Origin of the sequence: Aliiglaciecola sp. LCG003 (genome assembly GCF_030316135.1) — a bacterium.
Taxonomy (GTDB): Bacteria; Pseudomonadota; Gammaproteobacteria; order Enterobacterales; family Alteromonadaceae; genus Aliiglaciecola.
Genome location: NZ_CP128185.1, coordinates 2,133,844 through 2,364,529, shown reverse-complemented (window position 1 = coordinate 2,364,529; position 230,686 = coordinate 2,133,844). Strand labels below are relative to the sequence as shown.

Genomic DNA, 230,686 nt, shown 5'->3' with positions numbered 1-230,686 from the left:
CGATGCAAAAAACTTAGCAATTAAAAATCACCCTGAATTTAGAGAAGGGACGACATTTTATGATGCTAGAGATTGGTGGCCCACTATGTTCATGATTCGTACATTCAAAGAAAAACTGCTGACTGAAGAAACCAATGTCTTGTATTTAGCGGTTGCTGAAGTTGTTATGCAACAAATGGGACACGAGGACATTGCCACTACTTATAAACATTATATTGATATGGCTAAATTAATCGTTATTGCCCACAAAGGACAAGTCAATGAACTTGTTAAAGAATCATTTGATGCAGTATCTTGTGTTGAAAAATATGATTCTGTGTTACATGAAGTTTTTTAATAAACTGTGAGGGGGAAAGTTTGGCTGACGCTCAAGTAAATATTAGTAAGTTCAATGATTGGCATAAAGATTTAGATCTGAATGAGTTGTTGTCTTTTATTAACCTCAATACTTACAAGTTAAATAAACAGCTTGTTGCAGAATCTGCTGGATTTGGTTATGGGGCGTTGAAACCCAAGAACGGAAACCCTCAGTTGATAAAAGCATTTGAAAAATTTGAAGAAAAAATAGTTAAAGACCTAATAGCTAGCAATCTCCTAGTAGATAAAGAAACTCCAGTGAGCAGTGTTAAAGGGGGTGTTAATAAAAATTGTAGTGATCCTGTTTTAGTTGATGACATGAATAAAACCAATAAGGCACTGCTTAAGAGAAATGCACAATTAGAAAATGAGGTGTTTTCACTTAACAAAAAAATTGCTGCTCTGGAGTTTCAATTGAAGACAGCTAGTGAAGAAGTTGGACGGCATAGGGAGACTATTCAAGTCATAAATGAAGTGAATGGTGTACTTTGATTAATAAAACAAGCCTTTTAATTCGCGTAACTCAAATTTATCAGTGCGATGAAAAGCTGCTTTCATTTAGCGGTGTGCCAATTGAAAAAGGTAATTATAATGGAGACCGCAAGCGAATTGTTTTTATTAATGTAAAAAATAGTCTAGTTCCTCTTGAGCCACTGATTGGGCAACACTGGAACGTAGAAGGGTATTCAGAGGACAAGGTTGGTAATTATAATAAACTTCATCGCTATTATGAAAACCCAGAAAGTTTGTGTTTTGTCATGCCTGATGATGAAGAAGGTTTTGTTTGGTTACTTGATCGTGAACCCAGCTTTAAAGGGATATCCGCAGACACGGCAAGGAGTATATGGGGGGATTTTGGTAACAATATCTATAAACATGTTTATGACAAGAATGAAGAGCTTCTTAGTAAGAAATTAAGCAATACCAAAGTAAAAAAGCTAATTGATGGCTTTAAAAAGTACTCTAATCTTAAATATGCACAATGGCTTGTAGAAATTGGAATACCAATTCCAATCCAACAACGTCTGCTAAAATATCATGGCAAGGAAACGTTTGAGCAAATAAATAATAATCCTTATGTACTGTCAATATTCGATTTGGACTTTTCAACCGTTGATCACATTGCGAAAGAAAAATTTGATATCGCTAACGATGATGATAGAAGGTTAACAGCTGCTTTTCATCACGCTATTCAACAGCATGAAAAATCGGGGCACACGGTAGCAAGTAAGAGTAATTTAACAAGAAGGTTAGAAGTACTACTAAAGAGTAGCGCTCTCGTCTCTAAAGCATTTGAATGTGTTCAGAAACAATCTTATAAAAAGGTAGTTATATTCAACAGAGAGCAAGAAACTTACCAAGCATCAGCATCATATGTTAAAGAAAAATCAATAGCTCTAAGAGTTAAATACTTAACTGAATGGAAACCTAGTGAATTAGAAAACGCTAAATTTAAACTTGCGTTTAGGTGCGCATTAAAGACATTACCTTTCAAGTTATCGCTAGGTCAGGTTAGGGCAATATATAAAGCATTAAAATCTAAAATATGTATTGTTTCTGGAGGGGCTGGAACAGGAAAAACTTCAGTACTTAAGGCAATTCTTGCAGGATATAAAGTATTAAATATCTTACCTCACTGTGCTGCATTATCAGGTCGTGCAGCAAAAAGGATGTTTGAATCTACTGGCTATAAAAGTACCACGATTGCAAGGCTATTACATGACAAACCCATTGAACCCAATTTATTGAGTCATGAGAAAGAGAATGTTTTGATAATTGATGAAGCGTCTATGTTAGACGTTTCGACAATGTTTAAGCTGATAAATCATATAAACCCTGACACCCGCATATTACTCGTTGGAGATCCAAATCAATTACCACCTATAGACCTCGGTTTAATATTAAACGATCTAATCTACAGTAGAAGGGTGACAAACTGTAAGCTTGACGCAGTTAAGAGGCAAGAAAAAAGCAGCGGAATACCTGAGTATAGTAATTTAATTGCGAAAGGAATAATACCAAGCAAATTGAGCTATGGTAATGTACATTTTCATTGTGTGGAAATAGAGCAGATAAATAAATTATGTGTTGAATTATATGAACTGCAACCAAAGGGGAGTCAAATAGTTTCTCCAGCATATACCCCAGAGATAGCGGGAATAAACATTCTAAATGAACTTTGCCAGAAAGCTACAAATTTGGATAGTGATAATTTGAGATATCCGTTCCTCGATCAGTATGTTAATTCACCATTGAAAATTAATGACCCAGTTATTTTTACAAAAAACAATTTTGAGTTAGATGTACAAAATGGAACTGTTGGTAAATTAATTACTCAAGCTGATGGTAGACATCTAGGAGAGGTTCTATTGGCTGACAGCAACCAAAAAATCAAATTGTATCACGATATAATTAAGACAGTAGAACTTGCGTATTGCATGAGTTTGCATAAAGCTCAAGGCAGTCAATTCAAGCGAATAATTGTCCCAATCATTGACTCTGTAGGTGTAGATAGAAACTGGATATATACGGCAATAACAAGGGCAGAAAAAGAAGTGCATCTTGTGGGACCTAAATCTTTTTTTGAAAAAGCGATGCGAAAGAAAGGGGCAACAGAAAAGCGTAAAACGGGCTTAAGGTATATTTTAAACTCACTTTTTTAGCTGCTCTAACTTATTCACTTGAACCACCCCAAACTTGCTAAATAAAAATGCTTTTTATTACCCGGTAATATGTTTTTTAAAGTTACTTGGTAACAATAAATAATCGACTATAATGTTGTATTATTTTTTAAAAGGAATCTACATGAGTAGTAAACGTGGTCGCCCGGCTCGCCAGATGAGTGAAGATAAAATCATTCAAATTGTTATGGATTTTTATCACAATCCACAGTATTTCAAGCAGTTATTTGGTTCATTAGATACGTATGATGAGGAAAAATACTTCACTGACTATTTAAACAACCTTCATGATAGACTTTCAAAAACAACTGGTAATAAAGATAGATTGCTAGAAAGCTTTGGAAATGTTAATAAAAAAATAGAATCTGTTAATAGTTCCTCAAAAAGTAAGTCAGAAATTCAAGCGGTAATTGACGAACTTAAGGGACGAATTCCTGTCGTTAAGGCTGAAGATATAGAAGAGTTTCAATCTGTCATTAGTAAGCTGCCAGATCGACTTTGGAAGCGATATAACAGCCGCTTAAGACAGCAAGAGTATAAAAAAGCTAATAGTGATTCCAGACAAATTGAATTCAGTTATGATGCCTATATGAAGTTATTGCATCTTAAAAATTTATTAAATGCTAAGAGCTGGAATGAGTTAGCAAATAAGGTATTCGAACTTAGGAAACACAATGACAGAAATTAAAGATGAAGAATGCTCTGCATGTCACAAGAAACATATTAATATCAAAACAGAAATTATTACCCCGTCATTGGATAAACAGGGCGGAATTAGAAAAATGATAATGATGAGATGTGAAGAGCATCTTGATTGCGATACGGATACAATGGAGTATTTAAGCTTATTGAAATCAATGAATGTTAAGCAGGAAGACCTACAGTTTGATACTTGTGCTTCACCTCATGACACTATTGGTAGTGCTGTGAAAGGTGTATCTGTTACCCACAAGCCAACTGGTACTACTGCTAGCTACAACAATGAGAAGTATCAGTCGTTTAACAAGATTAGAGCTATTCAAAAACTTAAATCTGAACTGAATAGTTTTAATAAAGATTAACGTTACCATGTAACATAAATAATTGAGTAGTTATGAAAACTGCAAAAGCAGGTGATAATAGCAAAGCAATATGTCATAAATGCGAATCTGTTGTTGATACAACATTTATGAAACGTGACGTAGCACTAAGTGATAATTCAGCTATGGTTGAGAATGTACTGGTCGCAGTTTGCAATAGCTGTGATTCTGTTGTCGCATTACCTCAGCAGTCTTCTAAGCATGTGAATAAAACTATTAAAGCGAGTGAAATTGTGGCTAGAAAAGATAGAGCAAATAGGAAGTTTAAAGGCGTAACATTAGCTCACGAAAATATCAGTAGACTACCTTTTGAACTAGAAGAACTTAAAGTTGGTGAAGTGGCATTTGTAGATGATAAAGCATTTATGCGTATTGACGTTGAGATTGATAAAAATGATAAAGAATCAAATTAAATGTTACCTACTAACAAAAATTAAATGGGGGAATAATGAAAACTTTAGATGTTCGAGATGTTGAAAATACTTTTGATGAGATGCTATCTAAAATACACAATGAGCATGTTCAAATTATGGAAGATGGTAAACGTGTTGCTGTTATGATTTCTGCTGAAGAGTATAAAGAAACTATAAAGTTTCTGAGTAGTCATAGCATTAGCACAAGCTTACATAACAATTAGCGTTAAATGGTAACATTAAATGTTATTATCATTCCTCGCTTGGCCCTTGGAGCCAAGCTTCAATTTTACTATAGGTTTATACAGCCCTAGTCATTAATTGAATTTATTCATACTTATAAAAGTTTCTGAATTAAAATTACTGTTACCACGTAACATTTAATTCAGAGATAGTTTTACTCTTTATCGGCACTCGACTTTAAATTTGGAAAGTCTTGCTTAACCTTTTCTTCAAACCACTCTTTTAAAGTCTTGCCTTGCATCTTTATTGCTTTATGCAATTGCTCTTTTAGTTCAGGGTCAATTTCGACAACTACACGACCTGATTTACCAACAGCCATAATAAGATTTCCAATATTATTAATTTTATTAAATACATTTGTTATGTTACATAACATTACTTGACATAACAAGCTTAATTTTGTAATGTAATTGGCAGTAAAAAAGAATTTAAGTTACTGTGACTTAATAAGATTAAATCGGATTTAATGTCATAGCACAAACAAAAGGTAAAGTTTCTTATGGTAAAAAATATAGGCGGTAAAGATTTCTTCGAAATGCTTTGGCAATCAGCCGTTAAATTGCGCGGTGCATTAGAACCGGGCGAATACAAGCACCCCGTTTTAGGTCTTCTCTTTTTAAAATATGTTTCTGACTCATTCGTTGAAATGCAGAAAAATTTAGAAGAATGGACAGCAGATCCAAATAATGAAGATTATTACGAGGAAGATGAAGAAGACCGTCTAGCTATCATTAATGATCGTGATGAATACAACGCTGAAAACGTATTCTGGGTTCCTGAAAATGCTCGTTGGGAACATGTCGCCAAGCAAGCTAAAGATACCAATATTGCTAAGATCCTTGATGAAGCAATGGGTGAAATCGAAAAAGCTAACCCTAAAGTTAAAGGCTTGCTATACAGAGGCTTCAGTCTATTAAAGCTTCCACCTGCCAAATTCGGTGAGTTAATCGAATTATTCTCAAAAATTGGCTTCAATAGCAAAGATCACAAAGCGGCTGACGTACTAGGTCAAGCTTACGAATACTTCTTAGGTAAGTTTGCATTAGCAGAAGGTAAAGGCGCTGGTGCGTTCTATACTGTTGATTCAATTGTGAAGGTACTCGTTGAGATCGTAGCTCCACACAAAGGCCAGCTATATGAGCCAGCTATCGGTTCGGCTGGTATGGTTGTATGGTCTGAAAAGTTCATGGAATCTCATGGTGGTCAACGTGGTGACATTTCAGTATACGGTCAGGAGTATACTCATACCACTTGGAAGCTGGCTGCGATGAACTTGATCATCCGTGGCATCGACTTCGACTTAGGCGAATCAAACGGTGATACCCTTTTAAACGACTTACACAAAGATTTAAGAGCCGATTATTGTTTAGCTAATCCACCGTTCAATCAGGAAGATTGGGGAGCAAGCAAGGTTCGAGGTGATGTTCGTTGGAAGTATGGTGAGCCTTCAAATAGCAACGCTAACTATGCGTGGATTCAACATATGATTCATCATTTGAATGAAAATGGGCGTGCTGGTATTGTAATGGCTAATGGAGTGTTAACTTCGACATCAAATAATGAAAATGTTATTCGAAAAGGCATCATTGAAGACGACATTGTAGAGTGTATTGTTAGTTTGCCCGGTAAATTATTTATCAATACTCAAATACCAGCATGTTTAATATTTATTAACAAAAACAAATCTAGAAAAAATGAAACACTATTCATAGATGTTAGACATACTGGGCAATTAATTGAAGGCTCTAGATCTCAATGGCATTTTAATGAAAAAGATATAGAAAAAATAGCAAGTACCTACCATAATTGGGCAAATTCTAATCTATCAAATGGAGCATACGAGAACATTGAAGGCTTTTGTAAGTCAGCTACGACTGAAGATATTAGAAATGCTGACTATGTCCTTTCATGTGGAAGATATGTTGATTCTGAAGGCTTAATGGAAGAAGAGGAAGCATTTGAAGATGAGATGATGATGCTAACAAACTTGTTATCTACTCAGATGGACAAAGGTTCAAAATTAGAAGAAAAAATCAAATCATCTTTGCGTGAGGTAGGTTATGGGCTATGAAATAACTAACCTCGGTGAATATATTAATGTTCAAGGTGGCTATGCCTTTAAAAGTAAGGACTTCTCTAAAGATGGAAATCCAGTCTTAAAGATAAAAAATGTTAGATTTGGGCATATAGACTTCACTGATTGCGGATTTGTTTCAGATTCAGTTATCAATGGACTTGAAAGATTTAAAACGAATGCTGGTGACATATTAATCTCTATGACAGGTTCTGGACCTAATGCGCCTCAATCTTTGGTAGGAAGAGTAGCCAAGATTTATCAAGATGATAAAGCCGCATACATCAATCAGCGTGTTGGACGCATACAGATAAAGGATGACAAAGTAGATCCTGACTTTATATTTTATCTATTGCAGCAAAAGTCGAGCATCGATTATTTAGTTGCGAATTCTACAGGAAGTGCGAATCAAGCGAATATAAATGCAGTTACTATTTGCTCAGTACCTTGCCCTAAGGTTACCTTTAAAGAAAGTGTGGCTATTGCAGATATTTTACGAAATATTGATTTGGGCATTCGTAACAATAGTCAAATGAACGCAACATTGGAAAAGATCGCCCAACGCATTTTTAAATCATGGTTTGTTGATTTCGATCCTGTTAAAGCTAACGCAGAAGGCGTACCTTTTGATGGGCTTTCACCTGAAATTCAAGCTCTGTTCCCAAATGAGTTTGATGAGTCGGAATTGGGGATGATTCCGAAGGAGTGGGAGGTTAAGAAATTGGAGCAAATTGGTGACATAATTACAGGTAAAACCCCAAGTACTAAAAATGAAGAATATTATGGCAATGAAATTCCTTTCATAACAATACCTGATATGCATGGTAAATCTTTAGTAACGAAGTCTTCAAAATACCTATCCAAAAAGGGAGAGCTATCACAACCTAAAAAAACACTCCCTAAAGGCTCAATACTGGTTAGTTGTATAGCAACCCCCGGATTGGTAATTTTGGCACACGAAAATTGCCAAACTAATCAGCAAATCAATAGTTTGCTGCCATATGATAAATTTTCTAATTTTTATTTTTTATCATTAAAGTCCATGTCTGGACGAAGCGCTTTTAGTCACGATGGGACTGTTTTTGACAATATGAATAAAACAAGTTTTTCCAATTTAAAGATGGTTATACCTTCATTCGATTTGCTTAAGAATTTTAATGATTTAATAGAGCCAATCTTTGAAAAAGTTTTGATTAACCAAAAACAGGTCAATACACTAGCTAAAATCCGAGATAAACTACTACCCCGTTTAATCTCAGGCAAGATTGCAATCCAAAAAGCAGAGGAACTACTCGAAGAAGCGAGTTAATGCACAGGGAAATAAAAAGAATAATAAGGTGTAAAAATGGTAAACGAAGATCAATTAGAAACAGAATGTATGGAGTGGTTTGACAGCATCGGCTATCAGACTCTTCATGGTTCTAAAATAGACCCAACGAGTGCATCACCAGAGCGAGATTCACTTAGTGAAGTCATGCTATTAGGCAGACTAAGAAAAGCAATAGAAGACATTAACTCAGGGATACCTGAGTCGGCTCGTGAGGATGCCATAACGAAGTTAAGGCAGTATCACGCCAATACTGCTGTTGCTAACAAAACATTTCATCGTCAATTAATCGAAGGTATTCAGGTTGAATATCATAATGACAAAGGAGAACTTGTTGGTGATCGCGTTTATTTAATTGACTTCAAAAGCAAACACAACAACGACTGGTTAGCTGTTCAGCAGTATTCTGTTGATGGTGTAACCCACGGTGAAAAAGATAATCGCAGACCAGATATTGTTGTTTTTATTAACGGTTTACCGATATCAGTAATCGAGCTTAAGAATCCAAAAGACGAAGATGCTGATGTTTGGGCAGCGTATAACCAGCTTCAAACGTACAAGAACACGATTAAAGACCTCTTTGTATGTAACGAGGCGATGATCATCTCTGATGGCACAGTGGCTCGTATAGGCTCTTTAACGGCAGATCGTGAACGATTCATGCACTGGCGTACTATTGATGGCTCAAAAGACGATACAGAAACTATGCTAGAGCTTGAAGTAATGATCCGTGGTTTCTTTGATAAAGATTTACTGCTTGATTACCTTCAATTCTTCGTTACCTATGAAGCAAGCAAAGACTCATTCATTAAAAAACAAGCTGGCTATCACCAGTTCCACGGTGTTAGAGATGCAGTAGTAAATACGGTCAAGGCAACAAGGCCAGATGGCGATCAACGCTGTGGTGTTTTCTGGCATACACAAGGCTCAGGTAAGTCACTATCAATGGTTTATTACAGTGCGAAGCTAATGGCTACGCCTGAACTAGAAAATCCGACCATTGTTATCGTTACTGATAGAAACGACCTTGATGATCAGCTTTTTGAGACTTTTTTAGCAAGTGAAGATTTGTTAAGGCAAAAGCCTATTCAGTGCAACAATAGAACCGATATTGAGTTACATTTACAAAATAAGCCAGCAGGCGGTATTTTCTTCGCTACGATGCAGAAATTCCAGCCAGAAAAAGGTGAAACTGAATTTAAGCCTTTATCCAATCGTCATAATATTATTGTCGGTGCTGATGAAGCGCATCGCTCTCAATATGGTATGAAAGCAAGAGTTGACCAGAAAACAGGTCAAATGAAATACGGCTATGCCCATCATCTTCGTACTGCATTGCCAAACGCAGGTTTCATAGGTTTCACTGGTACGCCAATAGAAACTGAAGATAAAGATACTCAGCATGTATTTGGCTCTTACGTATCTATTTACGACATTGAACAAGCACAAAAAGATGAAGCAACCAAGCCGTTATATTACGAAAGTCGCTTAATTAAGATAGATCTTAGTTCACTAGTGAATGAAGAAGATATCGAAGATGAAGTTTATGATGCAACAGATGGATATGATGAATTTGATCAAAGTCGATTGAAGTCAAAAAATGCCGCGCTCGAAGCCCTAGTTACTGAAGATAAACGAATTGAGACATTAGCCGCAGACTTTATCCAGCATTTTGAAAAGCGTGAGCAAGTTATGCTCAGTAAAGGAATGATGGTCTGCATCAGTCGTGAAGCTTGTGTGAAAGTTTATGATGCCATAAGAAAACTTCGTCCAGATTGGCATGATGACGATCCACTTAAAGGTTCAATGAAAGTGATTATGACGGGAAGCTCGTCTGATAAAGAGTCCTTCCAAAAGCATATTCATAAAAAGCCTATTCAGCGCAAAATTGCAGAGCGAGTACGTGATCCTGATAATGATCTGAAGCTAATCATTGTTTGTGACATGTGGCTAACTGGGTTTGATGCACCTTGTCTTAACACTATGTATATCGACAAGCCACTTAAAGGCCACAACCTCATGCAATCTATTGCTCGTGTTAATCGAGTATTTAGGGATAAAGAAGGCGGTCTAATTGTTGATTATCTTGGTATTGCAGAAGACCTTAAAAATGCATTAGCAAATTATACGGCTAATGATGGTAAAGGCAGACCAACAGTAGATATTGACGAAGCTATGTCAGTATTTAAAACGAAACTAGACGTATGCCGTAGCATTATGCATGGTTTTGACTATTCCGATTTCGAGAAAAGTACGCTCAAGTTATTAGCTGGAGCCATGAACCATGTCCTCAAGGGGAATGATGGTAAAAAGCGTTTTGACCGCGCTGCCTTGGCTTTAAGCAAGGCTTTTAGCTTGTGCAGTACACATGATGAAGCGAATGATTACAAAGAAGAAGTCGCTTTTTTTGAAACGGTTAGAGCAGCAATAAAAAAATCAACGATGGCTAAGAAAAAGCTTGATGCAGATACCGTCCAACACGCCTTGAGACAGGTTGTGTCTAAAGCTATTGTGACGGGGGAAGTTGTTGATGTATTTAAATCTGCTGGGCTTAACAAGCCTGAAATAAGCATTTTAGACGATCAATTCTTAGATGACGTTAAGAAGATGGAGCATAAGAATTTAGCCGTTGAAATGCTGCAAAAGCTTATTGAAGACGAGATAAGAGTCAGAACTGCTAAGAATGCAGCTAGTCAAAGATCGTTTATGGATATGTTGTCAGCTTCTGTTGCTAAATATAAAAATAAGGCAGTGCATACAAGCCAAGTAATTGAAGAACTGATTAGGTTGGCTAAAGAGCTTAGGGAATCAGCAGATCGTGGTGAAGAAATTGGGCTAACGAAAGAAGAATTAGCTTTCTATGACGCACTTCTTGAGAATGAAACGGCTAAGGAAGCAATGAAAGACGAGGATATCGTTTTAATTGCTAAAGCACTTGTTCAAGAAATTAGAAGTAGTTCGCAACCAGACTGGGAAAAGCGTCCTAACCTTCGCTCAAAAATGCGTAGAAATATTAAAAAAATTCTTAAGCGCACAGGATATCCGCCTGATCAACAAGCCGAAGCTGTTGAGGCGATATTAAGACAGGCAGAGGTGATGGCTTAGGCTCGTATTGAAAGGATGCAAAAACGATGACAATAAAAATTAGAGAGCTTAAACAGGCAGCCAAGCGGTCAGGTAGTGTTGCTATTGCAAAATCGTTTAACGAAGCTTCAGACAAGAAGTTAAAAACTGCGTTTTTATGTCATAGTCATCTTGATCAAGAATTAGCAAAAGGACTTCAAATTTTTCTTAAGGAACAGGGCTTAGATCTGTATATAGACTGGGAAGATTCAACTATGCCCAGCGAACCGAATAATGCTACGGCAGATCAAATAAAAAATAAAATTAACGAAAGTGATTTATTTTTATTTTTAGCAACTAACAACTCAACGCGTTCTCGTTGGTGTCCGTGGGAGATTGGAGTTGCTGATCAGTTAAAGGGTTATGAAAACATAATAATTGTTCCAACAATGGAAGATAACGGCACTTGGTATGGTAATGAGTACCTTCAGTTATATAAACGCTTAGATGAAGGTAAACATAATCTTACAGGCAAAGACATTATTGGAGTCTTTGAAGCAGGTACTGCCTCAGGGAAATGGATAAAATATATTTAAAGGGCAATTAATATGGCGAAAATACCAGTATTCTACAGTTTTCACTTTAATAATGACGTAATGCGCGTTCAACAAGTTAGGAATATAGGTTCCATTGAAGGGAACTCGCCAACCACTCCTAATGAATGGGAGCGATTAAAAAGAGCGGGTGACAGTGCAGTCAAAACTTGGATTGACAATAACATGAAATACAAACGCTGTGTCATTGTTCTGATAGGTTCCGATACATCTACACGCCCTTGGGTTGAGTATGAAATCAAAAAAGCTTGGGCGGACGGCAAAGCATTACTAGGTATTTATATTCACAATCTCAGATGTCCAAGAACTGGTACATCGAGGAAGGGGGCTAATCCTTTTGACAATTTTACTTTCAACGATGGAAGTCGATTATCTTCTGTAATTCCTTGTTATGATCCAAGTCCTATCACTGCATACGCTGATATTGCAGCCAATATTAGTGGATGGATAAATTCAGCTATTGCGAATAAAAGGAATTAATACATGCCTGATGAATATATCAACATAGAACCAGAATCAGTATCAATTCAGGCTCATCTAAATATTATACAAAATGTGATTCAAAGAATGTCTGCCAATAGTGGCAGTTGTAAGGCTTGGTGCGTTACTCTAGTGTCAGCAGTGTTAGTAATTGTAGCTGATAAAGGAAAGCCAGAATATGCATGGATAGCATTACTCCCTACCTTTGTATTTGGTGCATTGGATGCTTACTACTTAGCTTTAGAAAAAGCGTTTAGAAATTCGTACAACGAATTTATTTCAAAAGTGCATAAAAAAAAGCTTAAAGAGGCTGACCTATTTTCAGTAAATCCTTCTGGCGATATTAATAAGTTGCAAATAGAGGCATGTAAATCTTTTTCAGTATGGGGGTTCTACTTGTCATTGATTGCTCTAATAGCGATAACTAAGATGGTAGCGCTGGGATAAATATATGCAACTTGCATGGAATAAATAGGTATAGGGAAGTTATGAAATTCATCGAAAGAATTAAGCTGTTTAACTTTAAAAAATTTTTAAATTTTGAAGTTCAATTTACTGAAGAAGTAAATTTATTGATTGGTGACAATGAGGCAGGGAAAAGTAGCATACTCTCCGCTATTGAGCTTGTACTAAGTGGCAGTAAATCTAAAATAGAAACAATTGGCATTGATAACTTATTTAATAAAAAAGTTATCAATGACTTTTTAGTTTCAGATAAAAGCATTGAAAATCTTCCCGCTCTGCGTATTGAGCTGTATTTGAATGATCAAGATAATCCTCATTTAAATGGAAAGGTTAATTCTGAAGGTGTTGCTTGTGATGGGCTGGTTTTAACATGTGAGCCAAATGAAGAGTTAACTCACGAAATATCAGAGGTTTTAGCACAAGCAGAAAGCAACTTTCCTTTCGAATATTACGTTGTTAATTTTGCAACTTTTTCAGGCCAAGCATATTCGGGTTATAGAAAATTCTTAAAGCATCTAGCCTTAGATAGCTCTCAAATAAATAATGATTATGCAACCAAGGAATATATTAAGTCGGTATATGACAACTTTGTTGAGCAAACAGAGAGAATAAAGCTAAAAAATGAATATAGACAACAAAAAGTAGCTTTCACAGAAACCAACCTTAAAACCATAAATGACAAACTTGATGAATATCAGTTTTCGCTTAGAACTGGCTCTAAATCAAATTTGGAAACTGATCTGAATATTGTTGAAGATGATGTCCCTATCGAAAACAAAGGCAAAGGTAGGCAATGTTTTATTAAAACAGAGTTTGCATTAAGAGAGCATGATGCAGATAAGCCAATAGACGTATTATTGTTAGAAGAGCCTGAAAACCACCTAAGTCATACAAATATGAAAAAGCTGGTTCACAGGATATCAGAGTCACATGCTAGACAAATCTTTATTGCTACTCACAATAGCCTAATAAGCACTAGATTAAATTTACGCAACGCAATACTATTAAATAGTTCTTCTGCCGAACCTCTTACCATGAAAGGTTTACCAGAAGACACTGCTAAATTCTTCATGAAAGCGCCCGACAATAATGTTTTAGAATTTATACTGTCGGCAAAGGTCATATTAGTCGAAGGCGATGCCGAATATATCCTGTTGGACTCACTTTATTCATCGGTATCTGGCTCTACATTAGAAGCAGATGATATTCATGTTATTTCCGTTGGTGGTACAAGTTTTAAAAGATATCTAGACATAGCAAAAACCTTAGGTATACGAACTGCTGTTATACGTGACAATGATGGAGACTACCAAACAAACTGTGTTGACGGTTATGTTAACTACAGGGCTGATAATATTGGTATTTTTTACGATGATGATAATGCCAATAATACGTTTGAAGTTTGCCTATATACCTTAAATCAAGAGATTTGTGATGAGCTTTGGCAGGCGGGCCGGAGAGCTTTGTCTGTGCAAGAATTTATGCTGAAAAACAAGGCAGACTGTGCATTTGAGTTATTAGATAAGAAAGCTGATCATATTGAAACACCTGACTATATCAAGAGAGCTTTCCAATGGATAAACGAGTAGTTTTTGCTGTAGCAGGCTCAGGTAAAACAAGTCACATAATAAATGGGTTAACTATTGAGTCTAAAACTTTAATATTAACTTATACGGATAATAACTTATCGAACCTAAAGCATAGGATAATGCAAAAGTTTGGTAAAATTCCATCGGGAATTAAAGTGTACTCATACTTTCAATTCTTGTACTCATTTTGTTTTAGACCTCTATATGGTCACAAACTTAAGACTAAAGGCATTAATTGGCATGTCCCTCCATTTAATACCTTAAAAATGAAACGAAATGATAGTAGGTTTTATATCGATAGCCATAATAGGTTGTACTCCAATCGAATAGCAAAATTAATTGAACAAGTGGGCATTATTGATGAAGTCGTTCAGCGTATAGAAAAGTATTTTAACTGCATTTGTATTGATGAGGTTCAAGATTTTGCAGGACACGATTTCAACTTTTTATTACGCATTTTTCCAGCAAATATCGACCAGTTATTTGTGGGAGACTTTTATCAGCATACATTTGATACGTCTAGAGATGGAAATGTAAATAAGTCACTTCATGATTGCTACGACAAATACAAAGATAAATTTACAAAAGTTGGTTATGTAGTCGATGAAGAATTACTCTCTAGGAGTCACCGTTGTAGTCCAATAGTGTGTGATTTTGTAAGTGAAAATTTATCTATACAAATTGACTCTCATCGAAGTGACCAGACCAATATTGAGTTTATAGAATGTAAGAATCAAGCTACGGAAATGATGAATTGCCCAGATACAGCCAAACTTTTTTACCAAGACAGTAGAAAGTACAAAGGGTATACAGAAAACTGGGGAGCTACTAAAGGGCTAGATTGTTTCGAAAATATTTGCATTATTTTGAATCCAAATACATTAAAGCACTTTCAGAATGGCAATCTTAGAGAGCTTAAACCTCAGACTAAAAATAAACTGTATGTTGCATTTACAAGAGCTAAGCAGAATATCTACCTCATTCCTGAAAAATTAATTAAACATATGAAAAGTTAGCTTTCGATTCATATTCTTAATGGACGTAATTCCTACTAATTTATTTGTAAGTACATTTTTATTATCTTGCTTGCACCAAATGGCATATTTCTGAACCTAATTTGGATTAAGCCTTTGCCTTGTATTACTAAGGTAAAGTACTAACCGATCTCAAGTAGCTTAAAAATTTTGTCTTCAGAGACGGACAAAGTTTTTATAGCAAGATAAGCTTATTAAAACTTTAATTGTAAGGAAATTTAGCATGTCTCTCCCTAAAGACAACCCTGTGAATTTTTGTAAAGCATTTATTAAAAGAGAGCTTGACGATCACAAAGAAAAACAAATATGGATGTCATATTGGCCTGTAATGGAAAGAATGATTGAACGAGCCGATGAGCTGCGGCTTCCATTTCGAGAACTAGTAGAAGCTTTTGGCTACTCGGACATGTATGAAGGTTGCCCTCCCGATAATGCATATATATGGCTAACATTGGAGCATATTTGGGGTAGCTTTGACTTCCGAAAAGAAGATGTGATTAAAGCCAGAGAGGAATTCAAAGAACTTAAAGCATTGAAAGATGAAATTGTTGAATTAGCATTAAAGCTTGCTGAAAAGCTACAACGGCAATCAGAGCAGTATGAAACATCAGGTTTTTCAAAGCCTGAGTATCAATTTATAGACGACTTGATTGAACAGGCTAGCGAAGGTAACTATCTGTATAAGACACACGTTTCAGAAAAGTTGAAATCGTTAACATATCAATATGACCTTAAATATTGGCCTAGTAGGTCAGAGTTAATATCTGCTGTTGCAAACTTTGAAGAAACACAGCCTAGTCCAAGACATTGCCAGTTTCCTGATCATGTTATCAATGGGCGACAGTCTGACTTTAAAGATTTTGTAATTGCTTTTGATGATAAGTTTGACGAATTGAATGGTTTGCCAACAAACTTTCGTTTTAGCAATAACGCTATTGCCGATATTATTAATGTTGTGCTTGACTTACCCAGCGATAAACTTGCGTCAGGTGATGCGGTTAGAAATGTACGCAGTAAGCATGGGAATTTGAAAGGTTAATATCTACTCATCACAGGGATGTTTAGCACAATAGCATTTAAAGGAGTTAATATGAGCGTGAAAAACTTAAATGAACAAAAACTTAAGCGTAGGCTGTTGTCATTAATGTCGGAATTTAATGCACTGTACCAGCAGAAACAGCCTTCCCACCACTTTAAGAGTATCTGTGTATTCGATAACTATCAGCTTTATGTTTCAGAGTTCCTTATAAAAAAAATAGATCAGCAAGTCACACGTAATAATGACTTTATGATTATTCACGACATAAAGTATAAGCGTGATGAACTATCAATTAGCTATACATCCCAACATGATTATGATGAGTTGATTGAAACGCTCGACTGCAAAGGCTAAATGCTAATTGAGCAACTCCTAAGTAATTTTTCTAGCAACAACAATACTAATTCTCGTTGAAAATACTGATATTTGTCTTCAATATCCAAATTAGAAATTTTATGAAGATGTATTTTGCCAGTGTAATGAATAATTCTTTCTAAATGAAAATCTTCGAAGATATATATCTTGTCAGCCCAGCCTAGCAACTCTTCAGTGCAAAGCGTTGTACCAGCTTTTTCAACATATTTTTTGCTTAAACCTGCCGATTGGTATTTACTTGCTTTATCAATTGCGCTGAAAAGCTCTTGAGCAGTGCGACTTCGATTAACGTTAGAGGTGCATAGAAATAATATGTTCATTTACGTTACCTACTAACAAAATATATCAAATTATAATTGCACAGATTAGGCAACATTCAATTGCTTCATTTGGTCAGATGACAGTACAGATAAATTGTATTGATAGCCTTCTTCTGTATTTACTATCTCCCAACAGGCGAAATTTGCTCGTTCCATACTTGGATCATGAGAGAGAAACCAACCTGCACGAAGTGAATTTGGCTTTTGCTTGTTCAATGAAATGACTATTTTATCGCAAAGGTGATCTACTAAAAGTACTCGTTCTTTTACTTGTTCTGCATGACTCCCCGTAGCGAAAAAAAGAACGCACTCATCAGACATAGCATTGATAAGCATCAAAAGTATTTTGAGGCGAGAAGGCATAGTCCAATTCAAGTTAATAATACCGCCTTTTACATGATCGAGTTCGTCCAGCGTAATGATTCTTTCAATTGGCCTACTGAAATTTTCCGCGACAAACTCTGGAGTAGCTTGCAAAGGCTGCTCATAAATAATGAATACTTTCTTTAAAGGAGGGAGTTTATTTATTATTTCACTTATTAAAAGCTGTTCTTTTGACCCAAGGCAGTTGCCAATCACGACATAGCCCTTCGCATTTGAGGGCATTTGTAGTGAGTAGTCCGGCTTTGGAAAAGATGGTAATTCCCTATTTAGATCTTCAAAGGATTCTACCGGCAATTGGTCTTCTTTCATGTTTATATCTTATTATTTCTTAAACTATAAACTGATGTTAACTTATTGATTTGTATAAAGTAAATAATACACAATGAGTACTGTTGAATGCATCTAATAAGGCAATGAAACTACACAAGTATGATTTTATTAAGGAAAATTTGTTAAATTCAAAAAATAAGCGTATAAAATTTTTATCAAAAAAGAGTTAATTTTTTAGGGTAGAGTAAAACAAATCATAGAATTTCTATTCTGGTTTGTCTGTTTGAATGATAGAATTAAATGCTCTAATGATTTGAGGTTTACACTGAAGGTCGAAATAGCCTTTTGTTAACCACAATAAAAGGATGAATTTAGTTTACACTTTATGGTTTTAAGGGGATTTTTATCTTAGTTTACACTTTTTTGATGAAATTATCGGTTTTTAAACTTCTAAGAGGTGTGTCAACTCTATATAATTCATTGTATTCGCCGTTATTTTTCCTTAAACCATTACTCACCCACCCACCCATGATGTTGTTTACATATGAAAAAAAAAGGATATTTGGGGCTGGTAAAAGTAGTGCGATTGATACGGTTAAAAGAGTATTAGAGCATTACGGCAAAACCGTGGTGTGTACCAGAGAGCCAGGTGGTACACCCATGGCAGAGTCGATTCGTGAGTGTGTAAAACACGATTGGCAAGAAGAAGTGACCATAGAAGCTGAACTATTATTAATGTACGCGGCACGGTCGCAATTGCTGGCAAATGTGATAAAACCAAATTTAGCGAAAGGCAATTGGGTTATTGGAGATCGCCATGATCTTTCATCTCAGGCTTATCAAGGGGGAGGTCGAGGGGTTTCGCAACAAAAAATGACCATTTTAAGAGATTTGGCTTTGAACGGTTTTAGCCCGGACTTCACGCTTTATTTGGATGTTGAGCCGCAAGAAGGTTTAAAGCGTGCAAAAGGCAGGGGAGAGCTAGATCGTATTGAATTAGCGGGGATCGATTTTTTTGAACGCACCCGAGATCGCTATTTACAACTTGCCGCCAATAACCAGAGTATAGTAACCATCAATACCATGCAGCATATTGATAAAGTTCATGACGATATACGCCAATCATTAGCTACGTTTATGGGCGCCTGATCATGTATCCTTGGTTAAGCCAGCGGCTCACTCAACTAATTGACAGATTAACCAATAATTCTTTGCATCATGCATTGTTGGTGCAAGGGTTAGTTGGCATTGGTAAAAAAGCTTTTGGTGAACAACTGAGTCAGTTTATATTGTGTAAAAAAGGCGGTGAACAGGCCTGCGGTCAATGCCAATCTTGTATGCTTTATGCCGCTCAATCCCATCCAGATATGCATAGAATTGTGTCAGAAAAACAAATTGGCGTTGATTTGATTCGGGATGCAATTAAAAAGCTAACGGGCACCGCGCAGTTGTCAGGCAATAAAGTGTTGCTGATTGAAAAAGCAGACACTATGACAGAGTCTGCGGCAAATGCATTGCTTAAAACACTTGAAGAACCAACCAATAATACTTTTATATTATTACTTACAGCTAAACCTGATCGTTTGCTGGCGACCATAAAAAGTCGCTGTGAAAAAGTCACTTTAGTGGGTCCAGACACACAAGCTTGTATCGATTGGCTTGCCGAACAAGGTCATGCAGGGGTAGATGAGCAATTTGTTCGTTTGTATAGCAATGCGCCGCTGCGTGTTTTGGATGAGTTAGAAAAAGATAGTGGCGTCACTTACGAGGATTTCATTCAAGGGCTTAATGCGCTTCAGGCAGGCGCTGCCAGTGCAATAGAATTGTCAGAAAAGTGGCAATCAGACTCAGAGCAAATAGTGGTATGGTTACAACATCAAATTAGAACGCTACAACTGCGTAATGTCACCGATAGTGTCGGTTTCGAAATGGAAGAAAGGGCTATACATGCCAGCCAAGCGTTAATTAACCCAGGGGTAAATCGGATTTTAATATTAGCCGGGCTACTTACCCGATTTTCACTATTGAACAGTAAATATTCATCATAGATAGGCTTAAAATATAATATGTTTGTGGATTCTCATTGTCACCTTGACCGTTTAGGCAAAAGCCCTGAAGAATTGAAAGAAGTAATTGCCTTTGCTCAACTGCGCGGCGTAGAGCATTTTCTGTGTGTTGCAGTATCGGTCAAAGACTTTCCCTCAATGATGGAACAAGTGCAAGCATTACCATCAGTATCCATGTCCTGTGGTGTCCATCCACTGCATCAGGAAGACGCTTGTAGTTTTGAAGAATTACTTAATATGGCTTCTGATAAAAGCGTTGTCGCGATTGGGGAAACTGGCTTAGATTATTTCTACAGCGCTGAAACCAAAGAAGTTCAACTGACCTCTTTTGTCGACCATATTAAAGTTGCTAATCAACTGAAAAAGCCGTTGATCATCCATACTCGTGACGCCAGAGAAGACACCATTAATCTTCTAAAAGAGCATAAAGGTCCTGACATTAAAGGGGTGTTACATTGCTTTACCGAAACATTGGAAATGGCCGAATCGGCGATGGAAATGGGTTTCTATATCTCCATTTCAGGGATCGTAACCTTTAAGTCAGCTACAGAGTTACAACAAGTAGTAAAAGCAGTACCGCTGGACAGATTGCTAATTGAAACCGATTCACCTTGGTTGGCCCCAGTGCCATACCGTGGAAAGCAAAATCAACCTGGATACGTGGTTGAAGTTGCTGAATTTATCGCCGAACTAAAAGGTATTAGCGTGGAACAATTAGCCCGACAAACCACGAAGAATTTCTATACCTTGTTTGAGCACATAGGCGCAACCCCATTACAAGCCAAGTAGAGGCACAAAGTATCACCCTTTGTTTAAACTAACCGTTAGCTAATGGTAACTGTCAAAATGTCATTTGAGCAGTTTTTGTATCACTTACGAATTCGGTTCACTGGGTAAGTTTTTACTAGGAGGAGGGTTGACTAAATTCCTATTAGCTAATAAACATGAAGGATTGCAAAATGGTTGATGATACAAAGGTTGAAGTTAGCTTTAGGTTCTTGAATTTAGATAAATTTCAAGCCTTAACGCTAAGCAGAGAAGTAAACGACGCTACATATGAAACACACGCCCAGAAGGATTGTTTCATCGGGCGCATCTTGCTCAAAGAACAAAATTTAGATGATATAAACCATTTCTTTATCAGGCAAAAAGTAGATATTCAAGATTGTGATATTTTTATCTGTGCCCAGTCACAAAGTCACAGTAATACGTTCAATGCCCCACGAATAGTAAATCAGATTCTAAAAGACATTGATTGCAAGCTAACCTTCTCGGTTACCTCAGCTGAAGATCGGAAACTATAACAAAGTAAAGTTATAGATAGCATTCGATAACCGAATCATTCTTAACAAGACACCCATAATCATTCTTAACAAGACACCCATCATTAACATAAACACATCCATCGTATTTCTCATAGCATTGTGGTGGGTGTCTCTATAAGTTGCATTGTGGTGGGTGTTTCTATAAGTTCCTGGTATGCTGAGCAATATTTTGCCACTTTCATTGTTATTAACAAAGTGATGCAATTGCTGCTCAATGGCCTTGATGCGAGTGCGTGTGTCTTCATATTCTGCCTTTAACTCGCGCATCATGGTTTTCAACTGGTTACTGCGTTGTTCGCTATCAATTACTTGGGCTAATCCTGCACACAAGGCCACGTGGCCACAAGGAAATATTACCCCAAATTCACTTAACAACCCGCGTATCTGGTTACTCAGGGCCGTTTTGTTTCTAATTAAGCGCTCTCGAATTCGATGCAAGCAATTAATTTCTTGCTGTTGCTCAGATTTAACGGGGACAAAGCGGATATGTGAGCGCTGGCTTCTGCTATGGCAAAAGCGTCGTTATGGTCATTCTTGTTGCCTCGCACAAAAGGCGTGACATGTTGAGCAGGTATAAGCTTGGTATCATGACCTAATTTAGCAATTTCACGCCCCAGTAAAGCGATGAATAACAGGCTTCCATCACCACCAACGTAGGTGGTTGTTGGCGCATAAAATCAAGTAACTCAGTCCGTTTTAATTTCTTATTAAATTGCGGTTTAATATGTTCATTTACTCCGCACACTTGAAATACAGTCTTTGCCAAACCGATGGTAATTGTTTTAAGCTTCATATTGGACGTTCCCTATGTAAATAGTCTTGTTTAAGAACTACTATTTTGGCGCATTGACGCCGTATTGGGGAGCGTCCATCTCATCACCCATGAGAAAGACGGAGTGGTGCCTGTCCATGTAAGAAATTGATTGTTTTTATGATGGGTGTCCACGTAATTCTTTTTATGATGGGTGTCTTGTTAATATTCATTTATGATGGGTGTCTTGTTAATAATGCTTTAATTATGTCAGCGGTACTGCCTCGTTGCTAATGGGGATTTCCGACGGCCAGGAATTTGCTGATGGAGACTTTTTTATTAACGGTGTCAATATGGGATTGGTATTTAACGGTACCACAGTACCAGTAACACCAGGCAGCACTGTTACTAACGGTGGGTTATGGGACTTGCTGGAAGTTGATATTACGTCGTTTTTATCAGTGGGTATGAACTCCTTGAATATTACCCACACTGGATTGGGTGATGCACTAAGTGCAATTCACTATCAGGTAATCTTGCCAGCAGGAAGTGCACCTGAACAACCTGATCCGAATGATATCCCAGAGCTGCATATTCCGGTCCATCGGGATCACCTTTTCTGGCTATTCGGGATCACTGATTCTGATTTCATCGGGATCATCTATTCCGGTTTCATCGGGATCACTTTTGGGATGTCACCAGAATGATGACTTCTACCTAATAGAATCTTAATTGACGCGTTGATATTCAACATATTTGCTAGCCTAGTTCCTTTTTGTCTGGAGCAGTCATGGCTACAAAGAGGTTTACAATGCGTAATATCAGAGAAATCCTACGACTTCATTTTGAAGCCCAGCTCAGTCTACGAAAAATCAGTATCTGCACGAAAGCCAGTATTGGTGGTGTGCAAAAGTTGCTTGCTAAAGTTAAGCACTGCGAACTTACTTGGCCGTTACCCGATGATATGGATGACGTTGCGCTGGCAAGATTGTTGTATCCACAATCAGACCCTAGGCCGTCCCGCCACTATCAGTTGCCTGCTTGGACTGAAGTGCATCAAGAACTCAAGGGCAAAGGCGTGACCAAGCACCTGCTGTGGGAGGAATATACCCAGCAGTATCCTAATCGCAGCTATAGCTACTCGCAATATTGCCATCATTATGAGGTATGGCGTGCTAAACAGCGCCGTTCCATGCGCCAAATCCATAAAGCGGGCGAAACTCTGTTTGTCGATTATGCTGGGCAGACGGTGCCAATTGTCAGCGGTAGCTCTGGTGAAGTACGCACCGCACAGATATTCGTTGCGGTGATGGGCGCAACCAACTATACCTTCGCTGAAGCGACCTATAGTCAGAGTTTGCCCGACTGGCTGAATAGTCATGCCAGAGCCTTTAACTTCTTAGGCGGTGTGCCACAAATGGTGGTGCCAGATAACTTAAAAAGCGGAGTAACTAAAGCCTGTCGTTACGACCCTGATGTGAATCCGGCGTATCAACAACTGGCCGCTCACTATGGGGTGGCTATTGTGCCTGCCAGGCCGTATAAACCTAAAGATAAAGCCAAGGCTGAAGTGGGTGTGCAAATCATTGAGCGCTGGATATTGGCACGCTTACGTCATCACACCTTCTTCTCATTGGCCGAGCTAAACACCTGCATCAAAGCCTTACTGGTTGAGGTGAACAACAAGCCCTTTAAACAGTTCAAGGGCAGTCGCCGAACTTGGTTCGAGTCCATTGATAAACCGGTGCTCTTGCCGCTGCCTAAACACACCTACCAGTACACCGATATCAAGCAGGTCAAAGTCAATATTGATTACCACGTCCAGTATGATGAGCACTTGTACTCGGTGCCCCATCATCTGGTCGGCGAGCGCATTGAGCTATATGCCAAGGCCAATGTGATTGAATTACTGTTCCACAACAACCTCGTTGCTAGTCACGCTAGACAGTATCGCGCAGGCATGAGTACCACACCCAGTCACATGCCGACCCAACATGAAAAACATCATCAATGGTCCAAAGGCAGACTCATGAATTGGGCCAAAGATATCGGTGGCGAGGTGCTTGCTTGGGTCAAAACTCAGCTCAACAGCAAACAGCATGAGCAACAGGCTTATCGTGTGTGTTTAGGTCTACTGAGCCTGTCTCGCCAATATCCACCACAGCGCATCGACAAGGCCTGCGCCATTGCCAACCAACACAGTCTTTATCGACTCAAGCACATCAAAGATATCCTTAGTAGCAACCAAGACAAACTGCATCCTGATACACCGGAACAGCCCTCACTGCTACCCCAATCCCACGAGAATATCCGTGGCCCACAAAGCTTCCACTAATCAAGGAGACATCATGATAAATAATACTCTCACCCAACTACGCCAGCTCAAACTCACCGGCATGGCAAAAGCTCTGACGATGCAAACTGAACAACCTGGCAACTACGATGCTTTAAGCTTCGATGAGCGACTCCAACTGATGACCGACTGCGAACAACATGAGCGGGAGCAGCGTAAACAACAGCGATTGCTCAAAGCCGCCAAATTGAAAATCAACGCCACTGCACGGGATATAGATTACAGCCAGCCAAGGGGACTAAAGCAAGCTATGATGGCCTCTCTGTTGCAATGTGACTGGGTAAACAAGCACCAGAACCTGCTACTCACCGGTCCTTGCGGCAGCGGTAAGACTTATCTGGCCTGTGCTTTAGCGCACACCGCTTGCACCAAAGGTTACAGCGCGAAATACTACCGACTCTCTCGATTAATGCTAGAACTGACCCAAGCAAAAGCTGATGGCACCTACAGCAAGGCGCTACAGCATCTGGCCCGCATGAACATGCTCATTCTGGATGACTGGGGGCTGGAACCACTTAAAGCCGCACACCGGAACGATCTGATGGAAATCATGGATGATAGAAACGGCAGCTCATCGACTGTGATCATCAGTCAGTTACCGACCGATCAGTGGTATCAGTCTATTGGCGATAATACGTTGGCAGACGCGATTCTAGACAGGCTCATGCACAACGCTCACCGGATCAATTTAAAAGGGGAGTCGATGAGAAAAATACAATCTGAGTTGACCCATCGGGATCACTTAGGGTAAAACACAGACTCGTCCAATGCGTCAAAGATTAGTGATCCCGATGAAACCGGAATGACTGATCCTTATCACCAGAATATGCAAGAGCCAACTACATTAGCGATTTTTGCTCTAGGATTGATAGGATTAGCATCACGTCGTAAATTTTCCTAATCAGATAATCATTCTGATTTATCGGTAAAAGCACCACTATTAAGTTGGTGCTTTTTTATTTCCAGCAAACATTTCTCATAGCTTTACTATTAGTCTGATGATTCTGTGTTGTTGGCTAACACATTCTGCTGATATTGCTTTGAACACTCCAACTGCAATTACCTAATTAGTATGACAATGCCACTATAAACAACATTTTTTATATTTTTTGCCACTGTTACATAGGCAAGGGTCATTTCGCTTTAGCTGTATTTCTGCTGAATCTGCATACAGCACTCCACTGTCATAACGCCATCGCTGGTCTTCGATTATAAAGTCAGATTTTTCATGTAAAACAAAAAATTGTTGTTGAATTTTATAATAGGCTTTGAATTCAACTTGGTTGTCAGACGGTCGAGCTATGATTGATAAGGACAGCCATTGGCAGTCCCCATCACTATTTTCTAACTCAGCAACTGTCAGTGCATTACGTTTGGCGGCACTGTAAGTGGCTAATACGTAATCATATCGTTTTAGAAAATAAGCGCTGAAACGAGATCGCATTAACTGCTCAGGGGTGTCAGGGCATTCATTTGAATCGATGAATCGGCCGCAACATTTGGCTAGATCAATTTGGGAGCCGCAAGGGCAGAGTGTTTTCATCTGAGTCACAGGTTGAATAATATTACGGATCAATTCTATCGCTTTGTTGATTACTACACGCTATTATTTTACTTTATTTTTTGAAAAAATTGGTGTGTTGAATATGGTTGGTGAGGTTAATTTAGCGCGGCTGTTGGCGGATATGTCGCCTAGTTTGTCAGAAGCTGAATTCGTATTTTATTCTAGTGATGAACTTGATTGGAACACCATCGCACAATTGGACCCAAAATCTGTATTCATCGAAGAAGAAGGAATATCGCTTATTTTAGCGGTGGACAATGCACGCCATCTATCACTTGATGATGATACTACTTACAAATGCATTACATTGAATGTCCATTCTAGTTTAGAGGCAGTGGGGCTTACGGCAGCAGTGTCACACGCACTTACCCAAGCTAACATCAGTGCTAATGTTGTGGCAGCCTATTACCATGATCACATTTTTGTGAATGCCTCTGACGCCAACCGAGCACTTGAGGTGTTAAACCAATTATCTGATGCTCAATAGCTAGTTCAATACCAAGGACAACTTACACACTTCAGGACTGTAATAATTAGTCAGTTGAATAAACGCTCGTTAGTTCCAGGGTCCTACGACAAGATTTTTTGGCGTAGCGCTATCAAGGGTAAGATTAACCAAAGTGACATAATGCAGCTCACATAAATATTTCAGGCGTTGAATTCTTAAGTCATCTAAATGCAATTCTTCAACAAACAAGATAGAACATTGACCACCCTCAACAATTTTTTCTAACCAAACAAATAAAATTTCATCATTAGGTTTCTTCAGCCGGATAGCTCCGTCTACATCCGAATTAAAGGCTATATTGTTTGACAGTAAATACATCCATTTCGATTCTGGTAAATGAGAGAGACCATTTAGGGCCTTAAAGTTTTGAAAATGCAGCTTGTTGTATGCTGGGTTTAATTCAGTGATATCGGTTGAATGTAATAACGCCATGGTCAATCTCGCTCGTGTATGTTTATACAGTGTTTGATATACATTAGTACTGTATAAACATACATGCAAGTTATTTTTACTTAAATACTTAAATACTTAAATACTTAAATAATTGCTTGGTATTTAATCGAAGAGTCACTTTTATTTGAATCAAAGATACAAAGAAGCGTTATTGCAACTGACTGGATAAATCGAACATCAAGTCGGAACAATATTTACATTTGGTTGCGATGCTAGAGACGAAGTGTGTGTGGTGTATAGGGTTCGTCAAGTTTGACGATGGCCGGGTGAAGCTCATGTGGCTATTTTTAATCCCCGTGATAATGTACTTTATCCTATAAATGAAAAACGTCCAGGGAGTATTGAAAAGTGTGATGGATGGCAGCGTCTAGCATTTTTTATCGGAGTAGAAGCTGTTTAAGTCACGCTGGGGCGTAAGAGCGGTAGCATAATTTTTATTGCTGCTACCGTTTCCATGCTCTTAGTAGTTTATCTTTTCTAAACCATAATAGAATTAGCACCATCAGCCAATAGGCACTGGGCTGAATAATGTCAGATTTAACTGACCAAATATAATGTAAAGCGATCAACACTGCGGCCACATATACAAAATTATGTAGAGATTGCCATTTCCTGCCCATCTTTCGTTGCGCCCAAGTTGTTGAGGAGGCCGTTAACGAAAGTAGTATGCACAGGGCCACAAAGCCAACCGTTATATAGGGGCGTTTAATAATCTCAGAAAGCAGTAATTGCCATTCAAATTGGAGTTCAAACACAATATAACTGCCGAAGTGTGCCAGTGCATAAGTGAATGAATATAAGCCAAGCAAGCGACGTACGCGGATCAACGCAGCTAACCGAAAGCGCTTTGCTAATGGACTGACGCACAACGAAATTAACAATATATTGAATGCACCAATACCGGTGAAATATAAAATAGCTTCTACCGGATCGCCGCCAAGTTGGTCCGTCAAACCCAGCTGATACACCCATATAATTGGTGCTAAACAACTGATATGGATAACGACTTTTAGCCAAAAGATACGTTTTGCAGAGAGTTTCAGCATCAGTTAAAAGTATCGCCTTAAATCCATGTCTTTATACAACGCTGCCACTTCATCATAGCCATTAAACATTTGTGTTGGGATACGATTGCGGCTAAGTAATCCGCCGCTTGTTAGGCGCCGTTCCCGGTCTTGGCTCCAGCGTGGATGGGCCACATTAGGGTTTACGTTGGCGTAAAAGCCATATTCGTTGGGGGCCAAAATATTCCAAGTTACCGGTGGTTTTTTATCGGTAAGGGTAATTTTCACAATGGATTTAATACTTTTAAAGCCATATTTCCAAGGCACAACTAAGCGGATCGGCGCGCCATTTTGAGCGGGTAGGGTTTTGCCATACAAGCCAACAGACATCAAGGTGAGGGGGTGCAAGGCTTCATCCAAACGTAAACCTTCTACATAGGGATAATCCACACCTCCGCCAACAAATCGGCTTTTCTGACCGGGCATCTGTTTGGGATCATATAAGGTTTCAAAGGCCACATATTTAGCGCTGCTCAAGGGCTTGGCTTTGTTGATCAAACTGGCTAATGAAAAGCCAATCCAAGGGATCACCATCGACCATGCTTCAACACAGCGCAGGCGATATATGCGTTCCTCCAAAGGAAAGGCAGTGGTTAGATCCTCATAACCAAGGGTTACGGGTTTTTCAACCAATCCATCCACTTTCAATGTCCAGGGATCGACTTTGAACTGCTGGGCATTTTCGACCGGATCAGACTTGCCGGTACCGAATTCGTAGAAGTTATTATGAGAGATTATCTTCTGCTCAGGCGTTAACGTCTCATCTGTCCTAAATTGAGGTGTTTTCGAAAACTCTAATTTGTGGGTTTGAAAACGTGCTTTGTCATCATCAGAAAACCATCCTATTGCGTTAGCAGAAGGTGACGATATTAGTGAGCTGGCGCCAACAAAACCTAATGTTTTAAGGATCTTCCTGCGATCATTATAGATCTTTTCATCTGTCACTTGATGTTCGGCAATGTCACTTTTTCGACTGCTTTTAATTAGCATTTTCTGATTTCCTTTACTCACTTATCATATCTATACGAACAGATAGACTTTTTAGAGTAAAAATTACATCACAATTCTATCACGACAGCTTGGATTAGAATTTTGGGGCTTGTATGTCAAAACTAAACCGTGAAATTGTCGCTGCTGCCGCCCGAGGTTGGTAAAAATAAAGTATTGTAGAGTTTTGCTGAAAACCCGTCTGTCATGCCCGAAATGTAATCAGAAATTACCCGATATCCGTTACCATCAGATTCCGCTTCAAGCCATCTCGCTTTAGTATTATCAGGCAATAATCTTTCTGGATCTGAAGCGAAAGCTTCGAATAACTCCATCACTATCTGTTGTCCTTTGTATTCAAGCAGTTGAATTTCAGGTTTGCGGATCACTCGCTGAAACACAAAAGATTTGAACAGTGTCAAGGCATCAGCTGATTGTTCCGGAAAGGCAGCATGATAGCGCAAAATAGGTTGGTCAAAATCGGCTGGATTTTGTTTGATTTCTATCGAAGTGATGAAGGCGTTTACCAATGCACCTATGGCATCCTTGCGTTGAAAATGTAGCGGGCTAAATAACTGCTCCGTTAAGCTATCGATGGATGTTGATAAACTAAACGCTTCCAAAGGTTTAATGTGTTGGGCAACTTCCTGTTGGAATTGGTCTCGATTGACAATTCCCATCACTATGGCATCTTCCAGATCGTGAATGCCGTAGGCAATATCATCGGCTAATTCCATAATTGAGCAATCAAAGGATTTGAATTTAGTCTTACTATGCTTATCGTCGTACTGGCTGAACGACATAAACAAGTTTTGATCGTTGACGCTAAGTGGCGCTAACATCCATTCGAAGACGCTCTCATCACAGCGGTATAATCCTTTGGGCGGGTGCCAAGATTCTGCTTTTACCTGTCGATGGGGAATGGGTTGTTTTTGTGCTGCTCGATGATTTAAGCTGTCGAGAAAGTTAGGATATTTAACCAATCCCAGCACGGTGCGGCGGCTTAAATTCATACCGTGCTCAAGGGTATAAGGTTCTAATTTACTGACAATTCTGAAGGTTTGGCCATTTCCTTCGAATCCACCATGTTGATGCATCTTATAATGCAAAGCGATCTCACCACCATGCCCGTAGGGCGGATGACCAATATCATGGGCTAAGCACAGGGCCTCAATCAAGTGATCGTTAAGTTGCAAGGTTTCCGTCAATTCAGGATATTTTGAGCGTAACTGGGCGGCTATACCTTGACCGATTTGAGATGCCTCTAATGAGTGGGTAAGACGGGTACGATAAAAATCGCTCATCCCCACACCTAAAACCTGAGTTTTGGCCTGTAGACGACGAAACGCAGCTGAGTGCAATATTCGAGCTTTATCTCGTTGAAATGGATTACGATGATCTCCCTGGCGAATCGATTGGCCTGATCCCCTGCGTTCACTCCACATGCTTTAACTCCAATTTTGATGTTCTGGGTGATATGTTCAACTTGCGACCTATTATCGACTAATTTTTGAGGCTCAGCGGTGTAGCTAAGAATCACTAGGCTGCGATATCGAACCTACCACCTTTTACTCCTTATGCCAATGTGGTCGTTGTAAAACACGAGTTATCAGTAACATAGCGAATTACTAACTAAGTAGACTTAATATATTAGCGCGTAGACATGAAAATTTATCGCTAAGATTGGCCGCTAAATAGGGGATATGGTCCGGGGGGTAAAAAGCAATAATGGGTCTCTAAATTAATTATCTTTTGGGCTGCTGGGTTAAGGCTTCATTGCCCAAGATCAAATCAAATAGTTCTTGATCGATATTTTGCTGACGAATTTGCTGATATTGCAAGGTTAAATCATGCAATTGATTTTCAATGTTTTTTTCGGCTCGTAACATACCGGACAAACGACTGGCATTTTCACTGGCTAAGGATTCAGCACAGGCTCTATATATAGCAACGTAAAGATATTCTTTTATGAGTGCCAAAAATGTTTTTTCGCGATCGTTTAGTAGTTCAGGTAACGAACCTTTTGGCCAGTTGGCTTGCTCCACCTGTTTGCGCCATTTCTTGTCCAAAGGCAGTAAGCGAAGGGACTTGGGTGCATAGCTAGATTTGCTGATAGGACTATTGTAAATGAGCATTACCTGACTAACAGTGTGACTATTCAATAATTTTTCTAATTCTACTAGTAATTCACCGACTAGTTCGGCAATACCGTCAATGCTGCTTGGTAATTGATGTGGATTTTCCAGCTGTATGTTATCAGTGCTAAGGTGCTGCAACACTCTTTCACCGACACACCAAATGTGTTTCTTAGTTTGGTAGGTTGACAGGGTGTGATTAGAAAACTCTGCTAAATTCTCATTGAAGCGACCGACTAAACCTTGATCTGAACCAAATACAATTACAGCCAAAGAATCATCCTGGTGGCGGATATTAAAAGGATATTGGGGGATGCTTCGCAAAGGCTGATTAAAGCAAGCGTTTAGACCAAGTTGTACACAATAGTAATATTCAATCAGGGAATTAACCGCATCTTCAAATTGCACAATATTAGCTGCAGCCAAGGCTTTCATCGTGCGCACAACGGACTGAAGTTCGTGAGTATAACCTATTTTTCGCTGTAAGCCAGATAACGCTTGGGTCATAAATCCGGCTCGATAAGGGTTGATTCTTTAGTGGTTTTATTGGCCACCAACGGCAAAGATTGATTGTCATCTAAATCACTCTGTTGAGAAGATGAGATGGTAAAAGGCGCTAATAAAGACAAGATATTATCCATCACGATTTTTTTGTCTGGTGAGTTGATTGCGTTAGCATGAATGAGCTGATCGACAATATTGCTAGGCAATAAGGCGGGTAAGGTTTCTAGTTGAGCTAAAGCAGCATCCAGTGAAGTGTTGACCACAGTATCAATAATCCCTTCGCTCAACGCTAACAGCAGGACCAGTTGTTGAGGGACTGACAGCGGATTGAATTCAGTTTGTTTAAAGCAGGCTCTGATATATCGGCCATGCTCCAATACTTTGCGAGTACTTTCATCTAGCCTAGCTCCGAAACGAGCGAAGCTTTCCAGCTCTTCAAATTGCGCATAGCTGAGCTTCAGATCACTGGAGAGCTTGCGGAACATCTTGCGTTGGGCTTTGCCGCCTACACGAGATACGGACTTACCCACATCTACTGCGGGTAGAATACCCAGATCGAACAAGCTAGGTGATAGATAAATTTGCCCGTCGGTAATTGAGATGAGGTTGGTAGGAATGTAAGCTGATATATTCTGCTCTTCAGTTTCAATAATCGGAAGGGCGGTGAGTGAGCCTCCACCAAATTCTGCTTTTAAGCGAGTGGATCGTTCTAACAAGCGTGAATGGATGTAAAAAATATCACCCGGAAATGCTTCACGTCCAGGCGTGCGGCGCAATAACAGTGAAAGTTCACGATAGGCTCTGGCGTGCTGGGTTAAATCATCATAAACAATTAATACGTCTTGACCGGATTGCATAAAATACTCTGCAATACTGGTGGCACCATAAGGTGCGATGTATTTAATACCGGCAGGACTGCTGCCTTCGGCAACTACCATCACGGTGTAAGCTAATGCGTTATGCTGTTCAAGTTGTGCGAGTATTTTGGCTACGGATGAGGCTTTTTGCCCAATTGCCACATATATACAAATCACGTCGTTGTTCTTTTGATTCAAAATGGCATCAATAGCGATCGCGGTTTTACCCGTTTGACGATCGCCAAGAATTAACTCACGCTGGCCTCTACCAATAGGCAGTAAAGCGTCAATAACTTTTATACCTGTTTGCAACGGCACCTCAACGGGTAATCTGGCGGTAATAGCTGGGGCGGGACGTTCTATTGGCAAGCGATGCTCAACGTTCAATGGTCGTCCTCCGTCAATGGCTATACCCAGAGGGTCGACAACACGGCCGAGTAAACTGTTACCAACCCCAATGTCCATTACCCGTTCTGTTCGCAATACTTCATCACCGACGCTGATATGCTCTGAATGGCCTAGCAGCACCACGCCTATTTCGTCCTCGTCGAGATTGAATGCTATACCCATTATTCCGTTGGGAAATTGCAATAATTCGTCCAGACCAGCATTGCCCAGCCCTGCCACAATAGCAATGCCTGAAGACACGCTAATAACCGTACCTATTTCTTGGCAGGAAACCGCTAAAGGAGGCTGTTGATTGACTTGCCGACAAGCGTCAAACATAGCTCCAAGCGCCGAGCTCATTTTGTTTTGCTGATTTACTGAAGCAGACATAGCTAAGTTGTACTCTTTGGCTTGTCTGATTCAGCTGCAAGGCTGAATTTACTGGCACTGAACTTAGTGGCTAACTCAGCCTGTTGCTGTTGGACTATTGAGGTCACTTTGTGTTGTAGCAAGTTGAGATAGTCTGTGGTGCTCCAAGTGGTTTTCCAATCATCCGTTTTCAACTCCACTCCACTGATGAGAGCTGCATCAACCTGATAGACAAAGGACACATTATCACCTTGAACAATAGTACCAAGATGATTGATAGTGTGTTCAATCTTATCTTTTTGTGCTGCGCTTAAACTGATTGCACTAATAACTCTTAATTTGATGGTATGACCGGACTGATCCTCAATGAGACGGGTAAGCTGAAGGGGAGGTTGCTGGGCTAAACGCCCACAGAAAGTATCAATTATTTTATCATGGAGATCTAGGTCTGCCAGATCTTCGAGAACCTTACTTGCAGTTTGATAAACCGCGAGCATATTTTGCTTAATTACATCGCTCTGATATTGTTGCAGTTGGTGTTTGTACTCAGTAATCAACTGCTTATTCATACTCGCCAATTGTTGCTCAGAATGGGCTCGCATTGTATCAGCATGTTGTCTTGCCTCGGCCATCGCCTGCTCTAAAATATCTTGTTTCTGTTGTTCTAACTGGGCACTTTTTTGCTGATATAAATCAAGTTGCTGTTCGGCATTTTGGCGGGTGTGTAGTGCACTCTCCAGTTCACTTTCGATATGCTGACTTCGCCCATCAATAGCCCCAATGATCGGATTATATAAAAACCGTTTAAGTAACCACATCAAAATTAGAAAATTGATTATTTGCGCAACCACGGTAAACCAGTCAACCGTCATAATTTAGTTTCCACTTTGCTCAATGACGTAATTCCAGAATGGATTGGTGAATAACAACATCATGGTCACCACAAAGCAGTATATAGCGGTTGACTCGATCATGGCTAAACCAACGAATAAAGTACGGGTAATGGTTGAAGCTGCATCGGGCTGTTGGGCGAGTGATGCCAATGCCGTGGCGACTGCTTTACCCTCAGCGATTGCAGGTCCAATAGAGCCAATCCCTATGGTGGCTCCAGCAGTTATAATTGATGTCATTGCGATGGCTGTAATACCGTCCATATTATTTACCTTTCAAGAGTGTTTGACTGATTAACGTCGGGTGAAGCTAGATTCGATTCTGTCGAAGCTGTGGCAGCAGCGATATAAACCGTGGCTAAAATAAAAAAGATATAGGCTTGCACTAGCCCTGTTAGTAGCCCCAGAGCGGTCATGAAAACCGGAAAAATAAACGGCGAGATAACCAATAGCAGTGCCAAGATCATGCTGCCACTCATAATATTGCCGAATAACCTAACCGCTAAGGCTAAGGTTCTGGATAGCTCGCCAATGATGTTAAATGGCAGCATTAATAAGGTCGGCTTGGTGTAGGAAGACAAGTAATTCTTTAAGCCTAATTTCCTGATCCCAAAAAATGGCACCGCAAAAAATACTGACAAGGCTAAAGCGAATGTGGTTGAAAAGGATCCTGTGGGAGGAGCATATCCTGGGAAAATGGTGAAAAGATTAGCCACGGCAACAAACAAAAACAGACTCCCTAAAAAGCCAATATAATCCCGGGGCACCTTAACTCCAACCTGGGCGATTTGCTTTTCGATTTCACTTACAATGATTTCCAATGCATATTGCCAGCGTGTCGGTTCGAAGTCTTTCTTATAAGTACGCGTAATCAACTTCGCACTTATCACCAAAGCCCCCATGATCACCCAAGTAAATACGATGGTGGCATTCAGTTTCAGCCAGCCAAATTGCCAGTACAGTGCGCTATCTGGGCTAACGTCCATTGTCGACCTCTTTACTGCTGAGAATGTCCTGGTGATGTAAGCCAATTTTTCGATTAAGTAGCATTCTAGCGATGGTAAAGCCCACTACAGCCACTAAAAGCCGTTTCCAATTGCCTTGCGAGACCCAATATAGCGCACACAGTGCAAAGGCTAGTCGCAGTACTAAGCTTACAGAAAACCACACAAAGGGATGACGGGCATTGACCCCTTTATTGAGTACCCACCAGAGGCTGCCAAAAAACACAACGCCGATGCCAAAACCAAGGATCAGGGCGCTGATCACGTCGAAGGTTGAAATTGAGAAATGTAATGCTAGATTATTCATCATGTTTATCATCTTGGTTAAAATTATCTTCGTCACGCATGGCTTTGTCCTCTTTGCTGATCCAGTTCCAAGCATTGAAGCAGCCCAGAATGAGACCTAAAGCCAAAAGCGCTAATGTCCAGGAGTGGGCAATTTGGTAATGCTTATCTAGCCAAATTCCCAATGCCGCGCCCAACAACGTGGGCAAGGCGATGGACCACCCCACCAGTCCCATCATGCCTAAGCCAAACCAGACATTTGAGTCTGCATGTCGCTTGGCTTTGAGTTTCAAACTGGCTTTACGTGACACTTTCGCGATCAATTTTTTTTCATCTGTATGCTCTTTTCCCTTTACCTGCTGTTGATTAGAATTCTGCATTTTACTGCGCCGAAATTTCGGTTAAACGCTGCACAAAGCGACTTTCCAGTTTTTCCAAAGCAAATCTGATTTCGCGATCTTTAGCGCTTAGACTGAGAAATTCTGCCTTAAGGGTGCTTTGTAGGACACGCAAGTCATCACCCTTTACTGCCCGTCGAACAGAAATTGAAATACTATTGCCGGTTTTCACCACCACCCCTTGATCAATGGCGATATAGCTTTCGGTTTTACCTGCTACCTGATAGGTGAGGATCCCTGGCTCTAAAGCTGCCGCGCAATCTCGACGATGGGGCAAGATCCCAAAGGAGCCTTGAATTGTTTCGACCACCGCACGAGTCACATTGTGTTGTTGACAAAAGACCTTGCCGGGCAATAACACTTTAAGCTCCAAGGGAGGGCTCCAATGGTTTAGTTTTAAGCGCTTGATCTTTGTGGATGGCTTCATCTACTTTGCCGATCATATATAAAGCACTTTCAGGCACTTGGTTAAACTCTCCGTTCAAAATTCGCTCGCAACCGTCCAAGGCGTCTTCCAGACTCACCAGCCTTCCGGTTTTACTGGTGAACTGTTCAGTGGTAAAAAATGGCTGGGTGAAAAACCGTTCTAGCCGTCGTGCTCGCATAACAACGGATTGGTCTTGGCTTGAAAGCTGTTCTAAGCCAAGCATTGAAATAATATCTTTAAGTTCCTCATATTCTGCCAGTACCCGTTTCACGTCTTTGGCAATATGAAAGTGTCGTTCACCGACTATCCCTGTAGTCGTCATTTTCGAAGAAGACTGCAGGGGATCTATGGCTGGATATAGCCCTTCACTGGCGCGCTTGCGAGATAACACCAAAGACGCGGATAAATGAGAAAATGTGTGAACTGCGGCAGGGTCGGTAAAATCATCAGCCGGAACATAAACTGCTTGAATTGAGGTGATTGCGCCTGTCTTGGTATTGGCAATTCGCTCTTCTATGCTGGCTAACTCGGTACTTAAAGTAGGTTGGTATCCCATTCGTGATGGCATTTGGCCTAATAGCCCTGATACCTCAGCACCGGCCTGGATAAACCTAAATATATTATCGATCAATAGCAATACATCGCGGTGCTCATCGTCTCGGAAATATTCGGCCATGGTTAACGCACAATTGGCAATTCTAAATCGGTTGCCAGGAGGCTCATTCATCTGACCAAATAGCATTACCATGTTATCCAACACCTTGGCTTGTTGCATTTCCCGATATAACTCTTCCCCTTCTCTGCATCGCTCACCAATACCGCAGAATATACTGACCCCTTGATGGTGGCCCAGCATGTTATGGATCATTTCGGTTAGCAATACCGTTTTACCGACCCCAGCGCCGCCCAGCAAACCTGCTTTGCCCCCTCGTTCTAATGGACAAAGTACATCCACGATTTTGATCCCCGTGACAAAAATTTCTGAACTGGTCGCCTGGGAGATAAGTGAAGGAGGAGCGCTATAGACTGACCGCCATTGAATATCCGTTGGCGCAGGTTTGCCATCTATAGGGTTACCAAATACATCAAACATGCGCGATAAAATACTCGGCCCCACCGGCGCACGCAGGCTAGTATCCGCATTATCTATGGCCTGACCACGGGCTAGGCCTTGTGTTGGTGTCAAAGCAATGGTTCTGACTTTTTCAGCACTTAATTGCGACTGTACTTCTAACACTATGGCTTTGTCGCTGGTGTACAGCAGTGTTCCTATTTTAGGTAGGGCCGAAGTGAACTTTACATCAACCACACTACCACGCACGGTAAGTACTTGGCCGGTTGATAATCCACTACTGTCATATTGCATATTCAGCCCTTGAAATCAATGTTAGTGAGGTGGACCACTTCAAATTGGTGTGACACGGAAATCTCCCGTTCCCCGGCCTGCACTCAACACTGTGGTGGCGGTAAAAAATCAACCTGATTATTTTTTACCCCTATGGTTTTAGTTACTTTAAACATCATTCCAGCGAAAACGGTGATTTGAATCCGGCGGGTTTGATGACCAGCAAATCACACTCAACTAAATTTAATAACTCATCGGCTGTGCTACCCAATAATCCGGTACGATATGCAGTGCCTATGACGAGCATAGCGGCATTCTTGTCAGCCAATAGCTTAGGTAAAGATTCGGTGATTGAGCCATCCAACATATGCTGATTGTCAAAATGAGGAACCCATTTTTCACATTCGGCATGAAATTGCTGGTGGTGTCGATCCCGCAGTTCGTCCAGCACCTTACTGTTTTCGGTGTTCGCCGCGGCAGGGAAAACATCTGTCCAAATTTGCGCCTCATCAATAGCTGAAAATAGGATTTCCCAGTAATCTGGATCAAAACAATGATAGGCGTGTAAAGGCAATGTGAGCTGCTTTGCAATACCGTAAGCAGAGGATAATATTCGTTCGTCAAGTTCGCCTTCCTTGTTAAGACGATGACTTGGATCAATCGCAGCGACTACAGTGGCATTTTCCGGAAGGTCGCTGTGTTTGACGAATAATAACGGTACAGGGGTGGCTCTAAGCAGTTGTCGGTCAATGGAGTTGAAAAGCCACTGGGTCAATTGAGACTGCTTGTGACTGCCTTTGATGACCAGATCAGGTTGGTGCTTCTCAACCATTTGCAAAATGCCGATGTGCACTGAGTCTTTCCAAGTAACTTCAATTTCGATATGGATATTGTGATGCTGATGTTTATGTACCAAGGTTAATAATTTATTGCGATGAAAATTGATCATTGAATCTCTGACCTGATCCATATTTTGCGGATCCAAAATATAAGTTGATTCAATAGATGGATAGTACAAACAAGCGACCAATACTATGCTCAGAGGCTGGCCGTTGCCAAATTGTAAGGCTCTGGAAAGAGCGGGTTGGTCCTTCTTGTCAGGGTCGATGACAACTAAAATTTTGTCTACCTCATTCACAACATACTCTCCAATCATAGCTTTGTGGGGTTAATCTTTATCATCCATAACTTTATTCACCATGCTGCCGAACGCTGCATGACAGTAGGTAACATGCTTGGCTGCGAAGCCGCCTTTGTAGCTGGATTGATTTTCATGTTAACCAGCATATCTGGCTAATAAACTTCTATTTTGATTCAGATCAAAAAAGTGTTCACAACCAAGGGTATGCTGAAAATAATTAGTGCTTGTTAACAAAACTAGAATCTAAATAAGTTGCCGCAGAAAGTAATTTTAACTTCTCTAAATAAGGTGCGTTTTATGAGTGATATGTACGGTTTTGACGCCTTTTCAGCAACTCAAATTGTGGTCAAAGTGGATCAGATTGGCGTGAAAAAAGCCAAAATGAAAATACTCCCGCTAATTATGCTAGGTATCTTAGCTGGGGTATTTATTGGCCTTGGCGCTATGCTTTTTGTACTGGTTAAATCGGACCCTACGCTGCACTACGCGGTTTCACAATTACTCGGGGGCTTAGTCTTTTGTCTAGGATTAGTATTGGTCATCATTGCGGGAGCGGAACTGTTTACCGGCAATAATTTGATAGTGATGGCCTGGGCTGACTCAAAGATAACGCTCTATGACTTATTACGAAATTGGAGTCTGGTATGTGTTGCTAATTTAATTGGCGCTGTAGGCTTGGCAGTTTTAGTGTTTCTTTCTGGTCATACTGAGATGAATGGCGGTCGCATTGGTTTAGAGTACGTGCAGATAGCTGAGTATAAAACTAGCCTCACACCCGTGGCCGCTATTTGTAGAGGTATTCTTTGTAATATTTTGGTCTGTATGGCGGTTTGGATGGCACTTGCTGGTCGAACAGTGGTGGACAAGGTCATGGCCATTTTGTTTCCAATTACTGGCTTTGTAGCAGCAGGTTTTGAACACAGTATTGCCAACATGTATTTTTATCCAATGGCCATGTTGGTAGAACAATTCTCGCTCATTGAACAATCCACAAGTGTGATTACCTTAACGGACTTTTTGACAAACCTGTTGTTTGTTATCAGCGGAAACTTAGTCGGTGGTGCTGTTTTCGTTGGCCTCGTTTACCATGTTATTTACGCCGACAATAAGCCCTAAATATTAATCTAGTTTGATACATATCAATTAAATATTGAGGAATTCCCGTTTAATAAAGAGATGACAAGCAACCCATAGGTTCGATATGAGACAAACCCAGGTGAATAGTATATGTCCTTTTTGTGGAGTAGGCTGCGGTATTGGACTGGTCAAACAAGACAACAGTATTATTACTGTACAACCGCTAAGGCATCACCCGGTCAGCCAAGGAAAATTGTGTGCGAAAGGCTGGAATACGGCCTTTGGTATCAGTCGTTACAATAGACTGACACAACCACTAATGAAAGTAGACGGCGAGTTTGTATCTGTATCCTGGCAAACCGCGCTGACAAAAATTGCTACGCAAATGCGCGGCTTTATAACCGATTACGGACCACAAAGCGTGGGTGTGATCAGCAGTGCTAGAGCCACTAATGAAGATAACTATGCCGCGCAAAAATTTGCACGCGCAGTGCTCAAAACCAATAACATCGATCATTGTGCAAGAATTTGTCACAGTCCCTCTGTTGCCGGTTTGAAAAAAACGTTGGGTTCTGGCGCTATGACTAACAGTGTAGATGACGTCGCCAAGGCTGATGTTATTTTGGTGATAGGTGCTGATCCTACCGAAAATCACGCCATTATCGGCGGTCAAATTATTCAGGCTAAACTGGCAGGAGCCAAGTTAATTGTTATCGATCCGCGCCGAACTCGATTGTCATTGCTAGCGGATCTGCACCTACAACTCAATATTGGCAGCAATATCGCCTTGCTCAATGGATTGCTCAATATTATCTTTGAACACAATTGGCAAAATGACGATTTTTTAACTCGCCGTTGTGAAGATTATACCGAGCTCAAAGCCCATGTAGCCGAATATACACTAGACAAAGTCACTAAATTAACTGGGGTTAGCGGAGAAAAATTAATCCAAGCGGCGAAACTTTATAGTCAGGCAAATGCGGCATTTCTAGCCTATGGTATGGGGATCACGCAATTTGTAAGTGGTACCAATAATGTTATCGCCGTATCAAACTTGGTGTTGAGTTGTGGGCAAATTGGTCGTGAAGGTACTGGCATCAATCCACTTCGTGGCCAGAACAATGTGCAAGGTGCCTGTGATATGGGCTGCCTACCCAACGTCTATCCAGATTACCAAAGTAGCACTGACCCTAAGGTGATTGACAAGTTTTCACATGCCTGGGGTACGCCAGTAGCGAATCAAGCTGGTTTGACATCTTTAGGGATGAGTCGGCAAGCTCGACAAGGTAAATTCAAAGGCTTATTTATTTTTGGTGAAGATCCCGTTGTTACCGATCCCGATAGAAATAATGTTGCGCAAGGTATAAGGGACATGGAGTTGGTAGTGGTGATTGAGCTCACCATGACAGAAACTGCGAAAATGGCCGACATTGTGTTACCCGCAGCGAGTTTCGCGGAAAAGCAGGGGACTTTCACTAATTGCGAACGTAGGGTGCAACTTATTAATCAAGCGATAGATCCTCCTGGCGATGCTAAGGCGGATTGGCAGATTTTATCTTTGTTGGCTACTGAAATGGGGCAGTCAAACACAATGAACTGGCAAGATAGTCAACAAATATTCGATGAAATGGCCCAGTTAACAGATTCATTTTCCGGCATGAGCTACCCCTTACTTCGACAACACAATGGTTTGCAGTGGCCATGTAATATTCAGTCTCCTTTAGGGACTCGTTGTTTACATGCTGATACTTTCCCCATTGGAAAGGGGAAGTTAATCCCCGTTGATCATGTAGCAACCAATGAAACTCCTGATACCGACTACCCATTTTGGTTTACAACCATGCGTTTACATTATCATTATGGTTGCGGATCAATGACACGAAAATCGCCGTTGCTTGAGCGCGAAACGCCAGATGGATTATTGTATATGCACCCACAAGATGCCCAAGACATGGGGCTCACCAATCACCAAGCCGTTGCAGTAGAATCGCGACGAGGATATTTAGAAACTCGTTTGGTGATAAGTGAGCAAGTAGTGCCAGGATTGCTCAGTATGCCTTACCATTTTAAGGAAGCGCCTTCTAACTTATTGACCAATGATGCCATGGATGAGGTGACTGAGATGCCTGAGTTGAAAGCCTGCGCGGTACGAGTAACAGCCTTGCCCATTGGGGATATCCCTAAGGCCTATACCCTTGATGATGTAGTCGTGGGAGCCGTCCAATGATAAGTCAGTTAAATACAACAAAACCTATGTTTTATCTCAATTCGATTGAGCAATTAGTTTCACACCTTGCCAATGACCATACTGTTTTTCAGATTCAGCAAGACGCTGATGGTGAAAGTATATGGAGTTGTCGTGATAACCACTCTGGCCATCCTTTATATGGCCCTCACAATCTGCCTCAAGGGTCTCCAAAGGGAATGTTGTTTGCGGAAAAAGAGCCCTTGTATAAATTTGATGGAGAAACCTTCCAAAGCATCATCCCCAAAGTAGAACCCCAAGTGTTATTTGGTGTGCAGGCCTGCGATCTGACTGCGATCGCTTATCAAGATAAGTTTTTTCAGAATGATCCTCATTACCAAACTAGAAGGGAGCAGACCTTGTTAGTGGGCATTGATTGCGACGGACCTTGTGAAAATGGGTTTTGTACCGTGGTAAATGCAGGGCCACATGTAAACCCAGGTCAGGCTGATATTATTCTCAGCCAACTTGAAGTCGATCTTGTTACCAATCAACCAATTTGGTTGCTAGTCGCAGAGAGCCAGAAGGGATTGAAGAGTATTGCCGCAATGCAACTTCCCTCCGCTGGGCAGAGCAAAATCCATGATAGGAGTGAGCTGCTTGAAAAGGTTAGATTGAAATTTGATAACTTCAGTTATATTAGAAATAGTATTGAATATATCAACGATAAAACCATTCCGATTGCTTTGTGGGAACAGATGAGTGTGCAATGTTTAGGTTGCTCAGGCTGCAGCAATCTTTGTCCTACTTGCTCATGCTATAGCACTTATGAAATTAATTCGACCAATCCGTCGACCTTGCAAAATGAGTTTACAACTTATCGAAATTGGGATTCCTGCTTGTATGAAGGCTTCCAAAAAGAGGCCAGTGGCCATAATCCCAGCCATGCAGCAGCGAAACGTGTTGAACGCTTCTGGTTTCATAAATTTTCCGATGAGTATTTGCCGGAATTTGGACGCTACGGTTGTGTCGGCTGTGGACGCTGTGAGTCAACCTGTCCCGGTGTCATCGGCGTCCACTCTGTAATGAAAAGGATAGATCAAGCATGTTGCAATTAACCCCTCAAGCCATTCAAGTAGTGGATATTTATGAAGATGGCACTGATGCTCGCCACTTCACCTTTGAGCCGATTAATTTTAAACATAAAAATCTGGTACAAATCGGTCAATTTTTTATGCTTTCGGTACCGGGGTATGGTTTGGCACCCTTCACCTATACCTCTTTACCCGATGAGTCTGGTCGTTTTTGTGCATTGGTTAGAAAAGTCGGTAAATTAACCGCTGCATTATTTAGTATCAAGCAAGGTGATACCTTGGGTTATACCGGCCCCTGCGGGACCGGTTGGCCGGTTGAAAAACTGGCGCAAGGGGACGTTCTAATCGTTGCTGGTGGATGTGGTCTAGCCCCTCTTGCTTCAACCATTGATTATCTAATTAAACAAGGAAGAGGGGCTCAGGTTACTTTGATCTATGGCTCTCACGATCTTTCCTCTCAAGTACTCAGTAGGGAGCGGGCAGTATGGAATAAAAACATAATCTTGTTTGAGACATTAAGTATTGAAGGCGACAAAGACCATACCGGCAGAACTACTCAGCATATCAAGCACGTTCTTCGCGAGAATCAGCGACACCCAAGCACAGTGTTAACTTGTGGTCCCGAGGCGATGATGAAGTCTACTGCTAAAATTTGTATGGATATTGGTATTCCCAGTGAAAACATATGGCTCTCCATTGAGCGTCGAATGCGCTGTGGAGTAGGCTTATGTGGACATTGCTATTTAGCTGATAGTTATGCCTGTAAACAAGGCCCAACTTATCGTTTTGATACACTCTTAACCCTTGAAAATAAGAGCATCAAAACTGAACCACACTCCGGTGGATTTCAATTTTGCTAGGGGTAGTATTGTTTACCAATCAATAGCTTGATAATAAGAATTTAGCCATATGGGTGGGTCAAGCTGCTATTGAGTATTTGCTAAATTTTATTGAGCAGCTTGACCGTTACAGCACACCAGCGCTTGTTAGGGCACCTGATATTGTCCATAGGGTGTATAGTAGTTGGGTTTTACTTTGTAATGCGGCTGTAAAAAAGCAACCAGGTCAATGAGTTCGGAAACGGTCAGGGCATCATTGATATTTGTCATTTTCGATTTTCCATTTTCATCGACGCTACCAAATGGGTGTCTTCGACTAATTTTGTGGGATGGATTAATGATACTGGTGACCAATTGCGCGTAGGTAGTAACCTTCGGAGAACTTCCACCAAGTTTAATGGTTGGCTCCATATCTAAGGCAATATTTTCATCTTTTATTCCCTCTATATTGTGACAGGCCAAGCATTGGTATTGCATAAATACTGCTTGTCCTTTGGTTTCGTCACCTTCGGGTAGACTAAAACCTGTGGGCGATGACACACCTGAATCGCAACTCCACATCAGGGTTGAGAGCATTAGTAACATTATTATCTTATACAAATTCATCGGAGTCTCCTGTTAGCATTACTTAGAGCTTGTGCCAAATATCTAACCGCAATCGGGCTTAATTTAGAAAGGTTTCAGCACAAATTTTACCTGCAAAAAAGTATTGCAAGTTTGAAAGGGTTGTATCCGTTACCTGGATCATTGACTCTCGGGTAAAAAATCCTTGATGACCGGTGATCAATACATTGGGAAAGGTTGCTAGCCTTTGATATATATCATCATCAACTTTTTCACAAAGGAGATCATGATTGAGTAGTTCAGATTCCATTTCATACATGTCTATTCCCAAATAGCCTATTTTGTTGCTCTTCAAGCCTGCCAGAAGGGCTTTTGTATTGACTAAGCCTCCTCTTGAGGTATTGATAAGCATCACACCATCTTTCATATTTTGCACGGCTTCATGATCAATCAAATGTTGAGATTCTGCCGTCAATGGGCAATGAAGGGTTATAACGTCGGCATTTTTTATTAAGTCTTGCAAAGATACATAGTCGCAGCCCAAAGACTTTATCTGGTCGGAAGGATTAATGTCGTTGCATAAAACACGACAACCAAAGCCTAACAAAATTTTAATCAGGGCTTGTCCTATCGCACCTGTCCCGATCACGCCGATTTTTTTATTGGCCAGATTAAAACCCAGTAAACCTTCTAGTTCAAAATTATTATCCACTACGCGGGAATACGCTTTGAAGAGTCTTCGGTCTAACGCCAAGATAAGCGCAATAGTATGTTCTGCTACTGACTCAGGTGAGTATCTGGGAACTCTCGATACGCCAATGCCGATTTCCTTGGCATATTCTAGGTCGATGTTATTAAAACCGGAACAGCGCAAGGCTATATGATGAATGCCAGACTCTTTTAAGGTATCAAGCACTTCACGGTTGACGATATCATCGACAAACACAGATATCGCATCAAAGGGTTTAGTCAGTAAAGCTGTTTCTGGGGTGAGTGCGCAATCCAAAAATTCCAATTCATAGCCATAATTGTGGTTGCGATTGTTAAAAAACTCTCGATCATAAGATTTACAGCTAAAGACACCGACTTTCATAGGGTTATCCTCTATCGTTGAGAAGTTGATGTTGCAAATTGTGCAAAAATCAAATTCACCGCTTGATTAACTTTAAACTCTAAATTTTGATAGGATTTGTGTGTGACTTTACCTACGGCTATCCCTTCCCATAATAGTTTATTGGTCTGTCTATCAATGATGTCAATATTCAGTGTCCCTTCAGTATATTGGCTAATGCGTTCATCAATTAGCGGGTAATCTAACCAGACCCCATACCCACTTCGATACATATAATAACGAGATACGGTGGCGGGATAGGTGACATCAATTTTATCTTCGACATGTACCTTAAAATTAACCCAAACGTCAGGCATATCTGATTCAACAAAGCCTTTGTTGGTCATTTCAGTGATTATTGCGGCTTTAATATAACGAGTCGCGATGGTTTCATATTCATCCTCTTTAAGGGCAAGTGAAGGATGAAAAGCAAAGGATTGATAATCGCTAATTTGTGCCGACTGATCCGCTAAAATATAAATACGTGGTACTGATTGGCAAGCAGATAGGAGTAGCACTGCGAATATGAAGATTGTTAATATTTGACATTGAATCGAATTTTTTCTCACCTAATAACCCTCCACACTAGATGGCACTATCATCTACCTAGTTTGAAAGGGCTTTTTGATTTAGGTCAATAATATGAATGTTAGGTAAAAATTTAACCAAGGGTTAAATTTGAGTAGATTTTTTAGCGTCAAGTACCATTTTGATTAAATGGGCGAGGGAGCTTGCTGCCATTTTGTCCATCACCCTGGCACGATGTATTTCCACCGTCCTTTGGCTTAAATGGATTTCGTTCGCAATCACTTTGTTTACCTTACCGTCAACTATTGCGGCTAACACTTGCTTTTCTCTGGTTGTTAGCATGGCTAATCTTTGCTGGGTAAGCTCAATATTAATCATTTTATGGTGGTTAAGTTTGCTAGTGGTCAGAGCTTGTTGAACAGCCTCGATGAGAACTTGTTCTCGGAAGGGTTTCTGGATAAATTCTAACGCACCATTTTTCATTGCCTGAACAGCTAAGGGAATATCGCCGTGTCCGGTTACAAATATAAGAGGCAATAAACATTTGCGCTCTTTGAGCTTATGCTGACATTCTATGCCACTCATTATAGGCATTCTAATATCCAAAACGATACAGCCTAGATTGTGATTGAAATCTGCATTATCAAAAGCACTCAAAAACTCGATGGCGTTTGGATACACGCAATTATCAATTCCGACGCTGTCGAGTAATAACGCCATTGAATCTAATACGGCTTCATCATCATCGACTAAATGTACTATCGGTCGAGGGCTAGCATCTGAGGATGCGGAATCTTTCATAAAGGGATCACTCCAGGGTATGTTGTAAGCTCGCTTGAGTGGAGTCATAGACCGGTAAACTAAATCCAAAGATACTGCCGTTGGGGTGATTATGCTTGTGGTATATGTTGCCTCCGTGGGCATGGACAATTGTTTGACTGATAGAAAGCCCCATCCCCATACCGTGCTCTTTGGTGGAGAAGAAAGGATTGAATAATTGGTGTTTCATCTCCTCATCTATACCTTGGCCGGTGTCGATGACTTTAATCTCAACAGTTTCAGGCTTCAATAAATTGATTTTAATTATTAAGGGGTGACCTGGCATGGCGTCCATCGCCTCAATACCATTGCGAATTAAGTTCAGCAGTACTTGTTGAATCTGAATAGGATCGGCCAATACAAAAAAGGCTAAGTTGTTTTCATTTTCGACCTTAACCTGATGCTCAAGTATCCTTGCGTCGATGTTAGCTAGTTCTATAGTCTCTTTGATCAGACCAATCAAATTGACTCTTTCCACCTTAGCCACACGAGTTTTAACAAACTGCCTTAAGCGGCTTATTACGTTGTTTGCCCGAATAGTTTGTTGATTGATTTTTTCTTGAACGGTTATGATTTTTTGATGATTGTCTGTTGATGCGCCTTGTAACAAATTCTTTGAAGCTTGGGCGTAACTAGCGATCGCGGATAGGGGCTGGTTCATCTCATGTGCAATGCCTGCTGTGAGCTCCCCCATAACACTTAATCGAGATGCGCGGCTTAATTTCTCGCGATTGTCTTCGGCTTCTTTGCGATGTTTTTCTTGCTCTGATATATCTCGAATAATACCGACAAATTGGCGATGACTAGAGTTTAGAACCTCACCAATACTGAGAAATATTGGAAAGGTTTCAAGATTACTTCGCTGTGCCAAGGTTTTGCGGCCTTTACCGATTATTTGTGCATGCCCAGTGGTTAAATAAGACGCCAAATAACCATCGTGTTCTTGTTTAAAGGGACTAGGCATTAACATCTTTATATTTTGGCCTAATACTTTATCACTTGAGTATAGGAACATCTTTTCAGCTGCTGTATTGAAAAGTTCGATAATGCCATGTTGATTAATAATGATTAGCGCATCCACCGCTGCGTTGAGAATAGCGTTTAACCTTTGTTCAGCATCAATATCCAGGTAGGTATGGGGAGATTTGGGCGCAGCAGTTTGTTCAGATGATGGTTTGTTTGGTTCAGACATGCTCAATTCCATAGTGATGCTAGCGTATAGGTATATACCGCAATTATTTACGCACAACAGCGAATATATACTCACCCTGTAAACGTTATAGTATGGATATATCAAACAAAAGCAAATTTTAGACAATTAAGCATTATGTCTGTGCTAAACCATAGGATATTGGGAAAACACAACAATGAATACTGCAGTCTCAACCGCTTTAGAACATCAGCCGAATATTCGTTTATTAGATGTATGCACCGGAAATAACTTGCCAACTGGTAATGACCGTCCTCGTACTGCCCATCGTATTTTCCATCGAAGAGATATACTTACCTATACCGGAGAAACATTTAAAGGGGTTTATATATTGCGTTCAGGCTCTGCAAAATCTTTTGTTACTGCCGATAATGGTGATGAACAAATTAATTGTTTCTATTACCCTGGCGATCTAATCGGATTAGATGGTTTTGATAATCGTTGCCATATGCAAAATGTGCAATTTCTCGAAACCAGCAGTGTGTGCTTTGTCAAAGAAAGTGAAATCAATGTACTACTCCAAACATCAGATGATTTTCGTCGCTGTTTTTTGCAAACCATGAGTCACGCGCTGGTATGTGAAAGCGCTATGATTATGAGTCTAAGTACCTGTAGCAGTGAGCAACGAGTTGTACAATTTATCCTTGATTTATCTAAGCGATTTGCAACACAAGGTTTGTCTGGGAAGGAATATCACCTGAGTATGACACGAACAGATATCGCAAATTATCTCGGCATGGCCATAGAGACAGTGAGCCGGATCTTTACCAATCTACAAGTAAAAAATATTATATTGGTTAAAAATCGTCAATTAAATATCTTGAATTACCAGGGCTTAAAGGCATTGTTACAGGCTGAGCCTTGTTCATCTTAGTAATCACGTCCTATTAAAACTGAGATAACCCAGTTTATGTATACTTACTGATCAATCAAATGATTGCTCATTGTCAAATTTACGCCAGCTTGATTGGGTTTTAATTGCTTTTAACTGCAAAATTTAAAACACACGGGAGTGGATGATGACAAATTATCAACAAATTTTAGTGGCGCTTGATATTTATTCAGAATATGACCCTATCCTCAGTCGAGCGTTAATGCTGGCTGAACAACCGAGTAATATCCATTTAGTCTTTGTCATTTTACCTTCCTCTTATTTCCAACCCTACATTAGTGGGGTGGGTAGTCAATTTGTGATTGATATTGAAACCCAAGCAAAAGAAAGACTGGCTGAAATCGGCAGAAAATTTAACATTCCCAAAAGTCATATACATGTGCTTGTTGGTGATGTATCTGATGAAATCAGATCGCTGGCCAGTAAAGTTGAAGCTGATTTAATCGTTATAGGTACACATGGACGGCAGGGGTTGAAGTTGTTGCTGGGCTCAACAGCCAATGCTGTTTTACATGGTGTTCATCGAGATGTACTAGCTGTCAGGGTAAAAGAAGAATAGCAAATCACTTGCACAGATGAAGTGATAAGATTAGCATTCGAAGCCTCTCACCGATAAAAATTAAGGCCATTGTGTGGACGAACCAGTGCACGTGGCTTATCGGTTTATTTTGATCTACAAGGAACACCACTATGCTCAAACCGATTGCCTTATTGCTGCAAGAAGCCACCCAAAATGCTCAGCTGGTCACAGCTCGACAAGCGAGTGTAGAATTAAAAAGCAATCACGGACTCCTGATAGATGTACGAGAGCCTGAAGAGCATAAAGCCGATCCTGCGGCCGGCGCAATTAATATACCTCGTGGAATATTGGAACCCAAAATATTGCAACTGGAGACCGATCCCGAGCGCCCCATCTATCTTCATTGCGCGTCATCTTTGCGGGCAGCTTTAGCTGCTGAGCAATTAACCCGTATAGGCTACAAAAATGTCAAAGTCATCACTTGTAAGATGGAAGAAATACGCAGCGCTTGTTTGTCATAGATAGCTGGACCCTAGCTCTAAAAAAAACATCGATAAGGTTCAACTACTTATCGATGTGTTCGCCTTTTTGAGCATACCACTGGTTAAGGCTGTACCAAATGTCTTCCGCGGTTTCAGCGAACCAGAATAACTCTTTGTCTTCCATATCGATCATGCCTTCTGCGGCGAGAAAATCAATATCGACTACCTGACGCCAAAACTCTTCGCCAACGAATACAACTGGAATGGGGGCAATTTTACGGGTTTGAATCAGGGTTAAGGTTTCAAAGACCTCATCTAAGGTGCCGTAGCCACCGGGGAAAGCAACTAACGCTTTAGCTCTTAATACGAAATGTAATTTTCGAATTGCGAAATAGTGGAACTGAAAACACATTTCTGGGCTAATGTAAGGGTTGGGAAACTGTTCATTTGGCAGGGTGATATTCAAGCCAATGGTTTTAGCACCAGATTCTGATGCGCCCCGGTTGGCCGCTTCCATTATGCCAGGACCACCACCGGTTACTATGACCAGATTGTGATCCTCAGGTCCTGCACCTGAGCGGCTTACCAGGGCGGCAAATTCTCTTGCCACTTGATAGTATTTACTCTTAAATAGTATTCGCTTGGCGACTTCAATTTGGCGTTTTAGCCGTGAGCTTTTAGGATGTTCAGCCAGTTCTTGTTCTAACCTGTCTAATTTGCGCTGGGCTGAATCGGGTTCAACGATGCGGGTACTTCCAAACACCACTATTGCGCGCTCTATACCATAGTGTTTGAGTATTTCCTGGGGCTTCAAGTAATCAAGTTGTAGTCGGATGCCACGCGCATTTTGACTGTTTAGAAAATCTATATCTTGAATCGCAGGAATATGACAGGAATTAGTTAAGATAGCGTTTAATTTATCAGTACTTTGTGGGTCTTCGCTAGCTGGTTTTGGTGTTTCCCAAGGCAGTGGAGACTTCCTTTTAAGCGGGGCGGCCGGTCGCGGGATTTGTGCTTTACTGGACTTGTCATCCATAGTTAACTACCTGTTACTGTCTATAATCGTTCTAAATTAGTCTTTTGTAGGCTTAGCTTCAAGTGTCACTAAGTTAAGTCTGTAGGATTATCACTGATAATTGAACAATTTTACGATCTGGATCAAAATCATGTCATCTGTTCAACGTAGATTAGGCTTTGGCAAGTAATATAAGTGGAAAATATGTCTGTCATTCAAAAAATAGTATTGGATATTCTAAAACCCCATCAACCCAATGCCGCAGATTTTGCCTTAGCGATTGTCGAGGCAGGCATTGATTACAAAGTTTACTTATCCGTTATTGAAGTAGATGAAAGCACTGAATCTCTTAGAGTAGAGATCCAAGCCGATGATATTAACTTTGAACAAGTGCAAACAATAATCAAGGGGCTAGGTGCAAGCATACATAGTGTCGATGAAGTGCATGCCTGCAACCTGAAGGTCAACTCGGCCCTTGGCAACTAGTTTTGAGTAATCCTATCAATGAGCTGGTGGCATTAAGCCAGTCTCAGGGCATCATTAGACGGTATTTCGTGGTCAATGGGTTTGATGGCGCGTTGACCATGCTCGGCTTAATTAGCGGATTCTTGTTTAGCCACAGCATCGATATTAGTAGCGTGATGAACGTTTGTTTAGGTGCAGCTATCGCCCTAAGTGTGAGTGGTTTTAGCAGTGCCTATGTGAGTGAAAGTGCTGAGCGAAAATACGTATTGAATAAACTGGAAGAGTCAATGTTGACGGACCTGAGTCAAACATCCCACGCTGAGGCTGCGCGTTGGGTGCCAATTTTTGTCGCACTGGTAAATGGCCTAGCGCCATTAGTGATTTCGCTGTTAATTTTGCTCCCCCTTTGGCTAGCTCATATAGGTATTGCGCTTCCCATTTCGCCACTATGGCTATGTGTCTGCATTGCAATGCTTTTAATTTTCACTTTGGGGATTTTTCTTAGCCAGGTGTCAGGTCATTCTTGGTTCATTAGTGGAATGAAAACGCTACTGGTGGGATTGGTCACGATTTTACTAATATATCTGATTGTCGAGGGCTAAGCCGATGGAACAGGCACAATGGCACAAACTCAGTGCCGAAGAAGTATTTGAGAGCTTATCATCTAGTCAGGCTGGCCTGACCACTGAAGAGGCAAGTAGCCGAATTGCGCAGTTCGGGAAAAATGCCTTACCTGATAGCCAACAAAAATCTATCTGGTTGTTATTCTTTCAGCAATTTACTGATTTGATGATAGTGATCTTATTATGCGCTGCGATTATCTCGGGCGTTATTGGAGAGCTAATTGACTCCATTGTCATCATGATCATTCTTGCTCTTAATGCGATGATGGGCACGTTTCAAGAGTATCGCGCCCAACAAGCTTTAAGCGCACTTAAACACTTAGCCGCCCCCAATGCCAATATCTGGCGAGATGGCAAGCTGTGCAGCGTATCGAGTGAATTATTGGTTCCCGGTGATGTGGTTCACTTAGAGCAAGGAAATATTGTACCAGCAGACTTACGAGTGGTTTCGGTAGAAGGGTTAAAGGTCGATGAGTCGTCGCTCACCGGAGAGTCCATTCCTGTAGATAAGCAGATTGATGCACTGACGGCTGCAACGGTTTCCCTTGGCGATAAGTCTAATTTGGTATTTAAAAATACCAATGTGGTGAAAGGAAAATGTCTCGCCGTGGTGGTGGAAACCGGCATAAACACCGAGGTAGGGAAAATAGCTAACTTGCTTCAAAATAAGCAAGAGACCAAAACCCCACTGCAGATAAGATTGATGCGCTTTAGTCGTTACTTAGCTGCAGCGGTCTTGATTATATGCCTTATAGTATTAGTGGCAGGTGTACTGCAAGGTCAGCCCTTGCTGTTGATGTTTCTGACTGCGGTGAGCCTGGCCGTGGCAGCTATTCCAGAAGCATTACCAGCAGTAATAACCATATCCTTAGCTTTGGGTGCCCGTAATCTTTTTAAGCAACATGCTTTAGTGCGTAATTTGCCTGCTGTTGAAACCCTAGGCTCGGTAACCTACATATGTACCGACAAAACGGGAACCCTGACACAAAATAAAATGTCAGTTTCTACGCTCTACACCGAAAATACTTTTTTCGAACAGTTACCCCAGACCAGTGTAGAGTTAGGTCAAGCGCTGGCATTGTGTAACAATGTAATTTATCAGCAGCAGAAAGGATTCGGCGAGGCGACTGAATTGGCGCTGTTTGAACTGGCACTCAAAAGTGGCTTTGATAAAAAGCTACTCGAAGAAACCATGCCACGCACGGCCGCTATCGAATTTGATAGTAAACGCAAATTAATGACTACCTTACATCCATCAAGCAGTGGTTATGTAGCTTACGTAAAAGGGGCACCTGAGCGTGTTATTGAACGCTGCGTCGATGCTCATACTAATGAGCTACCCAGCCCGTTCTGTGTTCAAAGTTTACTGGAGCAAGTGGATAATCTCTCAGCCCAAGGTTTGAGAGTGTTGGCCATTGCAAAGCGAGATTTTAGCCAACTACCTGATTCTATAACTACTGAATCAGTAGAGACTGATTTACAATTTTTAGGCTTAGTGGGTCTCATTGATCCTCTTCGTCCTGAGGTTCCCCAAGCCGTCAAAGATTGTGTATCCGCAGGCATTATTCCGGTGATGATTACTGGGGATCATCAGGGCACGGCTTTGGCTATCGCTCGACAGTTAAACATCGCTCAACAACAGAGTGAAATATTAAGCGGCGAGCAATTAGCCCAATTATCACAACAGCAATTGATCGACAAAGTCACCGAGATCCGTTTGTATTCTAGGGTGTCACCGGAGCAAAAACTTAATATAGTCGCGGCCTTACAACAAAACCACCAATTTGTTGCTATGACCGGAGACGGGGTGAATGATGCACCTGCATTGCAACGAGCGGACATTGGCATCGCAATGGGGAAAAAAGGTACTGATGTAGCAAGAGGCGCATCTGACATGGTGTTATTAGACGACGACTTTTCCACTATAGTTCGTTCAGTGCAAGCGGGTCGCAGAATATTTGACAACATCAGAAAATTTATCAAATACACTATGAGTTCTAATTCTGGCGAGATTTGGACATTGTTTCTTGCGCCCCTGTTAGGCTTGCCGATTCCACTCTTGCCGATTCACATTTTGTGGATTAATTTAGTCACAGATGGCTTGCCGGGGCTTGCTTTTAGTGCTGAAAAAGCAGAGAGAAATATAATGCAGCGCCCCCCTAGACCGGTACAAGAAAATATCTTTGCCCATGGTATGTGGCAGCATATACTCTGGGTTGGCTTGCTAGTCGGCGGGTTATGCATAACCGTTTTGGCGTGGGATATATCGGCTGGCAACAGCTATTGGCAAACGTCGGTATTTACCGTACTAGTTTTTGCCCAATTATTTCATTCTATCGGCGTTCGCAGTGAAATAGATTCAATTTTCAGTATTGGATTAATGAGTAATAAACCTATGGTTTATGCCGTTTCAATTACGGTGCTATTGCAGCTTGCTGTTATATACATTCCTAGTTTAAATGACATCTTTCATACCCAGCCCTTGCCAATAGAAACGCTATTAATCTGTGTGTTGGTGTCTTCAGTTGTACTTTGGGCAGTAGAAATTGAGAAGTACCTTATTCGCAAGTTTGATATTTATAACAACAGCTAAGCAGTTTAGTATTCCAAAACCGCTAACGCTCAATGATTTGACCTATATCAATATCCTTGTGGCGACAGATATTATAGTTAGATAAATATCATTTCACATTTGAGACACTGCAAATGAATGTCGGTGAAATATGCACTAAAGGAGTACCTTCTGTCACGGCCCTCACTTCAGTCTTTGATGTTGCGCGTATTATGCGCCAACAACAAGTAAGCAGAGTGATAGTGATGGATTTTCGGAATAAAGATCTAGTACCTGAAGGGGTTCTCACCGAACGGGATTTGGTCCTTGAGGTATTGGCTTGCAAAATCAGTCCTCAAACTGTCACCGCCGGCGACATTTTAACCTCTGAATTAGTTTGTGTTAGCGAAAACTTGAGTGTTATTCAGGCCTTGAAGAAAATGCGCTATTTCGCCGTTAGTCATGCGGTGGTGGTTGATATACATGGTCGCCTAGTTGGCTTGCTTAACCGGGAAAATATACTGCCGTTTCTAACTTATACAATCAATCAAGCGGTTAACTTAAAAAGCACTGATAACCTGGATGAAACATTGGATTTCTTCGCTAACAAATAACCTCATTGTCACAGCTGAAAGGGGTTTAGAATTATGCTTGGATTTTTATCTAAAAAATAAACAAAGTTTGATAGAGATCAATTGCAAACGCGCAGTTTGTTTTAAGCTAAGCCTCAGTTAATCGCAAACAAAGTGAGTAAAGCATATGGAAAATTATAGCGCGGATAAAGCCAAAGAAGAGTTAAATAGACTGGTGGAAGAAGTTAAGCAAGAACGTGATGAAATGATCGTCAAAGCACATTTGCTAAAAGCCGATGCAAAAGATGAGCTGGCTAAAGTGGACAAGCAGTGGGAACACTTTAAAGCGAAGAGCGCTCAAGTAGGTAGGGAAGCAAAAGATGCCTCTGGAGATGTTACTGCGGCTGTAAAACTATTGGGCGAAGAGATAATTAATAGTATAAAACGTATTCGCCGAAGCCTTTAAAATCTTGCAGGCTTATTTACGATAGGGCCTAAGATTTGTGACTTAGAGCCCTAAATTTTTAAGTATAAAATCTATATATCTTGTTTTGAAAGCTGGTCAACATTGACAAAACAGTTCTCAAAAAATACGTCCAATAAGTATTCCACTTCTTTCAGTTCGGTTTTGAACACATCAAGCATACTTTCGAGTCTAATTTTGACATGGTCAAATTCGCGGTTACCAAATTTCACTTCATCACAGGCTTTTAGATACGCCGAAATTAAGTCAGCAGCTTTTACGATAGTTTTATAGGCTGGGTCTACCTTAGATTGCACAATCAGTCCCTCGAATGCTGACTGCAATTCAATTGGCAGGGTTTTCAAACATTCGATCTCGGCAATTTCTTCTAGTTTCTTAAATTCTTTGGTTAACTCAGGGTTATGGTATTTAGTAACGTGATTGATGTCTTGTAGCTTGGTCTCAGAAACTTCATGGTATAACGCGATAGTTGCTGCTTTCTCAGGATTTAAATTCCCACCAAAATACTGGTTTCTGATGAGTACCAACAAATGCGCGATAACCGCTACTTGATGGGAATGCTCAGCGATATTTTCTTTCTTGACCGAATGCATCAACGCCCATCTCTTGATCAATGGCATTCTGATTATCCAGGCTAAAAAGGTACTTTTTTTCATTGTATTCCTGTTGTTTTCAATATTGGGAAGGACATTTAGGGTTTACTTTTACGCAGTCTATTTTATCAGAAAATCACCACGGGTTGGTGTTTGATGAAGGATATCCTAAGTATTTACCCCACACCGCAGATAAACCGTATGTGCGGTGTGAAGTGTTCAAGATATTCAGTTGACTTGTTTATAGTTTGCAAAGAAATTCGCGATACGCTCAATGGCGGGGATCAAGATGTCTTTGTGAGGCAAAAATACTAACCTAAAGTAACAGCCGTCTTTAAGGTTAAAAGCTTTACCATGCACCAATAAGATTTTTTCATTGCATAGCAAATCCAATATCATCTGCTCATCACTGGTTATATTAAACTTCTGAGCGTCTACTTTTGCGAAACAATACATTGCGCCTTTAGGTGCAACACAAGTAATCCCATCGATATTATTGAGCATAGAAACGGCAATATCCCGTTGTACTTTTAAGCGTCCACCGTCAACTACCAGATCGTTAATACTTTGATAACCCCCTAGCGCAGTCTGGATCGCATGCTGGCAGGGGACATTGGCGCACATTCGCATTGACGAAAGAATGTTCAGTCCTTCAATATAGTTCTTTGCGATCATTTTGTTACCACTGACTACTAGCCATCCAGCTCTAAAGCCAGCTATTCGATAGTTCTTAGACAGGCCGCTTAACGTGATAAAAAATATGTCATCAGCCATAGACGCAATACAATGATGCTCGGCAGAATCGTATAAAATCTTGTCATATATTTCGTCGCTAAAAATAACCAGGCCAAACTCTCTGGCCAGTTCGATGACCTGCTGCATAAGATCCTTAGTGTATACCGCACCCGTTGGGTTATTGGGATTGATCAGCACTATGGCTTTGCTGTTTGGGGTTATTTTGGCACGAATATCATCTATATCAGGAAACCAGTTGGCTTGTTCATCACAGCGGTAATGCACAGGGGTGCCAGACGACAAGCTAACCGCTGCCGTCCAAAGAGGATAATCTGGACTGGGAATTAACACTTCATCTCCGGCATTAAGTAAAGCCTGCATTGCCATAACAATCAGTTCACTCACCCCATTACCAATGAATACGTCATCTACGGAAACATGTTTAATATTTTTTTGCTGGTAGTACTGCATTACCGCTACACGGGCTGCATAGATCCCCGTTGCGTCGGAATAACCTTGCGCGGTGGGTAGGTTGTGGATCACGTCTTTGAGAATATCTTCAGGTGCATCAAAACCAAACGGGGCAGGGTTTCCAATATTCAGCTTTAAGATCCGGTGCCCTTCATCTTCCATCTTTTTAGCCACGGTTAATATTGGTCCACGAATGTCGTAACAGACATCCTCTAATTTATTGGATTTTTTGATTATTTTCATTTACTTGAATGCCCTCCGACTGAAGTCACAGAGTAATACAGGCGACGGTGCCTGTTAAGAAGAATTTTGCTGAAATCCTGAATGTTGAATATAAGTCAAACATACATCTGTTTACAATTTGAACGTTGAATATAGTTAAGTTGCAGCTCACAATCTAGTAGTTAAATACCAAAGGAGTCTATATGCCATTACCTTTGATTTTGCTTGGGGCAGGCCTAGCTGCGCTTTACGCAAGAGACAAATATACCGATTCAGCAATACGAAACTCTGTCGAAGTATCCAGCTATCCTGGAGAGGATGACCTATCTGTGCTCCCCCAAGATGGCGCGATTGTCAGTTGTGGAATATTTGGCATGTTTGATCACACTGGGATTTGGTTGGACGGCAACATTATTGAACTGCGCGGAAATGGCTTGATCCGCGCTATTTCAGCGCAACGCTTTTTAGCTAATCGAAGTGGTAAGAAAATCTATATTTTATGTGATGAGTTCGCTCAGCCTCTTATTGCTGAGTCGGCATTAGACAATGCCACAGCCCAGCTTTATCAATATAGTAAATACCATGTTATCCGCAATAATTGTCATCGTTTTGTATGGCGCTGCGTGAGCGGTCAACCTACTGCAATTACTAGTTTTTACGACCTTAACCAAGCTCTCTATGGATATTTTTCTACCTCATTAAAATGGTTACTATGCCAAATAAATTAACGCCCTAGCGTGCAAACTTAAAATGCTTGCATATACTGAAATATGTGTACGATGCTAATAAGCATTGTGATTAGGTTTTATTGCTTAATTTTATTGAGGATCCTATATGTCACATCATTTTAAGGAAGAGCCACATAATGCCATTACGGATAGTGGTATTGCTAGGGTCATTCCCTGCAAAGAGTTAGAAATGGGCGACCCGTTAAAGTGGCTAGCACTTGGCCTAAAAGACCTGTTAAAAGCCCCCTTGTTAGCGGTTTTCTATGGTGTGTTTTTTGCCGCAATCCCCTGGCTGATCACCTATCTAGTGCGACTAACCGGTTGGCATTTGGTTATTTTACCCGCGATGGTATGTTTTATGTTGATTGGGCCATTTTTAGCTGCTGGTTTATACGATGTAAGTTGGGAGTTAGAAAAAGGCCACAAGCCCAGTTTATGGCATTCTATTAAAGCGGTAAAACGCAATGCGGTGAACGAATGGGGCTTCGGCATATTACTGATGGTCTTGATGATATTTTGGTTGCGGGTTGCCTCAATGATCCATGCGTTATATCCACCATATCTTGGCGATAGCTTAGAAGAGCTAATCCCTTTTCTGGCTTTAGGATCAATTGTCGGGGCTGTGTTTACCGGTATTGTATTTTTACTCAGCGCCTTTACCCAACCCATTTTGATGGAGCGCAAGGTAGACCTTGCAACTGCGGTATTGAGCAGTGTAAATGCGGTATGGCTTAACAAAGGTCCAATGTTTATATGGGCTATGATCATCTTCACTACAGTAGTGATTGGTTTTCTTACTGGTTTCATCGGTTTTATATTTCTGATGCCACTGATTGCCTTTGCCACCTGGCATGGCTATATCGATACTATTGAAACTAAGCGGGAACGTAAATACGTTTAAGGGAGAGTCAAATCAAGCTCTAATGAATGTGGCCGGATAAACTCCACCGGCCCATAGTTTCAATCATTAGATTTAAGCTTACGATTATGGATAGCAGTTACAGTGTTAACAAAATATATCAAACTGCCATTAGGATGGGTATTTCACTGGTCCAGTACATTTATGCTAATTGACTTAAAAATATTAGGATAAATATCCTAATAACTGGTATTTAAAGCCTTAATGTCACCTATCTAAATCATTTCCTTTCGCTAATTTAGCAACAACTCTGCAGCCGCACTAGACTACTATTAACATCTTAATAACACAGTCAATAGCATTTACAGGATCATTGATGAAAGACAGAAATCATCTTTCCGATATCGGTTTGACCCACAATGTTGAAATCATTGAAAACGGTCTAATTGATATACCTATGTTGCAAATTTTGCAACCAGATGGCACCGCTCATGAGGCCTCTGAGCTGCCCGATATTGATCAGCAAACATGCGATCGGATCCTTAAAACCATGCACTACATTCGGGTTTTAGATGAACGCATGATTGCCGCCCAACGTCAGGGACGAATTAGTTTCTATTTAGCCTGTTCTGGCGAAGAAGCATCTACAGTTGGCAGCGCGGCTGCGTTGCAACCTCAAGACATGATTATGTCTCAGTATCGTGAGCAGGGTGCCTTGGCCTATCGAGGTTACACTACAGAGCAATTTATGGATCAGATGTTTAGTAATCAAAATGATCCAAATAAAGGTCGCCAGATGCCCATACATTATGGCGACAAAACCCTTAATTTCATGACCATATCATCTCCCCTAGGCACGCAAATCCCACAAGCCTCAGGCTATGCCTATGGGCAAAAAATGGCTGGACTTGACGCTGTAACTATTTGTTACTTCGGTGAAGGTGCGGCATCAGAAGGGGATTTTCATGCGGGACTTAATCTGGCCGCAGTATTGAATTGTCCAGCTATATTCTTCTGTCGAAATAATGGCTATGCCATCTCTACTCCTTCAGAGGAACAATTTGCCGGTGATGGTATTGCCTCAAGAGGAATTGGTTATGGGGTGAAAACCATACGGGTTGATGGAAATGACGTTTTGGCTGTGTATGCCGCCACTAAAAAAGCTCGTGAGATGGCCATTGCCCATCAGTGTCCCGTGTTGATCGAAGCCATGACTTATCGCTTAGCTGCCCATTCCACCTCGGATGATCCTACTGGTTATCGTTCTAAAGAGGAAGAAGCCAAGTGGAGAATAAAGGATCCCGTTTTACGTTTCGAAAAATGGTTAGCTGGTAAAGGCTGGTTCGATAGCGAAGTGATAACTCAATTTGTTGAGCAATCTAGACAAGACGTATTGAAAGCCCTGAAGGTGTCTGAAAAAGTGCCTATTTGTCATATCGATCAAATCATTGAAGATGTTTACGACACGCCCCCTTGGCATTTAAAAGAGCAATTAGATTCTCTTAAACTACATATGGCAAAGTATCCCGATGCCTATCCAAAAACGTCAGGGAGATTGTCCAATGATTAAGATGAATATGTTACAGGCGGTCAACAGCGCCTTAATTACCGTGATGGAAGCAGACCAAACAGCCATGGTATTTGGTGAAGATGTAGGACATTTCGGTGGCGTTTTTCGTGCGACCAGTAATCTTCAAGAAAAATTTGGCAAAGGGCGTTGTTTCAATACGCCGTTAACGGAACAAGGTATTATTGGTTTCGCTAATGGCCTAGCATCACAAGGCTCAACGGCAATCGCAGAGATCCAGTTCGCCGATTATATATTTCCTGCCTTTGATCAAATTGTAAATGAGACGGCAAAATTCCGTTATCGCTCAGGTGGCCAATTTACCTGTGGCTCTTTAACCATTCGTACGCCTTATGGCGGTGGTATTGCCGGTGGTCATTATCACTCTCAATCTCCAGAAGCTTATTTTGCTCATACCCCGGGTATGAAAATAGTGGTACCTCGCAACCCTTATCAGGCTAAAGGCCTGTTATTGGCATCTATTCGTGACGATAATCCAGTGTTGTTTATGGAGCCAAAAAGATTGTATAGGGCGTCCGTAGGAGAGGTGCCCGAGGAAGATTATGAACTTCCACTGGGGAAAGCTGAAGTGACTAAGCAAGGCAGTGATATCACTTTATTAGCTTGGGGCGCTCAGATGGAAATTCTGGAACAAGCCGCCGCTATGGCTGAAAAAGATGGTATCTCTTGTGAAATTATTGATTTGCGCAGTATTTTGCCGTGGGATGCAGAGACTATATGTGAATCTGTGATGAAAACCGGACGTCTATTAATTAACCATGAAGCACCGTTGACTGGCGGCTTTGCCAGTGAAATCGCCGCTACAGTACAAGAAAAATGCTTCTTGTATTTAGAGTCACCGATTTCCCGTGTATGTGGCTTAGATACACCATATCCACTGGCCCATGAAAAAGAATACATGCCGGATCACCTTAAAACCTATGAAGCGATAAAACGCTCAGTTAACTTTTGATCAGGAGAAGAAAATGAAAGATTTTATTTTACCTGACATAGGTGAAGGTATCGTCGAGTGTGAATTACTCGAGTGGTTAGTTAAAGAAGGTGATGTGATCGAAGAAGATCAGCCCATTGCAGAAGTCATGACCGATAAAGCCACAGTGCAAATACCGGCAATGTATGCTGGTAAAGTGGCAAAGTTGTATTACAAAACCGGTGATATTGCCAAAGTTCATGCACCGCTGTTCGCTATGCATGAAGACAGCGATGACAGCCCGTCGCAGGCAGTAAGAGTTGAACAATCCGCAGTGGTGAGTGAAGCGGCCGAAGTCTGTAAACCTGTCTTGGCGACTAGCAACACTGAAGATTTCATTTTACCTGATATCGGTGAAGGGATAGTGGAATGTGAAGTGGTCAAATGGTTAATTAGTGAAGGGGATATGATCGAAGAAGATCAGCCCGTGGTAGAGGTGATGACCGATAAAGCCCTGGTTGAGATCCCAGCTAAATACTCAGGCCAGGTTACTCAATTATATTATGCCCAAGGCGATATTGCCAAAGTCCACTCGCCATTATATGCACTAGTTGTCGAGGGAGAAGCCGCAGCAATGCAGAGCCCATCTACTGCTGCAAATAGCACGCACAAAGACACTTCGACACCGCTAATTGCGCAAAATAAAGCGCAAAAGACGCAAGGTAATATTGTTGCTGGCAATGGCAAAGCTCTAGCAAGCCCCGCGGTTCGACGCTTAGCTCGAGAAAACAACCTACAGCTAGGGCAAGTGTCTGGCTCAGGTAAAAAAGGACGGGTATTAAAACAAGATATACAACAGCACTTAAGCGAGCTGCCATCATCAAATGATGCACCTAGGGAGTCTAGGGAAACTAACGCTCATCAAGTGGAAAAAAGTGGAACTCGTGTAGTTCCGATTAAAGGCATTAAAGCTGCAATGGCAAGGCAAATGTCTAACTCCGCGTTCACCATTCCTCATTTTAGTGTCAGTGAGGAAGTCAATATGGATGAATTGATTAAAGTTCGCACCCAGTTGAAAGCAGAATTTGCTGCTAAAGACGTGAAATTGAGTTTTATGCCATTCTTCATTAAAGCTATGTCTATGGCATTAAAGGCCTTCCCAGTAATCAATAGTCAGGTGAATGAAGATTGTACTGAGTTGACCTATTTCGATGATCACAATATTGGCCTAGCGGTAGATTCGAAAATTGGTTTGTTAGTGCCGAACATCAAGCAAGTGCAAACTTTATCCTTGTTTGAAGTGGCGCAAGAAGTCAATCGACTGATCGATTTGGCCCGTGAAGGAAAGCTGGGTAACAGTGATTTGAAGGGTGGTACAATCAGTATCTCAAATATCGGGGTGTTAGGCGGAACCACGGCTACGCCTGTAATTAATAAACCAGAAGCTGCGATAGTTGCATTAGGGAAAATGCAGCGTTTACCGCGATTTGATGCCGACGACAATGTAGTGGCAGTAAATATTATGCATGTTAGTTGGTCAGGTGATCACCGGATTATTGATGGAGCAACTATGGTAAAGTTCAACAATCTTTGGAAGTCCTATTTGGAAAACCCGCTAAGTATGTTGACTGATCTACGCTAGTCAGGATATTTTTAGCATATTGAATCTTACCTAACAGCCCTTTATGTTTGATAAAGGGCTGTTTTTATGAAGGCTGCCTTTATTCTATGTTTAGCTATCGTCATAGCTTTCACGCTGGAAATCACGCTGATGTGTTAAAACACCTAACTCAAATGCTGATCATCGAAAAATTACTGCAAAAAAATAAACCCGCCATATATTTTGACACCCACAGCGGTGGTGGTCTCTACGATTTGAGCGGCGAAGAAGCTCTTAAAACCGAAGAATTTAGAGATGGTATCGGTAAATTATCCGCTTCTGTTGATGGGAGCCATCCGGCTATATCGCGTTATTTAGATCTAGTGGAACGCTTTGCCAGACATCAGCAATATCCAGGGTCACCGATGATTGCCAGCGAAATGTTGCGAGAACAAGACCGTATGGTTTTAATGGAGTATCACAACACTGAGATCGATAATTTACGTCATCATTTAACCAAAGGCGATGTCCAATGCGATCTTGGCATTCATCACAGAGATGGCTTTGAAGGGTTGCTCGCTATGCTGCCGCCAACACCTGCTCGAGGCTTGGTATTGATTGACCCGCCTTATGAGGTGTTGGATGAATATCAGCAGGTGACGTCTGCTATGCAAGCCGCATTCAAAAAGTGGCCGATTGGCACCTACGCCTTATGGTATCCGTTATTGTCGAGCCGTGCAGGGGCCAAGTCTGGCCAAAGTGAGAGAATGCTCGGCACCCTCAGTCAATTAGATGCGAAGAACATCCTTAGTGTGACCTTACAAGTTAAAGACAATCAAGAAGACAGTGGCATGTATGGTTCTGGCTTATTGATCGTAAATGCTCCTTGGCAATTAGATGAAACCTTACAACAGGTGCTGCCTGAGCTACATGACGCGTTAGTGGATGACCCCGCCACCGGAACATACTCGGTCGCATGGTTAAAACAACCGGATTGAGTCGCGTAAATGCCTGTCGCTGATCTTAAGCACTTTTATATACCTGACGAGCAATCAATATATTTGCTGTCCCATAAAGATGCGCAAAAACTAAAAGATTGGTTCGCCCTATGTAAAGAGCAACTTGAGCTTTTAGGCTATTTTGACATTGAATTGATTGGCAAAGGAGCCTTTGGCTTTGCCTTTGCGGGAAAAGATCCACAGTTAAATGAACTTGTCTTTAAATTTTCACGGATCAATTTACCCCAACATGTACAAGACCGCTTAGAAGAAGAAGCCTACATGTTGAGTCAGGTTGACCACGTAAATGTACCTGCTCTTATTGAATTCCAAAGAATTAAAAAACAAGCCATCTTGGTGATGGAGCGAGCTAAAGGCGTCGACTTGGATGTCTACTCTTTGCGTCATGGCCCCTTGTCACCAAGGCTAATCGTCAGCATCGCCTATCAGCTTTGTGAAATATTAATCTTCTTACGTCAACATCAGCAAAATGGTATTGCAAAACCGATAGTTCATGGTGACATTAAACCATCCAATTTGGTTTTTGACGAGCTTACCGAAACCGTCGCATTAATCGATTGGGGCTCTTGCGTCTATGCGCAAATTGACGAGCATGGACAATATATTGCTAATAATGTAATGGACTTGATGTCAGCGGATATGCAGCAAACCAATGCACGTTTAGGTGATGTATATTTTATTGGTGAGGAGCAACTGAATGGGGAGTTATCCAGTCCTCGTTTTGACGAGCAAGGTTTAGCAAGTACCTTGTATGCTTTAGCATCTGGGCAATCCTGTCGGTTTGGTTGCCAGGTTATTACTCCTAATGGATTGGGGTTACCTCAGGCTCTGGCTGAAACCCTCACCGCGATGTTGAGTGACGAGCCAAATTTGCGCCGCAAAGGTGGGGATTATTTTATACAGAATATGCGCCATATGCGTAATATTGTTTTTGCTGAACAAGATGAGCTTAGCTACCAAGCGCTGATCCCCACTTGGACGTTCCCGAAAGTAAAAGATATAGATACGGTGGTGTATAGCTCACGTAAATCTTTTTTACGGGTGGAAAATGAAGAAATCGATCTCGACTTAAATTATCTAAATGATGCACAATTCGAGCGGTACTATAAAAATTACATGCAAGGCATGGGGGAAACTGAAAAAGCCTTTATCTCTGCGGTAAGCCGCTTAGGTAAATATCCTGTGGTAGGTGGCTTGGTGGTTAGGTGGCAGCCAGAGGGTGTCTATATTGATTCTAGTCTTAATCTATTCGATCCCAGCCTTAAGCAGTCCTTTGAAGTATCAGTCAATAATATGGTCACTCTGGCCAGAGCCATCCACCGTGTAGGTGTGTTCAAAAGTTGTATGTTTAACGCGCGGGATACTCTGCATCTGGAGCGTGACAGCGAGGAGCAGCCTTTTATCCCTGGTGTAGAGATGCAAATTCCTTACGAGGTGAGCAAGGTCTCGATTACGGAAGACCAGAGCCGCAACCACTCATATTTTGAAGATGGTGAAGACCCGGATGAGCTACTCGCATTACCCTCGGGCTTAATGTCAATCATTCGCCAACTCAATAGTATTCACCATACCGGTTGTATGATTTTCGAGGCACTACCTACCCATCTGAAAATCCATAGTTATTATACTTTGCTTGATCACAGTATGGAGCTTGAGTTTAAAAGTCTGCTGAAAGAAGTCATCGAATTATTGCCGCAAATTAATGGGCTGGGCATTTCTGGCTTTATGAAATTGCCATACAAAGATACCCGCTATTTTGAACATGCCCCAGGCTTGCCCGAAAAATATTATCCAAAAAAGCCGAAATAAGCGCCGTTTCGAGCAACTCATTATTTTCTTTGTTTGTCTTCAACTGCTATCAGGTTATCAAGCGTGTTAATCTAGCAATAATAGAATAAATATTTTAAAACATTGGTGTAATATAACCGGCGTTAAATTTTATATACAGGAAACTAGATGACAGACGTGAAATTGCAGACCTTGTTGGAATTGGAAAAAATTGAAAATTCCCTCTACCGTGGTCAAAGTTGGGACTTAGGTTTCAGAGCATTGTTTGGTGGTCAAGTTATGGGCCAAGCGTTAGCTGCCGCGCAAAGAACTTTGCCAGATGGGCGGTTAACACATTCATTTCACTCCTATTTTCTATTACCTGGAGATGCGAATTATCCTGTTTTATATGATGTAGAAAATGTCCGCGACGGCAGAAGCTTTTCTACTCGCAGAGTTAAAGCGATTCAAAATGGCAAAAATATTTTTTATTTAACAGCCTCATTCCAGCAGCCCGAACCAGGCTTAGAGCATCAATTTGCCGAAATGCCTAATGTTCCGCCACCAGAAGAAGTTGAATCAGATTTATCTTTTTTTGAAAAAACCATTGATCAAATATCTGAGCGCATGCGTGAAGCTATTAGCTATCACAAGCCTCTCGATATTCGTACTGTTCAAACCATAGATCCGATGAAGCCTGTCAAAACCGAACCTAGACGCTACATCTGGATGAGAGCGCAGGAAGTTATTACCGGTGGTATCAATATGAATCAAGCCATGCTTGCATATGCCTCTGATTATCATTTCTTAGCAACCTCGCTGCAGCCCCATGGCATTTCGGTACGCAATAAGCAGTTACGCATGGCGACCATTGACCATGCTATGTGGTTTCATCACCCCTTTAGCTTTGATGAATGGTTACTCTATGCCGCCGAGAGTCCCTTCAGCGGAGGAGCGAGAGGCTTGGTTCGTGGTCAATTTTTCAATCAGCAAGGTGTGCTAGTAGCATCTACCATGCAAGAAGGCTTAATGCGAAAGGTGGAGGTTTAATATGTTGTATTCATTAGCAGAACGTAAGGTAAATAAAGACCCTAGCGTTTTTATAGCACCTGGGTGTCATATTATTGGTTCCGTAAATCTGCACAAAGACAGTAGTTTGTGGTTCAACGTAGTCGTGCGAGGAGATTGTGATGAAATTACAGTTGGAGAGCAAAGTAATATCCAGGATGGCTCGGTACTGCATACCGATGAAAACGTACCGCTACTGATCGGCAAAGGGGTCACTGTTGGACATAAAGTAATGTTACACGGTTGTGAGATAGGCGATTATAGCTTGGTTGGGATCAATGCAGTGGTTCTGAACGGCGCTAAAATTGGTCGCTATTGCATTATTGGTGCTAACAGCCTAGTGACTGAGAATATGCAGATCCCTGACGGTTCATTAGTCATGGGAAGTCCAGCAAAAGTGGTGAAGACTATTCCGCAGGAAAAACACAAGTTGCTCGAGGCATCTGCCAGTCACTATGTTGAAAACGCCAAGCGGTACATGGAGTCACTAGTCACTCAAGCTGAATGAGAACAAAAAAAGGCCCGAAAATATTACTAAATTCGGGCTTAGGGGATTGGCTCGTTTACTGAGCCTTGCGCTAACTCTAACTTCTGCAGGGAGAAGTTATCCAACTACATTATGGATAGTAAAAGTGTAGTCAAGACTGAGAGATTTGATCAAGTATCTAGCCATCTTTTTTATTTTATATATAAATTAGTTAGTTACTGTAAATGCAGGAGGCTTTTTTGACGTTTAGAAGGATTTCGATCTCAAGTTACCCACATGTTGATAACACTATATGCACAGGGTTATGCACATCTGGCCAGCTAAATTCAAATATTGTCAGACATCTTTTAGAAGCATTATTAAATCTATATCTGCATAAAACCTTAATCATCGTACCTTACACTAAGGAGCACATACCTCGCAGCATAGACTGGAAGGCAAGATGAAATAACATTATTTTATATTTCTATGGGTATTCTCTTACCTATTCTTTTAGTGAATGTTGATTATTATAGGCTTGTAGCTTTTTAACTAAGCTGCAAAACTTGTTAACAGAATTTATTTGAAGAGATGTATACCTGATGAGTGAGCAATTTCAATCTTTTATTCCCCAGAGCAGAACATTAATGGGGCCAGGTCCTTCTGATGTAAACCCTCGCATCTTAGCGGCCTTATCTCGTCCTACTATTGGTCATCTTGACCCGCAATTCATCGACCTTATGGATGAGGTAAAACACCTCCTCCAATATGCATTTAAAACCCAAAATAGTCTAACAATGCCAATTTCAGCACCTGGCTCAGCAGGAATGGAAGCTTGTTTTGCTAATTTGGTTGAACCAGGCGACAAGGTATTAGTCTGCCAAAACGGGGTGTTTGGTGGGCGCATGAAAGAAAATGTGCAGCGCTGCGGTGGCATAGCCTTGATGGTGGAAGATGAGTGGGGTAAACCCACTGATATCCAAAAAGTTGAATCTATGTTGGCTAAGCATACTGATATTAAAATTGTCGCTTTTGTCCACGCAGAGACATCTACAGGAGTCAGAAATGATGCCCAAGCATTGTGTAAACTTGCTAAACAAAATGGCTGTTTGACCTTAGTCGACGCAGTAACCTCCTTAGGGGGTAGTGAGCTTTTAGTCGATGAATGGCAAATTGATGCGATATATTCAGGAACGCAAAAGTGTCTTTCATGTGTACCGGGCCTTTCTCCAGTTTCTTTTAGTGAGGATGCAATTAAAGCAATAAAATCTCGCAAAACACCGGTGCAAAGCTGGTTTTTGGATATGGATCTGGTGATGGGATATTGGGGCAAAGGCAACAAACGTGCTTATCATCATACCGCTCCGGTCAACAGTATTTACGCACTCCACGAGTCTTTGATAATTCTCCGCCAAGAAGGATTAGAAAACGCTTGGCAACGACATTTTCAAAATCATTTATTATTGAAACAGGGGTTGGAAAAATTAGGCCTTGAATTTGTGGTTGAAGAACCGTTTCGATTACCACAATTGAATATGGTCCGCATTTCAGAGGGAGTCGATGATAATTTGGTGCGTAGCCGTTTGCTAAACGAATTCAATTTGGAAATAGGGGCTGGTTTGGGCATTCTGGCTGGCAAAGTGTGGCGTATAGGCTTGATGGGATATGGTAGCAATAGTAAAAATGTTAATTATTGCGTAGACAGTTTGGCCAAAGTCTTAGGCTAGAGGTCAAGGTTTGAGTGCAATTTAACAACTTTCTTTCGATTGGATCAGGTTTATCTGTATGATAAGCAGATAAACTGAACAGGCTTTTACCTATGCTGCAACGAATTTGGCTGATATTCATTCTTTCGGCCTTTCTAGCCACTCTTTGGCAAGTTTTCTTCAATCACCATTTAGGCAGTTTTGCAGAAGTTATGCAGGCTATCTATGCAATGTCTAAACTCAGTGTGGAAATCGCCATAGGATTAATCGGCCTGCTGGCGTTTTGGATGGGGATTTTTCAAGTTGCAGAACGTTCCGGTCTAATTGGTAAATTGTCGTTAGTTCTGGAACCCTTGTTATGTAGGCTTATGCCGGAAATTCCCCGCGGGCATCCTGCAATTGGCAGCATCACCATGAATATGTCTGCCAATGTATTAGGCTTAGATAACGCGGCGACACCTTTCGGCATTAAAGCGATGCAAGACATGCAGAGTCTTTCAGCAGATAAAGGCCGTTTATCTGATGCTCAAATATTATTTTTAGTACTCAATACCTCATCGGTCACCTTATTTCCTATAGCCGTGTTTTTATATCGAGCAGAGCAGGGCGCAGTGACACCCACCGACGTATTTATTCCAATTTTACTCGCCACTAGCGCTTCAACCATGGTGGGTTTAGTCGTCACCTGTTGGGTTCAGAAGGTAAATTTATTTAATCGCATTACATTTATCTATTTAGCCGCAATTATCAGCTTACTCGCTGCAGTGCTCCTGTATTTTTCCCACTTAACAGCACAGCAGATGTCGCTACAATCATCTCTAATTGCCAATAGCCTACTGCTGAGTTTTATCGCTTTGGTGCTAGCTTTAGGAGCATATAAGAAACTTAATTGTTACGAATTATTTGTTGAAGGAGCCAAAAAAGGCTTCGATCTAGCCATTTCATTAATTCCCTATCTGATTGCCATGTTATTTGCCATTGGCATGTTAAGGGCCAGTGGATTGATGGATATCATCATGACAGCGATTGCTTCAAGTGTTAATTATTTGGGCTTTGATAGCCGTTTCGTCGATGGCATCCCGAATGCCTTGATGAAACCTTTGAGTGGTTCTGGTGCCAGAGCGCTAATGATTGAGACCATGCAGCATCACGGCGCGGATTCATTTGCCGGTCGATTAGCCTCAGTGCTACAGGGCTCTACCGAAACGACTTTTTACATTCTGGCAGTATATTTGGGCGCAGTTGGCATTAAATATAGCCGTTATGCGGTAGCATGCTGCTTAGCTGCTGATTTTGCAGGCATAACTTGCGCGATTGCTGTTACATATTGGTTTTTTGGTTAGATTGTTGCTCTCTGTGAGTATATTATTAGCCTTGGATACAGATAGAAGGAAAAAATAATGTTGAAAATCACGTTGAAATGCATTGCAATTGTGGGCTTACTCATGACAGTGCAAGCGTGTTCAAAGTTAACCAAATCAAATTACGACAAAATTGAAATGGGAATGATTCGGTCTGACGTTGAAATGGTATTAGGCAAGCCCGAACAGTGCGAACAAGTTGTGGGTACTTTTAGTTGTGTCTGGGGTGATCAAGACGGTACCTATATTAAAATTAATTTTATTGCTGACCGAGCTGCGGTGTTTAAACATAAAGGATTAAAATGATGCTGTTTCGCTTATTAGGGCTGTTACTCATACTAGGTAACTGCAATTCATTTGCCCATGAATCACGCAGTGATATTATTACCGTAAATGGTCAAGGAAGTGTATTTCAAGCTCCCGATACCTTGAAATTTACAATAGCAGTAGAAGAAAAAGGTGTAGATAGTGCAGGTTTAAGTGATCTGGTAAATGCGAAAACCAAGCAGATTCTAAAGATTCTGGCCGACAATAAAGTGCCGAATAAAGATATCCAGGCGATGTCTGTAAGTTTGCACCCTTGGTTTGAGCGTGAGCGCCAATCAAATATCCAAAAAGGCTTTGTTTATAGTCGAAATATCAATGTTACGTTACGTGATTTTTCTCGCTACCCAAATATCTTAGATAAGTTGTTTAAATTAGATGTCACGGGTATTGATAGTTTTCGTTATGAAGTTGATGATCAGCAGAGCGCCTATCTATTGGCCTTAGAACAAGCATTAGTAGACGCCAAGCGGCGTGCAAGTAAAATTGCTGGGATCAGCGACTTGTCCTTAGCAGGAATCGTCAATGTAGAAGAGTTATCTAATTACCGACCTTCACCGCAGCCTTCAGCGCGTTCTATGGCAATGTTTTCAGATGCGGCTCAATATTTACCCGGTTTGAATGAAATTAGTGCAAGTGTCGCTGTATCATTCAATATTCAGCACTAGTGGAATGGTGAGTTATGCACTCAATTGAGGTAAAATAACGTTAAGCCTTTCCAACACGGGCGAATATCGGTATCTTTCGACCTTAATACTAATGAAAACATTTTATATAGATTATACAAATTGATATGACAATTGAATCAAGCAAGACAGAGTTTTACCAAAGTTTGGCCAAACAAACTGAGGCCTTGATAGGGACTGAAAAAAATCTTATCGCTAACTTGGCTAATGTAAGTGCATTGATTTACATGAGTTTAGAAGACATTAATTGGGCCGGGTTCTATCTGTTAGAAAACGACGAATTAGTGTTGGGTCCATTTCAAGGTAAACCAGCCTGTATCCGTATTCCAATGGGTAAAGGGGTGTGCGGTACTGCAGCACTCAATCGCACCACGCAAATTATTGCCGATGTGCACCAATTTGATGGTCATATTGCTTGCGATGCAGCATCCAACTCAGAAATTGTGATCCCTATTTTATCAGGTCGCAGGTTAGTGGGCGTATTGGACGTCGATAGCCCATCTGTGGGTCGGTTTGATTCAGTTGATGGTTTGGGCCTACAAGCCCTGGTTGACTTGCTACAGAAGACACTAAATTGAAACATTTAATCGATGTACATGTAGTCTTGGCGACGTCACAGGACATGGAATATTGGGAAGACCACGCAGAAGAAGCAGCGGATAGATTAAATACCATATTACATTTGGTATATGATTTGGCTGATGAAGAAATTAATACACAAAGACTGGAAAATATTTTTCAGCATGTCTGGGAGAATTGGTGCGAAGATGCCTATCTGCTGGAAATAGACGATGCGGATTTACACGACTGGGTTGCTCACTTGTTAGTATCTTGGGAAGATGAAATTGCGCACGATGATCATGAACAACATAATGAATTAGTAGATTAATGGATAACCAACAAAAATTGTCAAACAGTAAAGAAGTCATTGCTTTCTTGGTAGAAACATTTCCAAAATGTTTCTCTCTTGAAGGAGACGCTAAGCCCCTAAAAATTGGTATTTTTCAAGAATTATCAGAACGGCTCAAGGATGATGAACGGGTCAGTAAAACGCTTTTACGTTCCTCATTACGCCACTATACCAATAGCTGGCGTTACCTTCATGGTGTGAAGGAAGGCGCGTTCCGGATTGATTTAGATGGTAATCAAGATGCTGCAATTGAAAAAGAGCATGCTGATCATGCTCAGCAACAATTAGCAGAAAGCAAAGCAAAGGTTGCTGAAAAACGCAAAGAGCAGCAAGCTAAGCACGTTGCAACTAAGAAAAACGTCAAAGATACCGGCGAAAATGCAAATAAAGTAAAAGTTAAGGGAACTAAAGTTGTTAAGCCTAAGCCCAACAAACAAGCCCCGCCTGAAAAATTAACCGATTCTAATCTGGTTGAGGGTACTGAAGTCACGGTGAAGATAGGTAAAACCCTTATGCCAGCGACAATCACCGATGTTTCTAAAGACGGCGTTCACGTTCAATTGCAAACAGGTATGGTTGTCAAAGTGCAAACCGACAATTTACGTTTGGCTCGTCCAAAGAGGTAGATAAATGAATAAATTTGTTCGCGTATCAGTATACAGCGCATTATTTTGTTTGAGTGCAGGTTCGATTGCTGTCAATTCAAACAAAGTTGCTGAAGATTGGACTAAATTAGAGCAAGAATCTCAACATTCCGCTTCGGCTAAACGGATAAGTTCGCATTTCTTACGTGGACATTATAAGCCTGTTGAATTGAATGATGAGTTATCGGCGAAGATGTTTGACCGTTATATTCGTTCATTAGACTATAACCGAAATGTTTTATTAAAATCAGATATTGATGCACTCGAAAAGTATCGGTTAAATTTTGATGAAGCCATAGGTCGAGGCAATTTAACCGATGCGTACACAATTTATGAATTAAGTTTGCACAAGCGAGTGGATAGATACAATTATGCTATTTCTTTATTAGACCAACCTTTCGATTTTGAAAAGAAAGGCGACTCACTTGAATTTGACCGTGAGGATGCTCCTTGGGCAACCACAGAAGCTGAACTTGATGAATTATGGCGTCAACGTGTCAAGTATGACGCGCTCGGTTTAAAGCTTGCAGGAAAAGAAGCGGATAAAATTAAGGAATTGCTTACTAAGCGTTATGAGCGAGCCATTAAACGGCTGACACAAACTAAGAGTGAAGACGTATTTCAAACCGTAATGAACTCCTTTGCCCGTAGCGTAGAAGCCCACACAAGTTATCTTTCGCCGCGAAATGCAGAACGATTCCAAATGGAAATGAACTTGTCCTTTGAAGGGATAGGAGCGGTATTGCAAAGTGAAGATGACTTTACTGTTATTCGCAGTGTAGTGCCTGGTGGTCCAGCAGAATTATCAAAGAAAATTAAACCTGAAGATAAAATTATTGGTGTTGCCCAAGACGATGAAGAATTCGTAGATATAGTCGGATGGCGCTTGGATGAAGTGGTCGAGTTGATAAAGGGACCTAAAGGCAGCATTGTAAAATTACAAGTTGTTAAAGGGTCCTCTGAGTCTGCTGTTCCAGTTGTGGTAAGCCTAACACGTGAAAAAATCAAGTTGGAAGATAGGGCTGCCAAATCGGAAGTTTATACACCTAAAACTGGACCCCATGCCGGCGAAAAACTTGGGGTGATTACCATTCCTTCGTTTTATAATAATCTGCACAGCGATGTTAAGAATGAAATCACTAAACTTAAAAAAGATGAGGTTACGGGGTTAATCGTCGATTTGAGAGGCAATGGTGGTGGTTCGTTGACTGAAGCTACGTTATTGTCAGGGCTCTTTTTTGACAGTGGTCCAGTGGTTCAAATACGAGATCAAGCTGGTCGTACACGTATAGAAGAAGACACCGATGGCGTCACCTTCTATGAGGGGCCGATGACAGTATTGGTCGATCGGTACAGTGCGTCGGCATCGGAAATATTTGCTGCTGCTATGCAGGATTATGGTCGAGCTGTGGTGATCGGTGAGCAAACTTTTGGTAAAGGTACTGTGCAGCAACATCGTCCATTAGGGCGGATTTATGACTTGTACAGCAATCCACTTGGTAGCGTCCAATACACTATTGCTAAATTTTACCGCATCAATGGTGGAAGCACTCAGCATATGGGGGTTGTACCAGACATCAAGTTCCCATCGGCAGTCAATCCAGAAGATTGGGGGGAAAGTCAGGAAGAAAATGCCTTGCCATGGGATAGTATTCCTAGAGTTAAGTATTCGACGGTAGGCGATACTTCGGTGGCATTAGATGGAATGAAGCAGAAATATCAGCGTCGTATCCAGCAAAATCCAGAATTTGCTTATATCTTTGAAGACATCAAGAGATATCAAACTGAGAAGGATAAGAAAACTATTTCTTTGGTTGAATCTGTGCGAATCAAAGAAAATGCCGAGCAAGATAGTAAGAGACTGCTGCGTGCTAATCAGCGTCTTGAAAGAGCTGGGATGGCCAAAGTTGAGAAACTGGACGATTTACCCGAAGACTTCGAAGCGGTAGATCCTTTCTTAGACGAAGCTGCAAATATTACTTATGATCTTGTATCAAGCGGTATGTACGCATCGACTAACGCTAATAAATAACAAAATATTTACATTTTAAAAAGGGCTATTTGGTAATAGCCCTTTTTTACATCTCCTCAAATAGGATAAGATGCAGTACCGATCAATGACAGATTGATCATACCAATAAAATAATAAAAAAAGGGTAGTTCATGAATTCACGCGGAGAGTTCTCTTCACGAATAGGCTTTATCCTAGCGGCTGCTGGTTCTGCAGTCGGATTAGGCAATATATGGGGTTTTCCAACTCAGGTCGCCAGTAACGGGGGGGCAGCGTTTGTGTTGGTATACATCATCCTCGCTTTCGTACTTGCTTACCCTGTATTAATGGCCGAGCTCATTATTGGCCGTGCGACTCGTTCCAACATGGTAGATGCTTTAGGTCAAATCTCTGGAAGTAAAGTCGGTCGAGCAACAGGTATCTGGGGCTTTATCACTGTTTCGCTCATTCTAGCTTTTTATTCATTGGTTGCAGGATGGATGCTTGCATACTTTCTACAAACCTTGTCATCGATGGCTGGTTTGACGGTTGTATCTGATTGGTTAACGGCGCCATCGCAAACACGGGATATTATTTTCTGTGGGGTATTTTTATCCCTTACCGCTGGAATCGTTACTGGCGGCGTCAGCAAAGGCATAGAACGTTGGTCGGTTCGATTAATGCCAACCTTAGTGATCATTGTCTTGTTACTAATTGGCTATGTCTCCATGCAAGATGGTGCCGTCGAGGGATGGAAGGCCTATTTAGTCCCTGATTTTTCCCGCATCATGGAGCCGTCTTTACTAATAAGTGCCATGGGTCAGGCATTTTTCTCTATGTCATTGGGGGTAGGTACCATGTTGGTATACGGATCCTACGTGAGCAAGAAAGAAAACTTACCCGCGCTGGGTGCATATGTAGCTTTAGTTGACATTGGTGTCGCTATACTGGCTGGGATGTTAATAATTCCGGCAATGTACGTCGCACTGCATAACGGAGTGCAAATTTTTTCTGAATCCGGTGCATTGATCGAAGGCGATAGCTTAATCTTTACCGTATTACCCGCCTTGTTCGATTCAATGGGCGTGATTGGTGTCTTCGTAGCTTGTGCTTTTTTTGCGTTAATGGTCATAGCCGCGCTCACATCTTCTATCTCAATGCTCGAAGTGCCTGTCGCCTATGTGGTAGAAAGTAAAGGTGTTGGACGCAAAAGAGCCGTGTGGTTATTAACCCTGTCTGTTTTCATCATTAGCAGTGTAATTGCAATTAATATGGCTGAATTATTCGGTTTAGTGATCATGCTAACTACCAAATACAGCCAACCTCTACTTGGTTTAGTATTATGTATATTCGTTGGTTGGGTGTGGCGCAGAGATGCAATTTTGGCTGAGCTCAAACATGGAAATGAAGGCGCGGAACATGGCTTATTTTGGAAAATATGGCCTTGGTACGTAAAGTTTGTATGCCCGGTGATCATCATCATCATGTTTTACCGTTCTGTCGCCCTATAAAAAGAGTAATTAATGGACACGAATAATTCGAAGCCAACTACCAAAGACGCATCTATTTGGGATGCGCTCATACCAATTATCATTCTAATAGGGCTATTAAGCTCATCGGTCGCACTTTACGGGGAAGACTCCTCTTACGGGCCAAATCAAATAGCCCTTTTGTTGGCTATGTTTATTGCTGCTGGAGTAGGGATAAAGAATGGATATACCTGGAAGGAAATAGAGCAAGGTATTGTTAAAGGTATTTCACTGTCGTTAGGTGCACTGCTGATCCTTCTGGCTGTAGGTGCCTTGATTGGGGCGTGGATGCTTTCAGGTACAGTGCCTACCCTGATTTTTTACGGTCTTGAGCTGTTAAATCCATCGTTATTTTATGCCGCTACCTGTTTGATATGCGCCATTATTGCAATGAGTATTGGTAGTTCTTGGACCACCGCAGCCACCGTAGGGGTAGCCTTGATGGGGGTGGCTAATGGCATGGGCATGTCTGAGGCCATAACAGCAGGTGCGGTAGTGTCTGGGGCTTACTTTGGCGATAAAATATCGCCTTTGTCTGAAACCACTAACCTAGCTCCCGCAGTGGCCGGAACCGACTTATTTGAGCATATTCAATATATGTTATGGACGACTATTCCAAGTATATTATTGAGTCTAATCATATTTACCTTCTTGGGCTTCAATTCAGCACAGCAAGCGTCTTCTAACCGTATAGTTGAAATGCAAACTATGTTGGGTGAAGAATTTAACCTCGGCTGGCATATGTTGATCCCTTTGGCGATTTTACTGGTGTTGGCGGTCAAAAAAGTACCGGCTTTCCCTGCCGTTTCAATCGGTGCTTTGTCAGGCGGGATCTGGGCAGCCATTTTTCAACCTGAGGTCGTCGCATCTTTAGCAACACATGGCCGAGAAGGGGTGTTAGCCAGTATCACAGTAGTCTGGACCGCTTTATATGATGGTGTGGCTTTTAATACGCCAAGTGAAGAGTTAAACAAGTTACTCAGTCGCGGCGGTATGTCCAGCATGCTAAATACCATTTGGTTAATTATGTGCGCCATGACCTTTGGAGCAGTGTTAGAGCGTGTCGGCTTATTGAAACGTATTGTGAGCGCTATCTTATATGGCGTAAGCTCTGCAGGGGACATGATTACCCGTACTATTTTAACCTGTTTTGCGACCAATATTATTACAGCGGATCAATATATGTCGATTGTCATGCCAGGACGCATGTACAAAGAAGAGTTCGAGAAACGGGGCTTACACCAACTTAATTTATCACGAAGTTTAGAAGATGGGGGCACGTTAACCTCTCCGTTAATTCCGTGGAACACATGTGGTGCCTATATGGGCGGAGTACTGGGTGTCAGTGCACTAGATTATGCTGTTTATGCATTGTTTAACTTGATAAATCCGGTCTTGGCCATCATATATGCCTTTCTTGGAATTAAAATTTTACGTATTACTCCGCCAGCCTACGCGACGGAACAAGCCGTCAAATCTTAATTGTTTAATACGGCACATCCATGTTGATGTGCCTTTTTCGTCATAATTCTTCATCAGCCAATCTTTAGAGGCCTCATATGACCACTTCAAATTCTATGCAAGTTAAGCGTCGCCTAGATTATCGCGTACCAGATTTTCTTATTCCGACAGTGGATCTGTCTTTCAATATCGAATCAGATGTCACTCGAGTAAAAAGTAAACTGCGAATTAAACGCAATGGTCAGCACTCTCAACCTTTGATACTTGATGGTGAGTCGTTACAGTTGATTGAAGTTAAATTGAATGGAAAATCCATTGATGGATACCAGCAAACGGATACCCAACTGACAATTGAATCGGTTCCTGATGAGTTTATACTCGAAATCTTCACTGAGATAGACCCCGCGGCTAATAGCAGTTTAGAGGGCTTATATAAAGCCTCAGGGGCTTATTGTAGTCAATGTGAAGCCGAAGGCTTTCGGAAAATCACCTACTTCTTAGATAGGCCTGATGTACTGTCTGAATACACTGTGGTGATTTTTGCGAATAAAACACTTTACCCCTACTTGTTGTCCAACGGTAATCAGGTAGATAGCGGTGATTTGGATGAAGCTACTCACTGGGTGAAGTGGCACGACCCGTTCAAAAAACCTTGTTACTTGTTTGCACTGGTTGCGGGTAAATTTGATTTGCTTGAAGATCAATTTGAAACGCTAAGTGGTCGAACCGTCGCATTACAGTTGTATGTTGATGAAGGCAAGAAAGAGCGGGGGCATCACGCACTAGAATCTCTTAAACGAGCAATGCGTTGGGACGAAAAAGTCTTCGGTCTGGAATACGATTTGGATATTTACATGATAGTGGCGGTGGATTTTTTCAATATGGGCGCGATGGAAAATAAGGGCCTAAATGTTTTTAACAGTAAGTATGTATTAGCCAATAGCGATACCGCCACTGATGAAGATTACTTCAATATTGAGTCTGTAATTGCCCATGAATATTTCCATAACTGGACGGGCAATCGCGTAACCTGTCGCGATTGGTTTCAATTAAGCTTAAAAGAGGGCTTAACCGTTTTTCGCGATCAACAATTCAGTGGCGACATGAGTTCTCCTGTGGTTAATCGCATTAAGAATGTCAAAGTGATCAAAGAACATCAGTTTGCCGAAGATGCCAGTGCAATGTCTCATCCAATTCGTCCGGATGAAGTCATTGAAATGAATAATTTCTATACAGTTACCGTTTATGATAAGGGCTCAGAAGTCATTCGTATGCTGCATACCTTACTGGGTCAGGAGGGGTTCAGGCGTGGTATGGATATGTATTTCAAACGTCATGATGGTCAAGCCGTAACCTGCGATGATTTTGTCAATGCGATGCAAGACGCTAATAGCGTTGATTTATCCCAATTTAAACTATGGTACTCTCAATCGGGTACACCTGTGGTAACTGTCGAGGAACATTTTGACGAGTTGCAACAAACCTTAACCTTAATCTTTGAACAGCGCACACTCCCTACGGCTGATCAGGCCGAAAAATCCGATTTACAAATTCCGATAAAATTAGAATTCATCAGTGGCCAAGACTCAACTGAATCTGCTATTGAATTGTTTAATCTTAAGTCGGCCAAACAAACGTTAGTTAAGAACAATGTGACCAGTAAACCAGCGGTTTCCCTACTGGCTGGATTCTCTGCTCCGGTTAAATTAAATTTTCCACATACAGCAACCAGTCTATTTGATATCGCACTTCATAGCCAAGATGGATATTCACGATGGGATGCCGCCACACAACTTTACAGTCACTATATACACTCTTTAACCCCGATAGGCTCTATTACTCCTTTGATCGATGTGCAACGTGAAGACATCGCAAAGCTAGTCGAGCACTTGCTCACAAACGAGCAGGACGATCTCGCTTTGCTAGCTGAGATGCTAACCCTGCCTAGCGTAGAAACTTTAGTCCAGCAAGTGCCAAAATATTTTGTCGATGAATTGTGTCAGGCTAGGCAGACTTTAGAGCTAGAGTTAGCCGTTAGCTTTGAGCCTTTGTGGCTCGCTATGTATCAACAACAAGATCAGCAAAGCTATATTTATTCTGCTGAACAAGTAAACAGCCGCAAAATTAAAAATCTGTCTTTGCATTATTTAGCTAAAACCTCAAAAGGGGAAGACTGGGTCAAAAATCAGTTTGTGGATGCCGATAATATGACAGATACTTTGGGAGCATTAAAAGCAGCTCAGCAAGCCTGCTTAACGAACTTTGAAAGCTTGTCTGCAGAATTTGAGCAGAAATGGTCGCAAGACCCTCTAGTATTAGATAAGTGGTTTGCACTGCATGCAGGGGCACAGAACAAAGATATTTTAGCCCGGCTAGACTTACTTACCAGTCACCAAAATTATACGATAAATAATCCAAATCGAGTTCGTTCTGTTGTGGGTACTTTTGCTTTTTATAATCCCCAAGGCTTCCATAGGCTTGACGGTAGTGGTTATAAATATGTGACAGATTATTTGTTAAAGTTAGACAGTATTAACCCGCAAGTTGCGGCCAGAATTGTTACGCCTCTTACCCAATGGCATAAATTGGATGAGACGAGAGCCGAATTGATGAAACTACAATTATTGCGTTTACTGGATACTCAATCCCTAAGCAAGGATGTGTACGAAAAAGTCAGTAAAAGCTTAAGTTATCATTAAACCACGGTGATGTTTATTTGCTCCCTTTGCGGTATTAAAATGATCTATATAACTCATGGGGTTATATGAATTATCAGTTAACCCCTGTTCAGGTTAAATTCATCAATGAAAACCTATTATTTCAACCTAAGTGCTTCTTACGATAAGTGTGAGAAGCTTTATTTGGCAGGTTCAAATGCAGTTGTCCTCGTCGCTGAGAATGGTGAGCGAGTCCAGTTGCCAACGGTAAATCTACGTCCATTTGTTACTCGACTCGGGTTAATTGGTCGCTTTAGGCTTATAATTACAGCTGAAAACAAAGTCCATTCATTTGAAAAAATCAGTTAAATACATGCCAGTGAACCTTGTTTAAAATTTAAACTGTTGAAAAATAAAAAGGTTTAGATGCACGCAACTGGTACGATTTCTTCTTGCTATCGTATCAAAATGATGTAATGATTTTGTGAATAATTTGCTATTTATTAACGGTCGTCAGGCGTGATGCCAAACTGACGTGGGAGAATTTAAGTATGAAGTGTGGACCTTTGACGTTTAAAAAGTCACCGCTTGCTCTGAGTATTGCTGCTATAGCGTCTTTAGCTGCTAGCTCATCATTTGCGGCTTCCTGGGAAAAAGGAGACTTGTCTGTCAATTTTGATTCAAGTTTTTCATTGGGAACCAGTATTCGAGTTGAGGAAAGAGATTTCTCACTAATCGGCAACAGTAACCACCCAAATTTTGATTGGACTGGTTACAACGCTGCAACTAATCCGATTTATACATCTCGTGATGTTTGGGATAATGCCAATGGTGCCTATTCGACCAACGGTGACTTAGGTGACCTTAATTTCGATAAAGGTAAAGCATTTTCTACCGTATTCAAAGGTACTCATGAGTTAGATATTAAGTATAAAAACATGGGCTTCTTCGCACGTGGTTTGTATTTCTATGATTTTGAATTAAAAGACGGTGAGCGTGATTGGACTAACCCCATTACCGGCAAGACTCAGGATCCCTGTGATAGTGATACTGCCTCTGAAGAGTTGTGTTCTGATATCCGTTTGTTAGATGCATTTTTCTACGCAGATTTTGATCTTGGTAATGTACCAGTCACACTCAGAATCGGTGACCAGGTTGTTAGTTGGGGAGAAAGTACCTTTATCCAACATGGTATCAATACGACTAACCCAGTGGATGTAACCCGTTCTCAAGCCCCAGGTGCGGAATTAAAAGAAGTCTTTATTCCTGTGGGAATGGTCTTTGCGTCATTCGGATTGACGGATAATTTAAGTCTATCCATGTACTACCAATATGAGTGGGAACGCAGTCGTTTACCTCAAGCGGGAAGTTATTTCGCAACAAATGATTTCGCAGGAGAGGGTGGTCAAGCCCAAAACGTACAGCTAGGCTTTACTGGAAACCCAGATATTGACCTTGATTTCTTGTTAACAAGCTTAAATGGTTTAGGTGACGCTTTACGAGCAGGTGCAGACGCAACTCAAATTAGTGCAGCTTACCTTGCTTATCCTACTAAGGTTGCCATTCGTGGATATAGCGATGCCGCTCATGTTGATGCAGATGATCAGGGACAATACGGTATCAAAATGTCGTACTATTCATCTGAATTGAATGACACTGAATTTAGTTTGTATCACATTAATTATCACAGCCAGCGTCCGTTGATTTCAGGTATGACTTCTGACTTTACTACTGCAGGTATTCAGCGTGACTTAGCCTATTTGGCAAGCAACACCATTGATCGCGACAACGTAACTGATTTACAAGCCTTTACAGAATCACAATTTTATTACCCAGAAGACTTGAAATTGTATGGCTTCAGTTTCAACACAAACATTGGCGAAACCGCTTTTGCGGGTGAAATTGCTTATCGTGTAGATGAACCTTTGCAAATCGATGATGTTGAATTGCTGTACACCGCAATGCCTGAACAGTTAGCAAATGCAGGCATTCGCCCTGATTTTGCTGGCATTTCGCAAATGGGCAATATTGGTCGTTCTGTAGGTCCGGGTGAAACGGCTCAGGGTTATTTGTTATCAGATACCGTACAGGCTCAATTTACTGCAACTCATGTTTTTGGACCTGCATTTGGTACCGATAACTTTATCTTATTAGGTGAAGTGGGCTTTATCAATATCGCTGATTTCCCTGACCCTAGTGTTATTCGTTTAAATGGACCGGGCACATCTAGAACCCCATCATTAGAACCGTTGCGTGATGCAGATGGTACTATTATCTCAACTAGAGAGGGATTGCATATAGGTTTGTCTGATGGACCGGAAACAAACCCATTCCCAACTGAAAATGCATGGGGATACAGATTATTAGCCGTTGCAGATTTTAACAACGTATTCTCAGGTGTTAATTTACGTACCCGTGCAACTTTTGCACACGACGTAAACGGCACTACACCAGACCCATTGTTTCTATTTTTGGAAGATCGAAAGTCGGCAAATATTTCTTTTGAATTCGATTACCTGAGCAAAATGTCAGCTTCTGTTGCTTATAGCAGTTTCTGGGGTGGTGCAGGCAATTCAAATGCCCTTTCAGATCGTGACTTTGTGTCATTCAATTTAAAATATTCGATTTAAGAGAGCAGCAATTATGATGAAGAAATTAGTGATTACATCCTCAGCAATTGCATTGGCATTAAGTGTGTCATTTGCACAAGCTAAGGTTTCTGAAGATGAAGCGGCTAAGTTGGGTGATTCATTGACCCCACTTGGCGCTGAAAAAGCAGGTAATGCTGATGGCAGTATCCCGGCTTGGACAGGTGGTATTACTACACTGCCAGCAGGCTATAAGCCAGGAGATTTCCACCCAAATCCATATCCAGATGATAAAGTGTTATTTACTATCACGGCGCAAAATTACAAAGAATATGCGCAATTCCTAAGTGCTGGGCAAACCAAAATGTTTGAGACTTACCCTGATACTTATAAAATGCCTATATATCAGTCTCGTCGAAGTGCATCGAATCCTGGTTTCGTTTATGACGCGACTGTGGCTAACGCTACAAGAGCGGAATTGATTCAAGGTGGAAACGGAATTAAAAATGCTGCGATAGGTGTTCCTTTCCCAATTCCACAAAATGGTGTGGAGGCGATTTGGAACCATATACTGCGTTATCGCGGAGAAGCGATTCAACGTAACGGCGGCCAAGCAGCTCCTACTGCATCAGGTGATTACAATGTAATCGATTTTGATGAAGTATTAATGGTGAAATATTCAAATAGAGATGCTACTCCAGAAGCGCTATTGGAAGAAAATATTTTGATGAAATTTAAGCAATCTATTACTTCTCCAGCGCGCTTAGCAGGTACAGCTTTGTTGGTACATGAAACCATGGATCAAGTTCGTGAGCCACGTCAAGCTTGGACTTATAATACCGGTCAACGTCGGGTAAGACGCGCACCGAACATTGCTTATGATGCACCAGGAACTGCGTCTGATGGCCTTCGTACAACAGATGACTTCGATATGTTTAACGGAGCACCAGACCGCTATAATTGGACTCTAAAAGGTAAGCAAGAGCTGTACATCGCGTATAACAACTACGCATTGCATAGTGATAATGTAAAGTATGCAGATATCTTGCAACCGGGTCACATCAATCCAGATCTGACTCGTTTCGAGAAACACCGTGTTTGGGTAGTAGAGGCGAATCTTAAAGAAGGCCTACGCCATGTTTATCAAAAACGTGTATTTTTCATTGACGAAGATAGCTGGCAAATTCAAGTAGCCGATATGTATGATAATCGTGGTGATTTATACAAAGTTGCTCTAGCATACGGAATAAATTACTACGAGGTTCCTACACAATGGTCTACGCTTGACGTATACCATGATTTAAATTCTCGTCGTTACCTAGCCTTAGGGTTAGATAATGAAGATAAAGTTTATGATTTTTCAATTAAACCAACTGATAAAGAATTTACTGCTCAAGCGCTGCGACGAGAAGGCATCCGCTAACACCCGAAACGGTTGGCAATGCCAGCCGTTTTTGTTTAATGCCCAAAAGAAGAATATGAAACGAATAAATTTTATTACTTTAATGACCCTAGTCAGCCTGACTTCAATGTCAGGTTTTCCTGAAGAATCTTACTTAGCCCCTCTGGCTAAAGAATCACTGTTACTCGACATCACTCGCAATGATACTCACTATATAGTGGTGGGTGAAAGAGGCCATGTCTTGGATTCAGTCGATGGATTAAGCTGGACTCAGAAAACAGTTCCTACTTTATCTACCTTGACAGCTGTTGCCTCTTACGGACAACAATCTTGGGCTGTAGGTCATGATGCCATTATTCTTCATCAAGCTGCCAATGACCAAAATTGGCAAGTGCAAATGTTTTCCCCTGAATCTGAAAAACCATTGTTAGATGTATTGTTCTTTGACAATCAAGAAGGAATCGCAGTGGGGGCATATGGCACTTTTTTCCGCACAAAGGACAGTGGTGAAAGTTGGAATAAAGAAGTTCATAGTGAATTGCTTGACCCTGAGGATGTGCTTTATCTAGATGAAATTCGTTTAGAAGACGAAGCTTTCTATCAGGCTGAATTGGGTTCGATTATGCCCCATTTGAATAAAGTTACCCAAGTGGATGACATGCTTTATCTAGCAGGTGAATCTGGTTTATTGGCCAGTAGCGCCGACCGGGGGGTGAGTTGGCAGAGAATGGATGTAGATTATTACGGTTCATTTTTTGATGTTGCTGGTTTATCCAATGGTGATGTCGTAGCGGTTGGGTTGCGCGGCCATATTTTTATATTGGAAAAAGATTCTCAGGAATGGCAAATAATTAATTCCGGTATCACTTCTTCGCTAAATACCATCATTGCCTTGCAAGATGGGAGTTTTGTTACCCTAGGAAATGCAGGTTACATGGTATGTGTGATGAATGGTGACGTCACCAAATCACATATCGATGATGGTAAAGCCATAAATGCTGCATTAAAAATGGACAACCAATTAATGTTAGCCTCCGCTGTGGGTATCAAACATCTAGCGCTAGACAAGCAACAATCAGTATGTGAAAGGACAAGCGTCAATCTATGAATAAGTTTATCGATTTGTGTGTAAATGCCATTTTTCGAAATCGAATTGTGGTGGTTTTGCTTTTTGTCCTTACGACCATTTTCCTTGGTTACCAATCTTCGCTGCTCAAGCTCGATGCGGGTTTCACCAAAAACATTCCGCTGAACCATGAATACATGGTGAATTACATGAAGCACGCCAAAGATTTTGGCGGTGCAAATAGTATTTTGGTTTCAGTGTGCGATAAAGACAGTGACATATTCAATACTGAATTTTTTGATACCTTGAAAAATGTCCATGACCAATTGTTTTTTATCAATGGGGTAGAACGTTCGCTGGTTAAATCTCTTTATTCTTCTTCTACCCGTTTTACCGAAATCGTTGAAGGGGGCTTTTCAGGTGGTCCGGTTATTCCTGCTGATTTCAATTCAGCCGACCCAGACGATCTAGCATTAGTTTCTCAAAATATTGATAAAGCCGGCATTGTTGGCCGTTTGGTTTCAGACGATTTCAAGTGCGCCATGGTCTCTGCACAATTGTTAAATATTGATCCGGCCACGGGAGAGAAATTAGACACCCTAGTGCTTGCGGATAATTTAGAGACGCAACTGCGTGGCAAGTTCGAAAATGACAATACCAGTATTCATATTATTGGTTTTGCAAAAATGATTGGTGATGTCGCCAATGGCGCGAAAGATGTCGTCTTGTTTTTTGCCGTTGCGCTGGCTATTACTGCAATCATGGTGTACTTCTTCTCTAAGTCCATCATGCTCACTGTGCTGCCGCTATTGTGTTCAGTGGTAGCGGTTGTTTGGCAACTAGGTTTGTTAACTATTTTAGGCTTTGGGTTAGATCCAATGTCAATTTTAGTGCCATTTCTGGTGTTTGCCATAGGTGTCAGCCATGGGGTACAGATGATAAACGCCGTTGGCAAACGGGTAGTTGAGGGTGCATCTTCACAATTGGCGGCAGAATCGGCTTTCCGTACTTTGTTAATTCCAGGCGGTATTGCGTTATTGTCGGATACGGTAGGTTTCATGACCTTGTTGGTCATTGATATCGGTATTATCCGTGAGCTCGCTATTACCGCGAGTTTAGGTGTGGCAGTTATCATTTTGACAAACTTGATTTTACTACCTGTATTGATGTCATTTGTAAATTTCAGTGACAAATATAAGAACAAGTTTAAAGGTAAAGAAGCTCGCTCAGATGGTTTCTGGAACACTATTGCGCATTGTTCAACCCCTAAAGTTGCCTATATTATTTTAGCGATTACTGCGGTGTTGTTTGTGTTTGGTTGGATGCAGTCAAAACAAATGAAAATTGGCGATTTACATGCCGGGGCGCCTGCGCTGCATGAGACTAGCCGATACAATCAAGACACTTTCTTGATTACCGATAAGTATGCTATCAGTGTGGATTATTTATCCATCTTAGTGGAAACCACTCCTGAATCTTGTACTTCCTATGAGGTTATGACTGCCATTGATGAGCTTCAGTGGAAGATGAGTAATGTGCAAGGTGTGCAGTCAGCGGTTAGTTTGGCCTCAGTGGCTAAGCTAGTTAATGCAGGTTATAACGAAGGTAATCCTAAGTGGCGTGTTCTGCCTCGTAATCAGCAAACTATGGTCCAAGCTATTGCCCAAGTCCCGACCTCTTCTGGTTTGTTAAATGGGAATTGTTCGGTAATGCCGATCATCTTGTTTATGGAAGATCACAAAGCTGAAACCATTAATCGTGTCGTAGATGCAGTGAAAATGTTCCGTCAACAATACCAGACGGATGATCTGCATTTTAAGCTAGCCTCTGGTCCTGTAGGCGTAATGGCGGCTAAAAATGAGGCGGTTGAAGCGGCTCAAGATCCGATGATGTTATATGTATTCGGTGCGGTGATTATTTTATGTTTAATTAGTTTCCGTTCATTACGGGCTACCTTAGCCGTTGTCATACCTCTTTATGTGGTTTCGGTCTTGGCTCAAGCATTAATGACTTACTTGCAAATCGGGCTTACGGTTTCGACCTTGCCGGTAATTGCATTAGGTGTGGGTATTGGGGTTGATTATGGTATTTACATTCTATCCACTATGAATATTAAACTTAAATCCGGTATGGCTGTGCGTCAGGCGTATTTTGAAGCCCTTAAAGAGCGTGGTAGTGCGGTACTCTTTACTGGTGTGACTTTAGCGGTTGGTGTCAGTACTTGGGTGTTCTCGTCCCTTAAGTTTCAAATGGACATGGGCATACTGCTGACCTTTATGTTTGTGGTCAATATGCTCGGCGCTATAGTAGTTTTACCTGCTTTAGCCGCCGTTTTTTGGCGCAAGCAAAAATAATTACTGCATAAGTATTTAAATTTAAATGTAAAAAAGGGCCTTTTGGCCCTTTTTTAATACTATTTGTTGCATATTTATAGTACTTGTAAATTGTTAGTTAAATTATTCCTTTCAAAGCTCTCAATTATTAGCGAAAATAACCTTACATATACACTAAAACTGTATATATCTCAGTCTTTTGACTAGTCTATACATAGTCTGGTTAAGTGTGAGGCCATTACCTCATGCCATTTTCATTACAAGGTAAACAAATGACGGTTGCCAATAGTCAACATTCGGTTCTGCTAGAAAACGTTTATAAGTTAATTAAAAAGAAAGTCGATAAACAGCAAGCAGATTTAGTAGAGCAGTTTTCTCGACTCCTATTTAAAAATATTTCAATTGATGATTTAGAAAATCGTAACGACAGTGATCTGTACGGTGCGACCTTGAGTCTTTGGAATGAGTTTGTGAAATATGATGCAAGCCAACCGAAGATCCGAGTATTCAATCCAGAGATATCTAGGCATGGGTGGCAATCATCCCACACCATAGTTGAAATTATAGTAAGTGATATGCCATTTTTGGTAGATTCTGTTCGAATGACCTTAAACCGTTTGAACATCACTGCGCATTTGTTACTTCACAGTCCGATTAAACTAAAACGTGATGAGAAAGGCGAGTTACTGCAATTCTTAGATAAAAATAGCCGTGCTAAACAGCAAACCAAAGAAACGGTATTTTTAATCGAAGTGGACCGTCAAACCAACAAGAAAGCATTAAACCAGTTAGCTAGCGAATTGCTTTCTGTGGTGGGTGAAGTATCACTTGCCGTTTCAGATTGGCAACCCATGCGAGATAGACTAACAAGTTTGATTGAAGACTTTGATTCCGCTCATTACCCAGGCAATAAAGTCAAAATCGAGCAAGCCAAACAGTTTTTAGTTTGGCTCAATGATCATAACTTCACGTTAATGGGTTACCGCTACTACGACGTCAAGGCCATAGAAGGTCATCATCGTTGGTCTCCTCGCAATGAAACCAGCCTTGGTTTGATGAAAAACTCGATTAGTGATCGTGAGCGGTTGTTGTCAAATATGCCCCTTTCAGCGCAAAAAGAGGCGTTGAGTAAAAATCCATTAATGTTAACCAAAACCAATTCGCGGGCCCGGGTTCATCGTCCTGCTTATATGGATTATATTGGCGTGAAACGGTTTGATGAAACGGGAAATGTGATCGGTGAAGACCGTTTTCTAGGTCTCTATTCCGCATCATTTTATAACAGCAGTGCAACCCAGCTTCCGGTATTACGCGGCAAGATAGAACGGATTTGTGAGCAATCAGGATTCGATAAAGGCTCTCATGCTTATAAAGCATTTTTAAATATTATTGAGACTTATCCTCGCGATGAGTTGCTTCAAGCCAGTGAAGAAGAGTTGGGTCAAATCGTACTAGGCATTTTTCAAATGCAAGAACGTGGCATATCTCGACTGTTCGTTCGTAAAGATGCCTTTGGCCGTTTCGTATCTTGTATGGTGTATGTGCCTCGCGAGCGTTATAACACCCAGTTACGTAAAGAAACCCAAGAGCTATTACAAAAATCCTTAGATAGCCAAGAACAGGTTGAATTCACAACCTATTTCTCCGAGTCGGTATATGCACGTACTCATTATATCGCGAGAGTCAAAGACAACAATGCGGATTTGAATGTGAAGGATATTGAGAAGAACATCATCGAGTTAACTAAAAGTTGGAATGACCGTCTGGCTGCTTCAATCCGCGCGACTTATGGCGAAGCGGCAGGTAAAGCGTTAGAACAAAAATATGACAACGGATTCTCACGCAGTTATTCCGAGCAAAATCTGCCAAGTGCAGCTTTAGTAGATATTGAAAAGCTTGAACAGCTTAACGAAGAGCATACCTTAGATATGCTGTTTTATCGTCCCCAAGAAGAGGGGCCCGATTCTAAGGCGGTTAAACTCAAATTGTTCCATCGCGATGAACCGATACATTTGTCCGCAGTTTTACCCATGTTGGAACATTTTGGTTTGCGTGTTATTGATGAGAGTCCATACAAAATTACCTGTAGTGAAGGCGAAAAAAATTGGATCATGGACTTCTCGATGTTGCACAGCAACAGTCAGAACCTGAATATGGAAACTGCGCAAGCGCTTTTCCAAGATGCATTCGCAAAAGTATGGCATAACCTGTTAGAAGATGACCCCTTCAATCGCTTAGTGTTAGGGGCTGGCTTAACCGGTAGAAATGTTACCATATTGCGTGCTTACGCAAAGTATATGCGCCAGACAGGCAGTTCATTTAGTTTGACATATATGGCCAACACTTTGGCCAACTACCCGCAAATAGCCAAACAGCTTATTGAACTATTTGCCAATAAGTTCGACCCTAAGAAAAAACGCAGTGAAAAGAAAGTTGAAGACTTGCTTGCGGATGTAAAAAAACGTTTAGATCAAGTATCTAACCTTGACGACGATAGAATTATTCGTCGTTACTTAGACATGATTTTAGCAACGTTACGAACTAATTTTTATCAGCCTGACGAGAATGGCAACGAAAAGCCGTATATGTCCTTTAAGTTGCTACCCGAACTTATTCCGGATATGCCACTACCTATGCCAAAATTTGAAATATTTGTTTATTCACCCCGGATCGAAGGTGTGCATTTACGCGGTGGTAAGGTGGCACGTGGTGGGTTACGTTGGTCTGACCGTCGTGAAGATTTCCGTACCGAAGTACTTGGCTTGGTCAAAGCTCAGCAAGTGAAAAATACGGTGATCGTGCCTGTGGGCGCAAAAGGTGGTTTTGTTTGTAAAAACCTGCCTACAGACCAAGGTCGCGATGCGATCCAAAAGGAAGGACAGGCCTGCTATCGGATCTTTATCCGCAGTTTGTTGGATATCACAGATAATATTGTCGATGGCCAGATTGTGCCGCCAAAAGATGTAGTAAGATTAGACGAAGATGATCCCTATTTGGTGGTTGCTGCCGATAAAGGTACTGCTACTTTTTCTGATATTGCGAATGGTATCTCAGAGGAATTTAATTTCTGGCTGGGCGATGCATTCGCATCTGGTGGCAGCATTGGTTATGACCACAAGAAAATGGGCATTACTGCCCGTGGTGCTTGGGAGTCCGTTAAACGTCATTTCCGTGAAATTGATATAGATTGTCAAACCACTGACTTTACCTGTGTTGCCATTGGTGACATGGCGGGCGATGTATTTGGCAACGGCATGTTATTGTCGCAGCGAACACGCTTGATTTGTGCTTTCAACCATTTACATATCTTCTTCGACCCAGACCCTGATACTGAAGCATCGTATGCTGAACGTCAGCGCTTGTTCGAAAACCCATCACTATCTTGGGATGATTACGACAAGAAGCTTATCTCTAAAGGCGGCGGCGTGTTTAACCGGTCAGCCAAATCTATCAAATTGACCAGTGAAATGAAAAAATGGTTGGGCACGACCCAAGCCAGTATGCCACCAAATGAGCTAATTCATAATGTTTTGAAAATGCCTGTTGATTTGATTTGGAATGGGGGCATTGGGACTTATGTCAAAGGTAGTAAAGAAACTCATTCTGATGTAGGTGATCGTGCTAACGATGATTTACGGGTTAATGGTAAAGACGTTCGCGCTAAAATAGTCGGTGAGGGCGGTAATCTTGGCTTAACTCAACTAGGTCGAATTGAATATGCAGCTAATGGTGGTCGTGTTAATACTGACTTCATTGATAACGTAGGCGGTGTAGATTGTTCAGACAATGAAGTTAACATTAAAATCCTATTGAACGCGTTGGTAAATGCCGGTGACTTAACCAGTAAACAACGCAATGAGTTACTTTACTCCATGACCGATGATGTTGCTGAGCTGGTCATTCAAGATTGTTACCGTCAGACCCAGTCTATCTCGATTACGGAATTAGGTGGTCCGGCGTTATTGAAAGAACAACTTCGCTTTATTCACGGACTTGAAAGAGAAGGGGCGTTAAATCGCGAACTTGAATTTATTCCATCAGATGACGAATTATCTGATCGCTTAGCATCGGGTAAAGGCCTGACAAGACCGGAACTTTCAGTACTGATCGCCTATGGCAAAATGGTGCTTAAACAGCGTTTGAATATAGAGCAGATTACTAGTAATCCCTATCATGAGAAACTGTTGGTGAGTGCATTTCCTAAAGTATTGCAGCAACGTTTTGTGCCACAAATGGAATACCACCCACTGCGAGGTGAAATCATAGCCACTAAGTTAACCAATAATATGGTTAATGATATGGGGCTAAACTTCGTATTCCGTATGCAAGAGGAAACCGGCGCTTCAGTAGACGAAGTCGCCACAGCCTATTCAGTGGTTAAAGCTGTTTTTGGTCTGGATAGTTTGTGGAATGAAATTGAAGATTTAGATAATAAAGTGTCTGCCAAGACTCAACTGGATATGCTGGACCGTATGCGTCGAACTATGCGCAGGGCATCTCGTTGGTTCTTGCGCCATGGTGAGAAAAACTTACCTATCGCAGATGCTGTAGAGTTGTATTTACCAACCTTTGATGATTTAGATAAAAATCTAGAGAAGTATTTAGTTGATTCTGAATACCAACAATTAGAGCAAAGCACATCTAATTTTGTTAAAAAAGGCGTACCTCAAAATATTGCTTATCGTGTTGCGAGTTTGAGTAATATGTTCTGCTGTTTAGATTTGGCACAAATTGCCATGACTGAAAAGCGTAAAATTGCGGTTACGGCTAGTTTGTATTTTAAACTGGGCTCAAAACTAGAATTGCATTGGTTCTTAGATCAAATCAACAACCAAACTGTCAGCAATCATTGGCAGGCATTGGCACGTGCTTCTTATCGCGAAGAGTTGGATTGGCAACAGCGTTCTTTGGCTACGGTTTTGTTGGTTGGTGCACCAGAGTGTGAAGATGCAGAAGAAATTCTAACTAATTGGATGGAGAACAATACCATATTGCTAGATCGCTGGTATCATATGATGTCCGAGTTTAGAACGAGCAGTACACACGAATTTGCGAAATTTTCTGTGGCGCTTAGAGAACTGATGTTGCTGAGTATTAACGCCAGTATTTAGCCATCAATTAACTGTTTTAAAGCCCTGGATTCCAGGGCTTTTTTGTTTGAGGTAAAGCATGTATTCAGTCGCACAAAAAGCACTTTTCCATTGTGATCCAGAATGGAGCCATGATTTCACGCTAAACTGGTTGAAAAAAACTCAGCACAATATGCTGAATTTAACCTACAAACAAGATGTACCGGACCACCCAACACAGTGCTTGGGTATTCAGTTTCGCAATCCAGTAGGTCTGGCCGCTGGTTTGGACAAAAATGGCGAATGTATTGATGCTTTTGCCGCTATGGGATTTGGCTTTATTGAAATCGGCACTGTAACGCCGCTAGCTCAAGCAGGAAATGATAAACCCAGGATGTTCCGCCTTCCACAAGCTCAGGCAATCATTAATCGTATGGGCTTCAACAACAAAGGCGTGGATTATTTGGTAGAACAGGTCAAACAGTCGGAATACTCTGGAGTGTTGGGCATCAATATAGGTAAAAATAAGCAAACTGAAGAAGCCAATGCGTTGGACGACTACTTAATTTGCTTACGAAAAGTCTATCAACATGCTAGTTATATTACGGTTAATATTTCGTCTCCTAATACTCCAGGCTTACGTGCCTTACAATATGGCGAGGCTTTGGAAAACTTGCTGCATGGATTAAAAGCAGAACAACAGATTTTAGTCGATAAATACGGTAAATATGTGCCTATCGTTGTTAAGATCGCCCCTGATCTAACGGACCAAGAAGTGATTGGGATTGCGCATTCCTTATGTAAAGCTGAAATGGATGGTGTGATTGCCACCAATACAACCTTGGATAGAAGCCAGGTTGTGGGTTTACCTCATGCTGAGGAGGCCGGTGGGTTAAGCGGGGCAGTGTTAACGGATAAAAGTTTGCACGTCACTCAAGTGTTAGCCAAAGCGTTAGACAAAGCAATGCCAATCATTGGCGTGGGCGGTATTGATTCCAGCCATACTGCTAACGCTCGATTACAGGCCGGCGCCAGTTTGGTGCAAATATACTCTAGTTTGATTTATAAAGGGCCAAGGTTAATTAAGCAAATTGTCGATGGACTCAATTAAAAATGCTATTACCAAGTGGAAAGTGGAAATGGTTTATTGATCAAGCATCAAGTAGTTTGTTGGTTGAATTAGATGCAGGTTTAACCTTCCAAACGGCCTATCAAGTATCCCAGCTCAAGGTATCTCCTGACGGTTTGTTTTTTGATATTGAACATTCAGATTATTTTATCCAGTGTATCGATGCACTAGATGAAAGTGGCGTGCCATTTGATGATTCAATCAAGATGCAAATTGCCATAAATGCATCCGCAGCCCGCTGTTTTCATAAGCCTGTGCTGAATAAGAGTTGGCTTTATACTAAACAGAATCTTTGTTTAATAGACGACCAACAGCAGCTAGCTTGGATAAGTCATAATCAAGAAACATATTTGGTTATGACCTTGGAACGTAAAGGAGATACTGTATTGTGTATGAATCTTTCTGAACAGTTTGTGACATCTGATCATAAAATACACCCACAGTTTTCTTTGCTTAGCGTATTATCCGATCGATTACTAGCCTTTGATCAACTTGGCGAAAATGAAGAGGAAGGTCAGTACGAAGACGCGCTAAATAGTCAGACTTCAGTTACCAAGGTAAATAGCATGTATTAGTTGGTTATATTAGACCACTATATTTACCTTTTTAAGCTAACTAAACCTTAAACCTCAGCATGCTTCATCGCCAATTTTACTGGCAAGCATTCAAGCTGGAGGGTTTAAAACAATGTTTTTCTGCGTTCCCCTTATGCACAGCAGGTTAATCCCGTATAATCCTCTGCGTTTTCATTACACGGGTTGTTTATGTTAGATATCACAGTTACCACTTCCAAAGGTCTGGATGATTTGCTTTTAGAAGAAGTGTCGCAGTTATGTGACCAAAGGCAAATTAGTCAGCGGCCAGGCCAAGTTTATTTTAGCGGAGAGCTGTCCGATGTTTATCAGATATGTCTATGGTCCAGATTAGCCAATCGAGTGCTGATTAAGGTCGCGCAAGGCAAAATAGATAATGCCGAAGATTTGTATCAGATAGTCACCGAGGTTGAGTGGGCCCATCACTTTGCCCTGAATAATACCTTTGCCGTTGACTTTATCGGAACTAACCGCACCATCAATAATACTCAGTTTGGTGCGCTAAAAGTCAAAGATGCTATTGTAGATCAGTTCACTCAGCGATTTGGTGAGCGTCCAAATGTAGATAAAACCCGACCAGATATTCGTATTCAAGCCCGTGCCCGTCGAGAGAATATCGAAATTTATATCGATATTTCTGGCAAAAGTTTACATCAGCGTCATTACCGTCAACAAACCGGTAAAGCGCCGCTAAAAGAACATATTGCCTGCGCAATGTTAATCCGCAGCGGGTGGACCAAAAATCACCAGTTGCCCCTTTTCGACCCTATGTGCGGTTCCGGGACCATAGCGATTGAAGCGGCTTTAATGGCTGGCAATATTGCCCCGGGTGTAAATCGAGCTGCATGGGGATTTGATAACTGGTTAAAGCATGACGAAAGCTTATGGCTAGAGGCGGTAGAGAAGGCTAAATCGGAAGCAGTTACGCCTAAAGTATCCATTTTTGCCAACGATATGGATAAACGGGTGCTCAATCATGCCAAGCAAAATGCCGATGCGGCAGGGGTATATCAATGGATCACCTTCTTTAATTCTGATGCCACCAAATTACAACTCGACAGCGCCCCTGGGGTGATAGTGTCGAATCCTCCCTATGGCGAACGGTTAAGTGAGCTGACTGAATTGTTGCCTGTATTCCAAGCGTGGGGCGAGCATTTGAAAATGCATTTCCAAGGCTGGCATATGAGTCTACTAACGGCTAATCGCGACCTGTTAAAGCAATTAAAATTTGTCGCTAAGAAAGACTACGGGATCATGAATGGGCCAATCGAATGTGTGTTGGTCAATTATCTGTTAGATGAAAAGAATTGCCAGATCAGAGAACAGCAAAGTATTAACTCTGACTTTGCGAATCGTCTTAGTAAAAATTTAAAATCTTTGAGTCGTTGGTTAAAACAACAAGACACTGATTGTTATAGAATTTACGACGCTGATTTACCAGAATACAATGCCGCAATCGACCGCTACGCAGATTGGTTGGTGGTACAAGAATATGCACCACCCAAGGATGTACCAGAGCAAAAAGCTAGAAAAAGATTACATGAAATCTTAATCGCTTTGCCCAGCGCAACTGGCGTTCCAGCGAATAATATTGTGGTGAAAACACGCCAACAACAAAAAGGCAGTAATCAGTACAACAAGGTATCAGAGCGCAATGTGGGCTTAAAAGTACATGAAAATGGCGCACAATTTATAGTCAATTTGAGTGATTATTTGGATACAGGTTTATTTTTAGACCATAGGATCACTCGCCAATTGATCCAGCAGCGTAGCAAAAATAAAGATGTGCTGAATTTGTTTGCTTACACTGGTAGCGTGTCCGTGCATGCAGGCCTAGGTGGTGCGCGCTCAGTCACTACTGTCGACATGTCAAAAACCTACATACAATGGGCACGAGAAAATGTGCAGCTAAATAAACTCCAAGGTGCCTTCGAATTCGTTCAAGCAGATTGTTTAACTTGGTTAGAGCGTCACGATCAGCAATATGATCTACTGTTTATCGACCCACCGTCTTTTTCCAATTCTAAACGTATGGAAAATACCTGGGATGTGCAACGGGATTACTTAGGCCTGTTGGCCAATGCGAAAAAGTGCCTGCGTCCCGGTGGCGAGATAGTTTTTTCAAATAATTTACGTAGCTTTAAGTTAGACCAACAGGCGGTTGGGGATTTAGGTTTTAAGATTGAGGATTGGACTCAGAAAACTCTGCCAGAAGATTTTAAACGTAACCCCAAAATACATCATTGTTGGTTGTTAACGGATAGCGGATCATAGTTATGCAGTTACAATTTTTTAGCGGTCAACAATGTCATTTATGTGATTTAGCACAGCAGTTGCTAGATCAACACCCTCGCAATCAATCGATTGAAATTATCAAGCTTGATGTGAAGTCAGATCCTGCACTTTATCACCTTTATGGTGCCAGGATCCCAGTCTTAAAACGTCAGGATAATCAACAAGAATTAGCTTGGCCGTTTGACGCTGACCTACTAAGTGAGTTTTTAAATTGAGTTTAATACAACTTAAAAATGCCTGTTTGGCATATGGACATTCTGCTCTATTAGACCATGTTGAATTAGTCGTTCACCCAGGAGAACGAGTATGTTTGGTTGGCCGTAATGGCTGCGGAAAATCGACATTACTGAAAGTGTTAGGTGAAGAACAAACCCTAGATGATGGTCAAAGGATTGTATCCTCTGATGTGCGAATTGCGCGCTTGGCTCAAGACCCACCTGAGAGCGTAGAATCAAGCCTTTTTGATTACGTCGCAGAAGGGATGGCCGAAAAAGGACAGTTACTAAAAGATTATTTCCACCTCACCACTATTATTGGTGAAGACCCCAGTGAGAAAAATCTCAATAAATTAGAATATTTGCAGCAACAACTTGACCATCATGATGGTTGGAAGTTCGAGCAACAAATTAGTCAAGTTTTAACCTTACTCGGCTTAGAAGCAAACCAACAATTATCATCCTTGTCCGGTGGCTGGCGAAGAAAAGCGGCATTGGCTAGAGCGCTAGTGGGTGATCCCGATGTTCTGTTACTTGATGAGCCTACCAACCACTTAGATATCAGTATGATAAAGTGGTTAGAAGAAATTGTTAAAGATTATAAAGGCGCTATCGTCTTTGTCAGCCATGACCGGGCATTTATCCGTTCTGTAGCAACTCGCATCTTAGATCTTGATAGGGGAAAACTAACCAGTTACCCCGGCAATTACCAAACTTATCTTGATCAAAAAGAGCAGGATTTACAAATTGAGGCTAATGCCAATGCCGAATTTGACAAAAAATTGTCGCAAGAAGAAACCTGGATCCGTCAGGGCATAAAGGCCAGACGTACGCGCAATGAGGGCCGTGTCAGAGCATTAAAAGCATTACGTAATGAGCATGCCCAGAGACGCAATGTACAAGGTCGCGCCAAGGTTACCGTCAGCACCGGAGGCAACTCGGGCAAGATGGTATTCGAAGCCACAGATTTGCATTATACCATTGAAGATAAATTGATTATTGAAAACCTCGAAGTCAGTATATTTCGGGGTGACAAATTGGCCCTTATCGGTCCCAATGGTTGTGGTAAAAGTACACTGATCAAATTATTGATGGGGCAACTTGAACCAACTTCCGGCCATGTTCGTCAAGGGGCCAATATTCAGGCCGCTTATTTCGATCAACACCGAAATGCTCTTGACCTAGACAAAACGGTTATTGATGCAGTTGCTGATGGTAAACGTGACGTGATGGTAAATGGTCATAGCAAGCACGTGATCAGTTACTTGCAAGATTATTTATTTACCCCAGAGCGGGTGAATTCACCGGTCAGATCCTTGTCTGGTGGAGAAAAGAATCGTCTTTTACTCGCGAAACTTCTACTCAAACCAAATAACCTATTAATTCTCGATGAGCCTACCAATGATTTGGATGTTGAAACATTAGAATTATTAGAGGAGATTTTATCGAGTTACAAAGGGACATTAATTTTGGTTAGCCACGACAGGGAGTTTGTCGATAATGTCGCTACCAGCAGTCTATTCTTTGAAGGGCAGGGCAAACTAAAAGAGTTCGTCGGAGGCTATACCGATGTTGAATCTTGGTATGAATCAGAAAAAAAACTGACACCTCAGGAAACTTCTGTAAAATCAGCGAGTCATAAAGCTCAGCCAGAAAAGCGTAAAGTTAAAAAGTTAGCTTATAAATATCAAGTGGAATTGGAAAAATTACCGCTAGAAATCGAAAAACTAGAAGTTAAGGTTAGTCAATTGCAGGTAAAGATAAGTGATCCTGAACTGTTTAAACGCTCCGCGGATGATTTTAATCAAGCAGTTGCAGAGTTATCAGCACAAGAATCAAAGCTTGCTACTGCCTTTGCTAGGTGGGACGAGTTGGAAGGCATGCAAGCTGAATAAGCGAGTAGATATTAGAATCACCCTAATTGCCGATATTAAGTAATCAAGTAATAGTTTACAGGATAAGAAATGAGAATAAGTAGGCTGGCCTATGGGCTAACTCTTTCGATATTAACCGTTGCCACCGCGCAAGCGGCTAAATATAGAGTCGTAGAATTACCCTTAAGAGATCAGGGAGTGTATAGCTTTGCATCTGCAATAAATGATAAGGGAGAAGTAGCCGCCACCATTAGAACCCCTTTTAACCCGCCAATTGATGTGGATTTGCTTAATTTTGAAAGCGAAGTCCTCATAAACACTCTGACGGATTTAGGCGCTGCTGCCGTGGGTAATATTAATCGTGAAGATTTAGTTATTCTGTACAGTTTTATTACTAACTCAAGCAATTCGGCAAACCCTTTTTTCCAACAATTAGCCAGTGTGCAAAGCTTTATCAGCAATAATGCAGAGGCCGAGTTATTAAAAGCCTTTGATGTTATTGAACCTGATTTGGAGGGCTTGACCAAAAGTGCAGACACTACTGTACATGGTATTAATAATTTTTCTGCTACAGTAGGTACTGCTGAGTATCCGTTTAGAAAAGTTGAGTATCGTAACGAAAACGGCAATAATCTGGTTTACCATTACCAAGAGTTTCTGCCCCATGGCTTTCTCGATATCAATGGTCAGACTTTTAGTGTGCCCCCCACTGAAGATTTTATGGGCGGGGTGAGTGAAGCCTTTGATATAAACGATAGTTTTGAAGTAGCAGGCGCAGGTTCAATCGAAGTTGTTGATAGCTTCGAAGAACTAACAGATCAGTGTGAAGACCCAGATTTACGTGGTGATGTACCCTATGAAGCCTGTATACGTAGTATTTTCGATTCCTATTTGAATACGATTGCAAGTAACAGTCAAAGTAATGTTAGACCCGTTGATAAAGTCTTTCGACGCCGGGGAATGATTTGGCGTTTCGACTCTTCAGGTCAATTATTGAGTAGCCGAGAATTAGGCATATTGATTAATCCTCAGCCGGGGAATGAAAAGTTTTATGCCAGTACTGCCAAAGCGATTAACAATAATGGCATTGCAGCCGGTGTGTCTGATACTTATTACCAGGATTCAGAGAACATAGTGGTTCAGCAGGCAGCCGTTTTTGATGGTGAAGAAGCCTTTGGATTTATAGATGACCAAATCTATATTCAAAGTCAAGCGAGCGATATAAATGACAACGATCTAGTAGTAGGTCAAGCGCAAATCATCATCAATGGTGCAGTTAGAACAAAATTTTTCGTGCATGATTATCAAGGAGAATTTACCAATTTCCCTGATGATTTTTTCAATACCTCATCTAGTGTCGCTCGAGCGATCAACAACAATAATTTAGTAGTAGGGGAAGGGGAAGTTGATACTAGCCTAACCGGGGTAAGACGTCGTGAAGCTTTTCTTTATAGCGTAGATGAAGATACTTTTACCAATATAAATACCTTATTAAGTTGTGACACTCCGTACACTATAGTGCAAGCCAATGATATCAATGATAACGATGAGATCTCGGCAACAGCTGTTATCTATCGTGAAGTAAATGATGTAACCGGTCAATTGGCTCTTGATGAACGAGGTAACACTATTTTTGAAAACGTCACAGTAGCGGTTAAGTTGGTTCCAATTCCAAGTGGTACAATCGACGATTGTCGACTGATAACAGAGCCCGTTAAGCGTAAAGGCGGAAGTAATGGCCTGTTTATATTCGGGTTACTGCTAGTTGGCCTACATCGAGTGTTTAAGCGTTAAGTAAAGCCTTTAAGCAATTTAAAAACCTCGTCCTCGGACGAGGTTTTTTTTAACCCAAATAAAACTTTTGTTCGTAACTTACGGAAATTAAAGGTGTAATAAATCTGCAATATTAAATGGTAATTAAAATTATAACCTTTAGTTGAATTTGTTGTAAAAGAAAAATTCCTTATGAATCATAGGAATACACCAAACTGATGGATAATTGTACTTAATGACATTGAACCATTTTCATCTTCATATACTCTCAATTATGTGGTCGCAATAACCACAATCGCAAATTTTTCTAAAAGAGGTTACTCAATGAAAAGACAAAAAAGAGATAAACTTTCCCGTGCTCATTCAAAAGGCTATCAAGCAGGTATATCAGGTCGTTCTAAAGAAAATTGCCCATTCCAAACAATCGAATCCCGTTCTCAGTGGTTAGGCGGATGGCGAGAAGCCATAGAAGATAGGAATCTAGGATTAAGTAACCGCTGATACAAAAAAGCCCCTTTAAAGGGGCTTTTAATTATTTGGCTAAAAGGCCAGCTTAGAAATTACTAGTATCCTGAAACAATCCTACTTTAAGATTATCTGCAGCATAAATTTCACGACCGTCGACCTCTACCACACCATCAGCCATTCCCATGAATAGTTTGCGCTTAATGACTCGCTTCATATCTATTTTGTAGGTGACTTTCTTAGCCGTTGGTAATATTTGTCCAGTAAATTTCACTTCACCCACACCCAAGGCGCGACCTTTACCAGGACCACCACACCAACCTAAGAAAAAACCAACTAGTTGCCACATGGCATCCAAACCTAGACATCCAGGCATCACGGGATCGCCAGGAAAGTGACAATCGAAAAACCATAAATCTGGTGTGATATCTAATTCGGCAATAATATAGCCCTTATCAAACTTACCACCTGTTTCACTGATAGTCACAATGCGGTCCATCATTAACATATTGGGCGCCGGCAACTGACTATTGCCTGGACCAAACAATTCACCCCTGCTACAAGCCAAAAGGTCTTCTTTGTTAAAACTTGATTTAAATTCGCTCATCTATTCATCATCGCTGCTATAAAGGAGTCTAATTTAGCGAACAGTTGTACGCTTAACAACTCTGAACAGTGAAATAATGCTGCAGTATTGGTAAATTCCTTTTACACTGCGGTGAAACTAAGCAATAAATAGGTTTTTAAGTGGAAAAAAAACAAAAAAGTGCCAATGCAGAAAAACAACGACGTTATCGTCAGCGCCAAAAAGAACTAGGTCATAAGCATGTGCGAGGCTATGTAAGTAAAGAGGCTATGAGCTGTTATGATGATATTCGTGAAAAAACCAAGTGGACCGACAATGAAGTGTTATCAAATGCGTTACGCATAACCTACGCAGCCTATAAATGTGGCCAAATTAAGTTATTGAATGAGTGGTTAAAAGACCACAACCGATAAAGATTGATGTTCTGCAGCGAGCTAAGGTGATAACTGTCCTTGGTGTGAATTATTTTGTACTCTCAAAGGGTGATTAATCTACGCACAAAAGTTGAAATGCGTTAATGATCATGCGACATTAATCAAATATCTGTACCACAAAGTTAATTCGTTGTTCAAACTTCATCTTTCCACAATTTGGCTGCTAGCATTCATGTTGGTTTGTCCTGCTGCTTATTCGCAGTTGCAAATACGTTCTGCTGTATCCCCTGAATTCCCAGACGGCCTACATAGGCAGTATTTGGCTTATCTTGCGGATAAATTGAATGCTAAACTGGTTGTTAGCTACCTTCCTTTTGCCAGAAGATTGGTAGAGTTACGTCACGGTGATTTAGATATCATGGTTGGCCTAAAAGAAGGGCGTATTGAAATTAAAGAACTGATTTACCTAAAACCAAATTATGAATCAATTCAACAAGTGCTTTTTGTCCGTGTTCAAGATCAAGAAACATTAACCAGTATTTCTGCTTTAGCAAAAGTGCATATAGCAGGCACAATCAAAGCAGAATATTTTTCAGCACGAACTAAACGACCAAGGTTAAACCTCGTTGAAGTATCTACATTAGAACAGAAAATTCAGTTATTAGACCGGGGGAGAGCCGAGGGGTTTATTCATTTCCCGCAAAGTACTTATGCCATGTTAAACACTATTAGTACCCATAATACTATTGTGCCAGCTAACTTCCAGCCAGCGAGTCAGCAACAGTATTATTTTGCTATAAGTAAACAATCAAGTTTGATTGATCGCGTGCCTGAACTTGAGAGAATTTTAGTTGAAGGGTCGAAAAATGGCGATTTTGCGCGTATAAGACAAACTTACTATGCAAATGAATTAGATTACTAAGCCCAACACTTCCTTCCATAATTTTTGGCTTTATATAACTGTTTATCAGCGCTGTTTATCAGTAAATCTCCAGTATCGATTTGTTCATCTATACAACCAATACCCACACTAATGCTGACATAATTAAAGGGAGACTTTGGATGGTATATTTTTAAACTATTCACCGCACGAATGAGTTCCTCTGCGATATAAGCTGCTCCTTCCTTATCAGTATCAGGAAGTAAGCAAGCAAACTCTTCGCCACCATAGCGACAAGCAAAGTCAGTAGGGCGCTTTAAGGTGGTAACTATTTTTTCGGCAGTTACCTTGAGGGTGTCATCGCCTGCAAGGTGTCCAAAGTGGTCATTGTATTGTTTAAAATAATCGATATCGATCATTAATAAACTCAGAGGTTGCTCCTTTCGATTAGCCAAGCCCACTTGTCGCTTACAGCAATCATCAAAATATCGACGATTGTAGATACCGGTCAAACCATCTAAAAAAGCAAATTCTCTAAGGGTGTCAGTTTGCAGTTTATACTTGAGCTGAGCTTTGACTCGATTGAGTAATGTCTCAGGGGAAATGGGCTTGGTAATAAAATCGCTTCCCCCTGCATTCCAGCAAGTTGCTTCATCGGAAGGTTTATCCAAGGCTGTGGCGAATAACACGGGAATATTACATAACACCGGCTCATTTTTAATATATTGGCAGGCTTTGAGACCCCCCATGCCGGGCATTTGTACGTCCATAATGACCAGATCAGGTTGCTTTCGATAACAGAATTCTAGGGCTTCTTCACCTGATTTGGCAGTATAGACATCGTATAGGGGAGAGAGGTGGGCTTTAATAATTTCTAGATTTATATCATGATCATCTACAATTAGAATGCGCGCATGGTCTAAAAATTTTTCAGATTCAGTGTAAAAATCATGAGTAAACAAAAAAACTCCATTTATTTTATAATGTTCAGACAATTAAATATTCAGTAAGCAATAGTTTAGCCGATAAAATATGTTAATCCCAGCTTGTAGACTAAAGTTGAAATGAACATCTTAACTTGAACATTTATTATGACCTAAAGGTATAATATTGAAAAGCCATGATTTCGAATACTTTTTTTACCGTAAAAGTATTCATAATATTGTTTTTTGTTAGCCCTGATTAACTCAATGTTGTTGTTAACTTAGAGAGGATATGTCTATTACGAGTCTTGATGTTACGTTGAGCAAAAAGTCGAAACCAAAGCCCCATGTATTGATTGTAGATGACGTGGATATTAATTTGGTTATCGCTGAGAATGCGCTAAATGAGACCTATACGGTTGCTACTGCCAATTCCGGTTATGCAGCTTTAGAGTATTGTCGACGAAATATTCCTGACCTGATTTTACTCGACATCGAAATGCCAGGCATGAGTGGTTTGCAGGTGTGTGAAGAACTTAAATTAAACTCAGACACCAGAGATATTCGAATAATATTCTTAACCTCCCATGGTGGCGCCTCTTTTGAAGATAAGTGTTGGGAAGCGGGCTGTATAGATTTCATCACTAAGCCTTACGCGATTTCCACTCTACGTCACCGTGTTAACTCTCACATTCAATCAAAACTGATGGCTGATGAGCTGCGTAGCTTGTCTTTTTTAGATGGTTTAACCGGCTTATATAACCGTAGATATTTTGATGGCTTTTTTGCTACTCAATTGAAACTAGCTGCTCGTTCAGGCTTTCCACTCGGACTACTAATTTTGGACATAGATCATTTTAAGAAATTTAATGACAGTTATGGCCATCTAGCGGGGGATGAATGTTTAAAACTGGTAGGTAGGACGCTACAACAGCTTGTTGCTAGACCAACTGATTGCGTCGCACGTTTCGGTGGAGAAGAGTTCGTCGTGGTGCTACCTAATATTTCCAGAGATGGACTGGTGTATGTAGCAAGTAAAATTCTCAAAAAGATCCGCAGCCTCGAAATAGAGAATGTGTCAGATACCCCAGTGAAGGTAACATTGAGTATTGGCGCTGTGCTTTGTGAACATGGTAGTGCATCCGCTGAAAGTCTCATCTCAGAGGCAGATAAACTATTATATTCAGCTAAAGATCAAGGCCGTGATCAGTTTATGATCTGACTCGTCACGTCGAGTTTTAAGCGCTCTTCCTATCTATGTTTAATAGGCTAGATCCACTTTTGTTTTCGAAAGAACAATAGCATTCCACTTATCATTAATGCAATTAACACCCATACCGCCAGGTAGCCGTATTGCCACTCTAATTCAGGCATATTCAATGGGTTAACCTGCGGGTCGAAGTTCATGCCATATACTCCAACGATAAATGTAGGAGGGATAAATATAGTGGCAATAATTGTCAGTACCTTCATCACATCATTTAGCTTTAAACTCACGCTTGTCATATACAACTCCATTAAGCCAGAGGTCATTTCATGGTAAGTTTCCAATAGCTCCATGATAGAAATCACGTGATCATGACAATCGCGGAAATGTAGCTTTGTTTCGCTGGATAACACTAAGCATTCATCATCGCGGATGATTTCATTGATCACTTCCCTCTGTGGCCATAGTTTCCTTCTTAATAGCAGTAATTCACGGCGTAGCTTGTGCACTTGAGCCAGTACTTTTTCATCGCTAAATTGTAACAGTGAATCTTCTAGGCTTTGGATTTTTTCAGAGTAGGTTTCAAGTAGAGGATAGCCAAAATCGATAACTGCATCTGCGAGATTGTAGAGTAAATAATCAGCATTGAGTTTACGTAACTTGCCCAAACCTTTATTCAAGCGATCTACTATGGGACTAAAAGGATTGAAAGTGCCAGTACAAAATGACACAACCGTATTTTCAGTTAAAAACAGGCTAACTTGCTCGACGCTTACTAATTCTCCATTGTCTACGGGCAAGCTAAGAACGATAAATACTTGGTTTTCGCTAAGTTCAACTTTGGGTCTTTGCCCCGTATTCACCACGTCCTCGACATAAAGTTCGTGAATATTTAATCCTTTGGCCAAAGTTCTCAAGGTGTCGTTTGATGGATCGCCCTGAACATGTATCCAAGTAACATTTGGCTTATCGATAAACTGCCGACATTGTTCAATGTTTAAATCTGTACGATGTTGTATAGATGATGCATTGTAGTCAAGTAACTCCAAGGACACTTGAACCGCTTTTTGTTTTGCCAACATTCCAGGTCGAGTACCTGGCTTATGGTATTTTTTAGTAAATAATTTCATTATTTAGGCCACTTCTAAATTGCTATGCGATAAACAGGTTGAACTCATAGAGGGCAGGGACGCCACCCAAATCATTACATTTTTACAACTAAACCAATGTTACTTAGCAGCGTTTCTCTTATCCGCTTGTGTCGACACCTTATTCCATGACCATCTTGGCGTAATGGGGGATTTTCGCTCTTCCGCTTCATAGCTAACAGCGATCATCCAATCTTGAAACTCTGCGTCGAAACGTTTGATCTCTGCGGTTAATTCTTTGCTAAAAGTGGTTTCAATAGGGCCGCCTCGATTAGGCCAAATTCTAAATTTTAGCCGCAGCACTTCCTTACCCGATTTGAATTTTAAATGGCCTTCAACCGAAGGGGCGGTGATCAGGATACCGGGAAATTGTTCATTAATATTGCTCATGACTTCTTGCACGCGGCTCTTAATCTGCGATTTAACTTTGTCATCTCCGCGCAAAGTGACATCTAACAAACAGCGAATGTAGCCTCTTGGATAGTTAGTAATATTCGCGATAGTACGATTTGGAATATACACCGTTGCTCCAAGTGCGTTTTCAATTTGCACAAAACGTAGTGTAATGGATTGAACCATACCGGTTTGTCCGGATATCTCGACTAGATCACCGACATCAATAAGATCTGAAAATACTAAGGTTAACCCGGTAACTATATCTTGAACAACGCCTTGGGCACCAAAACCAACGGCCAATCCGATAAACGAAACACTGGCAAAATAGGTGGAAAGCGTAATACCAATTTCTTGTAAAATTAGACCTAAAGAAAAGAAGTAAATAACAATGGCCAAAGCACTAGATGTTAGGGTGGTAAAGGATTTTAGTTTTTGTAATTGCTTCTTTGGCTGACTCAGCAAAAAACGATTGACGAATAACCTGAGTAAAACTACTAGTACATGTGCCGTTATTGCTAACAACGTGATGGCTATTACTCTATAAGGAATGGCTTGATGGGTAATAAGCTGGATTAGATCATCCACTAAATAACCTCTAGGTGAGAAAACTTCAATAAGTATACTTTAACTCTAGTGGATCTTGGATGGGTATTTTGTCGAATTTTTGCCTAGACCAATTATATGACTGTTATGTTGTTTTAATTGGAATTAACAGCAAGCAGACGCTTACGCCACATCAGCGGAGAATAGCCCGTTGATGCTTTAAAGGCTCTCGAGAAGCTGCTGATGTCTGTGTAGCCCAATATGTCTGACAATAAAGTGATATCCATCTGACTCGACTCTAAATACCAATACGCTTTCTTTAGGCGCATTTCATTTACCAACTGCTTGAATATAATGTTGTGCTGTTTTAATTGTCGTTGCAATGTGCGCTTATTCACCTTTAAAAGATCTGCGATGTGTTGAAGATTGGCTTCTTGAGAGCTGAGAGTTTGTTGCACTAGGGTAATGACCTGCTGAACTATGTCGAACACAAATTCTTGCTTGAGTTCGCTTAGATAGTTAGCAGTAGCGATTTTCAATCTATCATCACCTCGGTCAAGGGGAATATCTAGAAAGCCCTTAGCTACTATTATCTGATCATGTTCGCGATTAAACACCACATCAGTTTTGAATAAACGTCTGTAATGGACTGAATCCGCTAGCGGCGCGTGGCTAAATTCAACCCGTTGAAGAATAAACTTAGTGCCTAGTAACAATTTACTCAGATGAAAGTTGGCGCTTAGGGCCAGCTCTTTGTATTGCCGAGAATCACTTATATCAAGGAAGTGGTCGTGCCGTTGAATAAGTACCATATCGCCGTGTTCTTGATAATTCCAGTACTCGGACTGATTATGAAAGCACATAAAACCTCGCAGGGCATGCATAGCTTCCCTAGCAGTACGGCAGTTCATTAGCACCACGCCCAAGGGACCGAGCATTAAGAAGTCTTGCTTTGCTCCTAGCTGTAATCCGAAATCGGCACAATTGAACTGCTCGGCACAGTCATTTAGCAAGCTCACCAAATCGTTTATATGCATAGTTTGCTGTTCACTGCTCAATGACGCTAAAGTGAGTTGATAGCGTGTGAGTAACGGCATGGGATCGCCATCTAGCGATTGAATCAACTCGTCTATTTTATGTAACGCCTTGGTACGAATTAAATAATTACGACTCATATTGCCTCTGTATTAAATGCTCAGCCATTTTTTAATCAATGTGTCATCAAATGACAAGAACTGTTTCAACATTGGGCGCTATCTTATTTGCAATTATTAATTTATCTGGCAGTTGAGGCGCATTTTTCATGGCTCAATACGACATCATCATCGAAAACGGTCGCTATTTTGATGGCACAGGGGGCCCGTCGTCACTTCAAAATCTAGCCATTAAAGACGGTGTGATAAAAAAAGTGACTGTGGATAGTATAGATCACGACTTTGCTGAGCAGGTCATTAATGCGCAGGGAAGATGGGTTACGCCAGGGTTTATTGATACTCACACCCATTATGATGCGGAGCTATTAGTCAGTCCCAGCCTATCTGAATCGGTACGACATGGCGTCACAACGGTTTTGGTCGGAAGCTGCTCTTTAAGTATGATCTGCAGTGACGCTGAAGATGCCTCAGATATTTTTACCCGGGTGGAGACTGTTCCAAGGGAGCGTGTGCTACCTATTTTAAAACAACATAAAAGCTGGTCTACCCCTAAACAATGGGTGGATTTCGTCAAAACCTTGCCACTTGGTCCTAATCTAATTAGTTTCCTGGGTCACAGCGATCTCAGGGTGAGTGTGATGGGATTGAGTCGTGCAACTGATATCAATATTGTTCCTACCGAACAAGAAATGCTGAGCATGGAAAACACCCTAAAGCAAGCACTAGATAGCGGATTCTTAGGCTTATCAAGCATGTGCCTGAAGTGGGATAAAATAGATGGTGACCGAGAGTGGTCGAAAAGCTTGCCTAGTACCTATGCAAAATGGAACGAAATATCCCGGCTAAATAAATTGCTTCGTCATTATAATCGAGTGCACCAAGGGGCACCTAATGCGGCTTCGCCATTACAGATTATTCAATATTTACGTGAATCTATCGGTTGGTTTAGGCGGCCATTAAAAACCACTTTAATCAGTCAGATGGACCTAAAAGGCAGTGCCTATCTAAATAATTTAACCAAGCTTGCGTCTGTGGTGACGAACCTACTGAAAGGCGATTTCCGTTGGCAAGTATTGCCCACCCCATTTACTGTCTATGCCGATGGTATAGATGTGGTGTTTTTTGAAGAATTTGGTGCCGGCGAGATGGCACTAGATTTAAAGAATGAGTTGGCCCGCAACGCGTTACTCAAAGACCAAAAATACCGCCGAGAATTTCGCCAGTTCTATGGTGAAAAACTCAGTCCGCGGGTCTGGCAACGGGATTTTTCTGATGCCATGATTATTGATTGTCCAGACCAATCGATCATCGGAATGAGCTTTGCTGAAGTCGCCACACAAAGAGGTATTCACGTAGTCGATCTATTCTTGGATTTAGTGGTGGAATACGGCAACAAAATTCGTTGGTTTACCACTATTGGAAACCATCGAAAATCAGTGCTAAAAAACATGCTTAAAAACCCGCGATCGCTAATTACCTTTAGCGATGCTGGTGCGCATATACGCAATATGGCGTTCTACAACTTACCCCTACGTCTACTCAAGCTGGTCAAAGAATCGCAAGACGATAGTTTCCCTTTCATGAGTATTGAACAGGCAATATGGCGCCTAACGGGTGACCAAGCGGAATGGTTTGGTATAGAGGCGGGCAAGATCCGCCATGGAGACCGTGCTGATGTTGTGATAATTGATCCAGCTGGTTTAGAACAGGATTTAGAACAAGTCAGTTGGGCGCAGATGCAAAATTTCGATTTACAACGTTTAGTCAATCGCAATCCCGGTATTGTCGAATACGTGATCATCAACGGAAAACTAGCGGTAAACAAAGGTCAAGTGTTAGACCAATTGGGTAAACAAACTGGTTTTGGCACCTTTCTAGCCGTGAAGGCATAATCAAAATGGCGATAAAAGACATGGTATTGAAAAGTGTAGTAATAACCGGTGGCTCTAGTGGTATTGGGCTGGATTTAGCAAAAGCATATGTATCTAAAGGCTGTGATGTGGTGCTAGTTGCAAGGAATCATACCAAACTGGCTGCAGCTCGTGTTGAATGTCAATTGTTGGCAGCATCTGCAAAGCAGCAGGTGATTGCCGTCAGTGCTGATTTATCTTGTCAACAAGGACTTGCAAGCTGTATAGAGGAAATACGTCAACGGATTGCGCTACCGGATCTGATTATTATGAGTGCAGGCTTGGTCCAAAGCGTGAAATTTATTGACCAAAGTGACCAGGAATTTCAACACATGCTGCAAACCAACTTAATGGGAAGTCGGGCTGTGGCAAAAGCCTTCCTACCCGACATGCTAAAACGGGGTAGGGGAAAGCTATGTTTCGTAAGCTCACTGGCTGGCATAGTTCCAATTTATGGTTACAGTGGTTACAGCGCGTCAAAGTTCGCAATCATTGGCATGGCAGGGGCGCTAAGACAGGAAGTATTTGAAGCAGGCATAAACGTCTCAGTGTTATGTCCACCGGAAGTTGACACTCCCATGGTGAGTGAGGAGTCAGAACACATCTTAGCCGAGACCCGTTTTCTGAAAAATATCGGCGGCACATTAAGTGTAAATGCAGTCACATCGGCTGCCGTAAAAGGTATTACTAAAAATCAGTTTTTGATCATTCCAGGCTTTATGGCTAAATTGACATATTTACAATCAAGGCTAATGCCGCGCACATTTGCATGGTGTATACAGCGCTTGCTCAGCTGGAGGAAAGCTAGAGCTGACTGGAATAATTAAATATTTCACCTACATGTCGGAAAATAAAATCTGAAACTAAGCTTAAATATAAAATCCATACTCAGTGAACATACTATAACAGTGCACTCTTCACCCATTTTAGGAGTGTCCCCCTCAGTTTGATAATTTTAATTTCAAATCTTTTTGGCATCGTCTTAATAATTATCGATTAAGTAATGAACAATTTTAACACCAGTACCTTTAGACTTGTATTACCACTTTTTGTTACTGCCGTGGGTTTCACCGTTTATGGGCTACTAGCGTTTTGCTCTCGTGATGTTGCCATTGCGAATGCGTCTGCGCCTACAGCTGAGAACGTGACGGTTACACAAGAAACGATTCAGGAATAAAACCCCCAAAGGCAACGGATTGCCAAACCTAAATTTCAGAAACCTGTATTTGATGATTTCATTCAAGAGAACGAAGATAAATATATTTCGCGCCTACTTACATTGAAGAAAAACGTAGCATTGTTTGGGACATGATTGTTGTCTGGGTTGATGCAGGTGATCGAGTTCAAGACAGAGTTTATCGAGACGATCTGTTAGCCATGGGTAATTCGTTAAAATATGTTGGCTACGGTGTACAAGCAACACGAGGCGATTACAAAACTGTCTTTCGATTTCGGCCAGCGCCTGAGCCTGTTGGCAGAACATCTTCAAACATTTCCAGCCAAATTAAATCTGATGGGTGATTATCGTTTATTCCTCTGACGGAGGAAGAGCAATAAACGCCTAATCAACCATCCATATAACGCATTGTAAGCCCCTCACACGCCCAATACTAGATATTCGCATAATGTATATTATGTTAAATAAACTGAATTATGACAATCATACTGTTATTGCCCCTTTGTGTTGGAGATTCCAGCGAGAACTCAGAATAACCCTACTATTCTGAGTTAGGCGCTTTATTCTGAGATACGAGAGAATTTTGTCATCAAAGACAATTAAGCTGAATAACTAGACTACTCGCAAAGGAAAAACTAATAACAGCTGTAAATTTATGCCGACAGTCATCGAAGGTGAGCAGCTGCTCCTAAATCTAGTATGGTGTGGCAACTTTTATGGAGCTCACGACGTTGGAGCTCGAAATGAGCAGTGATGAATGGCAATAGCAAACCTAGCTTATTACGACTTGTGCAAAGAGACGCTTCCTTTACACGACAAATGCCATTCGGGAAACCGTCATATCAGCCAAGATAATCACATGACTTTAATAACATCAACTGTTAGTAACAACTACTTAGAATAAATCCTTGGGATGACAATCCAGGTACATAGATCAAACACCGCGAGAACAATACAAAAAACACAGTGACCTAGTGCCATAGGGAATCGGTAAGGTTCCCCCCCTGCCCTATATAAATGAATCCCACTTCTATGTCCTCTCAAAAAATTGATACTCCACAGCATAAAGATTTAAACAATAATATGTTGAAGGAGTACTTACTTTTTTAGGATAGCTTTTAGGCCTATTGATACCAGAACTGTACCTTTTTGGTCACAGGGTGTAAGGTAAAAACTTTAGGTCGTTTATCGACCCAAAGCGGACTTAGGCATTACTTTTCACTCTTACTAGAAAATCGTCTTTTTTGATGTGAATATACGCTCACACAAAATGTCTAATGTGTAAAATATTACCATTCATTTATAGGTGGAGCTTTTAACTTTTGAGCTTATGGAGTCACTAAAGTGTTTTTTAAAATAGGGAAATTGCTTAACTCACTTCGATATCATATTGATAAAAATATCGATGAAACGCTCTATCAAAATAAAGCGTTTTTATCTAGTAAATGGAGCTTATTAGAATACAGCATATTGCGTTGGTCACAACGGCACGGCTACTATATTTTTCTGACTGTAACTTTAGCCATTTTAATTGTTACCAATTTATTTTTGCTAATACCGTTGGTTATTGACGACTTCCCACATTGGAGGAAACTTATTGATTGGCAAGGAGGGTTTCTTGCAGGTCAGTTAACTATTATTGGAGTTGTTTACCCACTCGTTATTGGTCTGATCGGTGTATTGTTTCAGAACAAGTCGGCCAAGAAAACATTGTTCCCTATATATCACATGTACTCTGGTTTTATGTTTGCTGGTTTAAGTGGACTATTTTTGTCCATTTTCATTGTTTTAGGCTACTTTTTAAGCGCAAACTTGGATGATTCAACTTATTGTTAATTTGTACTTAAAACTGATCCACGATTTGCATCTAAAACTGATCCACCCAAGTAGTCTTATATGACCATAATCATGTTTTAGTTTCTAGCGCTTTTTCTCCTTTGATTTTTTAGTCGATTCTTTAAATCTGTAGCTGTCATTCCCCGTTTCGATGATGTGGCAATGATGGGTTAACCTGTCTAGCAAGGCTGTTGTCAGTTTCGCATCACCAAACACGTTTGACCATTCAGTGAAGTTCAGATTGGTGGTGATAAGTACGCTGGTTGTTTCGTAGAGTTTACTTAATAAGTGAAACAGTAAGGTGCCGCCTGCCTGACTAAAGGGCACGTAGCCTAATTCATCCAACACGACTAGATCACAATTAGCTAAAAGATTTGCCATGCGGCCAACGTGGCCCGCTTGTTTCTCTAGCTCAAGCGTATTGACCAGTTCAATGGTGGATAAGAAGCGTACGCGGTATTGATGGTGTTGAATGGCTTGCACACCAAGTGCTGTCGCCAAATGGGTTTTTCCTGTGCCAGGGCCACCAACGAACACCGCATTTTGACAATCTTCAATGAACTCGCAACGATGTAAACCTCTGATGAGGTATTCATCGACTTCACTTTCGCTGAAGTCGAAGCCATAAATTATTCGGTAAACAGGGAATCTGGCCGTCTTCATTTGATAGGCGATGCTGCGCACTTCTCTATCGGCCACCTCTGCTTTTACGAGGGTGTCGAGTATCGGTAAGGCTTGTTTATAGGCGGGTGAATCTTGCGAGGTTAACTCTGCAACACTGCTTGCCATGCCGTGTAGTTTAAGTATCTTAAGGGTGTGTAATAAGGCTTCAGTGTGCATGACGTTTTCCTCTTAATGTGTCGTAGCGTGATGTGTCGCTGGTCGGCTCGGTGACTAATTGCAGGCCGTTAATAATGGGGACTGGCGCAGGGGCTGAAGGGGCAAGTAGCCGACTCAGGCAATTCATAACATGTTGTTTGGAAGGACATCCCACATCTAAGGCCATTTCAACCGCCTTCACGACATCGGCTTCATCGTGATGTAATATCAGCGATAACACCTCAACCATCTCCTTATCTCCACGCTCACGTTGCAATAGAATGGATTGCAGGTGTTTAAAGCTATCGGGCATGGTGTTGAACGGTGCGCCATTGCGAAGTGCGCCCGGTTTACGCTGCGCGACGAGCAAGTAGTGCTGCCAGTCATACACGACTTTACCCGGTATATCATGACTGCTCATGAACACGCGGTTGTGCTCCGCTATTTTCTGGCCCTGTGCAATGAAGGCAAGTCGGCCTGGATAAACATGCAGACTAATACGCCGGTTAGCGAAGCTGGCGGGTACTGAGTATTTATTGCGGTCGAAGTTGACTAAGCAGGTGGAAGATACCTTTTTCATGTGCTCAATGAAGCCATCAAAGGGGGCATTCACCTTCATCAGCTGCCTCTGCTCCTGATACCACACATCCTCAATGGTGCTATCTCTAAACTGCGGGTGCTTGCGTGTTTGCCAGTCTTTTATACACGCATTCTCCAGCCAATCATTGAGTTCGGTGAGTGAGCTAACACGCGGCAGGCGTTGCCAGATAACCGAGCGGGCATCACGTACATTTTTCTCTACCTGGCCTTTTTCCCAACCCGCCGCCGGATTGCAGAAGTCAGCTTCAAACAGATAATGACTGACCATAGTCAGGAAGCGGCGATTAACAATGCGCTCTTTCCCCCTTTGCACCTTATCAACCGTGGTTTTCATGTTGTCGTAAATGCCCCGCTCAGGCACGCCGTTAAACACCCGAAACGCATGATTATGGGCATCAAACAGCATTTCATGACTTTGGGTAAAATAGGCTCGCAGGATAAAGGCTCGGCTATGGCTGAGTTTAAAATGAGCGACTTGCAGCTTGGTTTTACGACCATCAATAAAGGCATAGTTCTCACCCCAATCGAATTGAAAGGCTTCACCTGCGGCAAACTCTAATGGCACGTAAACTTGATTAGATGCAGCTAGTCGCTGCTCTTCACGCCACTTACGTACAAACGCAGCAACCCTGTCATATGAGCCTGAATAGCCAAGCGGCAATAAGTCCTCATAAAGGTTTTTAACGGTTTTGCGCTCTTTCCTGCGCCGCCTGGCTTCACGTTTAAGCCAGCTAATAAGCAGTTCTTCGAACTCGTCGACTTTGCCCAAGGTCTGCCGCTTAGTGTAAACAGGCTCAGCAATGTCCTTTTTGAGATAACGACGTACTGTATTGCGAGACAATCCAGTGCGTTTAGTAATTTCTCGTTGGGACAAACCGTCACGAAAATACCATCGACGCATAACACTTAATAATGACACATCTATCACTCCACATTCTCCTGCTTAGAGGCGGCAGGAGGTATTAAATATGTGGATCAGTTTTAGATGCAAATTAGGGGGTAAAGTGGATCAGTTTTGGATGCAAATTAACAATATCGATTTTGGCTCCAAAAACATTTTTATATTTCGTGGTAAGGGTGCCAAAGACCGCGTAACAATCTTGCCCGATGGTCTAGTCGCGCCACTAAAATCTCAAATTGATAAGGTTCGCGCTACCCATGATAAAGATATTGCAGAAGGTGAAGGAAAATCCAGTCTTCCTTCTGGCCTTGCCCGAAAATACCCGTATGCCATAACAGATTTTAAATGGCAGTATCTTTTCCCGTCGACAGTAAGATGCAAACACCCTGTAGATGGGTACTATTGCCGGCATCACATGCACTGGACATCGCTTACAAAAACGTTGAGAAAAGCGGTAAAGCAATCAGGAATTTGCAAGCACGTCACCGCTCACACATTCCGACATTCATTTGCGACTCAACTGCTAAAAAGTGGAACAGATATCCGTACGGTTCAAGAATTACTGGGGCATACGGATTTAAAAACAACGCAAATTTATACGCATGTAATTGGACAACATTCATCTGGAACGACAAGTCCGATAGACAGAATGTATTGAAGTAAAAACAACCGGACTCAAGGTCCGGTTTTAAATAGAACTAAAGGTACTAAAAAAATAAATTTAACGACACCTAATCGCTCAAACTTGCCGCTGATGAAGCACCCCCTGAAGATCCGCTTTCTGCTAATTGGTATCGTTCATCGAAATGATAAGCAACGACGGAAGTCATTAAGACGACAGTAATAATTCTTTATTGTACTCACTACACTGTTTGTGCAATACCTTTTAGATCTCCGCTTATATGTCCGTCTAACCTCAATTTACTTGCATTCTGAGTTGTTCTTGAGCTTTCCCTAATGTCTATTCTGAGATGCAAAAAAAAAACCTTATATTTCAGTGTCGACATTCTGAGTTCTCGTGAGAATCTCCAGTGTTAGTTAAAATTGATGGTGCTTTCAATAGAAAGAAAGTAATTCATGGTAGTCCCATACTCGCAGTTATTTCTACTGATTCAGATTCTACCCAAAGCTGGATAAACACTTATAAATCAGCTAATCAACCTGCACAGGTATGTCATTCAGCATTGCAATTACTTTATAGATTTGGCATAGATGCCTGGGTGCAGTTTTCCCCTTTCGACATTTAAGAATGGCTGTCAACGCAGAGTAAAGTGTACTTACTTACCGGCGATTCAAGTAGTAGGCTCATCTTGTTATCTTTGTACACAAACGTTAAGTCAATACCTTGATTACGTTGTTCAAAGTGACGGTAAGTATCCAAAGCTTGTTCAATACATTGTTGGTAAGTTTTAGAAAATGCTTGAAGCTCTAGAGAGTGTGCAAGGGCAATATAATTGGGCTGCAACCATGTAAAGGCGCCCTTCAACCATTTATCAGCTCTAATAAGGTGCAATAATTTCTGATCTTTTAATGTATTGCTGTTTAGCGTCGGATCACTATTAAATTGATTAAACCTAACCTCGCATCCTTCATCGGCATTCACTTGTTGGCAAAACAGCGTTAAGCGGCTGCACACTTCTTCAGTTTCCTGCAACATATAATGATCAACCTGATGCAGAGCTGTTATTGCCTTGTTTTTAAATTGGTTGGTATTTAGTAGTTGTGGAATGAGGAGCTCCAACACATCAGCATTCCCCATGGTTGCAACATTGGACTGAGACGGAGTATATGATTCGGTTAGCAATATAAATTGTGAAAATTGGTTGTTATTAATCAATGGGTAGTCCGTTTATACATAAATAATTCTTTGATGAAACATGCTTTATGTATAAGCAGACTTTATGCCATAAGTGATTTTGTTTATGTAAATCAACCGGATAGTGATGTTTTTTATGAACCCAATAAATAAAGTCATTTTTATGGCATCTATAAAATCCACAATAATGACTTGGATTGCGGGTTATAGGGGCCGTTGGGTAAAACCTTCATAGGTTAAATTTGGCGGCTTTACTCAAATTACCTTTTTTACTATTGCACTCATATTTTCCGTCAAGATAGCTTTAAAAGTCCTGCCTGAACCCTAGGCGCAGTGAAGTCAGCTAGCCAAATATAGGTAGGTTGAGTCTTTTTTTGTTATTTGTTTATCATTCAAAAATAACAAAAGTATGAGGGTATGATGTCGCTCCCCTACCCCAATTAACTCAAGGGCTTAAAAATTGATTTGCTCTGTTAATAGGCTGTCATTAGGTTAGGACAAGTAAATTTAGATTGTATTTAGCTGAATTTGTACTTTACTTCATAGCTGATTGGGTACTTTTTTGCACTTGGTTTAACTCTATCCTGATATCTTTCAGCAAAGAATTTTCGTCTTAATTGAGAAGTAGCCCTTGAATCAAATGTAGTTAACTAAGTGCTAATCAGGATCATTTAATTACAAAAAGGCTCCTTTGTCATGAACAGCTTCAATAAATTGACTCAACCTTGTAATACCGTTTCATCTTCAGCCCCATATGGTTTCGAGCCGGCAACAGGCCTTATATTGGGTAATGCATGTAATCTTACGTACCTTCAATATGCACATGGCGATGCCGCCTTATCTGAATCACTAATTAGCCAAACCATGGGGATTGATGGCACCTTTACACAAATAGGTAAGGGTTTCACAACGTCTGAAAGTATAGGGACTGGGACTACTGCGAATATGGCAGGTGATTACCGTACTGTACCTATTGGTTTTGCGATGAATTACACCTCTTTAGATGGAAACGGGGGTTTTAATATCATTGCATTACGTGGCACTCGAACCTATCAAGAGTGGATCAATGACGCCGAGGCAATTCCAGCATTTTGGCATGTGGGCAATAACAATGGCGATTATTATGATGAAGCAACATTAAAAGGATTTGGCATGGTTCATGGCGGTTTTTATCATTTGTACAATGCCGGCAGCAATGGCCAAATACCTGTGAAAACGAAGCATGATCTGTGGTTTAAATATGAATATAGTCGACCTGAGGGGGCAATCGCTCAAGCCATCCAACAAGTTTGTGCTGCATTTGATAGTAACTTACCCCTTTATATAACCGGACATAGTTTAGGCGCTGGGCTGGCCGTCATTTGTGCGATGGATGTTGGGGTGAACTATCCTTCGTGCTATGCCTCAGGACAGTTAAATATGTGGAACTTAGCCGGTCCACTAGTTGCCGCAGGTATAGAGCTTGAATCGCACTCGTTCTCCCCCGATGTTTTTGTTAATCAATATGCAAACTACGTTGATAGTAGTTTCAGAATTGTAAATGCCGCTGATATAGTTCCCATCTCACCGCCCACGTCTGTAGGCAATGCTGAGCTTTCGCTAAACTTTGCTCATGTCACGGACAACACCTTAACCTACTGCGATCAAACCGGTTCAATAGGCGGAAATCATGCCTGTACAACTAATTATCTCGCCTATCTAAAAAATCTGGCACAAGGTTTTTCCTAAGGGTCCGTTCGATGCGGATCCATTCTGGTCAGTGCTTTGCCTTCCACAAAGTTTAGAGCTTACACTTACACGTATTTGCATGAATAAGTGCTAATCTATATTTTCTTCTAGCGAGGTTAATTTAAGGGTAAATATGTCTAGAAAGTCATTCATGGAATCACAAGGGGCGACTAGTAAAAATGATAGATATGGTTGGGGCTTTGTAAATCATCAAGATAAAGTGGTTATCTTTGGAGCTTGGGATGTCTACACCCAACCAGACCGCTCGCTAATATTCTCCATGGCTTGGGAAAAAAATGAAAAAGGTCGAAAGCAAAATGCGTTTACCGAGAATTTAGATTACATACAACTAGTCGAAAATGAAGGGTATTCACTAAAAACCTTCCCTATTATTTTAGACACTCAATTCGATCAAGGCTCGGGAACCGGACGCTCAAAAATGAAAAGCTTTGTAGAAGAGTTGTCTAATATGGTGTTGGAAAAAGACGGTGAAAATTACTATGCAGTAGGCGAACACAATCCTCAATATTCCACCAAACCGGCGTCTAGTGTAACAAATGACATAATCGATATCTTTATTTCGACAGTGGATAAAACCGAACAACAAAGCTTGATCATGTCCCGTATAGGGCAAGGTCGTTTTCGTAAGAATGTAATTGATGTTTGGGGTAATGGAGAATGTTGTGCACTTACATTGGTTGACGTTCGCGAGATACTCATTGCTTCGCATATCGTACCCTGGTCTGTTTGCGACTCTAATGAACAGCGTTTAGACGGCGCAAACGGCATATTATTATGTGCTCATATAGATAGGCTATTCGACAGTTATAAGTTAACTTTTGTAAAACATGGGCACCGATACCTAACCAAACTTTCCCCTACTCTTAATCAAGCTATTCTCAAAGGACTGGCTATTGAAACAGGAGTTGAGTTGTGTCTCGACAAAATGGAACCGAAATTCCAAAATAGATTTGATGATTATTTGAGCCATCATAATAAAATATTCGAGCAAAAGTTATAAACCGACGAGATTGCTAGGTTATAGCTTTGAGCGAGCTGCAACAAGTTGTAATTGATTGACTTAGATACAACCTGTTGCGATGTTAGAATATATAAATTGACAAAACATTACCCTAGTGGCTCGTCCTACGTCGTCAATGTTCTGTTCACATTACAATTGAGTTCAACCCTGTATTGTGACTGCGCCAACGATAGGTTTTTCACTAGTGACAAGTACAGGTGACAACGCCCTCGCTGCTTGACTATAGGTAAAGGTGCCTTTGCCTATAGTAGGATCGTAGGTTAATACCGAAGCAAGAATTACACCTTGGTAAATAAATACTTTTTTGCCTGCTGGTGCATTAACGGCAATGGTTTCAGTGGTGAGCTTTGACCACTGCTCAGTAAATGACAAGCTAAAGCCTACCGAAACACTTGCCTTAACAATCTCGACCGAGACTTCAATGGAGGCCGTCACACTCAAGCTCTGAGTTGTAGAGAATGTGAACCCGGTAGCCACAGATTTCGAATAACTCGCCGATGCCGCCGACGTTGTATTGTCGATGCTACCAATATTCTGTAGATTTGGTGCATATAACACCAATACTGTAGCCTTATTGGTATCCGCTCCAACCGGTACACTATTTCTAAATGTCTCCATATTATTTGGTGGGCGATTCTCAAATATCTTGACCGACGTTTGTAACGGAGGAATGACCGCAAGGGCATCATTTCTGGTGAACGCTATTGCCTGCAACCCAAACTGAGACTGTGCTGCTTGCCAATCTGCCATCATGGGCGCTATGTCATCATACTCGATTGCCCACACGGTGATCTCTAAGTTGAAATTATGTTTTAGAGGAACAGGCCCCTTCTTATTTTTGTAATCTTCGATGAACATCTTCCAAGCTATGGTTAGCACGCCTATACCATCTGCATTACCAGTGTTCGGGTCATAGTTATCTACTAGGAAGAGCGTTTTACTGCTGTTAGAGTTATAATCAGCACTACCTTTTTTCAAATACGGCGCAATCGCGTTACTTAGTGCCGACTCAGTCGCGCTTTGGTCCAAACCATTAGCTAGGGTCGCCGAGGCTGCCGAACCTACATCAGCGAACTGCTGCTTTATACTATCTAGCGTAAGGTTAGTCCCTTTATACTTGGTTGTTGTCGGTCCTTTACCCTGCCAAGCAGGTCGATGAGATGCCAACCATTCGAAATGAGGTAGCACTTGTAAGTACTCCAAGTATGTCGCATAGCCTAGGGCTGTTGGCCCCGGCATCCAATTACCTGTGCTCGAATGCACCAAGCCTGTAACGCTGTCGAATTTAGCTAGCGAAGCGGTATCATCGGCAGCGGGATTTTTGGAGTTGGCGGGCATCATTATCCCCCAAGCTTCTGATCCATTTTTAGGATTGGGTATTTGCTTTTTGACATCTTTTATATAGCCAGTTAATAACACAATTTCAGCTTCTGCACAGGTAAGACCTATCAAAGCTAATTGATCCTTGAGTGTTTCAGGAGTAAGCGCAGTAGGGGTAGTTGCGGTGAGGTCTATCGGTATTTGTTTTCCATGAATAGGCATTTCATTGTCCTTTGAGTATAAGTAGAGGGAAGATCATTCTTCACTAAATTGAAAATATACTGCAGGCTGAATTTTAGCTGAGAATATAAATTTTACCCGTTTACCGCCCCATTGAATAAGAGGAGATTAAGAGCTCTCAGGTCAAATACCATGTAAGGACAAATATAGCTTTTTATCTATTTGATTTTAAGAGGTAATTGCAAAAACTGCTTGTCACATTTGGAATAAGAATGGACTGTATAGTTTTAATTAGTCTAAGTGCCCTATTCTGCTTTACACATCTTTTTATGCAAAAATAAGCATGACTATTATTCATTCTACTTAATTGGTTATAAAGGAGGGTGGATTGAAGATTAAGAAATCTATTATCACTTACAAGCAACTAAAAAGTTATTTTGTCTGATGTTATCGCCTCCTTTATTAAACGAATAAGCCAATACATTCCGCTGTCGTCTAAAATAAGGAAAAAAAGAATAGAAAAATACCCCAATAAAGTGCTCAAATATTAATCACCTAAGTAGTTCGGGTTTAATTTTATGGGAGTCTGCTCGTAGTTTGTCACTTAGTAGAACAAAAATTTGAGTGAGGTAATCTAACCTCTACTCACGTAACTTCACAAGGAACAAGAATATGAGTGGTACCAAAAAACCAAATATTTTAGAGGGGCTTGAGATAGGCTCGATTGTTTTTGGCCAGAGTAGAAAAATAGGCGCAACGGTCATTCACCCTGGCATTACTGCCATAAACAACAAGATCCAAAAGACTAAAGATGTAGTGACTAGCAATTCCCACTACGTGCATAACGCTAATTTGAACGAGGCAAATCTGTCTATTAGTGGTAGTTATGGTGTCAGTGCTGTGTCACAGGTTGAAGCAGGATTATCTGCCACTGCATCAAGGGAGGCTTCCGATGCTTCAAATGCACTGTCAATAGAAATGCAACGCTTTGTAACGTCAGGGATAGAGTATATTGACTTTGATAGCCTCAAGCCCGAGGAATTCATCGCAGCACTAAAAGGTGCACCAGATCCCAATGCGAGCGCTAGTGAAGACGATTCGGGGTCAGGGACCTATGCCCGTATGATGCGAGTCGTGATTGCTTATAATGAACTACTTTTCCATTCCAATGCTGATGATCCGGCCGCCTTGCTCGGTACGTCACAGTTGGCAGAATGGCTTAAAGCTAAATAATCGTTTTTCCAATCTGAGGGGCAATTACTGGTTGCCGGTGTCGTTTGGGGGGGCTGGGGTGGTGTGCAACTTACTTTTGAAGCTGTCACAACTGAATCCTTGTGGAAGGCAGGCGCTACTGGAAAATTTAGCTATGCAGGAGTGGGTGCCTCTGTAGGCGTTTCTGGCAGCTACGGTCACACCGAACTAAGTGAAGAGCAGATTCATAGTGGCCGTGTCGATCGAATAAGCAACGGTAAATGCGTTGAACAACTTGTCGATAAGTGGGAAGCAAAGTTAACCGACATTTTAACGAATAAAGTCGATACTATCGGTAAAACTAGTGTGGGCGATCTTGGTAGCGCACCTATCCCGTCTTTGCCAGACGCACCTGAGAGAATCAAACCTAAAGCCCAAAAAGGTGTCGTAGACAAGATTGATGCAGTAAAGGATATGGAAGGTCTCAAAGCATTCGCAAAAGCCCAGGCCTACGATGCGTACGTTAAATCATGTAAGCAAAATGGCGCAACGCCTTCCTCTTTAGACCAATTCCTAGAAGAAGCTAGTCAACCTAACGATTTAACTGGACTAGATCAAGAAGTAGATCCGCTAGATTACGACACCGTAGTAAATCAAACCAATGTAACAGGATTGACTGCTAGGGCTGAGGAAGTTGCGCAGGCAAAAGAGTTGAATCAAAGCAGTGCTGATTTCGTTGCCGTTGGGGCGTGGCTTGTCCCTTGGGGGCAAATATTCCCGTGGCTTGCCGACATTCAAATTAACACTATTCCTAAGGGGGAATTTTCGTCTAGTCTTTATACCCTTCGTATGCTGGCAAGCGATATAGCGACGCTTGCAGACACCTATAGACACCTCGAAGTAAAGGGTGTCAAGATTAAAGCGCTCGATCTTGATCCAGGACCCATTGCGAATGCTTTCCAGAGTCTTCATGCCCGTGCTCAAGCGTTATTGAACGAACAACTTAGCGAGCCTGGCGGAAAATACTCTCCTGATACGCTCAAAACACTAATGAAAGACATTATTGGTAAACTGGCTACTAAATATCGCAAAATATACTCTACCTGGGCTAATACTCCGCATCTACGAAAATGCGAGCTCGGAGCTGGGGTGACGATTACACACAAGGGTATAGACCTTTTACCATCAACATTAGATAGTGGGGATCTTAATAACTGGTATGTAAATGCTGATGACAGTAGCTTTGACCCCATGGTTCTGAACTACGAGGCATTTGCGTCCAGTATCAAGGCAACGCCTGTGATTATACCAAGCGGTCAAATCGTTATGTTTGTGGCTTGGCAGAGTGACACAAGTATACCGGCGGCGGGAATACTATGTGCAGACACTTCACTTCAAAAATCCAATGTAGGCTGCTATGTTTCGAACAAGTATGTAGCAGGGACCCAAAAGGACAATTCAGGTGCGACCCAAAGAGGTCATGCTATGACCTTCAAACCAAACGGCATTGTGTTAACTGGCAACACCAGTAAAGCACTGTTTGTCCTGCATCCTATCCCCTTTTCAGCTGCACGAAATGTTGAGTGGCTGGGCGCTGGAAGTTCCGTTGGAATATCCGACATGAAGGCGAATATCCAAGCGATGCGCTACCGTTTGGCAGGATTAAAGCGGTGGAGCTTTGGTAATGAATACTGGGCCGAACGCGACCCAGATGAACCTCTACTAAGTTTGCAAAAACTTGAGCCTTTCTATATTGGACTGGTAGAGGAACCGTCATTATTTAAGAGTTCAAAAGGTTAAGCATAGAGTCTGCATTTAACCGAAGGCTTTAGTTCATTCAAACGTGAAGGCTGAACTAAAGCAACACCGCATAAATCCTGTTTTGCAGATTCACTATTAGCCTAAAGTATAAGGTCAGGAATGGTGAACTTGAGCCATACTTAAATCTAAAACTTATAAAATATTTGAAAACGGATGCTTTCAATCATTGCAAAAACCATCAAAATACACGTCTTTACTATTAGCGCAATCATTGCTGTGTGTATAAGTGTGGATGTTTTTGCAGCAGATCGAACTCTTTATATTAGCTCCGCTTTTCGTGCCCCTTATATAGAACCTCCCTATGATGGGCTTGTCTGGTCGAGACTTAAAAATATTGAAAATGGGCTAGATATTCAATTTAAATTTGTTGACGTACCTGCTGCACGTAGCCTGGTGTTGGCTAATTCAGCCCAGATAGATGGTGATGTGATACGTCGCTATGAGATTGGTGAGCACTATCCGGATTTGATACGCGTACCACAAGCCGTGATTGAAATAGAAATCAGTGTTTTTAGTTGGGACCCAGATAATATAATTCATTCATTTTCGGATTTTAACAAAATGAATGAAGGTATTGTGGCAACTCAGATTGGCCGTAAATTTATTGAAAAAAATTTGAGTTCCATTCGAAATAGTATGTTTGTTAATGATATCGAGCATATTTTCTCATTACTAGAGAAAAAGCGAATTGACTTCGTGGTTTTAGATCGCCCTACTGCCTTAGCTGCCATGGGCAGCAGGTTTGGTGACTCTTTGTTTGAAGTAAGTTCCAAGCCATTAAGCAAAGTAAAATATTATCTGTATCTGCATAAGAAACATGCTGATTTAGTCGACCTGATCAGTGCCGAATTAGAAAGAGATTACTACATAGTTGATGAAATGCTGTCGTCGGCTCATTAGGACTTGAATTTATTCAACTAAGATGACTCATAAAATTTTGAGCTATTAATCTAGCCTTAAAATTTAGTGCTCATCATAAGGGCTTTAGCTGTCAGTTCATCTCTACAGGAGATATAAAACCATCTGGTTTAATCGCCAATATTGAACACTTAACTTGCTGCAAGATTGATTCAGCAGTATTTCCTATGACAAAGCCTGGTATTCCCGTTCTAGCGACAGTACCCATAATAACCAAATCTATAGCGTATTTTTTAGCCATTTGTGGGATTTCTTTCGCGGGTTTACCTTTTACTAAATGTACCTTAGGTTGCAAATATTTGACGCTATCATCGCCTAATGTACTTTTCATATTCGCTATGAGTAAGTCCATATTTTCAGTGCATTCCCGACGAGTTTGTTCTGTATAGAAGTCGACTTTATCGTCAGATAAATGTGAAAAAGCGCCATGCCGTAAAAAGTCCTCTCCATACGCCTCCCAAGCCCCACCAATATGTAATTCACTTAATTCTGAAGCAGCAAATATCGCGCTGTAATCCAATACTTTCTTATTTAAATTATCTTGTACTCGATACTCATCAAGGTCATCAAATTCATCATTAATATCAACTGTGGCTAAAATATTTTTGAAAGTTTCTTTTTGACTGGGCTTTAACATTAATACTGGGCAAGGACACTTGCGCAGTAAATGCATGTCATCACTACCAAATAATTGTTCTAACCAATCCACATCATCTGCGCACTTAATCACTAAATCGTATTGATTTTTTATGACGCTGCGAACTGTTTCAACAAAGCCTATCCCGCTATGTATTTCAATAGGATTATTTTCCTTACAGTCATTTTCGCTAAGCCATTTTTGTATTTCAATGCGCTTATTATCAGTAACTTGTTTAAGTTTAAGATTGAATTCTTGTTGATTTTGAAAAAAAGTTTTTTGCGAACCACTAAATTTTAAAACTGATGCAAAGGTGATATCTGCTTGATGAGCGCTGGCTATTTTTTTACTTTGTTGCAATGCCGCTATACTGTGGTTATCAGCTTCAATCATACATAGTATTTTGTTTATGTTTATCATCTTTAAGCGACTCCGAATATTGTTAAATTGCCGTTTTCACTCACTATTATTAGCGATTTTGCGCCAACATCTAATGCATTGGTTAACTCATTCAGCGAACTATATATTGCCCTACTCCATGGTATAGGATGCAACGTGAAGTAAACCAATAGAGTCAATTAACTTCCCTCAGGTTCTGAAGAATCAACCTTTACTAGTGGAGAGGTATTTTCACTGGGCGTTTCTTGACTATTTCGGGTAAAGTATTGAACAGTGGTGCACGCAACAACATCGCCGAGCACATTTACAGATGTCCGGCACATATCCAAAATACGATCTACTCCTAGGATCAATGCTATACCTGCCGCCGGGATCCCGACTCCCTCAAGCACCATACTCAATATAATAATACCTGCCCCAGGAGTAGCAGGTGAACCAATTGAGGCGGCAACGGCCATAGTTACCACGAAGATATAACTGGATAAACTTAAGTCAACGCTGAACACTTGAGCCAAAAATACCGTGGCAACACCTTGATACATTGCAGTGCCCGTCATATTAATAGTGGCGCCAAGTGGCACTAACAGTCGGGAAATCTCGGGCTTAATATGCAGCTTATCCTCCACTACCTGCAAGGTAATAGGCATGACAGCCGCCGAGCTGCTTGTTGAGAAAGCTAAAAGCAGTAGCTCTCTTATATTGCCGAAAAAAACAAGAAATGATTGAGTTAGGGTAATCTTCGCAACGATAAAGTACAGCACTGCAATAGTAAGCAGCCCTAAAAGGACTGTCATCACATAGACCGCCATGCCGGCCAGTACATCGATACCTAAACTAGCAACAAGTCGAGTAATGAGACCAAACACCGCTAGTGGCGCAAGTAGCATGGCCCAAGATACAATACGCAAACTCACATCTTGTAGTGCGCCAAACAAATCAAATAATGGCTTTGATTGCTTCGCGGGTATAGAAAGCATGGCGGCACCTAATACCGCAGCAAATAAAATGACCTGCAGCATTTCACCAGAGGCCATTGAGGCAAGTGGATTTTTCGGGATCAGTGCGGAGACTTTGTTCGGAAACTCAGAGATAGCTGGGAAACCTTGAGCAACAGTACCACTTAATTGAGCTGAGCTGGAGTCCACTAAAGACGTGGCATCAACAAACTGCCCGGGTTGAATGTTCAGCGCCAAAATAATTCCGACAGCGGCAGCAACGGCGGTCGAGATAACGATAAAAATTAGCGCTATTAAACCGTTTTTCTTTATAGACGCTAAATTATCATTGGCCGTTAAGCCACGGACAATTGATGCGACTACCAGTGGCACCACTATCATTTGAATTATTGCTAGAAACACTTGCCCGGGTAACGCCAGCCAAGCGGTAATAGTTTTCACATTATCTGCTGAAAAAAGTCCTATATCCGGTCCTAAAATAATACCCAGAATGACGCCTAATAACAGCGCTATCATTACCTTGAGCCACAGCCTGCCGCTGATTAATTTTTCAAATTGATCAGCTAGATTCTTAAGGGGACTGGCAAATCTATAATTCATTAGTGCGCTTCTGTATTAGTTTTCTTTGTGGTATCGCTACTTCTACTGTTTAAACTAAACCTAGGCAATTGGATGGCTAACCAATATGCGATAGAAAGTGCAAATATGATTGACGCAATACCCCATAAATAGGGCGCGCTGATTTTTTCTAAATCCAGAATGATCACTTTACGTGAAATTGCCATTAGCGCAGTCGCAAGTACAATTTTGACATGAATAATATCTTCACGAAGATAGATGGTAATATTAACAAAGATTTCTATCGCTATTAGCACCGCCATAAAAGCGCCGAAGGTCGCTAAAATGTCTTTCAAGGTTAAGACGAAATATGGTGGGGTTGCTAATTTTTGATAGATAAACCAGCCAACATCCACGACTCCCATAATAATGACGAATACCATTAATACAGCTAACACACGCACTGACCAACGAATCACTAAACGCAATTTCTGAATCAGTGGCTCATCTACTACTGAACTATCTTTATGATCTTTGTTTACTAACACGTTTTATGTATATCCAATTTAAACATTACCGCTTTACACTCCATTGTGCACATAAGAGCTAATCAAACATATAAATTTCTGCGCTTTAAATTAGTTACTTCAAGCAAGACATTTTGCCTAGTCACAGGAATTCATTACTTTTAAAGAGAAAGCCAAGCTATTGACGAACAATCAATGCATCTACGCTAAGCCTATTCAATATTTTTTCTGCAGTATTACCAACAATAAAGCCCTTGATCCCTGTCCTACCGACATTACCGATAACCACTAAGTTTGTTTTTAGTTTCTTTGCAATAGATGTAATTTCGTTCTGAGGAAGACCAGCCACTACATGGACTGATGTGTCATTTTCGAGTCCATTGTCCTTAACAAATTCGGCCATTTTATTTTTGGTCCATTGACCATGCTCTTGAAATACTTCCCATGGGTCGACAAGATCTAATTCATCACTCACACGAGAAATAGGTATGACACTCAGGATCGCTAGTTCAGTTGTAAGTTGGTTGCATACATTATCAGCTACCCCAACTACTCTTTTATTTAATGCCGATTGAATGTCATCGTCTTGTGATAAGTCGACCGTCGCAAGCACTTTAAATGTTTGCTTCCATCTATTATCACCACACAAAAAGACAGTGGCTTTTGTGGATGTCTTTAATATTGCCTTTATCAGTGAATAGTCAGGAACTTCCTCCCCTAGTATCGGGCGATGTAACATAACCATATCAAACCCATCGTCATCTAATGTGTTTTCCAGTTTAGTAATTCGTACACCAACACTTTCTCCCGTCTCAAAGGTTACATGAGTTTCACACTGCGGCTTTACGATGCTTTCTAATACGTTTTGTAAACCATCATTCTCACCTTCATCATTTGGATAATCAAAGCACAGTAATTCAATTTTTTCAGGTGAAAACTTAATCGCTTTTTCCAGCATATACTTAGCGCTTATTTCATTTTCTATAACGATTAATATACGCTTCATAAAATCACCTCATTTAAATCTTGTTGAGCTAAATCCCGTTTAATCTGTGGTGTATTTGCAAAAGTAACAATCCCCATCACAATTAAGTACTGGGCTAAATAATAGGTAATCATAACGATATATCCAGATGCAAGCAGCGGCTGTTTAAACATATTGATGGCTATAAAGGTATCTGAAAGCATAAAAACCGCTGCCCCTATGCTGACTGAAATTGGTAACTGACTAAGAAGAGCAGTTACAGCCATAGAGGCAATGACGCAAAGATAAAAACTAACGGGGACCAATAAATCGCCGGCATCAGGTAATATGTAAGCCCCCATTAGCAAACCAAATGAGATCAACATAACCGCACTGAGTTTTCGCCAGGCACTAATTTTCATTTGCTTATTTCGATATAAAAAAAAAGTCGTTGTATACACTAGGTGAGCACTAAGAAAAGCACCGAGCCCATATACAAAACTGTTAGTAAAAGACAAAGAAAGCAGCACATCACCGACTCCAGAAGCGGTAATCGCAATTGCCATTAGTACTCGTAAGCGCCCCTTTAAAATAGTTAAGCATGTCAATAACAACACCAGTATAGGCAGAATTTTAACCATAGGCTGGTAATCATAAGGGGAAAAACTTAGGGTGGCGATGTATGTCAGCGCTAAAATCGTAAATGGAAAACTTATTCTTGTTATTATCATTATTGGTCTTCTTACTTTGTTGCTCATTCAGTCTATACGCTAATCAGCACTTAATCGCTATATAGCTGACACTCAAAAGAAATTAGCTGGGTATAGAAAGGTGAACACAGGTTTATGCTTATTGTTTAAGGATTACCATATCAACAAATTAGATGAATAGTATAGTGAAATTGATGTTAAGCCCTGTCCAGCTTTGCTGGCATGTAAGGTGATAAATGCAGATAACAGCTTAGTAAGAAAAAGTTTGGAATATCGCTTAAATAACGCAAAAAGCCGTCTAAATAGACGGCTTTTGTATGTATCTCACGACTTAATGCTTGTTAAGCAACAGCTTGTTGGAGACCTTGGTGGGACAAATACTCTTCATAGGTACCTTGGAAATCAATGATCTTCTGATCTTTGATTTCTATCACTCTGGTTGCCAAAGAAGATACAAATTCACGGTCATGGCTAACGAATATCAAAGTACCGTCAAATGCCTCTAAGGCATCATTCAGTGCTTCTATAGCTTCCATATCCATATGGTTGGTAGGTTCATCCATAATTAGCACATTGAGATCAGCCATCATCAACTTACCAAATAACAGACGGTTTTTTTCACCACCTGAACATACATTGGCTTTCTTATTAAAGTCATCGGCACTAAATAACAGACTGCCTAACAATCCACGCACCATCAAATCATTATGTTTGGGCGTGCGCCATTGTGACATCCAATCAAACAATGTTAGATCACCGGCAAAATCATCGGTACTGTCCTGCGGGCAATATCCCAAAGCAGCATTTTCAGACCATTTGATCATTCCGCTAGTAACTTGCAACTGTTTCATCAAACAACGTAGGAAGCTAGTTTTACCCACCCCATTTTCGCCAATAATGGCCAATTTAGCACCCGCTTCTAAAATCATATTGCCGTTTTCAAACAAGGGCGTATTGTCGAAACCGAAACCAACGTCTTCCAAAATTAAAGCTTGGCGGTGTAGTTTCTGATGTTGCTTAAGAGATATCCTCGGGGTACGACGACTCGAGGATTTCACCTCATCTAATTTTATTTTATCCATTTTCTTAGCCCTGGAGGTGGCTAATTTTGCTTTCGAAGCATTGGCCGAAAATCGCGCCACAAAAGCCTGTAACTCTTCTATTTCGGCACTTTTCTTCGCATTTTCAGTCAGTAACTGCTCTTGAATTAATGAAGATGCAGCTTGGTACGCTTCATAATTACCAGGATAAATGCGTAATTCGCCATAATCGATATCGGCCATATGAGTACATACTGAGTTTAAGAAGTGTCGATCATGGGAAATAATTATCATGGTCGCTTTACGTTGATTTAAAACTTCAGCTAACCAGTTGATAGTGTAAATATCCAAGTTGTTGGTCGGTTCATCTAATAGTAGAATATCAGGATTAGCAAACAACGCTTGGGCTAACAAGACCCGCACTTTCCAACCCGGTGACACTTGCGACATCAAACCATAATGGTAGTGTTCGCTAATACCGGCTTCCAACAGAATTTCACCTGCACGAGCTTCGGCTGTGTAACCGTCCATCTCTGCATATATCGTTTCCAACTCGGCTACATGCATGCCGTCAGCTTCACTCATATCTGGTTTAGCGTAAATCTCATCACGTTCTTGCTTAACCTTCCAAAGTTCCATGTCTCCCATGATGACGGTGTCTACAACTGAGTATTTCTCAAAAGCAAATTGGTCCTGGCTCAACTTACCCAATTTCTGACCTGGGGTAATGGACACATTTCCAGAGGTGGGCACTAGGTCTCCACTTAATATTTTCATTAATGTGGATTTGCCACAACCATTGGCGCCGATTAAACCATAACGGTTGCCGTTGCCAAATTTAGCCGAAATATTTTCAAATAATGGCTCAGCGCCAAACTGCATGGTGATGTTAGCTGTAGATATCAAAATGTGATCCTAGAAAGTTAAATATAAAATAAAGCAAGATCCACAATAAAAGCTAAAGGCTACCGTGCAATACTACTTAGTTTGAAACGGCGCGCACTATATATAAACATGGGCCTAAAGTCGAGTGGGCTTGGCTATTAAATGCACAAATTGGTTATGCGTAACCATAATTAAGCAATATAAGCCATTAGTTCGTGCGTCGCAGCGCTAAATTTGTAGTTCAATACCTGTGGGCTTGATGGTGCTATCACGATACAAATGGCTTTTACTGACAACGGCTTGCATCATTGATGTAATATAGTCACAGTATATATAGAGCTGATAAGCCGAAAATAGTTAATTAATCGGCGCTATATCAACAGCAAAAACTTTTTACAAGTATTCGAATGGCCGCAACTATAGGAAAATGTAAGTCTAAATGTGTAAATGTAATTGAAACACGCTGTCAGCAAAGTATATGCTGAAATTTAATCCTTTAGTTTTTGACAATCTGGAACCCGATGGACTTTATATTTATTCTCATTGCTTTTGTGTGTGGCCTTTCGATTAAGTTAACCGGATTACCACCTCTTATTGGATTTCTGCTAGCAGGCTTTGTGTTGAATTACTTAGGCTATGAATCTAATAGTACCTTAGACACACTTGCCAGCTTAGGCATTACCTTAATGCTGTTTACCATAGGCTTGAAACTTAATATTAGGGACCTGCTTAAACGTGAAGTGTTACTAGGCAGTTCGCTGCATCTTGCCATTTGGGTAGTATTGATAACTTGCTGCTTCTATTTTTTGATGATTTTAGGTGTCGGCTATTTTGCCAGTATGACACTGCAAACATGTGCCATTATTGCTTTTGCGCTAAGTTTTAGCAGCACTGTTTGTATTGTCAAAATTTTAGATGAAAGCGGAGAAGTGAAGACCCGACACGGCAAAGTAACTATCGGTATCTTGGTTATGCAAGATATCTTTGCTGTGCTATTTTTGGTAGTCGCTATGGGTAAAGTCCCATCTGTTTGGTCATTGGCTTTATTATTACTGTTCTTTGCCAAGCCCATCTGGTCAATTGTGTTAGAAAAAGCCGGACACGGCGAGTTATTACCTCTCACTGGTTTTTTTATCGCGATTGGCGGCTATCAATTATTTGAATTAGTGGGAATTAAGGGCGATCTAGGCGCTTTGATAATAGGTATGCTGATAGCTGGCCACAGCAAATCTTCGGAATTATCAAAAGCACTAATGAGTTTTAAAGACCTGTTTTTGATCGGCTTTTTCCTATCGATTGGCTTCACCGCCCTGCCCGATCTGAATATTATGTTAACAGCGCTAGCCTTATGCTTTTTATTACCGATTAAATTTGGCCTGTTCTTCAGTATTTTCACCCGTTTGCGGTTACGAGCCCGCACCTCATATTTATCCAGTTTAGTGTTAGGTAACTATAGTGAATTTGGCTTAATAGTAGTGGCGCTCTTGGTCAACATGAATTTGTTGGATAAAAACTGGTTGGTTATTTTAGCCATCGCCGTCTCTATATCATTTCTATTTACAAGTTTGATGTATAAAAATTCTCATAATCAATACACCAAAGTAAAATCGGGATTAAAACGTTTTGAACATCCTAATCGTTTAAAAGAAGATGTTTATTCTCACCCTCTCAATGCAAGAGTGTTGATCATTGGAATGGGACGTGTCGGCAAAGGCGCTTATGGCGCTTTAAATAATGTCTTATATAATGAAGTATGGGGAATGGATGCCGATCCAATACGAATTGCTAAACTACGGAAAAGCGGAATGCAAGTTATGGTAGGTGATGGCGAGGATGCTGACTTCTGGGAAAATTTTGATTTAAGTCATACTGAAATTGTCATGCTTGCGGTTCCCTCAGTAGAAGATATTAGTAATATAACCCAACAGCTTAGAAGTGCTAATTATTCAGGTACGGTAGCATCTATTGCCCGCTACGAAGATGAAATCGAACTGCTACAAAAAGCGGGTGCTGACAAAGTGTTTAACTTCTTTACTGAAGCCGGGACAGGTTTTGCTGAAGAGAGCTTGCAAATGTTGGCTATGTCCCAGAAATAGTTCGCAAGTACAAGATAATAGAGTCACCAATGATAATCATTTGCATTGACTATCCTTTTGTTTTATAAAGGATTTATGTATTTTTGTTAAATCTTGGGCTATAATGTTCGAAATGCTTAAACAGGAATATTTATCTATGAAAGGTAAACCCAATATAATTTCAGTATTGAATGAAATTCTCACCGTTGAACTGACCTCTATCAATCAATATTTTTTACACGCTCGGATGTATAAAAACTGGGGATTGAACCGTCTCGATAAGGTGTGCTACAAAAAATCCATAAAGGACATGAAGCAGGCTGATGAGCTAATCGAACGCATTCTCTTTCTTGAAGGGCTGCCTAATCTACAAATGTTAGGAAAGTTGTATATTGGTGAAGACACCCAAGAGATGATCCTGTGTGACAAGAAATTTCAGTTAGAACAGATACCCAAGCTAAGAAATGCCATTGCGTTGTGCGAATCTGAGCAAGACTACGTTTCTAGAGATGTATTAGAAGAATTGCTTGAATACGAAGAAGAACATCTTGATTGGCTTGAAACCCAAGAATATCAAATAGGTGCGCTGGGTTTGGAAAACTATCTACAAACCCAAGTAGCGACAGGAGAATAATTATGAAAGGCAACCAAACCATTATCAGTGCGTTAAACGGCCTACTTGCTTATGAATTGGCTGCAATGGATCAATACTTCATTCACTCCCAAATGTACCTAGACTGGGGATTGAATAAATTACATGAGCGCATTGCCCATGAATTTGAAGATGAAAAAGGCCATGCAACAAAATTAATAGAGCGTATGTTATTTCTAGACGGCACACCGGATATGATCACCCGCGAGGGTTTTAAAGTGGGTTCAGATGTTCCCTCCATGCTTGAGAGTGACTTGCGGGTTGAATACACTGTAACCGATAAACTTAAACAGGCTATTGCCCTGTGCGAAACAGAAAAAGACTATGTGACCCGCGATATGCTAATGGTATTACTCGAAGATACTGAGATGGATCATGCTTATTGGTTAGAGCAACAATTGGGTTTGATTAAACGTTTAGGCCTAGCAAATTATTTGCAGGCTCAACTATAATCTGTTTGAAAAAATACCGATAATGTATGTGATTGAGCGGTTTGCACGTCATACAGCTCGATCACTAACTTCCAACGCATTCTAGGTTCACTACAAGCACCGATAAACAATTCAGCTTGATGGGTAACGTCTTTTACTTGTTGCTGACTGTTTGAAACAAATAGTGGCGTTCTGCCCATAAACATATTCGTCCCCTCTAACCATGCTTTTTCAAATGCATATTTGCGATCATGTGAAATAGTTAGAGCAAGAGATTCTTCGATTTCGATGGGGAAATCAGCAAAAACGACTGTCACTACACTGCCATCAACCAATATGTCACATTGTTTTTGGGTCAAATAGCACTGTCTGTCGGTTAAAATTTGATTTTTCGGTTGATTAAGTGAATAAACAACGGAAAGAATCAAAATCACAACTATAATAGGGAAGATTTGTTTAATCAGAGTGTTGCACCGTGTTTAGTATTAAATATGAGCATATTTTTGCCAAAGTTTGACCTAACATTTTGATAAACACAAGAAATCGCAAAAAATCTATTGATTGAGATCAAGGCTACTATGATTAGAGTATCTTTTTACGAGCAAAAACTTTATGATCTGCGTCGTAAAACCCTAGTTTAGTTACTTTTTTCAGTAACTTAGGTTAATAAATTGTTAATGATGACTTTTTAGTCATTTTACACTCAACGAGGTTAAATTTTTTGCCTTGTTAATAATAATGAAGTGGAAGATCCATTAATATGAGCGTAACCAGCCAAGAACATCCGGAATACAACTATAAAGTCATACGGCAGTTTGCCATCATGACCATAGTTTGGGGCATTGTAGGCATGACTGTAGGTGTGTTTATTGCAGCACAGTTATATTGGCCTGCATTAAATTTCGATATCCCCTACCTCACATTTTCAAGATTACGTCCGTTACATACAAATGCTGTTATTTTTGCATTTGGCGGATGTGCCCTATTCGCTACGTCGTTTTATGTCGTACAACGAACCTCTCAAGTTAGATTGTTCAGTGACAAACTAGCCTCATTTGTGTTCTGGGGATGGCAACTGGTTATCGTTTTGGCAGCAATCACCTTGCCAATGGGTTTAACCAGTACAAAAGAATATGCAGAGCTAGAATGGCCTATTGATATTCTTATTACGTTGGTTTGGGTTGCTTATATTATCAACTTTTTCGGTACCATAGTGATCAGGCGAGTTTCGCATATTTACGTAGCGAACTGGTTCTTTGGTGGCTTCATGCTGACGGTTGCGGTTTTACATATTGGTAACAGTATGGCAATTCCAGTCTCGTTATTTAAATCATATTCGATTTATGCAGGTGCCGTTGATGCCATGATGCAATGGTGGTACGGACACAACGCCGTTGGTTTCTTCTTGACCGCGGGTTTCCTAGGTATGATGTATTATTTCGTTCCTAAGCAAGCTGGACGTCCGGTTTATTCCTATCGTTTATCAGTTGTTCACTTTTGGGCATTGGTATCTTTGTATATTTGGGCCGGTCCTCATCACCTTCACTATACGGCTTTGCCCGACTGGACCCAATCACTAGGCATGGTAATGTCAGTCATCTTGTTTGTACCTTCTTGGGGCGGCATGATCAACGGTATCATGACCCTATCCGGTGCTTGGCATAAATTGCGCACTGATCCTATTCTACGTTTCCTAATCGTGTCATTGTCATTCTACGGTATGTCGACATTTGAAGGACCGATGATGGCAATTAAAACTGTTAATGCTTTATCTCATTACACTGATTGGACAATCGGCCATGTACACTCTGGTGCGCTAGGTTGGGTAGCCATGGTTTCAATTGGGTCTATCTATCACCTTATTCCGGTGCTATTTAACAAACCAGCCATGTATAGCATTCGTCTGATAAATATCCATTTCTGGTTAGCGACTATCGGTGTCGTGCTTTATATCGTAGCCATGTGGATGTCAGGTGTTCTGCAGGGACTAATGTGGCGTGCGGTTAACTCCGATGGCACTCTTACGTACAGTTTTGTGGAGTCGCTTGAAGCGTCTAAACCTTTCTATTTTGTGCGTTTCATTGGTGGTGTATTTGTGGTTGCGGGTATGTTGATAATGGCATACAACGTTTATCGTACTCTACGTACGCCAAATGAAGAGTTTGCGGTCGAACCGCAAGCGCAAGCAGCGTAGGAGAATAAAGATGAAAAATGTTCATGAAATTGTAGAAAAGAACGTTGGTTTATTAGCCATCTTTGTTTTGATTGCGATAAGTTTTGGTGCCATGGTTGAGATCACACCTCTTATGTATCAGCAACAAACAATGGAACCAGTTGAAGGCCTGAAGCCTTACACTGCATTGCAGTTAGAAGGACGTGACATATACATGCGAGAAGGTTGCGTAGGTTGTCATAGCCAAATGATCCGCCCTTTTAGAGCCGAGACTGAGCGCTATGGTCACTATTCCGTAGCCGGAGAATCAGTTTGGGAGCATCCGTTTTTATGGGGCTCTAAACGCACTGGGCCAGATTTGGCCAGGGTTGGGGGCAGATACAGCGATGAGTGGCATCGAGTTCACCTAATGAACCCTCGAAATGTAGTGCCTGAGTCTAATATGCCGGGTTTTCCTTGGTTAGCTGAAAACACCCTAGACGGTGCACTTACAGAACGAAAAATGCGTGTATTTAAAGACTTCGGCGTGCCCTATACCGAAGAAGAAATTGCAGGTGGCAAAGCAGCTGTTCAGGGTAAAACTGAAATGGAAGCTTTGATCGCTTACCTCCAAGTTCTCGGTACGGCGTTGAAATAGTATGGATTACGGTACAGCCGGTAGCATATTTACTGTTGTGGTGTTTGTGTGTTTTATTGGGATCGTGTGGTGGGCATATAGCAGTCGTACCAAAGCACGTTTTGATGAAGCACAAAACCTAGTGTTCGATGACGAACCAACACAACCATCAGAAAAAAAAGAGCGGGAGTCTTCGATAAATGAGTAGCTTTTGGAGTATTTGGGTTTCAGTTATTTCGCTGGGAACAATTCTAGGGTGTTACCTATTGTTACGCTGGTGCTTGTTAAATAAAACAGGCGTTGAAGAAGGTGACGATATGCATCATTCATTTGATGGCATTCTGGAAATCAACAATCCATTGCCACGTTGGTGGACCATCATGTTTTACATGACTTTGGTATGGAGTATCTTATATTTACTTCTTTATCCTGGACTAGGAAATTGGCAAGGTCTGCTTGGTTGGAAGAGTTCGAACCAAAATATCCAGTCTTTACAAGAGTCAAGAGATGCGGTTTTAGCATCACGAGAAGCAGCCAAAGAGTCGTTATTCGGGGTGGGAGTTCAATATGATCGTGAGCTTGAATTTGCTGAGGCAAAATTTGCTCCTATTTTTAATCAGTATGCAGAGCAGCCTATTGAAGTCTTAGCTAAAAACGAAGACGCATTAAAAATAGGTCAGCGTTTATTCGCGCAAAACTGTTCTCAATGTCATGGCTCTGATGCAAGAGGTCAACGCGGCTTTCCAAATTTGACTGACAAAGATTGGTTATACGGCGGCACGGCAGAGAAAATAACCGAAACTTTGATGAATGGTCGACAAGGTGCGATGCCTGCATGGATAGATAGTTTTGGCGCACGGGGAATAGATGAAGTCGTGGCTTACACACTAAGTCTAAGTGGCCGTCAAGTGGACCAAGGGTTGAAAGATGCAGGACAAGCTCGTTTTGCAGTCTGTTCAGCGTGCCATGGCGCAGACGGTAAAGGTAATCAAATGCTTGGTGCACCAAACCTAACCGATAATATTTGGTTGTATGGTGGTACCAAAGATGCGGTCACTGAAACTTTGACTCATGGTCGTGCGGGTGTCATGCCTTCATTTAAGAATACCTTGGGCGAGAAGAAGATCCATCTAGTAGCAAGTTACGTGTACAGCCTTTCACAAGATAAATAAGTGTTAGTTCAATTATAAAGCCCTGAATCTCAGGGCTTTCACTCCTATAAAAGAAGTTGTAAAAATGAATCGAACAGATAAATCACCTTGGTATAAACAATTCTGGCCGTGGTTTTTGATTACGATTCCCCTGCTCTCGATGATCTTAAGTATTACTATGCTTAACCTAGCGTTAACTACCGAAGACAGTTTAGTGATAGATGACTATTACAAAGAAGGTCGTGGTATTAATATGCAATTGTCGAAAATTAAACAGGCGCAAAAATTAAATATCCGTACTCAACTAGGTATCAATGGCGTCAGTGTACAACTTCGATTTGTGAGTGGAAAACCTAGTAGTGGAGAAGCACTGCAATTGGCTTTTCATCATGCTACTTTAGAGCAGAACGATTTTACTGTGTTATTAACTAGCGATGCTCAAGGTATATATCGAGCAACACTTGATAACGAAATTAGCGGAAAATGGAAAGTGACTTTATTGCCATTAGATGGCGAATGGAAAGTCTTACAAGATGTTTTCTTACCGCGGGCGCAAAGTTTCGATTTTAATCCCTAATGGAATCTCCTCAACCTGAACAATGCTACCACTGCGGCTTGCCAATTGTGCCTGGCCAAATTTTTCAGGCAACTATTTTAAATCAATCCAGATCACTTTGCTGTCCCGGTTGTAAAGCCGTTGCAGAATCTATCATCAGCAATGGCTTGGAAGATTATTATCGATTCAGAACTGAATTTGCTGATAAGGGCGATGAGTTACTAGATCAAACGTTAGACACCTTAAAAGCATACGATCATCCCGATATTCAACAAGAGTTTGTTACTGCGGATGCTGATGACAAACAAATTCAACTGACCATAGAGGGTATTAGCTGTGCAGCTTGTGGATGGTTGATTGAAAAACAACTTTTAAAACTAAGTGGTGTGAACCGGGTTGCCGTCAACGTTTCTGCAAGACGAGCAATCGTAAACTGGAACGACAAAATGTTATCCCTAAGTGATATCATTTTTAAATTGGAAAAAGTAGGTTATCACGCCCTTCCCTTTCACCCTGATGAGCACGAAGCATCCTACCAAAAAGAACACCGCCAGTTTTTAAAACGAATTGGCTTAGCGGGATTGATGAGCATGCAAGTGATGATGCTTGCTATTGGATTGTATTTTGGGATTTTCGGTTCAATTGATCAGCAAACCAAACAGTATTTTCACTGGGTTAGTTTGGTGTTGACCACCCCAGTGGTGCTTTATTCAGGCTTTGAGTTTTATAAAAGTGCCTTCAATGCGCTGCGCATGAAATCGTTGAATATGGACTTTTCTGTGTCATTGGCAATTATAGGTACTTTTTTAGCCAGTGTCTGGGCAACTTACACACAAACAGGTGAAATTTATTTCGAGTCTGTGTGTATGTTTATTTTTCTTCTGCTGATAAGCCGCTATATCGAACATCGAACCCGCTATAAGGCCAGTCAAATATCAGCCAATATGTTCAAGTACATTCCTCTTACCGCCATGGTTATCGACGATGGCATTCCACAATCCTGCTTAGCTAAGCACCTTGAAATAGGTCAAAAAGTGTTGGTCAAGCCAGGTGAAACTATTCCCATTGATGGCACCATCTCAGCCGGTAACGGCAAAGTGGATGAATCAATGCTCACCGGTGAAGCCGAACAGGTCAGTAAGCAAACAGGAGACGCCGTTTATGGTGGAACTCTTAATCTAAATGGTACCTTAACTATTGATGTGGGCTGCGAACTCAAGTACGCCCTAGTCAACCGTATTTTACGCCTTCAAGAGTCAGCTTTAGCTGCTAAGCCAAAAGCGGCGATATTTGCTGATGTGGCCTCCCGCTATTTTATACTGGCGGTGCTGGTAATCACTGTGATTAGTTATCTCGCTTGGCTTGCTTATCAACCCGAGCGAGCCTTTTGGATTGCAATTGCCATACTGGTAGCAACTTGTCCTTGTGCCTTAAGTTTAGCCACACCGACGGCTTTAACGAGTGCGCTGGCCAAATTGAATGAATCTGGAATATTATTAAAACGAGCCGACGTGCTTGATCAGATCCCTGAAATAGATTGCATTGTGTTTGATAAAACCGGCACCCTCACCCAGGGCTATTTTTCTATTGTTAACATTGAGCTATTTAGCAACGTCGACAAACAAATGGTGTTAAATTTAGCGGCAGGACTAGAAGCCTACTCTGAACACCCCCTTGCCAGTGCGTTTACGCGCCCGACAGGGCTTAAAGTAGAGGACGTTGAATCTGTATCAGGATACGGTTTGAAAGGTGTATACCAACAGCATGAAGTGAAGATCGGCAAGCGAGAATTTCTTCACCAATCTGCAGTATTGGAAGCTGTCGACCCGTCTTTTTCAATTTTTTTACAAATGGATAATAAATTACTTGCCGCCTTTGAAATGCGTGATCAGGTTAGACCTGAAGCGTCTGAACTGATCGCGTCTTTATCTAATCATGATGTATATATGCTAAGCGGGGATAATCACCGTAATGCCCAACAAGTTGCTCAGCAAATTGGCATCAAAAAGATTATGGCTAATCAGACACCATCACAGAAGCTTGCTTTCATTGAAACGCTACAAAGCCGGCATAAAATGGTTATGATGGTAGGTGATGGAATTAATGATGCACCGGTTTTAGCCAGGGCTGATGTATCAGTTGCAGTGGGCAGTGCAGCTGATATGTCCAAGCGCTCGGCAGATATTATACTGCTGAATAATAGGCTTAGTGCAGTTACCACTATTTTTGATATGGGCAGCAAAGCTAGACGCAAAGTTAAACAAAATATGAGCTGGGCGATCGGCTATAATTTATTCATTACGCCCTTAGCGGTATTGGGGTACTTAAGTCCCTGGATGGCTGTAATTGGCATGTCCTTAAGCTCGATTATAGTAGTGGTTAACTCGGTACGTTTAATGCGTTCGTAACGCTAAGGTAGTCCAATATGAGTATCATATATGTGTTAATCCCGATTGCCATTTTGTTAGTACTGATCGCAATTGCCGTATTCTTTTGGGCGGTAAAGTCCAATCAATTCGAAGATCTTGAACGTCAAGGCTACAATATTTTGTTCGACGACGACATTAAGTCCCACGCTAAGCCAATTGAAGCTGGGGAGGAGAATGAAAAATCCCCATCTGCCCCTAAAGAGCCGCTATAAATGACGGATTTCACCTGGTTTTCTGCACTATTAATAGGCTTAGCGGGTAGCGTCCATTGTGCAGGAATGTGTGGTGGTATTGTTACTTCCTTTACGTTTATGCTCCCTGCTAAGCAGCCTCGTTTGCCTTATTTACTTGCTTATAATCTTGGGCGGATAAGCTCATACACGTTCGCGGGTGCTCTTGCTGGGTATTTCGGGGTGCTGGTGACAACCAATGCTTATATCAACCCACAAGCGCTGTCCCTAATTGGCGGCATATTGATGTTAATGTTAGCGTTATACATTGGTAGATGGTCAAATGCATTAGCTTACTTGGAGAAAGCTGGGGCTATTGTATGGCGTCGAATTAGCCCCTTATCAAAACGTTTCATCCCTTTTAAATCCCCCCTGTATGCCCTGCCGTATGGCATGATTTGGGGATGGTTACCTTGTGGACTGGTATACTCAACGCTAACTTGGAGTGTCTCCAGCGGCAGCGCGATATCCGGTGCTTTAACTATGTTTTGTTTTGGCCTAGGCACGTTACCTGTTATGTTGGCTATGGGAGCCAGTGCAAATAGTATTAAAATATGGTTAGCAAAAAGATGGGTCCGACACTGTATAGCAATGCTGCTTTTCATATTCGGCTTGCTTTTATGCCACCGCGCCATCCATAATTGGTGAAAAACTAGAGCTAAAAAGTATGGATAACTATGACTGGTCAAACTGATTTCGGTATTCGCTGTCAAAATTGTAGCTTCAACCATTTATGTATTCCTGTTTCCCTCAATGAAACAGAGATGCAACGTCTGGATGATATAATCGAACGTAAACGACCTCTACAAAAAAGTGACCAATTAACCATTCCGGGGCAAAAATTCACCTCTTTATTTGCTATTCGTAGCGGTTCTTTTAAATCCTATATTACCTCACGAGATGGAGAACAGCAGATCACTGGCTTTCATTTCCCTGGTGATATTGTTGGTTTTGATGGAATATATTCCGAAAAGTATCAAAGTTATACGCAGGCTATGGAGACATCCATGATCTGTGAATTGCCCTACGATAAGCTGGATACTATGAGTGAGCAACTTCCCAGTTTAAGACGGGAAATGTTGAAAATCATGAGCACTGAAATTAACCAAGACCACAATATGATGATGCTATTAAATAAGCGAACCGCTGAAGAGCGCATGGCCCATTTTTTGGTTAACATATCGCAAAGATTCGCCAGTCGAGGTTTTTCGTCAAGCGAGTTTAATCTCACCATGACCCGCAACGAGATTGGCAATCACCTAGGTTTAACGGTGGAAACAGTCAGCCGCTTACTGACACGCTTCCAAAAAGAACATGTGATTAAAGTTGATGGTAAATTAATTCAAGTTATAGATGTGGCTTTACTGCAGCAAAAGTTGGGTGATCAAACAGTTAGTGCAAATTAGATACGTAAAATGCGGGTGATATTCGCTAATTCCTGCAATTAGTTTAGTATTAATAAAGCTAGGTGCGTTTATATTTTGCTAGAAATAGCTTCTCATTTTGAGTCGTTCGCAAGTTAGATTCCGTCAATACTACAGGGAGATATTATGTCAGCTTTTAATAAAATACTTGCGGTAATGGATCCTTCTGTCACACAGCAAAAATCATTACTGCGCGCCATGAATATTGCTCAAAAAACCGGCGCCAGTATTACCGCATTGCTATGTATCTACGACTTCTCATATGAAATGACCACTATGTTATCGATTGATGAGCGTGAAACTATGCGCCAAGCTATCGTAGATGAAAAAACCGATTGGCTAGCAGATATCGTAGAACCCTTGGTTACTGGATGTAGTCAATCTGTCGATATTAAAGTTGTTTGGCATAACCGCCCTTTCGAAAGTATTCTGTATGAAGTCATTGATAATAGTTACGATTTAATCGTTAAAGGGACGCAGCAACACGATAGCTTAAAGTCTGTTATTTTTACTCCAACTGACTGGCACTTGTTGCGAAAATCACCTGTTCCGGTGTTGCTAGTCAAAGATCATGATTGGCCGGATAATGGTAATGTTTTGGCCGCTATAGATATCAATACTGAAGATGAAGAACACAAAAATTTGAACCACAAGGTTAGCCAATCTTGTCAGGTTTTTGCTCAACTGTTAAATGGCAACGCCAACTTGGTAAATTCCTACGCGGGTACACCGGTGAATATCGCCATTGAAATCCCCGAGTTCGATCCGGTTGGGTATACCGAGGCGGTTAAGCAGCATCATATCGATGCTATGCATGAACATGGTGCCCAGTATAAAATATCCCCTGCTCGTATCTATGTTCGAGAGGGCTTACCTGAGCATGTTATTCCGCAAATTGCAGAAGAGATCGACGCAGAACTTTTAATTATGGGCTCAATTGGACGTACTGGTATCACCGCTGCATTGATGGGTAATACCGCTGAACATGTCGTGGATTCCCTGAACTGTGACATACTCGCGTTGAAACCTGACGAATTTGACTGCCCGATTAAGCGCTAACCCCTAGTTTAATTGATTTTCTGGCTAAGTGGCGTTTCTATTTTCTGGGTTTTCGCTATAATCCATCGCCGCAAGCGCCGCCAAGTTGTAGGAAATTCATGAGCAAATTAGACACATTACCTGAAAATAAGAAATACAGTTTTAACAAATTGCAAAAACGCCTACGTCGCAATGTTGGTAAAACTATTGCCGATTTTAATATGATCGAAGATGGCGACAAAATTATGGTTTGCCTGTCAGGAGGCAAAGACAGTTACACCATGTTGGATATCTTGATGTTTTTAAAACGTCATGCCCCAATCAACTTTGATTTGATTGCGGTTAATCTTGATCAAAAACAGCCAGGCTTTCCCGCTCATGTGCTACCCAATTATTTAGATAAGATTGACGTAAGCTATGAAATCGTTACAGAAGATACCTATTCGATAGTGATGGACAAAGTGCCTGAGGGCAAAACAACTTGTTCGTTATGTTCTCGTCTTCGCAGAGGTATTTTATACAAAACGGCCACACGCTTAGGGGCCACTAAAATTGCTTTAGGTCACCATAGGGACGACATGCTTGAAACCCTATTTTTGAATATGTTCTACGGCGGTAGACTAAAATCTATGCCACCTAAACTGGTTAGTGATGATGGTCAGCAAATGGTCATTCGCCCTCTTGCATATTGTTCTGAAAGCGATATTACAAAGTATTCTGATATTGTCGAGTTTCCCATTATTCCTTGTAATCTGTGTGGCTCTCAAGAGAACTTGCAGCGAAAAGTGATTAAGCAAATGCTGCAGGACTGGAACAAGCGCTTTCCCGGCCGAATTGAGAGCATGTTTAAGGCGATGCAAAATGTGGTTCCGTCTCATCTTGCTGACTCCACTTTATTTGACTTTACTAATTTACAAACACAGGGAACGCCCTATCAAGGTGGCGACATTGGTTTTGATGAAGTGGATTTCCAACCAGCCAATGAGCAGTCGGAAGTAGTCAACATCATCAATTTAAGTCAAGGGTAATAAAATAAATGAAAATAGGTTTGGCTTTAGGTAGCGGTGCAGCCAGAGGATGGGCCCACATCGGTATTATTCAGGCACTAGAAGAAATGGGCATTAAGATAGACGTAGTAGCCGGTTGTTCTATTGGCGCCTATGTAGGTGCAGCCTATGCTAGTGGTAAACTTGAGCCTTTAGCTGAATGGGCAAGCTCTCTAACCGAATGGCAAGTATTTGGTTTAATGGGTATTGGCATTCGTAAAGGGGCTTTAGCCAGCGGGAATAAAGTTTTTAAAGCCTTGGAAGATAACTTTTGTGCGGAAAATTTTGACCAGCTAATTAAACCTTTTGGTGTGGTTGCGACAGATTTATATAGTGGTAAAGAGGTGTCATTTTTAGATGGCCCAATCGGGCAAGCGGTGCGTGCTTCCTGTGCCATTCCAGCATTATTCCCACCAGTTTCTTATCAAGGCAGATGGTTGGTTGATGGCGCAGTTGTTAATCCGGTACCCGTCAATATTTGTCGGCATTTAGGCGCCGATTTCGTTTTCGCGGTAAATTTAAGTGCAGACTTTAGACCTGAATTACAGCTATCATTTCAGAAAGAACATGAACACAATCAGCAACGTACAAATGACTTCTTTGAAAAAGGACAGTCTTTTATGCAGCGCATTTTTGGCGGTAAATTTAAAAAAGAAGATGAATCTACCGAAGCCAATGCCGAATTGGGCGCAATTCAAGATTTAGATGACTTAACAGCTACAGCTGAAGACGTGACTCAATCACCCACACATAGTGATGCCTCAGAGGTCGCAGGTATCAATACGGCTAATATGGAAATCCCTGAAGTACAGCCAATGGCTGCGGAGGCCAAGTCTCATCCGGTGAAGTTAAAATCGATGGACTCTAGTCCAAGCATGCTGGGTGTTATGTCTAGCTCATTGGATATCTTGCAGGCCCGTGTAACACGCTCACGATTAGCTGGCGACCCACCTGACATTTTAATAGAGCCTCAGTTGCGAGATTTCGGCATAATGGAATTCCATCGAGCAGAAGAGTTAATCGAAGAAGGTCGTCAGAGTGTTATGCGCGTTGCCGAACAGATCAAATACCAACTCCGCATGGTGTAACTACCTTTGGTGCCTAAGTAGCACTACTGCTTCGTAATCGCAGTGATGCGATGTGGAGCAGAAGATAAGGTTAAGTCCTTGCCCTGCTCTATCCAGCTTTTTGAGAGAAAGATATGGCCATTATCGCTAACTACACCCTGTGCCATGGGCTGTACTGCTAAGTTCTCAATATGAAAATTCAAGCCATCCACATCTGGCATCATGAACGATAAAAAACCACCCATATCATCAAAAAATTGGTCGTATTGATTTAGTAAATCGACTAATTCTTGATTGCTATATTGGGTTTTCAGATACTTATTTTTGGTTTCCAACTGAACAGACATATCGCATTTATTATTCGCTTCTGTAAGTGTGAGAACAACCATAGCTTTAGCTTGTTTTAATGCTTTTTCGGTTGGCAGTAAAAACCGTTGCTCAGCGGTTATCTCTACGGGAAGGGTTACTTTTTGGGTGACAATTTTTACTTGTTTAATATGGCACAAGCCCGAGCCATCGATATTTTTAAAACCAAAAGCAAACTGCAATGCTGGTGTATCTTCGTCATCAATTTTTTTCAAATGACTATAGAAGTTGCCATAGTCAACACTCAAGGGTTCAGCGATACTATTAAAAATGAACAAATTTAGAACTATTATTACTAGTTTTTTCATTGATTTATAAACTTCCGGTTGAATCTGATCATTTTTATTAATTCATCAATGTAATCCTCTCCCCGCTCTGAATAGCGATGCAGACCTTTAGCTAATGCCTCTGCTGTGATGGGTTGATGATTACTACGTAGCTGGTGTCGAATAGTGCGTAAATCTTCATACGCATAATGTCGATTTAGATTGCGAAAATAGGTCGCCATGGCGGTGTCTAAATTTTTAAATTTTGCTACCTCGTGAGCCGCACCGTCGTTTCGTGATTTTGGCACAAATCCGCAGCCTTTGCGAAAACACCAAAGACCAAAAAAGTTATAGCCCTCTCTGGCAAAGCGTGATGTGCCCCAAGCTGATTCATTAGCGGCTTGCATTAACACCAGCTCTGGCGGAATGACATCTATCCGTTTTAATAATTTGGCGACGATTTCCTGTTTAGGTAAGTCAGTATCAACGCGATAAGTCTTGGCCATTTTTTTGAGTCTGTGTTTCTCTTTAAGGGTCAAGGATTTGTGACTATTAACCTTGTGCTCAATGGTATGTAAAAACTGACGCTTTCTGATTATGATAGTGTTGTGATTATTAATTGCTGGGGTCAAGTAATCGAAAAAGGCTTTTTTACGCTCGACTACCTGTCGTACAGAGGAAAAGTCGGGTAAATCTGCTTCTTTAAAAGGAATATAACTATCACTAGGATCATTAAATTCCTTTTCCGGGGGAAATAAAAATGGATAACTCAGGACAACTACGCCAAATATCCAAATCGAAGATAAATATAAGATTCGGCTAAAGGTAAAGGTATCGGGGTTATGCATCAAATTTACTCTCATTAGAAGCTACAGGTTGTGTATCCTCTAGTGTGGATTGATAGCCAAATAACTCACAATAGAGAACGCCTTTAACATTAAAATAAAAAGGCACTAGGAGAACAAGACCTAGCCCATAGGTAAATGCTGTAAGTAACAATAGACCAAAAAAGACTAGATTGACGAGCAAAAAACCAACAAAATATTTATTCACCATTCGGATAGACAACCAAATACTGGCGAAGGGTGTTAAATTTTTATCCGCAACCAACATCACAGCAAAGCCTGTGGCTATCATAATATAGATGCCCGGTAAAATAAGCAGGTTGATACCCACCATGGTCAATACCAAAGTAAAAATGGTAACCACACAAATGGGCAGGGTCTGCGACATAAAGGAGAATACGTCTAGTACTTTGCCACTTTGTTTTACGTGCGCCTTGGCGCCTTGCATCATTAGTGAGGCAACTAAAGGCGCGAGCAATATTCGAATAATTAAATCGAATGCAGTAATCAGATCGAGGGTAATTTGCTCCACTTGCTCAATCCCCTCAACTTTTAAATAAATAGCGGCAATCAAAGAACCAATTAGGAAAATCAGTAGCATCATCTGAAAAAACAGGCCAAAAGATGCCAGGGTATTTTTCCAGCCTTGGAGTAATACGTATTTTACATCGAAATTATAGCTACCATTAAGATTATCTTCGATGCGATTGGAGTAGCCGTTGTGAGGTTTTTGCTGCATGTATTAAAAATGTACCTGTTACTAGTTTAGCTCAACAATAATTATACATGAATTGCACGGATCCATGCTGGGCTATTTGTTCATTCACGCTGACCATACCAAATTGATCGCTAACACGATTAGGATGACGCCCATTATTCTATCGAATATATAACCATTATGGGTCAACACTTCTCTAATTTTAGAGCCACTGAGGATCAGTGATAAAAACACAAACCATATACCTGTCGCAACTGCTAAATAGATACCGTAAAAGGATTTGATTAACATTGGAGTTTGTGGCGATACCGCCACGGCAAAAACGGTCAGAAAAAATAGGGTAGCTTTGGGATTAAGTCCATTAGTAACAAAACCGATAAAAAAAGATTTTCGACCGCTAATATGATTCAACGACAACTCCTCTTGCGGCATATTTGAATTATCCATCGGTAATTGCATAGGCTGACTGCGCAGCGCCCCCCAGCCTAAATATACGAGATATGCTGCGGCGGCATAGGCAAATACTTGGAACAACCAAGGGGTTGTTTTGATCAACAATCCGATTCCGAGTAAAGAATAGGTCACGTGTAGAAATATAGCGGTGCCCACCCCAATACTAGTATAAATGGCCGCCCTGCGGCCATAGGTGATGCTTTGCTTTAGTACCACAGCAAAATCAGGGCCAGGGCTTGCTACCGCAAAGAAATGTAAGGTGGCGATGGCGGCAAACTCCATCCAGTAAGGTGTTAACTGACTAAATTCCATTAATTTAAAAGCCCTTGTATATATAGAGGTATTATTTTTGAGCCCAAACCATAATGGGCTTCATCAAAAGTACTGTGGCCAACGCTTGGTTGAAGATTTAACTCCACACAAAATGCACCATTTAACTTAGCTTCTTGCACAAAACCTGCTGCTGGGTATACCTGCCCTGATGTGCCGATTGCAATAAATAACTCAGCTTCAGCTAAACGCTGATAAATCCTATCCATCTGCATTGGCATCTCACCAAACCAGACAATGTTGGGACGAATAGCATGGCTGGGCTGGCAGCAATGGCAACGACTACTTTGGTCATAGTCTTCAATGGTCGTAACTACACGTCCACTAGAGCAACAGCGATAACTAAGTAAATCACCATGCATATGGATCAGCCGCTTAGTCCCTGCCCGCTCGTGAAGATTATCAACGTTTTGCGTGACTACGAGCAAATTATCTTGTAAATACTCTTCTAAGCTAGCTAATGCCCGATGTCCCTCATTAGGATTCAGGTTTGAGTCTAATAATTGTGCCCTTCGCTGATTATAGAAACGATACACCAATTCTGGATGACTGCTGAATGCCTCTGGTGTAGCAACCTCTTCAACGGGATGATTCTCCCATAGTCCATCTTTGTCTCTAAAGGTTTTAAGCCCTGACTCGGCAGAAATGCCAGCACCAGTTAGCACCACGACACGGGTATTTTTAGTTAATTTCTGCATTTTCTTGATACCGACAAATTAGGTTAGTTAATGGCGGGTGTAATTAACTTGTTTCAAGATCAACTAAAAGTTAGTTACACTTACCCCAACACTTGCATGTAAATAGATAAACTGTTTTGCCAAATTCTAAATTTGTTTCACGTATCGAGCAATGTTACCAGCAGCTCTCCCCAAATGGGCGAAAAATTGCAAACTATCTTCAGCAGAACCCTATGGAAGTATTAACCCTTTCGGTGGCTGAAATAGCTGAAATAACCCTAACCTCGAAAGCAACAGTCAGTCGTTTTTTCCGCCAACTAGGCTATGCAAACCACCAAGATGTAAAAGAAGAATTACGTAATGTGCGGCATTCGGGTTACCCATTAACCTTGCAACATAGCGACAATGATTACGTCACCCAAGAGTTAGAACGGATCCGACAAACTTGGGATAATGTTAAACCCGAAGACATTGAAGAATTAGTACAGTCCATACTCAAAGCGTCGCGTATCACCCTAATTGGTTTTCGAAATAGTTATCCGGTGGCGCTGCATTTTCGGCAACAGCTTTTACAGATACGAGGAAAAGTAAGATTATTGCCCCTACCCGGCCAAACCCTTGGCGAAGAAATGGAAGATATCGCCGATGATGAATTAGTCATACTCGTTGCCTTTAGACGCCGCCCCAAAGTGGTACAGCAACTTATAAAGTATTTGCCTAGCTCACAGCTGGTATTGATGGCCGATCCATCAGCACAATTGTATCGGGATGATGTCAAGCAGTTATTCATCTGTCAATTGGGCCAAGAGCTTCCTCTAGATAGTTATTCTGCCCCAATGAGTGTCATCTCTGTCATCTGCAATCAAATTCTCAACTTTACTAAACAGTCTGGAAATCACCGTATACAGGCAATTTCGGCTATTTATAAGCAATTAGATGAATTAGAATGATGTTTCTCTTGACTATTATTTGAAACAGATGTTTCATGTAATGATAATTCATTACAAATAATAATATGGAAACATCTTTTAACTCTCCTTTTTTAGTTGAATTTGACCCCAAGCAAAATCACTCAAGCAAGTTAGCCTTATCTGGCATGACAGTAGCCATTAAAGATCTGTTTGATATAAAAGGTTTAGTAACCGGCGCGGGTAACCCCGCTTGGCAGGCAACCCATCTTCCATCTAATAGCACAGCGCCAGCAGTGACATCTCTAGAAAATGCTGGTGCACGTTTGCTGGGTAAAACCATAACCGATGAGCTAGCATATAGTTTAAATGGACAGAATGTTCATTACCCTGCTTTGCTCAATTGCTTGAGCGATGAACGTTTTTGTGGTGGCTCAACCAGCGGTTCGGCGGTGGCGGTTGGCCGTAGTTTGGCTGACGTGGGTTTAGGAACAGATACCGGCGGCTCTATTCGGGTCCCCGCCAGTTATAACGGACTTGTAGGATTCAGACCAACCCATAGCGCAGTCGATAATAGTGGCGTAGTGCCATTGGCTCCCAGTTTTGATACGGTAGGCTGGATAACCTCTACAATTGACCAATCTATATTAGTGGCGAACGAACTAGTTTCTAACACAACCAATGCTGAAGATAAATTGTCCACGCCTGTTGTTTTGAGTGCCTTAGCTTCTTTATGCGATTTTGAGCAGGAATTTTTAGATTGGTGTGCGACTAGGTTACCGAACACACCGATATATAGTGACATTATTTCTGAGCAAAAATGCACTATAGCCAGCCACGCGTTTAGAGTTTTACAAGGTCGAGAAATATGGCAAGTCCATGGTGATTGGATAACCACGCATCAAGCTGACTTTGGGGCCGATATAGATGCAAGATTTAGCTGGTGCCAAACCCTCAACAAAGAACAAGAATTGCAAGCTTGCGATCAACAGCAACGCTTTTTAGCTGATGTCAAAAACTTACTGCAGGATGGTCAGTATCTAGTTATGCCCACAACACCAGGCCCTGCGCCACTGTTGAATTGTGATGCAGATGAATTAGCTAGTTATCGAAATAAACTAATGATGTTTACTTGTATAGCAGGGTTAAGCGGATGTCCCCAAATCCACTTACCTGTTTTCAAACACTCTGATCAGGCTTATGGGATCTCACTTTTAGGACCGCGAGGTTCAGATTTAGCTTTGCTCGCACTTGCTAAATCAATTATGGATAAACACAATGAAGACTAAGTTAGTTAATCAAGAATCCAGTTTGGATAATGTAGGCTTTACTGCACCCCACTACGCAGCAGCGCAAGCGGGGCAACACATTTTAGAGACAGGTGGCACTGCAATTGAAGCTATGGTTGCCGCTGCGGCGTCAATTGCGGTGGTTTACCCACACATGAATGGCCTTGGTGGTGATGGGTTTTGGTTGATCAGTGAGCCGGGTAAAGCGCCAATAGGTATTGATGCCAGTGGAAGTGCGGCTGAATTAGCCAGTGCTGACTTTTATACAGGTTGTGAAAATATTCCCAGTCGTGGTGGAAAAGCCGCAGTAACAATGGCTGGAGCCGTTTCAGGTTGGCAAAAAGCACTGAAAATAAGTCAATCATGGCAGCCGAATAAATCATTAGACGAGCTGTTTTCAAGTGCCATTGGACAAGCTGAATGGGGCCTAGAGGTTACTCAAAGTTTAATGGATGCAAGTCATAAAACCTATGATGAGTTAGCTGATAGTGCTGCTTTTCAACAATTTCTTATTAAAGGAAATCCACTAAAAAAAGGCAAGATTGTAAAACTGCCTAAATTAGCTGAAACCCTCAAATGTTTGGCGAATAGAGGACTAGATGACTTCTATCGTGGCGAAATTGGCCGTCAGTTAGCAACTGATCTAGCCACCGCGGGTTCACCTTTGCGTTTGAAAGATTTTGAAGCCTACCACGCAAAAATAGTTGAGCCTATAAGTGTCAAAACATCCAAGGGGGAATTATTTAATTTAGGTGCACCTACCCAAGGCGTCGCGTCACTATTAATTTTAGCCATTTTTGATCAAGTTAAACACCAAGCTCAATCTGAAGCGGATTTTATACATTTACTAGTTGAGTGTACTAAACAGGCCTTCTTGCTTCGCAATCATTACGTGACTGATCCTAACCGACTTGAAATAGAGTTAACCACACTACTAACGCCTCAAAACATCGCAACCCTGGCAAAATCAATTAACTTGCAACAGGCATTACCTTGGCCATATCAAGCTATTCCTGGTGATACCGTCTGGATGGGCGCCTGTGACTCAGAAGGTCGCATGGTAAGTTATATTCAAAGCTTGTATTGGGAATTTGGCAGTGGCGTAGTATCTGATTCCACCGGTATCGTTTGGAACAATCGAGGGACATCATTCAGCTTAGATCCAAGTTCTAATCAATTTCTACAGCCGGGTCTAAAACCTTTCCATACGCTAAATCCTGCTTATGTGGAATTTACTAATGGCAGCAGAATGAGTTACGGCACCATGGGTGGAGAAGGCCAGCCACAAACCCAAGCTGCGATTTACTCCCGTTATGTTGATCAGAAAATACCGCTTACAGAGTCCATAGCGGCCGGTCGTTGGTTATTGGGTCGAACTTGGGGTGATCAGTCTCACAATTTAAAAGTTGAAGCGGATTTGGACTCTAAAGTTGTAGAAAACTTAATTTCACGAGGTCACGAAGTAGCCATAGTGACACCCAATAATGAAATGATGGGCCATGCTGGTGCTGTCGTGCGACAGCCTAACGGCAAAGTCCAAGCAGCTACCGATCCTAGAAGTGACGGTAAAGCGTTCCCAAATTAAACAGGTAGTACTATATTTTTATGCAATTAATATTAGAAAATTATCCAACCATTTTAGCCTTAATGCTTACTGGTGTTTTTGCCGGATTATTAGCAGGCTTACTCGGTGTTGGGGGCGGTATTGTCATTGTGCCGGTACTGTACTTTTTGTTCCAGCATTTTGGGGTTAGTCCTGACTCTGCCATGGTGATCGCTACGGCGACATCATTGGCTACTATTATTCCAACTTCAATCAGCTCTATTCGTTCTCACCATAAAAAAGGCAATGTTGATATACCGTTATTGAAAGCCTGGGCTGGATTTATTCTGTTAGGTGTTTTAATCGGTAGCTATCTAGTAACAAAACTAAACGGCCAGTACTTAGCGGGTATGTTTGCCGTCATCGCGACCTTGGCTGCATTGAATATGCTGTTCCGCGCGGGCAAACCAGCTGTTTTTTCAAGCTTGCCTAGCATGCCTGGGCAAAGTCTGATGGCAACTACTATTGGCAGCCTAAGTGCTATGGTGGGCATCGGCGGCGGTACCCTATCGGTACCAACGTTAACGGCTTGTAGTTATCCGGCGCATAAAGCCGTTGGTACAGCTGCCGCCATTGGACTGCTCATATCTTTGCCCGGCGCGACTATGATGTTGCTTTTTGGCACAACCCCAGACGACGCACCATTGCTAACATTTGGCTTAGTGAATGTCGTTGGCTTTGTCTGCATAGTGCCTTTAACCGTATTGTTTGCGCCGGTTGGCGCCAATCTAGCCAGTAAATTAGATGCAACTCTGCTTAAACGTATTTTTGCCGTTACCTTGCTAATCACCGGTCTGCGTATGTTAGCCCAAGTTATTCTTTAAGGATTATTATGTCTCTTTTATCTCCACCACCCAGATTATTGATGGGACCTGGACCAATAAATTGTTACCCCAGGGTCTTAAACGCAATGTCGACCCAAGTAATCGGCCAATATGATCCTGTGATGACTGGTTACATGAATGAGGTAATGGCGCTATATCGCAGAGTATTCGAAACTAAAAACTCTGCAACTTTACTAATTGATGGCACCTCAAGGGCTGGAATCGAAGCTGTCCTGGTGTCTTGTATCGAGCCGGGTGACTCGGTTTTAGTCCCTGTATTTGGCCGCTTCGGTCATTTACTGGCTGAAATAGCACAGCGCGCCGGAGCAAAAGTTCATACTATCGAAGTACCTTGGGGCGAGGTATTTGAGCCTGAGCAAATAGAAGCTGCAATTAAACAAATAAAGCCCAAAGTGTTGGCCTTAGTGCAAGGTGATACATCAACCACTATGTTGCAACCCTTGCAGCACATTGGCGGGATTTGCCAACAACATAATGTGTTGTTTTATAGTGATGCAACCGCTTCAATCGGCGGCAATCCCTTTAAAACCGATGAGTGGCAATTAGATGCGGTATCGGTAGGCTTACAGAAGTGTTTAGGCGGGCCTTCTGGCAGTGCGCCTATAACCTTGAGTGAACGTTATGTTGAATTAGTTAAGAAGCGTCATCATGTAGAAGCAGGTATTCGTACTTCAGCGCATATCGAAGGCCAAGGCTCTCGTATTCGTTCAAATTACTTCGACATACCGATGATATTGGATTATTGGGGGGAAGAGCGTTTGAATCATCATACTGAGGCAACGTCCATGCTTTACTGTGCAAGAGAGTGTGCTTTGCAGCTTCTAGATGAAGGTATAGACGAGTCGATTAAAAGACATAAACTGCATGGCGATGCGATGTTGGCTGGCGTTAAGGGACTGAACTTACGCCCTTTCGGTGATCTTAAGCATAAAATGAATAATGTGTTGGGTGTGCATATCCCTGAAAATGTCGATGGAGAGGCTATCCGCCATACCTTGCTTGATGATTACAATATTGAAATTGGTACGTCTTTCGGTCCTCTGCACGGAAAAATTTGGCGAATAGGTACTATGGGCTACAACGCACGTAAGGATGCGGTTTTACATACACTGCAAGCATTGGAAAATACGCTGCGCCGGGCTGGTCATAAATGTACTAATGGCTTAGCCACAGATTCAGCGTTTGCAGTCTATTCACAGGCGGCAACATCATGATGCGTGAGTATGCTTTAACAATTTTACAGCGCTGCAACGAACTTGCACTGATCAGCCAACATCAAGATTATATCGACCGTCGCTATCTCACCAATGAACATCGAGCTAGTAACGAAAAAGTAGCACTTTGGATGCGCCAAGCCAATATGAAAACTTGGCAGGACGAAGCGGGTAATCTTTGGGGAAGCTATAAAAGCTCTATACCCAATGCTCCTACTTTTGTGCTCGGCAGTCACCTGGATACTGTACCCAACAGCGGGAAATATGACGGTATTCTTGGGGTGTTACTACCCCTAAGCTTAATAGAATACTACCAACAGCATAATATTGAGTTACCGTTTAATCTCGACGTGGTGGGGTTTGCCGATGAAGAAGGTACCCGATTTGGCACTACTCTTTTGGGAAGCCGTGCCGTGGCTGGTACCTGGCAAGACAAATGGGCAAGCCTACGAGACAGCGATGGGATTGAATTAGCCCAAGCGATGCGTATGTTTGGTCTGGATATTAATCGAGTGCACAACGCCAGTCGTGGTAATGAGCAATTATTGGGTTTTATGGAAGTTCATATCGAGCAAGGACCAGTCCTGGAAAGCCAGGCGATGCCTGTTGGTATTGTCAGTGGCATTGCAGGCGCTAAACGATTTGCCATAAAGGTCAAAGGACATGCTGGTCACGCTGGAACGGTTCCTATGTCACTAAGACAAGATGCGATGACGGGGGCGGCAGAAATCATTCTGGCGATTGAAAAGTTAGCGATAGAGCATGGTGTTGTGGCCACCGTGGGCCAAATAGCCTCGCGCACTAATGCGGTCAATGTGATCAGTGGCGAGGTGGAGTTGAGTTTGGATATCCGCAGTATGGATGACGTGTTACGAGAAACCTGCGTAACGGCTATTGAACAGGAGCTTAATTTAATTGTTGCCAGGAGAGCCTTAAGCTTAGAGATTAAGCTAACTCATGAAGCAGGCGCAACGGCTTGCGATCCTATAATGATGGACGAACTAGCGCTGGCCTTTGAACAAAATCATATGCGAGCTTTTAGTTTAAGCTCAGGCGCTGGCCATGATGCAATGGCCATGGTCGATGCTTGCCCTATGTCTATGCTATTTGTACGTTGTGATAAAGGGATCAGTCATCATCCATCTGAGTCTGTTACCTTGCAAGATGTTAATGTTGCACTACAGATCACTAAATCCTTTATGGATATCAAATCAAACGGTTTAAGCACTGCCCAAGTCGCTTAAATTCTTAGATTAAAAGATAATACTCAATTTAAAACGAAATCTATTAAAAGCAATTCATCTAAAAATGTAGCTTTTATTGAATATAAAAAAAGCCGCGATTGCGGCTTTTCAATTTGATTCATTACAATCTTAGCTACGTTTCTGTCTAGCCCGTAAACCCAATAATCCAACAGCCAAAATAGCAAGAGTGGTAGGCTCTGGAACCGAAGTAGCCACATTCCAATTGCGAATTTGGTCAAATTCAGCGGCGCTGAGATCTGCGGTTAAGCTACTAAATAGTGCAGAAAAGGTATCTCCTAAAATGCCGGCAAGGTCAATACCATCTTGATTAATACCTTCAATACCGACAAAAAACATCAATGCCGATGTTTGACCTGCAAGTAAGTCCATATCAAATAAAGCGGTAAAACCTTCCTCACCTGCGCCACCAAAGGTAGGCGAATTATCAGTCAATAAAACCGTGGTTGGCGATAAGACGTCTACTTGTCCACTACCATAAACCCAAGAATTTACTTCATTATCTGCGCCACTATCATTATCGGCGGTCACTACCCAATTATCATCGGTAGTTGCCAATAAATCACCGCTACTTGTTGCCACTGTACGTTGATTACCATCATTACCGGTATTGTTTTGCCAGGACACATTAGCTGATTCAGTTACTCCGCCGGTATTGGTTAGCGTGACAATTTGACGCATTACCGGTCCAAGAGACATAAATTCTACATTAATATTAATCGCGCCTACTGTGACAGTATCCAATGTTAAAGAGCTTCCATCCCAGTCACCGCCACTGACACCATATGCAATTCCATTGAGGGCTATTCCCATAGCGTCATCAAAGTGATCACTACCGCCGCCAGCGCCAAGAGATGAGGCATCAGTAAAACAGGTGTATCCACCACCGCAGTCACTAACAAGATCGCTATAATTGACATCAGCGGTATTAAAATTACCAGATGCCGGAAGTGTAATAGGCGCCGCATACGCAAAAGAGGTACTAGTGACAAGAGCAGCCATAAATAGAGGTTTCAATAGTTTCATGTGGGTTCCTTTTTCGTTATTAACTGATTCAAAGCAAACGCCGTGCCAGTTAATATATTGTATATCTATCAATATCTTAAATTCTTTTGTGAAGCATATTTGCACAGCATTGTAAAGAATATGGACAACTCAAGGGTGACCAAAAAGCTCTATGTGGTGGATGTTATTGGGCAAGTGTGATCCGTACCCCACTCGCTCCAAGACCCGTCGTACACTCCCCAGTCAACAATTTCTGTAGCATAGGCATGATTAGCGGCTAGCGCTAAAATACAGGCGGTTACACCAGAGCCACAAGTGAACACTAATTTAGATATGGGTTTTTGTTGCTCGGCGATCAAAACTTCAAATCTTTTTCGCAGAATGGTTTTATCCAGCAAACAACCATCCTGTAGTAAGGTACTGTAATGCAGGTTTTTGGATTGGGGAATGTGCCCGCTGCGCACTCCAGGTCTTGGTTCTGGTTCGTTGGCTAAAAACCGAGCTTGGCTTCTGGCATCTAGGATCAAGCAAGATTCATCCAGCATAGCTTCTTGTACACCTTGTTTATCTATTACATGCGTAAAATGGTCTGGGGATGGGTACGTCTCAGAAGCACTTACCGGTGTTGATAGGCTAGCTACTGTAGCAAAGCCCTGTGTAAGCCAAGCCTCAATGCCGCCGTCTAATACTTGAACTTGTTGGTGACCAAGGGCTTTTAACATCCACCATACCCTTGGAGAGCTGAACATCCCTTGATTGTCGTACACTACAATTGCATCCTTTGGTTGAATGCCCAATGCAGTGAGCTGCTGAGAAAATACCTGCAAACTGGGCAGCATATGGGGTAATGATGAGGATTTATCGACAAAAACATGTTCAAAATCAAAAGCTATAGCACCATTTATATAACCACTTTGGGTAAATGGAATAGTACTCGCACTGGGGAAGGCCATATGGGTAAAAAGAATATGTAAGTTGTGGTCCCCTAGCCTGCTAGCCAGCTTTTTAGCGCTAATTAATACAGATTGCATGTTGATGTCTGCCTTTAATCAAAAACTGTAGTGCTTTTCAACCTTTGCGATCCTAACTTGATAGCTTTTATACCAGTTATGTTTGCCTGACTGCTGGGCTTTTTGATGCTCGGTATTAGCCTTCCAAGCACGAATAGATTCTATATCTCGCCAATAAGACACGCTGATCCCAACTTCTTGTCTAGCGGAGTCAATTCCTAAATAACCATCCATTTGACTGGCTAAGGTTAACATTTGCTCCGAAGTTTCAGCATATTCTTCACTGTCATTAGCCAATATTGAGGTGAATATTACGGCATAATAGGGCGGCTGAGGTGTTTGGGCCATATCTACAAGTTGGGTCATTTAAACTCCTGTTTGCAATTACTATTTAACAATGTGAAAGTGACAATTAGCTATTGCTTAGTCACTCCATCCTAGCAGTATAAAGCTAGTAAGATCTAGTTATACCAAAGCAGATAAGTATCACCATTGGTATTATGACTTCTAGGGCAGAAAATTAGCTTAGCAATCGACAATATTCAAAGGTTGAGGAATGTAATTAATAAATTATGGGATGGTGGCATGAGTGACATTAGGAAGTTAAGGCTTGAGCAACTAGTACAGGCACTTGACCTTGAAGGCCATATTGAAGGTGGGTATTTCCGGCAGACTTATCGTTCTAAGCGAACTGAAAAAATTCATACTTGTGTAGGTGAAAGAGTTACCGCGACTTCCATCTATTATTTACTAACCTCGGATTCACACATCGGTCATTTCCATAAAAATCTATCTGATATTGTTCATTATTTTCATCTTGGCGATCCCATTACCTATTATTTAATTTATCCAGATGGCCATTTGGAAACAAAAGTATTAGGGTCAGACGTACTAGCAGGCCAGCAGTTACAGCTGGTCGTTGAAGGAGGCGTGTGGAAAGCCTCTGCGGTATCTAGTGATGGAGCATACGGCTATGGGCTTATTGGCGAAGCTGTGGCGCCGGGCTTTGAATACACTGATATGCAGCTAGGCGAAACCGCCACGTTAACAGCAGCTTTTCCTGAGCATTGTCAACTCATCGAAGCATTTTGCCGCAAAAATTAATTAGTCCAACAGGTTAATGATCAGTGATTATCGATAACCTGATCAACTTGGCTAAGCCAATGTTGAATTTCACTGTCTGGCAAAAAACTACCATGAAAGCTATTTTTAACCAGTAGACTTAGATCATCCACAGACAAGTCGAAAGTTTCATGTAACTGTAAATAATTTTCGTTTAGATAGCCGCCAAAGTAACTAGGGTCATCTGAATTAACCATCACCCTTGCTCCTTGGCGAAGCATATCCATAATGGTATGTTGTTGCATATCGTCAAATACACATAACTTAATATTTGATAAGGGGCAGACTGTTAAGGTGATTTTATCCTCTGCCAAGCGCTGCATAAGGATGCTATCTTCAATACTTCGTACGCCGTGATCGATACGATCAACTTCAAGAATATCCAATGCTTGCCAAATATAATCTGGCGGTCCTTCTTCGCCCGCATGAGCGGTGGTTTTAAGTCCGGCTCGTTTGGCCGCAGCAAATACTCTGGCAAATTTCTCTGGTGGGTTACCCAATTCAGAACTGTCTAAACCGACTGCTGTAATCTGTGACAAATATGGCTGGGCCGCTGCTAAGGTTTCAAGAGCATGTTGCTCGGACAAATGGCGTAAAAATGACATGATCAAATAACATGATTGGCCCCATTCACTTTTGGCTTGGTCTATTGCGCGGACAAAACCCTCCATAAATACTTCGAACTCTATACCCCTTTGGGTGTGAGTTTGGGGATCAAACATGACTTCGCAATGTACGATATTTTGCTCTTTGCAGCGAACCAGGTAGCGCCACATCAACTGGTAAAAATCATCTTCTGTTACCAAGGAAGCTGCCCCAAGATAATACAAGTCGAGAAAACTTTGTAAATTATCAAATTGATAGGCTTGACGTACTTCATCTACCGTCTCGTAGGGCAATGAAATACCATTTTTAGTGGCCAACTCCATCATTAGCTCAGGCTCTAAACTGCCCTCGATATGTAGATGAAGTTCCGTTTTTGGTAGTACTTTAATGAGGTTATTTATCATTGTAATTATCCTCGGGTGAGCTATGGGTAGCTTTATACGGGAAGTGGCTGGTCCAATGTTGAGCGATTTGCTCTCTGGTACATATCCACACATCTTGGTGGGCTTGTACATATTCAATAAAACGTAGTAATGACGCCATTCTAGCGGGTCGGCCAATAATTCTGCAATGTAGGCCAATGGATAACATTTTAGGAGCCGCTTGACCTTCTGCATATAACACATCAAAGGCATCTTTTAGATAAGTATAAAACTGCTCACCGCTATTGAAACCTTGGGGTGAGGCAAAGCGCATATCATTTGTATCTAATGTATAGGGTACCATCAACAGTGGGCGGCCATAATTGGTATCGTAATAAGGCAAATCATCGGCATAAGAGTCAGCGCAATACAAAATATCTGGTCGCTCAGCTACTAATTTAAGAGTATTTGGACTTGTTCTACCCGTATACCATCCCGATGGTGCAGTTCCAGTTATTTTTTCGTGTAATTGGATAGCTGCAGCCATTAATTTACGTTCTTTATCTATGGGCATATCTTGGTAATGGATCCAGCGCATGCCATGACTGGCGATTTCCCAGTTCGATTTCAGCATAGCTTCAACCGCTTCGGGATTGCGTTGCAGAGCCATTGTTACCCCGAAAACGGTGACCGGTATATTGTATTTTTCGAACAACCTGTGTAAACGCCAAAACCCCGCCCGTGAACCATATTCATACAATGATTCCATGCTCATGTGACGTTCGGGATAAGCTTGGGCCCCGATGATCTCTGATAGGAAAACCTCGGAAGATTCGTCGCCGTGTAGGACGCAGTTCTCCCCTCCCTCTTCGAAGTTCAACACAAATTGCACGGCCAACTTAGCCTTGTTTGGCCACTTTGGATGAGGAGGATGACCACCGTAACCAATTAAATCGCGAGGATATGAGCGCATGTTCAACTCTCCATGATTAACAATATTTATTTGGAACCTGTAAGCCGCAGCCATTCAAAATTAGCTGAATCAACGCTCGAGTAGCCTTGGCATACTCTTGCCGCTCCATTTCCTTACCTTTTAACTGAACTATCTGAGCTGAAAAATCGGCATAATGTTGACAGCATGCCCAAATATGAAACAACAAGTAATAGGGATCTGAGGTGTGTATTTTCCCTTGGTCGATCCAGCCTTGAATAACCTGAGCACGACCTTCCATCCAGACCACATGATATTCCTTGAAAAATTCCTTTAGGTTTGGCGCACCATTAATTACCTCAAGGGCAAATATTTTCGATGCTTCTGGGCGGGTTAAAGAAAACTCCATTTTTTCGGTAATGTAATGTGCCAGCTGTTCAGCAGGATCATCTTCAGTGGTAGCCAAATCAAATGCTGAGTTCCACAAGGTTAATATTTGTTCCAACACCGCTAGGTAAAGATTTTCTTTGCTTTTGTAATAATACAAAACGTTGGTTTTAGGCAATCCAGCGCTATCGGCAACTTGTTGTATTCGTGTTCCTTTGAATCCATTTTTTGCAAATTCTTGTTCCGCAGCGCGCAAAATTAATTGTTTGTTCGCGGCTCCAACACGGCCTTCTTTATTGGTTTTATTTTTAGTCATGGTCCATTATTTCATTATTATTATAAGTATTACCAACTCGACCCCATGGTCTTGTTTGCCAATGTACCATTACCTAAGCTATTTGCTAGATAACAGAGCGGGATAATTCATAAATATTTCATCTGAAATTTTAAGTTGACCAATTGGTCAGGTTTTATATTATAGACAGAGTTTTTTTGATAAAACAACGCTGATGAACTGTTACGCTTATTCCACAAGCGACGAATTTAAAGAGGCGTATAGCAAACGTCCAGAGTATTAACGATAACAAAGCATGTCGCCAAGGAAAATACATGATCCGCTTTTTATTAAATGAACAGCTAATTGAAGTAAGCAACCAACGGGCAGATTTAACGCTGTTGGAATATTTACGTGAACAGCAACATTTATGTGGCAGCAAAGAAGGTTGTGCATCGGGTGATTGCGGTGCTTGCACCATTTCACTTGTGCAGCCCAATTCAAACAAAACCCGACTAGAATATACAGCGATAAATAGTTGTGTCACATATTTATCTGGCGTGCACAATAAACAGGTTATAACCGTAGAGCATCTAGCTGAAGGGGATAAACTGCATCCCGTTCAGCAAGCTATGGTTGATCAACATGCCTCTCAGTGTGGTTTTTGTACCCCAGGTTTTGTGATGTCATTGTTTAGCTTTTATCATCAAGACCGGTTAGCTGATCTGAACAACATTGAATTAGCTTTGTCGGGAAACCTCTGCCGGTGCACGGGTTATAGGCCCATCATAGACGCCGCGAAACAGGCCTGTGAAACAAAGCAGCTTGATAAATTCGATCTGCAGGCGCAAAAAACCTTAACCACGTTATCTGCAATGAGAAACAAGCCAATGACGGCAGAACATCTTTATTTACCTACGGACCGTCAACAACTTGCTGCTCTACTAGCTCACAATGCTAACGCCGTTATGTTCAGTGGTAGTACTGACTTAGCACTAGAAACCACACAAAAATTAACTGACCACCCCTGCCTTATTAGTCTTAAGCAGGTAAAGGAATTAAATCAGTTAAACCAGACAGACCATAGCTTATACATAGGCGCAGCATTAGCTTTTGGGGAGATTGAAGCAGCGTTGTTGACGGCGTTTCCGGAGCTGTCTGAGTTACTATGGCGCTTCGCATCTGTACCAATTAGAAATCAAGCCAGCTTAGGTGGGAATATTGCCAATGCTTCACCTATTGGCGATATGCCACCTGTACTTTTAGCCCTTGAGGGGACAATACACCTAGACAACGGTAAGCAGCGCAGAGATGTTGCCGCGGGTGATTTTTTTATAGGTTACCGCCAAACGGTTATGGCTAAAGGTGAATGGATCGAGGCAATTACCCTGCCCAAAATCAACCGAACTCAAACAAGTCTAAAAGCATATAAAGTATCCAAACGCATGGAAGACGATATCTCTGCGGTGTGCGCCGTGTTTAAACTAGAGATAGATGGAAATAATCAGATTACCAAACTTACTAGTGGATTTGGTGGTGTAGCGGCCACTCCAGTTACAGCCGAAAAACTCCCGCATACTTTGCTAGGTAAAGACTGGCGCCTCAAAGCGACTATGCAAGAAGGTTATGAGATCCTGCTTAACCAATTTACGCCGATTGATGATGTGCGAGCCTCAGCGTCTTACCGACAAAAAATTGTGGCTAATTTATGGCAACGTTTCTGGTATGAAACAGCCAACAGCCAAAACCAGATAGCGACACGGACACTAAGCCATGCGTAAATTAATCAAAGCTGTAACTTCTAACGCGCCGGGCAGCACAATTGGGCGCAATCACCCCCATGAAAGCGCAATCAGACAAGTCAGTGGTTCGGCTGTTTATGTTGACGATAAAAATGTGCCGGCCAACACCTTATTTGCAGCAGTGGGATTAAGTCCCGTAAGTCGCGGTATTATTTGTGAAATAGATTTAACCCAAGTAAAACAAAGTGAAGGTGTGGTAGATGTTATAACGGCTAAAGATGTGCCAGGGCATTTAGATATAGGCCCAGTATTTGATGGTGACCCCGTTTTAGCAGATAAACACGTGGTCTTTCATGGACAGGCACTATTTGCCGTGGTGGCCACATCGGTCCGTTTAGCCAGACAGGCAGTGTTGAAGGCCATAATTAATATAGAGGCACAAACACCAGTGTTGCATCCTGATGGATCACACCAAGCTCGAGAATTTGTAAGACCAAAACACGAAATGCATCGTGGTGATCCTAAATCGCAAATGCAAAGTGCCGAAAACCGAGTGGTTGGCAGTCTGGAAGTCGGTGGTCAGGAACACTTGTACTTGGAAGGTCAGGTTTCTCTAGCGGTTCCCAAAGAAGAAGATCGCATTATGATCTACACTTCCAGCCAGCATCCAAGCGAGGTTCAAAAATTAGTCGCGGAAGTATTAGGACTTAAGCTTAATAAAGTCGTGGTTGATATGCGCCGTATGGGTGGCGGCTTTGGTGGTAAGGAAACTCAAGCAGCGCAATGGGCCTGTATAGCCGCGTTGTTAGCGGTGCGTACTCGCAGACCTGTAAAAATTCGATTGCCGAGATTGCAAGATATGTTAGCTACCGGCAAACGTCATCCGTTCTCGAATCACTTCGAAGTAGGTTTTGACAAAACTGGGTTAATACAAGCCAGTCAAATCGTGGTAAACGGCGACTGTGGTCACTCCCCTGACCTATCCGATGCAATCGTAGATCGCGCCATGTTCCATGCAGATAACGCCTATTTCCTTGCTGATACCCACATAGTAGGCCATCGTTGTCGGACTAATAAGGTTTCCAACACCGCCTTTCGTGGTTTTGGGGGCCCACAAGGAATGGTGGTGGCTGAAGCGATGTTAGACGCAATTGCCCGCAAGATCGGCGAAGATCCGCTAACCGTGCGCAAACGTAATTTTTATGATGATGACCAACGCAAACAAACTCAGTACGGGATGGATGTAGACCATAATATTCTGCCAGATCTTGTGGCTAAATTGGAGCAATCATCACAATATTGGCAACGTCGTGAACTAATTAAACAGTTTAACCAAAGCAATCCACTGATTAAAAAAGGCTTAGCTCTAACGCCAGTGAAATTTGGTATTTCCTTTACTGCTAAGCACCTCAATCAGGCCGGTGCATTACTGCATGTGTATACCGATGGTAGCATGCAAATTAATCACGGTGGCACTGAAATGGGCCAAGGCTTACACACAAAAATTGGCCAAATTGTTGCCCATGAATTTGGTTTACCCCTGTCTGAAATTGAAGTGACGTCAACCCGCACAGACAAAGTACCCAATACATCCCCTACTGCGGCTTCAAGTGGAACAGATATGAATGGCAAAGCCGCACAAAATGCGTGTTTGATTATAAAACAGCGACTTGCCGAGTTTTATGCTGCCAAGTACCAACAAGATCCCTCATTGGTAAGATTTGAAGATCAGCAAGTATTATTAGGCCAGCACAGCATGCCATTTACTGAATTGGTCCAACAAGCTTATTTTGAGCGTATTTCACTGTCTGCTACTGGCTTTTACAAAACCCCAAAAATTCATTATGAACGGGATGTGGGTAAAGGCAGGCCGTTCTTTTATTTTGCCTATGGTGCATCAGTGTCGGAAGTCTCCATTGATACTCTAACGGGAGAATACAGTGTCGATAGAGTGGATATATTGCACGATGTGGGCAGTAGTCTAAACCCTGCTATCGACATCGGTCAGATTGAAGGTGGCTTCATCCAAGGTATGGGGTGGTTAACTACCGAAGAGCTTGTTTGGGATGCAAAAGGAGCATTGCTAAGCAATAACCCAGCAACCTATAAAATTCCAGCGATAGGTGACACCCCTAAAATATTTAACGTTGAGTTATATCCGCATAGTAATCCTGAGGACAGTATTTATCACTCAAAAGCCGTTGGCGAACCTCCTTTAATGCTGGCTATCTCTGTTTGGTGTGCCATCAAAGATGCCATTTCAAGTCTGAGCGATTACACCATTGACCCACAGCTAGATACTCCTGCTACGCCAGAAAAAGTGTTAATGGCCGTGGATAAAATTCAAAAATCAACTAACGACAAAGCCGTTATCAAGGCAAGCTTATGAGTGCCAATCACTGGTTCGAAGGGATTCAAAGTTGTCAGCAGCAAGGCCGTGCTTATGTACTGTTAACCTTGTTAGGGGCGGCTGGGTCAACTCCTAGGGCGGAAGGCACAAAAATGGTCGTCTGCGTGGATGCTATTTTTGATACCATAGGTGGTGGCCAATTAGAACACTTGGCAATTGCCAAAGCCAGAGAAATCCTGCTCAACCAGCAACCCTTGCAGCACATGGAATACTACCCATTGGCCGCCAAACTGGCACAATGTTGTGGGGGGGCGACCCATGTATTATTTGAACTTATTCAACAACATGCATCACGTTTAACATTATTTGGTGCCGGTCATGTCGCTAAGGCATTGATCCCTATCATCAGCCAACTGCCGCTTCAAATTGATTGGGTCGATGAACGCCAAGAAATGTTTGACGGCGTGACTGTTTCATCAAATGTTAGGATTAGAGTGACTGAATCTGCAGTTGAGTTTTCACAAGATAGTGCTGCAGCCGACTATGTATTGATCATGACCCATAATCATCAGCTTGATTATCAGTTAGCGACAACGGCTCTTCAAAAGCAGCAGTGTCGTTATGTGGGGGTAATTGGTTCACAAACCAAAGCTAAACGCTTTAATTCCCGTCTTCGTCAACAATCAAATGATACTGCACAACTAGCGAAATTTATTTGCCCGGTGGGCCTGACTGAGATTCCAGGCAAGCGGCCCATTGAAGTGGCCGTATCGGTGGCAGCGCAATTAATTCAATTAATAGATCAACATGCTACGACCTCATCCAGCCAGCAAGATTTAAAAATACGCTGGCAACAAACTAAAGAGATCGCAAAAATTTTATGAGATTAAATCAATTTAATTCACTTGAGCATGCTCAAGCCATTGAAATGCTTAGTCAATGCTGCGCAGCTCAATCTTGGTGTGAACAGCTTGCTAAAACCCGCCCTATTCAATTTAGTCATCAACTGGTGGCGCGTGCTCTCGCAATTTGGCAAAGTCTTGATGAAGCTGATTATTTACAAGCTTTTGAAGCGCACCCTATGATTGGTGACATGGCGACACTAAGTGAAAAGTATGCCAATACCTCAGACTTAGCTCAAGGCGAGCAAGCGGGTACTGAGCTAGCAGATAAACAGGTGTTAGAACAATTACACCAGCTCAATCATCAATACCTGAAACAAAATGGATTCATTTTTATTATCTGCGCAAGCGGATTATCAGCTCAAGCGATGTTGACCCAATTGCAGGAACGAATTCATCATAGCCGAGAGCAGGAAATTGAAATCGCCGCCCAACAGCAAATTAAGATCAGCCTGATACGTTTACAAAATCTTCTTACGGATTAAATTATTATGATAAGTCTTTCTAGTCACGTACTCGACACAACATTAGGTAAACCAGCCGCTGGCATGCAAATAGAACTAACCGATGCAGTAGGTAATAACTTCATCACTATGACAGATGAAGATGGCAGATGCAGTGCATGGGGCGATATTGAACTTACCGCTAGCGTCTATCAATTGCGTTTCTTCACTGGCTCTTACCTGCTCGAAAAGCACGGCAATAGTTTCTATCCTTTCGTGGATATACATTTTGAGGTAACTCAAGATGGCGGCCATTACCATGTGCCCTTGTTGATATCTCCGTTTGGTTTCAGCAGTTACCGAGGTAGTTAATTCACAATGCAGTTTGAATTTCAGTTTTACCGAGCAAGTATTCTTCATTTCCCTAAGAATACAAGCCAACCTGATGATAACTTTAATTATTTTAAAGACGGTCTATTGGTTACGCATAACGGTTTAGTGAAGGATATTGGCCATTTCCAACAGCTTAAACAAGATTATGTTATTGAAAATTTACATGATTACTCCGGTAAATTGTTAATTCCGGGATTAATCGATAGTCACCTACATTTCCCGCAAACTGAAATGATTGCCAGCTACGGTGAGCAGTTACTGGAGTGGTTGCAAAATTACACCTTCCCTACTGAAGATAAATTCCAGCATCCAGAGTATGCAGCCCTCATAGCCGAGACCTTCTTGGATCAACTGCTATCGAACGGTACTACCACGGCCATGGTTTATTCGACTGTACACAAACAGGCCACCGATGCACTATTTAGCGCAGCACAGCAGCGAAACATGTGTTTGATTGCTGGCAAAGTTTGTATGGATCGAAACTGCCCTGAGCCTTTGCGTGATACTCCGCTATCGGCACAAAAAGACAGCGCAACATTAATAGATAACTGGCATGGCAAGGATCGCCTATTATATGCGTTAACACCTCGTTTTGCGCCGACCAGCACCCCTGAACAATTTGCCGCTTTGGCTGAGCTTGCTCAACAATACCCTGACGTTTTCGTGCAAACTCATCTATCTGAAAACAAGCATGAAATTGATTGGGTAAAACAGCTATATCCAAATTTTAAGCACTATTTAGATGTATACGACCATTACCAATTGGTTCGAAAGCGAGCGGTGTTCGGACATTGCCTGCATTTGCATCAGCATGAATGGGATTTAATGCACGATAAACAAGCTAGTGCAGCATTTTGCCCCACTTCAAACTTATTTTTGGGCAGTGGTTTATTCGATCTCCAGCAAGCTGATAAATATCAAGTGGATGTAATTCTAGCAACGGATGTTGGTGCGGGTACGTCCTTCAATATGCTTCGCACCCAAGGCGAGGCTTATAAAGTGTGTCAACTTCAAGGCACCAGATTATCGCCTTTGCGGGGTCTTTATATGATGACGCAAGGAGCAGCCAGTGCACTTGATTTAGAGCACAAAATTGGTAATTTAAATGTTGGTAGTGAAGCAGATTTCGTAGTGCTTGATCCTGCATTTAATGTGTTGACAGACCTACGCACCCAACAACATATTTCTGACCAAGGGATTGAAAGCCCCCAGGATGTTGTATTTGCGCTAACTATGTTGGCAGATGAACGCTGCGTGAGTGCTACTTATGTGGCAGGTGAACAGGCTTATAAAAAGTAATCATGGATAGTTAAGCCTGGTTACGGAAGTTATTAACACATAAAAATAATAATAAAGGGAAAACATATGGCATGGTTGGATTGGGTTTCATTATTCTTAAGATGGTTTCATGTCATTGCTGGAGTCGCTTGGATTGGCGCATCATTTTACTTCATTTGGTTAGATAACAACCTTAAGCAACCACCACAATGGAAGCAAGATAAAGGCATTAAAGGTGATCTATGGGCGGTACATGGTGGCGGCTTTTATGAAGTGTCAAAGTATCAATATGGCCCTGAAGCTATGCCTGACAAACTTCATTGGTTCAAATGGGAAGCCTATACAACTTGGATTAGTGGCTTTTGTTTGTTGGTATTGGTGTATTACTTTGGTGCCTCTGCATACTTAATTGACCCTCAGGTCAATCCACTGTCTCCTTCTACGGCTATTGGCCTTGGACTGGGCCTGATCTTTGGTGGTTTAGTCATATATGAATTAGCCTGCCGAAGCCATCTAGCCCACTACCCTGTTCTATTTGGCATTTTATTGCTGAGCATGCTCACGTTTGCCTCTTATTTTGCGAGTCACTGGTTTAGCGGCCGTGGTGCTTATATTCACATTGGTGCTTTAATTGGCACCATTATGGCTGGCAATGTGTTTTTGCAGATAATGCCTTCACAACGGCTAATGGTAGATGCTGTCAAGAATAAGCTAGCTATTGACCCTAAATGGGGGGCACAGGCAAAGCTAAGATCAGTTCATAACAACTATTTTACCCTTCCCCTGCTATTCATCATGATCAGCAATCACTATCCGGTTACTTATCAACACCCTCAAAACTGGTTGGTACTAATCGCAATTGGTATCGTAGCTGCATGGATCAGACACTTTTTCAATCTTCGCCATATTGGAAAAGTTAGGCCTTCCATTTTAATTAGTGGTGCAGTTGGCATGTTGTTAATTGCTATCTGGGTTTCCACTCCATTGATTGATGACAGTCTTAAACCGTCGGCTGAAAACGTTGGCGCTAGGGTTGTCGAGCCGCAAGTACTAGCACCAGATCAACAAACTGTGCACAACTTGATTCAGCTACATTGTGCAAATTGCCACTCTAGCACACCAACAGATGACATTTTTGTGGTTGCTCCACTAGGTCTCAAATTCGACTCATGGGCTGACATTAGCGGCAAAGCTGCGTTGATTTATCAGCGCGTGGTAGTGACCCGAGACATGCCTTTTTTGAATAAAACTCAGATGACAGAGCAAGAGCGTGAGTTGATAAAGAACTGGTTCTTGGAGCAGGACACCTAACTAATGGCATCTGAAAGAGTTAGGCCGATTAGCAAAGAGTATTTTAAGCATGCAGGAAATGTTGCCAAAGGCTCGGACAAGTTATGAGCAAAACATCATTAAGTGCCTGTATTGGGTTGGGCGATCCCAACGCCAAGTTAAACCTATACCTTAGCAATCGACCTGACTTTGACTTTGCAGCGTCTCATTCGTCAATTGCGCCTTTAGAACAAGGCGAAATTTTCGCTGTGGGGCAATCCTGTGGAAATGGCTGGCGTAAAGTATTTAATGTGTATGCCAAGTTGATTTACGCGCTACCCAGAGAATTCTTTCCCATCAGTCCATCGGCTACAAGTTGGCAGCATTATAGAGACATGGACTTATTGCAATCATCCAGTAATACCGCGCTGATCTTCAATAGCGAAGTATTTAATCAACAATATCACCTCCCTGATAATGGCATGCATATAGTTATGGGTAGAACCTTTGCCGCCACGCTAGAAATGCCCATGACATTACGCTGGCTTAGCCATGAGTTTGCCATAGACACGACACATAAAATAATAGTCTGCCCCTACTTTGACTATCGGCAATTATCCAATGCTAAAATCATCTATTTAGTAGATTTAATCTCTACTCAGATGGGATTAACGAATATCAATACTAGCTATTAGTAAACTTCATGGTTTTTTATTAGCCCAAAAATCATTTAACCTCAATCAACACCTCGTTTCGACGCAGCATAGGCAAGGTAAAAGGCCCGTTGTATGCGGCCTTCACTGCTTTTCCGATGACAGTATAGCCATTATCAGCGATCCATTTTGTTAGAATTTTAGTCTGTTCTTGCACTTTGGAATCACTAAGAGTGCCACTGAATTGGATCGCGGCAACTTTGTAATCGGTAACTTCACTCACCTCTACACTTCGGTCTTTCGGCTTGGGTGTGTTGGCCAAAGTGAAGTTCTTAGGCATAACAAAGGACATCACAGGACTACCTGAGTCTCTATTTATAAACACAGGGGCCGTCATGGAAATTTTAGTGCCTTGTGTCCATTGGTTTTGGTTGTCTAAAATAACAGGAGCAGTCATCGATATTTCTGTTTTACCCAGGTTGTTACCGGCTATATAGTTAAATAATTTTCTAAACGCCCTGTTGTCACTTCCGCCTGCCATACTAGTAGAAACTAAGATCATGGATTGATATTGGCGAATTTCGATATTATTTATATCGTCGGATTTTAAGAGAGTATAAGGGGCAGTTTCAACATCACTTTGTCCAAAAACGGAGCAACCCGCCACGAATATTGAAGCACAGATTGATACTATAAATTTCACTTTTTTATCCTTAAACCAAGTTTATTATTGAAACAAAATAATCAGCCATTCCTTTAAATTAAGGAAAGATAGGTAATTGATGAAATGATTTTGACTTAATACGATATAAACCTGAGAAAGGACCATGTTTGGAAGCTGGCTACTTCTTATGAGGTTGCGCTGGGTAAATTAACCAGCAGTTTGAATTGGAACCTTCGCCTTAAGTGTTAGGCGGAAGTTGAAGGGTGACTGAAGTGTTGCTCGGCGAAGCCAACTATTATGATGATTTTTGATTTCATCTCTAGGCTATGAGCCAACTAGTCGATAACAACTACTTCTGGGTTTTCAATCACAGTTTGAGCATCAGCACGTTGGATTATTTTTACTAAAGCAGACTGGATGACCTCATCATCCCTTGCATCTTTGCTACTAGTGAAACGTTGTTCCTGAGGGGCTCCCCCTTCTTCTTGAATGTACTCAATCGATGCAATAGTGGCGCATTGAGTTGATTTACCAAAATAACGTAGCGTCACTTGTGGAAACCCCTTTACGCCCTTTTTAACTTGTTTTGCTATTAATTTTTTGGCTTTATCGACGTTCATTTTCCTACCTGCTAGAACAAAAATTAGAGATTAGCTTCACGTTCAGAAATACACTCATACTCACCCATTTCAAACTCGCGACAAATTAACGGCCTATTTTGATAGATGGTACACATCATGGTATCTCTATCTAACGCAGCACACCAACCATCATCTAAACGTTTCATGGTCATAGAGCCCCATTTGTCTTCCGCCACAAAGTAGTCTGGTACACCCGTATCAGTTATTAGCATGACCTCTAAACGACAGCAACAAGCTTGGCAGTTCGAACAGCTAATGGGTTCTTTCGCTGGTAAGGTTATAGTTTTTATTATCATTTATTCCATTTACCTTTTAAGGCCAAAGGTTCACCGCCATGATCAAGGGCTCAAGATGCTAGATGAAGAGGTTTGATAGATAATAATATACCCCCACAGATAACTTTACATATAAATGATAATAGCATGAATAATGTTTAACATTGGCTATATAAAAGCCGCCGCTAAATACTTCGCAAAGATAACAATCTATTCCTAATAGCCTGTGAAGATAGGGTAAAAACACACCCTCACTCATAAGCTGTCATGATCAACCTATTGAATAGGAAATATAGCTAAGCAACTAGTATTTAACTGTGTGAAGTCTTGTTCAAATGTTCCTGCTACGCCATCATCCTTATCCAAATGAAGTTATTAACTTACGTTATTTGTTTTTATGTTTGGTATTTTTACATTGTAAACAACGGAGTTTGTTAATTGTAAATTTATGACAATTTTATGACTAACCTTATTTAACAATTAGTTAGCCGTCGTTTGAATTAAGATAAGAGGTTATTTTATAAGAGTTTAAATTGGGATTGTTACACTTCAATCCAACCTCACATGTTATTTAAATGTTAAATCATTGTGCTAGTCTTCTTTAACTGTAAACACTGAGAGCTTTTATCTTAGTACGATAAAGTTGTAGCTTTACGTTTTTTCATTTTTGGATGGCGATAATTTATTTTAAACTTAACCAGAGAATAACATGATAAACAAACTAAGCTTTTTACTGACTTTCATACTAATTACTACGACTCTGAACGTTCAAGGAGCGATGATTACCAATGGTGATTTTTCTAGCTGTGATTATAGTGGCTGGAATAAAGATACTGACGGATTTGGAGACGTATCTATGTCGAATGATTTTGTGATTGAGGGCATAGCACCAAATTGTCAAGCGGTCATTAATGCAGATTATCTCGATACGGAAGTATTTTTTGCAAATACTTTATTTCAAAGCCTCGATTTAACGGCCATGGCTAGCAGCCAATTAATATTATCTTTTGACATCATGGTAACCAGTCAAATGAATAGTCAAGACCAAGGCTTTATTGCTGATTATTTGGTAATTGGTCTGAATGATGGGCTAGGTAACTTATATGATGAGAACGGACAGTTGGGTACCTTATTCGATGCAGATGTCGATGGTGAAAACACTTATCAACTTACCTACAATTTAGCTGCCTCGCTGTTAAATCAGAGTGGTTGGTACCTTGATTTTCAACTCAACATTGGTGCTGATAACAATGGTTTTACCGACTTTGCTGGATCGTCTTTATATATAGACAACGTCACACTCCAAGAGGTTAAAGTTTCTGCCCCGCAAAGCTTGAGCTTATTTTGCTTAAGTTTATGTGGATTATTGTTGTCTCGTAAAAAACGAATTTCGCTAAAATCTGCTGAGCAACTAGCCACTAGAAGGAAAGTTTAAAATGCAAAAAACAAACAGACTCACCTGGCTATATTTGAATTTTCTAATACTGTTAATGCCGTCATTTGTGTTGGCTAAATGGGTAAACGTTGAACAGAATGTAACTGTTAGTTCTACCCTCCCAGCATTTGATCGTGTTAATCGTCAATACATATCTGTAGTAGAAATTAGTAATCAAGGTGAAACCGCTATCGCTGGGCCCCTTCGCTTGATAGTCATTGACGCAACTATACCCTTATCAAATTTAACCGGTATCACTGAACAGGGCTTGCCGTATTTAGAGATGTCGGCAGATACTATCCAGCCTGACCAAAGCGTCTCTGTACAGCTCAATTTCGAGTTACAACGTAAACGTCTTTCTTTTACTGCCAACCTGCAACAAGATAATCCCAATGCCGGTGTGTATGCTCAGGCGGAAGGCGGTGACGCCAGCGTTTTGGTTATGCTTGGTGGCGCTTTTAACGTTATAGAAGGAGATCCTAGTTACGTCACCATATCGGAAACTGATACTAATGCTCCAAGTGATGATTCCAGAGTGATCGAGCTAAATGTGACCTTTCCGCAAGCGGGTAGCTATGAAATGTATGCCAGAGTCCGCGTAGGCCCTAATGGAGCAAATGATGATAGCTTTTATGCCCCTGATGCCTTAGGTGCAAATAATGGTTGGGTATCGGTAAATAGCATCTCTGGCTTTATCGTTCCTGGTGAAGTGGGTTATGAACCAGGCGTAAATGTGGTAGGTGGCGGGTCATCCGCCACCGAGGTGTGGAAGTGGATGCGATTAAGTGATCCAATCTATACGGTTCCTGACAATGAATTGCTACAAACATTTCGTTTTGGCGGTCGAGAAGATGGTCTAGATATAGATAAGTTTGCCTTTGCGCCACAAGGCGTGTTGTTTACCATTGAAGAGTTGGAAAATGGTCTGCCTGGCCAAGTTATACCCCCTCCTCCTCCTTTTGTGCCTGAAGGTCCCCCAATGGCGGACGGCCAAGATAAGTTCGTTGGTGGTGTGTGTTGCGGTCGTCAGCGGCCTAATTTTGAAGCTTACTTTAACCAGGTGACACCTGAAAACGCTGGAAAATGGGGCTCCGCTGAGCCCGTTAGAGATAGCTTCAATTGGACAGAGCTTGATGAGGCTTACAATTTAGCTAAAAACAATGGCTACTTGTATAAGCATCACGTGTTGATCTGGGGCAACCAACAACCCGCATGGATAACCGACCTTCCCGTTCAAGAACAACTAGAAGAGATACTTGAGTGGATGAACGCCATTAACCAGCGCTATGCTGCAATAGATTTCATTGAGGTGGTAAATGAATTTGATAATGATCCACCAGATAGTGAAAATAATGGGCCCGGTTATATCGATGCATTAAGACTTTACCAACCTGCCACCACTACTGAGCTGATCAGTTATTTTGAGCAGCAAGGCTTGAGTAATGCAGACGCTATATTAAAGGCAGCAGAATATGATTGGATAATTAACTCATTTCAAATGGCACGGCGTATCTTCCCAGCGAGTACTCGGCTGATGATAAACGAATATAGTGTAATTAACACGGCTACTCGCACTGACAAAATGATCGAGCTGGTAGACTTGCTTCAACAACGCAATCTAATCGATGACGTTGGATTTCAAGGCCATGCATTTTCAACCACGGGTCCAAATCAGGCCATGCAAGACAACCTTGACCGCTTAGCTGCCCAGACAGGCTTAGATCTGTATGTCACTGAATTAGACATTGATGGTGCAACAGATCTAATTCAATTATTGGATTATCAGCGTATTTTCCCGCTATTTTGGGAACATCCTGCTGTTAAGGGAATTACCCTTTGGGGCTATTTGCCTGGACACTGGCGGGAAAATCAAGGAGCTATTTTAGCCCAAGAAAATGGCGCTGAAAAACCCGCACTAGTTTGGTTGCGAGGTTATGTCCGAGGACTACTTCCGCAAATTATTAACCCTGGATTATTAGAAGTTGAACCAGGTACAGCAGTCGGAACTTCTGTTGCAACTTTGTCTTCTATAGCGTACGACGGCAATCCTCATGCTCCAAATGAGCAAATCAGTTGGTCAATCTTAGGAGGAAGCGGTGATTCGTTGTTTGCGATTGACCAATACAGTGGACAGATCACAGTAACCGGAAGTTTGAATCCGGCTTTACATAATCTATATATCCAGGTTAAAGCAGGGCAATACACGAGTACTTTACTGAATTTACAGATATTAGTTCCAGGTGATGAACTTGAACCCATAGTGATTGAATACAATTTTTATAACGATGTTGAGGGTTGGCGAGGCGATTACGGAACCCCTTCAACGGTGGGCTATGATGGTGCTAATTTAGCAGTAATCCTGATCCCTGACTGGAGCGTGAGCTCACAAAATTATATTAAGGAAATTAGTGCCACTGACTTAACCAATGCCACCCTCGAATATCAATTTAACGTTACTCAAGCTCAGGTTGATGGTGGCTTAACTGTTCAAGCGTATGTGCAAACAGGCGCTCCTAACTACTCGCGTATTTATGCCGCTGTTGAAACACCCGTAGCCGGAACCAATACTATTGTATTTAATCCGGTGGATAATGATGCATCAGATTTGCAAATAATCGAACGGATCGCCTTCCAATTGAACGGTGTACCCACTGAAGGAGAGCTTGATAACGTGCTTCTAGAACGTGTCAGGATCACCATACCCGTTACTGTACCTCCAAGTAATATAGTTGAGTATGACTTTGTGAGCAGCGCAGAGGGCTGGCGGGGAGATTATGGTACAGATGCCACAGTAGGCCATGATCCAGATAATGAAGCCGCTGTAATGCTGCCTAATGGCGTTAGCAATGGTCATAATTACATAAAGGAAATCAGCGCGACTGACTTTACCAATAGCACTGTGCAATATACGCTTTCAGTTAGTCAGCAACTAGCTGATAGCGGTATGACGGTGCAGGGCTATATACAAACCGGTGCACCAAACTATACTCGAATTTATGGTGGCTTAGAAACCTTATCCTCAGGTGCCAATGTGTTTACTTTCTCTGCCCAAGACAATGCTAATGGAGATATAGCCATAATAGAGCGTGTATGCTTGCAGATTAATGGTGAATTTAGTGGAGTAGACGCACAAGAGGTATTGTTAGATAACGTTACTATTAGTTTTCCCTAGTAGGTAACAACGTTGTAAGCGTTAGTCTTAAGTACGGCATTGCAATCAATATAAAAAGCCAGTGGCACATGCCACTGGCTTTTTATTAAGTGTTGTATCACTACAGAGGCTTAACGGTTTGCATGTAAAACCCATACATTCTCGTCAGCCGGACAGACACCTTTCAAACCACCTTTAACAGAAGCTACGCCAACTAGTTCGATATCATAGTATTGACTATAGTGGCGCTTAACTTCATCGCTGTTAACCGAGAAAGGTGGCCCAGCAGCTAAATCTTGATCATAGACAAAGCACAACAAGAATTGCGCTGCGTTTGCTGTAACCTCAATTAAATGTTTGGTATAGCGAACACGCATTGCTTCTGGTAAGGCTACTAAAGCCGCCCGATCATAAATCCCATCTACAGGCCCGATAATTTCAGCGCTCAATTCGAAAAAGTCACACACATATATATCGATATCGTCGGCATGATAATGCTTATGGTTTTTGCCACTGGAAATTTCAGGCGTAACCCCCAAGTTTGTAAAAAGTTGCTGAATGGCAGACTCATTTAATTCACAACCTACAACTTTGTATTCGTGTGACAAAAGCCAGGCTATATCGTTGGTTTTTCCACATAAAGGTAGGAAAATACGTTTGTGTTGGTCAAGCCCAAATTGTTGATAGTACTTAACTAATAACGGATTAGCTTCGTTCAAATGGAAGCCTATCTCATTCTTTTCCCAACGACGGTGCCAAAAATCTGGTTGCATAGTGAGTTCCTGTTTTGCTCATTACATACCTAGCATCTATCCTAGCAGATGGGGTAAGCTTTAATAGATAGCATTGTATCGTTTTATCCAAATGGTTCAATTGCCCCCTTCAGCAAATCTAATAACAATTTCCCCCCTACTGGTATAACCTATAGAAAGCAGTAAAAAGCAGACACTCATTTAAACAGGTGGGATTTATACAATGAAATTTAAACTATTAGTGGTTATGACTGCCGTGACTCTTATAACCGGTTGTGCTGATTCTGTTAGTTTTGTACAGGCTGCGACTATGGAAAAAGTGGGTTTTTTACATGGCCTATGGCATGGCTGCATTTTCCCAATATCTTGGCTATGTTCGTTGTTTATGGATGAGGTGGCAATTTACGCTATATACAATGATGGCGGCTGGTATGATTTTGGTTTCTTTCTTGGTTTAGGTGGATTATCAGGAATTGGACTGTTCAGAGATTGATGTCTATATTGTTGGTTCTAAGATTAATATAAACTTGATTAAATCTCAGTTGAGATTTTAAATAAAATGGTGCCCGGGGCCGGACTTGAACCGGCACGTCCTTACGAACGAGGGATTTTAAATCCCTTGTGTCTACCAATTTCACCACCCGGGCATCGGGTTGCGCTTTCGCGCGAGGTGGAGGCGGAACCCGGAGTCGAACCGAGATCCACGGATTTGCAATCCGCTGCATAGCCATTCTGCCATTCCGCCTAAATGTGGAGAGTGATTAGCGTTGCTAACTTAACCAAGTGTTCTTGGCTTCTCCATTTAAACGCCTAGGCGTTTAAAAAGTATTTGGAGCGGGAAACGAGACTCGAACTCGCGACCCCGACCTTGGCAAGGTCGTGCTCTACCAACTGAGCTATTCCCGCATTTAAATACTAAAGCTAGTGCTTTTTCTTCACACTTCGTTGTTCCCGAAATGTGAGGCAGCATTCTACCGTCAAAGTCATATCTGTCAACAACAAAAGTGAGGTTTTTTGTGCGTTTGCTGGAATTTTGACTTAAACGCTTTAATTTCCAGCAATGCAGCACAATTTGCAATCACCTTAATTGCCATTCGACAGATTTTGCCAGGCCGCTTTGGTGTAAGTCACCATAGACCAAGCAGATAAGAAGGCGGCAAAATACAATAAAATATAACCAAGGCTGACCCAGTAAATAGGAAAACCCATAAAATATTCTAATTCAGACAATAAGCCAATCAGCGCCAACATCTGTGCCATCGTCTTGGCTTTGCCGATAAACGAAACTGACACTATGTCACTTTTACCTTTTTGCCCCATCCACTCACGCAGTGCCGAAACGTAAATTTCCCGAGACATCAGTAGTATTGCTGGAATGGTAATCCAAACTGTATCGTAACTGTGGGTAATCATCAGCAATGCTGCGGCAACGATCAGTTTATCCGCTACTGGGTCGAGGAAGGCACCAAATTCGGTTGTTTGTTCCAGTTTTCTGGCTAAATACCCGTCAAACCAGTCGGTGATAGCCGCCAACCAAAAAATAAAAGCTCCAGCCTGTCTTGCCCATTCCCAATCGAGGAAATAAACCACCACAAAAACTGGAATTAATACTACCCGTAGCATGGTAATAATGTTTGGAATCGTCCACATACTTCTTAGTTGCCTTTATGATTAGTGTTTTAGTTACGGGGTACTCATTACCCATGAATATGCTCATATATAGTGTCAGCCATGTCTTGGCTAATACCAGGTACTTTGGCTAACTCATCACGACTTGCCTGCAAAACTCCCTGCATGCCTCCCATATATTTGAGTAGGCTTTGACGACGTTTAGCCCCTACTCCAGGTACGGATTCGAGTTTTGAAGTGCGTTTTTCTTTTTGTCTGCGTTGCCTGTGGCCTGCAATGGCAAAGCGGTGAGCCTCATCGCGAATATGCTGAATTAGGTGCAGCGCCGGAGAATCTGCAGACATAGGTATAGTATCATGATTCCCACCAAGTATGAGGGTTTCAAGACCAGGTCGACGGCTGGTGCCTTTGGCTACCCCAATTAGTAAGGGCTTTTTATTTAATTTCCAATTATCGAAATGATTTTCTGCTTGAGCTAACTGACCTTTACCACCATCGATAAATAAAATATCAGGGATTTTTGATTCATCACTGCTGGCTTTGTAACGGCGTTCTAACGCCTGCGCCATTGCCGCGTAATCATCACCTGGCGTAATGCCTTCAATATTATAACGCCTATAATCGGTTTTATAGGGGCCGTCGCGATTAAACACCACACAAGACGCAACGGTTTGTTGCCCTGAAGTATGACTGATGTCGAAACACTCCATACGTTGTATGGGTTGCTCTGAATCTAATATTTTTTCTAGCTCTACGTAACGGGCGAAAACAGATTTTTGTTGGTTTTGTTTTGCTTCCAATGCATTTTCGGCATTGGTATTTGCCAAGTGTAAATAACGTTTTTTTTCTTCTCTAGCGCCACTGAAAAATTGAATTTTCCGCCCAGCCTCTTGGCTTAGGAGTTGTTCGATGGCCTCTTGCTCTTGCAACTTGCTCGGCAAAACAATTTGTTTCGGAATGGTTTTATTGCCAGCTAAATAAAACTGTAAAACGAAAGATTGCAGTATTTCGTCGGTTCCGGCTTGTGCGGGCACTTTTGGAAAGAAACTTTTACTGCCTAATAGTTTGTTATCGCGGATAAACATCCCTTGGATACTGGCTATACCATTGCGATAGACAAAGCCAAATACGTCCATTTCTTCCTGATTGCCACTGACCCACTGCTGCTCTTGTACTTTACTCAAAGCGCTGATTTGGTCACGATAACGTCCAGCAGCCTCAAAGCGCAACTGTTCACTGGCGTGTTCCATCTTACTTACTAAAGATTCAATCACTTGGCTATTTTTGCCGCGCAGAAATAATTTAGCTAAGCGTATTTGTTCGTTATATTCTTCATCGCTAACCAAGCCTTCAACACAAGGCCCTGCGCATCGTTTTAGCTGGAATTGCAGACACGGTCGGCTTCTGGCTCGGTAGTAACTGTCTTCACATTGACGGATAGGAAATAGCTTTTGCATGGTCCGCAGGCTTTCACGGACAGCCCAGGCGCTTGGATAGGGCCCAAAGTAATCCCCTTTGAGTTTTTTCGTCCCGCGATGCAATGCTAGTCTGGGGTGTTGATGCTCAGACAGAAAAATAAAAGGATAAGATTTGTCATCTCTTAATAAAACATTGTAACGAGGTTTATATTTTTTGATGAAATTGTTTTCAAGTATAAAGGCTTCAGTCTCACTATTGACCACAGTGACTTCAATGTTAGCTATCTGTTTGACCAGTGCGCGAGTTTTTATACTGTCGAGATTTTTGCGGAAATAACTACTAACACGTTTTTTTAAATTTTTAGCTTTACCAACATAGATTACATCTTGGTTGCTATTGTACATCCGGTATACGCCCGGCTTAGGTGTTAAATTTTTTAAAAAATTTTCAGAATCAAATGGGTCAGTATTATCCATCAGAACAACTACATTACGCCAAGTCGTTAAAGTTGATTGCTATCAATTAAATTATGGCGCAATGCTAAATGAGTTAGCTCTACATCAGAACCTACATTTAATTTTTCAAACATGCGGTACCTATAGGTATTCACAGTCTTAGCGCTAATATTCAGTTTATTGGCAATGTCAGGTACCCTAGCCCCTCTAGTCAACATAATAGTGATTTCAAGCTCTCGTTTAGAAAGTTGTTCAAAAGGACTGCAATCTTCTAAATTTAGCTGCCCGATTGCGATTTGTTGGGCAATGTCTGGGGCGATATAACGCTGACCAGCGGCAACCTTACGGATTGCAATGATCATCTCATGAGGATCAGTTCCCTTGGTTAAATAACCATAAGCACCCATTTGCATCACCCGGGCTGGAATAGGATTTTCGGTATGTACCGATAAAACGATAACTTTGGATTCTTGGGCGTAATGAATAATTTGTTTAGTGGCTTCTAAACCGCCGATGCCCGGCATATTCATGTCCATCAATACTATATTAGGCGGATCGTTGCGACAAAACTTAATCGCCTCTTCGCCACTATTTACTTCACCCACCACTTTAAAGTCAGATATATCTTGTAGAATTCGGCTGATGCCTTTTCTAACTAATTCATGATCATCCACTAACAAAATTTTTATCAAAATCGGCTCCGATAACTTGCGGCCTTAATTCAAATAAAATACCACACTAGTTTTCGCGTTTGCACGTTTTAATCTATTGAAATAGGCTTTTGAGTACAAGTATGTATCAGGCTGGTTGTTTTTTAACCCAACCGTTCTGATACCAAGCCTAAATGATTGCAAGATTGACTCTTAAAATCTCCAGACGCAGATGAGCAGTCTAATCTTAGCTAAGCGATTATTCATCCGGACCAATGTGCAATGTAGGAATACTTGTGGATCACAAAGTTGAAACTAATTGTCCTGTATTCAACCTAACGATCCTATCAGCTGCTGTGATCGTTTCTTGTCGGTGCGCGATGATGATCCGCGTAATATTAAGTCGTTTAATCGCTTTAGTAACACTAGACTCTAACTTACAATCTAGCGCACTTGTCGCTTCGTCAAGGAAAAGTACCTTCGGCTTAGCATATAACGCCCTAGCAAGCAGAATTCGTTGCTTTTGCCCCCCAGAAAGTATGGTTCCCATATTGCCTACCAGTGAGTTGTAACCCATCGGCATTGCCATAATATCATCATGAATTTGCGCAATATTAGCGCACTCCTTGATTAGTCGCATGTCATAATTAGGCGAAAAAAAACAGATATTCTCTATTAGAGATCCGGTTAGAAGCTGGTCATCTTGCATGACTGAGCTAACTTGTTGTCTATAATTAGCAAGGCCGAAATTCTGAATATCAACTCCATCAATAAGTACATGCCCTTTGGTTGGATTCTTTAGGCCAAGTAATATCTTAATCAAAGTTGTCTTTCCACAACCTGATGCTCCGATAATCGCTGTGGTTTTTCCGGCTTCAAATGCGTAGCACAGATTATCTAAAAGTAACGGATCAGCTTCTGAGTATTGAAAACTAAGACCGCTCAGCTCGATCTGTCCTTTGATGGGAACACGTGAATCACATTTTATCCCGACTTCTTCTACAGGGGACATGACGATGTCTGCGACCCGACTCAAATGCAATCCAAGCATCCTATATTCGACAATTTTATCTAAAAGATCCGAAGCCTTAGTTGTAAACTGAAGCTGATAGGCCAAGAAAGCAAATAGCATCCCAACAGAGAAAAGACTCTCTAGAATTAGTTGTGCTGCGTAATAGATCACAATAATAGTGCCTAAGGTGAAGACCAATTTGCGACACGCATCATTGGTAAACCTAAATCGATTAACTTTCATTTCGGCATTAATAGCCGATGCATAACGATTACACCATAACCTATGGCTGTGTGATTCACGTACAAACGACTTAACACATTGAAACGCTCGAATTGTCTCTAAAAAATGACTCTGTTCTTTAGAGCTGCTGATGATAGCCTCTTCTGTATAGGCTCTTAACCTAGGAAATAGCACCATTTTTATGGTCGCGTAAATTATAATAATACCAAGAATTAATGAAGCTAAAAGTGGACTGTAAATATACATCAAAATCAGTGTTCCAAACACCATTAGCCCATCGACAATAACTTCAATTGCTCCAGTTGTTAGTAGTTTCTTTATCTCTTTTATCGACTGAAATCGAGATACAACATCTCCTACATGTCGTTTTTCTAAAAAATCGGCAGGTAAATTTAGTAAATGTCTAAAAAGATTGGATGAAATTTGCATGTTGAGTTGATTACCCAAATACATAATGATGTATGAGCGCAACAGCTCCGTCCCCGCGCAAACGACTGCAAGTAAACCAAAACCAATAACTAAAAGATTTAAAAGATCTTTATCGTTCCCAACAATTACATTGTCGACCACCATTTGCATATAGAAAGGTGCAAAAAGGGTAAAAACTTGTAGTAACAATGACAAAATCAAGATTTGACTAAAAACCCGCTTCATCCCTCTTGTCTTGCCCCACAGATCTGACAACTTCATAGTGAGCTGTTCATGTTTCTTTTCAAATCGGAGATTTGGTGTTAACTCCAAGGCAACACCAGTGAAATGATTCGAAACCTCTTCAAACGACAGGACTTGTTTACCGATTGCTGGATTAATTATGGTAACTTTTGAGTTAGTCACTTTTGTAAGAACAACAAAATGATTTAAGTCCCAATGCAGGATGCATGGTGTTTGTATTTGGCTTAGCTTTTCAATAGGTAATTTTAATGCTCTTGACGAAAAATTTAGGTTATTGGCGACACTCATTAAACTATTAAGATCAACACCCTTGAGAGAGGTTGGATAATCTCTTCGTAGGGTATTTAGATCGATTTGGTGACCATGAAAAGAGGCTACCATTGCAAGACATGCGAGTCCGCATTCGGCAACTTCAGATTGAAAAATAACCGGTGTTGAATTAAATTTTCCAATTTTCAGATAGCTAATAGGATTTTCCATTAGGATCTACCTGTCACTCTGAACAGTGGATCAAGCAACCAGTCAACCACTGATAGCTCATCCAGTATGATATCCGCATCGAGCAGCATTCCAGATTGCAACTTAAGCTGATTACCATACGCATTAACGCTTTGACTATCTAACTTTACAGTGACGCGATAGACGGGCTCATGAATACTCATGGGACCGTTGATTTCATTTGGCGACAAGATAATATTTGTGATTTTGGAAATTTTTCCGCTATAGATACCAAACCGTTGATAAGGAAAAGCTTTATAGCGTAGGTTCACTTTTTGATCACTTCTGATAAAACCAATTGAGTGTGTAGGAACGAATAAGTCAGCTTCGAATATCGCTTTTTCCGGTAAAATAGCCATCAACATTTTTTGGGGTGACAGTACCCTACCGATTTCCTTTTGCAATGCAGTAACACGTCCAGCAGTCGGGGCCAATATGGTGTAACTTCGCTTAGCATCTAAATCAATGTATTTTTGCTTAATTGTAGAGATAGATTGTTTTAAATCTGCAAGTTTAGAGGTAAGAAGAAAAGGAAGCTGAGATACTTGGATCTTTGCATCATTCAATAAGTTATTTTGTTTTATAAGCATCGCTTCAATTTCTTGCATGCTTAACTTATGAACGAGCAAGTTTTCATATTGATCTTGGTATTGGCTTCCAGAGACATGGCCGCTATTAATTAGACTTTTAATTTCACTCGCTCGTTTAAATGCAGCTTGATACTGACTGTTAGCTGTTTCATATTGAGTTTCTAATTGTAATATTTCGTGCTGCAGCCCGGTAATTATTGAAGATAAACGACTTTTTGCAATTTCCGCCAACCGCTGTTCTGCATAAATTTTTTCTTCTAGATGGCTTTGCGATTGTGTTAGTTGGCCCATAACAGCAGAATCAATATCGCTGAGCGCTTCGGATGAACGTACAGTCGAGACCGTCATCAACCTGTCGCCAGCTTTGACTATGTCATCATCTGCAATATGGATTTCGGAAATAATCCCCTCGCCTTGCGGATAAACTTTAACTAATCCTTCAGTCGGTACTAGGTACCCGCCAACAACAGTGCGTTGCTCGTATGTTCCTAGGCACAAGACAATAATGAGTAATAAAACAACGAATAATATTAAGTAAGTCAAAATAGAAAGAGAAGAAGGGTGATAAAGGACAAGATCACCCCATGTGGTCTGCTTTTGATATTCTACGGCTTCGCTTCGAAATAGTGACTTTCCCATCGTCATACTGAACACCTTATTTTTGGAATTACTTAAAATGGGAAAAACTCACCGACTTAGTGCAATCTTGTTTTATAGTTAACGTGATTTTCTCATTTGGGGTTGCGTTAAAATCCTCCTAACACCAACGAATAGTAGCAATTAACATCTAATGAAACATTCTTTCATGTGGCACATCATATCTATTCATGTGACAGCTTTTAAAAAATGAAATATCACATTGGTAAATTAATAACACATAAAATCAATGATTTACAATCTTAAATGTCACATGTGTATATGTTTTTTAGGACAAAACCTTTGACAAGCTAGTGAGGTAATTTCAAACGATATTTATTAGCGGGATACTTTATCTTTCGATTAATAAAACAAGACTCGCCGGAGCAGTGCCTGAGTTACAACTTATTCATATTCCTCCGCACTTTTTTCTATTAAAGTTAATACTCGCTCGGCATTCCAACAATAATATCCATTTAAACAGGTACCTGCCGGAAGATCTGGCGTTAAATCTTTGCGTAACGTCATACTAAGTTTGTTTTCACTTTCATTAATTTCAATTAACTGCGCGGCATCAAAATCAAAGTAATATCCCACTAAAGGATAAAGCGCCTTAAACAAACTTTCTTTGGCGGAAAATGCTAATGTGAATGCTTTATCGAAGCCAAGCGAAGAAGCATGCAATAATTTTTCCTCGTCAGGCTTAACAACGCCGCTTTTAATCTCCTTTACTACTGATGGACTGATCCAATCCTCTAGATCAATCCCTAAACACTGAACTTCTTTAGTAAATGCTGCCGCGCAAACAGCAGTTGAATGATTATGACTTATAGAGCCAATAATCCCTCTTGGCCATACAGGTGATCTGTCAGCACCTATCTTAACTCCTGTAAAAATAGCCCCTTTATTTTTTAGAACTTGCTTCGCAGCGTAGCGGCCAGCTAAATATTCTGCTTGGCGTTTAGGTACGGCATTTTTCAACGATGAAGGAAAATCGACTTGATACAGTGAGAATAAATGTTGCTGATAATGTTGTACAAAAAAATCACATTGATAGAAAACAACAGATTGCATCAGGTCGAATGGTATGATTTTTTTTATATACAAAAAAGGATCAGTAGCATTCTTTACTTTAGCTGGATTTGAAATAGGCATTGAAGCTCACCACCAAGACTTGATAAGGAAAATACATCTTTAATATACCATATCTGGCCGATTTGCCGCGACACTAGACTCAGAACAAAGTATTTTGCTACCTTTATCTTCTGCGTAATTGCGACCTAAATTCGACTTATTTAATTCCAATAGCGATTCATTGATGAGTTTTATAACTTGGTCCCAAACCATAGATTTAACACTTTCAATAAAAAAATGGTCACCTGGGAATAGTTCAATCTTTGCTTTTAGACTAAACATTTGCTGCCAAGCATTAAGATCATCAAGTCCCACGTCAATATCATCTTGACCACCAAAAATCGAAGCTTTGCAATTAAACCGGTGTTCATGCTTAAATTGATAGTCATTTGATAACTTAAAGTCTGCTCTCAAAAGTGGTAAGAACAGATCCATTAAATCAGGATTTTCTAACAGGAGATCAGGTGTGCCGTTTAACTTTTTCAATACAGATTTAAATGCCTCATCTGGCAATTCATGTATAGCACCTTTGCGGCTTTTTAGCTTTGGAGAACGACATCCTGACGCAATGAAATACTGCGGTAAAGAAAAGCCAGCTTTATGACATTGATACATAAGTTCTGTTGCAATCATACTACCAAGACTATGTCCAAATAAAACGTAGGGGCAGTTCAATTCCTTCTTGAATTCCACTAACATACCAGCAACTAAGTCATCCATGTCGCTGTGTAACGTTTCAGAAAATCTAGCGCCATGACCAGGTAGTTGAACCACATTTAACTCAACTTCTTCAGGTAATCTATCATTCAATGATATAAATGTAGAACCATTGCCTCCAGCATACGAAAAACAAAATAGCTTCAATTTAGCATTTTTTTTCTTTTCTGGTTTTAACAACCACTGTGACTCTGACATATCAACATTCCTCTTAGATTTAAACATAGGGCAAGGTTATTCATAACGCAGTGCTTCGACAGGCACTAGTTTTGAGGCTTTAACCGCTGGCGCTAATCCGAAAAATACGCCGATTGCGGTAGTAAAACCAAAAGACAACATGATGGCCCAAAATGGTATAATGACATCAGGCGATCCTGGCATGAAAACCGTGATAAATCCTGCCAGCAGATACCCAAGTATAATGCCGACAACTCCACCTAGGAGTGATAGAACTAGTGCTTCGATTAGAAACTGGAAAAGTATAAAATTTGATGAGGCTCCTAACGCTTTTGCGATACCAATTTCCTTGGTTCGCTCCGTCACGGATACCAACATAATATTCATTATTCCTATACCACCAACTAACAAGCTGATCGCGACGATTCCAGAAGCAACAAGTGTTACTGACTGAAGTACGCTATCAAATTGTTCCTTAGTCTTCTCAGCGGTAACAAACTCAAAATGATCGCCATCTCCCTCTTCGATTTTATGTCTGTTTCTAAGGATCTGTAACATCTGTTGTTTAACGACCTCTAAATCGATACCGGCTTTTGGCCTGAACATAATTTCTACATTGTCAGTTGCTTTGCTTCCATTAAGAGAACGAATGGTGCTGAATGGAGCTATAATGTAGTTATCTTGGTCAAAACCTAGAAGGCTTCCCAAAGTTTCAGCTACACCTATTATTCTAAATGAATCACCACTCAATTTTATGAATTCGCCTGTCGGATCGGTCGGTAACTGAAGGTCTTTGATTACCGAACTACCCACAAAAGCAACTCGTCGACGCCTTAAATCGTCACTTTCGGAAAGAAATCGACCCACCTCAGGATAAATGCTGACGACATTTTGGTAACTACTATCTGTACCAACGATCTGTGTTTGTGTCGATTGCCTTCCATATTGGACACTCGCGCCTAGACTGTAAGCCCTCATACTAACTGTCATATCTTCAACTGTATTGACCTTGCCTTTGAGCATTAAGAAATCGTCATAACTTAGCTTATTAGTAAATCCCAGCATTTCTTGATTAGCATTGGTATAGGCCTTCAGAGTGACCATATCACTGCCTAAGTCGTTTAACTGTCTGCTAATATTTGCACTCAAACCATTCATGACGGCTACTACTGCGATTACTGACGTAACACCTATAATTATCCCCAGCGTTGTCAACACACTTCGCATAGCATTCGCCGTTATAGCTTGCATTGCTGCTTTTAGGCCTTGATACCCAACATTAATCATATTATGCATATAAGTATTCTCCTGACTCAGTTGTTACCATCTGTCGATTTAGGTTTTCATGGTCAGACTCAATAGCGCCATCGACTAATCGAATTACCCGTTCACAGTGATTCGCAATTTCCTTTTCATGTGTAACCAGGACGATTGTATGGCCTTTGTCATGGAGCTGATCAAAAAGTCGCATAATCTCCGCAGTCGTGCGGCTGTCCAAATTTCCAGTTGGTTCATCACCTAGTAGAATCGCTGGTTCGGTAACTAAGGCTCTTGCTATCGCAACCCGCTGTCGTTGGCCCCCGGAAAGTTGGTTGGGTAGATGATTCATCTTGTCAACTAGGCCTACTTGCTTGAGTGCTTTTATTGCTCTGTTTTTACGCTCCTCTTGCGGCATAAGCCGATAGATTAGTGGCTGTATGACATTATTCAAAACTGAAGTACGAGGTAAAAGATTAAAACTTTGAAAAATAAAACCAATAGATCGGTTCCTCACCTGGGCAAGAAACGTTTCATTTTGATTGGCGGTATTTACACCATCTAACCAATAGCTACCGTTGCTACTTGAGTCCAAGCAACCGAGTATATTCATTAGGGTCGATTTGCCGGATCCTGAAGGACCTGTTATCGCAACATATTCATTTTCATTAATTGATAGATCTATTTCTCTTAATGCGTAGAATATTTCATCAGCCATCTGATATTGTTTAGAAATACTATTTAATTTTATTATCGATTGTTTCATAAGTGGTTATCTTTTTGCTTGACGCCAATACCATCTTTAAATTGACTAAATAGTCGGCTTGGCCCAGTCACAACAACATCTAATAACTGCAAGCCAGAGGTGATCGATTGTTGAGTGTCTGTCGCCATTCCTACAGTCACGGTTTGTTTTTTAACTGTATCGTCATCAATAACCCATACAAAATAATCTTCATTTTCTTTTCTGACGGCCGATATTGGCACGCTCAATGAAGGGTTCGATGTACTCGTTACGATTTCTGCGCGACAACTCATTCCAGGAAAGAGTTGCTCTTGATTTTCTAACTCTACTTTAACGATGTAGAAAAGCCCTTTATTACCATTCTCACTGCGTGCAGAGGTGCCAATACTTTTGACTCGTCCTTCAACCCCTGTCTTCGGGTCCGATGCCGTAAATATATTTACGGTTTGTCCATGTTTAACATTCGCTCTATCTGCTTCGTCAATACGTAACTCTGCGAGAATAGTGGTTGGATCCGCGAGAGTAATTAAGGATGACCCTAAAATATTAGTTGTACTTGCAATTACAGTTTCACCAGTCTTCACGTCTACGGACGAAACTAGACCGGACATGGCCGCCCTAAACGTTGTTTTTTTCAATCTATCTTGCGCGTAAGCTAACAGAGCAGTCTGTTGATTCAAACTTTCCTTAGCGGCTTCTACTTTAATTCGAGCGACACGGTGTTCACTTTCTATTTGTTTTAAAGTCTCAAGCCCTAAACTATTGTTTTTATATAACTCTCTCTTGGTTTCGAGTTGCCTTTGCAAATCACGACTGATTTCCTCAGCATATTCGATTTCAATTTCCTGGGCTTTAACCGCTGACTCAAACTTTTGAACGTCCGCGATATAAGCAGTGGCATCTAACTGCAATAGCTGAGCACCTTTATCAATATATTGCCCCTCTTCAACCGATAATTCTGTAACGATCCCGGTTACCTCTGAGCGTATTTCGATCTGAGAATCAAAAATAAGATTCCCAGAGGCTAGTATACTGTCAGATAGAACTTGCTCTTTTACTCTCTCACTATTGATCTCCAGCGCAGAGCTATTAGAGAAGGAGTTTCTGACAGTAATCACTGCAACCAGTCCTGCTAAGATGAATATGAATATTGTTAGTTTTTTCACAGCTAGTTTTCCTCAGTTTTATATGAGTAATAAGAACCACAACCCGAATACAACAAGATATGGTAGTAAAGAGAAAAAAATCGCTTTTGTTATCGAAAATTGACAGCAATACATCAGACCCAATGTTACTAAGCCAATAGACCAAAGATAAAAAAGATTGATATTCTCTGCGAAATTGAAAAACACATCACCTGGAACGAGACCAAGATAAAGCTGATTTAAAGAAGCATAGTTTGGCAACTCCAAAGGAAGGTCTGGCGTCGATGATGTTAAAAAAATGATTATAAAACCAAAAAGGTTTATAAAAAGTGGCATTTGACTCCAAATCGAAAAACTAAACCAATCGCCGAATTGGTAGTTGTTTTTGTTTGCTGAAAGCTTACTGACCAACATCAAATACCCTGCCGACAGGGCACAAACAAACACTAAAAAGATTGTTGATAAAACGCTTCCTATGAGTCCTAAATACTCAACTGCCTGACTCATCATATCAATCGTTGCATCTCGCTCTGCAGGTGCAATTTCACCAGCATGCAACAACTGCTGTTCCATGATCCAATCTGGTGACATGTTCCCATAGAACGATATCGTGCTAAAAATCGTCATAGTGATTAGGAGTAATAGCCCTAACCAACCCCATTTCTTAATCGATTGAAGACGCGTGAAAACTGTAGAGGGCGCTACAAAAATATCGAGGAGCACCATCGGACTATTTATTGTGTTCATACTAAATTAACTCCTTTATTTCTATGAATCGGGATTGTACATCCTCACATACAACCCCATACTCGCTTGACGATCCAAGAGAAACTCTTGGATCGTCCACAGTGTTAAGCAAAAGCTTTTCCTCTGATGTTTTGTTCGACTAGTCTATTGCTTTGGCAGTTATTTTTACCCGAAGCTAGAACCACACCGTATTTATCAAGTGACATAATACTTCCGTACTCTTCTACAGTGTCAGTATCCGGGTAGACTTGTACCGCCGAAGGAACGTAACGTGCCGTAACAGCCATGCGCGTCTGGTTCTCGGTGATATTAGGCAGTGATGAATGCATTAAGGTTGACCAAAAAATTACGAACTGGCCGGCTTTCATTTCGATCGACACGGCTTTCGATTCATCTGGTTGAAAATCTGGATCTTTTTGCAGATTCCTGTAGTCATATCCGAAAAATCCGCGTTTTACACCCTCTTTTTCGATACGATTTACTTCCTCAGGATTGTATTTCATCTCTTTGGATTCGTCATAGACCATCTCTTCGTGTGTACCAGGCATGAAACGCAGGCAACCGTTGGCTTCGGTAACATCCGTCAAAGCGGTCCAAACTGTTACTGCACCTCCAAAATCATCATTCATCGGCCATACGATTTGCGGCTTACCTGAAGCATGGGCAAAGGTATCTGCTTGATGCCAATCAGTTCCTTCATCGCCAGGGTATTTTGGAAACATTTCAGACCGCCAGCAAATAAGGTCCGGGCCTAAAATACTTTGTATTTTGTCGACAATTTCTCTGCGCATTACATGCTCAGTTAATTCGTCAACGTCTAGATGCCGATCATAACCTGCGATTAAACTAGTATTTTCTAGGTCATAGGCTGCGTATTCTCGATTAAAAAGGCCGGCACGAATGTTCTTATACTTGGCGATAATGTCGTCTGCTTCGTATAAATCAAATGGACCTGCAAATCCTTTTTTTCTGAATGATTCTAGCTCTTCTGCAGTCATACTAAATTTATTTGACATGTTCTTTATCCTATTTGTAAATGTTTATGAGTAGTGATTAATCAACTTGGTTATATGCACTGGCCCAACCATTGATCGTTGGATTCGTCATCAGCGTGGAAGTAGGAACTTCAATGCCTAATGATTTTTCGAGCTGTAACTGCATATCAACTACGGTTAACGAAGATGCTCCCACATCAAAAAAATCCTGATCAAGGTCAATATTTTTTAGAATTGCGGACTGGCTAAATACAGATTTAATTGTGTCTATAAATGTTTTTTCTTTCATTTTTATTCCTCTTTTTTACTATGGTTATCAAGCAGATGCTTGTAGAATGCTATTTCTATCAACTTTTCCGTTCAGCGTAATTGGTAAACTATTTTCTATATAAATCAGATCAGGGATCATGTAGTTCGGTAAATCTTCAGATAGCTGATTTTTAATATCTTTTTGACTCATCAAGCCCATTGAAACGAGTTCTATGTGCGCAACTAGCTGCTGATCGCCATTGTCGAATTTATTCAACGTCACGACGGCATTACTGATGAACTTCCTGGACAATAACTGATGTTGTATTTCCTCAAGGGAAACTCTAAAGCCTCGAATTTTGACTTGATTATCAATCCGTCCAATAAATTCAATCTCGCCACGTGCATTTCGTTTAACCAGATCGCCTGTTCGGTAAATCAGGCCATGGGCTATTTGTTCATTTTCGAAAAACGCCCCTGATACTTGATTTACGTAACCCAGTGCTACTCCAAGGCCTGATGTGTATAACTCCCCTACCTCACCATCGGGTACAATCATCAATCTTGTATCTAAGATGTGTATTGAAGTGCCACTAATTGGTGTACCAATTGGTATGCTGCTGATGGGGCGATTTTGTTTGGTCATTCTGTGGCAACATGTGAATGTTGTATTTTCGGTAGGCCCATACCCATTAATAATCGTCATATCTGGAAAATGGTCGAAGACCCTATTTACCATTAATGGGTTAACTACATCCCCTCCGACGAGTAGTGTTCGGATGGGTTTAAGCGATGAAATATATCTTGATGCGACGAGCTGAAATAATGCCGCGGTTAGCCATAGCGTTGTTACATTATGCTCTAAAATTTCTGAAGCAAAGAGGTTTGGGTCAATCGATTCACCTGAATAAAGTGCTAATGTGGCTCCATTTAATAAGGCGCCCCACAATTCGAATGTTGAAGCATCAAATGACATTGGAGCAAAACTAAAAAACACGTCGTCGCTAGCTATCTCAATGTAATTGGTAGTTCTTACTAAGCGAACAACCGCTCGATGTGGAACAACGACACCCTTGGGTTTTCCACTAGAACCAGACGTAAACATTACGTACGCTTTGCTATTTTGATTTATATCAACTTCGAGGTTTTCTTCAATCTCGTCAGTAAAGAGTTTATGCTCTTTAGTTGCGTTGATCGCAAATCTTCCTATTGTCAGCGCTTGGTTAATATCGGAATCATAGATTATTGCTTTTGCATTGGCGTTTTGTAGATATTCTTTTGTTCGCTTGATTGGGTTATTTTTATCTAGTGGTAAATAAGCGGCGCCGCACTTTAATATTGCCATTTTTGCAACCATCACTTCTACCGTTCGAGACATCCATAGCGCTACAACATCCCCCGGAACAACTCCCCTTGTTTGCAAGTTTGTAGCAAGGTGGTTAGCTCGCGAATTTAAAGTACGATAAGAGATCGTTTGGTCATTTCGCCGAACTGCAATGCTATTGGGACTTGTACGAGCCTGCATTTCAAATACACGGTGAATTAGTAGAGAAGTATCCTTAGTGGTATTCATAGGAAACCTCCTTGTCTAAAATATCTTCTATCTTTGACAAAGTATTAGAGTTCGGGCGCAAGATTCCATAGTGATCAGCATCAGAGTCGATATATATCTCGGAATTTTTAATATAATCGTTGATGAACTTAGAGCTATCCGCATTAGTATGTTTATCTTGTTCACCCGTTATCAAGAATGTTCTGGTATTGATATTTGCCGCAATCGATTGGAAATCCATAGCTCGATATGACAAATAATTCATTGCGTAACGATAGAAATAATAGGGTTGTGAAAATGGAAGGTTGATGTCGATATGTTCAGGTAGGTCTGCTACTTTTTTATCTTGCGAAGAACAAACCTTTTCAAAAATATAGGTCGCATCTGCAAGACTTGCAGAGGCCATTGGTAATATGCTGTCTATATCAAGTCCGATCTGCGTAATACATGAACGCTGCTTCAGTAGAACGTACTCTCCATGAATCAACAGTAGATTTTCAAAACAAAAAGTATCGGCAGCCGTTGCCGCCATTGCGATGCCTGCACCTGAACAGTATCCTATGAGAGATGCTGTCTTAATATCCAATAAATCTAATAGCTCATTGAGGTCACTTAGGTGCTTTTCGCAAGCCATTTCACCCTCAGTAACTTGATGTCCCTCTGGTGCTAGAATATGTCGAGATTCCCAGGTTGCTATATTATAGGTATCAGAAAAATGGCTAAAAAACTCTTTTGCCAAATTATTCTTAAGCCCAAAAGGTAAAATCAGCACCAGCCAAGGATTATTTTTTCCTGAGTGGCTATAAGCGTATTTTATTTGACAGCCATCTGATGCATTCATTATTTCTTCAATCATTATTTTCTCCCAATTACTTTGTAAAACTGATCAACCGACCATTCCAAATATTTCACGGCTCTCGTGCGTTCCTGTTTTTATGACGTCGCCTCGTCCATTTAAACAAACTACTTCGATGGGATTTAATCCATTAAAATTTCTAGTTGCATAGCTATTGGAATAAGCTCCTGTAGAAGAGAAAACCAAGTGATCCCCCTCTTTAAGATTCGTCGGCAGAACAACATAGGAGTTATTTGGCAATAACATATCGTCGCTATCACAACTAGGACCAGATAGGATCATTGGCATCGTACTTTCTGTTGCGTGAAGCTGACTAGAATTCAAAACGTGAACTGGTAGGCTTACGTCACTAGCTTCATAAAGTCCGTTAAACTTCCCTACATCCATGTAAATCCAACGTTGCTTTACTCCATCAGATTCTCTCGTTGTATCTAGCACTACTTCGCTTACGACAAGTCCGGTATTGGCGACCATGAATCGTCCAGGTTCGATCATAAATTTAAAGTGGCGACCACAGTCATTTTCAAACTGTTCGATATGGCACCTAATCATTTTCAAGTAACTAGCTAAATCTATTTCTTTTGATACGCCATTTTCGAGATATCCATTAGCTGGGAGACCTCCTCCTAGATTGATTACCGTCAAATTGATATTCTCAGTAGACAATTCACTGATCACTGTCTGGCAATTATTTAAAGCTCTCGACCATGCTTGAGGATTCATTTGCTGCGAGCCCACATGGAACGACAAACCATAAGGCTGCAAATTCAGCTCCTTTGATAACTTTAATAACGCGATGGCATTGTCAACCGATGTACCAAATTTTTTGGTCAACCCCCAGATTGCTCCCTTACCATCCGTGGTTAATCGAACTATCACTTTTGAACCGGGAGCCATTTCGGCTATTTTTAATACTTCTTGCTCAGAATCCACACTGAATGAGGTAATGCCTAATGAGCGTGCTTCCTTTATGTCAATTCGCTTTTTGATCGAGTTACCAAAGTGAATTTGAGTGGGTAAACTACCGGCCTCTAAACACTGCTTAATCTCTCCTAAACTTGCAGCTTCAAAGCTAGAGCCAATGTGCCTTAAATGGGAAAGTACGGCACGGTCTGGATTGGCTTTGACCGAAAAATGAACTTCCACTCGGGGCAATATAGATTGAAGCAAATCAAACTGTCGTTCGATAAGGTCCAGACTAATAACCAGAGCAGGTGTACTTATTTTTTTTGAATGTAACAACCCAGTTACATGCTTTTTTAACTGTGCAATACTTTCCATCATAATCTCCTCTTTTAAGGTCTAAACTTTACTTTCAGCCACATCAGCTAATGCTTTTTCGGCGAGAGATTTTTCAAGTTTCTCAGCTTGCTCTTCATATAGTTTTTTCTGCATTACTTTAGAAAATGACTTTATTGAAGGAGCTAGATATAAAGTTGCTGAAATGAAAGTAATAATTCCTGCAATAGTCCAAGCCATGCTCATGCCAAATTTGCTGGCCACAATACCTGCGGTAAGGGCCCCACAAAGTGCGCCACCTTGGGTGATCAATGATTTAACTGACAACATGGTTGAGCGGTGCTCTTCCTTGACCTTTTCGTGAAACATTGCAACATTTGGGGCAACAGCCATACCTGAAAAGAGGTGTAACGCCATATAGACTGAGATGAAGCCTGTGAGGCTTCCTTGAAGAGCAAACAGCAAGAACAGGCCACCAATAATAAACTCGCAAACAATCAACATCGGCGCATAATTATTCTTGAATAATTTTGCAACTGGTATAGACAAACCTTGTCCTATTCCAAGACATACAAAGTTCATTGCATAGATGACGCCGAAAATCCAAGTTGACTCTTTTTCATCAATGATTCCAGATAGCATCGGCTGCCAAAGCTGTTCTAGGGAAATAAATGCAACTCCGCCCAAAAAATCCATTACGAGTAATACTTTTAATATCGGGCATGACACTAGTTCAGCACCCGTTTTAGATATGATTTCACTCATATCTTTGAACAATGAATTTTTAGGACGTTTTATTTTGACTAAATCAGATTCATCTATAATTCGATAGGTAACGAACATATGCAGTACTAAGAATGGGAGTAACAAAACAAAATTAACTTCGTAAAAATCGATATAAGTTAGCTGACTTGACAGCCATTCAAACCAGCCTGGGATTAACCCCGCCGTAATAGCTCCGATTGCTAGTCCCAATACTTGGAAGCTGCCCAAACTGGCTTGTGCTTCCAGCAAGTTCATTGAACTGTTAGCCTTATTTTGATTGAACCTTTCGACGAATAGTGCGTCTAGCGTGCCAGAGAATAGTGCCGTAGAAATTCCGTTGAGCGCCATGAAAAGCATTAAACTGTAAAAGTCCTCAGCCATCCAAAATCCAACGATCACTGCCAACAAACAAGCTTCACCAATCAGGAAAACCTTTTTGCGGCCAATATTATCAGCCAGAGAACCAAACGGGATCTCAAACAATATGACGAAAAGAGTTGAGGTGGCAAGTAACAGGCCCATCTCTAGTAGACCTAAGCCTTTATCCATAAAGAGCAAAAACATGATGGGGGCGATCATGCCATTGATCGCTGTAAGCCCCCCCTGTACTAGTCCAAATTTTAAAATTATACCTTTCATTTCATTACCCTTTTTTGAAGGACAGTAGTGTCCTGAATTAGAAGTTTTAGTTCTGATTTAAACGTATTTATTATTTGCGCAAAATTTGCAGGCTCTATATCTGTGTCAAAATATTCGAAGAACCACGATAATTGTTCGTTTGGATTGATAACGAGACTAATCTTGTATGGACTAGGGTCATATTTATCGATAATGCGGATATAGGGCTTAGGCGTTTCTATCGAACTCTTTTGGTCGCCTAACGAAGCTTGTTTACCATGTACGTCTTGTAACTCAGTATTTTGATACACTAGCAGTGACCCAAAACCTTCACGCTGGAAACTATGTACAGCCCTTGAAATATCGACGTAGCTTAACGATTTCCTCTCAAATAGTTTTTGCTGTAATTGTCCGAGCAGTGCAGAAGATGAGTCTTCTTGATTGATCGTTACTCTAGCGGGTATGGCGTTAAGCGTATTAAACGTCAGAGTGTTTATATTCTCGACATCCACACTTCTACCAGAATCAAGAGTTGTAAAAAATACTTCTGAGCGGTCACCTAATTTAGAAAGTGTTTTAGCCCATGCCGCCTCAATAAAGATATAGGGGGTTACGCCAATATGCCGTGCATTTTCGTAAAGTCGCTGAGACTCTGCAGCACCCAAAGCATCTTCTGGCTGATAAACATTATTTCTCTTTCTTTTGTTAAATCCCTTGTCTACATAAAAGGGTATTGAACATTGCAGATTAGCAAGCTCACGCTTCCAATATTCATTCGCTTTTTTGCAATCTTGGTTAAGCTGCCATTCGATGTAAGCCTGGCCACTTGAGGTATTGGTTTCACTTTCATAAGGAACTGACATCAACGAGTTGTATGCTCGTGCAATCACCTCAGAAAAGCTCCAACCATCAATTAGAGCATGATGGATCAGTAGTGCGTGATAGAATTTATTGTCTTCAGTCTTAAAAACAAACAGTCTTAAAAGCGGGTTGCTTGTTATATCGAACTCGTCTGAGAGTTTATTATTTAATACACGTTTACATTCTTCTAAATCACTAACAGTAAAGTCTTGTATATCTATTTGAAGTTTCTCTCCGACTATTTGATAAACTCGGTTATTTTCAAAATGAAAAGATGAACGAAGAGAAGGCACCGTATTGGCCACTTTTTGCCATGCGTTTATTAAATTTGACTGACTGCTTTGACTGGCAATTTCTGGAGCAATTTCTAACAGAGTACTGATCCACCAAGACTCGTCACCAGGATGCGTAAAACTGTGCGTTAACCAGTTTTTCTGTGTAGCTGTTACTGGATAGATTTCTGTTGAGTCATTGAGTTCTAAGTATGACTCTAAAAAACTATCTCTTACATCTAGAATGCCACGTGTTGTTTTAATGTATTGTTCATCGAGAACATTCGCTTTATTTGACGTGAATAGCTGTGTTCCTTCCGATAGGTGAGCAATTGTTTGCTTTTCGAAAAGTAAATTGACAGAAAGCTTAATATCGAATTTTCTTTGGCATTGATTAACTAGCTGAATGGCCATAATCGAGTTGCCGCCAATACGGAAGAAGTTGTCATGCACCCCAACCTGCTCTATCCCTAAAACGGATTGCCATATCTCGCACAGCTGCGCTTCTAACTCTGTTCGAGGGGCGACATACCCCTCTTCACTGGTTAAAATGGGCTCAGGTAAAGCGCGCTTATCCAGCTTGCCATTGATAGTTAACGGTACCGATTCAATCACGGTGTACGTCATCGGTAGCATATAATCCGGTAAAGTCTGCGATAACTGCTGGCGCAATACCTCAGAGCTTATCGTCTCTTCACCCACATAATAGGCTGCTAGGTATTGATTCGATTGCTGCTCGCGCACCATCACTACCGCTTGCTGAATACCTTCGATTTGGCACAAGGCATCTTCGATTTCGCCAAGCTCAACGCGATAGCCGCGTATTTTGATTTGGTCATCATTTCGCCCCAGATACTCTAAATTACCATCGGCTAACCAGCGCACCATATCGCCAGTTCGATACAACCGCGTGTACCCTTTGGCTCGGTCCGATTCACTGGCAAATGGATTGTCGATAAACTTCTCGGCGGTTAATGCCGCTTGATTTAAATACCCTCGGGCTAATCCAGCGCCGCCAATATACAACTCCCCAGGCACACCGATACCCGACAATTGGCCTTGCTCGTCCAACACATACACTTTTCGGGTACTGATTGGCTTGCCTAGCGGCACAGAATGTGAAAATGCCTCACACTCATAAGTCGTCGTGAAGGTCGTGCTTTCCGTTGGACCATAACCATTTAAGATATGTGTGGGTCGTAATACCTGACTCATCAACTGTCGAATTAAATCAGGGTTTAACGCTTCTCCCCCCACCAACAAATAGTTTAGGCTGGCAAACATCGTTGGCTGTTGTAAATACAGATTGTCAAACAAGGTTTTAGTCAGCCATAAGACCGTGAGCCCATTGTCTGTGATGACCTGCTCTAGCGCTTGGGATGTCAGCTCTTGGGTATTCGGCGCTATCACTAATGTCGCGCCATGGGTCAAGGCGCCCCATATTTCAAAGGTTGCGGCATCAAAGCTTGGGTCCGAAAGATGTAACATCACATCGGCCTGAGATAAATTAATAAAGTCATTGTCTTGCACTAAGGAGACCACTCCTCGGTGCGGCGTTAACACGCCCTTGGGTTGTCCCGTCGTGCCCGAGGTATAAATCACATACGCCAAGTCATCCGGACCATGTCGTGCCGGCACGCGCGTCTTCGCATACCCTGCCAGAATGTCGGGTCTATCAACTGCCAGCACGCTCGCGGGTTGGTCTTGCTGCGACGTCCACTGGGTCAGGCGTTCTATATATTGTGCTTGCGTGAGTACCAATGAGGTCTTCGTATCGTCTAACAAATACGCCACCCGTGATTGCGGATAGTCCGGCGAGATAGGCACATAGGCGCCCCCCGCTTTTAATATCGCTAAGATACTGAGCAACATCTCGGGGCTGCGGTCTTGATACAGCCCTATCAAGGTATCTGGCTTGAGTGACTCTCCTGCCTGTTGCTGATAAGCCGCTTTTAAGGCGCGGGCCAATTGATTCGATTGCTCATCTAGCTGTTGATACGTCAGCTCACGTCCTTCATATACCAGCGCAACCTTCTGCGGCGAGCGCTTCACTTGGGCGGCAAATAACTGGGTTAAGGTTTGATTATCAGGGTAATCGCTGTCTGTATCATTCCAATCACTTAACAGCGTGACACGCTCTTCGTCTGACACCGTGGCGATTGAACCAATCGTTTGCTGATTATCGGCGACAAATGCGCGCAATATACGCTGAAAGACAGCTTGCAGACGCTCGATAGTCGATTCATCAAACAGGCTCACCGCATAATTGATACTCCCTGCGATTGAAGCTTGGTCGTCCGTTAACATCAAACTCAAATCAAACTTCGCGGGACTATAAACACTTTCCTGGGAGCTCAATTCTGCCGGGGAAAAGGGTAAATCACTGGCATCGGCTAGCGCTTCGCCAAAGCTTTGTACGCTAAACATCACTTGATACAGTGGATGACGAGAGGGGTCTCGCTCAACCTGTAACGCATCGACTAAATTCTCAAAGGGTAACTCTTGATGTACTTTGGCTTGGGTTACCACTTCATGCACGTGTGACACCAGTGACGCAACTGTGGTGTCAGGCTCCACTTGGGCCCTTAACGGCAACGAATTGACGAAAAAGCCTATCAAGGATTGGGTTTGAGCATGGTGACGATTATCCGATGGCGTGCCAAGCAGAATATCGCGCTGCCCAGTAAGGCTGGCTAAACTTGCGTAGAACCCACTGAGCAATAAGGTGTACAGCGTCGTTTCCTGACGCTTCGCCAAGGCGCGAAGGGATGCCGATAAATCATTATCTAAGCTAAACAGATGGTCGTGACCACGGTAATCGATGTGCGCCGGACGAGCCCGGTCAGTAGGCAGATTTAAGCTTTCATATCCCGCTAACTGTTGTTGCCAATATCCCAATAAGTTATCCAGCGTGTCACCTTGTAGGTAGGCGCGTTGCCAAGCTGAATAATCGGCATAACTGATGTCTAGCGCTGCAAGCTTGAGGTCTTCTCCTACTTGCAATCCTTGGTAAGCCTGCCTTAACTCATTGATAAAAATATCCATCGACCAACCATCAAAGGCTATGTGATGCCAGATAATCAATAAATAGTCTGCCTCTGCAACTTGGTAATGATGCAGCCGGATACTCGGCTCGCAGCTCAAATCAAATGTGCTTGCTATAGCTTGTTCAATGCACACCGATAACTGCGTATCACTTGTCAACACCTCGCTCTGCAAAGAGACGGGCTGGGGCAAAATGGCTTGATAATTACGGTCATTGCTGTCGGTTAAATAAACCGTTTTTAACACCGGATGGCGTTCAACAATCACGTTGATGGCCTCTTCTAATGCGGCCAAGTCAATGTCATGACTCAAGGTAAGTAAAAGAGGAACATGGTATGCGTTAGAGCCTTGCTCATAACGTTCGATAAAGAGTAATCGCTCTTGTGCAAAGGATAACGGTGGCTGGGCTAACCCGCTAACCGGAATAATCTCTAATGCTTGTTCACTTAAGTGACTGGCTAAACCTGCCACTGTCTTTTGTTCAAACAACAACGCTAGCGGGATCTCTCTACCTATCGCTCTGCTACATGCAGAAGTTAACCGAATTGCTGTTATTGAATTACCACCGAGTGTGAAAAAATTATCATGTACCCCAATTTTATCTTCACTGACAAAAATCGATTCCCAAACATCACAAAGTGATTGTTCTAATACATTTCTTGGTGCTGTGTATTTTTGATATTCGCTAAACAGTGGTTTAGGTAGGGTTGGTTTATCCAATGACCCGTCTATGGTTAAAGGAAAATACTCTAATTGACTGAAACTTTTAGGTACTGAATATTCAGGTAAAACTGTAAGTAAACTTTTACGTAAATCTGCGGCAACCAATAGTTCAGCATCGTTGGCGACTACATAGGCTGCTAATTGCTCACTTCCTGTGTCAGTAACGTTAATTACTATGGCTTGCTTTACACAGGACAATTGATTGATGGCATGCTCTACCTCAAGAAAATCAACGTTAAAGTCGCCAATTTTTGCACACCGGTCACTATTGTTAATGAAGATCAGTTCTCCTTGGTCTGTCCAGTAAACCTTATCTCCAGTGTTAATTAATTTAATTGATCCGAGCCCGTCATACTGACGATGAAAATCAGTGTTATCTAACAATGTTATTTCATTTATATAGTTATTGTTCAAACAATCATGTTCATTAGATTGGCGTCCAATATGCAGCTCCCCTGGCGCTCCAATAGGCACTAAATGGTCGTTACTATCCAATACGTAAAAGCTAAAACCATCAACCGGCTGGCCAATAATTCCCGTATTTTGGCCTTTCTCATATAAGTTAACGCCTGCAGTAGAACCGTCGTAAGCTGTATATAGTGTGAATACATCACAATTTGTACTAAAAGAATCAAGCACCTTGTATGAGAATGAATCACCAGTGACTAACAACGTCTGTAAACTAGTGCACTGTTCTGAATTCACATCAGCAAGCACTAAAGATGGAAGAACCGCGAAGCTAATCTTGTTTTGTTCTATTATTTTTCCAAGTTCTAAAAAGTCACTTCGTTGTTCCATATTGCATAAAAATATTTGCACGCCATTTAACAAAGCACAAAACAGTTCATAGATACTTGATTCATTTTGACATGAAGAGAATTGCAAGGATTTTTGAGAACTGTTTAGCGAGAAACGCTTAGCAAAATAATTTGCCTGATTGGCTATACTCCTTTGATTTACACCAACTTTGGAGTTTTTGTCATCAGCAGCCTTCGAATAAAATAGACAAACCAAGTCATCTAGGTTGCCGGAAGGCAAGCGCTCTTCTGAGCATAAATCGATGTATAGTGACTCATCGCCGAGATCCAAAATTAACGGGTCTAAATTTGCATTAACAGAGTACTCATTCAACCTTGTACTCTGCTTTTTATCAGTCAGAATTATTAGCGGACTAGCATCTTGCAACTGAGTTAATGAAGTCGATTCTGAATCGCTATTTGAAATAGGCAGGAATGTACATCCAGCCTTAACAACCGCCAATAAGCTAACTACAAAACTAAAATTTATTGGACTAGAGATACCGATGGGTGTGGCAGGCGCTAAAACTTGACCTGTTTCAGCTCTATACAAAGCTCTAATATTTCTGGCCAGTATGTCCGAATGTTCATCAAGTTTTTTATAGGTATACTGGGTACCATCAGAATAGATAGCGTGCGTATTTGGGGAGTCTATGACTTGCGCTTTGAAAAGTTGTTGTAATGATTTATCAGTACTTGAACTAATATCCGACTTGTTCCAATCAAACACTATAGACGTTTCTTCTAACTTAGAGAGTGTCCGGATATCTGCTATTTTTTGTTGGTTATCTGCAACAAATGAGCGCAAAATACGCTTATAAAGCTTCAAAAATCTTTCTACTGTATTAGCGTCGAATAAACTTACTGCATAATTGAAACTTCCAGATATTTCCTCATGCCCATCGCTAATAAAAAGACTTAAGTCAAATTTGGCGGGGCTAAATAGCCCTGTTTCACCAGTTAGCTCAGCCGGTGAGAAAGGCAAGTTATTGTTTACATTTATCGACTCGCCAAAATTTTGTAGGCTAAACATAACCTGATAGATCGGATGGCGTGACGGATCACGCTCAATGTCCAATGATTCGACTAAGTTTTCGAAGGGTAATTCTTGGTGTATCTTGGCTTGGGATACCAAATGATGTACTTGACAGATAAGTTCATCTACGCTGCTTTTGGGGTCAATTTGGCATCGCAATGCCAACGAATTAACAAAAAAACCAATTAACGACTGTGTTTGTGCATGGTGTCGGTTATCCGAAGGCGTACCTACCACTACATCACTCTGACCAGAAAGTGTCGCCAAACAGGAATAGAAAGCGCTCAACATGAGCGTATAAAGCGTAGTTTCCTGTCTTTTAGCCATCTCTCGTAAACTATTTGATAGCTCGACATCTAAATTAAAAAGTAAATCATTTCCCGTATAGTCCTGCTGAGCTGGACGACTTCTGTCAGTTATCAAGTTGAGTGATTCAAAACCAGTTAACTGAGATTTCCAATAGTCGGTATATTTTTTTAACGTATCACCTTGAAGGTATGTACGTTGCCAAATTGAATAATCGGCATAGCTAATTTCTAACGCCGGAAGGACTGGCGCTTTTCCCGCTTTTATCGCTTGATAAGCCAGGCCTAACTCATTGATAAATAAATCTGTAGACCAACCATCAAATCCGATATGGTGCCATAAAATCGAAATATACTGTTGTTGGTTAAGTTGATAAATCTGCAACCGAATACTAGGTTCGATATTTAAAGCAAACGGCTTCTCTATTTCTTGCTTAAGTCTATTTGAAAGTGCATTTTCACTTTCTAAATTTTCGATCTGTAATTTAAAATCAAATTCAATTACGGCCTGATAATTACGATCTTCTTCATCTGTTAAATAAACTGTTCTTAATGCTGAATGACGTTCAATAATCACATTAAGTGCCATTTCTAAAGCATTCAAATCAACATCAGATTTTAAACTTAATAATATAGGGATGTGGTATGCGCTTGAGCCCTGCTCATAACGTTCGATAAAGAGTAATCGCTCTTGTGCAAAGGATAACGGTGGCTGGGCTAACCCGCTAACCGGAATAATCTCTAATGCTTGTTCACTTAAGTGACTGGCTAAACCTGCCACTGTTTTTTGTTCAAACAACAACGCTAGCGGGATCTCTTTACCTATCGCTCTGCGGCTGGCCTCAGTTAATTGAATGGCCATAATCGAGTTGCCGCCAATACGGAAGAAGTTGTCATGCACCCCAACCTGCTCTATCCCTAAAACGGATTGCCATATCTCGCACAGCTGCGCTTCTAACTCTGTTCGAGGGGCGACATACCCCTCTTCACTAGTTAAAATGGGCTCAGGTAACGCGCGCTTATCTAGCTTGCCATTGATAGTTAAGGGCACCGATTCAATCACCGTGTACGTCATCGGTAGCATATAATCCGGTAAAGTCTGCGATAACTGCTGGCGCAATACCTCAGAGCTTATCGTCTCTTCACCCACATAATAGGCTGCTAGGTATTGATTCGATTGCTGCTCGCGCACCATCACTACCGCTTGCTGAATACCTTCGATTTTACACAAGGCATTTTCGATTTCGCCAAGCTCAACGCGATAGCCGCGTATTTTGATTTGATCATCATTTCGACCTAAAAACTCTAAATTACCATCGGCTAACCAGCGCACCATATCGCCAGTTCGATACAACCGCGTGTACCCTTTGGCTCGGTCCGATTCACTGGCAAATGGATTGTCGATAAACTTCTCGGCGGTTAATGCCGCTTGATTTAAATACCCTCGGGCTAATCCAGCGCCGCCAATATACAACTCCCCAGGCACACCGATACCCGACAATTGGCCTTGCTCGTCCAACACATACACTTTTCGGGTACTGATTGGCTTGCCTAGCGGCACAGAATGTGAAAATGCCTCACACTCATAAGTCGTCGTGAAGGTCGTGCTTTCCGTTGGACCGTAGCAGTTAATAAACTGTACAGGTCTGTTCTTTTGTTCCACTAAACGTCGGATGAACTCTGGTGTAACGACTTCTCCACCGATGAACAAATATCGCAATGAGGCAAACATTTCTGGTCGTTGGAAATAATGACTTTCAAAAAGGGCTGTTGTTAACCATAAGACCGTGAGCCCATTGTCTGTGATGACCTGCTCTAGCGCTTGGGATGTCAGCTCTTGGGTATTCGGCGCTATCACTAATGTCGCGCCATGGGTCAAGGCGCCCCATATTTCAAAGGTTGCGGCATCAAAGCTTGGGTCCGAAAGATGTAACATCACATCGGCCTGAGATAAATTAATAAAGTCATTGTCTTGCACTAAGGAGACCACTCCTCGGTGCGGCGTTAACACGCCCTTGGGTTGACCCGTCGTGCCCGAGGTATAAATCACATACGCCAAGTCATCCGGACCATGTCGTGCCGGCACGCGCGTCTTCGCATACCCTGCCAGAATGTCGGGTCTATCAACTGCCAGCACGCTCGCGGGTTGGTCTTGCTGCGACGTCCACTGGGTCAGGCGTTCTATATATTGTGCTTGCGTGAGTACCAATGAGGTCTTCGTATCGTCTAACAAATACGCCACCCGTGATTGCGGATAGTCCGGCGAGATAGGCACATAGGCGCCCCCCGCTTTTAATATCGCTAAGATACTGAGCAACATCTCGGGGCTGCGGTCTTGATACAGCCCTATCAAGGTATCTGGCTTGAGTGACTCTCCTGCCTGTTGCTGATAAGCCGCTTTTAAGGCGCGGGCCAATTGATTCGATTGCTCATCTAGCTGTTGATACGTCAGCTCACGTCCTTCATATACCAGCGCAACCTTCTGCGGCGAGCGCTTCACTTGGGCGGCAAATAACTGGGTTAAGGTTTGATTATCAGGGTAATCGCTGTCTGTATCATTCCAATCACTTAACAGCGTGACACGCTCTTCGTCTGACACCGTGGCGATTGAACCAATCGTTTGCTGATTATCGGCGACAAATGCGCGCAATATACGCTGAAAGACAGCTTGCAGACGCTCGATAGTCGATTCATCAAACAGGCTCACCGCATAATTGATACTCCCTGCGATTGAAGCTTGGTCGTCCGTTAACATCAAACTCAAATCAAACTTCGCGGGACTATAAACACTTTTCTGGGAGCTCAATTCTGCCGGGGAAAAGGGTAAATCACTGGCATCGGCTAGCGCTTCGCCAAAGCTTTGTACGCTAAACATCACTTGATACAGTGGATGACGAGAGGGGTCTCGCTCAACCTGTAACGCATCGACTAAATTCTCAAAGGGTAACTCTTGATGTACTTTGGCTTGGGTTACCACTTCATGCACGTGTGACACCAGTGACGCAACTGTGGTGTCAGGCTCCACTTGGGCCCTTAACGGCAACGAATTGACGAAAAAGCCTATCAAGGATTGGGTTTGAGCATGGTGACGATTATCCGATGGCGTGCCAAGCAGAATATCGCGCTGCCCAGTAAGGCTGGCTAAACTTGCGTAGAACCCACTGAGCAATAAGGTGTACAGCGTCGTTTCCTGACGCTTCGCCAAGGCGCGAAGGGATGCCGATAAATCATTATCTAAGCTAAACAGATGGTCGTGACCACGGTAATCGATGTGCGCCGGACGAGCCCGGTCAGTAGGCAGATTTAAGCTTTCATATCCCGCTAACTGTTGTTGCCAATATCCCAATAAGTTATCCAGCGTGTCACCTTGTAGGTAGGCGCGTTGCCAAGCTGAATAATCGGCATAACTGATGTCTAGCGCTGGCAGGTTAGGCGTTTCATCTCTAAGGAAAGCTTGGTAAACGTCTCCTAACTCTTGCATGAATATATCAGTTGACCAACCGTCAAAAGCAATGTGATGCCAAACAATCAATAAATAGTCATTTGCGTTTTCCTTGATACCGCAAACTCGTATGCTTGGCTCACACGTTAAATCAAAGGGAGTTTCAATTTTTGACTTTACAAGGGAGTGCAACATTTTCTCGTCTGGTATACTCTCCCAATTGATATCTATTTCATCATCTAAGGTACGTTGAAAGTGTTTATTATTTTCATCACACAAGTAGACTGTTTTCATTACTGGGTGACGAAACAACACGACGTTAAATGCTTTTTCTAACAGAGCGAGATCAACATCATCAGAGAGCTCTAATAATAAAGGTATATGATAGGTACTTGAGCCATTTTCATATTTTTCGATGAATAAAAGTCTTTCTTGTGCGAAAGACAAAGGAGGTTGAGACAAACTCGATTTAGGTATAACAATCATTTCTTGTTCACCTAAATGGGATGCTAAACCTGCTACGGTTTTTAAGCTGAATAATAAGTTAAGCGGAATATCTAACCCTAATTCACTGCGACTAGCAGCAGTAAGACGAATCGCAGCAATTGAGTTTCCACCCAATGTGAAAAAATTATCAAATATACCAATGGACTGGACCCCAAGAATAGATTGCCAAATTTTACAAAGCTTCGACTCAAGTTCATTTCTGGGCGGTACATAAGTATCTAAATCATTAAACTCCGGTACTGGTAGAGAGCGTTTATCTATCTTCCCATTCACTGTGAAAGGAATTGAATCCATTGAGGTGATAGTGGTGGGCAATAAATACGTTGGCAGCCTCTTGGTTAAACTCTCACGTATATGTGTTGTTGTAATGTCGTTAGACTCTAAAACTACATATGCAGCTAGACATTGATTATTTGATTGCTCACGAACCGTAACGACAGCTTGCGTAATACCCTTTATTTCTCTAAGAGCAGTTTCAATCTCACCAAGCTCTATCCTGTGACCACGAATTTTGACTTGCTCGTCATTACGACCTATAAACGCTAGATTGCCATCTGCTAACCAACGAACGATATCACCGGTTTTATACAAACGATTAAAGCCATTTGCTACATCTAGGGCAGTTGCAAAAGGACTATCTATAAATTTGGAAGATGTTAATTGTGATTGATTCAGATAACCACGCGCCAATCCTGCGCCTCCTATATACAACTCCCCAGGTGCCCCAACAGCCACAGGCATCAAATTATCATCAAGTACGTAAAGGCGCTTATTATCTAACGCCTTGCCTATCGGCGCAGCGATAACTCGTTCTTTGATTTTGCAAGCACTAGCAAAAACAATTGTTTCAGTAGGACCGTAAACATGAGTAAGGTTAATTTGTGGATAATCTAAGCGAGCTTTATCAACGGTATTTAAATCAGCAGTCTCACCGCCAAAAAGTACATTTTTCACACTGGTATTCTGGAGAGTGTTTGTATTGACTAGTTGATTAAATAAAGCAGTTGTAATAAAAAACGTATCGATCTGACATTTACAAATTTGCTGGTTAAACCCACTCAAGTCTAAGAGGCTGTCCTTTTCGAAAAGGTAGCAAGTTGCGCCTTGTAACAGTGGATAAAATAAGTCAAAAACAAATCCATCAAAAGAATACGGCGAAAGGCTTGCTACTTTTTCAACTTTAGAGGCATCTACGTAACCATCGTTAAACACGAAAGAAGATATTCCTTGATGTTCAACCATTACTCCTTTTGGCTGACCTGTGGTTCCAGATGTATAAATCACATATGCTAGGTCTGTAGACTTATGGACAATAGAGACTGCAGTGCTAGGAAATGATTCGAGTTCCACTAAGCTATCTGTTGTTAACACTTGTATACTTTCAGCGAATGTTCCTAACCCGTTTTTAAGTCGATTTGATAAAGAATCTTGAGTTAGTAGCAGTGAAGTTCCAGTGTCTTCTAATATATAATCAATCCGTTGCTGAGGGTCATCAGTTGAGATTGGAACATAGGCCGCGCCAACTTTAAGCACCGCCAATATACTAACCACCATCGAACAACTTCTTTCGTAATAGAGTGCTATCAAACTATCGGAGCCCAATCGCTTACCATGCTCTTTTTGGTATGCTTCTAAAATGTAGTGTGCTAATTGGTTAGACTGCTTATCTAACTCTTCATAAGTCATACTTTTATTTTGAAATATCAGTGCTTCTTTTTTAGGTGTTTTCATCACTTGCTCTGAAAAGAGCTCGGATATAGTTTTGTTATGCGGATATTCTCTTTCAGTGTCATTCCACAAAAATAACGTTTGGAATCTTTCTTCTTCGCTCAACAAATTAATAGTGTCATGACCCACACACGGATCTTCTTTGATTGCTTGTAGAACATTCTGAATTTGAAGTAACAGGCGATTAGCTAAATCTGTATTAAGCCAAGCTTGACTAAACTTTATCGATATCGTCAGTGATTCATTTTGTTCACAAGCTGTCAGACACAGCGGGTAGTCAACTTTTTCTACAGCTTGTCGAAAAGTTATACTCTGCTCTATTTTGCTAGTATCATTAGCTGAACACTCAGATACTGGGTAGTTTTCAAAAACAAATATACTATGGAATAAGCGGTGTTCATTCTGCTGGAGAGATGCTAAAGATACGCTCGAATAACTATTGAGAGCGGCGATATCCAGTTGTATTGCTTGGAGTATTTCGCTGATAGTCTTTTTGCTTTCCCATCTGACTAACAGAGGTAAGGTGTTAATATATAAGCCTACACTAGACTCTATACCGTCTACATCGATGTCCCTACCAGAAACGGTTGTCCCGACAACGGTTTGATCGTCATTGGTATAATATTGAAGCAGTTTATGCCAAGCAAACTGCAAAGCGACATTTAGTGTGATTCCTTGAGCCTGGCATTGGGCCTTAAGACCTGCATACAAACTGCCGCCAATCGTTAAACTATGCTCAGAAGGGACAGTTACTGTTTTAATTTGATTTAATTCAACCGGGCAGCTTAATAAGTTGTTGATATCGTTAGCATGACGAAACTCTGTCTTTTTACTGCTCCAATAACGCTGCGTATTCTTTTTCTCATTTAAATGATAACTTTGAGTTTCTATATAAGCTTGGTCTACTTCTATTATCGGTGAAATACCATTTATTAAATCGTTGTAATAACTGTGTACGGTGTCTAGTAATATCGCCCCTCCCCATCCATCAGCGATACTATGATGCTCTGTTTTTAGTACAGTCACTTTTCTTTCATTACTTGTAATTACAGTAAATCGAATCATTCCTGGTTTAGTTAAATCGAATGGGATGTCCCGGTCTTGAAGTTGAATTTCTGATATTTTGTCATCGATATCATCTTTGGATATATCAGAGAGATCTATCGTTTTAAAATTAGATTCATTAATACTTGGTTGTGAAGTGATAACTTGAAGAATTTCGTCATCCCAATTAAAGCCCATTCGCAATATTGGATAACGTATTGAAGCTAGTTTCCACGCCTCCTGATAAAGTTCGAGATCGATTCCCTTATTATAATCTAGTAACAATTGCACACGATAAGCATCATCATCTGGGTTCGCTACATGATGAACAACGAAACCTTGTTGTAGACTGTTTGCAGCGAATATAGCTTCAATTTGATTTGTGCTTTTTTCATTTGGTGTTGAAAGGCCACCTTCTCTGCTATTTTGAAATGAGCCATCAATTTGAAAACGCTCAAATGCATCTTCTGAAAAAATATCATGGGAATTTAGGAAATCTAAGATCCTGCTCTTATGTTCCTTTATTGAAGATACTAGAGTTTCTGATGGAGTGTTGTCTCCAAAAGCGAGTTTTATTTTGCCATTATTGGCCCAAATTGAAACATTTTGACTTCTTAAACTTTCTACTAGTTCCAACATATTCTTTATTCCAATTCGTTATTATTGCAAAATAATTTCGTCTCTACTTTTACTCGTTGACTATCTTGAACTTGCTTTCTTTGAGCCTTTTGTCGAGTAAATCTTCAAAACATTCATGAATGAGCAATGCAGCCTGAACATTTCATCGAATCATCGACAAGTCAGTAGAAGTTTCAGCACTCTATACACTCTCAGAACATGAATTGAATACTACGAACAGTACTGAATTAGAACATCCAACCATGTGCCTACTTTCATCTATTCATGTGACCGAACAAGGCTGGCATATAAAATCACATTCATACATAGCACATATATATCAATTACTTACGTACTTTTAATATCACATGAATGTACTTTAACTCTCAAATAAGAGCTGCACTTATGTATAAGAAAATACAATTTCATAGTGCTTTAAAGGTAATATTTGAGGTAAGTGTTATATTGACTTTGAGTGTTTAACAGATAGGCTGAAGCTTTATTACAATTGACCAGTCAAGTGGCAGGAAATCCAGGTTTGAGATCGCAACTGGTTATAAATATGTATCAAAAGTACTAGGTATTTATGCTTGGCAGTATTGATCAAATAAGAGGATATAGAAGCAAACAATATCGTTAACATCCAATCCTTAGCGTTGTCGTGAACATAGCATGGGTGATGCGAAATTTTAGAGTTTGATACTATGGGTTGCTTGTATGTCAGTGAATATTTTCAGGTAAATGAAAATATTAGTTTTTAGAAATCGAATACACTAGAACACTGAAAAGTTGAGTGCTTGTGTAAGATATAGCACAAGTAATATGAACCAATGCGCGATGAGGCCAAGCTGGTCTTAGGCAAACCTAAATATAATTATTCGTCAAGCTTGAAGTTTGTTTATGATTGCCTGAGCTGTTACTGATATCAATTTAGGCAGATTCATGCAAACGCCAAGATTTTCGAATGGCTTATGCTAATTTGCAGATGACGAATGTGAATTGAGTCCCAGCCTACGCTCCACTATCTAGGTGGCGGAAAAGAAAAAACATAGAGCCTTAAACGCTTGAACCGCATCTACTGCAAAATGTCTCGTTCGCGTCTGCTCTATCCGGTGTAGCTGCATATTCAATTCCTTGTGGTTTAAAAACCCTAATTCGATATTCACCGATAAAATTTTTTCTGTTGTTTTGGTCTACAAAAAAATAATTTGGCTTCTTCAAAAACACCTTCAATTTTCTTTTTTAGACCTTGTTTACAACCGAGCATCATGCAGCCTTCTTGTATAAATTTTGCGAAAACATTTGACCTGTTCATTTATATACCTATCGATAATCTGAGTTGCTAGTTGATATATATGTCGTAAATACGTTTGTTTAAATTTCCATTACACTATGCTTTAAATTATTGTCCTGCACTTCATTGCAGAAACTGTTTTGGAGTGTTTCCAATCTTTCTAATGACAGCGTTGGTACAGCAAAATCACTTGGTGTTTTAATACCTCCGTTTTTAGCCACTTCACTGCCTAGATTAATTACGCTTTTCAAGGCTCTTTCGAAACCTGCGGTAAACAACGATGTTTGCATAGGGCTTAAGCTTGAATCAATTCCAAATTGCAATTGGTCATTCACGATAGCGCCACTTACATTTAGAACATTGTTAGATGAATTCTCCTGATGTATTGTTTCACCGCAGCTTTCGCTGGTTATTTTCCAAAAATCACTACTAGCACTATGTGTACCGTTATCCAACTGCCCAAGATAGTTGAAACTAATTTTTGGCAATGCTTTTAACTTTAAACCTGCCTTATTCAAAGCTCCATATCCGATTCCTTTACTGGGAATTCTGCGTAACATTTCTTTAGTTTGTATTATCGTGGATGACAGCTCTTCCTCAGCTATTAGTTTCACAGGATAGGCAATAGTGAACCATCCAACCGTTTCTGAAAGGTCTAAATTGTCTTCTATGGATTCTCTACCGTGTCCCTCTAAAACGATATGATTGACTGGGTCTTGGAAACAGTCCTGTAATGCACTTGCCAAGGCACTGAGCAAAAGATCATTAATTTCTGTGTTATATCCCAGATTAGATTCTCGCAGTAAGACTCCTGTTTCGCATTTAGATAGAGATATAGTTTCTAAAACTTTGTGCGCAGAGCCATCTATGTTTCTCTGATCTACGCCAACTTTATTCCAATATTCGCTCTCACTTTCATGTGATAGCGCGTAATTATTAACCGCATTTACCCACTGACGATAGCTGCAGCTTTTTGGAAGTAGTTCCTTACCAGTCAATAACAATTTGATGTCTTCTGCAATTATCCGCCATGAAACGGAATCTACAATCAAATGATGAAAGGCAAAAAATAGCCTAGCGCTGTTATCAGCGTATCCCGTAAGGTGACCTACACGCCAAACAGGGCCATCGTTGAAATCAAAATCACTTTGCCAAGCTGTTAATTGATTTTGTATGGCTGTCTCGTCAAACTTAGTTATGTTGATTGATTTCAATGCAATCTTTGACTGCATAACTTGATAACTTTGCTTAACTCCCTCCTCAGACTCATGAAAATGGCATCTGAGCATGTCATGTTTTACTGATAAATCCGTCAATGCCCTTGTAATTTCTTCTGATGTAAAGCCATCAGGGATCTTTAACATAAAAGCTTGATTCCAGTGATGAGGTTTTTGCAGTGACTGTTGGAAAAACCAATGTTGAATCGGCAGCAAATCAAATGTTCCACTAAGCAGCCCTTCCTCAACGAGGATTTTGTTTTGCGAACTCGACTTTTCAAGAAATTTAGCTAGTTGAAAAATGGTCGGAGCCTCAAATATATCTTTCACTTGTAGACTAAATCCTAGTTTTCTTAGCTTAGAAACCAATTGAATACTCACGATTGAATCGCCACCAATTCGGAAGAAGTTGTCATGCCCCCCAACCTGCTCTATCCCTAAAACGGCTTGCCATATCTCGCACAGCTGTATTTCTAACTCCGTCCGAGGGGCGACATAATTATCTGCATTAGTTAATACTGGCTCTGGTAAAGCCCGCTTGTCCAACTTGCCATTGATGGTTAGGGGCACCGATTCAATCGCTGTAATCGTAGTTGGTGTCATGTACTCAGGTAGGCGCTCCTTCAATTTCTCTTGCAGCCAATCTTGATTTAGTGACATATCGTTAGCTAGTACAACATAAGCTGCAAGATAATCATTCCCTGCTTGCGTGCGCACCATGACGACCGCTTGTTGAATGCCTTTGACTTCACTCAAAGCACTCTCGATTTCGCCAAGCTCAACGCGATGACCGCGTATTTTAACTTGATCATCATTACGGCCTAAAAACTCTAAATTACCATCGGCTAACCAGCGCACCATATCGCCGGTACGATACAACCGCGTGTACCCTTTGGCTCGGTCCGATTCACTGGCAAATGGATTGTCGATAAACTTCTCGGCGGTTAATGTCGGTTGATTTAAATACCCTCGCGCTAAGCCAGCGCCACCAACATATAACTCCCCTGGCGCCCCTATCGGGACGAGTTGATGACGTGCATCTAGTACTAATACTCGCGTGTTATTGATTGGTTGACCTATATTGCTCGGCAAATCACCCGTTTCATAACAGTTTGCAGTAGCACAGACCGTCACTTCCGTTGGACCATAAGCATTGTACACTTGACAGTGCTCGCTAAATCGTTCCAACACCTCCAGTGAGGGCGACTCTCCGGCAACAATTAATCGTTTTAATGAGCGCAACTGGTGAGGCTCAATCAACGGCAACAAAGCCGGCGGTAATGTCGCTAACTCAATCTGTCCTCGCTCGATAAGGCTTCCCAGCATTGCGGCATTTTGTCGCTCCTCATCACTGCATAAATACAACGCTTGACCACTGAGTAAACCAATAAATAATTCAAACACACTCGCATCAAACACATAGGCCGCAAAAAGCAATGCTCGCTGACAAGCTTTGGCTTCAAAACGTGCGCTTTGCGCTTCTACTAGATGATGAACATTCTTATGACTGATCATCACGCCCTTGGGTTGACCCGTCGTGCCCGAGGTATAAATCACATACGCCAAGTCATCCGGACCATGTCGTGCCGGCACGCGCGTCTTCGCATACCCTGCCAGAATGTCGGGTCTATCAACTGCCAGCACGCTCGCGGGTTGGTCTTGCTGCGACGTCCACTGGGTCAGGCGTTCTATATATTGTGCTTGCGTGAGTACCAATGAGGTCTTCGTATCGTCTAACAAATACGCCACCCGTGATTGCGGATAGTCCGGCGAGATAGGCACATAGGCGCCCCCCGCTTTTAATATCGCTAAGATACTGAGCAACATCTCGGGGCTGCGGTCTTGATACAGCCCTATCAAGGTATCTGGCTTGAGTGACTCTCCTGCCTGTTGCTGATAAGCCGCTTTTAAGGCGCGGGCCAATTGATTCGATTGCTCATCTAGCTGTTGATACGTCAGCTCACGTCCTTCATATACCAGCGCAACCTTCTGCGGCGAGCGCTTCACTTGGGCGGCAAATAACTGGGTTAAGGTTTGATTATCAGGGTAATCGCTGTCTGTATCATTCCAATCACTTAACAGCGTGACACGCTCTTCGTCTGACACCGTGGCGATTGAACCAATCGTTTGCTGATTATCGGCGACAAATGCGCGCAATATACGCTGAAAGACAGCTTGCAGACGCTCGATAGTCGATTCATCAAACAGGCTCACCGCATAATTGATACTCCCTGCGATTGAAGCTTGGTCGTCCGTTAGTATCAAACTCAAATCAAACTTCGCGGGACTATAAAGTGCTTCTGCGTTTGTTTGTTCTGAAATTTTAAAGGGCAAGGATTCATCTTTTCCGATTGTTTCACCGAAATTTTGTAGGCTAAACATCACTTGATACAGTGGATGACGAGAGGGGTCTCGCTCAACCTGTAACGTATCGACTAAATTCTCAAAGGGTAACTCTTGATGTACTTTGGCTTGGGTTACCACTTCATGCACGTGTGACACCAGTGACGCAACTGTGGTGTCAGGCTCCACTTGGGCCCTTAACGGCAACGAATTGACGAAAAAGCCTATCAAGGATTGGGTTTGAGCATGGTGACGATTATCCGATGGCGTGCCAAGCAGAATATCGCGCTGCCCAGTAAGGCTGGCTAAACTTGCGTAGAACCCACTGAGCAATAAGGTGTACAGCGTCGTTTCCTGACGCTTCGCCAAGGCGCGAAGGGATGCCGATAAATCATTATCTAAGCTAAACAGATGGTCGTGACCACGGTAATCGATGTGCGCCGGACGAGCCCGGTCAGTAGGCAGATTTAAGCTTTCATATCCCGCTAACTGTTGTTGCCAATATCCCAATAAGTTATCCAGCGTGTCACCTTGTAGGTAGGCGCGTTGCCAAGCTGAATAATCGGCATAACTGATGTCTAGCGCTGGCAGGTTAGGCGTTTCATCGCTAAGGAAAGCTTGGTAAACGTCTCCTAACTCTTGCATGAAAATATCCGCTGACCAACCATCAAAGGCTATGTGATGCCAGATAATCAATAAATAGTCTGCCTCTGCAACTTGGTAATGATGCAGCCGGATACTCGGCTCGCAGCTCAAATCAAATGTGCTTGCTATAGCTTGTTCAATGCACACCGATAACTGCGTATCACTTGTCAACACCTCGCTCTGCAAAGAGACGGGCTGGGGCAAAATGGCTTGATAATTACGGTCATTGCTGTCGGTTAAATAAACCGTTTTTAACACCGGATGGCGTTCAACAATCACGTTGATGGCCTCTTCTAATGCGGCCAAGTCAATGTCATGACTCAAGGTAAGTAAAAGAGGAACATGGTATGCGTTAGAGCCTTGCTCATAGCGTTCGATAAAGAGTAATCGCTCTTGTGCAAAGGATAACGGTGGCTGGGCTAACCCGCTAACCGGAATAATCTCTAATGCTTGTTCACTTAAGTGACTGGCTAAACCTGCCACTGTCTTTTGTTCAAACAACAACGCTAGCGGGATCTCTTTACCTATCGCTCTGCGGCTGGCCTCAGTTAATTGAATGGCCATAATCGAGTTGCCGCCAATACGGAAGAAGTTGTCATGCACCCCAACCTGCTCTATCCCTAAAACGGATTGCCATATCTCGCACAGCTGCGCTTCTAACTCTGTTCGAGGGGCGACATACCCCTCTTCACTGGTTAAAATGGGCTCAGGTAAAGCGCGCTTATCCAGCTTGCCATTGATAGTTAACGGTACCGATTCAATCACGGTGTACGTCATCGGTAGCATATAATCCGGTAAAGTCTGCGATAACTGCTGGCGCAATACCTCAGAGCTTATCGTCTCTTCACCCACATAATAGGCTGCTAGGTATTGATTCGATTGCTGCTCGCGCACCATCACTACCGCTTGCTGAATACCTTCGATTTGGCACAAGGCATCTTCGATTTCGCCAAGCTCAACGCGATAGCCGCGTATTTTGATTTGGTCATCATTTCGCCCCAGATACTCTAAATTACCATCGGCTAACCAGCGCACCATATCGCCAGTTCGATACAACCGCGTGTACCCTTTGGCTCGGTCCGATTCACTGGCAAATGGATTGTCGATAAACTTCTCGGCGGTTAATGCCGCTTGATTTAAATACCCTCGGGCTAATCCAGCGCCGCCAATATACAACTCCCCAGGCACACCGATACCCGACAATTGGCCTTGCTCGTCCAACACATACACTTTTCGGGTACTGATTGGCTTGCCTAGCGGCACAGAATGTGAAAATGCCTCACACTCATAAGTCGTCGTGAAGGTCGTGCTTTCCGTTGGACCATAACCATTTAAGATATGTGTGGGTCGTAATACCTGACTCATCAACTGTCGAATTAAATCAGGGTTTAACGCTTCTCCCCCCACCAACAAATAGTTTAGGCTGGCAAACATCGTTGGCTGTTGTAAATACAGATTGTCAAACAAGGTTTTAGTCAGCCATAAGACCGTGAGCCCATTGTCTGTGATGACCTGCTCTAGCGCTTGGGATGTCAGCTCTTGGGTATTCGGCGCTATCACTAATGTCGCGCCATGGGTCAAGGCGCCCCATATTTCAAAGGTTGCGGCATCAAAGCTTGGGTCCGAAAGATGTAACATCACATCGGCCTGAGATAAATTAATAAAGTCATTGTCTTGCACTAAGGAGACCACTCCTCGGTGCGGCGTTAACACGCCCTTGGGTTGACCCGTCGTGCCCGAGGTATAAATCACATACGCCAAGTCATCCGGACCATGTCGTGCCGGCACGCGCGTCTTCGCATACCCTGCCAGAATGTCGGGTCTATCAACTGCCAGCACGCTCGCGGGTTGGTCTTGCTGCGACGTCCACTGGGTCAGGCGTTCTATATATTGTGCTTGCGTGAGTACCAATGAGGTCTTCGTATCGTCTAACAAATACGCCACCCGTGATTGCGGATAGTCCGGCGAGATAGGCACATAGGCGCCCCCCGCTTTTAATATCGCTAAGATACTGAGCAACATCTCGGGGCTGCGGTCTTGATACAGCCCTATCAAGGTATCTGGCTTGAGTGACTCTCCTGCCTGTTGCTGATAAGCCGCTTTTAAGGCGCGGGCCAATTGATTCGATTGCTCATCTAGCTGTTGATACGTCAGCTCACGTCCTTCATATACCAGCGCAACCTTCTGCGGCGAGCGCTTCACTTGGGCGGCAAATAACTGGGTTAAGGTTTGATTATCAGGGTAATCGCTGTCTGTATCATTCCAATCACTTAACAGCGTGACACGCTCTTCGTCTGACACCGTGGCGATTGAACCAATCGTTTGCTGATTATCGGCGACAAATGCGCGCAATATACGCTGAAAGACAGCTTGCAGACGCTCGATAGTCGATTCATCAAACAGGCTCACCGCATAATTGATACTCCCTGCGATTGAAGCTTGGTCGTCCGTTAACATCAAACTCAAATCAAACTTCGCGGGACTATAAACACTTTTCTGGGAGCTCAATTCTGCCGGGGAAAAGGGTAAATCACTGGCATCGGCTAGCGCTTCGCCAAAGCTTTGTACGCTAAACATCACTTGATACAGTGGATGACGAGAGGGGTCTCGCTCAACCTGTAACGCATCGACTAAATTCTCAAAGGGTAACTCTTGATGTACTTTGGCTTGGGTTACCACTTCATGCACGTGTGACACCAGTGACGCAACTGTGGTGTCAGGCTCCACTTGGGCCCTTAACGGCAACGAATTGACGAAAAAGCCTATCAAGGATTGGGTTTGAGCATGGTGACGATTATCCGATGGCGTGCCAAGCAGAATATCGCGCTGCCCAGTAAGGCTGGCTAAACTTGCGTAGAACCCACTGAGCAATAAGGTGTACAGCGTCGTTTCCTGACGCTTCGCCAAGGCGCGAAGGGATGCCGATAAATCATTATCTAAGCTAAACAGATGGTCGTGACCACGGTAATCGATGTGCGCCGGACGAGCCCGGTCAGTAGGCAGATTTAAGCTTTCATATCCCGCTAACTGTTGTTGCCAATATCCCAATAAGTTATCCAGCGTGTCACCTTGTAGGTAGGCGCGTTGCCAAGCTGAATAATCGGCATAACTGATGTCTAGCGCTGCAAGCTTGAGGTCTTCTCCTACTTGCAATCCTTGGTAAGCCTGCCTTAACTCATTGATAAAAATATCCATCGACCAACCATCAAAGGCTATGTGATGCCAGATAATCAATAAATAGTCTGCCTCTGCAACTTGGTAATGATGCAGCCGGATACTCGGCTCGCAGCTCAAATCAAATGTGCTTGCTATAGCTTGTTCAATGCACACCGATAACTGCGTATCACTTGTCAACACCTCGCTCTGCAAAGAGACGGGCTGGGGCAAAATGGCTTGATAATTACGGTCATTGCTGTCGGTTAAATAAACCGTTTTTAACACCGGATGGCGTTCAACAATCACGTTGATGGCCTCTTCTAATGCGGCCAAGTCAATGTCATGACTCAAGGTAAGTAAAAGAGGAACATGGTATGCGTTAGAGCCTTGCTCATAACGTTCGATAAAGAGTAATCGCTCTTGTGCAAAGGATAACGGTGGCTGGGCTAACCCGCTAACCGGAATAATCTCTAATGCTTGTTCACTTAAGTGACTGGCTAAACCTGCCACTGTCTTTTGTTCAAACAACAACGCTAGCGGGATCTCTCTACCTATCGCTCTGCGGCTGGCCTCAGTTAATTGAATGGCCATAATCGAGTTGCCGCCAATACGGAAGAAGTTGTCATGCACCCCAACCTGCTCTATCCCTAAAACGGCTTGCCATATCTCGCACAGCTGTATTTCTAACTCCGTCCGAGGGGCGACATAATTATCTGCATTAGTTAATACTGGCTCTGGTAAAGCCCGCTTGTCCAACTTGCCATTGATGGTTAGGGGCACCGATTCAATCGCTGTAATCGTAGTTGGTGTCATGTACTCAGGTAGGCGCTCCTTCAATTTCTCTTGCAGCCAATCTTGATTTAGTGACATATCGTTAGCTAGTACAACATAAGCTGCAAGATAATCATTCCCTGCTTGCGTGCGCACCATGACGACCGCTTGTTGAATGCCTTTGACTTCACTCAAAGCACTCTCGATTTCGCCAAGCTCAACGCGATGACCGCGTATTTTAACTTGATCATCATTACGGCCTAAAAACTCTAAATTACCATCGGCTAACCAGCGCACCATATCGCCGGTACGATACAACCGCGTGTACCCTTTGGCTCGGTCCGATTCACTGGCAAATGGATTGTCGATAAACTTCTCGGCGGTTAATGTCGGTTGATTTAAATACCCTCGCGCTAAGCCAGCGCCACCAACATATAACTCCCCTGGCGCCCCTATCGGGACGAGTTGATGACGTGCATCTAGTACTAATACTCGCGTGTTATTGATTGGTTGACCTATATTGCTCGGCAAATCACCCGTTTCATAACAGTTTGCAGTAGCACAGACCGTCACTTCCGTTGGACCATAAGCATTGTACACTTGACAGTGCTCGCTAAATCGTTCCAACACCTCCAGTGAGGGCGACTCTCCGGCAACAATTAATCGTTTTAATGAGCGCAACTGGTGAGGCTCAATCAACGGCAACAAAGCCGGCGGTAATGTCGCTAACTCAATCTGTCCTCGCTCGATAAGGCTTCCCAGCATTGCGGCATTTTGTCGCTCCTCATCACTGCATAAATACAACACTTGACCACTGAGTAAACCAATAAATAATTCTGATACACTCGCATCAAACACATAGGCCGCAAAAAGCAATGCTCGCTGACAAGCTTTGGCTTCAAAACGTGCGCTTTGCGCTTCTACTAGATGATGAACATTCTTATGACTGATCATCACGCCCTTGGGTTGACCCGTCGTGCCCGAGGTATAAATCACATACGCCAAGTCATCCGGACCATGTCGTGCCGGCACGCGCGTCTTCGCATACCCTGCCAGAATGTCGGGTCTATCAACTGCCAGCACGCTCGCGGGTTGGTCTTGCTGCGACGTCCACTGGGTCAGGCGTTCTATATATTGTGCTTGCGTGAGTACCAATGAGGTCTTCGTATCGTCTAACAAATACGCCACCCGTGATTGCGGATAGTCCGGCGAGATAGGCACATAGGCGCCCCCCGCTTTTAATATCGCTAAGATACTGAGCAACATCTCGGGGCTGCGGTCTTGATACAGCCCTATCAAGGTATCTGGCTTGAGTGACTCTCCTGCCTGTTGCTGATAAGCCGCTTTTAAGGCGCGGGCCAATTGATTCGATTGCTCATCTAGCTGTTGATACGTCAGCTCACGTCCTTCATATACCAGCGCAACCTTCTGCGGCGAGCGCTTCACTTGGGCGGCAAATAACTGGGTTAAGGTTTGATTATCAGGGTAATCGCTGTCTGTATCATTCCAATCACTTAACAGCGTGACACGCTCTTCGTCTGACACCGTGGCGATTGAACCAATCGTTTGCTGATTATCGGCGACAAATGCGCGCAATATACGCTGAAAGACAGCTTGCAGACGCTCGATAGTCGATTCATCAAACAGGCTCACCGCATAATTGATACTCCCTGCGATTGAAGCTTGGTCGTCCGTTAGTATCAAACTCAAATCAAACTTCGCGGGACTATAAAGTGCTTCTGCGTTTGTTTGTTCTGAAATTTTAAAGGGCAAGGATTCATCTTTTCCGATTGTTTCACCGAAATTTTGTAGGCTAAACATCACTTGATACAGTGGATGACGAGAGGGGTCTCGCTCAACCTGTAACGTATCGACTAAATTCTCAAAGGGTAACTCTTGATGTACTTTGGCTTGGGTTACCACTTCATGCACGTGTGACACCAGTGACGCAACTGTGGTGTCAGGCTCCACTTGGGCCCTTAACGGCAACGAATTGACGAAAAAGCCTATCAAGGATTGGGTTTGAGCATGGTGACGATTATCCGATGGCGTGCCAAGCAGAATATCGCGCTGCCCAGTAAGGCTGGCTAAACTTGCGTAGAACCCACTGAGCAATAAGGTGTACAGCGTCGTTTCCTGACGCTTCGCCAAGGCGCGAAGGGATGCCGATAAATCATTATCTAAGCTAAACAGATGGTCGTGACCACGGTAATCGATGTGCGCCGGACGAGCCCGGTCAGTAGGCAGATTTAAGCTTTCATATCCCGCTAACTGTTGTTGCCAATATCCCAATAAGTTATCCAGCGTGTCACCTTGTAGGTAGGCGCGTTGCCAAGCTGAATAATCGGCATAACTGATGTCTAGCGCTGGCAGGTTAGGCGTTTCATCGCTAAGGAAAGCTTGGTAAACGTCTCCTAACTCTTGCATGAAAATATCCGCTGACCAACCATCAAAGGCTATGTGATGCCAGATAATCAATAAATAGTCTGCCTCTGCAACTTGGTAATGATGCAGCCGGATACTCGGCTCGCAGCTCAAATCAAATGTGCTTGCTATAGCTTGTTCAATGCACACCGATAACTGCGTATCACTTGTCAACACCTCGCTCTGCAAAGAGACGGGCTGGGGCAAAATGGCTTGATAATTACGGTCATTGCTGTCGGTTAAATAAACCGTTTTTAACACCGGATGGCGTTCAACAATCACGTTGATGGCCTCTTCTAATGCGGCCAAGTCAATGTCATGACTCAAGGTAAGTAAAAGAGGAACATGGTATGCGTTAGAGCCTTGCTCATAGCGTTCGATAAAGAGTAATCGCTCTTGTGCAAAGGATAACGGTGGCTGGGCTAACCCGCTAACCGGAATAATCTCTAATGCTTGTTCACTTAAGTGACTGGCTAAACCTGCCACTGTTTTTTGTTCAAACAACAACGCTAGCGGGATCTCTTTACCTATCTCTTTACTGCAAGTAGAAGTTAAACGAATCGCCGTTATCGAGTTTCCACCTAGTGCAAAAAAGTTATCATTAATCCCTATGAGGTCTTCTGAAGAAAATAAATTTTTCCATATCTCGCACAGCTGCGCTTCTAACTCTGTTCGAGGGGCGACATACCCCTCTTCACTGGTTAAAATGGGCTCAGGTAAAGCGCGCTTATCCAGCTTGCCATTGATAGTTAACGGTACCGATTCAATCACGGTGTACGTCATCGGTAGCATATAATCCGGTAAAGTCTGCGATAACTGCTGGCGCAATACCTCAGAGCTTATCGTCTCTTCACCCACATAATAGGCTGCTAGGTATTGATTCGATTGCTGCTCGCGCACCATCACTACCGCTTGCTGAATACCTTCGATTTTACACAAGGCATTTTCGATTTCGCCAAGCTCAACGCGATAGCCGCGTATTTTGATTTGGTCATCATTTCGCCCCAGATACTCTAAATTACCATCGGCTAACCAGCGCACCATATCGCCGGTACGATACAACCGCGTGTACCCTTTGGCTCGGTCCGATTCACTGGCAAATGGATTGTCGATAAACTTCTCGGCGGTTAATGTCGGTTGATTTAAATACCCTCGCGCTAAGCCAGCGCCACCAACATATAACTCCCCTGGCGCCCCTATCGGGACGAGTTGATGACGTGCATCTAGTACTAATACTCGCGTGTTATTGATTGGTTGACCTATATTGCTCGGCAAATCACCCGTTTCATAACAGTTTGCAGTAGCACAGACCGTCACTTCCGTTGGACCATAAGCATTGTACACTTGACAGTGCTCGCTAAATCGTTCCAACACCTCCAGTGAGGGCGACTCTCCGGCAACAATTAATCGTTTTAATGAGCGCAACTGGTGAGGCTCAATCAACGGCAACAAAGCCGGCGGTAATGTCGCTAACTCAATCTGTTCACGCTCGATGAAGCTTCCCAATCGTGCAGGATCATGGCGTTCTTCACTACAGCATAAATACAATTCGTGACCATTTAACAGTCCGGCTAATACTTCAGAAATGGTTGAGTCGTATAAACTTGAAGAAGATACCAATATTCGCTGACAGACATTGGTTGCACATCTATCTTTAAAAGCTTCCACATAGTGACTGATATTTTGATGCGTCAACATCACCAGCTCTGGTTTGTGTAAGGTTTCACAAGTAGCAATCAGACATGCTAAATTTGACGCACTTTCTACTTGGTCAATATTGTTTTTAGAGCCTTTAGAGAAAGACGCTTCAAGCCCTACTGACAAGATTGAAAATTGGTTGTGACTCTTAGACTTCCATGCAGATATTTTATTAGTATACTTTTGGTTCGTTATCACTAAAGCAGCGTTAGAAGAGGTAATCATTTCGCTATTAAGACTATCCAAAGCTTGAGGGAAAATTGGAACTAAACATCCTCCCACTTTAAGGACGGCAAGCGTACTGACGACCGAAGAAAAACCCTGATCTAAATAGCAGGCTATTAGAGTTTCCGGTTTCAAACAATGCCCATGCTCTTGTCTATACTCACTATTGAGACAATGTGCCAATTGATTCGATTGCTCATCTAGCTGTTGATACGTCAGCTCACGTCCTTCATATACCAGCGCAACCTTCTGCGGCGAGCGCTTCACTTGGGCGGCAAATAACTGGGTTAAGGTTTGATTATCAGGGTAATCGCTGTCTGTATCATTCCAATCACTTAACAGCGTGACACGCTCTTCGTCTGACACCGTGGCGATTGAGCCAATCGTTTGCTGATTATCGGCGACAAATGCGCGCAATATACGCTGAAAGACAGCTTGCAGACGCTCGATAGTCGATTCATCAAACAGGCTCACCGCATAATTGATACTCCCTGCGATTGAAGCTTGGTCGTCCGTTAGTATCAAACTCAAATCAAACTTCGCGGGACTATAAAGTGCTTCTGCGTTTGTTTGTTCTGAAATTTTAAAGGGCAAGGATTCATCTTTTCCGATTGTTTCACCGAAATTTTGTAGGCTAAACATCACTTGATACAGTGGATGACGAGAGGGGTCTCGCTCAACCTGTAACGTATCGACTAAATTCTCAAAGGGTAACTCTTGATGTACTTTGGCTTGGGTTACCACTTCATGCACGTGTGACACCAGTGACGCAACTGTGGTGTCAGGCTCCACTTGGGCCCTTAACGGCAACGAATTGACGAAAAAGCCTATCAAGGATTGGGTTTGAGCATGGTGACGATTATCCGATGGCGTGCCAAGCAGAATATCGCGCTGCCCAGTAAGGCTGGCTAAACTTGCGTAGAACCCACTGAGCAATAAGGTGTACAGCGTCGTTTCCTGACGCTTCGCCAAGGCGCGAAGGGATGCCGATAAATCATTATCTAAGCTAAACAGATGGTCGTGACCACGGTAATCGATGTGCGCCGGACGAGCCCGGTCAGTAGGCAGATTTAAGCTTTCATATCCCGCTAACTGTTGTTGCCAATATCCCAATAAGTTATCCAGCGTGTCACCTTGTAGGTAGGCGCGTTGCCAAGCTGAATAATCGGCATAACTGATGTCTAGCGCTGGCAGGTTAGGCGTTTCATCGCTAAGGAAAGCTTGGTAAACGTCTCCTAACTCTTGCATGAAAATATCCGCTGACCAACCGTCAAAAGCAATGTGATGCCAAACAGTTAAAAGATAATGTTTCTCTTCTAATCTAAATCCCTGTATACGAAAACTAGGCTGAGAAGTTAAATCAAAAGGTTTTGAAATTCCTAATTTAGCCGCTGTCGAAAGAGCATCTATGGATGCTAACTCTTCCCACTGAATCGAAAGTTTGTTACTTGCTATTTTTTGTATGTAGCTTTGTTCTGAATTCTTCTCATAAATCGTTTTTAGTATCGGATGTCTATCAACCAATACATTAAATGCTAGTTCTAACATATCAAGGTTAACGTCTGGGCATAATTCTAACAATATTGGTATGTGGTATGCCTCACCGCCTTGTTCAAAATCTTGTAGAAACAGCAATCGTTCTTGTGCAAAGGAGACCGGAGCACTATTTTGAATCCTTGCTTCAATTTCAAATAATGGTTTTTCTTCTAAATGATCAACTAATCCTGCGATATTTTTTTGTTGAAATAATAAAGTGAGCGGAATATCAATTTCAAGTTCTCGTCTACACAACGCAGTAAGTCGAATAGCAATTATCGAATTTCCTCCTAGCGCAAAGAAATTGTCATAAATACCAATCCTTTCTTTAGAGGAGAATTCCAACTCCCATAGCTTACACAGCTGTTCTTCTAAGTGGTTTCTCGGTCCTACGTAATGTTCGTCAATTTGAATAGTCGGTTTTGGTAAGGCTGAACGATTAAGCTTACCGTTGATGGTTAAGGGGATAGATTCTAATAGCGTAAAACTAGCAGGCACCATGTATTCAGGTAATTGAGTTAACAGCGTTTCTTTAATCGAATCTAAATCAATATTTCGTTTGTCCTGTGGCACTATGTAAGCTGATATAACTTGTTGTCCAGCTTGTTCGAGAACAACCACTGCCACTTGACGAACTTGATTTATCGACGTTAATACGCTTTCTATTTCGCCAAGTTCTACTCGAAAACCTCGGATCTTAACTTGACTATCATTTCTTCCTAAATACTCTAAGTTTCCATCAGGTAACCATCTAACTAAATCACCGGTTTGATAAATGCGATTATCATCGAGCGTTT

General features: G+C 41.6%; 195 protein-coding genes, 3 tRNA genes and 1 pseudogene (2 of these 199 running past the window's edge). 119 read left to right on the top strand and 80 right to left on the bottom strand.

Annotated features, from left to right (window positions below; genetic code table 11):
* The 7 genes from QR722_RS10180 to QR722_RS10150 form a co-directional block, all read left to right on the top strand.
* A protein-coding gene (locus QR722_RS10180) for a site-specific integrase (protein WP_286282723.1) crosses the window boundary here: on the top strand, positions 1–337 show its 3' portion. Its footprint begins 962 nt before the window's first position; only the last 337 of its 1,299 coding nucleotides appear in the window; its start codon lies off the left edge, out of view; the stop codon is at positions 335–337.
* Between the two features lie 20 nt (positions 338–357).
* The gene (locus QR722_RS10175) at positions 358–849 is read left to right on the top strand and encodes a VPA1267 family protein (RefSeq protein ID WP_286282722.1); all 492 of its coding nucleotides are present in this window, start codon (positions 358–360) and stop codon (positions 847–849) included.
* Positions 846–3,020: an AAA family ATPase gene (locus QR722_RS10170; RefSeq protein ID WP_286282721.1), complete on the top strand. Its 2,175-nt coding sequence runs from the start codon at positions 846–848 to the stop codon at positions 3,018–3,020. The genes QR722_RS10175 and QR722_RS10170 overlap by 4 nt, the downstream gene beginning before the upstream one ends.
* A gap of 142 nt (positions 3,021–3,162) precedes the next feature.
* Entirely contained in the window at positions 3,163–3,726 is a 564-nt protein-coding gene (locus tag QR722_RS10165) for a hypothetical protein (protein ID WP_286282720.1), read from the top strand.
* Complete coding sequence (locus QR722_RS10160) at positions 3,713–4,099, top strand: peptide chain release factor family protein (protein WP_286282719.1); 387 nt, start codon at positions 3,713–3,715, stop codon at positions 4,097–4,099. The genes QR722_RS10165 and QR722_RS10160 overlap by 14 nt, the downstream gene beginning before the upstream one ends.
* Before the next feature lie 32 nt (positions 4,100–4,131).
* Complete coding sequence (locus QR722_RS10155) at positions 4,132–4,530, top strand: hypothetical protein (RefSeq protein WP_286282718.1); 399 nt, start codon at positions 4,132–4,134, stop codon at positions 4,528–4,530.
* Between the two features lie 35 nt (positions 4,531–4,565).
* Positions 4,566–4,754, top strand: a complete 189-nt coding sequence (locus QR722_RS10150; protein WP_286282717.1) for a type II toxin-antitoxin system Phd/YefM family antitoxin — start codon at positions 4,566–4,568, stop codon at positions 4,752–4,754.
* A 173-nt stretch (positions 4,755–4,927) separates the two neighbouring features.
* On the opposite strand, the gene QR722_RS10145 is transcribed toward QR722_RS10150, so the two are convergent.
* The gene (locus tag QR722_RS10145) at positions 4,928–5,092 is read right to left on the bottom strand and encodes a hypothetical protein (RefSeq protein WP_176474736.1); all 165 of its coding nucleotides are present in this window, start codon (positions 5,090–5,092) and stop codon (positions 4,928–4,930) included.
* Between the two features lie 180 nt (positions 5,093–5,272).
* Here QR722_RS10145 and QR722_RS10140 point away from each other — a divergent pair, with 180 nt between their 5' ends.
* From QR722_RS10140 to QR722_RS10095, 10 genes are all read left to right on the top strand, one after another.
* On the top strand, positions 5,273–6,844 hold the full coding sequence (locus QR722_RS10140; RefSeq protein WP_286282716.1) for a type I restriction-modification system subunit M: 1,572 nt from the start codon (positions 5,273–5,275) through the stop codon (positions 6,842–6,844).
* The gene (locus tag QR722_RS10135) at positions 6,834–8,156 is read left to right on the top strand and encodes a restriction endonuclease subunit S (RefSeq protein ID WP_286282715.1); all 1,323 of its coding nucleotides are present in this window, start codon (positions 6,834–6,836) and stop codon (positions 8,154–8,156) included. The genes QR722_RS10140 and QR722_RS10135 overlap by 11 nt, the downstream gene beginning before the upstream one ends.
* Before the next feature lie 36 nt (positions 8,157–8,192).
* The gene (locus tag QR722_RS10130) at positions 8,193–11,279 is read left to right on the top strand and encodes a type I restriction endonuclease subunit R (protein ID WP_286282713.1); all 3,087 of its coding nucleotides are present in this window, start codon (positions 8,193–8,195) and stop codon (positions 11,277–11,279) included.
* 26 nt (positions 11,280–11,305) lie between these two features.
* On the top strand, positions 11,306–11,833 hold the full coding sequence (locus QR722_RS10125; protein ID WP_286282712.1) for a toll/interleukin-1 receptor domain-containing protein: 528 nt from the start codon (positions 11,306–11,308) through the stop codon (positions 11,831–11,833).
* Between the two features lie 12 nt (positions 11,834–11,845).
* On the top strand, positions 11,846–12,331 hold the full coding sequence (locus tag QR722_RS10120) for a TIR domain-containing protein (protein ID WP_286282711.1): 486 nt from the start codon (positions 11,846–11,848) through the stop codon (positions 12,329–12,331).
* A 3-nt stretch (positions 12,332–12,334) separates the two neighbouring features.
* Positions 12,335–12,778, top strand: a complete 444-nt coding sequence (locus tag QR722_RS10115; protein ID WP_095730050.1) for a hypothetical protein — start codon at positions 12,335–12,337, stop codon at positions 12,776–12,778.
* A gap of 41 nt (positions 12,779–12,819) precedes the next feature.
* Entirely contained in the window at positions 12,820–14,385 is a 1,566-nt protein-coding gene (locus QR722_RS10110; protein WP_286282708.1) for an ATP-dependent nuclease, read from the top strand.
* The gene (locus QR722_RS10105; protein WP_286282706.1) at positions 14,370–15,401 is read left to right on the top strand and encodes a DNA helicase UvrD; all 1,032 of its coding nucleotides are present in this window, start codon (positions 14,370–14,372) and stop codon (positions 15,399–15,401) included. The genes QR722_RS10110 and QR722_RS10105 overlap by 16 nt, the downstream gene beginning before the upstream one ends.
* Positions 15,402–15,666: 265 nt before the next feature.
* Complete coding sequence (locus QR722_RS10100; protein ID WP_286282705.1) at positions 15,667–16,458, top strand: hypothetical protein; 792 nt, start codon at positions 15,667–15,669, stop codon at positions 16,456–16,458.
* A 51-nt stretch (positions 16,459–16,509) separates the two neighbouring features.
* A complete protein-coding gene (locus tag QR722_RS10095; RefSeq protein WP_286282704.1) occupies positions 16,510–16,812 on the top strand; it encodes a hypothetical protein in 303 nt (100 codons plus the stop codon).
* Here QR722_RS10095 and QR722_RS10090 read toward each other — a convergent pair.
* Together QR722_RS10090 and QR722_RS10085 are read right to left on the bottom strand one after the other, a co-directional pair.
* Positions 16,809–17,153, bottom strand: a complete 345-nt coding sequence (locus QR722_RS10090; RefSeq protein ID WP_286282703.1) for a low molecular weight phosphatase family protein — start codon at positions 17,151–17,153, stop codon at positions 16,809–16,811. The two genes, QR722_RS10095 and QR722_RS10090, sit on opposite strands and share 4 nt — an antisense overlap.
* A 45-nt stretch (positions 17,154–17,198) precedes the next feature.
* The gene (locus QR722_RS10085) at positions 17,199–17,846 is read right to left on the bottom strand and encodes a hypothetical protein (protein WP_286282702.1); all 648 of its coding nucleotides are present in this window, start codon (positions 17,844–17,846) and stop codon (positions 17,199–17,201) included.
* Positions 17,847–18,335: 489 nt separating this feature from the next.
* Here QR722_RS10085 and tmk point away from each other — a divergent pair, with 489 nt between their 5' ends.
* The 4 genes from tmk to QR722_RS10065 all read left to right on the top strand — a co-directional run bounded on the left by tmk (position 18,336) and on the right by QR722_RS10065 (position 21,177).
* Positions 18,336–18,956 carry a dTMP kinase gene (tmk, locus tag QR722_RS10080; protein WP_286287642.1) on the top strand — a complete coding sequence of 207 codons (621 nt, stop codon included), beginning with the start codon at positions 18,336–18,338 and terminating at the stop codon, positions 18,954–18,956.
* Positions 18,957–18,958: 2 nt separating this feature from the next.
* Entirely contained in the window at positions 18,959–19,855 is an 897-nt protein-coding gene (gene holB, locus QR722_RS10075; RefSeq protein ID WP_286282701.1) for a DNA polymerase III subunit delta', read from the top strand.
* Positions 19,856–19,873: 18 nt separating this feature from the next.
* Entirely contained in the window at positions 19,874–20,662 is a 789-nt protein-coding gene (locus QR722_RS10070) for a TatD family hydrolase (RefSeq protein ID WP_286282700.1), read from the top strand.
* A gap of 170 nt (positions 20,663–20,832) precedes the next feature.
* Positions 20,833–21,177 carry a hypothetical protein gene (locus QR722_RS10065; protein WP_286282699.1) on the top strand — a complete coding sequence of 115 codons (345 nt, stop codon included), beginning with the start codon at positions 20,833–20,835 and terminating at the stop codon, positions 21,175–21,177.
* Between the two features lie 368 nt (positions 21,178–21,545).
* Here the strand turns inward: QR722_RS10065 and QR722_RS10060 are convergent.
* Positions 21,546–21,991: pseudogene (locus QR722_RS10060) on the bottom strand (IS110 family RNA-guided transposase); the annotation flags it as partial.
* A 311-nt stretch (positions 21,992–22,302) separates the two neighbouring features.
* On the opposite strand from QR722_RS10060, the gene QR722_RS10055 reads away from it, so the two are divergent.
* From QR722_RS10055 to QR722_RS19395, 4 genes are all read left to right on the top strand, one after another.
* Positions 22,303–22,656, top strand: coding sequence for a hypothetical protein (locus QR722_RS10055; RefSeq protein WP_286282698.1), 354 nt, complete (start codon positions 22,303–22,305; stop codon positions 22,654–22,656).
* 83 nt (positions 22,657–22,739) lie between these two features.
* The gene (istA, locus tag QR722_RS10050) at positions 22,740–24,284 is read left to right on the top strand and encodes an IS21 family transposase (protein WP_286282697.1); all 1,545 of its coding nucleotides are present in this window, start codon (positions 22,740–22,742) and stop codon (positions 24,282–24,284) included.
* A gap of 10 nt (positions 24,285–24,294) precedes the next feature.
* Positions 24,295–25,053: an IS21-like element helper ATPase IstB gene (gene istB, locus QR722_RS10045; protein ID WP_286287614.1), complete on the top strand. Its 759-nt coding sequence runs from the start codon at positions 24,295–24,297 to the stop codon at positions 25,051–25,053.
* A gap of 51 nt (positions 25,054–25,104) precedes the next feature.
* Positions 25,105–25,203 (top strand): PEP-CTERM sorting domain-containing protein, encoded by a 99-nt coding sequence (locus tag QR722_RS19395; protein WP_353506880.1) that lies wholly within the window; start codon positions 25,105–25,107, stop codon positions 25,201–25,203.
* Positions 25,204–25,386: 183 nt separating this feature from the next.
* On the opposite strand, the gene QR722_RS10040 is transcribed toward QR722_RS19395, so the two are convergent.
* Positions 25,387–25,878 carry a YchJ family protein gene (locus tag QR722_RS10040; RefSeq protein WP_286282696.1) on the bottom strand — a complete coding sequence of 164 codons (492 nt, stop codon included), beginning with the start codon at positions 25,876–25,878 and terminating at the stop codon, positions 25,387–25,389.
* 10 nt (positions 25,879–25,888) lie between these two features.
* Between QR722_RS10040 and QR722_RS10035 the strand changes: the two genes are divergently transcribed.
* Entirely contained in the window at positions 25,889–26,353 is a 465-nt protein-coding gene (locus tag QR722_RS10035) for an ACT domain-containing protein (protein WP_353506879.1), read from the top strand.
* 69 nt (positions 26,354–26,422) lie between these two features.
* On the opposite strand, the gene QR722_RS10030 is transcribed toward QR722_RS10035, so the two are convergent.
* The 14 genes from QR722_RS10030 to QR722_RS09965 all read right to left on the bottom strand — a co-directional run bounded on the left by QR722_RS10030 (position 26,423) and on the right by QR722_RS09965 (position 38,617).
* Positions 26,423–26,806 carry a hypothetical protein gene (locus QR722_RS10030; protein WP_286282695.1) on the bottom strand — a complete coding sequence of 128 codons (384 nt, stop codon included), beginning with the start codon at positions 26,804–26,806 and terminating at the stop codon, positions 26,423–26,425.
* A gap of 464 nt (positions 26,807–27,270) precedes the next feature.
* The gene (gene msrQ / locus QR722_RS10025) at positions 27,271–27,873 is read right to left on the bottom strand and encodes a protein-methionine-sulfoxide reductase heme-binding subunit MsrQ (RefSeq protein WP_286282694.1); all 603 of its coding nucleotides are present in this window, start codon (positions 27,871–27,873) and stop codon (positions 27,271–27,273) included.
* A gap of 3 nt (positions 27,874–27,876) precedes the next feature.
* Positions 27,877–28,881, bottom strand: a complete 1,005-nt coding sequence (msrP, locus tag QR722_RS10020) for a protein-methionine-sulfoxide reductase catalytic subunit MsrP (RefSeq protein ID WP_286282693.1) — start codon at positions 28,879–28,881, stop codon at positions 27,877–27,879.
* Positions 28,882–29,003: 122 nt separating this feature from the next.
* Positions 29,004–30,323, bottom strand: a complete 1,320-nt coding sequence (locus QR722_RS10015) for an anti-phage deoxyguanosine triphosphatase (protein WP_286282692.1) — start codon at positions 30,321–30,323, stop codon at positions 29,004–29,006.
* Positions 30,324–30,623: 300 nt separating this feature from the next.
* Positions 30,624–31,520, bottom strand: a complete 897-nt coding sequence (locus tag QR722_RS10010; protein WP_286282691.1) for a F0F1 ATP synthase subunit gamma — start codon at positions 31,518–31,520, stop codon at positions 30,624–30,626.
* Positions 31,517–33,151: an alternate F1F0 ATPase, F1 subunit alpha gene (locus QR722_RS10005; RefSeq protein ID WP_502872431.1), complete on the bottom strand. Its 1,635-nt coding sequence runs from the start codon at positions 33,149–33,151 to the stop codon at positions 31,517–31,519. The genes QR722_RS10010 and QR722_RS10005 overlap by 4 nt, the downstream gene beginning before the upstream one ends.
* Before the next feature lie 2 nt (positions 33,152–33,153).
* Positions 33,154–34,002 (bottom strand): F0F1 ATP synthase subunit B family protein, encoded by an 849-nt coding sequence (locus QR722_RS10000; RefSeq protein WP_286282690.1) that lies wholly within the window; start codon positions 34,000–34,002, stop codon positions 33,154–33,156.
* A gap of 3 nt (positions 34,003–34,005) precedes the next feature.
* Positions 34,006–34,284: a F0F1 ATP synthase subunit C gene (locus QR722_RS09995; protein ID WP_286282689.1), complete on the bottom strand. Its 279-nt coding sequence runs from the start codon at positions 34,282–34,284 to the stop codon at positions 34,006–34,008.
* Positions 34,285–34,289: 5 nt separating this feature from the next.
* Positions 34,290–35,006: a F0F1 ATP synthase subunit A gene (locus QR722_RS09990; RefSeq protein WP_286282688.1), complete on the bottom strand. Its 717-nt coding sequence runs from the start codon at positions 35,004–35,006 to the stop codon at positions 34,290–34,292.
* The gene (locus tag QR722_RS09985; protein ID WP_286282687.1) at positions 34,996–35,334 is read right to left on the bottom strand and encodes an N-ATPase subunit AtpR; all 339 of its coding nucleotides are present in this window, start codon (positions 35,332–35,334) and stop codon (positions 34,996–34,998) included. The genes QR722_RS09990 and QR722_RS09985 overlap by 11 nt, the downstream gene beginning before the upstream one ends.
* On the bottom strand, positions 35,324–35,689 hold the full coding sequence (locus QR722_RS09980) for an AtpZ/AtpI family protein (RefSeq protein ID WP_286282686.1): 366 nt from the start codon (positions 35,687–35,689) through the stop codon (positions 35,324–35,326). The genes QR722_RS09985 and QR722_RS09980 overlap by 11 nt, the downstream gene beginning before the upstream one ends.
* A gap of 1 nt (position 35,690) precedes the next feature.
* Positions 35,691–36,080: a F0F1 ATP synthase subunit epsilon gene (locus QR722_RS09975; protein WP_286282685.1), complete on the bottom strand. Its 390-nt coding sequence runs from the start codon at positions 36,078–36,080 to the stop codon at positions 35,691–35,693.
* A complete protein-coding gene (gene atpD / locus QR722_RS09970; RefSeq protein ID WP_286282684.1) occupies positions 36,070–37,500 on the bottom strand; it encodes a F0F1 ATP synthase subunit beta in 1,431 nt (476 codons plus the stop codon). Before atpD ends, QR722_RS09975 begins: the two co-directional genes overlap by 11 nt.
* Positions 37,501–37,654: 154 nt before the next feature.
* Entirely contained in the window at positions 37,655–38,617 is a 963-nt protein-coding gene (locus QR722_RS09965; RefSeq protein WP_286282683.1) for a universal stress protein, read from the bottom strand.
* Positions 38,618–38,917: 300 nt separating this feature from the next.
* Between QR722_RS09965 and QR722_RS09960 the strand changes: the two genes are divergently transcribed.
* The 4 genes from QR722_RS09960 (at position 38,918) to QR722_RS09945 (ending at position 43,836) form a co-directional block, all read left to right on the top strand.
* Positions 38,918–39,736: a formate/nitrite transporter family protein gene (locus QR722_RS09960; RefSeq protein WP_286282682.1), complete on the top strand. Its 819-nt coding sequence runs from the start codon at positions 38,918–38,920 to the stop codon at positions 39,734–39,736.
* A gap of 85 nt (positions 39,737–39,821) precedes the next feature.
* Positions 39,822–41,924 carry a formate dehydrogenase subunit alpha gene (gene fdhF / locus QR722_RS09955; RefSeq protein WP_286282681.1) on the top strand — a complete coding sequence of 701 codons (2,103 nt, stop codon included), beginning with the start codon at positions 39,822–39,824 and terminating at the stop codon, positions 41,922–41,924.
* Complete coding sequence (locus QR722_RS09950) at positions 41,921–43,000, top strand: 4Fe-4S dicluster domain-containing protein (protein ID WP_286282680.1); 1,080 nt, start codon at positions 41,921–41,923, stop codon at positions 42,998–43,000. The genes fdhF and QR722_RS09950 overlap by 4 nt, the downstream gene beginning before the upstream one ends.
* Positions 42,988–43,836 carry an FAD/NAD(P)-binding protein gene (locus QR722_RS09945; RefSeq protein WP_286282679.1) on the top strand — a complete coding sequence of 283 codons (849 nt, stop codon included), beginning with the start codon at positions 42,988–42,990 and terminating at the stop codon, positions 43,834–43,836. The genes QR722_RS09950 and QR722_RS09945 overlap by 13 nt, the downstream gene beginning before the upstream one ends.
* Positions 43,837–43,962: 126 nt before the next feature.
* Here QR722_RS09945 and QR722_RS09940 read toward each other — a convergent pair whose 3' ends face one another.
* The 5 genes from QR722_RS09940 to QR722_RS09920 form a co-directional block, all read right to left on the bottom strand.
* Entirely contained in the window at positions 43,963–44,421 is a 459-nt protein-coding gene (locus tag QR722_RS09940; RefSeq protein WP_286282678.1) for a c-type cytochrome, read from the bottom strand.
* Between the two features lie 58 nt (positions 44,422–44,479).
* The gene (locus QR722_RS09935) at positions 44,480–45,472 is read right to left on the bottom strand and encodes a 2-hydroxyacid dehydrogenase (RefSeq protein ID WP_286282677.1); all 993 of its coding nucleotides are present in this window, start codon (positions 45,470–45,472) and stop codon (positions 44,480–44,482) included.
* An 11-nt stretch (positions 45,473–45,483) separates the two neighbouring features.
* Entirely contained in the window at positions 45,484–46,059 is a 576-nt protein-coding gene (locus QR722_RS09930; RefSeq protein WP_286282676.1) for a DUF4136 domain-containing protein, read from the bottom strand.
* A 103-nt stretch (positions 46,060–46,162) separates the two neighbouring features.
* Complete coding sequence (locus QR722_RS09925; RefSeq protein WP_286282674.1) at positions 46,163–46,819, bottom strand: response regulator transcription factor; 657 nt, start codon at positions 46,817–46,819, stop codon at positions 46,163–46,165.
* A gap of 7 nt (positions 46,820–46,826) precedes the next feature.
* Positions 46,827–48,029 carry a two-component system sensor histidine kinase NtrB gene (locus tag QR722_RS09920; RefSeq protein ID WP_286282672.1) on the bottom strand — a complete coding sequence of 401 codons (1,203 nt, stop codon included), beginning with the start codon at positions 48,027–48,029 and terminating at the stop codon, positions 46,827–46,829.
* 175 nt (positions 48,030–48,204) lie between these two features.
* Here QR722_RS09920 and QR722_RS09915 point away from each other — a divergent pair, with 175 nt between their 5' ends.
* From QR722_RS09915 to QR722_RS09905, 3 genes are all read left to right on the top strand, one after another.
* Positions 48,205–48,921, top strand: coding sequence for a helix-turn-helix domain-containing protein (locus QR722_RS09915; protein WP_286282671.1), 717 nt, complete (start codon positions 48,205–48,207; stop codon positions 48,919–48,921).
* A gap of 145 nt (positions 48,922–49,066) precedes the next feature.
* A complete protein-coding gene (locus QR722_RS09910; protein WP_286282670.1) occupies positions 49,067–49,498 on the top strand; it encodes a universal stress protein in 432 nt (143 codons plus the stop codon).
* Between the two features lie 131 nt (positions 49,499–49,629).
* The gene (locus QR722_RS09905) at positions 49,630–49,980 is read left to right on the top strand and encodes a rhodanese-like domain-containing protein (RefSeq protein ID WP_286282669.1); all 351 of its coding nucleotides are present in this window, start codon (positions 49,630–49,632) and stop codon (positions 49,978–49,980) included.
* A 43-nt stretch (positions 49,981–50,023) separates the two neighbouring features.
* On the opposite strand, the gene QR722_RS09900 is transcribed toward QR722_RS09905, so the two are convergent.
* Positions 50,024–50,977, bottom strand: coding sequence for an LOG family protein (locus QR722_RS09900; RefSeq protein WP_286282668.1), 954 nt, complete (start codon positions 50,975–50,977; stop codon positions 50,024–50,026).
* Positions 50,978–51,160: 183 nt separating this feature from the next.
* Between QR722_RS09900 and QR722_RS09895 the strand changes: the two genes are divergently transcribed.
* The 5 genes from QR722_RS09895 (at position 51,161) to QR722_RS09875 (ending at position 55,633) form a co-directional block, all read left to right on the top strand.
* The gene (locus tag QR722_RS09895; protein WP_286282667.1) at positions 51,161–51,442 is read left to right on the top strand and encodes a DUF211 domain-containing protein; all 282 of its coding nucleotides are present in this window, start codon (positions 51,161–51,163) and stop codon (positions 51,440–51,442) included.
* A 2-nt stretch (positions 51,443–51,444) separates the two neighbouring features.
* Positions 51,445–52,023 (top strand): VIT1/CCC1 transporter family protein, encoded by a 579-nt coding sequence (locus QR722_RS09890; protein ID WP_286282666.1) that lies wholly within the window; start codon positions 51,445–51,447, stop codon positions 52,021–52,023.
* Positions 52,024–52,027: 4 nt separating this feature from the next.
* Entirely contained in the window at positions 52,028–54,637 is a 2,610-nt protein-coding gene (locus tag QR722_RS09885; RefSeq protein WP_286282665.1) for a cation-translocating P-type ATPase, read from the top strand.
* 113 nt (positions 54,638–54,750) lie between these two features.
* Complete coding sequence (locus tag QR722_RS09880; RefSeq protein ID WP_286282664.1) at positions 54,751–55,209, top strand: CBS domain-containing protein; 459 nt, start codon at positions 54,751–54,753, stop codon at positions 55,207–55,209.
* 145 nt (positions 55,210–55,354) lie between these two features.
* Positions 55,355–55,633: a hypothetical protein gene (locus QR722_RS09875; protein ID WP_286282663.1), complete on the top strand. Its 279-nt coding sequence runs from the start codon at positions 55,355–55,357 to the stop codon at positions 55,631–55,633.
* Between the two features lie 71 nt (positions 55,634–55,704).
* Here the strand turns inward: QR722_RS09875 and yfbR are convergent, their stop codons facing one another.
* Together yfbR and QR722_RS09865 are read right to left on the bottom strand one after the other, a co-directional pair.
* Positions 55,705–56,307, bottom strand: a complete 603-nt coding sequence (gene yfbR, locus QR722_RS09870; RefSeq protein WP_286282662.1) for a 5'-deoxynucleotidase — start codon at positions 56,305–56,307, stop codon at positions 55,705–55,707.
* 165 nt (positions 56,308–56,472) lie between these two features.
* On the bottom strand, positions 56,473–57,693 hold the full coding sequence (locus QR722_RS09865; protein WP_286282661.1) for a pyridoxal phosphate-dependent aminotransferase: 1,221 nt from the start codon (positions 57,691–57,693) through the stop codon (positions 56,473–56,475).
* A 182-nt stretch (positions 57,694–57,875) separates the two neighbouring features.
* Between QR722_RS09865 and QR722_RS09860 the strand changes: the two genes are divergently transcribed.
* From QR722_RS09860 to rmf, 33 genes are all read left to right on the top strand, one after another.
* The gene (locus QR722_RS09860) at positions 57,876–58,400 is read left to right on the top strand and encodes a C40 family peptidase (protein ID WP_286282660.1); all 525 of its coding nucleotides are present in this window, start codon (positions 57,876–57,878) and stop codon (positions 58,398–58,400) included.
* 106 nt (positions 58,401–58,506) lie between these two features.
* Positions 58,507–59,301, top strand: a complete 795-nt coding sequence (locus tag QR722_RS09855) for a DUF2189 domain-containing protein (protein WP_286282659.1) — start codon at positions 58,507–58,509, stop codon at positions 59,299–59,301.
* A 334-nt stretch (positions 59,302–59,635) separates the two neighbouring features.
* Positions 59,636–60,829 carry a thiamine pyrophosphate-dependent dehydrogenase E1 component subunit alpha gene (locus tag QR722_RS09850; RefSeq protein ID WP_286282658.1) on the top strand — a complete coding sequence of 398 codons (1,194 nt, stop codon included), beginning with the start codon at positions 59,636–59,638 and terminating at the stop codon, positions 60,827–60,829.
* Positions 60,822–61,799, top strand: coding sequence for an alpha-ketoacid dehydrogenase subunit beta (locus tag QR722_RS09845; protein WP_286282656.1), 978 nt, complete (start codon positions 60,822–60,824; stop codon positions 61,797–61,799). Before QR722_RS09850 ends, QR722_RS09845 begins: the two co-directional genes overlap by 8 nt.
* A 13-nt stretch (positions 61,800–61,812) precedes the next feature.
* Positions 61,813–63,399, top strand: coding sequence for a dihydrolipoyllysine-residue acetyltransferase (locus tag QR722_RS09840; RefSeq protein ID WP_286282655.1), 1,587 nt, complete (start codon positions 61,813–61,815; stop codon positions 63,397–63,399).
* Between the two features lie 86 nt (positions 63,400–63,485).
* Positions 63,486–64,355: a 23S rRNA (adenine(2030)-N(6))-methyltransferase RlmJ gene (locus QR722_RS09835; RefSeq protein WP_286282654.1), complete on the top strand. Its 870-nt coding sequence runs from the start codon at positions 63,486–63,488 to the stop codon at positions 64,353–64,355.
* A 9-nt stretch (positions 64,356–64,364) separates the two neighbouring features.
* Complete coding sequence (locus QR722_RS09830; RefSeq protein WP_286282653.1) at positions 64,365–66,185, top strand: serine/threonine protein kinase; 1,821 nt, start codon at positions 64,365–64,367, stop codon at positions 66,183–66,185.
* Positions 66,186–66,332: 147 nt separating this feature from the next.
* Entirely contained in the window at positions 66,333–67,193 is an 861-nt protein-coding gene (locus tag QR722_RS09825) for an acyl-CoA thioesterase (protein WP_286282652.1), read from the top strand.
* A 1-nt stretch (position 67,194) separates the two neighbouring features.
* The gene (locus QR722_RS09820) at positions 67,195–67,719 is read left to right on the top strand and encodes a gamma carbonic anhydrase family protein (protein WP_286282651.1); all 525 of its coding nucleotides are present in this window, start codon (positions 67,195–67,197) and stop codon (positions 67,717–67,719) included.
* A gap of 560 nt (positions 67,720–68,279) precedes the next feature.
* Positions 68,280–69,404, top strand: coding sequence for a pyridoxal-phosphate-dependent aminotransferase family protein (locus QR722_RS09815; RefSeq protein ID WP_286282650.1), 1,125 nt, complete (start codon positions 68,280–68,282; stop codon positions 69,402–69,404).
* Between the two features lie 92 nt (positions 69,405–69,496).
* Positions 69,497–70,726, top strand: a complete 1,230-nt coding sequence (locus QR722_RS09810) for a spore maturation protein (RefSeq protein ID WP_286282649.1) — start codon at positions 69,497–69,499, stop codon at positions 70,724–70,726.
* A 57-nt stretch (positions 70,727–70,783) separates the two neighbouring features.
* A complete protein-coding gene (locus QR722_RS09805; RefSeq protein WP_286282648.1) occupies positions 70,784–71,050 on the top strand; it encodes a DUF3862 domain-containing protein in 267 nt (88 codons plus the stop codon).
* On the top strand, positions 71,047–71,736 hold the full coding sequence (locus QR722_RS09800) for an SIMPL domain-containing protein (protein ID WP_286282647.1): 690 nt from the start codon (positions 71,047–71,049) through the stop codon (positions 71,734–71,736). Before QR722_RS09805 ends, QR722_RS09800 begins: the two co-directional genes overlap by 4 nt.
* Positions 71,737–71,861: 125 nt before the next feature.
* On the top strand, positions 71,862–72,332 hold the full coding sequence (msrC, locus tag QR722_RS09795) for a free L-methionine (R)-S-oxide reductase MsrC (protein ID WP_286282645.1): 471 nt from the start codon (positions 71,862–71,864) through the stop codon (positions 72,330–72,332).
* Positions 72,329–72,643, top strand: coding sequence for a hypothetical protein (locus QR722_RS09790; protein ID WP_286282644.1), 315 nt, complete (start codon positions 72,329–72,331; stop codon positions 72,641–72,643). The genes msrC and QR722_RS09790 overlap by 4 nt, the downstream gene beginning before the upstream one ends.
* The gene (proQ, locus tag QR722_RS09785; RefSeq protein WP_286282642.1) at positions 72,643–73,290 is read left to right on the top strand and encodes an RNA chaperone ProQ; all 648 of its coding nucleotides are present in this window, start codon (positions 72,643–72,645) and stop codon (positions 73,288–73,290) included. Before QR722_RS09790 ends, proQ begins: the two co-directional genes overlap by 1 nt.
* A 4-nt stretch (positions 73,291–73,294) precedes the next feature.
* The gene (prc, locus tag QR722_RS09780) at positions 73,295–75,340 is read left to right on the top strand and encodes a carboxy terminal-processing peptidase (protein WP_286282641.1); all 2,046 of its coding nucleotides are present in this window, start codon (positions 73,295–73,297) and stop codon (positions 75,338–75,340) included.
* 131 nt (positions 75,341–75,471) lie between these two features.
* Positions 75,472–76,809 carry a sodium-dependent transporter gene (locus QR722_RS09775; RefSeq protein ID WP_286282640.1) on the top strand — a complete coding sequence of 446 codons (1,338 nt, stop codon included), beginning with the start codon at positions 75,472–75,474 and terminating at the stop codon, positions 76,807–76,809.
* A 12-nt stretch (positions 76,810–76,821) separates the two neighbouring features.
* The gene (nhaC, locus tag QR722_RS09770; protein ID WP_286282639.1) at positions 76,822–78,309 is read left to right on the top strand and encodes a Na+/H+ antiporter NhaC; all 1,488 of its coding nucleotides are present in this window, start codon (positions 76,822–76,824) and stop codon (positions 78,307–78,309) included.
* Between the two features lie 77 nt (positions 78,310–78,386).
* Entirely contained in the window at positions 78,387–80,987 is a 2,601-nt protein-coding gene (gene pepN / locus QR722_RS09765) for an aminopeptidase N (RefSeq protein WP_286282638.1), read from the top strand.
* Between the two features lie 105 nt (positions 80,988–81,092).
* Entirely contained in the window at positions 81,093–81,314 is a 222-nt protein-coding gene (locus QR722_RS09760) for a DUF2835 family protein (RefSeq protein WP_286282637.1), read from the top strand.
* A 182-nt stretch (positions 81,315–81,496) separates the two neighbouring features.
* A complete protein-coding gene (locus tag QR722_RS09755) occupies positions 81,497–83,575 on the top strand; it encodes a DUF1302 domain-containing protein (RefSeq protein WP_286282636.1) in 2,079 nt (692 codons plus the stop codon).
* 16 nt (positions 83,576–83,591) lie between these two features.
* Positions 83,592–84,956: a DUF1329 domain-containing protein gene (locus QR722_RS09750; protein ID WP_502872466.1), complete on the top strand. Its 1,365-nt coding sequence runs from the start codon at positions 83,592–83,594 to the stop codon at positions 84,954–84,956.
* A gap of 55 nt (positions 84,957–85,011) precedes the next feature.
* The gene (locus tag QR722_RS09745; RefSeq protein ID WP_286282634.1) at positions 85,012–86,043 is read left to right on the top strand and encodes a YCF48-related protein; all 1,032 of its coding nucleotides are present in this window, start codon (positions 85,012–85,014) and stop codon (positions 86,041–86,043) included.
* Complete coding sequence (locus tag QR722_RS09740) at positions 86,040–88,355, top strand: efflux RND transporter permease subunit (protein WP_286282633.1); 2,316 nt, start codon at positions 86,040–86,042, stop codon at positions 88,353–88,355. The genes QR722_RS09745 and QR722_RS09740 overlap by 4 nt, the downstream gene beginning before the upstream one ends.
* Positions 88,356–88,606: 251 nt before the next feature.
* The gene (locus tag QR722_RS09735) at positions 88,607–93,445 is read left to right on the top strand and encodes an NAD-glutamate dehydrogenase (protein ID WP_286287635.1); all 4,839 of its coding nucleotides are present in this window, start codon (positions 88,607–88,609) and stop codon (positions 93,443–93,445) included.
* A 58-nt stretch (positions 93,446–93,503) separates the two neighbouring features.
* The gene (gene pyrD / locus QR722_RS09730; protein WP_286282632.1) at positions 93,504–94,514 is read left to right on the top strand and encodes a quinone-dependent dihydroorotate dehydrogenase; all 1,011 of its coding nucleotides are present in this window, start codon (positions 93,504–93,506) and stop codon (positions 94,512–94,514) included.
* A 2-nt stretch (positions 94,515–94,516) separates the two neighbouring features.
* Positions 94,517–95,107: a cell division protein ZapC domain-containing protein gene (locus tag QR722_RS09725; RefSeq protein WP_286282631.1), complete on the top strand. Its 591-nt coding sequence runs from the start codon at positions 94,517–94,519 to the stop codon at positions 95,105–95,107.
* 189 nt (positions 95,108–95,296) lie between these two features.
* Positions 95,297–97,399 (top strand): bifunctional 23S rRNA (guanine(2069)-N(7))-methyltransferase RlmK/23S rRNA (guanine(2445)-N(2))-methyltransferase RlmL, encoded by a 2,103-nt coding sequence (gene rlmKL / locus QR722_RS09720; RefSeq protein ID WP_286282630.1) that lies wholly within the window; start codon positions 95,297–95,299, stop codon positions 97,397–97,399.
* Between the two features lie 2 nt (positions 97,400–97,401).
* Positions 97,402–97,635, top strand: coding sequence for a glutaredoxin family protein (locus QR722_RS09715; RefSeq protein ID WP_286282629.1), 234 nt, complete (start codon positions 97,402–97,404; stop codon positions 97,633–97,635).
* Positions 97,632–99,530 (top strand): ATP-binding cassette ATPase Uup, encoded by a 1,899-nt coding sequence (gene uup, locus QR722_RS09710; RefSeq protein ID WP_286282628.1) that lies wholly within the window; start codon positions 97,632–97,634, stop codon positions 99,528–99,530. The genes QR722_RS09715 and uup overlap by 4 nt, the downstream gene beginning before the upstream one ends.
* A gap of 69 nt (positions 99,531–99,599) precedes the next feature.
* Complete coding sequence (locus QR722_RS09705; protein WP_286282627.1) at positions 99,600–101,303, top strand: DUF3466 family protein; 1,704 nt, start codon at positions 99,600–99,602, stop codon at positions 101,301–101,303.
* 303 nt (positions 101,304–101,606) lie between these two features.
* Positions 101,607–101,783 (top strand): ribosome modulation factor, encoded by a 177-nt coding sequence (gene rmf, locus QR722_RS09700; RefSeq protein ID WP_286282626.1) that lies wholly within the window; start codon positions 101,607–101,609, stop codon positions 101,781–101,783.
* 52 nt (positions 101,784–101,835) lie between these two features.
* On the opposite strand, the gene fabA is transcribed toward rmf, so the two are convergent.
* Positions 101,836–102,354, bottom strand: coding sequence for a 3-hydroxyacyl-[acyl-carrier-protein] dehydratase FabA (fabA, locus tag QR722_RS09695; RefSeq protein ID WP_286282625.1), 519 nt, complete (start codon positions 102,352–102,354; stop codon positions 101,836–101,838).
* Positions 102,355–102,494: 140 nt separating this feature from the next.
* On the opposite strand from fabA, the gene QR722_RS09690 reads away from it, so the two are divergent.
* Positions 102,495–102,746 (top strand): hypothetical protein, encoded by a 252-nt coding sequence (locus QR722_RS09690; protein WP_286282623.1) that lies wholly within the window; start codon positions 102,495–102,497, stop codon positions 102,744–102,746.
* Between the two features lie 151 nt (positions 102,747–102,897).
* On the top strand, positions 102,898–103,629 hold the full coding sequence (locus QR722_RS09685) for a substrate-binding periplasmic protein (protein WP_286282622.1): 732 nt from the start codon (positions 102,898–102,900) through the stop codon (positions 103,627–103,629).
* On the opposite strand, the gene QR722_RS09680 is transcribed toward QR722_RS09685, so the two are convergent.
* Complete coding sequence (locus QR722_RS09680; RefSeq protein ID WP_286282621.1) at positions 103,626–104,549, bottom strand: diguanylate cyclase; 924 nt, start codon at positions 104,547–104,549, stop codon at positions 103,626–103,628. The genes QR722_RS09685 and QR722_RS09680 overlap by 4 nt on opposite strands.
* Positions 104,550–104,802: 253 nt before the next feature.
* Between QR722_RS09680 and QR722_RS09675 the strand changes: the two genes are divergently transcribed.
* Positions 104,803–105,732 carry a GGDEF domain-containing response regulator gene (locus tag QR722_RS09675; protein ID WP_286282619.1) on the top strand — a complete coding sequence of 310 codons (930 nt, stop codon included), beginning with the start codon at positions 104,803–104,805 and terminating at the stop codon, positions 105,730–105,732.
* A gap of 47 nt (positions 105,733–105,779) precedes the next feature.
* Here the strand turns inward: QR722_RS09675 and corA are convergent, their stop codons facing one another.
* The 3 genes from corA to QR722_RS09660 form a co-directional block, all read right to left on the bottom strand.
* A complete protein-coding gene (corA, locus tag QR722_RS09670) occupies positions 105,780–106,847 on the bottom strand; it encodes a magnesium/cobalt transporter CorA (RefSeq protein WP_286282618.1) in 1,068 nt (355 codons plus the stop codon).
* Positions 106,848–106,946: 99 nt separating this feature from the next.
* Positions 106,947–107,846 carry a mechanosensitive ion channel family protein gene (locus QR722_RS09665; protein ID WP_286282616.1) on the bottom strand — a complete coding sequence of 300 codons (900 nt, stop codon included), beginning with the start codon at positions 107,844–107,846 and terminating at the stop codon, positions 106,947–106,949.
* Positions 107,847–107,959: 113 nt separating this feature from the next.
* Complete coding sequence (locus QR722_RS09660) at positions 107,960–108,979, bottom strand: AraC family transcriptional regulator (RefSeq protein ID WP_286282614.1); 1,020 nt, start codon at positions 108,977–108,979, stop codon at positions 107,960–107,962.
* A gap of 128 nt (positions 108,980–109,107) precedes the next feature.
* Between QR722_RS09660 and QR722_RS09655 the strand changes: the two genes are divergently transcribed.
* The 5 genes from QR722_RS09655 to QR722_RS09635 all read left to right on the top strand — a co-directional run bounded on the left by QR722_RS09655 (position 109,108) and on the right by QR722_RS09635 (position 113,881).
* Positions 109,108–110,850, top strand: coding sequence for an N-acyl-D-amino-acid deacylase family protein (locus QR722_RS09655; RefSeq protein ID WP_286282613.1), 1,743 nt, complete (start codon positions 109,108–109,110; stop codon positions 110,848–110,850).
* Between the two features lie 5 nt (positions 110,851–110,855).
* Positions 110,856–111,695, top strand: a complete 840-nt coding sequence (locus QR722_RS09650; RefSeq protein WP_286282612.1) for an SDR family NAD(P)-dependent oxidoreductase — start codon at positions 110,856–110,858, stop codon at positions 111,693–111,695.
* A gap of 176 nt (positions 111,696–111,871) precedes the next feature.
* Positions 111,872–112,045, top strand: a complete 174-nt coding sequence (locus tag QR722_RS09645; RefSeq protein ID WP_286282611.1) for a hypothetical protein — start codon at positions 111,872–111,874, stop codon at positions 112,043–112,045.
* A gap of 131 nt (positions 112,046–112,176) precedes the next feature.
* Entirely contained in the window at positions 112,177–112,389 is a 213-nt protein-coding gene (locus QR722_RS09640) for a hypothetical protein (RefSeq protein WP_286282610.1), read from the top strand.
* Between the two features lie 1,000 nt (positions 112,390–113,389).
* Positions 113,390–113,881 carry a hypothetical protein gene (locus tag QR722_RS09635; protein ID WP_286282609.1) on the top strand — a complete coding sequence of 164 codons (492 nt, stop codon included), beginning with the start codon at positions 113,390–113,392 and terminating at the stop codon, positions 113,879–113,881.
* Between the two features lie 84 nt (positions 113,882–113,965).
* Here the strand turns inward: QR722_RS09635 and istB (QR722_RS09630) are convergent, their stop codons facing one another.
* Together istB (QR722_RS09630) and istA (QR722_RS09625) are read right to left on the bottom strand one after the other, a co-directional pair.
* The gene (gene istB, locus QR722_RS09630; protein ID WP_286282608.1) at positions 113,966–114,721 is read right to left on the bottom strand and encodes an IS21-like element helper ATPase IstB; all 756 of its coding nucleotides are present in this window, start codon (positions 114,719–114,721) and stop codon (positions 113,966–113,968) included.
* Positions 114,711–116,219: an IS21 family transposase gene (gene istA / locus QR722_RS09625; RefSeq protein ID WP_502872465.1), complete on the bottom strand. Its 1,509-nt coding sequence runs from the start codon at positions 116,217–116,219 to the stop codon at positions 114,711–114,713. Before istA (QR722_RS09625) ends, istB (QR722_RS09630) begins: the two co-directional genes overlap by 11 nt.
* Positions 116,220–116,304: 85 nt before the next feature.
* Here istA (QR722_RS09625) and QR722_RS09620 point away from each other — a divergent pair, with 85 nt between their 5' ends.
* Positions 116,305–116,859 carry a tyrosine-type recombinase/integrase gene (locus tag QR722_RS09620; RefSeq protein ID WP_286282606.1) on the top strand — a complete coding sequence of 185 codons (555 nt, stop codon included), beginning with the start codon at positions 116,305–116,307 and terminating at the stop codon, positions 116,857–116,859.
* Between the two features lie 373 nt (positions 116,860–117,232).
* Positions 117,233–117,448, top strand: a complete 216-nt coding sequence (locus QR722_RS09615) for a hypothetical protein (protein ID WP_286282605.1) — start codon at positions 117,233–117,235, stop codon at positions 117,446–117,448.
* Here QR722_RS09615 and QR722_RS09610 read toward each other — a convergent pair.
* The gene (locus QR722_RS09610) at positions 117,445–118,038 is read right to left on the bottom strand and encodes a hypothetical protein (protein WP_286282604.1); all 594 of its coding nucleotides are present in this window, start codon (positions 118,036–118,038) and stop codon (positions 117,445–117,447) included. The two genes, QR722_RS09615 and QR722_RS09610, sit on opposite strands and share 4 nt — an antisense overlap.
* 675 nt (positions 118,039–118,713) lie before the next feature.
* On the opposite strand from QR722_RS09610, the gene QR722_RS09605 reads away from it, so the two are divergent.
* Positions 118,714–119,745, top strand: a complete 1,032-nt coding sequence (locus QR722_RS09605) for a lipase family protein (RefSeq protein ID WP_286282603.1) — start codon at positions 118,714–118,716, stop codon at positions 119,743–119,745.
* A gap of 133 nt (positions 119,746–119,878) precedes the next feature.
* A complete protein-coding gene (locus QR722_RS09600) occupies positions 119,879–120,766 on the top strand; it encodes an HNH endonuclease (protein WP_286282602.1) in 888 nt (295 codons plus the stop codon).
* Positions 120,767–120,928: 162 nt separating this feature from the next.
* Here QR722_RS09600 and QR722_RS09595 read toward each other — a convergent pair whose 3' ends face one another.
* A complete protein-coding gene (locus QR722_RS09595) occupies positions 120,929–122,329 on the bottom strand; it encodes a hypothetical protein (protein WP_286282601.1) in 1,401 nt (466 codons plus the stop codon).
* A 630-nt stretch (positions 122,330–122,959) separates the two neighbouring features.
* Here QR722_RS09595 and QR722_RS09590 point away from each other — a divergent pair.
* The 3 genes from QR722_RS09590 to QR722_RS09580 all read left to right on the top strand — a co-directional run bounded on the left by QR722_RS09590 (position 122,960) and on the right by QR722_RS09580 (position 126,199).
* The gene (locus QR722_RS09590; RefSeq protein WP_286282600.1) at positions 122,960–123,520 is read left to right on the top strand and encodes a hypothetical protein; all 561 of its coding nucleotides are present in this window, start codon (positions 122,960–122,962) and stop codon (positions 123,518–123,520) included.
* A gap of 63 nt (positions 123,521–123,583) precedes the next feature.
* Entirely contained in the window at positions 123,584–125,278 is a 1,695-nt protein-coding gene (locus tag QR722_RS09585) for a hypothetical protein (protein WP_286282599.1), read from the top strand.
* Positions 125,279–125,452: 174 nt separating this feature from the next.
* Positions 125,453–126,199 carry a transporter substrate-binding domain-containing protein gene (locus tag QR722_RS09580; RefSeq protein WP_286282598.1) on the top strand — a complete coding sequence of 249 codons (747 nt, stop codon included), beginning with the start codon at positions 125,453–125,455 and terminating at the stop codon, positions 126,197–126,199.
* 91 nt (positions 126,200–126,290) lie between these two features.
* On the opposite strand, the gene QR722_RS09575 is transcribed toward QR722_RS09580, so the two are convergent.
* From QR722_RS09575 to QR722_RS09550, 6 genes are all read right to left on the bottom strand, one after another.
* Complete coding sequence (locus QR722_RS09575; protein WP_286282596.1) at positions 126,291–127,274, bottom strand: universal stress protein; 984 nt, start codon at positions 127,272–127,274, stop codon at positions 126,291–126,293.
* A gap of 158 nt (positions 127,275–127,432) precedes the next feature.
* Positions 127,433–128,809, bottom strand: coding sequence for a dicarboxylate/amino acid:cation symporter (locus QR722_RS09570; protein WP_286282594.1), 1,377 nt, complete (start codon positions 128,807–128,809; stop codon positions 127,433–127,435).
* Positions 128,809–129,315, bottom strand: a complete 507-nt coding sequence (locus tag QR722_RS09565) for a phosphate-starvation-inducible PsiE family protein (RefSeq protein WP_286282593.1) — start codon at positions 129,313–129,315, stop codon at positions 128,809–128,811. The genes QR722_RS09570 and QR722_RS09565 overlap by 1 nt, the downstream gene beginning before the upstream one ends.
* A gap of 157 nt (positions 129,316–129,472) precedes the next feature.
* Positions 129,473–130,300: a universal stress protein gene (locus QR722_RS09560; protein ID WP_286282592.1), complete on the bottom strand. Its 828-nt coding sequence runs from the start codon at positions 130,298–130,300 to the stop codon at positions 129,473–129,475.
* Positions 130,297–130,989, bottom strand: a complete 693-nt coding sequence (locus QR722_RS09555) for a lysoplasmalogenase (RefSeq protein WP_286282591.1) — start codon at positions 130,987–130,989, stop codon at positions 130,297–130,299. The genes QR722_RS09560 and QR722_RS09555 overlap by 4 nt, the downstream gene beginning before the upstream one ends.
* 320 nt (positions 130,990–131,309) lie before the next feature.
* Positions 131,310–132,914, bottom strand: a complete 1,605-nt coding sequence (locus tag QR722_RS09550) for an ABC-F family ATPase (protein WP_286282590.1) — start codon at positions 132,912–132,914, stop codon at positions 131,310–131,312.
* Positions 132,915–133,414: 500 nt separating this feature from the next.
* Here QR722_RS09550 and QR722_RS09545 point away from each other — a divergent pair, with 500 nt between their 5' ends.
* The 3 genes from QR722_RS09545 to bfr (QR722_RS09535) all read left to right on the top strand — a co-directional run bounded on the left by QR722_RS09545 (position 133,415) and on the right by bfr (QR722_RS09535) (position 136,072).
* Positions 133,415–134,989, top strand: coding sequence for a cation:proton antiporter domain-containing protein (locus QR722_RS09545; protein ID WP_286282589.1), 1,575 nt, complete (start codon positions 133,415–133,417; stop codon positions 134,987–134,989).
* A 136-nt stretch (positions 134,990–135,125) separates the two neighbouring features.
* Complete coding sequence (gene bfr / locus QR722_RS09540) at positions 135,126–135,602, top strand: bacterioferritin (protein ID WP_286282588.1); 477 nt, start codon at positions 135,126–135,128, stop codon at positions 135,600–135,602.
* Between the two features lie 2 nt (positions 135,603–135,604).
* Complete coding sequence (gene bfr / locus QR722_RS09535) at positions 135,605–136,072, top strand: bacterioferritin (RefSeq protein WP_286282587.1); 468 nt, start codon at positions 135,605–135,607, stop codon at positions 136,070–136,072.
* Here bfr (QR722_RS09535) and QR722_RS09530 read toward each other — a convergent pair.
* Positions 136,063–136,410, bottom strand: coding sequence for a hypothetical protein (locus tag QR722_RS09530; RefSeq protein ID WP_286282586.1), 348 nt, complete (start codon positions 136,408–136,410; stop codon positions 136,063–136,065). The two genes, bfr (QR722_RS09535) and QR722_RS09530, sit on opposite strands and share 10 nt — an antisense overlap.
* Before the next feature lie 401 nt (positions 136,411–136,811).
* Between QR722_RS09530 and ccoN the strand changes: the two genes are divergently transcribed.
* From ccoN to QR722_RS09470, 12 genes are all read left to right on the top strand, one after another.
* Positions 136,812–138,245: a cytochrome-c oxidase, cbb3-type subunit I gene (ccoN, locus tag QR722_RS09525; RefSeq protein WP_286282585.1), complete on the top strand. Its 1,434-nt coding sequence runs from the start codon at positions 136,812–136,814 to the stop codon at positions 138,243–138,245.
* A 10-nt stretch (positions 138,246–138,255) separates the two neighbouring features.
* On the top strand, positions 138,256–138,861 hold the full coding sequence (ccoO, locus tag QR722_RS09520) for a cytochrome-c oxidase, cbb3-type subunit II (protein ID WP_286282584.1): 606 nt from the start codon (positions 138,256–138,258) through the stop codon (positions 138,859–138,861).
* 1 nt (position 138,862) lies between these two features.
* The gene (locus tag QR722_RS09515) at positions 138,863–139,048 is read left to right on the top strand and encodes a cbb3-type cytochrome oxidase subunit 3 (protein ID WP_286282581.1); all 186 of its coding nucleotides are present in this window, start codon (positions 138,863–138,865) and stop codon (positions 139,046–139,048) included.
* Positions 139,041–140,012 (top strand): cytochrome-c oxidase, cbb3-type subunit III, encoded by a 972-nt coding sequence (ccoP, locus tag QR722_RS09510; RefSeq protein WP_286282579.1) that lies wholly within the window; start codon positions 139,041–139,043, stop codon positions 140,010–140,012. The genes QR722_RS09515 and ccoP overlap by 8 nt, the downstream gene beginning before the upstream one ends.
* A 64-nt stretch (positions 140,013–140,076) precedes the next feature.
* Complete coding sequence (locus tag QR722_RS09505) at positions 140,077–140,568, top strand: FixH family protein (protein WP_286282578.1); 492 nt, start codon at positions 140,077–140,079, stop codon at positions 140,566–140,568.
* The gene (locus QR722_RS09500) at positions 140,568–142,955 is read left to right on the top strand and encodes a heavy metal translocating P-type ATPase (RefSeq protein ID WP_286282577.1); all 2,388 of its coding nucleotides are present in this window, start codon (positions 140,568–140,570) and stop codon (positions 142,953–142,955) included. Before QR722_RS09505 ends, QR722_RS09500 begins: the two co-directional genes overlap by 1 nt.
* A gap of 17 nt (positions 142,956–142,972) precedes the next feature.
* Positions 142,973–143,188: a cbb3-type cytochrome oxidase assembly protein CcoS gene (gene ccoS / locus QR722_RS09495; protein ID WP_286282576.1), complete on the top strand. Its 216-nt coding sequence runs from the start codon at positions 142,973–142,975 to the stop codon at positions 143,186–143,188.
* Positions 143,189–143,854: a sulfite exporter TauE/SafE family protein gene (locus QR722_RS09490; RefSeq protein WP_286282575.1), complete on the top strand. Its 666-nt coding sequence runs from the start codon at positions 143,189–143,191 to the stop codon at positions 143,852–143,854.
* A 29-nt stretch (positions 143,855–143,883) separates the two neighbouring features.
* Positions 143,884–144,612: a fumarate/nitrate reduction transcriptional regulator Fnr gene (gene fnr / locus QR722_RS09485; protein WP_286282574.1), complete on the top strand. Its 729-nt coding sequence runs from the start codon at positions 143,884–143,886 to the stop codon at positions 144,610–144,612.
* 144 nt (positions 144,613–144,756) lie between these two features.
* A complete protein-coding gene (gene uspE, locus QR722_RS09480; protein ID WP_286282573.1) occupies positions 144,757–145,689 on the top strand; it encodes a universal stress protein UspE in 933 nt (310 codons plus the stop codon).
* 98 nt (positions 145,690–145,787) lie between these two features.
* Positions 145,788–146,696 carry a tRNA 2-thiocytidine(32) synthetase TtcA gene (gene ttcA, locus QR722_RS09475; RefSeq protein WP_286282572.1) on the top strand — a complete coding sequence of 303 codons (909 nt, stop codon included), beginning with the start codon at positions 145,788–145,790 and terminating at the stop codon, positions 146,694–146,696.
* A gap of 8 nt (positions 146,697–146,704) precedes the next feature.
* The gene (locus QR722_RS09470) at positions 146,705–147,802 is read left to right on the top strand and encodes a patatin-like phospholipase family protein (RefSeq protein WP_286282571.1); all 1,098 of its coding nucleotides are present in this window, start codon (positions 146,705–146,707) and stop codon (positions 147,800–147,802) included.
* A 23-nt stretch (positions 147,803–147,825) separates the two neighbouring features.
* On the opposite strand, the gene QR722_RS09465 is transcribed toward QR722_RS09470, so the two are convergent.
* The 5 genes from QR722_RS09465 to cobB all read right to left on the bottom strand — a co-directional run bounded on the left by QR722_RS09465 (position 147,826) and on the right by cobB (position 151,457).
* A complete protein-coding gene (locus tag QR722_RS09465) occupies positions 147,826–148,455 on the bottom strand; it encodes a DUF2987 domain-containing protein (RefSeq protein WP_286282569.1) in 630 nt (209 codons plus the stop codon).
* Positions 148,452–149,276, bottom strand: coding sequence for a glucosaminidase domain-containing protein (locus QR722_RS09460; RefSeq protein WP_286282568.1), 825 nt, complete (start codon positions 149,274–149,276; stop codon positions 148,452–148,454). The genes QR722_RS09465 and QR722_RS09460 overlap by 4 nt, the downstream gene beginning before the upstream one ends.
* Positions 149,254–149,997 (bottom strand): hypothetical protein, encoded by a 744-nt coding sequence (locus tag QR722_RS09455; RefSeq protein ID WP_286282567.1) that lies wholly within the window; start codon positions 149,995–149,997, stop codon positions 149,254–149,256. Before QR722_RS09455 ends, QR722_RS09460 begins: the two co-directional genes overlap by 23 nt.
* Positions 149,998–150,081: 84 nt before the next feature.
* Complete coding sequence (locus QR722_RS09450) at positions 150,082–150,741, bottom strand: LysE family translocator (RefSeq protein ID WP_286282566.1); 660 nt, start codon at positions 150,739–150,741, stop codon at positions 150,082–150,084.
* Positions 150,741–151,457 carry a Sir2 family NAD+-dependent deacetylase gene (cobB, locus tag QR722_RS09445; RefSeq protein WP_286282565.1) on the bottom strand — a complete coding sequence of 239 codons (717 nt, stop codon included), beginning with the start codon at positions 151,455–151,457 and terminating at the stop codon, positions 150,741–150,743. The genes QR722_RS09450 and cobB overlap by 1 nt, the downstream gene beginning before the upstream one ends.
* Positions 151,458–151,573: 116 nt before the next feature.
* Between cobB and QR722_RS09440 the strand changes: the two genes are divergently transcribed.
* The 6 genes from QR722_RS09440 (at position 151,574) to QR722_RS09415 (ending at position 158,539) form a co-directional block, all read left to right on the top strand.
* A complete protein-coding gene (locus tag QR722_RS09440; RefSeq protein ID WP_286282564.1) occupies positions 151,574–152,386 on the top strand; it encodes a MurR/RpiR family transcriptional regulator in 813 nt (270 codons plus the stop codon).
* A 65-nt stretch (positions 152,387–152,451) separates the two neighbouring features.
* Positions 152,452–153,633, top strand: a complete 1,182-nt coding sequence (locus QR722_RS09435) for an amidase (RefSeq protein ID WP_286282561.1) — start codon at positions 152,452–152,454, stop codon at positions 153,631–153,633.
* A complete protein-coding gene (locus QR722_RS09430; protein WP_286282560.1) occupies positions 153,623–155,218 on the top strand; it encodes a gamma-glutamyltransferase family protein in 1,596 nt (531 codons plus the stop codon). The genes QR722_RS09435 and QR722_RS09430 overlap by 11 nt, the downstream gene beginning before the upstream one ends.
* A gap of 20 nt (positions 155,219–155,238) precedes the next feature.
* Complete coding sequence (locus QR722_RS09425) at positions 155,239–156,060, top strand: sulfite exporter TauE/SafE family protein (RefSeq protein WP_286282559.1); 822 nt, start codon at positions 155,239–155,241, stop codon at positions 156,058–156,060.
* Positions 156,061–156,068: 8 nt separating this feature from the next.
* Complete coding sequence (locus QR722_RS09420; protein WP_286282558.1) at positions 156,069–157,295, top strand: pyridoxal-phosphate-dependent aminotransferase family protein; 1,227 nt, start codon at positions 156,069–156,071, stop codon at positions 157,293–157,295.
* Positions 157,292–158,539, top strand: coding sequence for an allantoate amidohydrolase (locus QR722_RS09415; protein ID WP_353506878.1), 1,248 nt, complete (start codon positions 157,292–157,294; stop codon positions 158,537–158,539). Before QR722_RS09420 ends, QR722_RS09415 begins: the two co-directional genes overlap by 4 nt.
* 129 nt (positions 158,540–158,668) lie before the next feature.
* Here the strand turns inward: QR722_RS09415 and QR722_RS09410 are convergent, their stop codons facing one another.
* The 3 genes from QR722_RS09410 to QR722_RS09400 form a co-directional block, all read right to left on the bottom strand.
* Positions 158,669–159,583, bottom strand: coding sequence for a PEP-CTERM sorting domain-containing protein (locus QR722_RS09410; protein WP_286287485.1), 915 nt, complete (start codon positions 159,581–159,583; stop codon positions 158,669–158,671).
* Between the two features lie 149 nt (positions 159,584–159,732).
* On the bottom strand, positions 159,733–160,593 hold the full coding sequence (locus QR722_RS09405) for a sulfurtransferase (protein ID WP_286287484.1): 861 nt from the start codon (positions 160,591–160,593) through the stop codon (positions 159,733–159,735).
* 18 nt (positions 160,594–160,611) lie between these two features.
* On the bottom strand, positions 160,612–160,938 hold the full coding sequence (locus tag QR722_RS09400; RefSeq protein WP_286287482.1) for an antibiotic biosynthesis monooxygenase family protein: 327 nt from the start codon (positions 160,936–160,938) through the stop codon (positions 160,612–160,614).
* 219 nt (positions 160,939–161,157) lie between these two features.
* On the opposite strand from QR722_RS09400, the gene QR722_RS09395 reads away from it, so the two are divergent.
* On the top strand, positions 161,158–161,676 hold the full coding sequence (locus tag QR722_RS09395) for a cupin domain-containing protein (RefSeq protein ID WP_286287480.1): 519 nt from the start codon (positions 161,158–161,160) through the stop codon (positions 161,674–161,676).
* Between the two features lie 20 nt (positions 161,677–161,696).
* Here QR722_RS09395 and QR722_RS09390 read toward each other — a convergent pair whose 3' ends face one another.
* Genes QR722_RS09390 through QR722_RS09380 form a run of 3 tightly spaced genes read right to left on the bottom strand, consistent with a single transcriptional unit; the run spans position 161,697 to position 164,296 of the window.
* On the bottom strand, positions 161,697–162,704 hold the full coding sequence (locus tag QR722_RS09390; protein ID WP_286287478.1) for an adenosine deaminase: 1,008 nt from the start codon (positions 162,702–162,704) through the stop codon (positions 161,697–161,699).
* The gene (gene puuE, locus QR722_RS09385) at positions 162,694–163,635 is read right to left on the bottom strand and encodes an allantoinase PuuE (protein ID WP_286287476.1); all 942 of its coding nucleotides are present in this window, start codon (positions 163,633–163,635) and stop codon (positions 162,694–162,696) included. The genes QR722_RS09390 and puuE overlap by 11 nt, the downstream gene beginning before the upstream one ends.
* Positions 163,636–163,651: 16 nt before the next feature.
* Positions 163,652–164,296, bottom strand: a complete 645-nt coding sequence (locus tag QR722_RS09380; RefSeq protein WP_286287474.1) for a TetR family transcriptional regulator C-terminal domain-containing protein — start codon at positions 164,294–164,296, stop codon at positions 163,652–163,654.
* A gap of 293 nt (positions 164,297–164,589) precedes the next feature.
* Between QR722_RS09380 and xdhA the strand changes: the two genes are divergently transcribed.
* The 8 genes from xdhA (at position 164,590) to QR722_RS09340 (ending at position 173,326) form a co-directional block, all read left to right on the top strand.
* The gene (gene xdhA / locus QR722_RS09375) at positions 164,590–166,035 is read left to right on the top strand and encodes a xanthine dehydrogenase small subunit (RefSeq protein ID WP_286287472.1); all 1,446 of its coding nucleotides are present in this window, start codon (positions 164,590–164,592) and stop codon (positions 166,033–166,035) included.
* Positions 166,028–168,385: a xanthine dehydrogenase molybdopterin binding subunit gene (gene xdhB / locus QR722_RS09370; RefSeq protein ID WP_286287470.1), complete on the top strand. Its 2,358-nt coding sequence runs from the start codon at positions 166,028–166,030 to the stop codon at positions 168,383–168,385. Before xdhA ends, xdhB begins: the two co-directional genes overlap by 8 nt.
* Positions 168,382–169,230: a xanthine dehydrogenase accessory protein XdhC gene (gene xdhC / locus QR722_RS09365; protein ID WP_286287468.1), complete on the top strand. Its 849-nt coding sequence runs from the start codon at positions 168,382–168,384 to the stop codon at positions 169,228–169,230. Before xdhB ends, xdhC begins: the two co-directional genes overlap by 4 nt.
* Complete coding sequence (gene uraD, locus QR722_RS09360) at positions 169,227–169,733, top strand: 2-oxo-4-hydroxy-4-carboxy-5-ureidoimidazoline decarboxylase (protein WP_286287466.1); 507 nt, start codon at positions 169,227–169,229, stop codon at positions 169,731–169,733. The genes xdhC and uraD overlap by 4 nt, the downstream gene beginning before the upstream one ends.
* Positions 169,734–169,739: 6 nt before the next feature.
* On the top strand, positions 169,740–170,063 hold the full coding sequence (gene uraH / locus QR722_RS09355) for a hydroxyisourate hydrolase (RefSeq protein WP_286287464.1): 324 nt from the start codon (positions 169,740–169,742) through the stop codon (positions 170,061–170,063).
* Between the two features lie 6 nt (positions 170,064–170,069).
* Entirely contained in the window at positions 170,070–171,383 is a 1,314-nt protein-coding gene (gene guaD, locus QR722_RS09350; RefSeq protein WP_286287463.1) for a guanine deaminase, read from the top strand.
* Between the two features lie 66 nt (positions 171,384–171,449).
* The gene (locus QR722_RS09345; RefSeq protein WP_286287460.1) at positions 171,450–172,673 is read left to right on the top strand and encodes a urate hydroxylase PuuD; all 1,224 of its coding nucleotides are present in this window, start codon (positions 171,450–171,452) and stop codon (positions 172,671–172,673) included.
* A gap of 83 nt (positions 172,674–172,756) precedes the next feature.
* Positions 172,757–173,326: a DUF6942 family protein gene (locus QR722_RS09340; RefSeq protein WP_286287458.1), complete on the top strand. Its 570-nt coding sequence runs from the start codon at positions 172,757–172,759 to the stop codon at positions 173,324–173,326.
* A gap of 31 nt (positions 173,327–173,357) precedes the next feature.
* On the opposite strand, the gene QR722_RS09335 is transcribed toward QR722_RS09340, so the two are convergent.
* The 3 genes from QR722_RS09335 to QR722_RS09325 form a co-directional block, all read right to left on the bottom strand.
* On the bottom strand, positions 173,358–173,987 hold the full coding sequence (locus QR722_RS09335) for an SOUL family heme-binding protein (protein WP_286287456.1): 630 nt from the start codon (positions 173,985–173,987) through the stop codon (positions 173,358–173,360).
* Between the two features lie 296 nt (positions 173,988–174,283).
* The gene (locus QR722_RS09330) at positions 174,284–174,568 is read right to left on the bottom strand and encodes a hypothetical protein (protein WP_286287454.1); all 285 of its coding nucleotides are present in this window, start codon (positions 174,566–174,568) and stop codon (positions 174,284–174,286) included.
* Between the two features lie 23 nt (positions 174,569–174,591).
* The gene (locus QR722_RS09325) at positions 174,592–174,885 is read right to left on the bottom strand and encodes a YkgJ family cysteine cluster protein (protein ID WP_286287452.1); all 294 of its coding nucleotides are present in this window, start codon (positions 174,883–174,885) and stop codon (positions 174,592–174,594) included.
* Between the two features lie 688 nt (positions 174,886–175,573).
* Here QR722_RS09325 and QR722_RS09320 point away from each other — a divergent pair.
* Both QR722_RS09320 and QR722_RS09315 read left to right on the top strand, forming a co-directional pair.
* Positions 175,574–176,299, top strand: a complete 726-nt coding sequence (locus tag QR722_RS09320) for a hypothetical protein (protein ID WP_286287450.1) — start codon at positions 175,574–175,576, stop codon at positions 176,297–176,299.
* Between the two features lies 1 nt (position 176,300).
* Positions 176,301–179,471, top strand: coding sequence for an endo-1,4-beta-xylanase (locus QR722_RS09315; RefSeq protein WP_286287448.1), 3,171 nt, complete (start codon positions 176,301–176,303; stop codon positions 179,469–179,471).
* Positions 179,472–179,581: 110 nt separating this feature from the next.
* Here the strand turns inward: QR722_RS09315 and tmpT are convergent, their stop codons facing one another.
* A complete protein-coding gene (tmpT, locus tag QR722_RS09310) occupies positions 179,582–180,223 on the bottom strand; it encodes a thiopurine S-methyltransferase (protein ID WP_286287446.1) in 642 nt (213 codons plus the stop codon).
* 202 nt (positions 180,224–180,425) lie between these two features.
* Here tmpT and QR722_RS09305 point away from each other — a divergent pair, with 202 nt between their 5' ends.
* Complete coding sequence (locus QR722_RS09305; RefSeq protein ID WP_286287444.1) at positions 180,426–180,695, top strand: hypothetical protein; 270 nt, start codon at positions 180,426–180,428, stop codon at positions 180,693–180,695.
* 67 nt (positions 180,696–180,762) lie between these two features.
* On the opposite strand, the gene QR722_RS09300 is transcribed toward QR722_RS09305, so the two are convergent.
* The 22 genes from QR722_RS09300 to QR722_RS09195 form a co-directional block, all read right to left on the bottom strand.
* Positions 180,763–180,849 (bottom strand) — tRNA-Leu (locus QR722_RS09300).
* A gap of 24 nt (positions 180,850–180,873) precedes the next feature.
* Positions 180,874–180,947 (bottom strand) — tRNA-Cys (locus QR722_RS09295).
* Positions 180,948–181,032: 85 nt separating this feature from the next.
* Positions 181,033–181,108, bottom strand: a tRNA-Gly gene (locus tag QR722_RS09290).
* Positions 181,109–181,285: 177 nt separating this feature from the next.
* Complete coding sequence (gene pgsA / locus QR722_RS09285) at positions 181,286–181,852, bottom strand: CDP-diacylglycerol--glycerol-3-phosphate 3-phosphatidyltransferase (RefSeq protein ID WP_286287442.1); 567 nt, start codon at positions 181,850–181,852, stop codon at positions 181,286–181,288.
* Between the two features lie 47 nt (positions 181,853–181,899).
* Positions 181,900–183,726 carry an excinuclease ABC subunit UvrC gene (uvrC, locus tag QR722_RS09280; protein WP_286287439.1) on the bottom strand — a complete coding sequence of 609 codons (1,827 nt, stop codon included), beginning with the start codon at positions 183,724–183,726 and terminating at the stop codon, positions 181,900–181,902.
* Positions 183,727–183,752: 26 nt separating this feature from the next.
* On the bottom strand, positions 183,753–184,397 hold the full coding sequence (gene uvrY / locus QR722_RS09275) for a UvrY/SirA/GacA family response regulator transcription factor (RefSeq protein WP_286287437.1): 645 nt from the start codon (positions 184,395–184,397) through the stop codon (positions 183,753–183,755).
* A gap of 259 nt (positions 184,398–184,656) precedes the next feature.
* Positions 184,657–186,762, bottom strand: a complete 2,106-nt coding sequence (locus QR722_RS09270; protein WP_286287435.1) for a peptidase domain-containing ABC transporter — start codon at positions 186,760–186,762, stop codon at positions 184,657–184,659.
* Complete coding sequence (locus QR722_RS09265; protein WP_286287432.1) at positions 186,762–188,015, bottom strand: HlyD family secretion protein; 1,254 nt, start codon at positions 188,013–188,015, stop codon at positions 186,762–186,764. Before QR722_RS09265 ends, QR722_RS09270 begins: the two co-directional genes overlap by 1 nt.
* A gap of 396 nt (positions 188,016–188,411) precedes the next feature.
* Positions 188,412–189,161, bottom strand: a complete 750-nt coding sequence (locus QR722_RS09260; protein WP_286287429.1) for a 4'-phosphopantetheinyl transferase family protein — start codon at positions 189,159–189,161, stop codon at positions 188,412–188,414.
* 39 nt (positions 189,162–189,200) lie between these two features.
* Entirely contained in the window at positions 189,201–190,055 is an 855-nt protein-coding gene (locus tag QR722_RS09255) for a thioesterase II family protein (RefSeq protein WP_286287426.1), read from the bottom strand.
* Positions 190,056–190,091: 36 nt separating this feature from the next.
* On the bottom strand, positions 190,092–191,330 hold the full coding sequence (locus QR722_RS09250) for an ABC transporter permease (RefSeq protein WP_286287425.1): 1,239 nt from the start codon (positions 191,328–191,330) through the stop codon (positions 190,092–190,094).
* Complete coding sequence (locus QR722_RS09245; protein ID WP_286287422.1) at positions 191,323–192,057, bottom strand: ABC transporter ATP-binding protein; 735 nt, start codon at positions 192,055–192,057, stop codon at positions 191,323–191,325. Before QR722_RS09245 ends, QR722_RS09250 begins: the two co-directional genes overlap by 8 nt.
* The gene (locus tag QR722_RS09240) at positions 192,054–193,202 is read right to left on the bottom strand and encodes an efflux RND transporter periplasmic adaptor subunit (RefSeq protein ID WP_286287421.1); all 1,149 of its coding nucleotides are present in this window, start codon (positions 193,200–193,202) and stop codon (positions 192,054–192,056) included. Before QR722_RS09240 ends, QR722_RS09245 begins: the two co-directional genes overlap by 4 nt.
* Positions 193,203–193,220: 18 nt before the next feature.
* A complete protein-coding gene (locus tag QR722_RS09235; protein WP_286287419.1) occupies positions 193,221–193,928 on the bottom strand; it encodes a YIP1 family protein in 708 nt (235 codons plus the stop codon).
* A gap of 104 nt (positions 193,929–194,032) precedes the next feature.
* The gene (locus tag QR722_RS09230; RefSeq protein ID WP_286287415.1) at positions 194,033–194,944 is read right to left on the bottom strand and encodes a chlorinating enzyme; all 912 of its coding nucleotides are present in this window, start codon (positions 194,942–194,944) and stop codon (positions 194,033–194,035) included.
* Positions 194,945–194,981: 37 nt separating this feature from the next.
* On the bottom strand, positions 194,982–195,212 hold the full coding sequence (locus QR722_RS09225; protein WP_286287413.1) for an acyl carrier protein: 231 nt from the start codon (positions 195,210–195,212) through the stop codon (positions 194,982–194,984).
* A gap of 27 nt (positions 195,213–195,239) precedes the next feature.
* Positions 195,240–196,745 carry an amino acid adenylation domain-containing protein gene (locus QR722_RS09220; protein ID WP_286287411.1) on the bottom strand — a complete coding sequence of 502 codons (1,506 nt, stop codon included), beginning with the start codon at positions 196,743–196,745 and terminating at the stop codon, positions 195,240–195,242.
* Positions 196,732–197,580, bottom strand: coding sequence for a hypothetical protein (locus QR722_RS09215; RefSeq protein WP_286287409.1), 849 nt, complete (start codon positions 197,578–197,580; stop codon positions 196,732–196,734). The genes QR722_RS09220 and QR722_RS09215 overlap by 14 nt, the downstream gene beginning before the upstream one ends.
* Before the next feature lie 30 nt (positions 197,581–197,610).
* Positions 197,611–198,864 carry a type III PLP-dependent enzyme gene (locus tag QR722_RS09210; RefSeq protein WP_286287407.1) on the bottom strand — a complete coding sequence of 418 codons (1,254 nt, stop codon included), beginning with the start codon at positions 198,862–198,864 and terminating at the stop codon, positions 197,611–197,613.
* 18 nt (positions 198,865–198,882) lie between these two features.
* The gene (locus tag QR722_RS09205; RefSeq protein ID WP_286287405.1) at positions 198,883–200,223 is read right to left on the bottom strand and encodes an MFS transporter; all 1,341 of its coding nucleotides are present in this window, start codon (positions 200,221–200,223) and stop codon (positions 198,883–198,885) included.
* A complete protein-coding gene (locus tag QR722_RS09200; RefSeq protein ID WP_286287403.1) occupies positions 200,220–214,601 on the bottom strand; it encodes a non-ribosomal peptide synthetase in 14,382 nt (4,793 codons plus the stop codon). Before QR722_RS09200 ends, QR722_RS09205 begins: the two co-directional genes overlap by 4 nt.
* A 1,353-nt stretch (positions 214,602–215,954) precedes the next feature.
* Positions 215,955–230,686, bottom strand: partial view of a non-ribosomal peptide synthase/polyketide synthase gene (locus QR722_RS09195; RefSeq protein WP_286287400.1) — the 3' portion only. Its footprint extends 11,476 nt past the window's final position; the window shows 14,732 of its 26,208 coding nt (coding positions 11,477–26,208); its start codon lies off the right edge, out of view — the gene reads right to left on this strand; the stop codon is at positions 215,955–215,957.

Bases quoted from the DNA above. Each gene is read 5' to 3' on its own strand.
- QR722_RS10165 (WP_286282720.1), top strand. From the start codon at position 3,163: ATGAGTAGTAAACGTGGTCGCCCGGCTCGCCAGATGAGTGAAGATAAA.
- QR722_RS10160 (WP_286282719.1), top strand. From the start codon at position 3,713: ATGACAGAAATTAAAGATGAAGAATGCTCTGCATGTCACAAGAAACAT.
- QR722_RS10155 (WP_286282718.1), top strand. From the start codon at position 4,132: ATGAAAACTGCAAAAGCAGGTGATAATAGCAAAGCAATATGTCATAAA.
- QR722_RS10150 (WP_286282717.1), top strand. From the start codon at position 4,566: ATGAAAACTTTAGATGTTCGAGATGTTGAAAATACTTTTGATGAGATG.
- QR722_RS10145 (WP_176474736.1), bottom strand. From the start codon at position 5,092: ATGGCTGTTGGTAAATCAGGTCGTGTAGTTGTCGAAATTGACCCTGAA.
- QR722_RS10140 (WP_286282716.1), top strand. From the start codon at position 5,273: ATGGTAAAAAATATAGGCGGTAAAGATTTCTTCGAAATGCTTTGGCAA.
- QR722_RS10135 (WP_286282715.1), top strand. From the start codon at position 6,834: ATGGGCTATGAAATAACTAACCTCGGTGAATATATTAATGTTCAAGGT.
- QR722_RS10130 (WP_286282713.1), top strand. From the start codon at position 8,193: ATGGTAAACGAAGATCAATTAGAAACAGAATGTATGGAGTGGTTTGAC.
- QR722_RS10125 (WP_286282712.1), top strand. From the start codon at position 11,306: ATGACAATAAAAATTAGAGAGCTTAAACAGGCAGCCAAGCGGTCAGGT.
- QR722_RS10120 (WP_286282711.1), top strand. From the start codon at position 11,846: ATGGCGAAAATACCAGTATTCTACAGTTTTCACTTTAATAATGACGTA.
- QR722_RS10115 (WP_095730050.1), top strand. From the start codon at position 12,335: ATGCCTGATGAATATATCAACATAGAACCAGAATCAGTATCAATTCAG.
- QR722_RS10110 (WP_286282708.1), top strand. From the start codon at position 12,820: ATGAAATTCATCGAAAGAATTAAGCTGTTTAACTTTAAAAAATTTTTA.
- QR722_RS10105 (WP_286282706.1), top strand. From the start codon at position 14,370: ATGGATAAACGAGTAGTTTTTGCTGTAGCAGGCTCAGGTAAAACAAGT.
- QR722_RS10095 (WP_286282704.1), top strand. From the start codon at position 16,510: ATGAGCGTGAAAAACTTAAATGAACAAAAACTTAAGCGTAGGCTGTTG.
- QR722_RS10090 (WP_286282703.1), bottom strand. From the start codon at position 17,153: ATGAACATATTATTTCTATGCACCTCTAACGTTAATCGAAGTCGCACT.
- QR722_RS10085 (WP_286282702.1), bottom strand. From the start codon at position 17,846: ATGAAAGAAGACCAATTGCCGGTAGAATCCTTTGAAGATCTAAATAGG.
- tmk (WP_286287642.1), top strand. From the start codon at position 18,336: ATGATGTTGTTTACATATGAAAAAAAAAGGATATTTGGGGCTGGTAAA.
- holB (WP_286282701.1), top strand. From the start codon at position 18,959: ATGTATCCTTGGTTAAGCCAGCGGCTCACTCAACTAATTGACAGATTA.
- QR722_RS10070 (WP_286282700.1), top strand. From the start codon at position 19,874: ATGTTTGTGGATTCTCATTGTCACCTTGACCGTTTAGGCAAAAGCCCT.
- QR722_RS10065 (WP_286282699.1), top strand. From the start codon at position 20,833: ATGGTTGATGATACAAAGGTTGAAGTTAGCTTTAGGTTCTTGAATTTA.
- QR722_RS10055 (WP_286282698.1), top strand. From the start codon at position 22,303: ATGGGATTGGTATTTAACGGTACCACAGTACCAGTAACACCAGGCAGC.
- istA (WP_286282697.1), top strand. From the start codon at position 22,740: ATGGCTACAAAGAGGTTTACAATGCGTAATATCAGAGAAATCCTACGA.
- QR722_RS19395 (WP_353506880.1), top strand. From the start codon at position 25,105: ATGACTGATCCTTATCACCAGAATATGCAAGAGCCAACTACATTAGCG.
- QR722_RS10030 (WP_286282695.1), bottom strand. From the start codon at position 26,806: ATGGCGTTATTACATTCAACCGATATCACTGAATTAAACCCAGCATAC.
- msrQ (WP_286282694.1), bottom strand. From the start codon at position 27,873: ATGCTGAAACTCTCTGCAAAACGTATCTTTTGGCTAAAAGTCGTTATC.
- msrP (WP_286282693.1), bottom strand. From the start codon at position 28,881: ATGCTAATTAAAAGCAGTCGAAAAAGTGACATTGCCGAACATCAAGTG.
- QR722_RS10015 (WP_286282692.1), bottom strand. From the start codon at position 30,323: ATGTGGAGTGAACGCAGGGGATCAGGCCAATCGATTCGCCAGGGAGAT.
- QR722_RS10010 (WP_286282691.1), bottom strand. From the start codon at position 31,520: ATGACCCAAGCGTTATCTGGCTTACAGCGAAAAATAGGTTATACTCAC.
- QR722_RS10005 (WP_502872431.1), bottom strand. From the start codon at position 33,151: ATGTCTGCTTCAGTAAATCAGCAAAACAAAATGAGCTCGGCGCTTGGA.
- QR722_RS10000 (WP_286282690.1), bottom strand. From the start codon at position 34,002: ATGACGGTTGACTGGTTTACCGTGGTTGCGCAAATAATCAATTTTCTA.
- QR722_RS09995 (WP_286282689.1), bottom strand. From the start codon at position 34,284: ATGGACGGTATTACAGCCATCGCAATGACATCAATTATAACTGCTGGA.
- QR722_RS09990 (WP_286282688.1), bottom strand. From the start codon at position 35,006: ATGGACGTTAGCCCAGATAGCGCACTGTACTGGCAATTTGGCTGGCTG.
- QR722_RS09985 (WP_286282687.1), bottom strand. From the start codon at position 35,334: ATGATGAATAATCTAGCATTACATTTCTCAATTTCAACCTTCGACGTG.
- QR722_RS09980 (WP_286282686.1), bottom strand. From the start codon at position 35,689: ATGCAGAATTCTAATCAACAGCAGGTAAAGGGAAAAGAGCATACAGAT.
- atpD (WP_286282684.1), bottom strand. From the start codon at position 37,500: ATGCAATATGACAGTAGTGGATTATCAACCGGCCAAGTACTTACCGTG.
- QR722_RS09960 (WP_286282682.1), top strand. From the start codon at position 38,918: ATGAGTGATATGTACGGTTTTGACGCCTTTTCAGCAACTCAAATTGTG.
- fdhF (WP_286282681.1), top strand. From the start codon at position 39,822: ATGAGACAAACCCAGGTGAATAGTATATGTCCTTTTTGTGGAGTAGGC.
- QR722_RS09950 (WP_286282680.1), top strand. From the start codon at position 41,921: ATGATAAGTCAGTTAAATACAACAAAACCTATGTTTTATCTCAATTCG.
- QR722_RS09945 (WP_286282679.1), top strand. From the start codon at position 42,988: ATGTTGCAATTAACCCCTCAAGCCATTCAAGTAGTGGATATTTATGAA.
- QR722_RS09940 (WP_286282678.1), bottom strand. From the start codon at position 44,421: ATGAATTTGTATAAGATAATAATGTTACTAATGCTCTCAACCCTGATG.
- QR722_RS09935 (WP_286282677.1), bottom strand. From the start codon at position 45,472: ATGAAAGTCGGTGTCTTTAGCTGTAAATCTTATGATCGAGAGTTTTTT.
- QR722_RS09925 (WP_286282674.1), bottom strand. From the start codon at position 46,819: ATGAAAGATTCCGCATCCTCAGATGCTAGCCCTCGACCGATAGTACAT.
- QR722_RS09920 (WP_286282672.1), bottom strand. From the start codon at position 48,029: ATGTCTGAACCAAACAAACCATCATCTGAACAAACTGCTGCGCCCAAA.
- QR722_RS09915 (WP_286282671.1), top strand. From the start codon at position 48,205: ATGAATACTGCAGTCTCAACCGCTTTAGAACATCAGCCGAATATTCGT.
- QR722_RS09910 (WP_286282670.1), top strand. From the start codon at position 49,067: ATGACAAATTATCAACAAATTTTAGTGGCGCTTGATATTTATTCAGAA.
- QR722_RS09905 (WP_286282669.1), top strand. From the start codon at position 49,630: ATGCTCAAACCGATTGCCTTATTGCTGCAAGAAGCCACCCAAAATGCT.
- QR722_RS09900 (WP_286282668.1), bottom strand. From the start codon at position 50,977: ATGGATGACAAGTCCAGTAAAGCACAAATCCCGCGACCGGCCGCCCCG.
- QR722_RS09895 (WP_286282667.1), top strand. From the start codon at position 51,161: ATGTCTGTCATTCAAAAAATAGTATTGGATATTCTAAAACCCCATCAA.
- QR722_RS09885 (WP_286282665.1), top strand. From the start codon at position 52,028: ATGGAACAGGCACAATGGCACAAACTCAGTGCCGAAGAAGTATTTGAG.
- QR722_RS09880 (WP_286282664.1), top strand. From the start codon at position 54,751: ATGAATGTCGGTGAAATATGCACTAAAGGAGTACCTTCTGTCACGGCC.
- QR722_RS09875 (WP_286282663.1), top strand. From the start codon at position 55,355: ATGGAAAATTATAGCGCGGATAAAGCCAAAGAAGAGTTAAATAGACTG.
- yfbR (WP_286282662.1), bottom strand. From the start codon at position 56,307: ATGAAAAAAAGTACCTTTTTAGCCTGGATAATCAGAATGCCATTGATC.
- QR722_RS09865 (WP_286282661.1), bottom strand. From the start codon at position 57,693: ATGAAAATAATCAAAAAATCCAATAAATTAGAGGATGTCTGTTACGAC.
- QR722_RS09860 (WP_286282660.1), top strand. From the start codon at position 57,876: ATGCCATTACCTTTGATTTTGCTTGGGGCAGGCCTAGCTGCGCTTTAC.
- QR722_RS09855 (WP_286282659.1), top strand. From the start codon at position 58,507: ATGTCACATCATTTTAAGGAAGAGCCACATAATGCCATTACGGATAGT.
- QR722_RS09850 (WP_286282658.1), top strand. From the start codon at position 59,636: ATGAAAGACAGAAATCATCTTTCCGATATCGGTTTGACCCACAATGTT.
- QR722_RS09845 (WP_286282656.1), top strand. From the start codon at position 60,822: ATGATTAAGATGAATATGTTACAGGCGGTCAACAGCGCCTTAATTACC.
- QR722_RS09840 (WP_286282655.1), top strand. From the start codon at position 61,813: ATGAAAGATTTTATTTTACCTGACATAGGTGAAGGTATCGTCGAGTGT.
- QR722_RS09835 (WP_286282654.1), top strand. From the start codon at position 63,486: ATGTTTAGCTATCGTCATAGCTTTCACGCTGGAAATCACGCTGATGTG.
- QR722_RS09830 (WP_286282653.1), top strand. From the start codon at position 64,365: ATGCCTGTCGCTGATCTTAAGCACTTTTATATACCTGACGAGCAATCA.
- QR722_RS09825 (WP_286282652.1), top strand. From the start codon at position 66,333: ATGACAGACGTGAAATTGCAGACCTTGTTGGAATTGGAAAAAATTGAA.
- QR722_RS09820 (WP_286282651.1), top strand. From the start codon at position 67,195: ATGTTGTATTCATTAGCAGAACGTAAGGTAAATAAAGACCCTAGCGTT.
- QR722_RS09815 (WP_286282650.1), top strand. From the start codon at position 68,280: ATGAGTGAGCAATTTCAATCTTTTATTCCCCAGAGCAGAACATTAATG.
- QR722_RS09810 (WP_286282649.1), top strand. From the start codon at position 69,497: ATGCTGCAACGAATTTGGCTGATATTCATTCTTTCGGCCTTTCTAGCC.
- QR722_RS09805 (WP_286282648.1), top strand. From the start codon at position 70,784: ATGTTGAAAATCACGTTGAAATGCATTGCAATTGTGGGCTTACTCATG.
- QR722_RS09800 (WP_286282647.1), top strand. From the start codon at position 71,047: ATGATGCTGTTTCGCTTATTAGGGCTGTTACTCATACTAGGTAACTGC.
- msrC (WP_286282645.1), top strand. From the start codon at position 71,862: ATGACAATTGAATCAAGCAAGACAGAGTTTTACCAAAGTTTGGCCAAA.
- proQ (WP_286282642.1), top strand. From the start codon at position 72,643: ATGGATAACCAACAAAAATTGTCAAACAGTAAAGAAGTCATTGCTTTC.
- prc (WP_286282641.1), top strand. From the start codon at position 73,295: ATGAATAAATTTGTTCGCGTATCAGTATACAGCGCATTATTTTGTTTG.
- QR722_RS09775 (WP_286282640.1), top strand. From the start codon at position 75,472: ATGAATTCACGCGGAGAGTTCTCTTCACGAATAGGCTTTATCCTAGCG.
- nhaC (WP_286282639.1), top strand. From the start codon at position 76,822: ATGGACACGAATAATTCGAAGCCAACTACCAAAGACGCATCTATTTGG.
- pepN (WP_286282638.1), top strand. From the start codon at position 78,387: ATGACCACTTCAAATTCTATGCAAGTTAAGCGTCGCCTAGATTATCGC.
- QR722_RS09760 (WP_286282637.1), top strand. From the start codon at position 81,093: ATGAAAACCTATTATTTCAACCTAAGTGCTTCTTACGATAAGTGTGAG.
- QR722_RS09755 (WP_286282636.1), top strand. From the start codon at position 81,497: ATGAAGTGTGGACCTTTGACGTTTAAAAAGTCACCGCTTGCTCTGAGT.
- QR722_RS09750 (WP_502872466.1), top strand. From the start codon at position 83,592: ATGAAGAAATTAGTGATTACATCCTCAGCAATTGCATTGGCATTAAGT.
- QR722_RS09745 (WP_286282634.1), top strand. From the start codon at position 85,012: ATGAAACGAATAAATTTTATTACTTTAATGACCCTAGTCAGCCTGACT.
- QR722_RS09740 (WP_286282633.1), top strand. From the start codon at position 86,040: ATGAATAAGTTTATCGATTTGTGTGTAAATGCCATTTTTCGAAATCGA.
- QR722_RS09735 (WP_286287635.1), top strand. From the start codon at position 88,607: ATGACGGTTGCCAATAGTCAACATTCGGTTCTGCTAGAAAACGTTTAT.
- pyrD (WP_286282632.1), top strand. From the start codon at position 93,504: ATGTATTCAGTCGCACAAAAAGCACTTTTCCATTGTGATCCAGAATGG.
- QR722_RS09725 (WP_286282631.1), top strand. From the start codon at position 94,517: ATGCTATTACCAAGTGGAAAGTGGAAATGGTTTATTGATCAAGCATCA.
- rlmKL (WP_286282630.1), top strand. From the start codon at position 95,297: ATGTTAGATATCACAGTTACCACTTCCAAAGGTCTGGATGATTTGCTT.
- QR722_RS09715 (WP_286282629.1), top strand. From the start codon at position 97,402: ATGCAGTTACAATTTTTTAGCGGTCAACAATGTCATTTATGTGATTTA.
- QR722_RS09705 (WP_286282627.1), top strand. From the start codon at position 99,600: ATGAGAATAAGTAGGCTGGCCTATGGGCTAACTCTTTCGATATTAACC.
- rmf (WP_286282626.1), top strand. From the start codon at position 101,607: ATGAAAAGACAAAAAAGAGATAAACTTTCCCGTGCTCATTCAAAAGGC.
- fabA (WP_286282625.1), bottom strand. From the start codon at position 102,354: ATGAGCGAATTTAAATCAAGTTTTAACAAAGAAGACCTTTTGGCTTGT.
- QR722_RS09675 (WP_286282619.1), top strand. From the start codon at position 104,803: ATGTCTATTACGAGTCTTGATGTTACGTTGAGCAAAAAGTCGAAACCA.
- corA (WP_286282618.1), bottom strand. From the start codon at position 106,847: ATGAAATTATTTACTAAAAAATACCATAAGCCAGGTACTCGACCTGGA.
- QR722_RS09660 (WP_286282614.1), bottom strand. From the start codon at position 108,979: ATGAGTCGTAATTATTTAATTCGTACCAAGGCGTTACATAAAATAGAC.
- QR722_RS09655 (WP_286282613.1), top strand. From the start codon at position 109,108: ATGGCTCAATACGACATCATCATCGAAAACGGTCGCTATTTTGATGGC.
- QR722_RS09650 (WP_286282612.1), top strand. From the start codon at position 110,856: ATGGCGATAAAAGACATGGTATTGAAAAGTGTAGTAATAACCGGTGGC.
- QR722_RS09645 (WP_286282611.1), top strand. From the start codon at position 111,872: ATGAACAATTTTAACACCAGTACCTTTAGACTTGTATTACCACTTTTT.
- QR722_RS09640 (WP_286282610.1), top strand. From the start codon at position 112,177: ATGATTGTTGTCTGGGTTGATGCAGGTGATCGAGTTCAAGACAGAGTT.
- istB (WP_286282608.1), bottom strand. From the start codon at position 114,721: ATGCACACTGAAGCCTTATTACACACCCTTAAGATACTTAAACTACAC.
- QR722_RS09605 (WP_286282603.1), top strand. From the start codon at position 118,714: ATGAACAGCTTCAATAAATTGACTCAACCTTGTAATACCGTTTCATCT.
- QR722_RS09600 (WP_286282602.1), top strand. From the start codon at position 119,879: ATGTCTAGAAAGTCATTCATGGAATCACAAGGGGCGACTAGTAAAAAT.
- QR722_RS09595 (WP_286282601.1), bottom strand. From the start codon at position 122,329: ATGCCTATTCATGGAAAACAAATACCGATAGACCTCACCGCAACTACC.
- QR722_RS09590 (WP_286282600.1), top strand. From the start codon at position 122,960: ATGAGTGGTACCAAAAAACCAAATATTTTAGAGGGGCTTGAGATAGGC.
- QR722_RS09580 (WP_286282598.1), top strand. From the start codon at position 125,453: ATGCTTTCAATCATTGCAAAAACCATCAAAATACACGTCTTTACTATT.
- QR722_RS09575 (WP_286282596.1), bottom strand. From the start codon at position 127,274: ATGATAAACATAAACAAAATACTATGTATGATTGAAGCTGATAACCAC.
- QR722_RS09570 (WP_286282594.1), bottom strand. From the start codon at position 128,809: ATGAATTATAGATTTGCCAGTCCCCTTAAGAATCTAGCTGATCAATTT.
- QR722_RS09560 (WP_286282592.1), bottom strand. From the start codon at position 130,300: ATGAAGCGTATATTAATCGTTATAGAAAATGAAATAAGCGCTAAGTAT.
- QR722_RS09555 (WP_286282591.1), bottom strand. From the start codon at position 130,989: ATGATAATAACAAGAATAAGTTTTCCATTTACGATTTTAGCGCTGACA.
- QR722_RS09545 (WP_286282589.1), top strand. From the start codon at position 133,415: ATGGACTTTATATTTATTCTCATTGCTTTTGTGTGTGGCCTTTCGATT.
- bfr (WP_286282588.1), top strand. From the start codon at position 135,126: ATGAAAGGTAAACCCAATATAATTTCAGTATTGAATGAAATTCTCACC.
- bfr (WP_286282587.1), top strand. From the start codon at position 135,605: ATGAAAGGCAACCAAACCATTATCAGTGCGTTAAACGGCCTACTTGCT.
- ccoN (WP_286282585.1), top strand. From the start codon at position 136,812: ATGAGCGTAACCAGCCAAGAACATCCGGAATACAACTATAAAGTCATA.
- ccoO (WP_286282584.1), top strand. From the start codon at position 138,256: ATGAAAAATGTTCATGAAATTGTAGAAAAGAACGTTGGTTTATTAGCC.
- QR722_RS09515 (WP_286282581.1), top strand. From the start codon at position 138,863: ATGGATTACGGTACAGCCGGTAGCATATTTACTGTTGTGGTGTTTGTG.
- ccoP (WP_286282579.1), top strand. From the start codon at position 139,041: ATGAGTAGCTTTTGGAGTATTTGGGTTTCAGTTATTTCGCTGGGAACA.
- QR722_RS09505 (WP_286282578.1), top strand. From the start codon at position 140,077: ATGAATCGAACAGATAAATCACCTTGGTATAAACAATTCTGGCCGTGG.
- QR722_RS09500 (WP_286282577.1), top strand. From the start codon at position 140,568: ATGGAATCTCCTCAACCTGAACAATGCTACCACTGCGGCTTGCCAATT.
- ccoS (WP_286282576.1), top strand. From the start codon at position 142,973: ATGAGTATCATATATGTGTTAATCCCGATTGCCATTTTGTTAGTACTG.
- QR722_RS09490 (WP_286282575.1), top strand. From the start codon at position 143,189: ATGACGGATTTCACCTGGTTTTCTGCACTATTAATAGGCTTAGCGGGT.
- fnr (WP_286282574.1), top strand. From the start codon at position 143,884: ATGACTGGTCAAACTGATTTCGGTATTCGCTGTCAAAATTGTAGCTTC.
- uspE (WP_286282573.1), top strand. From the start codon at position 144,757: ATGTCAGCTTTTAATAAAATACTTGCGGTAATGGATCCTTCTGTCACA.
- ttcA (WP_286282572.1), top strand. From the start codon at position 145,788: ATGAGCAAATTAGACACATTACCTGAAAATAAGAAATACAGTTTTAAC.
- QR722_RS09470 (WP_286282571.1), top strand. From the start codon at position 146,705: ATGAAAATAGGTTTGGCTTTAGGTAGCGGTGCAGCCAGAGGATGGGCC.
- QR722_RS09465 (WP_286282569.1), bottom strand. From the start codon at position 148,455: ATGAAAAAACTAGTAATAATAGTTCTAAATTTGTTCATTTTTAATAGT.
- QR722_RS09460 (WP_286282568.1), bottom strand. From the start codon at position 149,276: ATGAGAGTAAATTTGATGCATAACCCCGATACCTTTACCTTTAGCCGA.
- QR722_RS09455 (WP_286282567.1), bottom strand. From the start codon at position 149,997: ATGCAGCAAAAACCTCACAACGGCTACTCCAATCGCATCGAAGATAAT.
- QR722_RS09450 (WP_286282566.1), bottom strand. From the start codon at position 150,741: ATGGAATTTAGTCAGTTAACACCTTACTGGATGGAGTTTGCCGCCATC.
- cobB (WP_286282565.1), bottom strand. From the start codon at position 151,457: ATGCAGAAATTAACTAAAAATACCCGTGTCGTGGTGCTAACTGGTGCT.
- QR722_RS09435 (WP_286282561.1), top strand. From the start codon at position 152,452: ATGGAAACATCTTTTAACTCTCCTTTTTTAGTTGAATTTGACCCCAAG.
- QR722_RS09430 (WP_286282560.1), top strand. From the start codon at position 153,623: ATGAAGACTAAGTTAGTTAATCAAGAATCCAGTTTGGATAATGTAGGC.
- QR722_RS09425 (WP_286282559.1), top strand. From the start codon at position 155,239: ATGCAATTAATATTAGAAAATTATCCAACCATTTTAGCCTTAATGCTT.
- QR722_RS09420 (WP_286282558.1), top strand. From the start codon at position 156,069: ATGTCTCTTTTATCTCCACCACCCAGATTATTGATGGGACCTGGACCA.
- QR722_RS09415 (WP_353506878.1), top strand. From the start codon at position 157,292: ATGATGCGTGAGTATGCTTTAACAATTTTACAGCGCTGCAACGAACTT.
- QR722_RS09410 (WP_286287485.1), bottom strand. From the start codon at position 159,583: ATGAAACTATTGAAACCTCTATTTATGGCTGCTCTTGTCACTAGTACC.
- QR722_RS09405 (WP_286287484.1), bottom strand. From the start codon at position 160,593: ATGCAATCTGTATTAATTAGCGCTAAAAAGCTGGCTAGCAGGCTAGGG.
- QR722_RS09400 (WP_286287482.1), bottom strand. From the start codon at position 160,938: ATGACCCAACTTGTAGATATGGCCCAAACACCTCAGCCGCCCTATTAT.
- QR722_RS09395 (WP_286287480.1), top strand. From the start codon at position 161,158: ATGAGTGACATTAGGAAGTTAAGGCTTGAGCAACTAGTACAGGCACTT.
- QR722_RS09390 (WP_286287478.1), bottom strand. From the start codon at position 162,704: ATGATAAATAACCTCATTAAAGTACTACCAAAAACGGAACTTCATCTA.
- puuE (WP_286287476.1), bottom strand. From the start codon at position 163,635: ATGCGCTCATATCCTCGCGATTTAATTGGTTACGGTGGTCATCCTCCT.
- QR722_RS09380 (WP_286287474.1), bottom strand. From the start codon at position 164,296: ATGACTAAAAATAAAACCAATAAAGAAGGCCGTGTTGGAGCCGCGAAC.
- xdhA (WP_286287472.1), top strand. From the start codon at position 164,590: ATGATCCGCTTTTTATTAAATGAACAGCTAATTGAAGTAAGCAACCAA.
- xdhB (WP_286287470.1), top strand. From the start codon at position 166,028: ATGCGTAAATTAATCAAAGCTGTAACTTCTAACGCGCCGGGCAGCACA.
- xdhC (WP_286287468.1), top strand. From the start codon at position 168,382: ATGAGTGCCAATCACTGGTTCGAAGGGATTCAAAGTTGTCAGCAGCAA.
- uraD (WP_286287466.1), top strand. From the start codon at position 169,227: ATGAGATTAAATCAATTTAATTCACTTGAGCATGCTCAAGCCATTGAA.
- uraH (WP_286287464.1), top strand. From the start codon at position 169,740: ATGATAAGTCTTTCTAGTCACGTACTCGACACAACATTAGGTAAACCA.
- guaD (WP_286287463.1), top strand. From the start codon at position 170,070: ATGCAGTTTGAATTTCAGTTTTACCGAGCAAGTATTCTTCATTTCCCT.
- QR722_RS09345 (WP_286287460.1), top strand. From the start codon at position 171,450: ATGGCATGGTTGGATTGGGTTTCATTATTCTTAAGATGGTTTCATGTC.
- QR722_RS09340 (WP_286287458.1), top strand. From the start codon at position 172,757: ATGAGCAAAACATCATTAAGTGCCTGTATTGGGTTGGGCGATCCCAAC.
- QR722_RS09330 (WP_286287454.1), bottom strand. From the start codon at position 174,568: ATGAACGTCGATAAAGCCAAAAAATTAATAGCAAAACAAGTTAAAAAG.
- QR722_RS09325 (WP_286287452.1), bottom strand. From the start codon at position 174,885: ATGATAATAAAAACTATAACCTTACCAGCGAAAGAACCCATTAGCTGT.
- QR722_RS09320 (WP_286287450.1), top strand. From the start codon at position 175,574: ATGATAAACAAACTAAGCTTTTTACTGACTTTCATACTAATTACTACG.
- QR722_RS09315 (WP_286287448.1), top strand. From the start codon at position 176,301: ATGCAAAAAACAAACAGACTCACCTGGCTATATTTGAATTTTCTAATA.
- tmpT (WP_286287446.1), bottom strand. From the start codon at position 180,223: ATGCAACCAGATTTTTGGCACCGTCGTTGGGAAAAGAATGAGATAGGC.
- QR722_RS09305 (WP_286287444.1), top strand. From the start codon at position 180,426: ATGAAATTTAAACTATTAGTGGTTATGACTGCCGTGACTCTTATAACC.
- pgsA (WP_286287442.1), bottom strand. From the start codon at position 181,852: ATGTGGACGATTCCAAACATTATTACCATGCTACGGGTAGTATTAATT.
- uvrC (WP_286287439.1), bottom strand. From the start codon at position 183,726: ATGGATAATACTGACCCATTTGATTCTGAAAATTTTTTAAAAAATTTA.
- QR722_RS09270 (WP_286287435.1), bottom strand. From the start codon at position 186,762: ATGGAAAATCCTATTAGCTATCTGAAAATTGGAAAATTTAATTCAACA.
- QR722_RS09265 (WP_286287432.1), bottom strand. From the start codon at position 188,015: ATGACGATGGGAAAGTCACTATTTCGAAGCGAAGCCGTAGAATATCAA.
- QR722_RS09260 (WP_286287429.1), bottom strand. From the start codon at position 189,161: ATGCCTATTTCAAATCCAGCTAAAGTAAAGAATGCTACTGATCCTTTT.
- QR722_RS09255 (WP_286287426.1), bottom strand. From the start codon at position 190,055: ATGTCAGAGTCACAGTGGTTGTTAAAACCAGAAAAGAAAAAAAATGCT.
- QR722_RS09250 (WP_286287425.1), bottom strand. From the start codon at position 191,330: ATGCATAATATGATTAATGTTGGGTATCAAGGCCTAAAAGCAGCAATG.
- QR722_RS09245 (WP_286287422.1), bottom strand. From the start codon at position 192,057: ATGAAACAATCGATAATAAAATTAAATAGTATTTCTAAACAATATCAG.
- QR722_RS09235 (WP_286287419.1), bottom strand. From the start codon at position 193,928: ATGAACACAATAAATAGTCCGATGGTGCTCCTCGATATTTTTGTAGCG.
- QR722_RS09230 (WP_286287415.1), bottom strand. From the start codon at position 194,944: ATGTCAAATAAATTTAGTATGACTGCAGAAGAGCTAGAATCATTCAGA.
- QR722_RS09225 (WP_286287413.1), bottom strand. From the start codon at position 195,212: ATGAAAGAAAAAACATTTATAGACACAATTAAATCTGTATTTAGCCAG.
- QR722_RS09220 (WP_286287411.1), bottom strand. From the start codon at position 196,745: ATGAATACCACTAAGGATACTTCTCTACTAATTCACCGTGTATTTGAA.
- QR722_RS09215 (WP_286287409.1), bottom strand. From the start codon at position 197,580: ATGATTGAAGAAATAATGAATGCATCAGATGGCTGTCAAATAAAATAC.
- QR722_RS09210 (WP_286287407.1), bottom strand. From the start codon at position 198,864: ATGATGGAAAGTATTGCACAGTTAAAAAAGCATGTAACTGGGTTGTTA.
- QR722_RS09205 (WP_286287405.1), bottom strand. From the start codon at position 200,223: ATGAAAGGTATAATTTTAAAATTTGGACTAGTACAGGGGGGGCTTACA.
- QR722_RS09200 (WP_286287403.1), bottom strand. From the start codon at position 214,601: ATGTTGGAACTAGTAGAAAGTTTAAGAAGTCAAAATGTTTCAATTTGG.